The sequence below is a fragment of the Mucilaginibacter sp. GW822-FHT03E02 genome, from assembly GCF_058801545.1.
Genome location: NZ_JBXANJ010000001.1, coordinates 5,592,667 through 5,823,352, shown reverse-complemented (window position 1 = coordinate 5,823,352; position 230,686 = coordinate 5,592,667). Strand labels below are relative to the sequence as shown.

Annotated in this window: 185 protein-coding genes and 5 tRNA genes (1 of these 190 cut by a window edge); 60 read left to right on the top strand and 130 right to left on the bottom strand. The window is 42.1% G+C overall.

Features of this window, described 5'->3' with window-relative positions; genetic code table 11:
* Positions 1 to 82: 82 nt before the first annotated feature.
* Positions 83 to 2,032, bottom strand: a complete 1,950-nt coding sequence (locus AC1RM2_RS24185; protein WP_492987684.1) for a KUP/HAK/KT family potassium transporter — start codon at positions 2,030 to 2,032, stop codon at positions 83 to 85.
* 471 nt (positions 2,033 to 2,503) lie between these two features.
* Between AC1RM2_RS24185 and AC1RM2_RS24180 the strand changes: the two genes are divergently transcribed.
* The 9 genes from AC1RM2_RS24180 to AC1RM2_RS24140 all read left to right on the top strand — a co-directional run bounded on the left by AC1RM2_RS24180 (position 2,504) and on the right by AC1RM2_RS24140 (position 10,523).
* Positions 2,504 to 2,968, top strand: coding sequence for a T9SS type A sorting domain-containing protein (locus AC1RM2_RS24180; protein WP_492987683.1), 465 nt, complete (start codon positions 2,504 to 2,506; stop codon positions 2,966 to 2,968).
* 265 nt (positions 2,969 to 3,233) lie between these two features.
* On the top strand, positions 3,234 to 3,845 hold the full coding sequence (locus tag AC1RM2_RS24175) for a fumarylacetoacetate hydrolase family protein (protein WP_492987682.1): 612 nt from the start codon (positions 3,234 to 3,236) through the stop codon (positions 3,843 to 3,845).
* A 414-nt stretch (positions 3,846 to 4,259) separates the two neighbouring features.
* Positions 4,260 to 5,981, top strand: a complete 1,722-nt coding sequence (locus tag AC1RM2_RS24170) for a M23 family metallopeptidase (protein WP_492987681.1) — start codon at positions 4,260 to 4,262, stop codon at positions 5,979 to 5,981.
* 14 nt (positions 5,982 to 5,995) lie between these two features.
* Entirely contained in the window at positions 5,996 to 6,457 is a 462-nt protein-coding gene (bcp, locus tag AC1RM2_RS24165; protein ID WP_477382307.1) for a thioredoxin-dependent thiol peroxidase, read from the top strand.
* A 56-nt stretch (positions 6,458 to 6,513) separates the two neighbouring features.
* Positions 6,514 to 7,359, top strand: a complete 846-nt coding sequence (locus tag AC1RM2_RS24160) for a transketolase (protein WP_492987680.1) — start codon at positions 6,514 to 6,516, stop codon at positions 7,357 to 7,359.
* Positions 7,360 to 7,468: 109 nt separating this feature from the next.
* Positions 7,469 to 8,434, top strand: coding sequence for a transketolase family protein (locus AC1RM2_RS24155; protein ID WP_492987679.1), 966 nt, complete (start codon positions 7,469 to 7,471; stop codon positions 8,432 to 8,434).
* A gap of 27 nt (positions 8,435 to 8,461) precedes the next feature.
* Positions 8,462 to 9,016, top strand: coding sequence for an RNA polymerase sigma factor (locus tag AC1RM2_RS24150; RefSeq protein WP_492987678.1), 555 nt, complete (start codon positions 8,462 to 8,464; stop codon positions 9,014 to 9,016).
* Positions 9,017 to 9,077: 61 nt separating this feature from the next.
* The gene (locus tag AC1RM2_RS24145) at positions 9,078 to 10,031 is read left to right on the top strand and encodes a hypothetical protein (protein ID WP_492987677.1); all 954 of its coding nucleotides are present in this window, start codon (positions 9,078 to 9,080) and stop codon (positions 10,029 to 10,031) included.
* A gap of 12 nt (positions 10,032 to 10,043) precedes the next feature.
* The gene (locus AC1RM2_RS24140; RefSeq protein WP_492987676.1) at positions 10,044 to 10,523 is read left to right on the top strand and encodes a hypothetical protein; all 480 of its coding nucleotides are present in this window, start codon (positions 10,044 to 10,046) and stop codon (positions 10,521 to 10,523) included.
* 100 nt (positions 10,524 to 10,623) lie between these two features.
* Here the strand turns inward: AC1RM2_RS24140 and AC1RM2_RS24135 are convergent, their stop codons facing one another.
* The 5 genes from AC1RM2_RS24135 to AC1RM2_RS24115 form a co-directional block, all read right to left on the bottom strand.
* Positions 10,624 to 11,190 (bottom strand): L-threonylcarbamoyladenylate synthase, encoded by a 567-nt coding sequence (locus AC1RM2_RS24135; protein ID WP_492987675.1) that lies wholly within the window; start codon positions 11,188 to 11,190, stop codon positions 10,624 to 10,626.
* The gene (locus AC1RM2_RS24130) at positions 11,183 to 12,310 is read right to left on the bottom strand and encodes a glycosyltransferase family 4 protein (RefSeq protein ID WP_492987674.1); all 1,128 of its coding nucleotides are present in this window, start codon (positions 12,308 to 12,310) and stop codon (positions 11,183 to 11,185) included. The genes AC1RM2_RS24135 and AC1RM2_RS24130 overlap by 8 nt, the downstream gene beginning before the upstream one ends.
* A 42-nt stretch (positions 12,311 to 12,352) precedes the next feature.
* Positions 12,353 to 12,883 (bottom strand): hypothetical protein, encoded by a 531-nt coding sequence (locus AC1RM2_RS24125; protein ID WP_492987673.1) that lies wholly within the window; start codon positions 12,881 to 12,883, stop codon positions 12,353 to 12,355.
* The gene (locus tag AC1RM2_RS24120; RefSeq protein WP_492987672.1) at positions 12,880 to 13,866 is read right to left on the bottom strand and encodes an AAA family ATPase; all 987 of its coding nucleotides are present in this window, start codon (positions 13,864 to 13,866) and stop codon (positions 12,880 to 12,882) included. The genes AC1RM2_RS24125 and AC1RM2_RS24120 overlap by 4 nt, the downstream gene beginning before the upstream one ends.
* A 207-nt stretch (positions 13,867 to 14,073) precedes the next feature.
* Positions 14,074 to 14,889 (bottom strand): 2,3,4,5-tetrahydropyridine-2,6-dicarboxylate N-succinyltransferase, encoded by an 816-nt coding sequence (locus AC1RM2_RS24115; protein WP_492987671.1) that lies wholly within the window; start codon positions 14,887 to 14,889, stop codon positions 14,074 to 14,076.
* Between the two features lie 274 nt (positions 14,890 to 15,163).
* Between AC1RM2_RS24115 and AC1RM2_RS24110 the strand changes: the two genes are divergently transcribed.
* The 3 genes from AC1RM2_RS24110 to AC1RM2_RS24100 all read left to right on the top strand — a co-directional run bounded on the left by AC1RM2_RS24110 (position 15,164) and on the right by AC1RM2_RS24100 (position 16,919).
* Positions 15,164 to 15,364 (top strand): hypothetical protein, encoded by a 201-nt coding sequence (locus AC1RM2_RS24110; protein WP_492987670.1) that lies wholly within the window; start codon positions 15,164 to 15,166, stop codon positions 15,362 to 15,364.
* A gap of 73 nt (positions 15,365 to 15,437) precedes the next feature.
* On the top strand, positions 15,438 to 16,379 hold the full coding sequence (locus AC1RM2_RS24105) for an ADP-ribosylglycohydrolase family protein (RefSeq protein ID WP_492987669.1): 942 nt from the start codon (positions 15,438 to 15,440) through the stop codon (positions 16,377 to 16,379).
* Positions 16,380 to 16,511: 132 nt separating this feature from the next.
* Positions 16,512 to 16,919: an RNA-binding S4 domain-containing protein gene (locus AC1RM2_RS24100; protein ID WP_492987668.1), complete on the top strand. Its 408-nt coding sequence runs from the start codon at positions 16,512 to 16,514 to the stop codon at positions 16,917 to 16,919.
* A 129-nt stretch (positions 16,920 to 17,048) separates the two neighbouring features.
* Here AC1RM2_RS24100 and AC1RM2_RS24095 read toward each other — a convergent pair whose 3' ends face one another.
* Together AC1RM2_RS24095 and AC1RM2_RS24090 are read right to left on the bottom strand one after the other, a co-directional pair.
* Positions 17,049 to 17,528 carry a nucleoside deaminase gene (locus AC1RM2_RS24095; protein WP_492987667.1) on the bottom strand — a complete coding sequence of 160 codons (480 nt, stop codon included), beginning with the start codon at positions 17,526 to 17,528 and terminating at the stop codon, positions 17,049 to 17,051.
* 128 nt (positions 17,529 to 17,656) lie between these two features.
* Entirely contained in the window at positions 17,657 to 18,253 is a 597-nt protein-coding gene (locus AC1RM2_RS24090) for an OmpH/Skp family outer membrane protein (protein WP_492987666.1), read from the bottom strand.
* A gap of 256 nt (positions 18,254 to 18,509) precedes the next feature.
* Here AC1RM2_RS24090 and gyrB point away from each other — a divergent pair, with 256 nt between their 5' ends.
* Complete coding sequence (gene gyrB, locus AC1RM2_RS24085; RefSeq protein ID WP_492987665.1) at positions 18,510 to 20,468, top strand: DNA topoisomerase (ATP-hydrolyzing) subunit B; 1,959 nt, start codon at positions 18,510 to 18,512, stop codon at positions 20,466 to 20,468.
* A 38-nt stretch (positions 20,469 to 20,506) separates the two neighbouring features.
* On the opposite strand, the gene AC1RM2_RS24080 is transcribed toward gyrB, so the two are convergent.
* The 3 genes from AC1RM2_RS24080 to AC1RM2_RS24070 all read right to left on the bottom strand — a co-directional run bounded on the left by AC1RM2_RS24080 (position 20,507) and on the right by AC1RM2_RS24070 (position 28,553).
* Positions 20,507 to 20,965, bottom strand: a complete 459-nt coding sequence (locus AC1RM2_RS24080) for an aspartyl protease family protein (protein ID WP_492987664.1) — start codon at positions 20,963 to 20,965, stop codon at positions 20,507 to 20,509.
* Positions 20,966 to 21,088: 123 nt separating this feature from the next.
* Positions 21,089 to 23,374: a translocation and assembly module lipoprotein TamL gene (tamL, locus tag AC1RM2_RS24075; RefSeq protein WP_492987663.1), complete on the bottom strand. Its 2,286-nt coding sequence runs from the start codon at positions 23,372 to 23,374 to the stop codon at positions 21,089 to 21,091.
* A 4-nt stretch (positions 23,375 to 23,378) separates the two neighbouring features.
* A complete protein-coding gene (locus AC1RM2_RS24070; protein ID WP_492987662.1) occupies positions 23,379 to 28,553 on the bottom strand; it encodes a translocation/assembly module TamB domain-containing protein in 5,175 nt (1,724 codons plus the stop codon).
* 230 nt (positions 28,554 to 28,783) lie between these two features.
* On the opposite strand from AC1RM2_RS24070, the gene dnaE reads away from it, so the two are divergent.
* The 3 genes from dnaE to AC1RM2_RS24055 are packed head-to-tail and all read left to right on the top strand — an operon-like array spanning position 28,784 to position 32,962.
* Complete coding sequence (gene dnaE / locus AC1RM2_RS24065) at positions 28,784 to 32,368, top strand: DNA polymerase III subunit alpha (RefSeq protein WP_492987661.1); 3,585 nt, start codon at positions 28,784 to 28,786, stop codon at positions 32,366 to 32,368.
* Between the two features lie 58 nt (positions 32,369 to 32,426).
* Positions 32,427 to 32,663, top strand: a complete 237-nt coding sequence (locus AC1RM2_RS24060; protein WP_492987660.1) for an addiction module protein — start codon at positions 32,427 to 32,429, stop codon at positions 32,661 to 32,663.
* A gap of 20 nt (positions 32,664 to 32,683) precedes the next feature.
* Positions 32,684 to 32,962 (top strand): type II toxin-antitoxin system RelE/ParE family toxin, encoded by a 279-nt coding sequence (locus AC1RM2_RS24055; RefSeq protein WP_492987659.1) that lies wholly within the window; start codon positions 32,684 to 32,686, stop codon positions 32,960 to 32,962.
* Here the strand turns inward: AC1RM2_RS24055 and AC1RM2_RS24050 are convergent, their stop codons facing one another.
* Entirely contained in the window at positions 32,963 to 33,289 is a 327-nt protein-coding gene (locus tag AC1RM2_RS24050) for a hypothetical protein (RefSeq protein WP_492987658.1), read from the bottom strand.
* Between the two features lie 186 nt (positions 33,290 to 33,475).
* On the opposite strand from AC1RM2_RS24050, the gene trxA reads away from it, so the two are divergent.
* Both trxA and AC1RM2_RS24040 read left to right on the top strand, forming a co-directional pair.
* A complete protein-coding gene (gene trxA / locus AC1RM2_RS24045) occupies positions 33,476 to 33,796 on the top strand; it encodes a thioredoxin (RefSeq protein ID WP_492987657.1) in 321 nt (106 codons plus the stop codon).
* A 107-nt stretch (positions 33,797 to 33,903) separates the two neighbouring features.
* Complete coding sequence (locus tag AC1RM2_RS24040) at positions 33,904 to 34,824, top strand: DUF58 domain-containing protein (protein WP_492987656.1); 921 nt, start codon at positions 33,904 to 33,906, stop codon at positions 34,822 to 34,824.
* Here AC1RM2_RS24040 and AC1RM2_RS24035 read toward each other — a convergent pair whose 3' ends face one another.
* Both AC1RM2_RS24035 and AC1RM2_RS24030 read right to left on the bottom strand, forming a co-directional pair.
* Positions 34,825 to 36,165: a sensor histidine kinase gene (locus AC1RM2_RS24035; RefSeq protein WP_492987655.1), complete on the bottom strand. Its 1,341-nt coding sequence runs from the start codon at positions 36,163 to 36,165 to the stop codon at positions 34,825 to 34,827. It lies immediately after the preceding gene.
* Between the two features lie 3 nt (positions 36,166 to 36,168).
* Complete coding sequence (locus tag AC1RM2_RS24030; protein ID WP_492987654.1) at positions 36,169 to 36,846, bottom strand: response regulator transcription factor; 678 nt, start codon at positions 36,844 to 36,846, stop codon at positions 36,169 to 36,171.
* A gap of 181 nt (positions 36,847 to 37,027) precedes the next feature.
* Between AC1RM2_RS24030 and AC1RM2_RS24025 the strand changes: the two genes are divergently transcribed.
* Both AC1RM2_RS24025 and AC1RM2_RS24020 read left to right on the top strand, forming a co-directional pair.
* Positions 37,028 to 38,497, top strand: a complete 1,470-nt coding sequence (locus tag AC1RM2_RS24025; protein WP_492987653.1) for a glycoside hydrolase family 130 protein — start codon at positions 37,028 to 37,030, stop codon at positions 38,495 to 38,497.
* Positions 38,498 to 38,558: 61 nt separating this feature from the next.
* The gene (locus AC1RM2_RS24020) at positions 38,559 to 39,419 is read left to right on the top strand and encodes an alpha-1,2-fucosyltransferase (protein WP_492987652.1); all 861 of its coding nucleotides are present in this window, start codon (positions 38,559 to 38,561) and stop codon (positions 39,417 to 39,419) included.
* A 10-nt stretch (positions 39,420 to 39,429) separates the two neighbouring features.
* Here the strand turns inward: AC1RM2_RS24020 and AC1RM2_RS24015 are convergent, their stop codons facing one another.
* Positions 39,430 to 40,329 carry a hypothetical protein gene (locus tag AC1RM2_RS24015; RefSeq protein WP_492987651.1) on the bottom strand — a complete coding sequence of 300 codons (900 nt, stop codon included), beginning with the start codon at positions 40,327 to 40,329 and terminating at the stop codon, positions 39,430 to 39,432.
* Between the two features lie 406 nt (positions 40,330 to 40,735).
* Between AC1RM2_RS24015 and AC1RM2_RS24010 the strand changes: the two genes are divergently transcribed.
* Positions 40,736 to 41,137, top strand: a complete 402-nt coding sequence (locus AC1RM2_RS24010) for a hypothetical protein (protein WP_492987650.1) — start codon at positions 40,736 to 40,738, stop codon at positions 41,135 to 41,137.
* Positions 41,138 to 41,222: 85 nt separating this feature from the next.
* Here the strand turns inward: AC1RM2_RS24010 and AC1RM2_RS24005 are convergent, their stop codons facing one another.
* The 3 genes from AC1RM2_RS24005 to AC1RM2_RS23995 form a co-directional block, all read right to left on the bottom strand.
* Positions 41,223 to 42,230, bottom strand: a complete 1,008-nt coding sequence (locus AC1RM2_RS24005) for a glycosyltransferase family 4 protein (RefSeq protein WP_492987648.1) — start codon at positions 42,228 to 42,230, stop codon at positions 41,223 to 41,225.
* Positions 42,231 to 44,507: a glycosyltransferase family 4 protein gene (locus tag AC1RM2_RS24000; RefSeq protein WP_492987647.1), complete on the bottom strand. Its 2,277-nt coding sequence runs from the start codon at positions 44,505 to 44,507 to the stop codon at positions 42,231 to 42,233.
* Positions 44,508 to 45,309: 802 nt separating this feature from the next.
* Complete coding sequence (locus tag AC1RM2_RS23995; protein WP_492987646.1) at positions 45,310 to 46,497, bottom strand: aspartate aminotransferase family protein; 1,188 nt, start codon at positions 46,495 to 46,497, stop codon at positions 45,310 to 45,312.
* A gap of 599 nt (positions 46,498 to 47,096) precedes the next feature.
* Between AC1RM2_RS23995 and AC1RM2_RS23990 the strand changes: the two genes are divergently transcribed.
* The 5 genes from AC1RM2_RS23990 to cysN all read left to right on the top strand — a co-directional run bounded on the left by AC1RM2_RS23990 (position 47,097) and on the right by cysN (position 53,214).
* Complete coding sequence (locus AC1RM2_RS23990; RefSeq protein WP_492987645.1) at positions 47,097 to 48,503, top strand: CCA tRNA nucleotidyltransferase; 1,407 nt, start codon at positions 47,097 to 47,099, stop codon at positions 48,501 to 48,503.
* Positions 48,504 to 48,552: 49 nt separating this feature from the next.
* Positions 48,553 to 49,206 carry an IS1096 element passenger TnpR family protein gene (locus AC1RM2_RS23985; protein ID WP_492987644.1) on the top strand — a complete coding sequence of 218 codons (654 nt, stop codon included), beginning with the start codon at positions 48,553 to 48,555 and terminating at the stop codon, positions 49,204 to 49,206.
* A gap of 366 nt (positions 49,207 to 49,572) precedes the next feature.
* Complete coding sequence (miaA, locus tag AC1RM2_RS23980) at positions 49,573 to 50,478, top strand: tRNA (adenosine(37)-N6)-dimethylallyltransferase MiaA (RefSeq protein ID WP_492987643.1); 906 nt, start codon at positions 49,573 to 49,575, stop codon at positions 50,476 to 50,478.
* Between the two features lie 503 nt (positions 50,479 to 50,981).
* Positions 50,982 to 51,887 (top strand): sulfate adenylyltransferase subunit CysD, encoded by a 906-nt coding sequence (gene cysD / locus AC1RM2_RS23975; RefSeq protein WP_477355490.1) that lies wholly within the window; start codon positions 50,982 to 50,984, stop codon positions 51,885 to 51,887.
* Positions 51,888 to 51,960: 73 nt separating this feature from the next.
* Positions 51,961 to 53,214, top strand: coding sequence for a sulfate adenylyltransferase subunit CysN (gene cysN, locus AC1RM2_RS23970; protein WP_477382324.1), 1,254 nt, complete (start codon positions 51,961 to 51,963; stop codon positions 53,212 to 53,214).
* A gap of 171 nt (positions 53,215 to 53,385) precedes the next feature.
* Here the strand turns inward: cysN and AC1RM2_RS23965 are convergent, their stop codons facing one another.
* From AC1RM2_RS23965 to rfbB, 10 genes are all read right to left on the bottom strand, one after another.
* Positions 53,386 to 54,471 (bottom strand): mannose-1-phosphate guanylyltransferase, encoded by a 1,086-nt coding sequence (locus tag AC1RM2_RS23965; protein WP_492987642.1) that lies wholly within the window; start codon positions 54,469 to 54,471, stop codon positions 53,386 to 53,388.
* A gap of 192 nt (positions 54,472 to 54,663) precedes the next feature.
* Positions 54,664 to 55,938 (bottom strand): DUF1501 domain-containing protein, encoded by a 1,275-nt coding sequence (locus AC1RM2_RS23960; protein WP_492987641.1) that lies wholly within the window; start codon positions 55,936 to 55,938, stop codon positions 54,664 to 54,666.
* A gap of 21 nt (positions 55,939 to 55,959) precedes the next feature.
* Positions 55,960 to 57,858 (bottom strand): DUF1800 domain-containing protein, encoded by a 1,899-nt coding sequence (locus AC1RM2_RS23955; protein ID WP_492987640.1) that lies wholly within the window; start codon positions 57,856 to 57,858, stop codon positions 55,960 to 55,962.
* Between the two features lie 157 nt (positions 57,859 to 58,015).
* Entirely contained in the window at positions 58,016 to 59,233 is a 1,218-nt protein-coding gene (gene lhgO, locus AC1RM2_RS23950) for an L-2-hydroxyglutarate oxidase (RefSeq protein WP_492987639.1), read from the bottom strand.
* Between the two features lie 157 nt (positions 59,234 to 59,390).
* Positions 59,391 to 60,341: a GDP-L-fucose synthase gene (fcl, locus tag AC1RM2_RS23945; RefSeq protein WP_492987638.1), complete on the bottom strand. Its 951-nt coding sequence runs from the start codon at positions 60,339 to 60,341 to the stop codon at positions 59,391 to 59,393.
* Between the two features lie 5 nt (positions 60,342 to 60,346).
* On the bottom strand, positions 60,347 to 61,462 hold the full coding sequence (gmd, locus tag AC1RM2_RS23940; protein WP_492987637.1) for a GDP-mannose 4,6-dehydratase: 1,116 nt from the start codon (positions 61,460 to 61,462) through the stop codon (positions 60,347 to 60,349).
* A gap of 242 nt (positions 61,463 to 61,704) precedes the next feature.
* A complete protein-coding gene (gene rfbA, locus AC1RM2_RS23935; protein WP_492987636.1) occupies positions 61,705 to 62,565 on the bottom strand; it encodes a glucose-1-phosphate thymidylyltransferase RfbA in 861 nt (286 codons plus the stop codon).
* An 18-nt stretch (positions 62,566 to 62,583) separates the two neighbouring features.
* Entirely contained in the window at positions 62,584 to 63,447 is an 864-nt protein-coding gene (gene rfbD, locus AC1RM2_RS23930) for a dTDP-4-dehydrorhamnose reductase (protein ID WP_492987635.1), read from the bottom strand.
* 44 nt (positions 63,448 to 63,491) lie between these two features.
* Positions 63,492 to 64,046, bottom strand: a complete 555-nt coding sequence (gene rfbC, locus AC1RM2_RS23925; RefSeq protein ID WP_492987634.1) for a dTDP-4-dehydrorhamnose 3,5-epimerase — start codon at positions 64,044 to 64,046, stop codon at positions 63,492 to 63,494.
* A gap of 31 nt (positions 64,047 to 64,077) precedes the next feature.
* Positions 64,078 to 65,127 (bottom strand): dTDP-glucose 4,6-dehydratase, encoded by a 1,050-nt coding sequence (gene rfbB, locus AC1RM2_RS23920; RefSeq protein ID WP_492987633.1) that lies wholly within the window; start codon positions 65,125 to 65,127, stop codon positions 64,078 to 64,080.
* A gap of 617 nt (positions 65,128 to 65,744) precedes the next feature.
* On the opposite strand from rfbB, the gene AC1RM2_RS23915 reads away from it, so the two are divergent.
* Together AC1RM2_RS23915 and AC1RM2_RS23910 are read left to right on the top strand one after the other, a co-directional pair.
* The gene (locus AC1RM2_RS23915; protein ID WP_492987632.1) at positions 65,745 to 67,127 is read left to right on the top strand and encodes an endo-1,4-beta-xylanase; all 1,383 of its coding nucleotides are present in this window, start codon (positions 65,745 to 65,747) and stop codon (positions 67,125 to 67,127) included.
* A 717-nt stretch (positions 67,128 to 67,844) separates the two neighbouring features.
* Positions 67,845 to 68,972, top strand: a complete 1,128-nt coding sequence (locus AC1RM2_RS23910; RefSeq protein ID WP_492987631.1) for an acyltransferase family protein — start codon at positions 67,845 to 67,847, stop codon at positions 68,970 to 68,972.
* A gap of 371 nt (positions 68,973 to 69,343) precedes the next feature.
* Here the strand turns inward: AC1RM2_RS23910 and AC1RM2_RS23905 are convergent, their stop codons facing one another.
* From AC1RM2_RS23905 to rpsU, 42 genes are all read right to left on the bottom strand, one after another.
* Positions 69,344 to 70,210 carry an aldo-keto reductase family protein gene (locus AC1RM2_RS23905; protein WP_492987630.1) on the bottom strand — a complete coding sequence of 289 codons (867 nt, stop codon included), beginning with the start codon at positions 70,208 to 70,210 and terminating at the stop codon, positions 69,344 to 69,346.
* Between the two features lie 6 nt (positions 70,211 to 70,216).
* Complete coding sequence (locus tag AC1RM2_RS23900) at positions 70,217 to 71,224, bottom strand: Gfo/Idh/MocA family protein (protein ID WP_492987629.1); 1,008 nt, start codon at positions 71,222 to 71,224, stop codon at positions 70,217 to 70,219.
* A gap of 21 nt (positions 71,225 to 71,245) precedes the next feature.
* A complete protein-coding gene (locus AC1RM2_RS23895; RefSeq protein ID WP_492987628.1) occupies positions 71,246 to 72,379 on the bottom strand; it encodes an NAD-dependent epimerase/dehydratase family protein in 1,134 nt (377 codons plus the stop codon).
* A gap of 115 nt (positions 72,380 to 72,494) precedes the next feature.
* Positions 72,495 to 73,475 carry a WaaS/CpsH family glycosyltransferase gene (locus AC1RM2_RS23890; RefSeq protein WP_492987627.1) on the bottom strand — a complete coding sequence of 327 codons (981 nt, stop codon included), beginning with the start codon at positions 73,473 to 73,475 and terminating at the stop codon, positions 72,495 to 72,497.
* Between the two features lie 13 nt (positions 73,476 to 73,488).
* Positions 73,489 to 74,319 carry a 6-hydroxymethylpterin diphosphokinase MptE-like protein gene (locus AC1RM2_RS23885; RefSeq protein ID WP_492987626.1) on the bottom strand — a complete coding sequence of 277 codons (831 nt, stop codon included), beginning with the start codon at positions 74,317 to 74,319 and terminating at the stop codon, positions 73,489 to 73,491.
* A gap of 49 nt (positions 74,320 to 74,368) precedes the next feature.
* A complete protein-coding gene (locus tag AC1RM2_RS23880; RefSeq protein WP_492987625.1) occupies positions 74,369 to 75,031 on the bottom strand; it encodes a cyclase family protein in 663 nt (220 codons plus the stop codon).
* 19 nt (positions 75,032 to 75,050) lie between these two features.
* On the bottom strand, positions 75,051 to 75,500 hold the full coding sequence (locus tag AC1RM2_RS23875; RefSeq protein ID WP_492987624.1) for a NanQ anomerase/TabA/YiaL family protein: 450 nt from the start codon (positions 75,498 to 75,500) through the stop codon (positions 75,051 to 75,053).
* Between the two features lie 11 nt (positions 75,501 to 75,511).
* Positions 75,512 to 76,258, bottom strand: coding sequence for an inositol monophosphatase family protein (locus tag AC1RM2_RS23870; RefSeq protein WP_492987623.1), 747 nt, complete (start codon positions 76,256 to 76,258; stop codon positions 75,512 to 75,514).
* 28 nt (positions 76,259 to 76,286) lie between these two features.
* Positions 76,287 to 76,886 carry a D-sedoheptulose-7-phosphate isomerase gene (locus AC1RM2_RS23865; RefSeq protein ID WP_492987622.1) on the bottom strand — a complete coding sequence of 200 codons (600 nt, stop codon included), beginning with the start codon at positions 76,884 to 76,886 and terminating at the stop codon, positions 76,287 to 76,289.
* Between the two features lie 35 nt (positions 76,887 to 76,921).
* Positions 76,922 to 77,914 (bottom strand): Gfo/Idh/MocA family protein, encoded by a 993-nt coding sequence (locus tag AC1RM2_RS23860; RefSeq protein WP_492987621.1) that lies wholly within the window; start codon positions 77,912 to 77,914, stop codon positions 76,922 to 76,924.
* Between the two features lie 11 nt (positions 77,915 to 77,925).
* Positions 77,926 to 78,846: a phosphoglycerate dehydrogenase gene (locus tag AC1RM2_RS23855; protein ID WP_492987620.1), complete on the bottom strand. Its 921-nt coding sequence runs from the start codon at positions 78,844 to 78,846 to the stop codon at positions 77,926 to 77,928.
* Complete coding sequence (locus tag AC1RM2_RS23850) at positions 78,839 to 79,537, bottom strand: acylneuraminate cytidylyltransferase family protein (protein ID WP_492987619.1); 699 nt, start codon at positions 79,535 to 79,537, stop codon at positions 78,839 to 78,841. The genes AC1RM2_RS23855 and AC1RM2_RS23850 overlap by 8 nt, the downstream gene beginning before the upstream one ends.
* Position 79,538: 1 nt before the next feature.
* A complete protein-coding gene (locus tag AC1RM2_RS23845; RefSeq protein WP_492987618.1) occupies positions 79,539 to 80,633 on the bottom strand; it encodes a glycosyltransferase in 1,095 nt (364 codons plus the stop codon).
* 21 nt (positions 80,634 to 80,654) lie between these two features.
* Entirely contained in the window at positions 80,655 to 81,887 is a 1,233-nt protein-coding gene (locus tag AC1RM2_RS23840; protein WP_492987617.1) for a hypothetical protein, read from the bottom strand.
* Positions 81,888 to 82,784, bottom strand: coding sequence for a glycosyltransferase family 2 protein (locus AC1RM2_RS23835; RefSeq protein ID WP_492987616.1), 897 nt, complete (start codon positions 82,782 to 82,784; stop codon positions 81,888 to 81,890).
* On the bottom strand, positions 82,777 to 84,210 hold the full coding sequence (locus AC1RM2_RS23830) for an oligosaccharide flippase family protein (protein WP_492987615.1): 1,434 nt from the start codon (positions 84,208 to 84,210) through the stop codon (positions 82,777 to 82,779). Before AC1RM2_RS23830 ends, AC1RM2_RS23835 begins: the two co-directional genes overlap by 8 nt.
* 31 nt (positions 84,211 to 84,241) lie before the next feature.
* A complete protein-coding gene (locus AC1RM2_RS23825; RefSeq protein WP_492987614.1) occupies positions 84,242 to 85,120 on the bottom strand; it encodes an NAD-dependent epimerase/dehydratase family protein in 879 nt (292 codons plus the stop codon).
* Entirely contained in the window at positions 85,120 to 85,656 is a 537-nt protein-coding gene (locus AC1RM2_RS23820) for a dTDP-4-dehydrorhamnose 3,5-epimerase family protein (RefSeq protein ID WP_492987613.1), read from the bottom strand. The genes AC1RM2_RS23825 and AC1RM2_RS23820 overlap by 1 nt, the downstream gene beginning before the upstream one ends.
* A 90-nt stretch (positions 85,657 to 85,746) precedes the next feature.
* Positions 85,747 to 87,048, bottom strand: a complete 1,302-nt coding sequence (gene rfbH / locus AC1RM2_RS23815) for a lipopolysaccharide biosynthesis protein RfbH (RefSeq protein ID WP_492987612.1) — start codon at positions 87,046 to 87,048, stop codon at positions 85,747 to 85,749.
* Between the two features lie 47 nt (positions 87,049 to 87,095).
* Positions 87,096 to 88,220: a CDP-glucose 4,6-dehydratase gene (gene rfbG, locus AC1RM2_RS23810; RefSeq protein WP_492987611.1), complete on the bottom strand. Its 1,125-nt coding sequence runs from the start codon at positions 88,218 to 88,220 to the stop codon at positions 87,096 to 87,098.
* Positions 88,174 to 88,944: a glucose-1-phosphate cytidylyltransferase gene (rfbF, locus tag AC1RM2_RS23805; RefSeq protein ID WP_492987610.1), complete on the bottom strand. Its 771-nt coding sequence runs from the start codon at positions 88,942 to 88,944 to the stop codon at positions 88,174 to 88,176. Before rfbF ends, rfbG begins: the two co-directional genes overlap by 47 nt.
* A 29-nt stretch (positions 88,945 to 88,973) precedes the next feature.
* On the bottom strand, positions 88,974 to 90,014 hold the full coding sequence (locus tag AC1RM2_RS23800; RefSeq protein WP_492987609.1) for an FAD-binding oxidoreductase: 1,041 nt from the start codon (positions 90,012 to 90,014) through the stop codon (positions 88,974 to 88,976).
* A gap of 86 nt (positions 90,015 to 90,100) precedes the next feature.
* Positions 90,101 to 92,509 carry a GumC family protein gene (locus AC1RM2_RS23795; RefSeq protein ID WP_492987608.1) on the bottom strand — a complete coding sequence of 803 codons (2,409 nt, stop codon included), beginning with the start codon at positions 92,507 to 92,509 and terminating at the stop codon, positions 90,101 to 90,103.
* Positions 92,510 to 92,518: 9 nt separating this feature from the next.
* Entirely contained in the window at positions 92,519 to 93,343 is an 825-nt protein-coding gene (locus tag AC1RM2_RS23790) for a polysaccharide biosynthesis/export family protein (protein ID WP_492987607.1), read from the bottom strand.
* Positions 93,344 to 93,502: 159 nt separating this feature from the next.
* Entirely contained in the window at positions 93,503 to 93,814 is a 312-nt protein-coding gene (locus tag AC1RM2_RS23785; protein ID WP_184542718.1) for a DUF3467 domain-containing protein, read from the bottom strand.
* 224 nt (positions 93,815 to 94,038) lie between these two features.
* Entirely contained in the window at positions 94,039 to 98,328 is a 4,290-nt protein-coding gene (gene rpoC, locus AC1RM2_RS23780) for a DNA-directed RNA polymerase subunit beta' (protein WP_492987606.1), read from the bottom strand.
* Between the two features lie 110 nt (positions 98,329 to 98,438).
* Positions 98,439 to 102,242 carry a DNA-directed RNA polymerase subunit beta gene (gene rpoB, locus AC1RM2_RS23775; protein WP_147056351.1) on the bottom strand — a complete coding sequence of 1,268 codons (3,804 nt, stop codon included), beginning with the start codon at positions 102,240 to 102,242 and terminating at the stop codon, positions 98,439 to 98,441.
* 224 nt (positions 102,243 to 102,466) lie between these two features.
* Positions 102,467 to 102,850 carry a 50S ribosomal protein L7/L12 gene (gene rplL, locus AC1RM2_RS23770; RefSeq protein ID WP_492987605.1) on the bottom strand — a complete coding sequence of 128 codons (384 nt, stop codon included), beginning with the start codon at positions 102,848 to 102,850 and terminating at the stop codon, positions 102,467 to 102,469.
* Positions 102,851 to 102,913: 63 nt separating this feature from the next.
* The gene (rplJ, locus tag AC1RM2_RS23765; RefSeq protein ID WP_090642968.1) at positions 102,914 to 103,432 is read right to left on the bottom strand and encodes a 50S ribosomal protein L10; all 519 of its coding nucleotides are present in this window, start codon (positions 103,430 to 103,432) and stop codon (positions 102,914 to 102,916) included.
* Between the two features lie 2 nt (positions 103,433 to 103,434).
* Positions 103,435 to 104,133 carry a 50S ribosomal protein L1 gene (gene rplA / locus AC1RM2_RS23760; RefSeq protein WP_492987604.1) on the bottom strand — a complete coding sequence of 233 codons (699 nt, stop codon included), beginning with the start codon at positions 104,131 to 104,133 and terminating at the stop codon, positions 103,435 to 103,437.
* Between the two features lie 108 nt (positions 104,134 to 104,241).
* The gene (rplK, locus tag AC1RM2_RS23755) at positions 104,242 to 104,682 is read right to left on the bottom strand and encodes a 50S ribosomal protein L11 (protein ID WP_090642959.1); all 441 of its coding nucleotides are present in this window, start codon (positions 104,680 to 104,682) and stop codon (positions 104,242 to 104,244) included.
* A gap of 187 nt (positions 104,683 to 104,869) precedes the next feature.
* Complete coding sequence (gene nusG, locus AC1RM2_RS23750) at positions 104,870 to 105,412, bottom strand: transcription termination/antitermination protein NusG (RefSeq protein WP_076374894.1); 543 nt, start codon at positions 105,410 to 105,412, stop codon at positions 104,870 to 104,872.
* Positions 105,413 to 105,428: 16 nt separating this feature from the next.
* Positions 105,429 to 105,623, bottom strand: coding sequence for a preprotein translocase subunit SecE (gene secE / locus AC1RM2_RS23745; protein WP_477364706.1), 195 nt, complete (start codon positions 105,621 to 105,623; stop codon positions 105,429 to 105,431).
* Positions 105,624 to 105,641: 18 nt separating this feature from the next.
* A tRNA-Trp gene (locus AC1RM2_RS23740) sits at positions 105,642 to 105,712 on the bottom strand.
* A 76-nt stretch (positions 105,713 to 105,788) separates the two neighbouring features.
* A complete protein-coding gene (gene tuf / locus AC1RM2_RS23735) occupies positions 105,789 to 106,976 on the bottom strand; it encodes an elongation factor Tu (protein ID WP_090642950.1) in 1,188 nt (395 codons plus the stop codon).
* Positions 106,977 to 107,043: 67 nt separating this feature from the next.
* Positions 107,044 to 107,115, bottom strand: a tRNA-Thr gene (locus AC1RM2_RS23730).
* 93 nt (positions 107,116 to 107,208) lie between these two features.
* A tRNA-Gly gene (locus tag AC1RM2_RS23725) sits at positions 107,209 to 107,281 on the bottom strand.
* A gap of 154 nt (positions 107,282 to 107,435) precedes the next feature.
* Positions 107,436 to 107,516, bottom strand: a tRNA-Tyr gene (locus tag AC1RM2_RS23720).
* A 66-nt stretch (positions 107,517 to 107,582) separates the two neighbouring features.
* Positions 107,583 to 107,655, bottom strand: a tRNA-Thr gene (locus AC1RM2_RS23715).
* A 249-nt stretch (positions 107,656 to 107,904) separates the two neighbouring features.
* Entirely contained in the window at positions 107,905 to 108,252 is a 348-nt protein-coding gene (hpf, locus tag AC1RM2_RS23710; RefSeq protein ID WP_477364703.1) for a ribosome hibernation-promoting factor, HPF/YfiA family, read from the bottom strand.
* A gap of 14 nt (positions 108,253 to 108,266) precedes the next feature.
* Positions 108,267 to 109,214 carry a tyrosine-type recombinase/integrase gene (locus AC1RM2_RS23705; protein WP_317131353.1) on the bottom strand — a complete coding sequence of 316 codons (948 nt, stop codon included), beginning with the start codon at positions 109,212 to 109,214 and terminating at the stop codon, positions 108,267 to 108,269.
* A 48-nt stretch (positions 109,215 to 109,262) separates the two neighbouring features.
* Complete coding sequence (gene rpsU / locus AC1RM2_RS23700) at positions 109,263 to 109,457, bottom strand: 30S ribosomal protein S21 (protein ID WP_090642938.1); 195 nt, start codon at positions 109,455 to 109,457, stop codon at positions 109,263 to 109,265.
* Positions 109,458 to 109,874: 417 nt separating this feature from the next.
* Here rpsU and AC1RM2_RS23695 point away from each other — a divergent pair, with 417 nt between their 5' ends.
* Positions 109,875 to 115,859 carry a DUF2341 domain-containing protein gene (locus tag AC1RM2_RS23695; protein WP_492987603.1) on the top strand — a complete coding sequence of 1,995 codons (5,985 nt, stop codon included), beginning with the start codon at positions 109,875 to 109,877 and terminating at the stop codon, positions 115,857 to 115,859.
* 79 nt (positions 115,860 to 115,938) lie between these two features.
* Here the strand turns inward: AC1RM2_RS23695 and AC1RM2_RS23690 are convergent, their stop codons facing one another.
* From AC1RM2_RS23690 to AC1RM2_RS23670, 5 genes are all read right to left on the bottom strand, one after another.
* Entirely contained in the window at positions 115,939 to 116,568 is a 630-nt protein-coding gene (locus AC1RM2_RS23690; protein ID WP_492987602.1) for a hypothetical protein, read from the bottom strand.
* A gap of 146 nt (positions 116,569 to 116,714) precedes the next feature.
* A complete protein-coding gene (locus AC1RM2_RS23685) occupies positions 116,715 to 116,825 on the bottom strand; it encodes an acyl-CoA dehydrogenase family protein (RefSeq protein WP_492988271.1) in 111 nt (36 codons plus the stop codon).
* A gap of 16 nt (positions 116,826 to 116,841) precedes the next feature.
* Positions 116,842 to 118,020: an acyl-CoA dehydrogenase gene (locus tag AC1RM2_RS23680; RefSeq protein WP_492987601.1), complete on the bottom strand. Its 1,179-nt coding sequence runs from the start codon at positions 118,018 to 118,020 to the stop codon at positions 116,842 to 116,844.
* Positions 118,021 to 118,296: 276 nt separating this feature from the next.
* On the bottom strand, positions 118,297 to 118,824 hold the full coding sequence (locus AC1RM2_RS23675; RefSeq protein WP_492987600.1) for an adenine phosphoribosyltransferase: 528 nt from the start codon (positions 118,822 to 118,824) through the stop codon (positions 118,297 to 118,299).
* The gene (locus tag AC1RM2_RS23670) at positions 118,821 to 119,687 is read right to left on the bottom strand and encodes a ComEA family DNA-binding protein (protein ID WP_492987599.1); all 867 of its coding nucleotides are present in this window, start codon (positions 119,685 to 119,687) and stop codon (positions 118,821 to 118,823) included. Before AC1RM2_RS23670 ends, AC1RM2_RS23675 begins: the two co-directional genes overlap by 4 nt.
* A gap of 74 nt (positions 119,688 to 119,761) precedes the next feature.
* Here AC1RM2_RS23670 and AC1RM2_RS23665 point away from each other — a divergent pair, with 74 nt between their 5' ends.
* Entirely contained in the window at positions 119,762 to 121,516 is a 1,755-nt protein-coding gene (locus AC1RM2_RS23665; protein WP_492987598.1) for a bifunctional lysophospholipid acyltransferase family protein/GNAT family N-acetyltransferase, read from the top strand.
* A gap of 262 nt (positions 121,517 to 121,778) precedes the next feature.
* On the opposite strand, the gene AC1RM2_RS23660 is transcribed toward AC1RM2_RS23665, so the two are convergent.
* The gene (locus AC1RM2_RS23660; RefSeq protein ID WP_492987597.1) at positions 121,779 to 125,030 is read right to left on the bottom strand and encodes a TonB-dependent receptor; all 3,252 of its coding nucleotides are present in this window, start codon (positions 125,028 to 125,030) and stop codon (positions 121,779 to 121,781) included.
* Positions 125,031 to 126,025: 995 nt separating this feature from the next.
* On the opposite strand from AC1RM2_RS23660, the gene AC1RM2_RS23655 reads away from it, so the two are divergent.
* Positions 126,026 to 126,349, top strand: coding sequence for a hypothetical protein (locus tag AC1RM2_RS23655; protein ID WP_492987596.1), 324 nt, complete (start codon positions 126,026 to 126,028; stop codon positions 126,347 to 126,349).
* Between the two features lie 24 nt (positions 126,350 to 126,373).
* Here AC1RM2_RS23655 and AC1RM2_RS23650 read toward each other — a convergent pair whose 3' ends face one another.
* The 7 genes from AC1RM2_RS23650 to rpsT all read right to left on the bottom strand — a co-directional run bounded on the left by AC1RM2_RS23650 (position 126,374) and on the right by rpsT (position 133,099).
* On the bottom strand, positions 126,374 to 126,919 hold the full coding sequence (locus tag AC1RM2_RS23650) for an Mpo1-like protein (protein WP_492987595.1): 546 nt from the start codon (positions 126,917 to 126,919) through the stop codon (positions 126,374 to 126,376).
* A 65-nt stretch (positions 126,920 to 126,984) separates the two neighbouring features.
* On the bottom strand, positions 126,985 to 128,550 hold the full coding sequence (rny, locus tag AC1RM2_RS23645; RefSeq protein ID WP_492987594.1) for a ribonuclease Y: 1,566 nt from the start codon (positions 128,548 to 128,550) through the stop codon (positions 126,985 to 126,987).
* Between the two features lie 232 nt (positions 128,551 to 128,782).
* Positions 128,783 to 129,073, bottom strand: coding sequence for a cell division protein ZapA (locus AC1RM2_RS23640; RefSeq protein WP_090642882.1), 291 nt, complete (start codon positions 129,071 to 129,073; stop codon positions 128,783 to 128,785).
* A 21-nt stretch (positions 129,074 to 129,094) separates the two neighbouring features.
* Positions 129,095 to 129,385, bottom strand: coding sequence for a hypothetical protein (locus tag AC1RM2_RS23635; RefSeq protein WP_147056325.1), 291 nt, complete (start codon positions 129,383 to 129,385; stop codon positions 129,095 to 129,097).
* A 113-nt stretch (positions 129,386 to 129,498) separates the two neighbouring features.
* Complete coding sequence (gene pheT / locus AC1RM2_RS23630) at positions 129,499 to 131,898, bottom strand: phenylalanine--tRNA ligase subunit beta (RefSeq protein ID WP_492987593.1); 2,400 nt, start codon at positions 131,896 to 131,898, stop codon at positions 129,499 to 129,501.
* Positions 131,899 to 132,060: 162 nt separating this feature from the next.
* Positions 132,061 to 132,759, bottom strand: a complete 699-nt coding sequence (radC, locus tag AC1RM2_RS23625; RefSeq protein WP_492987592.1) for a RadC family protein — start codon at positions 132,757 to 132,759, stop codon at positions 132,061 to 132,063.
* Positions 132,760 to 132,844: 85 nt separating this feature from the next.
* On the bottom strand, positions 132,845 to 133,099 hold the full coding sequence (rpsT, locus tag AC1RM2_RS23620; RefSeq protein ID WP_477364654.1) for a 30S ribosomal protein S20: 255 nt from the start codon (positions 133,097 to 133,099) through the stop codon (positions 132,845 to 132,847).
* A 221-nt stretch (positions 133,100 to 133,320) separates the two neighbouring features.
* Here rpsT and AC1RM2_RS23615 point away from each other — a divergent pair, with 221 nt between their 5' ends.
* The 5 genes from AC1RM2_RS23615 to AC1RM2_RS23595 all read left to right on the top strand — a co-directional run bounded on the left by AC1RM2_RS23615 (position 133,321) and on the right by AC1RM2_RS23595 (position 138,803).
* On the top strand, positions 133,321 to 134,082 hold the full coding sequence (locus tag AC1RM2_RS23615; protein ID WP_492987591.1) for a class I SAM-dependent methyltransferase: 762 nt from the start codon (positions 133,321 to 133,323) through the stop codon (positions 134,080 to 134,082).
* Positions 134,083 to 134,119: 37 nt separating this feature from the next.
* A complete protein-coding gene (locus AC1RM2_RS23610) occupies positions 134,120 to 135,796 on the top strand; it encodes a MutS-related protein (RefSeq protein WP_492987590.1) in 1,677 nt (558 codons plus the stop codon).
* Complete coding sequence (locus tag AC1RM2_RS23605; protein ID WP_492987589.1) at positions 135,793 to 136,674, top strand: zinc dependent phospholipase C family protein; 882 nt, start codon at positions 135,793 to 135,795, stop codon at positions 136,672 to 136,674. Before AC1RM2_RS23610 ends, AC1RM2_RS23605 begins: the two co-directional genes overlap by 4 nt.
* Positions 136,675 to 136,986: 312 nt before the next feature.
* Positions 136,987 to 137,679 carry a TapB family protein gene (locus AC1RM2_RS23600; protein ID WP_492987588.1) on the top strand — a complete coding sequence of 231 codons (693 nt, stop codon included), beginning with the start codon at positions 136,987 to 136,989 and terminating at the stop codon, positions 137,677 to 137,679.
* Between the two features lie 395 nt (positions 137,680 to 138,074).
* Positions 138,075 to 138,803: a TMEM175 family protein gene (locus tag AC1RM2_RS23595; protein ID WP_492987587.1), complete on the top strand. Its 729-nt coding sequence runs from the start codon at positions 138,075 to 138,077 to the stop codon at positions 138,801 to 138,803.
* 39 nt (positions 138,804 to 138,842) lie between these two features.
* Here the strand turns inward: AC1RM2_RS23595 and AC1RM2_RS23590 are convergent, their stop codons facing one another.
* The 7 genes from AC1RM2_RS23590 to gldG form a co-directional block, all read right to left on the bottom strand.
* A complete protein-coding gene (locus AC1RM2_RS23590; RefSeq protein WP_492987586.1) occupies positions 138,843 to 139,625 on the bottom strand; it encodes a DUF4261 domain-containing protein in 783 nt (260 codons plus the stop codon).
* Positions 139,626 to 139,721: 96 nt separating this feature from the next.
* Positions 139,722 to 140,375 carry a DedA family protein gene (locus AC1RM2_RS23585; protein ID WP_492987585.1) on the bottom strand — a complete coding sequence of 218 codons (654 nt, stop codon included), beginning with the start codon at positions 140,373 to 140,375 and terminating at the stop codon, positions 139,722 to 139,724.
* A gap of 115 nt (positions 140,376 to 140,490) precedes the next feature.
* Positions 140,491 to 140,991, bottom strand: coding sequence for an Imm42 family immunity protein (locus AC1RM2_RS23580; protein ID WP_492987584.1), 501 nt, complete (start codon positions 140,989 to 140,991; stop codon positions 140,491 to 140,493).
* 63 nt (positions 140,992 to 141,054) lie between these two features.
* Positions 141,055 to 141,798, bottom strand: coding sequence for a DUF4397 domain-containing protein (locus AC1RM2_RS23575; protein ID WP_492987583.1), 744 nt, complete (start codon positions 141,796 to 141,798; stop codon positions 141,055 to 141,057).
* A 4-nt stretch (positions 141,799 to 141,802) separates the two neighbouring features.
* Entirely contained in the window at positions 141,803 to 142,507 is a 705-nt protein-coding gene (locus AC1RM2_RS23570) for a DUF4397 domain-containing protein (RefSeq protein ID WP_492987582.1), read from the bottom strand.
* 524 nt (positions 142,508 to 143,031) lie between these two features.
* On the bottom strand, positions 143,032 to 144,156 hold the full coding sequence (dnaN, locus tag AC1RM2_RS23565; RefSeq protein ID WP_147056306.1) for a DNA polymerase III subunit beta: 1,125 nt from the start codon (positions 144,154 to 144,156) through the stop codon (positions 143,032 to 143,034).
* Positions 144,157 to 144,189: 33 nt separating this feature from the next.
* Complete coding sequence (gene gldG, locus AC1RM2_RS23560; RefSeq protein WP_492987581.1) at positions 144,190 to 146,595, bottom strand: gliding motility-associated ABC transporter substrate-binding protein GldG; 2,406 nt, start codon at positions 146,593 to 146,595, stop codon at positions 144,190 to 144,192.
* A gap of 322 nt (positions 146,596 to 146,917) precedes the next feature.
* Here gldG and AC1RM2_RS23555 point away from each other — a divergent pair, with 322 nt between their 5' ends.
* Positions 146,918 to 147,316 carry a response regulator gene (locus AC1RM2_RS23555; protein ID WP_492987580.1) on the top strand — a complete coding sequence of 133 codons (399 nt, stop codon included), beginning with the start codon at positions 146,918 to 146,920 and terminating at the stop codon, positions 147,314 to 147,316.
* A 135-nt stretch (positions 147,317 to 147,451) separates the two neighbouring features.
* Here the strand turns inward: AC1RM2_RS23555 and AC1RM2_RS23550 are convergent, their stop codons facing one another.
* From AC1RM2_RS23550 to AC1RM2_RS23540, 3 genes are all read right to left on the bottom strand, one after another.
* Positions 147,452 to 151,606: a hybrid sensor histidine kinase/response regulator gene (locus AC1RM2_RS23550; protein ID WP_492987579.1), complete on the bottom strand. Its 4,155-nt coding sequence runs from the start codon at positions 151,604 to 151,606 to the stop codon at positions 147,452 to 147,454.
* Positions 151,607 to 151,923: 317 nt separating this feature from the next.
* Positions 151,924 to 154,422, bottom strand: a complete 2,499-nt coding sequence (locus AC1RM2_RS23545) for a cation-translocating P-type ATPase (protein WP_492987578.1) — start codon at positions 154,420 to 154,422, stop codon at positions 151,924 to 151,926.
* Between the two features lie 48 nt (positions 154,423 to 154,470).
* Entirely contained in the window at positions 154,471 to 155,328 is an 858-nt protein-coding gene (locus AC1RM2_RS23540) for a universal stress protein (RefSeq protein ID WP_492987577.1), read from the bottom strand.
* Positions 155,329 to 155,865: 537 nt separating this feature from the next.
* Between AC1RM2_RS23540 and AC1RM2_RS23535 the strand changes: the two genes are divergently transcribed.
* The 4 genes from AC1RM2_RS23535 (at position 155,866) to AC1RM2_RS23520 (ending at position 160,225) form a co-directional block, all read left to right on the top strand.
* A complete protein-coding gene (locus AC1RM2_RS23535) occupies positions 155,866 to 157,587 on the top strand; it encodes a M28 family peptidase (protein ID WP_492987576.1) in 1,722 nt (573 codons plus the stop codon).
* Between the two features lie 63 nt (positions 157,588 to 157,650).
* Positions 157,651 to 158,952 (top strand): 4Fe-4S dicluster domain-containing protein, encoded by a 1,302-nt coding sequence (locus tag AC1RM2_RS23530; protein ID WP_492987575.1) that lies wholly within the window; start codon positions 157,651 to 157,653, stop codon positions 158,950 to 158,952.
* Positions 158,953 to 158,976: 24 nt separating this feature from the next.
* Positions 158,977 to 159,423, top strand: a complete 447-nt coding sequence (locus tag AC1RM2_RS23525) for a DUF2750 domain-containing protein (RefSeq protein ID WP_492987574.1) — start codon at positions 158,977 to 158,979, stop codon at positions 159,421 to 159,423.
* Between the two features lie 10 nt (positions 159,424 to 159,433).
* Positions 159,434 to 160,225: a (Fe-S)-binding protein gene (locus AC1RM2_RS23520; protein WP_492987573.1), complete on the top strand. Its 792-nt coding sequence runs from the start codon at positions 159,434 to 159,436 to the stop codon at positions 160,223 to 160,225.
* A 203-nt stretch (positions 160,226 to 160,428) separates the two neighbouring features.
* Here the strand turns inward: AC1RM2_RS23520 and AC1RM2_RS23515 are convergent, their stop codons facing one another.
* Positions 160,429 to 160,911 carry a hypothetical protein gene (locus AC1RM2_RS23515; protein ID WP_492987572.1) on the bottom strand — a complete coding sequence of 161 codons (483 nt, stop codon included), beginning with the start codon at positions 160,909 to 160,911 and terminating at the stop codon, positions 160,429 to 160,431.
* 45 nt (positions 160,912 to 160,956) lie between these two features.
* Here AC1RM2_RS23515 and AC1RM2_RS23510 point away from each other — a divergent pair, with 45 nt between their 5' ends.
* Positions 160,957 to 161,442, top strand: coding sequence for an ABC transporter ATPase (locus AC1RM2_RS23510; RefSeq protein ID WP_492987571.1), 486 nt, complete (start codon positions 160,957 to 160,959; stop codon positions 161,440 to 161,442).
* Positions 161,443 to 161,611: 169 nt separating this feature from the next.
* Here the strand turns inward: AC1RM2_RS23510 and AC1RM2_RS23505 are convergent, their stop codons facing one another.
* Positions 161,612 to 162,697: an alpha/beta hydrolase-fold protein gene (locus AC1RM2_RS23505; RefSeq protein ID WP_492987570.1), complete on the bottom strand. Its 1,086-nt coding sequence runs from the start codon at positions 162,695 to 162,697 to the stop codon at positions 161,612 to 161,614.
* 111 nt (positions 162,698 to 162,808) lie between these two features.
* Here AC1RM2_RS23505 and AC1RM2_RS23500 point away from each other — a divergent pair, with 111 nt between their 5' ends.
* On the top strand, positions 162,809 to 163,420 hold the full coding sequence (locus AC1RM2_RS23500) for a YdeI/OmpD-associated family protein (protein WP_492987569.1): 612 nt from the start codon (positions 162,809 to 162,811) through the stop codon (positions 163,418 to 163,420).
* Between the two features lie 87 nt (positions 163,421 to 163,507).
* Here AC1RM2_RS23500 and mtgA read toward each other — a convergent pair whose 3' ends face one another.
* The 4 genes from mtgA to rpsF form a co-directional block, all read right to left on the bottom strand.
* Positions 163,508 to 164,272 (bottom strand): monofunctional biosynthetic peptidoglycan transglycosylase, encoded by a 765-nt coding sequence (gene mtgA, locus AC1RM2_RS23495; RefSeq protein ID WP_492987568.1) that lies wholly within the window; start codon positions 164,270 to 164,272, stop codon positions 163,508 to 163,510.
* Between the two features lie 115 nt (positions 164,273 to 164,387).
* The gene (gene rplI / locus AC1RM2_RS23490) at positions 164,388 to 164,831 is read right to left on the bottom strand and encodes a 50S ribosomal protein L9 (protein ID WP_090652334.1); all 444 of its coding nucleotides are present in this window, start codon (positions 164,829 to 164,831) and stop codon (positions 164,388 to 164,390) included.
* A 15-nt stretch (positions 164,832 to 164,846) separates the two neighbouring features.
* A complete protein-coding gene (rpsR, locus tag AC1RM2_RS23485; protein WP_022833472.1) occupies positions 164,847 to 165,110 on the bottom strand; it encodes a 30S ribosomal protein S18 in 264 nt (87 codons plus the stop codon).
* Entirely contained in the window at positions 165,110 to 165,475 is a 366-nt protein-coding gene (gene rpsF, locus AC1RM2_RS23480) for a 30S ribosomal protein S6 (protein ID WP_492987567.1), read from the bottom strand. Before rpsF ends, rpsR begins: the two co-directional genes overlap by 1 nt.
* A 379-nt stretch (positions 165,476 to 165,854) precedes the next feature.
* On the opposite strand from rpsF, the gene AC1RM2_RS23475 reads away from it, so the two are divergent.
* The 3 genes from AC1RM2_RS23475 to AC1RM2_RS23465 all read left to right on the top strand — a co-directional run bounded on the left by AC1RM2_RS23475 (position 165,855) and on the right by AC1RM2_RS23465 (position 169,447).
* Positions 165,855 to 167,312 (top strand): capsule assembly Wzi family protein, encoded by a 1,458-nt coding sequence (locus tag AC1RM2_RS23475; RefSeq protein ID WP_492987566.1) that lies wholly within the window; start codon positions 165,855 to 165,857, stop codon positions 167,310 to 167,312.
* Between the two features lie 43 nt (positions 167,313 to 167,355).
* Complete coding sequence (locus AC1RM2_RS23470) at positions 167,356 to 167,574, top strand: hypothetical protein (protein ID WP_492987565.1); 219 nt, start codon at positions 167,356 to 167,358, stop codon at positions 167,572 to 167,574.
* 73 nt (positions 167,575 to 167,647) lie between these two features.
* Entirely contained in the window at positions 167,648 to 169,447 is a 1,800-nt protein-coding gene (locus tag AC1RM2_RS23465) for a DNA polymerase III subunit gamma/tau (RefSeq protein ID WP_492987564.1), read from the top strand.
* Between the two features lie 76 nt (positions 169,448 to 169,523).
* On the opposite strand, the gene AC1RM2_RS23460 is transcribed toward AC1RM2_RS23465, so the two are convergent.
* Both AC1RM2_RS23460 and AC1RM2_RS23455 read right to left on the bottom strand, forming a co-directional pair.
* Positions 169,524 to 169,961 (bottom strand): hypothetical protein, encoded by a 438-nt coding sequence (locus AC1RM2_RS23460; RefSeq protein ID WP_492987563.1) that lies wholly within the window; start codon positions 169,959 to 169,961, stop codon positions 169,524 to 169,526.
* 112 nt (positions 169,962 to 170,073) lie between these two features.
* Positions 170,074 to 170,775, bottom strand: a complete 702-nt coding sequence (locus AC1RM2_RS23455; RefSeq protein ID WP_492987562.1) for a hypothetical protein — start codon at positions 170,773 to 170,775, stop codon at positions 170,074 to 170,076.
* Positions 170,776 to 170,984: 209 nt separating this feature from the next.
* On the opposite strand from AC1RM2_RS23455, the gene AC1RM2_RS23450 reads away from it, so the two are divergent.
* Together AC1RM2_RS23450 and AC1RM2_RS23445 are read left to right on the top strand one after the other, a co-directional pair.
* Entirely contained in the window at positions 170,985 to 172,214 is a 1,230-nt protein-coding gene (locus tag AC1RM2_RS23450) for an NADP-dependent isocitrate dehydrogenase (RefSeq protein ID WP_147056229.1), read from the top strand.
* A gap of 158 nt (positions 172,215 to 172,372) precedes the next feature.
* On the top strand, positions 172,373 to 173,353 hold the full coding sequence (locus tag AC1RM2_RS23445) for a type I phosphomannose isomerase catalytic subunit (RefSeq protein WP_492987561.1): 981 nt from the start codon (positions 172,373 to 172,375) through the stop codon (positions 173,351 to 173,353).
* A gap of 58 nt (positions 173,354 to 173,411) precedes the next feature.
* Here AC1RM2_RS23445 and AC1RM2_RS23440 read toward each other — a convergent pair whose 3' ends face one another.
* The 23 genes from AC1RM2_RS23440 to AC1RM2_RS23330 all read right to left on the bottom strand — a co-directional run bounded on the left by AC1RM2_RS23440 (position 173,412) and on the right by AC1RM2_RS23330 (position 204,719).
* Positions 173,412 to 173,858 carry a response regulator gene (locus tag AC1RM2_RS23440; protein ID WP_492987560.1) on the bottom strand — a complete coding sequence of 149 codons (447 nt, stop codon included), beginning with the start codon at positions 173,856 to 173,858 and terminating at the stop codon, positions 173,412 to 173,414.
* Positions 173,859 to 173,883: 25 nt separating this feature from the next.
* On the bottom strand, positions 173,884 to 175,365 hold the full coding sequence (locus AC1RM2_RS23435) for a PAS domain-containing sensor histidine kinase (protein ID WP_492987559.1): 1,482 nt from the start codon (positions 175,363 to 175,365) through the stop codon (positions 173,884 to 173,886).
* 419 nt (positions 175,366 to 175,784) lie between these two features.
* Positions 175,785 to 176,450: a DNA alkylation repair protein gene (locus AC1RM2_RS23430; RefSeq protein ID WP_492987558.1), complete on the bottom strand. Its 666-nt coding sequence runs from the start codon at positions 176,448 to 176,450 to the stop codon at positions 175,785 to 175,787.
* 4 nt (positions 176,451 to 176,454) lie between these two features.
* Complete coding sequence (locus AC1RM2_RS23425) at positions 176,455 to 176,922, bottom strand: YciI family protein (protein ID WP_492987557.1); 468 nt, start codon at positions 176,920 to 176,922, stop codon at positions 176,455 to 176,457.
* A gap of 110 nt (positions 176,923 to 177,032) precedes the next feature.
* Positions 177,033 to 180,614: an eCIS core domain-containing protein gene (locus AC1RM2_RS23420; RefSeq protein WP_492987556.1), complete on the bottom strand. Its 3,582-nt coding sequence runs from the start codon at positions 180,612 to 180,614 to the stop codon at positions 177,033 to 177,035.
* Between the two features lie 43 nt (positions 180,615 to 180,657).
* Positions 180,658 to 183,312, bottom strand: coding sequence for an eCIS core domain-containing protein (locus tag AC1RM2_RS23415; protein WP_492987555.1), 2,655 nt, complete (start codon positions 183,310 to 183,312; stop codon positions 180,658 to 180,660).
* Between the two features lie 23 nt (positions 183,313 to 183,335).
* Positions 183,336 to 184,613, bottom strand: a complete 1,278-nt coding sequence (locus AC1RM2_RS23410; RefSeq protein WP_492987554.1) for an eCIS core domain-containing protein — start codon at positions 184,611 to 184,613, stop codon at positions 183,336 to 183,338.
* 73 nt (positions 184,614 to 184,686) lie between these two features.
* On the bottom strand, positions 184,687 to 186,129 hold the full coding sequence (locus AC1RM2_RS23405; RefSeq protein WP_492987553.1) for an ATP-binding protein: 1,443 nt from the start codon (positions 186,127 to 186,129) through the stop codon (positions 184,687 to 184,689).
* A gap of 9 nt (positions 186,130 to 186,138) precedes the next feature.
* A complete protein-coding gene (locus AC1RM2_RS23400; RefSeq protein ID WP_492987552.1) occupies positions 186,139 to 187,557 on the bottom strand; it encodes a contractile injection system tape measure protein in 1,419 nt (472 codons plus the stop codon).
* The gene (locus tag AC1RM2_RS23395; protein WP_492987551.1) at positions 187,554 to 191,060 is read right to left on the bottom strand and encodes a baseplate wedge protein; all 3,507 of its coding nucleotides are present in this window, start codon (positions 191,058 to 191,060) and stop codon (positions 187,554 to 187,556) included. Before AC1RM2_RS23395 ends, AC1RM2_RS23400 begins: the two co-directional genes overlap by 4 nt.
* 44 nt (positions 191,061 to 191,104) lie before the next feature.
* Positions 191,105 to 195,655, bottom strand: a complete 4,551-nt coding sequence (locus AC1RM2_RS23390; protein WP_492987550.1) for a baseplate J/gp47 family protein — start codon at positions 195,653 to 195,655, stop codon at positions 191,105 to 191,107.
* A 73-nt stretch (positions 195,656 to 195,728) separates the two neighbouring features.
* Positions 195,729 to 196,145, bottom strand: coding sequence for a GPW/gp25 family protein (locus AC1RM2_RS23385; protein ID WP_492987549.1), 417 nt, complete (start codon positions 196,143 to 196,145; stop codon positions 195,729 to 195,731).
* Positions 196,146 to 196,163: 18 nt separating this feature from the next.
* On the bottom strand, positions 196,164 to 196,337 hold the full coding sequence (locus tag AC1RM2_RS23380) for a PAAR domain-containing protein (protein ID WP_492988270.1): 174 nt from the start codon (positions 196,335 to 196,337) through the stop codon (positions 196,164 to 196,166).
* 134 nt (positions 196,338 to 196,471) lie between these two features.
* Complete coding sequence (gene vgrG, locus AC1RM2_RS23375) at positions 196,472 to 198,106, bottom strand: type VI secretion system tip protein VgrG (RefSeq protein WP_492987548.1); 1,635 nt, start codon at positions 198,104 to 198,106, stop codon at positions 196,472 to 196,474.
* 26 nt (positions 198,107 to 198,132) lie between these two features.
* Positions 198,133 to 198,816, bottom strand: a complete 684-nt coding sequence (locus AC1RM2_RS23370) for a CIS tube protein (RefSeq protein WP_477357347.1) — start codon at positions 198,814 to 198,816, stop codon at positions 198,133 to 198,135.
* Positions 198,816 to 198,974: a DUF5908 family protein gene (locus AC1RM2_RS23365; RefSeq protein WP_492987547.1), complete on the bottom strand. Its 159-nt coding sequence runs from the start codon at positions 198,972 to 198,974 to the stop codon at positions 198,816 to 198,818. Before AC1RM2_RS23365 ends, AC1RM2_RS23370 begins: the two co-directional genes overlap by 1 nt.
* Positions 198,975 to 198,980: 6 nt before the next feature.
* A complete protein-coding gene (locus tag AC1RM2_RS23360; RefSeq protein ID WP_492987546.1) occupies positions 198,981 to 199,448 on the bottom strand; it encodes a phage tail protein in 468 nt (155 codons plus the stop codon).
* A 1-nt stretch (position 199,449) separates the two neighbouring features.
* Entirely contained in the window at positions 199,450 to 199,887 is a 438-nt protein-coding gene (locus AC1RM2_RS23355; protein ID WP_492987545.1) for a phage tail protein, read from the bottom strand.
* A 172-nt stretch (positions 199,888 to 200,059) separates the two neighbouring features.
* On the bottom strand, positions 200,060 to 201,499 hold the full coding sequence (locus AC1RM2_RS23350) for a phage tail sheath family protein (protein ID WP_492987544.1): 1,440 nt from the start codon (positions 201,497 to 201,499) through the stop codon (positions 200,060 to 200,062).
* A 24-nt stretch (positions 201,500 to 201,523) separates the two neighbouring features.
* Positions 201,524 to 202,708: a hypothetical protein gene (locus tag AC1RM2_RS23345; protein ID WP_492987543.1), complete on the bottom strand. Its 1,185-nt coding sequence runs from the start codon at positions 202,706 to 202,708 to the stop codon at positions 201,524 to 201,526.
* A gap of 7 nt (positions 202,709 to 202,715) precedes the next feature.
* Positions 202,716 to 203,330: a Pvc16 family protein gene (locus AC1RM2_RS23340; RefSeq protein WP_492987542.1), complete on the bottom strand. Its 615-nt coding sequence runs from the start codon at positions 203,328 to 203,330 to the stop codon at positions 202,716 to 202,718.
* Positions 203,331 to 204,069: 739 nt separating this feature from the next.
* Positions 204,070 to 204,198, bottom strand: a complete 129-nt coding sequence (locus AC1RM2_RS23335) for a hypothetical protein (protein ID WP_492987541.1) — start codon at positions 204,196 to 204,198, stop codon at positions 204,070 to 204,072.
* Between the two features lie 332 nt (positions 204,199 to 204,530).
* Positions 204,531 to 204,719 (bottom strand): helix-turn-helix domain-containing protein, encoded by a 189-nt coding sequence (locus AC1RM2_RS23330; RefSeq protein ID WP_492987540.1) that lies wholly within the window; start codon positions 204,717 to 204,719, stop codon positions 204,531 to 204,533.
* A gap of 176 nt (positions 204,720 to 204,895) precedes the next feature.
* Here AC1RM2_RS23330 and AC1RM2_RS23325 point away from each other — a divergent pair, with 176 nt between their 5' ends.
* Complete coding sequence (locus tag AC1RM2_RS23325) at positions 204,896 to 205,675, top strand: helix-turn-helix transcriptional regulator (protein WP_492987539.1); 780 nt, start codon at positions 204,896 to 204,898, stop codon at positions 205,673 to 205,675.
* 74 nt (positions 205,676 to 205,749) lie between these two features.
* Complete coding sequence (locus AC1RM2_RS23320; RefSeq protein ID WP_492987538.1) at positions 205,750 to 207,204, top strand: alpha/beta hydrolase-fold protein; 1,455 nt, start codon at positions 205,750 to 205,752, stop codon at positions 207,202 to 207,204.
* Between the two features lie 178 nt (positions 207,205 to 207,382).
* Here the strand turns inward: AC1RM2_RS23320 and AC1RM2_RS23315 are convergent, their stop codons facing one another.
* The 4 genes from AC1RM2_RS23315 to AC1RM2_RS23300 all read right to left on the bottom strand — a co-directional run bounded on the left by AC1RM2_RS23315 (position 207,383) and on the right by AC1RM2_RS23300 (position 212,014).
* The gene (locus AC1RM2_RS23315; RefSeq protein ID WP_492987537.1) at positions 207,383 to 208,642 is read right to left on the bottom strand and encodes a S41 family peptidase; all 1,260 of its coding nucleotides are present in this window, start codon (positions 208,640 to 208,642) and stop codon (positions 207,383 to 207,385) included.
* A gap of 68 nt (positions 208,643 to 208,710) precedes the next feature.
* Complete coding sequence (locus tag AC1RM2_RS23310; protein WP_492987536.1) at positions 208,711 to 209,550, bottom strand: helix-turn-helix domain-containing protein; 840 nt, start codon at positions 209,548 to 209,550, stop codon at positions 208,711 to 208,713.
* Positions 209,551 to 209,887: 337 nt separating this feature from the next.
* Positions 209,888 to 210,067 (bottom strand): tetratricopeptide repeat protein, encoded by a 180-nt coding sequence (locus AC1RM2_RS23305; RefSeq protein WP_492987534.1) that lies wholly within the window; start codon positions 210,065 to 210,067, stop codon positions 209,888 to 209,890.
* Positions 210,068 to 210,886: 819 nt separating this feature from the next.
* A complete protein-coding gene (locus AC1RM2_RS23300; RefSeq protein WP_492987533.1) occupies positions 210,887 to 212,014 on the bottom strand; it encodes a serine hydrolase domain-containing protein in 1,128 nt (375 codons plus the stop codon).
* Between the two features lie 394 nt (positions 212,015 to 212,408).
* Between AC1RM2_RS23300 and AC1RM2_RS23295 the strand changes: the two genes are divergently transcribed.
* Genes AC1RM2_RS23295 through AC1RM2_RS23285 form a run of 3 tightly spaced genes read left to right on the top strand, consistent with a single transcriptional unit; the run spans position 212,409 to position 217,329 of the window.
* Positions 212,409 to 216,203 carry an ABC transporter permease gene (locus AC1RM2_RS23295; RefSeq protein WP_492987532.1) on the top strand — a complete coding sequence of 1,265 codons (3,795 nt, stop codon included), beginning with the start codon at positions 212,409 to 212,411 and terminating at the stop codon, positions 216,201 to 216,203.
* A 15-nt stretch (positions 216,204 to 216,218) separates the two neighbouring features.
* Positions 216,219 to 216,584: a hypothetical protein gene (locus AC1RM2_RS23290; RefSeq protein ID WP_492987531.1), complete on the top strand. Its 366-nt coding sequence runs from the start codon at positions 216,219 to 216,221 to the stop codon at positions 216,582 to 216,584.
* 4 nt (positions 216,585 to 216,588) lie between these two features.
* A complete protein-coding gene (locus AC1RM2_RS23285; protein ID WP_492987530.1) occupies positions 216,589 to 217,329 on the top strand; it encodes a head GIN domain-containing protein in 741 nt (246 codons plus the stop codon).
* A gap of 433 nt (positions 217,330 to 217,762) precedes the next feature.
* Here AC1RM2_RS23285 and AC1RM2_RS23280 read toward each other — a convergent pair whose 3' ends face one another.
* Positions 217,763 to 220,165, bottom strand: coding sequence for an ABC transporter permease (locus AC1RM2_RS23280; protein ID WP_492987529.1), 2,403 nt, complete (start codon positions 220,163 to 220,165; stop codon positions 217,763 to 217,765).
* 413 nt (positions 220,166 to 220,578) lie between these two features.
* On the opposite strand from AC1RM2_RS23280, the gene AC1RM2_RS23275 reads away from it, so the two are divergent.
* The 6 genes from AC1RM2_RS23275 to AC1RM2_RS23250 all read left to right on the top strand — a co-directional run bounded on the left by AC1RM2_RS23275 (position 220,579) and on the right by AC1RM2_RS23250 (position 229,287).
* Complete coding sequence (locus AC1RM2_RS23275; RefSeq protein ID WP_492987528.1) at positions 220,579 to 223,305, top strand: ABC transporter permease; 2,727 nt, start codon at positions 220,579 to 220,581, stop codon at positions 223,303 to 223,305.
* A gap of 147 nt (positions 223,306 to 223,452) precedes the next feature.
* Positions 223,453 to 223,674 carry a hypothetical protein gene (locus tag AC1RM2_RS23270; protein ID WP_492987527.1) on the top strand — a complete coding sequence of 74 codons (222 nt, stop codon included), beginning with the start codon at positions 223,453 to 223,455 and terminating at the stop codon, positions 223,672 to 223,674.
* A gap of 419 nt (positions 223,675 to 224,093) precedes the next feature.
* Positions 224,094 to 224,924, top strand: coding sequence for a hypothetical protein (locus tag AC1RM2_RS23265; protein WP_492987526.1), 831 nt, complete (start codon positions 224,094 to 224,096; stop codon positions 224,922 to 224,924).
* Positions 224,925 to 225,178: 254 nt separating this feature from the next.
* Positions 225,179 to 226,090, top strand: a complete 912-nt coding sequence (locus AC1RM2_RS23260; protein WP_492987525.1) for a hypothetical protein — start codon at positions 225,179 to 225,181, stop codon at positions 226,088 to 226,090.
* 128 nt (positions 226,091 to 226,218) lie between these two features.
* Positions 226,219 to 228,126 (top strand): AAA family ATPase, encoded by a 1,908-nt coding sequence (locus tag AC1RM2_RS23255; protein ID WP_492987524.1) that lies wholly within the window; start codon positions 226,219 to 226,221, stop codon positions 228,124 to 228,126.
* A 54-nt stretch (positions 228,127 to 228,180) separates the two neighbouring features.
* Positions 228,181 to 229,287 carry a hypothetical protein gene (locus tag AC1RM2_RS23250; RefSeq protein ID WP_492987523.1) on the top strand — a complete coding sequence of 369 codons (1,107 nt, stop codon included), beginning with the start codon at positions 228,181 to 228,183 and terminating at the stop codon, positions 229,285 to 229,287.
* 20 nt (positions 229,288 to 229,307) lie between these two features.
* Here the strand turns inward: AC1RM2_RS23250 and AC1RM2_RS23245 are convergent, their stop codons facing one another.
* Positions 229,308 to 230,243 carry a hypothetical protein gene (locus tag AC1RM2_RS23245; protein WP_492987522.1) on the bottom strand — a complete coding sequence of 312 codons (936 nt, stop codon included), beginning with the start codon at positions 230,241 to 230,243 and terminating at the stop codon, positions 229,308 to 229,310.
* Positions 230,244 to 230,536: 293 nt separating this feature from the next.
* Here AC1RM2_RS23245 and AC1RM2_RS23240 point away from each other — a divergent pair, with 293 nt between their 5' ends.
* Positions 230,537 to 230,686, top strand: partial view of a serine hydrolase domain-containing protein gene (locus AC1RM2_RS23240; protein WP_492987521.1) — the 5' end (the start) only. The gene runs 1,551 nt beyond the window's last position; the window shows 150 of its 1,701 coding nt (coding positions 1-150); its start codon is at positions 230,537 to 230,539; its stop codon lies off the right edge, out of view.

Genomic DNA, 230,686 nt, shown 5'->3' with positions numbered 1-230,686 from the left:
AGGAAGGCTTTATTTAAATGTTCTATTTAGTAAAAAACAGCTACAAATCCGAGCGTTCTCCTTGGAGATAGCGGGACGAGTCCTAATTTACCCTATGAATTTCAATGGCATCAGGTATCGATAACATTAACGGCACTTTTTCAACCGTAACAAAGCTTAAATCCAGGCCAAAGCCACGTTCTTCCGAAAGGCTTAAATGCTTCAGGTAAACATAAAAATCCATAATAAAGCGCTCATAAAATGATAAGCTGTGCGAGCGGGAGAAAATTTTCTCGATCACCACAAACCTAAAATCACCTACAATTTTATGCTTATTTAATGATTTGTAGTGGCTGGTGATATCAACTTCGCCTTTCTTAACCAGGTCTTCAACCACTTTACGGAACAGCAGGTTAATTTGCTGCTCAACCCGGAAACCCAATTTAAAATCGATACGGATCAGTTTATTAGGAATCAAAAAGTCAACTTCATATTCGCGTTTGTAAGGCTCATCCACCACATCAACGTGAACCAACCAATACACATCGGCCCGCTTTGGTTGCTTCTGTAAAATGGAGTAAACTATTTTCGATTCAATTTCCGAGTTAAAATTAGCGCTGGTTAAGTACACCAGTTGCGATGCGTATTTAGGCACGCTTTCATCAGCGCTCAACTCGTTAATGATGTTGTAATAATCATCAATTCCAACAAATTTAACATAACGGTTCCTGATCTTACGGGCAGTGTGCCATGTCCACATCACCGTGAACAATACAAAGCCTATCGAAAGTGTAAACCAGCCACCATGCAAAAACTTAACCAGGTTACCCGTCAGGAAAGTACCTTCAATAACCAGGTAAATTGCCAAAAATGTATTGATGATGTAATTTGGCACCTTTTTCCTTTTCAGGAATTTTGATACCAGTATAGTGGTCATCAACATGGCTACAGTGATACTTAAACCATAAGCTGCCTCCATTTTATCCGAATGGCGAAATATTAGCACTACACCCAAACAGCCGGCCCAAAGCAGCCAGTTAACACTGGGCACATATAATTGCCCTTTTTGCTCAGATGGATAATTGATTTTCACTTTTGGCCAAAGGTTAAGCCTTACAGCCTCGGCAATCAGCGTGAACGATCCCGATATCAACGCCTGGCTGGCAATAATAGCGGCTACGGTAGCGATACCGATACCAAATATCAAAAACCATTCCGGCATTATTTTATAAAAGGGGTTGTTCACGTTAAGGTCCATCACCGATCCGTTACTTTGCAACAACCAAACCGCCTGGCCAAGGTAGTTTAGAATTAAACACGCTTTAACATAAATCCAGCTGATGCGGATGTTTGATTTCCCGCAATGCCCCAGGTCTGAGTATAACGCTTCGGCCCCGGTAGTACACAAAAACACGGCCCCCAATATAATAAACGCGTTGTGGCTATTTGTTGAGCTTAATAATTCATATGCGTAGTAAGGATTAAGCGCCCTAATGATGCCTGGCGAATGTACGATATAGGAGATACCAAGTACGCCCATCATGGTAAACCAGATAAACATAATTGGCCCAAATGCCTTACCTACCAGCGATGTACCAAATTGCTGTATAATAAACAGCCCGGTAATAATGGCTATCACTATTTTAACAGTAGGTAAATTGGGGTAATAGGTTTGCAAACCCTCAATAGCCGACGATATGGTTATGGGCGGCGTAATAATACCATCGGCAAGCAATGCACAACCACCTACAACGGCAGGTACTATAAGCCATTTGGCTTTACGGCGCACCAACGAGAACAGCGAGAAAATGCCACCCTCGCCTTTGTTATCGGCGCGCAATGTTATCACCACATACTTTAGGGTAGTTTGCAGGGTTAACGTCCAGAAAATAAGCGAAACTCCGCCTAATATTAATGTTTCGGAAATGTGGTTGGTGCCAACAATGGCCTTGAATACGTATAATGGCGAGGTACCAATATCACCGTAAATTATTCCTAAACTGATGAGCAGGCCGGCTGCCGACAGTTTTTGCAGATCTTTATGATTTGACACTATGTGTTAGTTTGAGACGGCAAAAATATTAATTTTTTACATTTCAAAGTCAAATTATCAAGAGTTCATGAATAATTCAGAAGTTTTTTATAAAAAACGCAAAAATTCAGGCTATTTATAGATCAATAATGAAGTAATTGAAACCCAATGAGGTATAATCACTAAATATTAATAAATCAAATAAAAAAAACGCAAAAAGCTATCTTTTTGAATTCCTTTAATAAATGTATAAAAAACACTATTTCAATCAAACTTAAATAAGGATTAAACGTATAAGGGTTTAGTCAGTCTATACTATAAAACAGTCCTCATTGTTAAATTTTGTTAAAAACATTAACAAAAACGTCAATATCTTAGGCCATGAGGGCATTATTTATACTTTTGTACGGAAACATAATAATGAGGAGAAAAATTACTTACCCTTTTACTTACACATATGCATGGTCCGTATTAATTGCGATGGCAATTTTTATGAATTTTGCATTTGCCAAAGGGGTTACGTCTCCTCAAAAAGCCGATGCTAATAAATTAAAAAGCGATACCGTTTATCACGTAACCAAAACTAAAGGCGGTAAACCTTCTTACCTGAAAAATGGACTTCACCTGGCACTGCCACCATTGAAACCGGCAGTAACATCAACAGCGAAAGTAAATGTATCACGGCCTGATGACAAATTGTTAAATGATGTGCAGCTATACCCCAACCCGGTAACCGATCAGCTTAATCTTAAATATACCATAAGCCGCAACACCAATGTTACTGTTAAAATAATGGATGTTTTAGGCAACGATATTACCACCGTATTTAACCAGCGCGTTGAAGGCGGCGACCATAACATAAACTACCAAATTAATAACAAGCTTACCCGGGGCTTTTATTTTGTACGCGTAGTAGCTGGTACCGAATCGGTTATCAAACGCATTTCTGTTTTATAGTCATTAGTCATTAGTCATTAGTCATTAGTCATTAGTCATTAGTCATTAGTCATTAGTCATTAGTCATTAGTCATTAGTCATTAGTCATTAGTCATTAGTCATTAGTGGCAATTGACCTCACCTTTTATTGTTTTAATTAGTTCAAACTATTTTCACAAACTATGCAGATACCAATGACTAATGACAGCGAAGCGAAATGACCAATGACGCGAAGCACTGAACTCAACCTTTTTTTTTAGCTTTGGCATTTAAGCATATCGTATATATGAAAATTATTGCCATAGGGCGCAACTATGCCGAACATGCCAAAGAGTTAAATAACCCGGTGCCAACTGTCCCGGTTATTTTCATGAAGCCCGACACCGCACTTTTAAAAGATAATAAGCCATTTTACCATCCAGATTTTTCGGAAGATATCCATCACGAGATTGAACTGGTGCTAAAGGTGAGCAAGGAAGGCAAGCATATTGGCGAGAAATTTGCCGCCGGTTATTACGACGAAATAGGCCTGGGGGTTGATTTTACCGCCCGCGATATCCAGGCCCGACATAAAGAAAAAGGCTTACCATGGGAACTGGCCAAGGCTTTTGATGGCTCGGCGCCAATCAGCAACTTTGTGCCGAAATCAAAATTTGCCGATATCTACAATATCAGTTTTAAGCTGGATATTAATGGCGAAACCCGCCAGCAGGGCAATACCAACATGTTGCTTTTCAGCTTCGAGAGTATCATCGCTTTTGTGTCCCGCTACATCACCCTAAAAAAGGGCGACCTGATATTTACCGGCACACCTGCAGGCGTAGGCCGGGTAAAGGTTGGCGACAGACTGGAAGGCTATATTGAGGATGAAAAAATGCTGGATTTTTGGGTGAAGTAGGATCCGCCTGTCATTCCGAATAGTAAATCCTGCGGACTCTGAAGGGGAAATGACATGCAATAAAGAACTGTCATGCTGAGTGGTAAAATCCGCGGATTCTGAATGGGAAATGACATTCAAAAATAAAAGACTGTCATCCTGAGGAACGAAGGATCTATTCGCGAACTTTTCTATCGGTCATGCACAACTGATAGATCCTTCGTTCCTCAGGATGACAGGGAAATTGGATATGTCATGGGTAGGTACGAAGCATATATTCGCGAACTTTGTGGGCTGTAAGCATGGTGAAAAATAGATCCTTCGTTCCTCAGGATGACAGGGAGATTAAACATGTTATAGGTAGAAACTCAGCATGACAGGATTATTACGATGTCATTTTTATATTATCTAATTAAAATTATTCCGCTATCAAGCATGGTTAAAAAAACAATTGTTCTCCTCTCTATATTATTTTTAGGCATCTACACACACCTGCCGGCGCAAACCGCTACTATACAAAGCAGGCCATACCCACAAAATTATTTCCGTTACCCGCTTGATCTGCTGCCGCGTACCACTGCCGGTTCATTTGGCGAATTGCGGCCCGCGCACTTCCACTCCGGGCTCGATTTTAAAACCAATCAGCGCACCGGCTACCCGGTTTACGCGGTAAATGATGGCTATATCTCGCGGGTGCGGGTTCAGTTTGGCGGCTTCGGCAGGGCTATTTATATTACGCACCCGAATGGTTATACAACGGTTTACGGTCACCTGCAAGCGTTTACGCCTGCTGTGGCGACGTTGGTAAAAGCTTACCGGTATGAGCACCAAACCTTCGAGGCCGATTTTAAATTGGGGCCTACGCAGGTAGCCGTTTGTAAAAATGATGTGGTTGCCATCTCCGGAAATGCAGGCGCATCAGCCGGTCCGCATGTACATTTCGAGATCAGGGATACCCAAACCGAGGAAACCATCAACCCGCAATTGTTCGGCTTAACTATTCCCGACCAGGTACCGCCTACCATTACCTCCATCGGCATTTATCACCTTAATGGCAATCCCTTCAGTGAGAAAACACCGCGTGAGTTTATGGGCGTTACCGGGGCAGCGGGCAATTATCACCTTATAAAACCACAGGTGCTCCATTTAAGTGGCAACATTGGTTTCGGCATCAATACCACCGATATGAACAGCACATCGGCCAATCACAATGGCATCTATTCACTGGAATTGAAGCTGGATGGCCAAACCGTGTATACGTTCGCGGTAGAGCGTTTCGCGTTCGATCAAACCCATGCCATCAACGCTTATATCGATTATCCATCATACACGTTGGAGCGACGCTGGATGCAAAAATGCTTTATTATGCCGGGCAGTCATATCTCGTTGTACCCGCAATCGGTAAACCGGGGCATCATCACCTTTAATGATAATGCACTGCACGAAGTTGAATACGTTGTTAAAGATGTAGCCGGCAACACATCAACCTTAACATTAAAAGTACAGGCAAGCCCGTTTAATGCAACGGCCAACAAAATTGCCGGCACTTTATTCCACTACGATAAAAAGAGCGAGTTTAGTACCGATAAGGTAAAGGTTACCGTGATGCCCGGAAATTTGTATGATGACCTGGACTTTATTTATTCTATGTCTCCAAAACCAATAGGAGGCTGTTCATCCATACATCATATCCATAACCGCCTTACCCCTATTCATGAAAACTATGAGCTGTGGATAAAACCCGAGGTTGATTTGGGCAAGTATGCTGATAAGGCTGTTATTGTAAGCACCACAATGGGCTGCGTGGGGGGTTACTACCAGGAGGGCTGGGTAAAAAGCCAGACCAGCACCTTTGGCGATTATTTTATTAAACTGGATACCGTGCCACCGGCGATTCACCCGCTAAATATAAAGGATGGCAGTAATATGAAGGCCGCCCGCACCATCAGTTTCAGGATGAGCGATAACCTTTCGGGCATTAAAACTTACACCGGAACCATTGATAATAAGTGGGTTTTAATGGAATTGGATTATAAAACTAAAATTCTAAGTTATACCTTTGGCGGCGATATTACGCCGGGTAAGCATACCTTTAAACTGGTTCTGGTAGATAACAAAAGCAACTTTGCAGATTTTACCGCAAATTTTTACAGATAATACCTCAAAAAACTATGTCAACATTAAAAGAAGGCGATAAAGCCCCCGATTTTACAGCCAAAGATCAAAACGGAAAAACCGTATCGTTATCTGACTATAAGGGCAAAAATGTAATCTTATATTTCTATCCCAAAGACGATACCCCAGGTTGTACTGCAGAATCATGCGATTTCAGGGATAACTACCAATCGTTACTAAGCAAAGGTTACGAAGTGATTGGTGTAAGCACCGACGACGAAAAATCGCATAAAAAATTCGAAACCAAATACAGCCTTCCTTTTACCCTTATAGCCGATGAAGAAAAATCTATTGTAGAGGCCTATGGCGTTTGGGTAGAGAAGAATATGTACGGCAAGCAATACATGGGCACCGCCCGCACTACCTTCATTATTGATGGCGATGGCACTATTAGCCACGTTATCAGCAAGGTAGATACCAAGAACTCATCACAACAAGTACTCGACTTAGTAAAATAAGTGTTAAAAGAACAATAATTATTTTTACTTTAGCCGTTCAGTTTCCTAAATTAATAATGAAATCAACAATTCAAGACTTAGAAAAAACCGCGTCGCAAATCAGGCGCGACATTGTACGTATGGTACATGGTTGTCAATCGGGCCACCCAGGTGGATCATTAGGTTGCACAGATTTTTTTACCGCCCTTTATTTCGAGGCGATGAACCACGATCCTAAATTCAACATGGATGGTATTGGCGAAGACCTTTTCTTTTTATCAAACGGCCATATTTCGCCGGTGTTTTACAGCACCCTGGCACACGCAGGCTATTATGATAAAGCAGAACTGGCAACTTTCCGTAAGCTAAATACCCGCTTACAGGGCCACCCTACCACGCATGAGCATTTACCGGGAGTACGCATTGCATCTGGCTCATTAGGTCAGGGCTTATCTGTTGCTATTGGCGCGGCTTTGGCTAAGAAACTGAATGGCGATAAATCATTAGTATACACTTTACACGGTGATGGCGAGTTACAGGAAGGACAAATTTGGGAAGCAGCCATGTTTGCACCGCACAACGAGGTTGATAATTTAATTTCGACCATCGACGTTAACGGACAGCAAATTGACGGGCCAACCAACCTGGTATTATCATTAGGCGATTTGCATGCCAAATGGGTAGCTTTTGGATGGGATGTTTTGGAAATGAAAGGTAACGATATGGCCGATGTTGTTAAAACATTGGAGCTGGCTAAAAGCCGCACAGGCCAGGGCAAACCTATTATGATATTAATGCACACCGAAATGGGTTATGGCGTTGATTTTATGGCAGGCAGCCACAAATGGCATGGTATTGCCCCTAACGACGAGCAGCTTAAATTGGCATTGGCCCAGTTAGAAGAAACTTTGGGCGACTATTGAGCCCCCCGGCCCCCTGAAGGGGGAGTGTAAAGGCATGTCATAAATTAACAAAACATTATCAACAATTAAATCAAAAAGCCCTCTCCTTTGGAGAGGGTTGGGTGAGGCTATGAAAAAGTACACATATACAGATAAAAAAGATACCCGCTCGGGCTTTGGCGCCGGGTTGCTGGAAGCCGGCAGAAAAAACGACCAGGTGGTTGCACTTTGCGCCGACCTTATCGGTTCGTTAAAAATGAATGATTTTATTAAAGAATTTCCTGAGCGCTTTGTACAGGTTGGTATTGCCGAAGCAAACATGATGTGTATTGCTGCCGGTATGACCATTGGTGGTAAAATACCTTTTACAGGTACTTTTGCCAACTTTTCTACCGGCCGTGTATATGATCAAATTCGCCAGTCAATAGCTTACTCCAACAAAAACGTTAAAGTTTGCGCATCGCATGCTGGTTTAACTTTGGGCGAGGATGGTGCAACCCACCAGATATTGGAAGATATAGGCATGATGAAAATGCTGCCCGGAATGACAGTAATTAACCCCTGCGATTATAACCAAACCAAAGCGGCTACCATGGCTATTGCCGAATATGAAGGCCCGGTTTACCTGCGTTTTGGTCGCCCGGTTGTTCCTATTTTTACAGATCCTGACCAAAAATTCGAGATCGGCAAAGCGTGGATGGTAAATGAAGGTGCAGATGTTAGTATATTTGCCACCGGCCACCTGGTTTGGGAAGCTATTTTAGCAGGCGAAAAACTGGCAGAAGAAGGTATTGATGCCGAGATTATTAACATCCACACCATCAAACCTTTGGATGCCGAAGCGGTATTAAAATCGGTAGCTAAAACAGGTTGCGTGGTAACTGCCGAAGAGCATAACCGCCTTGGTGGTTTGGGTGATAGCATAGCGCAATTGCTGGCTGTTAACAACCCTACCCCGCAGGAATTTGTAGCGGTGAACGATAGCTTTGGCGAAAGCGGCACACCTGCGCAACTGATGACCAAATACGGTTTAGATGCAGAACATATTGTGCTGGCCGTTAAAAAGGTTATCGAAAGAAAAAACAAAAATGCTTAATTAGCATTTAACTATAAAAATTATAAAATGTTGGTGCAGGTAGAAGATTCAGAGATTTTAAGCAAATTCCAGGACGAGCGGACGCGTAATGAAGCGTTTAACCTGTTGCTTAAAAAATACCAGCAAAAAATTTACTGGCACGTAAGGCGCATGGTTATTGATCATGACGATGCGGACGACCTTACCCAGGATGTTTTTGTAAAAGTTTGGAAAAATCTGCTGGGCTTCAGAAATGACGCGCAGCTGTATACCTGGATGTACCGCATAGCATCCAACGAATGCATTACTTTTTTGAATAAGAAAAAACTTAAAAATAATGTTTCGTTGGATGATGTTGCGTATGAACTTGCCGATACGCTGGCCGATTCAAGTTATTTTAATGGCGATGCGGCACAGCGTAAATTGCAGGAGGCATTACTTACCCTGCCCGAAAAACAAAAGCTTGTATTCAACATGAAATATTATGAGGATATGAAGTATGAAGAAATTTCGGCAGTATTGGGTACAAGTGTAGGTGCTTTAAAAGCATCTTTTCACCTGGCAGTCAAGAAGATAGAGGCATATTTAATCTCGAAAGATTAAATTCAGAATTAATTCAGAATTACGTTAAACCTTTTAGCACTTTGTTCATCTATAGTTATGTATGAAAAGCGATATGGACAATAGGGAATGGCTGGATGACTATAAGTCACTAAAGCAGGTTGGCGCAAGCAACCCGTTTTTAGTGCCTGCTGGCTATTTCGATGAATTAGCGCAGCACATAACATCACGCATCAGGCTGGAAGAGCTTAAAAGCTCATCCGAAGGGTTTACTATTCCTGAAAATTACTTTGAACAATTAAACAGCAACATACAAAGCCGCATTAATATCCAGGCAGCTTTAGGTACTGAAGAAACCGGTTTTACTACGCCCGAAAATTTTTTTGACGAACAAGCCAGCCAAATCCAAAGCAGGATTGCCATTGAGCAATACGTGAATAATGACGCTGAGAGTTTTAGCGTTCCCGAAAACTATTTCGAGGAATTGAATAACAACATCCAAAGCAGGGTGGCTATCGAAGAATACATAGATGGCCAGGATGAAGGTTTTGCGATCCCTGAAAATTATTTTGACGAGTTAAGCAGCAATATCCAAAGCCGCATAGCGGTAGAGGAGCTGATGAACAATGATGCCGAAACCTTTACCGTGCCGGCAAATTATTTTGAGCAGCTAAGCCAAAACATTTTAAATAAAACAGTTAACGAGGTTATAACCGTTGAGGTTGAAGAAACCGACAATGTTATCAACTTTAAACAGGCTGTTGATAAACGCAGTATTGTGCGCAAGATGCTGGCATCCGGTACATTCAGGTATGCTACTGCTGCGTGTTTCGCGGTATTAATAGGCATTACTGTTTTGCTTAAGGGCAATTCTGTTCCGGACCATAACCACTCATTTTTACATGAGCAGGTGTCGTCTGTACCGGTAGATGAAATAAAAAGTTACCTGGAATTGCACAGCGACGCAAGCGATACCCGCACGTTAATAGATGCCAATCAGAAAAGTAATAGCTCGAACGTAGACGAGAATCTGTCGGATTATATAGATGCTAATTAATAAGGAGTTTTAATGGTTAAATTGATTAGGCATATTTTTACAGTACTTTTTTTTGTAGCAGTGGGCTACCAATCGCGCGCGCAGGAACAATTGGTGCCTGCCGGACGGGTTGCCCCTAATACAAAGCTTAAAAAAGGAACAGGTGCCAAGCTTGAGGCGGCCCGTAATAACTACATTAGCAGGCAGCTTGACCTTAGCGATGCCGAAGGCCGCAAATTTTGGCCACTGTACCGTTCTTATCAGCAGGAATTAACAGCTGTACGCATCCTGAAGCGTTTAAATAACTCCAAAGCGGCATCAAACGGTACCGAGCAAATAGATAAAGAAATTTATTACGAAAGCCAACTGGTGGCCATCCGCAAACGCTACAGAGACGCCTTTGCCAAAATTCTGCCTCCCGAAAAAGTGAGCATGCTTTACAAAAGCGAGCAGGAATTTAATGACGAACTGATTAAACGCCTAAGCGAAAGCAGCGAAAGAGCGGGGAATTAGTCATTAGTGGGAAATACTTCTGGCAAAACTTTGTTTTGATTATTTTTCCAAATGTCCTAAGTCTTGAATCTTGACTCTAATCTCTTGACTCTATTCTCCTCTACCTGCGTATAAACTCAAAACTCCCGTCAGGTGCCAGTTTCATGATGGTTGATGGATTGCGGATCTCTTTGCTGTGTTGTTCCAGGTCAACTACATAGTTAACACCATCAATAATTTCCTGGTCAATTTGCGAAAAATATTGGGGCGATGGCTTACCACTGATATTGGCCGATGTAGATACAAGAGGCTTGCGCAGCCGTTGTATCAATTGTTTGCAAAAGTCGTGATTGCTCACCCGGATAGCTACGCTTCCATCGGCAGCTATTACCGCTGGCGATAAGTTTTTTGCACCTGGCATTACCAGCGTTAAGGGGTTTTCGGCATATTCAATCAGGTCATAAGCCAAGGGGTTAACTTCCTGTACATAGCTTTCCAGCTTGTTTTCGGTATCAACCAATATCACCATACTTTTAGCCTCATCACGCTGTTTAAGGCGAAATATTTTTTTGATGGCTTCGGTATTGGTGGCATCACAACCTATACCCCAAATGGTATCTGTTGGGTACAGGATAATGCCCCCATCCTGTAATACTTTAAATGCGTTGGCAACTTCGTCTCTAAGCATTGTTCAATATATTAGTGTATAGCTGCTGCAATTGCAGCGCCAGTTTATCGTCATTAAAGTTGGCTGCATGCTCGATGCCCCGGTTAATTATTGTTTGCCTTAAAGCATCATCCCCAAGTATCTGGTTCACTTCTTTAGCTAAACCGGCCGCGTCATCAGGGTCAACATACCGGCTGCCGGGCCCGCCGGCTTCTTCCAGGCATGAACCGGTGGCTGCTATAACCGGGGTGCCGGAGTTTAAAGCCTCTAAAACCGGGATACCAAAACCTTCATAGCGCGATGGGTAAATAAATACCGATGCTAATTGATAAATGACCGGCAATTCATCAAACGGAATATCTCTTAAAAAAATAACACGACTGGTTAAATTACCGGCAGCAATGTAGGCGTTTACTTCGTCTGTGTATTTTGTTGGCTTACCAATTACCACTAAAGGGATATCGCTATCAATATTTTTTAAGGCCACTACCGTTAGCAATAGGTTTTTACGTTCTTCTATGGTGCCTATGCTCAGCAAAAATTTATCGGGCAGATTGTATTTTAGCTTTACTGCGGCTTTTTGATCAGGCGTTTTTGTAACGTCAAATATAACGTCGCAACCCTGGTAAATTACTTCAATTTTTTGGGGGTTGATGTCCAATAGCTCTACCAAATCGGCCTTGGTTTTCGCACTTATGGCGATGATTTTATCGGCTACCTTGCAGGCGTATTTTACTTTGGCCAGGTAAATACGATAATTAAACCAGCCAAACTGCTTAGGGTAGCGCATAAAAATAAGATCATGTATCGTGACAACCGACCGTATGCCGCTATTGGCAATGCCCGAAGGCAACTCATGGCTAAGGCCATGATACAATTGGATACCATCACGCAATAAATCCTTAACAATACCTTTGCTACGCCACCAGGAAGTAAAAAATTTGCTGGCAGGCGTTAAAGTAAAAACATTGCCATGATCGCCCAAAAACTTAAGCCTTACATTTGGTTTGGCTTTTGGCGTATATAAAAAATAGGCGTTTTCGGGATGGAAATATGCCAGCGTTTTAATAAGCCAGCGGCTGTAGTTGCCGAGGCCCGTATTATTATAAAAGGCCCGCTTGGCATCGTATCCTATTTTCATTTTATCAAATTTCGGCACAAAAGTTCATCAAATTTCAGGCTTTCAATTAAACTTTTTTAATTCATCAACGGATGCGTTAAACTTATTATTTCTTAGGTAATTGATCCAGTTTTTAAGCAATAAAATTTGCGAAGCATTTTTGTTCACAAGATTTTTAAACAGCTTTTTATAAGTTATATCGTCTTTACTATTGACTGTTTTCGACTTCTTTTTAAATTTCTCGAAATCTTCGGGTAATCCAAAATCACTTACTTTTAATTCTACAGAACTCATACAATGCAAAATAAATTTTTCCATTGCCGGTACTATTTGGATTATATAGTGATTTTTGACCAGATGCTTGTATAAAATGAGGTGATCTGTTTTACTTATTTCTGTAAACTCTTTAATGTAATCAACATCCTTTTTGTCTTTATCAAGAATGCCCAGAGCAAAATCATCTCTGAAATTATCCTTCATTTTTTTTGTAACAGTGCCACATCCCTTTTGATGATTAACTTCGCAACCATTTATTAAAGTTTCAACCAGGTTAGTATCTATATAGCATTCTGGAATGATCGAAAGATCCCTCATATAAACGTTTCGCTGTTTGTAAAAAGATCAACACCCGACTGGTAAATTTCATGAAGTGTTTGATCATTTATATGTTTTACCCTGGTTTCATGGCTTTTATAACTCACCATATAAACAGATAACTCGTCTTTTGCGTTTTCGAGCAAATCGTTTAAGATGAATGGGCTATGTGTAGCAACAAAATATTGATTGCTGCGATTATAAATCATTTCCTGGGTAATTTGGGTAATGTAGGGGGGGAAAGAATGCGCCTCCGGTTCTTCAAAAATAAGAACGGAGTCGCTATTACTCGCTATTGCGGTTTTGTAAAAAATAATTCGCTGCAATGTGTCAGCTATTGAATTATATGGTATCAAAAAAATCGAGCTGGAGTTCTTTTTTAAAATTTTTAATGACCTGCTGGCCCTATCAAACACCAGTTCCAATTGATATTCACGAAACAAATCAGAAATTTCTTCCTTTAAGTCTGTGTAGCGTTCCAGCACATTGTAAAGATTGTATCCAAATGGTGGAATTAAAATCCCATCAACAGACTTAAATACTTCATGCTTATTGGCAAATTGATACTTTTTGATTGATGGTGCATTGAGCGATACTTTTTTTGCACGCATATTCAGATTATCATCAAAGTAATAATGTTCAAGTGTACCATTTAGTGTAGAAACGAGCTTTAAATCAAGTCCCTGAATTTTGTCAAGAAAAAGCGTTGCGGACTCACGATTTGTTTCGACAGACGCGTTTTCTTCGAAATTTCCGCTATAGAACAATTCAGTTACATTTTCGGCCCTAACGAAATTATTAAGATTTCTTGATTTGTTATATTGTAAATATGGAGCAGAAAACAAAGACAAGGCCTCCAGGATATTAGATTTACCTACGTTTGGCCTTCCAATAAATAAATTGATCCTTTTGCAATTTTTAATATTGCAGGATTTTATTGATTTAAAGTTATTGATAAGTATATTCCTGATTTGTTCTGCCATCAATCAATATTATTTTGAGTTCTTATTTAGTAAACAAATATACATGGTGTTACAAGGTTATGGTTTAGAAAGTATCGAATTAATTTATCAATCTATTTCGTTTCGATATTATGATCGATTTGAATAAGTACAGGAAATTTAAAAACCGTCCAAATAAAAAGCCGCTTTTCTGTAGCAGAAAAGCGGCATACATCAAAAATCTAATCTTTAAACCGCTACGTTATTTTCTCTTAGCGCGTCGTTTAGAGAAGTTTTTTTATCAGTCGACTCCTTGCGGGTGCCGATAATGAGTGCGCAGGGCACCTGGTAATCGCCGGCAGGAAATTTCTTGGTATATGAACCGGGTATAACTACCGAGCGGGCAGGCACACGGCCTTTATATTCAACCGGGGTAGACTGGGTTACATCGATAATTTTGGTTGAGGCAGTTAAAACAACATTAGCACCCAACACGGCCTCGTGTTCAACATGCACGCCTTCTACTACAATGGCTCTTGATCCCAGGAAACAGTTATCTTCAATAATAACCGGAGCAGCCTGTAGCGGCTCCAATACGCCTCCAATACCTACACCACCACTTAGGTGTACGTGCTTGCCAATTTGGGCACATGAACCTACTGTTGCCCATGTATCAACCATGGTACCTTCGTCAACATAAGCACCAATATTTACGTACGATGGCATCATGATAACACCTTTTGCAAGGTATGCGCCGTAACGTGCAATACCATGCGGAACCACACGGACACCGTTTGCCTTATAATCGGTTTTTAAATCCATTTTATCATGAAAAACAAAAGGGCCAACCTTAATCTCTTTCATGTTACGGGTAGGGAAATAAAGGATAACTGCCTTCTTTATCCACTCATTTACATGCCAGCGCGTACCAATCATTTCGGCTACACGAATCTCGCCTTTATCCAATCGTTCAACAACGGTTTCAATAGCGGTGATGTATTCGTTATAATTCAGCAGATTCCTGTCTTCCCAGGCATCTTCAATCATTTTTTTAAGATCTTGCATCGGTAAAATTAACTTTTGGCAAATAAAAGGATTTTTAAGGAAAAATACAGGATTAGCTCCAATAACTTGTTGGCGCATTGCTTTGAACAAGGCAATGAAGCTATTTTGCCAATTATAAAATAAACCTTAAGGCAAATTTACATCAACAATTTTACCAAAAGCTAAATACGCTGATTTTTAATAACATAAGTTATACCATTATGATAAATTACGTTATCATTGTTTTTATAAACACAAATTTACCAACCTAATCTCCCCCCTGATTATGACTATTATGGCTTTTTTTTGTATCGCTTTGTTGGCAATCTCTTCGTTACTGATTGCCGGGATCGTATTTTTCAGTTTTTTAAAGTGGATCAAAAGAACCTATTATCCAACGTGGAAATTCCCTGATTACATCAGCGTTGGCTATGCCGAATACCTGTACCACAAATTCATAAAAAAAGACCTGGAGGCATGGCGAAACAACCAGTAGCTTTATTAGTTGGATTGCTTAATTTTGCGCAAGTACCGGCCAAAACTATAATCACCGGACCCAGTGTAAATTAATGTCCAATCACCGCAATTTTTGTAAAGATATACTGCTTGGCGTTGCCGTTGGCGATGCTATAGGCGTGCCTGTTGAGTTTAAATCAAGAGAAGAGATTTCAAAAAAACCGGTTACCGACATGACCGGCTTCGGCACCTATGACCAATTGCCCGGCACATGGTCTGACGATAGCTCACTTACCTTTTGTCTGGCCGAATCGTTAACCAATGGTTACGATCTACATGATATTGCCAACAACTTTGTAAGATGGCGTTGCGATAATTTTTGGACGGCCCGGGGCGAAGTTTTTGATGTTGGCATTACTACACACCAGGCTATTGAAAGAATAGTAAGGGGCGTGCAACCAAACCTTGCCGGCGGATTTGATTCATGGTCTAACGGAAATGGTTCACTGATGCGGATTTTGCCACTATTGATTTACATTAAGGGTTTACCGATAGCAGAGCGTTTTGCTATAACCAAAGATGTATCCTCCATTACCCACGGCCATATCCGGTCGGCAATTGCCTGTTTTTATTACCTGGAATTTGCTGCCAAACTGCTAAAAGGTAACGATTTGCAAACTATCTATCACGAAGTAAAACAAGAAGTAACAGCGTTTCTGGATACAACAAGCATCAATAAAGACGAGATAAAAATGTTTGACCGCCTTTTAGCCGGCAATATTTATGAATTGGCAGAAAGTGAAATAAATAGCAGTGGCTATGTATTGCATACGCTGGAGGCAAGTATCTGGTGTCTTCTAACTACAACAACCTATAAAGAAGCTGTACTTAAAGCTGTAAATTTGGGCCTTGATACCGATACAACCGGTGCTGTAACCGGCGGGGTGGCGGCCCTATACTATGGTTTTGAAACAATACCCCAAGATTGGGTGCTTAAACTTGCCCGGGAAAAAGATATAGACGATTTAGCAGCCAGGCTCGCTAAACTATTTTAGTATTAAGTCAACAGTACTAAGTCGTAAATCAAAAGTTAAATTTTTTCTTTTTTGGCTTAGAACTTAAGACTTTTGGCTAAAGACTATCCGTCAATTTATCGATTACACGATAGTTGCATAATTGAATAAACAATGGCCGAAAAAGAAAAATTAAGAATTGATAAATACCTGTGGGCTATCCGCGTTTTTAAAACCCGTACCCTGGCATCTGATGCATGCAAAGCCGGGCGTGTAAAGCTCGATAGCAAAAATATAAAACCCTCATACGAAGTAAAAATTGGCGATACCTACCAGGTATCAAAGGGCCCTGATCGGAAGATTATCCGGGTAACCGGCTTGCTGGAAAACAGGGTTGATGCAAAAAAGGCGGTTGATTATTACCTTGATATAACTCCGGTTGAACAAACCCCGGCTTTCAAATCCATGTTTCAGGCCCCCATACTTAAACGCGACAGAGGCACGGGCCGCCCCACTAAACTCGACCGTAGAGAGATAGACGATTTAAAGGATAATTTTTTTGAGAAAGATGAGGAAGAATAATTTGAAGATTTGAGAATTTGAAGATTTGAAAATAAAAAAAAAGACAATTTGGGAATCTGAAAATAGGTCAAATGAGCTTGGCCAGACAAGCATTTTCAAATTCTCAAATCTTCAAATTCTCAAATTAAATCAATATTTCGTCTTATTCTCCTCTATTTCCCATAGCTTAAAAACAGCCATTGCTTCATCGCGGAGTAGTTGAACAAAAGGCAGCTTCCTACCGACCATGGGGCTTTCCAACTCATCGTATATGTCATGGTCATCAAAACCAATGGCCGCGGCATCGGCTTTGGTGTTGGCATAATAAACTTTATCAATACGGGCCCAGTATATGGCACCGAGACACATGGGGCAAGGTTCGCAACTGGTGTAAATTTCGCAGCCAGATAGGTCATAAGTCCCCAACTCCTGGCAAGCCAGGCGGATAACCGATACTTCGGCATGTGCCGTTGGATCATTTGTGGGAACAACCCTATTGGCACTACGGGCCAGGATCATGCCATCTTTTGTTATAACGGCGCCAAAAGGGCCACCCATCCCCTGTTTTACATTATACTCGGATAGCTCAATTGCTATCCGCATGAATTTTTCATGTGCCGTGTTTTCCATAGTCCTCTAAATTAAAAAACCTCAGCCGAAGTTGAGGTCTTATTTTAAATTTGAGAATTCTGCAATTTGAAAATTTGAAGATGCTTTTCATTTTCAAATCTTCAAATTCTCAAATTTTCAAATCGATTTTATTTTTTCTCTTTCGCGTAAGCGTCGTTAAGTCTTTTAATTACGTCGGCAGTTACATCTAACGATGGATCGCCATATAATACGGTTGGGTTTGCTTTTGAGTATAACAGCACAAGTTTATAACCTTTTTCTTTGGCGTAGGCTTTAGCAAAATCAGCAATTTTATCGTATTGTTTACTTGCTTCGGTAGCCTGCACGTTTTGGAACTCGGCAGTAGCATTTTGCTGATAGCCTTGCAATTCCTGTTGCTTGCGTTGTAAACGTTGTTCAGTAGCCTGGCGTTGGTCAGCAGGTAAAGTGGCTGCACTTTTTTGATACTCGGCAACTTCACGCTGAAAAGCCTGTCCTTTGTTTTGTAAATCGCCTTGCGAGGCTTTGCCTTTTTCTTCCAGGCGTTTGTTCATATCTTTTGTGTACTCATATTTACTTAGTAAGGTATCTGAGTTGATATAAACAATTGCATCCTTGCCATCACTTACAGTAGTAGCGCCTGAGGCTGGTTTGTCGGCAGTTTTATTTTGGTTACAGGCGGCAATGCTACCTGCAATTAATATCCCAAAGGTGATTTTTGTTAAAGTTGAAACAGTAGTTTTCATTATCTCACGTAAAAATTTAAAAAAGTTTGACAAAGATAAACTTTCATTGCAAGTATCCTAATGTATTGTTATTTGAAAATTTGGTAATTTGAAGATTTGAAAATTAACTACGTTGAGGATTTCGCCGTTTAAAAATCCATTTTCAAATCTTCAAATTCTCAAATCTTCAAATTCCCCACACCTCGCTTTTTATCCACAATCATTCGTTAATCCCGGCTATTTTTCGTACTTTTGAAGGTTGTTGTACTAAATAAATATGAGCGAAGAAAATCAGGACAAATCCAATTATTCAGCAGATAATATACAGGTATTAGAAGGTTTAGAGGCGGTACGTAAGCGTCCGTCCATGTACATTGGTGATACAGGCGTTAAAGGTTTGCACCATTTGGTATATGAGGTTGTTGATAACTCTATCGACGAAGCCCTTGCCGGCCACTGCGACACAATTAAGGTTTTTATACTAAAAGATAACTCGATAAGGGTTGAAGATAATGGTCGCGGTATCCCGACCGCAATGCACACTAAGGAGCAAAAATCGGCTTTAGAGGTAGTAATGACCGTGTTACATGCCGGTGGTAAATTTGATAAGGATACGTATAAGGTATCCGGCGGTTTGCACGGTGTGGGTGTTAGTTGCGTTAACGCGCTATCTATTCACCTTACTGCTTTAGTTTACCGCGAAGGTAAAGTTTGGACACAGGAATACTCAGAAGGTAAACCTTTGTTTGAAGTTAAAACTATTGGCGAAACGGATAAAAGAGGTACTACCATTATATTTAAACCGGATGCTACCATTTTCACCCTTACAACCGAGTATAAATACGATACACTTGCCGGCCGCCTGCGCGAACTTTCATTCTTAAATAAAGGTATCCGCCTTAGTTTAACTGACGAGCGCATCCCTAATGAGGACGGATCATACCCAACCGAAGAGTTTTACTCTGAAGGCGGTTTGCGCGAGTTTGTTAAATTTTTAGACGGTACCCGTACTTCTATCATTCCCGAACCTATCTATTTGGATGGTGTAAAAAATGGTATCCCTGTTGAGCTTGCCTTTCAGTATAATGATACCTACTCCGAGAATGTATTCTCATACGTAAATAACATCAATACTATTGAGGGCGGTACACACGTAGCGGGTTTTCGCCGTGGATTGACCCGGACGCTGAAAGCGTATGCCGATAAATCGGGATTGTTGAAAAACATGAAGATGGAAATTACCGGTGATGACTTCCGCGAGGGGTTAACCGCTGTAATTTCTGTTAAGGTGCAAGAGCCGCAGTTTGAAGGACAAACCAAAACCAAGTTGGGCAACAACGAGGTGATGGGTGCTGTCGATATGGCAGTAGGCGAAATATTGGGCAACTTCCTGGAAGAAAACCCGAAAGAGGCCAAACTGATTGTAAATAAAGTAATACTTGCTGCTACAGCCCGTGCCGCTGCCCGTAAAGCCCGCGAACTGGTACAGCGCAAGAGTGTAATGACCGGATCCGGCCTGCCAGGTAAATTATCTGATTGTGCTAATAACGATCCATCATTGTGCGAACTGTACCTTGTAGAGGGTGACTCGGCGGGTGGTACCGCCAAACAGGGCCGCGACCGCGAATACCAGGCTATTTTACCATTACGTGGTAAAATCCTGAACGTGGAAAAAGCCATGGAGCACAAAATTTACGAAAACGAAGAGATCAAGAATATGTTTACCGGCCTGGGCGTAAGCCGCGGTACACCTGATGATGATAAAGCGCTTAACTTAACCAAACTACGTTACCACAAAATCATCATCATGACGGATGCCGACGTGGATGGATCGCACATTACCACGCTGATCCTTACGTTCTTCTTCCGTTATATGAAGGAATTGGTTGAAGCCGGTTATGTTTATATCGCTTCACCACCGCTATACCAGGTTAAAAAAGGTAAAGAGTTTGAATACTGCTGGAATGATGTACAGCGCGATGCCGCTATACAACGCCTTAAAGGTGCCGGTAAAGAAGATAGCGTACACGTACAACGTTACAAAGGTTTGGGCGAGATGAATGATATCCAGCTTTGGGATACCACCATGAACCCGGCCACCCGTACCCTAAAACGCGCCACCATTGAAAACGCCGCCGAGTGCGACCATACCTTCAGTATGCTGATGGGTGATGAAGTAGCCCCGCGCCGCGAGTTTATTGAGCGCAATGCTAAATACGCCAAGATAGATACATAGGAAGATGTGCAAATGTGCAGATTACAGATGTGCAGATGCTATTTAAAGTTAATATTCAGCCTCGCTTTTAAGCGGGGCTTTTTTAGTTTAATAACCTGCTTGCCATAATCAATCACTGCTTTATATTTCATCAGGATATCGCCGCCTAAAACACCTAACACCTGGGGATGGCCCAGCTGACCATAGGCTATGTTTATAGTGGATAAATCCAATACGGCAACTTCAAAATCATCAACCAATACACTGCCGATTTGCATGCCGCTGATTAAAGCAGTGAACGACTGCATGGTATTGGTGCCCAAACCTGTTGACAGCCTGTCGCTCTCGGATATAAAAGTTGCCTCACTTGCTTCGGCCAGCATGGTTTGGTCAAAAGCGGTCTTTGATGCGCCGGTATCTAAAACCATAATAAATGCTTTGCCAAACAGGATCACCTCAATTAACGGATGGTAGCCATCGTCATGCAGGTCGATGATCTGGAGTGGAATAGATGTCATTTTAGATGTGCAGATTACAGATGTGCAAATATGCAGATTATAATTATTGATAACTGAATTAGTAGGTTTTCAAGTACGCTTAACTCAATAATTCAGTAAATCAATAAATCAATAATTCAATAATTAAAAAGGATATCCTATTGCCAGGTTAAATACGCTCCTGTGCCAGTCAAGGTTCCACTGGGGCTCGCCGGGGCGAACGTATGGGGTGCGGAGCGGCACGCCCAGGTCTGTACGCAATACCAGTACCGTAATATCAAAGCGCAAACCAAAGCCAACGTCAACCGCTATATCATTAATAAATTTCTTACCAAAAGCCCCGCCAGGCTGGCCTCTGTTTGAATTGAGCAGCCAGATATTACCGGCATCGGCAAATAATGCGCCGCGAACAATGCTAAACAGTTTTGGCCGGTATTCAATGTTGGCTTCAAGCTTAATATCGCCAGATTCATCGGGGAAGAAATTATTCTGCGCCACAGTTGCTGTGGGGTTAAAGTGCCCCGGACCAATTGACCTGGCCTGGAAACCCCGCAAGCTGTTAGGGCCACCTATAAAAAACTGTTGGCTATAAGGTAGCTGTGTAGAATTTCCGTAAGGTAACCCTACACCAACGATAACCCGGGATGCTATTGTACTGCTTGGTGCCGTTTTATGAAAATATCGAATTTCGTTTTCAAATTTTACATACTGATTAAAAGTGGCGCCGAATAACTTACGCACTTTACCTGCAGTTGTATCGGCACCGGTAATTAATCCGTACAAATTATTGGATAAACTTACCTTTCCGTTATAGTACATGGTGTTGGTTCGATAGTCATCGGTGGTATTTGTATAGGTATAACTATAGCTTGGTCCCAATATCAGTTGCTTATCAATAACATGCTTTAAAGCCGGGTTTGGCAATACTCCGGGATGCTTCACACCGCTTATACTATCAAGGTATAGCTGGGATACACTCAAGGGGTTTACAAATGTAAAATTCAGTACATTCAACTCATGTGTCCGGTGCGCGTTTTCCTTCCAATTGTAGCCAAATGTAGCGTTGTATGAATTTAGGTTATAAAGCTTTTGCCGGTTAATAATGGTATAGCCCAACGTTAAATTAGTATGCGGTATATAGGCATTATCGGCCCTGGGCTCAATGGGGCTTATAAACCGTGGCCACGATAAAGTGGTTTGAATACCAAACTGGTACACGTTAAAACCGTTGTTGCCCCCTCCTACCTGCACATCAGAACTACCAAAAAGCGTAACACCTAATGCTTCTCCACCCATAAAGGCGTTTCGGTGCTTCCAGCTCAGGTTTACCTGTGTACCGGTATAATTGGCAGATGTAGTGCGACCCAGAATTTCAAATTGCAATGATTTACGCTTATAAGGCGTTAAAAAATAATAAACATCCAGCTTAGGCGAATCTGGCGTTACATCCTCAAACCTGTTTTTCACAAACTTATAAGGCCCCAGGTTTACAAACCTGTTTAAGGAATTATTATGAACAGTACGGCTGTAAACATCATTAGGATGCAGCAATACCGTATTGGCAAATGCGAAGCTGCTGATGGTTTTTCGTCTTTCAACTATGTTATACCAGCGGTAGTGCTTCGCCTTGTCGAGCATCAGCGAGGTATCTGTTAACGAATAATTGGGATATACATAAATATTCCGGATAGTGTAAACTTCCTTGGCCCGTTCAACGGTGCTGTTTTTTATTTTAACAAACAGGTCGACCTGGTGATTAGCGACGGTACTATCATACTGCACAATAATGTCATCGGGCGAAAAAAAGAAAAAGCCTTCCTCCTTTAATCTCGCGTCAATCCGCAGGCGTTCGTTTTTTATAACATCAAGGTTAAACTTATCGCCCGGTTTCAACAATGTTTTGGCGGCCGTTCCGGCAATTGCCGTATCGGCATCCTCGCCTTCTTTAGGAAATCCCACTTTCCTGATCTTATAAGAAGGGCCTGCATACACGGTGTACACTGCCTTAGCTGTTTTGCCTTTGCTAACCGTATCCCCATTAACCTGCGCCTGAAAATAGCTTATATTTTGCATACGGTTTTGGAGTATGCTGCCATTTTTATCGACATCTACCGCGCTTATCAAAACCGGCGGCTCGCCAAATTTGGTATTAAGCCAATGTGCAAGGCCTTTTGTTTTTTTTGTTTTGGTGATGTTGTAGATATATAGTTTTACCCTCAGTCCTAAAACAGATCCATTAGGATAAGGCCTCAGCAACGATGTTAAATCGTCGGTAATTAAGTCCCGGTCACTTTTGCTGATCGAATCTTTATCGGCAATTTTAACCTCGCTACCCGTATACAATTTTTGACCAGGTGCAAGGTATTTTGTATTACTACAGGCGTTTAGTAAAACAGTTAATATCAATATATATCTTAAATGTTTGCTCATGGGCTTAGCTTGTAGGTGTATTTTGTGCTTTTTCAGCGGCTGCTTTGTCGGCCGCTTCTTTAGCTTTATCCTTTTCCTTTTGTTCCTGCCTGTATTTGCGGCGTAGTGCTTTTTCTTCCTCGGTACGCTTACGGAAGATTTCCCTGAAGCGGTTATAATCTACGGTTAGCGTAAATCCCAAACCCGTTTCAATAACCTGGCCTTGTATCACAATAAATTCATCCTTGCGGTAAGCCCGTAATGCATAACGGCCATCCTTGCTCAGTTTATAACCTACCGAAACATCGCCGGCAATGTTGGTGGCTTTTTGTCCCTGTTGTGCCCCTTCAAGGTTAAAATTATTACCTACAGACACCGTAAGCCTGTCGTTCAGGAAACGTTTGGATAGGCCAACGTTTAAATCCGTACGGTTTGTTGCCGTACCTGATGAATAATCCTCGCCCGATGTTAATCCAAAATTCAGGTCAACGCCCGAGATCAGGCTCCCGGCGAGTTTATTCAACTGGTCTGATAACAAGCTGCTCACGCTATTGCGGATGGCGCCTTCAACGCCCCCACCGCCACCCTGGCTTTGCAGTGGGTTATCCCCAATAAAGTGGCCCAGCACCAGTACACCCAATACTTGTTTATTAAGCTCGTTAGGGTCCTGCCTTACCTGGGCAAGCCGCGTATTAACGTTGTTTACTACATCTGATGATACGGTGTAATTACCCTCGGGCAACACAATATCAAAGCTGATATCTGGCGTTAACAGCTGGTTTTTAAGGCTCAGGTTAACATTAAATGGCAGCTTCTGCTTATACATCACCGAATTATCATTTGCTGATAGTTGGTTTTCTACCAGGTCTATCGGGGGCACGTTTGCTACATATACTGCAGTCAAATCAATGTTAGCGCTGGTGGGGTCGCCTGTCCACACAATGGTGCTGCCCTTTTTAAACTGGAAGGTGCGCTTTACAGTAGCATAAGCCAGGTTGTATGAACCCGAATTAACCACATAAGTGCCCGTTAAATTTATTTTTCCGCTCGGGTCAATACCACCGTTTAAATTGGCTTCGCCCTTCAAATGCACTATATCACCATTGCGTTCGTCAACCACAATAGTGAAAGCCGCATCTTTATCTATTTTTATATTGGCCGATACATCCAGCCCTTTTACATCCGCTTTTTTGAGCGAATCCAGCTGCCTGGCCAGCAGTATCGAATCCAGCTTTGGTGCATTTTGATCAATAGCTTCAACCACGCCCGCTCTGTCCTCGATACCCGGATCAGTAGTTGGCAGCACAAAGGTCATGTCTGTTTTGGGGTTTACTGTAAGGGTGGCATCAACCACTGGCTTTATCATATTACCCCGGATTGTGATACGGCTATCAACGTAAAGCTTTCCGTAAAACAGCTTATTATCTGCCTGCGTAGAGTTTACGGCCCTGAAATTATTGGAGTTGATATCTAATCCGAATGCAAAATCGGTATAGGTTTTGGTGTACACGCTGCCGGTAACAATGGCTTTATTACCGGTTGAATCAACCAGTGTAAAATCATTAAAGCGGATACCCTGGTCATTAAAAGTAATGCTCTCCTTAGGCATGGTAAAATAGGAGTTGAGCATAGCTACATTAAAACCCACTTTGTTAAAATTAACATCGCCGCGAATTGACGGGGCTATAGTTGTTCCGGATATTTTTAGCTGCCCACTTATATTACCTGATGAATTGCGTAAACTGCCAAATGTAAAACCTTCGATGCTTTTCATGTTTAAGGTTACAATGTTCAGGTTAAGATCAAACTTATTTTCGGGGTCTGTGTAATAAATACCGTCCAGCTTAACCTGGTTACCTTTGCCCGTAATATCCACATTGGCGGCGTAAGCATTGGCGGTTTGGTTATTTACCTTTAAAGCGATGTTCCCTACGGTATCCCCCCTAAAATTAAAGTCATTAATATTAATTGCTGCTGTAAATACCGGCGAAGCCTGGAAATTACTAATCTCCGCATCGCCGTTAATAACGCCTCCTACCTGCAGGCTGTCCTGTTTGGCCATTTTGGCAAGGCCCTCTATTTTAAAGTTGTTGAACTTAACATCAATCGGGGCATTCATTTCCTGCGTTTTGCTATTAATGCTAAGTACCTGGTTATTATTGGTTACAGTAAAATTATGGGCCAATATTCCTTTTGGCCCGTATTGCAAAAAGTTATCGGCATTAACCGCCCAGGGCATATAATCCAGCAGCAGGCCATCCTGGTTAAAGCTAAACCGGTATTCATCCGGCAAAACACTCAAGGCGCCTGCTACACGAAAACGCTCTTTTTTTGCAACATCCCTTACCTGTAAGCTTATGCCCAGTTTATTATTTTGCGCACTGCCCGATAGGCTGGTATACAACAGATCAACCGATGAGCCAACTTTTACCTCATCAACTGATAGATTATAATTAAGCGCATTGTTACCTGTATTTATTTTCAGGCTTCCCCTGTTAATGGTGTTGGTACCGTAAACCACTTTGGGTATCGATCCGTTTACAATCAGTTCGCCGCTTTCGCTATCAAAGCTTCCTTTTAACAATACCGGGTCGAGCGTTTTTAAATCGGGGGCAAACTGGGTGAGTAAAGGAGTTTTAACCAATTTAGCGTCAAACACAAATTGCTGCGGCGAATATTTGGCGGCGATGGCAGGTTTAAGTTTACCGGTTTTAACCGTTTTACCTTTTGCATCCTTTTTGGTAATGGCTACTTGCTGCCCACCGGCAATGGCGGTATTAAAGTATTTATTGATTACATCCTGCACAGCATCACCAACCTGCGTAAGCTTGTATTTACCAGCCATATGGGCGCTCAATACAGGCGTTGTTAAGCGCAGGGTGCTGCTATCCGGATTGGCTGTTGAAATGAGGCTTATGGTATCTAATTTTATGCGTTGGGTTCCGTTTACCACCAGCAAATCTGTCGCCTTAATATCGGCGTTCAGGTAATCAGGATCGGCGGTTGGCACATCAGCCACTACCTTACCATGAAAACGCATCTCGCCGGTAGTAAAATTAAGTTTTTTAAGGTTGATACTATCAACTGTTAACGTGCCCGCAGCCGATGGATATTTTTTATTCAGATTAGCTTTGGCATCCAGGCTAAAATTAATATTAGGGTCTTTCATCCGGGCTACAGCGGTGTAAGCGCCATTGTGCGAGCTGCCTTTTAAAACCAGGTTTTTATAGGTATAACCTTTTACGTACGCATTGGCCAGGTTACCATCAAACTTAATATTGGCCGTTTTAGGGTCAAGGCCATAACCTTCTACATTGGCGGTTAAAGTAATTTTACCCACCATTTGCGGTTGTTTGGTAAACGCGCCCACGTTTAGCTCATTAACTTTAATATTAGCCTTATAACTCGCCTTCTGCTTGTTTTGCAAGTTTTTTACCGATGCAATAACATCTGCAGCGCCAAGGCTCGATCTCAAACCCAGTTTGGTGTTGAAAGTATACATGCCGCCTTTAAAATTACCCTTCAGGTTCATATTTTCGGGGATAGTTACATTTGCGGGGATGCTGCCTGCGGGCGCCAGTTTGGCAATATCGGCGCGGCTGGTGTTAAAGTCATTTATGGTAACATCAAAATAGGCTTTGTTTATATCGGGCAGGCCTTTAAGCTTTGCCGATGCCTTAATGCGGGTGTTGCTTAGGCCGGCAATATCAAGGCTGGGGATATCCAGGTTATTTACCTGCCCACTTACTTTGCCGTTTATTTTAAATACTGCCCCCGGCGATGATTTAAACGGTTCCATGGCAGCCATTGTGGGCATCAATAGTAACACATCTTTTAGCCCCAGGCGGCTGCCGTCCAAATTAGCATTAATACCTAACGAGCCAACATTTTTACTGATAGCTGCAATAGAAGGATAGCGCACCTGAACCGACTTTTGCAAGGTAGTTTGCGGCGTTTGCAATAACAAATCATTCATATAGGCATTGGTGGGCCCATAAAAAAATGCAGTATGGAATTTATTGATCTTTAACCCGCTTTTTTCTGCAAAGGAAAAGCTGTTAATTTTCCCCGAAATAGTATCCGGGTTATAGGAAATGTTTTCGGCATTGGCATTAAGGTCGCGGATATCCATATGCGCATAATCCAGGCCCCTGGCTATAGCCTTTTGCGCGTTATTATCAAACTTAACGTTATTGTTGATTAAGCTGATCTTTCCTAAAGTAACCGCCCAGCGCGATGACTGCGGCGAGGCCACCAGCGTATCCAGTTTTTTGGCGGTTTTGATAATGGCTTTGGCTACAGTTTGGGGCTTGGCAAAGCTAAAAGCTGCTTTAGTATCATTCAGCTCAATGTCTTTAATGCCTACTTTCTGGTGTTTAAGATCTACCTTTTTCATCTCCACAAAAAGCTTATTCAAACTGATATTAGCCGTCATTTCGCTGCTTTGATAGTCAACTTTTATTTTAGACAGATCTATCTGTCCTAAATTTAAATCCAGGTTCAGGGGCTGCACCGCGGTATCAACTTTGGCTGCCTGTGCTATTGAGGATCCTGCCGGTGTTTGAATGATGCGTGCATTTACGCCAGACAAAGTAATTTTAGGTATGGTAAACTTCATTTTATCCATATCAAAATCCTTTATCCGGGTATTAAAATGGCCAAGGAGGAACTTCACATCGTTACCTGTAGTTAAATCCTTGTATTTTACATTGATCTTATCCAGGTTTACCTTATCTATCGAAAACTTCATGGTAGAGGTTGTATCCTCAGGCTTAACTTCTTTTTTTTGTTCGCCTGCGAATGCCTTGATAATGTAATCGAAATTAAAAACACTGTCGGCGCCACGGTTTATGTTGGCTGTGATGCCTTGCAGGTTAATTTCATTAACTTCTACCTGGTTGTGCAACAGCTTAAGCATGCTGATATCCACCTTTAATTTTTCGCCGGCTATAAGGGTGTCTTTCTTCTGATCTTCAAAGTATACATCTTCCAACACCAGCAGCTTAGGAAGGCCGAGGCTGATGTGCCCTATTTTAACTTTAGTGTGGATTTTGTTTTGTAAAAAAGTTACCGCTTTATTTTTTGCAAAATTTTGCACGGCGGGCACCTGTATCAAAATAACTACAAGGACAACCAGTAAAACTACACTCACCAGTATCCAAAGTATCGTTTTGAAGGCTATTCGTAGTATTTTTTTCAATTGTATTAATTTTTCAAAGGTGAAGATCGATGCGCTTAATATAGTCAAATAATGTGCTAAAGTACCAGCCCCCTCTAAATCTCCCCCGGTAGGGGAGACTTTAATAAATCGTTTCATTAGCCCTCCCTTCCGGGGAGGGTTGGGAGGGGCTCTTTTTTCAACACTCAACCCTGCGAACTTGTTTTTTAATAACTTTGTATTTCTACAGATTTTGTTGAAACGGATTTACTATGCCAGATTTTTCTCACTTACACGTTCATACCCAGTTCTCGTTGCTTGATGGTGCTGCCGACATCTCTAAACTGTACAAAAAGGCCGCAGCTGATGGGATGAAAGCCCTGGCCATTACCGATCATGGTAACATGTTTGGTGTATTTAAATTTGTGGCCGAAGCTGGTAAACACAATGTAAAACCCATTGTAGGCTGCGAGTTTTATGTGGTGGAAGACAGGCATAAAAAAACCTTTACCAAAGAGAAAAAAGACATTCGCCGCCACCAGCTAATGCTGGCCAAAAATCCCGAAGGCTATAAAAACCTGGTTAAACTATGTTCATACGGTTATATGGAAGGCCTGTATAGCAAATGGCCCCGTATTGATAAAGAGCTGATTTTAAAACATCATAAAGGCATCATCGCCACTACTTGTTGCATAGGCGCATCGGTACCCCAGGCTATATTAAGGGATACTCCCGAAGCCGCCGAAGCCGAATTTAAATGGTGGCTTGATTTGTTTGGCGAAGATTTTTATATAGAACTGCAACGACATGACATTCCCGATCAAAATATAGTAAACAAAGTGTTGCTGGAGTACGCCAAAAAGTATAATGTAAAGGTAATTTGCTCCAACGATTCGCATTATGTAGATCAGCAGGACTCTAACGCGCATGATATTTTACTTTGCGTAAATACCGGGGATATGCAAAGTACCCCGATAGCAACCGACGAAGAAGGTGGCCGCGGCTATAGGTTTGGCTTCCCTAACGACCAGTTTTATTTTAAAACCCAGCAGGAAATGAGCCACCTGTTTAAAGATCTGCCCGAATCATTGGATAACACCAACGAGATTGTGGACAAGGTGGAGGTTTTAAAGCTTAAACGGGATATCCTGTTACCCAATTACGTAATACCCGAAGAGTTTAAAATTCACAATACCGGGGATGCTGATACGCTGAACCAATGGGAGTACCTGAAGCACCTTACCTTTATGGGTGCCAAGGAACGTTACATAGATATATCGCCCGAAACTGAGGAGCGCATTAACTTTGAGTTGTTCACCATCAGGACGATGGGTTTTGCAGGCTACTTTTTAATTGTGGCCGACTTTATAAAAGCAGGCCGGGATATGGGCGTATTTATAGGCCCGGGCCGTGGTTCGGCAGCCGGATCGGTGGTAGCTTACTGTACCGGGATCACCAACATCGACCCGATGAAGTACAACCTCCTGTTTGAAAGGTTCCTGAATCCCGACCGTAAATCGATGCCCGATATTGATACGGACTTTGACGATGCCGGCCGCCAAAAGGTTATTGATTACGTGGTAGATAAGTATGGTAAAAACCAGGTGGCACAGATCATCACTTATGGTTCGATGGCGGCCCGTACCAGTATCCAGGATGTGGGCCGCGTATTGGATATGCCGCTATCCGAGATGAACTTAATTAAAAAGCTGGTACCCGATACCCTGGGCATTACCCTTAAAGATGCCATTGAACAGGTACCCGAGCTTAAAGAAATATTAAATGGTAACGACCTGCGCAGCCAGGTGCTGCGCGAAGCTGCCAAGCTGGAAGGCTCGGTGCGTAATACCGGCGTACACGCGGCGGGTATCATCATCGCCCCCTATGATTTAACTGATATTGTACCCGTTGCCGTTGCCAAAGACTCCGACCTGCTGGTTACCCAATACGATGGCCGTGTAATTGAAGATGCGGGTGTAATTAAGATGGACTTTTTGGGCCTGAAAACCCTGACCATTATTAAAGATGCGCTACGGATGATCAGGCAAAATCATGGGGTACACATCGACATTGATTATATACCGCTTGATGATTTGCAAACTTACGAGCTTTACCAGCGTGGCGATACCAATGGTACTTTCCAGTTTGAAAGTGATGGTATGCAAATGTACCTGCGCGAGCTTAAGCCCGATAAGTTTGAGGATTTAATTGCCATGAACGCCCTGTACCGGCCAGGCCCGATTGAGTACATCCCCAACTTTATTTCCCGTAAACACGGCCGCGAACCTATCGTGTTCGATTTACCCGACATGGAGGAATACCTGGGCGAAACCTATGGTATTACCGTATACCAGGAGCAGGTGATGCTTTTATCGCAAAAACTGGCCGGCTTTAGTAAAGGCGATGCCGATGTTTTGCGTAAAGCGATGGGTAAAAAGCAAATTGAGGTACTTAATAAGATGGAAGCCCAGTTTATGGATGGTGCCATGGCCAAAGGCCACCCCAAAGATAAACTGACCAAAATATGGACCGACTGGAAGGCTTTTGCGCAGTACGCCTTCAATAAATCGCACTCTACCTGTTATGCTTTCGTAGCCTATCAAACAGCTTATTTAAAAGCGCATTATCCTTCTGAGTACATGGCAGCGGTTTTAAACAACCAGAACAACATGGAAAAGATCACCTTTTTTATGGAGGAGTGCCGCCGGATGGGTGTAGAGGTTTTAGGCCCGGATATCAACGAGTCGGACATGGCATTTGCGGTAAACCGTAAAGGACAGGTGCGTTTTGGGTTAACCGGTGTTAAGGGTGTGGGTGATAAAGCGGTTGAAAGTATTATTGAGGAACGGGTTGCCAAAGGCCCTTACGTATCTGTTTATGATTTTGCACGCCGGTCGAACACCCGCAGTGTAAACCGCAAATCATACGAGAACCTGGTTTACGGCGGCGCGTTTGACGAGTTTGGCTATAACCGTGCTCAATTTTTTGCTAAAACAGATGTTGGCGTATTAACAGGTATTGAACGCCTTACCAAATATGCCAACGATTACCAGAATGTACAAAGCAGCTCACAATCTTCGCTATTTGGTGGCTCGGTAGCATCATACGTTCCTGAACCGGCCATGCCCGAGGCTGAAGAGTGGCCGCTGATAGAGAAACTGAAATACGAAAAAACGGTGATCGGCATTTACCTTACCGGCCACCCGCTGGATAACTATAAGGTAGAACTGGACCGCTTTTGCAACAGCACCATCAGCGATTTGAAACTGATGCAAAAAGCACGCTCGGGCGAAGGTGGCGAAGAGATCATGGGTGCCTTTAACGAATTACGTAAACGCGGCGAAATCCGGATAGGCGGACTGGTAAGCAGCGTTCAGCATAAAATAACCAAAACCGGTAAGCCCTTTGGCACTTTCGTGTTGGAGGATTACAATGAATCGTACGAGTTTGCCTTGTTTGGCGATGATTATGTAAAATTCCGCAACATGATGATGGATGGTTATTTTTTACATATTAAAGGCACCATCGAAGAAAAATTCCGCCAGAAGGATAACTGGGACCTGCGCATCCTGGTGATGGATTTACTGTCCGAAATGCGCGATAAGCTCACCAAATCATTAACAGTTTGTATAGATGTGAGCATGCTCAGCAGTAAATTACTTGACGATATACAACACATCATCGACGAGAATAACCAAAAATACCCGGTAAAAAACTGCAAACTGCGCTTCAAGATCAACAACCGCGAAGAGGCCATGCATGTGGAGCTATCATCCAAAAACTTTAAAGTAAACCCGAGCGATGATTTGATTGAAGGGATATTTAACATTACGAATACGCAGCCTTTGTTGGGGTAGGGGCACTTGGAATACTTAAATTAATAAGTTAAATTTGATTGACAACATAATCATTATTATGGAAACAGAAGTAATCAGAGAAAGACTACAAGAGTACATTCGCTTCGCTGAAGATAAAAAAGTGAGGGCAATATATACTATGGTGGAAAGTGAGATTAAGGTGGATATTGATCTGTGGGAAGACGAAGACTTTTTGAATGAGATAAATGCTCGTGTAGATGACTATGAAAGTGGCAAGGTACAGGGTATATCTTGGGAAGAAGTTAAGAAGCAGGCGAGAAATCACCGATCATAGTAGAATACGATATTGAATATTTGCCTAAAGCGCAAGTTGAATATCTTGAAGCCTATTTGTGGTACGAAGAGCAACTACCTGGATTGGGAAACCGCTTTGAGAAAGCCATTGAAAGAAAACTAAACCGTATTAGCAAACATCCACTTTTATATCCCAACAAAAATAAAAACTTACGGGAGTCTACAATAGATGATTTTCCGTACTTAATAATTTATAAAGTATACCCTCAAAAAGGCATGATTTTTGTTTTTTCTATTTTTCATACAAGCAGACGACCCGGAAAAAAATACCGGGAGTAATCAATTACCAGGTAAATAATTTTTTATTCTTCGCTTCCGTTGGAGAAACACTATATAACAAACTATAGCAATCAGCGGTGCTGATGTAATCTGCAAAACGAAGCCACCCATAAAAATAGCAAACTCAGGCATTCCGCAACGGGGCATCGGCGTTGTTTGCTGCGGCACAGGTAATGTTGTCATCGCCAAAAATGAGCATACCAACCCTAAAATGAATGCTGTCATCATTATGCCGCCAATAGGCATGCGTGTCCCGCCTTTTATCCTCAATATATTAAACACAATTTGAATTACAGGAGCCAAAAAATATAGAACAATAATTATCATGGCTTTTATACTTATACTTTTAATACCCCCAAGCTATTAAAAGTAACCCCTTGTTAAAAACTTACAGTCACGCCAGGGTTACGTGGATAACTTATATCAATATAATTGTCACATTGTCAGGTGTGGTTTGTGGCAAGCTATTTGAATAGTATATATTTGTACAACAAAATTTAAAAAATAGAAATCATGGCTTTAGAAATAACTGATGCAAACTTTGACGAACTTGTCCTTAAATCTGACAAACCCGTACTACTTGACTTTTGGGCAGAATGGTGTGGTCCGTGTAGAATGGTTGGTCCGGTAGTTGAAGATATTGCAAAAGAATACGAAGGCAGAGCTATTGTTGGTAAAGTTGATGTCGATAACAACCCAGGTATATCTGTAAAATTCGGCATCCGTAATATCCCTGCTTTATTGTTCTTCAAAAATGGCGAAATCGTAGATAAACAAATTGGTGCAGTTCCAAAATCAGTATTAACTGATAAATTAGCTAAGCAATTAGTTTAATCCTTACAGGCATAAATTAAGTTTATCAATAACTTAATCCACCATATTTTACTTTAAAAAGCGTTGCTAATGTTGGCAACGCTTTTTTTATGCCCTATATTAGCCCTATGCCCAAATTAAACGACGATCAGCAAATACGGCAGTTAGCCAACCTCGAACTGTTGGCCAGGCAGGTAGTTGAAGGTTTTATAACCGGCCTGCATCAAAGCCCTTTCCATGGCTTTTCGGTGGAGTTTGCCGAGCATCGCTTATACAATAACGGCGAATCGGTGAAAAATATCGACTGGAAGCTGCTGGCCCGTACCGATAAATTGTTTGTAAAACAATTTGAGGAAGAAACCAACCTGCGCTGCTACCTGCTGCTGGATACATCGTCGTCCATGAATTTTCCTGAAAAAGGGACCAGCAAGCTCCAGTTTTCTGTATACGCTATTGCATCATTAATGCATTTGTTTAAAAAACAAAGGGATGCATTTGGGCTCTGCCTTTTTTCGGACAAGGTAGATTGGCTGAGTTCGGCAAAATCAACAACAACCCACCTGTTTCATTTATACGCCGAGCTGGAGAAGGCATATAATAATCCTAAAACTAATACAGTTACCAATATAACACAGGTATTGCACCATGTAGCTAACGAGATCCATCAGCGTTCTATGGTGATCATTTTTAGCGATATGCTGGAGAATAGCCTTAACCCCGATAAGGTGCAAGCCTTGTTTGCGGCAGTTCAACACCTCAAGTTCAGCAAGCACGAAGTAATTATCTTTAACGTTAGCGATAAGCAAAAAGAAATCGACTTTAATTTTGATAACCGCCCCCATCATTTTATCGATATAGAAAGCGGTGCCGAAATAAAGGTGCACCCTGGCAAAGTACGGGATGCCTACAAAGCATCCTTAACCGAATACCGGCATCAACTCGAACTTAAATGTGCCCAATACCATATTGATTTGGTTGATGTAGATATTAATGAAGGTTACCATGATGTGCTAAAAACTTATCTTACCAAAAGAAATAAAATGGTGTAGTTAATTGGCTATTAAATTTGGATTAGGCACGTTAAAGACAAGCGTAACCGTAGTCCCCTCCCCTTTTACCGAATTTATTTGAACCTTGATATCATGAAAAGTGGTAATACTTTTAACGATGGCCAGGCCTAAGCCGTAACTTTCTTTTTCATCCGTATCCAGCTTTTCAAAACGGTTGAAGGCATTTTCAATTTGCTTTTTGTCCATCCCTGTCCCGGTATCAGAAATGATGATTTTGTAGATACCATCTTTAAGCTCATCGCTAATAATTATTAACCCGCCTGCATTATTATACTTGATGGCGTTATTAATCAAATTAAACAATAAAGTGTGCATCAGGGGCCGGTTGCCCGTTATAGTATATATATATTTCAGGTTGTTTGAAAAAGTTAACTGCCGCTCTTCTATCCTGTCTTCCAATTCTTCCTGAATTTCCATCACTACAGCCGCAATCATTACCATATCTGCCTTATCGTACTGGTTGTTTTCAACTTTCGATATTAGCAACAAACTATTAATAATCGACTTTAGCCGGTTAAGCGTTTTTAACGATGCATGCATCTTGTTTTCGCTACCCTCGCTTAGCTCCTCGTGCAGTAAAATATTCTCGAGCCTTGAGCTGATGATTGATATGGGGGTAAGCAATTCGTGCGATACGTTGGCAATAAACTGTTTTTCGAGGATAAACAGGTTCGATATTTTCTTCATGAGCGAACTGATACTATCGTCCAAAAGCTCAAAATCCTGTGTAGTGGTTTTTATTTTTTGGTAATCAAAGTTCATCGGATCGTTCACTTTGATCAGCTTACGATCGATAATCTGGTAAAACGGGGCCAGCAGAAATTTGGTAAAAACCAAATCGCTTATCAGCGTTAGTACCAGGGCTATCACCAAAACCACAATAGTGAATTTTTTAATAATGGACTTTAATTCCTCAACCGATTCTATCGCCACGCCGATATGTAAAATATAGGTATGGCCATTAAAATTTAAACGGTGTGTTAAAATACGGTAGGTTTGGGTGTACTTATCAAAATCGCGGGTTTCGGTAGTAAATTTAACTTCCTTGGTTTCTTCCGGGTTGTATTTTGTTTGGGCAATCGTAATAAACTCCTCCTTCAAAATATTATAGTCGGTATAGGCCTTTTTATCACCTAAAATATTACTGATTTCGCTCGAAGAAAGGTTTTTAAGCGTTTGTTCCTTATCATTTTCAAGCCTTAGCTCAATGTGGTTATAGGAAATTGTTTCTATCGAAAGCAGGATAAGCAGCCCCGTAAAAAGGATGATAGCTACTTTGGTTAAAGTATTATAAAGTGCCAGCTTTACCTGCAGTTTCATTGTTTAAATGTTAATACGGTAACCTATGCTGCGTACCGTTTCAAACCAATCAATAGGTATGTATTGCGATAGTTTTTTGCGCAGGTTTTTTACGTGCACATCTACAAAGTTCGAGTCGCTGTTTATTTCCAAAACATCGCCCCAAACGTGTTCGGTAAGGTTGGTGCGCGATATTACGCGGTTTTTATTAAGCACCAGGTAGTTAAAAATTTCAAACTCCTTTTTAGTAAGGTTTATCCGTTCGTCGTTAAACAACACCGTACGGTTTTGGATATTTACTTTAAGGCCTTTTATGTTAATGTCATTACTCTCCAGCCTGTGTTTACGGCGGGTAATGGCGTGCATCCGGGCCAGCAATTCGTTCAACGAAAATGGCTTGGCCAGATAATCATCCGCGCCCTGCTCAAGGCCCGATACCCTGTCGTCAACAGCCCCGCGGGCGGTCAGGATAATAACGGCATCATCACGTTTATCAAGCCCCTTCAGCATTTTTAACAGGTCGAACCCATCGCCATCGGGCAATCCGAGATCAAGCAGGATAAAATCATAATTATTAACAAAAATCTTTTCCTCTGCCGATCTTTTAGTTCGCGCATGCTCAACAGTAAATCCTTCGTGACTTAAAAATTCATCAACCTCAAGGGCTAAGCCCTTTTCGTCTTCAACAATCAAAACATTCATAAGTGTGCAAGTTACAAGATTTTAGAATCAAGAGCCAAGAATCAAGAATCAAGACAAAAAATTTACATTCAGATCTATTGATAGAAAATTGTTTAATTCCTGACTCTTGATACTTTCTAAAATTAGCTAAATCAATTTCTACTTAACGCTGTTACAAAATAAACGCTACTATTGTATACATATGAGACTTTCCATTGAACGAAAACCAATAAGAGTTAATCCCGATCCTAAACGCGTTATTGCCAGATTTTTTTTTAATGGGAACGATCGTGCAAAAGAAGTAATTGAGCGCGTTATGCAAATAAGCGAGGAGGTAGCCTTTGGCATTGTATCGCCGTTATTGCAGGAGTACTCCAAACGGCACCGTAATATAACCCGGGTTTTAAACCGGCATTGCAGTAAATTGAAGCCGCTTTTTTTGGAGCTAAATATCGATTATGATACCTTAACCATTAACCGCAAGCTACTTATAGGCTCTTACTTTACCCACGAATACTCCATTGAATCGGCTGCTTTTTTTAATCCTTCTATTGTGGAGGATCCGGACCAAACCGAATTGCAGGATGGGCAACGCAGAGTGATCATCAGTTTTAGGGCTGTGGGCGAGGGACACATTTCATCCATTACCTTTCGCAGGGGTTTAATAGATAAAGACAACAACATCACCATTTTGCCTGCCGGCAACTACATTGATGAAGCCGAAATTGTAAGGAACGCGGTATACAATAAAAAGCTATTTTTTGACAAAGCCGCCATTACGCAGATCAATATCGATATTTTACACGAACTGGAATCCAAGCTGGATCATCATTTTGAATACGCCAACCTGCGCCGCATTATTATCGATTCGCAAAAATTGCAGGAAAGCGATATGATGAAACTGGAGTACGACAAGGTATTGTGGCTGGCCGATTCGTACTACGAAATAGTTTTTTCGCTGGATACCGATATTTCCGATAGGGTAATATTCCCTATATCGGAGTATGAGCGCAAAGGTATTGAGGATGCCCGTTTTGTACAGTTCAGAAACGAGGACGATACCTCTGTCTATTATGCAACATACACCGCATATGATGGCGCGCTTATTATGCCCAAACTGTTGCAAACCACCGATTTTTATAATTTTAAAATAATGCCATTATACGGCGCGGGCGCCCAAAATAAAAACCTGGCGTTGTTTCCGCGCAAGGTAAATGGCAAGTTTGTAATGATTTCGCGTATTGACGGCTGTAATAATTACATCATGTATGCCGATAAGATTAACATATGGGAAAAGCCAATTATGCTGCAACAGCCCCGGTTTAGCTGGGAGTTTGTGCAGATAGGCAACTGCGGATCGCCTATTGAAACCAAAGATGGCTGGCTGATGATAACCCACGGTGTAGGCCCTATGCGCCGCTATGTGTTAGGTGCAAGTTTATTAAAACTGGATGACCCTGCCATTGAAATAGGCCGCCTGCGCGAGCCTTTGCTTATCCCTAACAGCGATGAGCGCGAAGGTTATGTACCTAATGTGCTATATTCATGCGGGGCAATAGTTCATAACGAAAAGCTGATTATCCCTTACGGTGTATCCGATTCATCAACAGCCTTTGCAGAAGTTGGCTTGCAGGAGTTATTAGATAAATTGAAGAACGATCAAAGCGAATAAAGCTGCTTTTGTTATCAGCTTAAATAATATTAATTTAACCACTTAAATAAAGCGCTGTTAAGTGGTTATTATTAAACGGATAAATGGCCAGCTGGCCAACAGGTTGCACTTTTTGTCATACTTTATAGCCAACAGCAAGGCTTACAACTATTCATTGCTTGTAACCTGTTTCCCGGAGTATCATGACTTGTTTACGGCTGTCGGCGACGATGTGCTCAAGGTAACTTTTACAAAGCCGGGGATAAAGCAAAAAGCTCTAAACAAAATTCTAAATAACCTTCATACGCTCGCTTCAAAATTCAGGATTAAACTGCCGGGTATCATCTTTCATTCAATCGCCGAAAACGATCTGAAGCTTTCGCAATACGATATCAACAGTCCCGAATTTGTTAAATTGGCACAGCACCAGGTTGTGATACCCGAAGGCTGGGTTTACCGCGATTACGTTAATTTTAAAAAATACCTACCGCAAATTAAAAACCTATTTTCGCCCAAACAGGAATTCATGGATGCCATACAGCAGCAGGTTAGTCAGGCGCGGGATATGGGCGATATCCTGATTGGTGTGCACATCAGACGCGGCGATTATATTGATTTTAACCGCGGAAAATGGTTTTATAGCAATGATGTATATATTAACAAAATGCACGAAGCAGAACAGCTTTTTGCAGGGAAACAATGCGTGTTTATCATATGCTCGCAGGAAAAACTGGACGCTAATGAGTTTAGCGGTTTCAAAACCGTAATTGCCCAACGGCCAGCAATTGTCGACTTGTATTTACTTGCCGAATGTGACTATATTTTTGGCCCGCCAAGCACATTTACAGGCTGGGCATCGTTATACAACACCGTGCCTGCTTACTACATAGAGTCGGCCAACGAAAAGATAACGATCAATTCTTTTAAGGAGTTTTTTGATTAGCAATAAATACCTATCGCCAGCTGGCGCTGATTGTTTTAAGAGTAAACTTTTCAAAAATCCTGACAGCAATTTCTTTGTGATCTCCCTTTTCTGATTTACGTACGTAATTAGTTAAATTCAGGAGCTTTAGCTGCGATGTATTATTGTTACCGCTGATGTTCAGGTTGGCATACATCGTTTTTAAAACTATGGTATCCGCATCTTTTACCCGTTCATAATCAATAAGCATGGCTAACGTATCTCTTTTGTTTTTGATCAACGACGAACTGTAATAGAAAATATTGCTCCTGCGGTCAAAATCAACCCTTGCTGTGTCTTTGTAAAGCGCACTATAACTGTGTTTATTATTATCCTGAACGTATTTGTTAAACTCGTGAACGTAATTCAGTTGCAGTGCATTAATCCTGGAAACCAATTCACGTTTAGAAAAATCGAAAGTGTAAACTTTATTGATATCATTAAATCTGGTATCGGCGCCCGGCGGCCTGGTTGTTGCTATAAAGGATATTAAAGAACACACCACCAGCATATTTAAAATTACAGGTCTGATCTGATACGTTGCCGGTTTATTGAATTGATAAAAAGACAGCGGCAAAATAAGCAGCGCTACATAATCGGTATAATCAATTGTGCGGTGAATTGGCACGCCGACACCATTTAATGCATTGATAACAGGCTGCATTAAAGGCGATTTCCAAACTATAAAGAACAGTAATGTAAAAAAGTAAACCAGCTTTATTTTTCGCGAAAATAAAGCGCTCAATAAAAATGGGAACGCAAACAAACCGGCAAAATCAGAAAGCTTACCGGTTAAGCCGTTATGAAATGTTTGTTTTAAGTACCAATCGTTTACAATCAGTAACAAAACCGCGGCTATAAATACCGGGTTACTTAATTTATGCTTCTCCATTGCTGCAGGTTAATTAACAGCAAGTTATGAAAATAATCAATTCAGCAACCCGCCAAACTAACCAAGTTTATGAAACCCTGTAAGTCCCCTTACACCATCGCGCCGACATTTTATAACAGGCATGTTAAAACTGAATAAAATGACGCAAAAATCCTCCTGCGTTTCATTTTTTCGGCATGTAATAAACGACAACCCGTCCTAAATAATAAGCGTATTATTCTGCGCAGCACCCCTGCTTTCTGTTGCTCATATACAAAAATGGCCGCTGCAATTTAATGCAGCAGATTATTAAAAAGTTTTACAAAAAAAAGGGAATCTGGCATATCCATTGATATAAATAATTTAGTATATTTAATTGGTATAATGAACGTTACAAATTATTATATGATAAAAAACTTATAAAGCCATGGACCATTTCAGAGAAATAAAAAACAGCTTAACCTGGCACAATGAGGGCAAATTTGAAGTTGAGCTGATTAATGGTATTATTACCAAACTTAATTTTTGTGAGCCGGGCAAGGGCCCCGAAGATGTAGGCAAAAGCCTTACGTCAACCAACTATAAATATTTGCAGTCGGTTTATTCGTGCCTTGGCGATTTGTTTAATTTTATTGAGGAAGAAAACAAAAGGTTAGGCTATAGCTATGCCCGTGCAAACGAGGTTTTACCACAACAGCAGGAAGAAGTTATTGAGAACACTTACCCGCTGCTTGGCGAAACCAAAATAAGGCCGCTAAGTGATTATGCCAATCAGCCGGAACCAGGCAATTCTTCCCAGGAAAACGAATTGATAAGGGATGCCGGCTGATAGCTTCGGGCAAGAAGCTGATGCCTTTTAGGTGTTGTGTGGTGCTTAAAGTACCGCATAGGCTTCTTTATGTGATTACTTTCAGTTATCTATCCAGTATCTTCTTATATAGCTTTAAATAATCTTCAACCATTTTATCCCGCGAAAATTGCGAAGTTGCCCAGTTACAGCAATTAATTCTGTTAATTTCGGCTAACCTGCCCACAGCCTCAACAGCCTCATCAACATTATCAACCAAAAATCCGGTTTGGGCATCTTTAATCAATTCCGGCATCGATCCCTTGTTAAAGGCTATTACCGGCGTTCCGCAAAGCATGGCTTCAGCTACACTCATACCAAAGGGCTCATTAAAGCTGATGGGGTGCAGCAAGGCAGCAGCGTTGCCTAACAATTTTTTCCGCTCATCGGGTCCGGCATGGCCAATATATTTTATTTGATCTGATAAAAAAGGCTCAATCTTTTCACGGTAGTAATTTCCATCCTGAATAATACCTGCAATTAACAGCTTCCGTTTGCTTTTTTCGGCTATCTCAATGGCTTCGGCAGTTCCTTTATCAGGATGGATGCGGCCAAAGTACAAAAGGTAATCTTCCGGCTGTTTATAAAACTCAAAATCGCGGGTATCCAAACCATTATAAACCGTAGCCAGGTAATCCAGATCGGCGCTGCGATCTGAATTACTGATGGATACATAATACCCTATATCGTTATATTTTTTATAAACCGGGATAATTTTTTGCGACGAAAAGCCATGTATCGTAGTGATGACAGGAGTCTTAATCAAGCCTGAATAAGTGAGCGGCAAAAAATCGAAATTATTATGGATAATATCAAACTCAGCTGCTTTTTCCATCAGGTTGCTAATGTGCAGGCATTCCAACACTTTGGCATCCTGGCTTCGGTCTTCCTCGTAGCCGGTTGCGCAAACAGCTTCCAATTTACCGGCAGTTACCGAATCGCCGGTGGCAAACAGCGTTACATCAATACCCAACTTCACCAATCCCTCGGCAATGTTAGATGCAATTTGTTCCCACGGGCCGTAATGCCTTGGCGGTGTGCGCCAGGCCACGGGGGCTAAAACGGCTACCTTCATTTAGCAGATTTCCATTTTCTGGCCGTATTTATTGTATTCGTACTCCAGTTCAAAGGCTTTCAATACCGTCAAATGCGATATCAGGTACGCCAGCGTACTTTCGGCCCCCTGGTTACGGTTAATACCGCCGGGCAGCAAGCCGTCGCAGCAGCCCTTGGTTTCATGGTCATAAAGTGGGGCACGTAAAGTATTTTCGCCCAGGAACCACTTATAGCTCAAAAACATTTTCTCCACATATTGTGGCACCCTGAAAATCTGATAAGCCTGAAAATGCATCAGTACCATGGCCATGGTTTCAATGGCCTGCTGATCAAATATAGGGAAGGTACCGCCACGGTAATACCAGCCATCATTACCTACAGGGCTTAAGTAACCGTTTGATAAAGTCAGCTTATCTAAAAACGCCATCGAAGCCAGCGCAATCCGTTTGGCATTCTCGTTCCCGGTTATTTCGCAGGAGTGTAATAAAGCCAGCGGAAGTATCGCGTTATCATAGGTCATTTTCTCTTCAAACCATTGCCAGTCATCCGATTGCGTTTTTTCAAAAGCATCAATAAGGGGTTGGGTCAAATCGTTTAGTATTTTAATCATGCCATCATCTGTAGGTATGGCCTGCAGATAAAGGCTAATACCTATAATGGTATTGGCTATCCCCCTCAGGTGTTTTAAAGCAGCAAAATGTGGTACCGATTTGTGGAAGATCTCTAAGGCAAACTCCCGGTATGAGTTACTGGCCGCGCAGCCTATCAAATGGCCTAACGACCATATGGTACGGCCAAATGAATCTTCCGATCCAACTTCATCCAGGTAACGCCTGTCAAAACTCAAAAAGTTTCGGAAGTTACCATCATCTGTTTGCATATAGTGAATATAGCTGAGATAGATAGGCAGCAATTCAAAAGCCTCCTTGCTGCCGCTGCGCTGGTAAGCCATTAAGGCCATGATAAGTGCGCGGGCATTATCATCAAGGCAGTAACCCTCTTTCAAGTTAGGGATACCGTATTTGGCGTGTTGCACAATACCTGTATCATCGGTCAGCCTCAAAACGTGCGTGAGGCTAAATTTTGGCAATATCTCAGGATCAACAATGCTGTTTTTTAATATCTTATCACTAAAATCAAAACGGGCGGTTGCTTCCTGGGCCACCTTTATAAATTCGGCCCCAATTACCGGCCAGCGCAGGTGCAGCCCGTATTGGTAGGCATTTTCTTTCAGTTCCTGTAAAACCCTGTCCTGGTCAAGCAGCTCAATTACGGTATCGGCAAGTGCATCAGAATTTTTAAAGTCGAATAGCCTGCCCCGGCCATCGGCCAGCAACTCGGTAGCGTGCCAATAAGGGGTAGATACCACCGCAGCGCCCGCACCAACTGCATAAGATAAGGTGCCGCTGGTAATTTGTGCCTCGTTAAGGTAGGGGGTTACATAAATATCGCAGGCGGTAAGGTAATCTACCAGTTCCTCTTCAGATACAAATTTATTGATGAACGATAGATTTTTGGATACCCCCAACTGCGCAGCAAGCGATTTCAGGTGATCGCGATACTCCTCTCCCGAATTTTTTATAACGCCGGGATGGGTGTTACCCAGTACCACGTACATTACATCGGGGTGATTTCCGACAATTTTGGGTAAAGCCCTAACCACGGTTTCCAGCCCTTTATTACGGCTAATTAGCCCGAAAGTGAGCATTACCCTGTGATTTTTAAAAGAACTTAGCGCTTTAACCGGGTTTTCTTCCGGTGCTTCTACATCTGGCACCCCATGTTCTATAATCTGGATCTTATCTGCAGGAATCTCATAAATAGTGGTTAAAAACTCCACAGCACGCTGGCTCATCACGATGATCTTTGACGATTGTTCGGCAATCTCGCGGATGATGATGCGCTGCACATAGCTGGGGTCTTTTAATATGGTATGCAATATTGATATCAATGGTTTCTCCAGCCTGTTTATCAACGGTAATATATAAATACCACTCTCGCCACCGTAAATACCAAATTCGTGCTCCATAATGCAAACATCCGCCGCGCTGGTGTTGATATAGTTAGCAGCACGGATATAGTCTTTTTGATGGTTTTGACGGATAACGTATTTTACCTCCTCCGGGTATTCGTATTCGTGCACGTCTTCAGAGTCATTAAGCGCTACCACGAAGCCACCTTGCAGTAATGACTTCCTGTCGGGATAATTTGCGCTGATAGCGTGCATTAAATTGTGGTTAAATGTGGCTAAGCCGCACTCACGGGGAGGATAGGTTGATATATAGGCGATTTTCATAATTCGATAGCGGTATTTGAACTTGTAGTTGTATAAGTAAACAGCAATATAGGGCGGCTTGTTTAAACTGGTGACCATAAAAAAGTGCATTAGCGTGCTTATTTGCTCAAATAAAGGCCACTAACGCATGTTTTTTCATGATTATATTATGATGCATAAACCATACCAATTTAACTAAAACAAAATATTATGAGATATTATTCAATATTCGCTACACAAAAATCAGCAAACGTTGTGTAGGAATTACTTTATTAAATTTAATTATAAAGCAGCCCGGCGTCTGGCCTGCCTGTAAAAATACCTTAATCTAACCGGGCACTTTTTAATATGAATTCATATACCCTGATATGTACCTAACATTCACCAAACTATAACCCAACCCGCCCCTTACAACATACCTTTGGCACACCTTTCACACACCTTTGGCATACCTTTGTAGCCAAGTAAAACAACTGATAATTAACTTATTATGTAATTTAAAAGAGAAAACCTATTTACAAAAAAGCGTAAAAAGGCAATATTGATAACCTGGGATACCTTGCAGAAAGAATAGCCTCTTCTAAGCTTCCCTATTGTGCGGAACATCTGCTGTAAATATACTGAAAATTTGGGAGGGATAATAATTTATAGCACCGTCCAGAGTCTTTTAAATGCTATTAAGTTAAGAGGTTTTTCGCACCAAAACGCAGAGGCGCAAAGTGATTTGCTTATTTTTTCTTAGCGTCCTGGCGTCTTTGCGCGAAAGTGAAATTTTTATATTTTACTTAACTTACTGGCATTGAGGATCTTTTTACAGCATCATCTATTTATAATACTCTATGGCCTCGATGATCACCGCGCAGGCCTTTTCTATCTCCTGGGGCTCAATAATGAGCGGTGGGGCCAGCCGCATGGAGTTGCTGCAGTGTAAAAACCAATCGGTTATTACACCGTTTTCAATACAGCGGTCTATTATTTTCTTATTCAAGTCAAAGTTTTCCAGTTCAACGGCCAGCATCAGGCCTTTACCGCGCACCGCTTTAATAGCAGGGTGAACCAATAGTTTCCGGAACAAGGCTTCCTTTTGGGCTACGCCAGGTACAAGGTTATCATTAATCAGTACCTCCAATGCAGCCAGGCCCGCAGCGCAGCATACCGGGTGGCCACCAAACGTGGTTATGTGGCCAAGTATGGGGTTATCCTTTAACGCACCCATAATTTGGGTTGATGCAATAAACGCACCTATCGGCATACCGCCGCCCAGCGCCTTGGCAAGCAACAAAATATCCGGCACTATACCAAAGTGCTCAAAAGCAAACAACTTTCCGGTACGGCCAAATGCCGCCTGGATTTCATCCAAAATCAATAATGCACCCGTTTCATCACAGCGTTTGCGCAAGGCTTGCATATAGGCACCATCCGGCACCCGCACACCGGCCTCGCCCTGCACGGTTTCTATAATAACGCATGCGGTTTGGTTGGTTATCAATTGCAGGTCATCAGCATTGTTAAAATTGATGAAACCTACCCCGGGTAATAGCGGGCGATAGGCTTGCTTAAACTCCTCATTACCCATTACGCTTAACGCGCCGTGGGTGCTACCATGATACGAGTTGTGGCAGGCGATGATTTGTTGCCTGCCGCTAAATCGTTTAGCCAACTTCAATGCGCCCTCCACCGCCTCGGCGCCCGAATTGGTAAAATAAACAGATTGCAAATTATCCGGTAATAACGATACCAGTTTCTGTGCAAACATTACCTGCGGTGTTTGCACAAACTCGCCGTACACCATCAGATGCATATATTTATCAACCTGCTGTTTAATGGCCTCCTTTACACAAGGGTTGCCATGTCCAAGGCTGCTTACCCCGATGCCCGATATCAGATCCATAAAAGCCCTGCCCGATGCATCGTACATATAAACTCCCTCGGCGCGCTCAAACTCCAGCAGCAAAGGAAAGTTGGTGGTTTGTGCATTATTGGCCAAAAAAAGCTGACGGAGGGTGGGCATGGGAAAGTTATATGTTATGAGTTGTAAGTTGTATGTATGGCAACAGCGCAAAGATAATGTTAATGCCGCTAAATGATCGTTTTTGAAAATCAGGAATTATGCATTCCTGATAGCCATGGGTTTAAAGTCTGGAGTGTTCGAAAGCAACAGAAAAGAGCAGGGAAGGTACCGGCTATCTCAAATCCAGTTTTTTCGACATTTTTTTTGATTCTTGGCTCTCCAATTTTTGATTCTTTCCCTTGCTGTTGCGGTTTTGTTGCGATTTATATTTTATGACAATTCATAATTTATTGATTATTAGATAATTGACATTTTTCTCTGTTTCACCTGTTGCGCAACGCAACACTTTTGATTTTCTATAAAATGCAAAAGATTACTGCACTGCAGGTTTGAAATCCATCGCTGTAATAAACGTGCTGCCACCAGCAACTAACAGCTTTTAACGTTTAAAATTTAGAGTTTAAATTTTAGCATTACCTTTGTGTTTACTTAAGGGTTATCTAAAAATAACAAACACCGTCATTGCGAGGTACGAAGCAATCTCAAACTATTTGGGCGGATTTGCGAATTCGGATGGCCGATAAGAATTTTATTACACTATGAAAGATCACCTGCGGCATCCTGTATTTTCTGTTATCTCAAAACTTGCTGCGCAGCATAATGCACAGGTGTATGCTATTGGTGGCTTTGTGCGCGATATTTTTTTGGACCGCCCGTCAAAAGATATTGATATTGTAATTATAGGTAACGGGATTGATTTTGCCGAAGCCGTGGGCGCAAAGCTGAAAGTGAAAGTTGCTGTTTATAAAAACTTTGGCACTGCATCGCTCAAATACCAGGACCTGGAGGTTGAGTTTGTGGGTGCCCGCAAAGAATCGTACCGTCGCGACTCGCGCAAGCCTATCGTCGAAAACGGTACGCTGGAAGACGATCAAAAACGCCGCGACCTCACCATTAACGCGTTGGCCATATCCCTTAACCCGGAAACGTTTGGCGAACTGCTTGACCCATTTGGCGGCATTACCGATTTACAAAACAAACTCATCCGCACACCGCTAAACCCGGTGGAAACTTTCTCTGACGATCCCCTGCGCATGATGCGTGCCATCAGGTTTGCATCACAGCTTAATTTCAGGATTGACGACGAGGCCGTTACTGCTATAAAAAACAATGTAGATAGAATTAGCATTATATCGCAGGAGCGTATAACCGATGAGCTGAATAAAATCATCCTGTCGAAAGTTCCTTCCATTGGTTTCAATTATTTGTTTGATACCGGCTTGCTGCATAAAATATTCCCGCTGATGTCAGGGCTTTACGGGGTTGATTATATTGACGGCAAAGGCCACAAGGATAATTTTTACCATACCTTGCAAGTGCTTGATAACATTTGCGAGACCACTACCGACCTTTGGTTGCGCTGGGCCGCTATTTTACACGATATTGCCAAGCCCGCCACCAAGCGCTTTGAACCCGGCCACGGCTGGACATTTCATGGCCATGAAGACCGCGGTGCGCGTATGGTGCCTAAAATATTTGCCCAGTTAAAGCTGCCGCTTAACGAAAAAATGAAGCAGGTGCAAAAACTGGTACAGCTGCATTTAAGGCCGATAGTACTCTCGCAATCTATTGTGACAGATTCGGCAGTGCGGCGCTTGCTTTTTGAGGCTGGCGATGACATTGAAGGCCTGATGTTGTTGTGTAAAGCAGACATCACCACAAAAAACGAATACAAGGTTAAAAAATACCGTAACAATTTTGAGCTTGTTCAACAAAAATTAAAAGATGTTGAAGAGCGCGACAGTATCAGAAACTGGCAGCCGCCGGTTACCGGGCTGGATATTATGGAGCTTTTTGGTATAAAAGAAGGCCGCGAGGTAGGAATTATCAAAAACCAGATCCGCGAAGCTATACTGGAAGGCGAAATTCCGAACGAACGGGAAGCTGCCATCAACTACACAATTGCCAAAGGTTTAGAAATTGGCTTAAAAGTTGTGGCAAGCTGAAATTGAATTAAAACACTATTTTTGTCCCCATTAAAAATTTACTAACAAAATGGCACTATACAGGTTCAGGGTTACTTTCGAAGATTATGATGATGTGATGCGCGAGATTGATGTAAAATCGAATCAAACATTCGAAGATTTACACCGCGCAATACACCAGTCAACCGGTTATAATCCCGAATTCCCATCTTCTTTTTATATCAGTAACGATCAGTGGATGAAGGGCGAAGAAATTACCTATTTGCCAAATCAAAAAAGAAAAGATCGCGGCATTTCGCTCATGACCAACGTAAAGCTCCTGAGCTTTATTGACGATCCGCATCAAAAATTTTATTATACGTTCAATTTCGACCGTCCTTTTGATTTTCATGTCGAACTGATGAAAATCATTCTTAATGACACACCGGGCACTACCTACCCCGCGGTTATAAAATCAGTAGGCGAAGCGCCAAAACAATTTGGCAATGTATTTACGCCGGCCGCAACAGCTGCCGCCCCTGATGAAGACTTTGACTTTTTGAACGAAATGGCCTATAACCCCGAAGATGCCGAAGATTTTTCGGAAGTAACCGACATTGACGCCGACCTTCCCGAAGAAAAAGCAGCCGAGGACGAGGAAGACGATGAATTTGGTAACGAATTTGCCGACGATGAAGGCTTTGACGATGATGACAAACCACATCGTGGTGGTGATGATTATTGAGCAGCCCCACCCAACCCTCCCCGGAAGGGAGGGCTTTAAGATCTTTAAGAGTTCCCCTATCCAGACTATCTTTTACCCAAGTCTGTTAAAAAAAAATTGTCATTTCGAACGAGGTACGAGGAGAAATCTTGTACATCCTGCATCACCACAAGCCCGTTGGAATGCAGGATGTACAAGATTTCTCCTCACGCCGGCGCTCAATTCCTGCCCTTGTTCGTTCGAAATGACATTTTTCTTTTTTAATAAATTGAGGTACCCCGTAGTTACCTGGGTAGAGAATCAACAAACTATTTCTAGTTGCAAGCAAAAAGGCTTTAATACTTTAAAAGTCTCCCCTACCGGGGGAGATTTAGAGGGGGCTTATCCATGAAAACCCTCATTGTAATTGCCGGCCCCACAGCGGTTGGTAAAACTGCGGCGGCTATTGAGTTGGCCAGGTACTTCAATACGGTGGTGGTGTCGGCCGATTCGAGGCAGTTTTTCCGGGAAATGAGTATTGGAACGGCTAAACCCAGCGCCGGGGAACTGGCCCAGGTAAAACACTATTTTATTGACTCCCACTCTATAACCGAGCCTTTTTCGGTTGGCGATTTTGAAAGGGAATGCCTGTTATTGCTCGACGAGCTTTTTAAAAAGCACGACTATGTCGTTTTGGCAGGTGGCTCGGGTCTGTACATCAAAGCTATTTGCGAAGGCTTTGATGATTTGCCTACAGCCGATCCGGCAATCCGCGAAAAATTAAATCATGAGCTGGAAGAAAAAGGACTAAGTTATTTACAGGAAAAATTAAAACTGGCCGATCCGGCTTATTACCAACAGGTTGACCTGGGCAACCCGCAACGCATCATCAGGGCGCTGGAAATTTTTGAAAGCACCGGCAACCCCATTTCATCCTATCGGCAGGCAACGGTTAATAAACGCCCGTTTGAAATCATCAAACTGGCCCTTAACATGCCGCGCGAGTTATTGTACCGCCGTATTAATGACAGGGTTGACATCATGTTACAACAAGGCTTGTTAGCCGAAGTAGCGTCATTGCTCCCCTATCGCCATTTAAACGCCCTGAACACGGTGGGCTACGCGGAGATTTTCGATTATATGGATGGTACCATTACGCTTGATAAAGCGGTTGAAATGATAAAGCAAAACACCCGCCGGTTTGCCAAAAGGCAACTCACCTGGTTCCGTAAAGATCAACAGTTTATTTGGTTTGATGCCGGAGTACCGGATTTAATCGAAAAAATGATTGAAGTGGTTGAAAAAACTTCTTAAAAGCCTTTAATAACAACTCCTTTATTTGGGCTTCAGTAAAACCCATCAGGGAGTATCGTCTTTAAAAGTTTGTCTATCAGATTATAGGTAGCTTCTACGAGGCATAATAGCTGTTCTGTTTGTGTCTTGCTACAAACCGGTAGCCTCTACGAGGCAAGCGCCTTTAATTAGCATGGCATTTTGCCTCGTTGAGACTACATGTTTGTAGAAATATGATCTAAAATCTCTTTTTGTCTCGTGTAGGCTATCTCTTCAAGAGGGCACCTTTAGTTAGTATGGCATTTTGCCTCGTAGAGGCTACCAGTTTGTAGAAAGACAATAAAATCTCTTTTTTGCCTCGTAGAGGCTACCTTTTCAAATAGTAGTTGCATTCAAGGAAGTTCAAACGCGATTCCCGGTCAAAATCCATTTAATACCCTCAACATTAGTATAAAATTGCTAATATTGCAGTTTAAATGCTAAGTACTACAATTTAGGTGGATTTAGCGGGTTTTTAAATTAGCATGCACAAATATTATCTTACCCATCTGCAGGAATTAGAATCGGAAGCCATTTACGTAATAAGGGAAGTGGTTGCCCAGTTTGATCGCCCTGCAATACTGTTTTCGGGCGGTAAAGACTCCATTGTTGTTACTCACCTGGCTCAAAAGGCTTTTTGGCCCGCCAAAATACCTATGCCGCTTATCCATATTGATACCGGGCATAATTTCCCCGAGACTATGGAATTCAGGGACCAACTGGTAGAAAAGCTTGGCGTACAACTTATTGTTGGCTCGGTACAGGATGCCATCAACAAAGGCCGCGCGGTTGAAGAAAGCGGTATTAACGCCAGCCGGAACGAGTTACAAATTGTATCGTTATTAGATACCATCGAGCATCATAAAATTGATGCTGCTATTGGCGGCGCCCGCCGCGATGAGGAAAAAGCACGTTCAAAAGAACGCTTTTTTTCGCACCGTGATGAGTTTGGCCAGTGGGACCCTAAAAATCAGCGGCCAGAATTGTGGAATATTTTTAACGGCCGCAAACGCATGGGCGAACATTTCAGGGTATTCCCGATCAGTAACTGGACGGAAATGGACATCTGGAATTACATCCTGCAGGAAAACATTGCTATCCCTTCACTTTACTTTGCACATAACCGTAACGCCGTTTACCGCGATGGTACATGGCTGCCGGCATCGGAATTTTTATCATTACGCGATGGCGAATTTGTAGAGAATAAACTGATGCGTTTCCGTACCCTGGGCGATATTACCATTACCGGCGGCATTGAATCGGATGCAGATACGCTGGAGAAAATTGTAGCCGAGGTATCGGCCACGCGCAGCACCGAGCGCGGTAACCGCAGCGACGACAAACGCTCGGATACATCAATGGAAGACAGGAAAAAACAAGGTTATTTTTAAATTGAATTAACAGGCTTTTTGGCCAACAAGATACTACGCCAACCTGGCAACAGGCCACACGTACCTCATTATTATGGAACTATTACGTTTTACAACAGCCGGCAGTGTAGATGATGGGAAAAGCACCCTCATAGGGCGGTTACTATACGACTCCAAATCTATTTTTGAAGACCAGATGGAGGCCGTAAAACAATCGAGCGAAAGAAAAGGCTTGCAGCACATCGATCTTTCGCTGCTTACAGATGGGCTGCGATCTGAAAGGGAACAAGGTATAACCATTGACGTAGCTTACCGCTATTTTGCCACACCTAAACGTAAATTTATTATTGCCGATACCCCCGGCCATATTCAATACACCCGTAACATGGTTACCGGGGCCTCAACAGCTAATTTGGCCCTTGTGCTGATAGATGCCCGTAAAGGTGTTGTTGAACAAACCTGCCGTCACTCTTTTATCGCATCGTTATTAAAAATTCCTCATATCATCGTCTGCATCAACAAAATGGACCTGGTTGATTACTCCGAAGAGGTATTTAATAATGTAGTTGAGCAATACAAAGCTTTTGCCGCCAAAATAGATGTTAATGATATCCGTTTTGTGCCCATCAGCGCGCTTGAGGGCGACAACGTAGTTAACGATTCGGTTAACATGCCGTGGTACAAAGGCGAAAGTTTGCTGCACACGTTAGAAACCATTCATATTGCAAGTGATGAAAACCATGCAGATGCGCGTTTTCCGGTACAAACCGTGATTCGCCCGCATGCTGCCGAATATCATGATTACCGCGGCTATGCAGGCCGTATTGCCGGTGGTATATTTAAACCCGGTGATAAAATAACGGTATTGCCCTCGGGATTAACATCGGCTATTAAATCAATCGATACGTTTTCGGGACCGGTTGAAGAGGCTTTTGCGCCAATGTCGGTATCTATTACCCTGGAAGATGACATTGATGTAAGCCGTGGTGATATGATTGTTAAAGACGAAAGCGAACCATTTGTAAGCCAGGACCTGGAAGTAATGCTTTGCTGGATGGGTACACGGGGCCCGCGTCCGGGAGCTAAATATCACCTTAAAAATACCACCCGCGAGGTGATGGCCATTATAAAAGAAGTTTATTACAAGCTTGACATTAACACCATGGAAAAGCTTGAAAATGCCGGAGATATTAAAATGAACGAGATGGCCCGTGTACGCCTGCGTACCACCCAGCCACTTGTTTTTGATGAATATCGCAAAAACCGCATTACCGGCTCATTAATTTTGGTTGATGAAGCCACCAATGAAACCGTAGCCGCCGGAACGCTGGCCCCCCCCGCCCTGTAATTGCGGATGTGCAGATTATAGATTTCAGATGTGCAGATTTCAAATGATGGAATATTAGCTTGTTAAGCTAACAGGGTCCGGTTTCAAAAAAAGCCGGACCCTGTTTTGTTTTTATCATCTGAAATTTAAAATCTGCACATCTGAAATCTGCACATTTGCACATCTGAAACCCTAAATATACTTCGCTCCAAACTTGCTCTTCACGTCGGCAACTACTTGTTTCACGTTCTGTTCTTCGTCGCGCGGGCAAATCATCAGGGTATTGTTTGATTCAACAACGATGAAATCATGCAGGCCCTTTAAAATCACCAGTTTTTCGCCAGGTACATTTACCATGCAGTTTGATGAATCGTACATGATCACTTTTTCTGAAGGGATAACAGCATTGCCCACGTAATCCTTTTCGGCCAAATCGTAAATAGAGGCCCAGGTACCCAGGTCGCTCCACCCAAATTCTGATGGCAATACGTAAACATTATTGGCTTTTTCCATAATTCCGTAGTCAATGGATATGTTAACACATTGTTGATAAGCTTTGTGTATATGGGCTTTTTCACCATCTGTATTATAAACCGGCCTGGCATCAGCAAAAATTTCGTGCATTTCGGGCAGGAAGGTATCAAACGCCTTAACAATTTCCTTGGCCGACCATACAAAAATACCGGCGTTCCATAAAAAGTCGCCGCTTTGGATAAAAGTTTTTGCGATATCAAGCGTTGGCTTTTCGGTAAAGGTTTTCACTTTGTGAAAATCTTCGTTTATTGTATGATCTGTGTATTGAATATAACCATAGCCGGTATCCGGCCTTGATGGTTTGATGCCCAACGTAACCAGGCAATCATTGGCTGTGGCAGTCTCTAACGATTTAATGATAGCCGTTACAAAAGCGTCCTCATCTAATATCTGCTGATCTGAGGGGGCTACAACAATGGCGGCATCGGGGTTAAGGCTTTCTATTTTAAAACATCCGTAGGCTACGCAAGGGGCGGTATTACGCATAACCGGCTCGGTGAGTATTTGCTGATCTTCCATATCCGGAAGCTGCGTTTTTACAAGTTTGGTATAATTTTCATTGGTTACAACGTAAATATTTTCTTTAGGACAAACTTTCAAAAAGCGTTCGTATGTATTTTGTATCAGGGTTTTGCCGGTTCCAAGAATATCAATGAATTGTTTAGGATGCGATGTGCGGCTTATAGGCCAAAAACGGCTACCTATTCCGCCTGCCATGATGATGGCATAGTAGTTTTTGTTCATGTGTAATTTTAAGAATTAAGCTGAATATATCATAATCGAAAATTAGCAACTTTGAGTACTAAAATACATTAACAATTCAATAAAGCAGTAGTTTCATTATAAATTATTTAACAACTAAACAGCTCATTATTAAGCACAAAAGTCCCGGCCATATTAATACCCGGGACTACTTTATAAAATAAGATGCAATAATCAGGCTTTAAATACCCCTATTGGTTTGGCAGTAAAATCAGGAAACAGCACTTTATCATTACTGATCCTGAGGTGCTTATCGGCCACTTCGCTAAACACATTCCTGAAATCTGTTGTAACCGCAAGGTCGCGGCCATCTTCCAGGTTTTCTGTTGCAAGTGGCTGCACATTGCCGTGCACCAGGCCGCCATTTACACTGTTGCCTAAAATAAAGTTACAGGATGCGCGGCCATGATCGGTACCACCGGTGCCATTTTGATGAACAGTGCGGCCAAACTCGGTCATCGTCATTACGGTTACATCATCCTGGCGAGTGCTGCCTATATCTGTCCAAAAAGCCATCATACTATTGCTCAGGTCGGCTACGTTGCGGGCAAATATGCCATACCCCGTTCCCTGGTTAAAGTGCGTATCCCAACCATTTGATTCGGCAAAAGCTACTTCCATACCCACATTCATTTTTATCAACTGCGCAATTTGCTTTAAAGAATTACCTAAGGCCGAATTTGGGTAAACGGCACCGTTGGCGGGTACATAATTTTTAACATTGGCCTTTTGCAGCATTTTTAAGGCATCAAAACTTTCCTTACCAGTATCTTTTAACAAACCGGGAGCGGTTCTGTCATAAAGCTCCTCAAAGCTTTTTGCGGCCAGGTTGGTACCTGCCGGGTTACCGCGCATTTGCAATGCAAAATCCTGCAGGTTGCTAATGGCAACAGCCGGGTTATCGCCATAAAAAGACCGAGGCATGGCCGATGTTAAACTTACCGCTGTAAAAGGCGTAATCGCATCATGACCTAACAGGCCAACCGCACGGTTAAGCCAGCCACTGGCGGTACCTTTATTAAAAGGGGTACCGCTTTCCATATAATCCTGCGCATCAAAATGCGAGCGGGTATTATTTGGCGAGCCGATGCCATGCACTATACCCAGCCTTTTTTCGCGAAACATAGGTTCAAAGGCCTTCATAGATGGATGTAATCCAAACCTGCCATCCAGGTCTATTAGTGGGTTATCGTTACCTGTTTTGGCGGCATCCATAAATAAGCCGGGGCGGGCCTCCTTAAGGTATTGATCGGTAAACGGGGTTACCGCCATCAGCCCATCCATAGCGCCGCGCTGAAAAATACACACCAGCGTTTTACCTTTTTTATATGGGGCTATTATCTTATCCTGCGCGGCGGCTTCGGCTATAAATGCCGGGATGCCGCCCATTAACCCAACACCAAAAAGGGCAAGGCCACCTGTTTTTAAAAATCCTCGTCTTGATAACATAATCTTTTGTAATTTATCAAATTAACGTCGTTGGTATTCCGGCGATCCAATGATAATACCAACTACCTGGGCCATCATTGATTTTGCTTCGTCGGGCTTAGGCATTACCTGTACCCTGGCTTTTTTGCCCGTAGTGTCGCCCACCATTGATAAGGCATCTTTAACCGGTGGCGTAGTATTATTGCTTGCCTTATCTACCTTTACCACCAACTGCGGATCATTCAGCATTGGGGTTAATTGCTTTATGGTGTTATCCAGCGGCCGTTCGGGCATAATAAGTTTGCTGTAGGTAACAAGCGCCGCCTGGCTGCTTTCGGGCTCGTGGCCTTTGTTTAATTTCAACAAATCGAATTTAATCCCTGGTATGCGCCCGGTGGCAAAAGCCAGCCCGAAATTCATCCGGCTAAGTAAAGCGCCTGTATTTATCCAGTACTGGCCCTTATCCGGGAAACCGGTTGGAGCCTGGTAGTAGTATACTTTTTCGCCCATGCGGTTTATCCAGGTATATAGCTGGTAAGGCTGTGTTACCTGGGCGTTTAAGCTGCGTACCGTATTTATGGCCAGCTCAAACGGCGATTTTGTTTTCTCGCGCAAGGCAGATGCCGACCAAAACTCCGGCGCCGACGCCATCGTGATTAATACCTGTTTAATATCGCCATCACTGTTTAAAAAGGTTTTGGCCATTTTATCAATTAAACTTTGTGGCGGAGTATCACTCACAAACCTTACCGCCAACTTACGCGATATGAATTTTGCTGTAGATGGGTGATGTGCCAGCATATTCAATAGTTGTACACCTTCATCGTAACCCCCGTTGGGGCCAAAGTGCCTGCCTAATACAACTTTCTCGCTGTTATCGTGCCGGCCCGGGGTGAATAAAAAGTCGCCGTCATGCACCATTCCATCAGCAATAATGCCTTTATCTATAACTTTTGATATGATATCGTTTCCCTTACTATAATCGCCCATAGGGTATACCGACCAGCCTGTAAGCACCTTAGCAGCCTGGGTAACATCCTGCTGGCTGTAACCGCCATCAACACCCAGCGTATGCAGCTCCATTACTTCGCGGGCGTAGTTTTCATTAAGGCCACGTTGCTGCCTTGCTTTTTTTAACTTGTTAAGTGCCATGGCTTGCCTGGTTGTATCAGTAAACACCAATTTGAGTGTTATTTTAGGCTTCTCTGGCAGGGCAGATGCGCTGCTAAAATTATCCAGGTAATACAACATAGCCGGCGATTTGGCTGTGGCTAATAACAAATCATTAAACTTGCCCAACGCGTTGGGCCTGATAACATCTCGCTCATAACCGGGTATAAACTGGGCGCATTCATTTTTAGTGATAGATACGTTGAAATGGTTAAACCAAAAACTGGTCATTACCTCCTGCAACTGGTTATTTGTATAGGCTGCCCGCAGTATTTTTTGATTGATGAATTGCCTGAATAGCTCCTGCTGTGGTTTCATGCCCTTTTGAGCCATATAATCCTGCAGTATCTTTTTATACTCAGGCTTGTTGCTTTGAATTGAATCTTTATTGATAAACCCATCTTTTACAGCCCGCCGTGCTACAATACCTGGACGGGGATAGGTATCAACAATTTGGCTATTGCTTAATTTAAGTGCATCCAGGCCATCTAGCGCATGGTTAAGGGAATCTTCCGGTAGTTTAGCATCCAACTGCTCGCTAAACCATTTTTCTAAACCCTCGCGGGCTACGGCTTCAACCTGGCCTGGCGTAGCGCCGTAGGTAAAGCGGCTTAGTAAATGTGCCGCAGCCTGATCTTTACTCAAACCAGCTTGCTTATAGGGGAATTTATGAATCTCGTTTGGATTATGGCGGTCATAAAATGACGAAAACATCAGCAAACCGCCAATGAGCACAAACACCGGCAGCACCAAACCTTTTAATGATTTCATAAATGAATTATTTTGCCGTTTACAATTCTATGACCAAGATGAGCAGGGATAGTTTAATCCAAATGTAACAGGACTTTGTAACAAATATGTGCAGGAATTATAAAAACTAAAAAGCCCGCAAATAGTTTGCAGGTTTTTTACAGAAATTTTGAAAAAACTAATAAAAACCAAACTGCCCGGCAGCCATATCGGCAATTGCGTTGCCAATAGCTAATGATGCCGTTGCCGCCGGCGATGGGGCGTTGATAACATGCAGCATATTATCCTTAGCTTCAATTTTAAAGTCATCAAGAGTTTCGCCTTCGGCAGATATGGCCATTGCCCTTACGCCGGCACGACCGGGCTGTAAATCGTCCATAGTAAGGCTGGGGATAAGCTGTTGCAGGCCTGTTAAAAAACGTTTTTTTGAAAACGCACGCCGGTACTCATCAAGCCCAAAACGCCAATGTTTCGTAAATAGGTTCCAGGTTCCTTTAAACTTCAAAGCCTCAATAGTATCACCTAACGAAAAATCGGTTTTGCCGTATCCTTCGCGCTTGAATACAAATACGGCGTTGGGGCCACACTCTACCGTACCGTCAATCATCCGGGTAAAATGGACGCCCAGGAACGGAAACTCGGGATTTGGAACAGGATAGATAAGGCTTTTCACTTTGCTTTTCCCCTGTTCGGTCAAATCAAAATAATCGCCTCGGAAGCCAACTATATGGGCCTCGCTTGGCGCACCGGCACCGGCTGCCAGTCTGTCGGCTTGTAATCCGCCCGCGGTAATTAAATATTTTGTATTAAAGGTACCCTTGCTGGCAACAACTGTGGTATAATCGGCATGGTGCTCAAATGCTTTGACAGCGCAATTGGTAAGTACTTTGCTTTGGGGGAATTTAGCCTCAAATAGCTCGCGGTATTTACGGGTAACGGCAGCAAAGCCGATAATACCGGTACAAGGCACCCAGATGCCTTCAATCCCTTCACAATAAGGCTCAATTTCTTTGATCTGCGCACTGTTTATACGCTCAATTCCCTCTACCCCGTTGGCCATGCCATTATTAAAAACCTTGTTCATGTGGGCCAACTCCGATTGTTTGGTGGCTACAATGATTTTTCCGCAAATGTCATGAGGTACGTTATGCTCTTTTGCGAACGCAACCAGTTCCCGGCGGCCATTTACGCATAATTTAGCCTTATATGAATTGGGTTTGTAATAGATACCCGAATGTATAACGCCCGAATTATGCCCCGTTTGATGGGCGGCTACTTCAGTCTCCTTCTCCAGCACCAGGATTTTTTTATCCGGGTTACGGGTATTGATTTTGTAGGCTGTGGCCATCCCTACGATGCCACCGCCAACTATAATGAGGTCATATACGTTTTCCATTAACTCTTAGTGTGCAAAAGAATTTGCCGGTATACCTTTAATGTTTATTTATTTGCCAGCCGGACCAATCCTTATAACGCAAATGCAACTAATGCATGCCGTATTGCCCTCTTTCAATTTGCCCGGGGCTCTAAATAACAAGCCTGCATTCATGGGTTTAACCTTGAATTGTATTTGCAGACAAGTTTTTGTTTAAAAAATCCTGGTAGGCCATTTCAATGCCTTGTTCCAATTCAATTGTATACTTCCAGCCTTTACTTTGTAATTTGGACACATCCATTAATTTGCGTGGTGTGCCATCCGGCTTGGATGTATCAAATTTAATTTCGCCGGGGTAGCCCACTATTTTCTTTATGAGCAGGGCCAACTCTTTTATGGAAATATCGTGCCCTGTACCAACATTTACCAGGCCTTCCTCATCGTAATTCATCATTAAATAATAACAGGCTTCGGCAAGATCATCAGCAAATAAAAACTCCCGCCTGGGCGATCCAGTCCCCCAGATGGTTACATCTGGCAGCCCCTGCTCTTTAGCCTCGTGAAAACGACGAATGAGGGCAGGTAAAACATGTGAGTTTTGCGGATGATAATTGTCATTATAGCCATACAAATTGGTAGGCATCACCGAAATAAAGTTACAACCGTATTGCGCACGGTAAGCATCGCACATTTTGATACCCGCAATTTTGGCAATGGCATAAGGCTCATTAGTAGGTTCAAGTAAGCCAGTTAACAGATATTCTTCCTTTAACGGCTGCGGGGCCATTTTGGGGTATATACAACTGGAGCCCAGAAACATCAGTTTTTTTGTACCTGTTAAATAGGCGTTATGAATGGTGTTATTTTGTATCTGCAAGTTTTCAAACAAAAACTCGGCCCGGTAAGTATTATTGGCTACAATACCGCCAACCTTGGCTGCGGCCAGAAACACATATTCAGGTTTTTCTGCCTCAAAAAAATCCTTAACCTGCTGCTGATCGCGCAGGTCAAGCTCTGCCGAAGTACGGGTAATAATATTGGTATACCCCTCCTTTTGAAGCCGTCTGTAAATAGCCGATCCAACCATCCCCCGATGGCCTGCTATATATATTTTAGCGTTTTTTTCCATAGCTGTTATTCAAACTGGTTTCTGATTGTATACCCGGAGTCTTTCAAAAGCTTTTCCCTTTTAAACAAATCAACATCGGCAGCAACCATTTCTTTTACAAGGCCTTGCAAATCATATTTGGGAACCCATCCTAATTTTGTTTTTGATTTGGTTGGATCGCCTATCAGCAATTCAACCTCCGTAGGGCGAAAATATTTTTCATCAACAGCAACAACCTGTTTCCCAATTTCAATTTGAAAATCCGGGTTATTACAATTTACCACATATCCCTTTTCTTCTACACCCTCACCCTTAAATTCAACCGTTATCCCAACTTCGGCAAACGACAACCTTACAAATTCACGCACACGGGTAGTTACGCCAGTGGCAATTACAAAATCTTCAGGCGTTTCCTGCTGTAGTATAAGGTACATGGCTTCTACATAATCTTTGGCGTGGCCCCAATCGCGCTGAGCATCAAGATTTCCAAGAAATAAAACATCCTGCAAACCCATTGCTATTTTGGCCGTAGCACGGGTTATTTTACGGGTTACAAAAGTTTCGCCACGTAAAGGGCTCTCGTGATTAAATAAAATGCCGTTACAGGCAAACATACCATAAGCTTCGCGGTAATTTACGGTAATCCAGTAGGCATATAATTTTGCTACCGCGTAAGGCGAACGCGGGTAAAACGGCGTAGTTTCTGACTGTGGTACAGCTTGCACCAGGCCATATAATTCGGAAGTGGAAGCCTGGTATATTTTAGTTTTTTTCTCAAGCCCCAATATCCTTATGGCTTCCAGCAGCCGTAAAGTACCTACACCATCTGCATTTGCCGTATATTCCGGGGTATCAAAGCTCACCTTAACGTGCGACATTGCGCCCAGATTATATATTTCATCGGGCTGTACTTGCTGCACAATACGTATAAGATTGGTGGAATCATTCAGATCGCCGTAATGCAATATCAGCTTAAGTTCGGTATCGTGCGGATCCTGATATAAATGATCGATCCTATCCGTATTAAATGACGAGCTGCGGCGTTTAATGCCATGAACCTCATACCCTTTATTCAAAAGTAGTTCTGTGAGATAGGCCCCGTCCTGGCCTGTTATACCTGTGATTAAAGCTACTTTTTTCATGTTATCCAAATGAGCAAATTCTATTGTGCAATAATAATTATTATATGGATGTTGTGTGTACAGCAAGTACCAGTTTTGTTATACTTACTTATGAGGTTTATTGCTAAGAATACCGTTACCAGTATAATTAAGCTTAAAACACAAAAATCTGCGATGTTGCAGATTTTTGTGTTTTAAGCCATTAATATTTGAAACCAATGAGGTACTTTACTAACACTAAAAGTTCCAAATATAAACTATATCTATTGTTCTATACCTTGAATATATTTTCCGTAGCCGCTTTTAATGTATCGTTGGGCCAATACCTGTAGCTGCTCGTAGCTTATGAAACCCATCCGGTAAGCCACTTCTTCAATACAGCCTATTTTGGTATCCTGGCGTTTTTCTATAACCCTCACAAATTCAGATGCATCGCTTAGCGAATCAAACGTACCTGTATCAAGCCAAGCGGTACCACGGTCCATTACACCAACCTGTAGTTCTTCTTTTTCAAGATAGATCCTGTTTACATCGGTAATTTCAAACTCCCCCCGTGGCGATGCAGGGATGTTCTTAGCAATTTCAACAACTTGGTTGTCATAAAAATAAAGGCCAGGTACGGCATAATTTGACTTAGGCTTTATGGGCTTTTCTTCAATAGACAGCGCTTTAAAATTTTTGTCGAACTCGACTACACCATACCTTTCAGGGTCGGCAACCGGATAAGCAAATATAGCCGCGCCATTTACATCATTAAAGCTTTGTATCAAATTACTAAAGCCCGATCCATAAAAAATATTGTCGCCAAGTACCAAAGCTACTTTATCAGCGCCAATAAAATCAGCGCCGATTACAAAAGCCTGGGCAAGCCCGTTTGGTACTTCCTGAACGGCAAATTCAAAGCGGCAACCCAATTCGCTGCCGTCGCCTAATAAACGTATAAAGCCAGCTTGATCTTCCGGAGTTGTTATAATTAATATCTCGCTTATCCCGGCCAACATCAATACTGATAAGGGATAATAAATCATTGGTTTATCGTAAATAGGCATCAGTTGCTTGCTGATGGCTTTGGTAATGGGGTAAAGACGGGTTCCGGAGCCGCCTGCCAGGATAATTCCTTTCATATGAGGATAGATTAGATTTTATTGTACAGATTCAAGCGCTTTAATACAAACTATAAGGCTATCGCGCCAGTAGGGAATACTAATACCAAATGTTTTCTTGATTTTGGATTTATCCATTACAGAAAACGCGGGCCTGGTTGCCCTTGTAGGATATTCACTTGTACGTATAGGGTAAGTTTTCACCTGGGTATTTGATATATCAAATATGCCCTTTGCAAAATCGTACCATGAGGTAACTCCTTCATTGCTGTAATGATAAATGCCATAATTCCCTTCACCAGCTGCAATAATGTCCAAAATAGCACCGGCCAGGTCAATAGCATATGTTGGCGTACCCACCTGATCGACTATAATCTTTAACTCGTCCCTATCGGCACCGAGCTTAAGCATTGTTTTAACAAAATTATTGGCAAATTCAGAGTATAACCAACTGGTGCGGATAATGTAATGCGCCGGCAATATAGCAGCAACATCCTGCTCACCTTCTAATTTAGTAAGCCCATAAATACTTATAGGTTCAGCAATATCATTTTCCACCAATGGGTTGGGCGTATCGCCTTTAAACACAAAGTCGGTTGATACCTGCACTAACGCGGCACCATGTGCCTTACATTGAAGTGCCAGGTTTTCGGCGCCTGTTTTGTTGATTTTACGTGCAAGGTCAATGTCGTCCTCGGCTTTATCAACGGCGGTGTAAGCCGCGCAATTAATGGCATGCGTAGGCTTATATTGTTCAAATACTTTATTCAGTAAGTCAGCATCCAGGATATTAGCCTCAGATTCTGGAGGGAAAAATATAGACGTTACGCCTTTAAGGGCAGCCACCTTTTTTAAACATTGCCCCAGCTGACCCGAAGCACCGAACACTACTATATTTTGCATATCGAAATTTTATAATTTTGTTATTGGGAAGGTAAATGTATTTATTAAAAGCCCTGGTCGCCGGCATCTTTTAAGAATGGCAACTCAAGGTCTTTTTCAGAAACTAACAGTTCACTTGCCGGCATACCCCAATCAATATTCAATTCCGGATCTGCATAATGTAAACCGCCTTCGGCAGCTTTATTGTAATAATTATCGCATTTGTATTGAAATACTGCTATATCACTCAAAACAATGAAACCATGTGCAAAGCCCCTGGGAATAAAAAACTGCTGATTATTTTCTTCGGACAGCTTCACAGAAAAGTGTTGGCCGTAAGTGGGTGATCCTGTTCTCAAATCAACAGCAACATCCAATACTTCCCCTTTTGTTACCCTTACCAACTTTGCTTGTGCATGTTCGCCTTTTTGAAGATGCAATCCTCTGAATACGCCTTTTGTTGAGTACGATTGATTATCCTGAACAAAATTGACTTCATAGCCTACTGCATTATTAAAGGTTTGCGTGTTATAGGATTCAAAAAAGTAGCCTCTTGCATCATTAAAGATTCTTGGGGTAATCACTATACATCCCTCGAGGGGAGTGGGGGTAATTGTCATAAAGTGTATATAATGAGTTTACTATTATTTATTAATTAGCGTATTGATTATCGTAATAACTGGCATAGGCCCCGCTTGTAACATTATTTAACCAGGTTTTGTTTGCTAAAAACCAATCAATAGTTTCAGAAAGTCCCTGCTCAAAGGTTACCGAAGGATACCAGCCAAGTTCTTTATTGATTTTTCCGGCATCGATAGCGTACCGCCTGTCGTGTCCTGGCCTGTCTTTAACATAGGTAATGAGTTGTTTGCTTGTACCAGCCTCGCGACCCAGCTTTTGATCCATTTGCTCACAAAGCAAGTTTACAAGATCAATGTTTTTCCACTCATTAAAACCGCCTATATTATAAGTATCGCCAACTTTGCCTTCATGAAATATCAGATCAATAGCTATAGCATGATCTTTTACAAACAACCAGTCACGGGTATATTGGCCATCGCCATAAACTGGCAGAGGCTTGTTATTGATAATATTATTAATCATCAACGGAATTAGTTTCTCTGGAAAATGGTATGGGCCGTAGTTATTTGAGCAGTTTGAAACCACCACTTTTATGCCGTAAGTATCGTGATAAGCCCGTACGAAATGATCTGACGCCGCTTTACTTGCACTATATGGCGAATGTGGATCATAACGCGTATCTTCAGTAAACAAGCCTTCTGCTCCTAATGCTCCATAAACCTCATCTGTTGAAACGTGGTAGAACAAATGTTTTTCATAATCGTCTTTCCATTTTTCTTTGGCAACTTCCAGCAAGTTTACTGTGCCGATAACATTCGTGTAAACAAAATCCATTGGACTCAAAATTGATCTGTCCACGTGCGATTCCGCAGCCAAATGCACCATGTCTGTAACCGAATATTTGTCAAAAATGGCGCTTATCGCTTCCTTATCCATTATATCGGCTTTTTCAAATTTGTAATTCGGGGCATTTTCGATGTCTTCCAGGTTTTCCAGATTCCCTGCATAGGTTAGTGCGTCAACATTAACTATTAAATAATCTGGATACTTAGTTACAAACCGGCGAACTACGTGTGAGCCGATAAAACCGGCCCCGCCGGTAATGAGGATTGTTTTCATAAAAGGCCTATGGGTAATTAATAATTTAGTAAAAAAAATTAAAAATTATTACAAATATTAAAACTAAATACTATATTGACAACAAATATAATATTTTCTGGCAATTATTAACAAACTTTTACTTTCAGTATAAAATAATTGCCGGCGCCTTAAATTAAAAATAGACTAAGCTGTTTCTTTTGCGACTACCCCTTATCAACTCAAAAACATGGATCATCAAATTTTTCAGACCTTATCCCGCCAACTATTAAACCGCGTAGTAACACAACTTCCCTATTACGGATAACCTTTTTAACCAAGGATGCAGACACTCTTACATGATAACAGATTATTGGGGTATCTGGATTAATATTTTCAAACGAGAATCTATGGTACATTAATATAGGAGAACCGCAATATTCAAACTCATATATTCTTCACATACAAAAATTAGTTTAGCAGCGTTTAATTAGCAAATTAAATATACTGTAAAAATGTCTCATGGCATACCGGGCCTTTAATGATAGCCCATACAAAACATTAATTAATCTACTACGTTGTTAAACCGGTTTGTAAATAATAAAACTACAATGAATCACGCGTCAAATGAAATTCAATTAAACGGCAATCATTTTAATATGTTAAAAAAAACATTAGCAATCACAGTACTTGGAATTGTAGCCATTGGCTGTGTTTATATTTATTTTTTTGATAGGGAAAAAATCAAACAAGAAGCTACGGTAGCTACCGTAGCTTCTCCCGTTGAATCGCCTCCCGAAGAAATACGAACACCACCAATTAAATTGGATAATGCTGCCACAAAAACAACCCTGGCCAACAATCAAAACCATTCAAACAAGAAAGCAAATAGTTTTGTAACTACGGTTAAAAAGCAGAGTGCAGACACAGAAGAGTACGATCCTACTATAGTAAAGCGGTTACTAATGAAAAAGGGGATTTACTTTGGCGACTATCTTGGTAATGAAGATGTAAGATTGGAGGCCCCCCGGCCAAAAAACTTTTTAGTTGAAGTAAATAAGTACTTTAATCTTTACAGCATACCAGCGTGGTTTAATCATATTGAAGACAAGCAGGGCGTGTATGACTTTAAAGCAGTTGATGAAGTAGCCGATTTTGCTGTAGCGCATGGAGCCAAAATACAAGCCCATAACCTGGTTTGGCATTACGCCATACCAGACTGGCTTTCAAAAGGCCATTTTACACCCGATCAGTTAAGTGTTATTTTAAAAAATCACATACAAGCAGTAATGCGCCACTACAAAGAAAAGTATCCTGGTGCAATTATTTCGTGGGATGTAGTTAATGAAGAAATGGGTGATTTTCCTGATAACCCGAAATTGTGTTTTACAAGCGGTCTTAGAAAAAATATCCCCTTATGGAATGCTATTCATAAACCAGGTTCTAATGACCCGCTCGATTATATCAGACTCGCATTTCAATGGGCTCATGAGGCCGACCCCACCGCAAAGCTTTATTGGAATGATTTTAATGTTGAATACAAAAGCTTCAAAATGGATAACTGGTTTAACATTATAAAGCAGCTGAAGAGTGAAGGCGTGCCAATTGACGGGGTTGGCTTTCAAACCCATTTAACTCTTGCGTATAATCATCCGTTTAGCGAATTAACAGAAAACATGGATCGTTTTGCAAGCATTGGTCTTACGAGTCAGGTAACTGAAATGGATGTGATTATGTCGAGTACATCAAGGTTAAATCCGCCATATAAAGTTACATTAGTACAAAATATAAGCGCAGCAGATTATGAAAAACAGGCGCAAATGTACCGAGGCGTACTTAATGCATGTATTAGGGCTAAAAAGTGTAATGCATTAATTTTATTTGGAGAGTGGGATCCCGGCAGCTACGCTAATACCGCGTTTAAAGATGTATTTGGTCGTTCATTGGGGCTTTTTCACCCTAATATACTCGACGACAACATGAGACAAAAACCAGCTTTCAAGGCAATGGTCGACGAAGTAAAAACCACTATTCCAAATTAACTTACACTACAAAGAAATAGTATAAAAAAAGATTAAATGAAAGATCGATTACGATATGTAATCGATCTTTTTTTTTTGCACTTTATTTGAAATTCTTAGCCATCCAATGAAACTACAAGCAAAATCATAGACGGCCTTAGCCATCTGCATCAACAATGATTGCAATAGCTCAATTTTCCCTATTATATACATTTAGTTATACTTCAATCTATAGCAACTGCACGCTCAAGAATTCATAAAAGCAAGCTGATATAGATATTAATCATTTCCACAACTTTAAAAGCCCGTTAACACGTAGGCCCAATAAAATATCATTTTGCAGGCAGTATAAAACTCGCCGTTACATCATATTCCCAGGATATAATCGTGCAGAAAAAAAACCATGTCAAGCTGCATGCAAATTTCAAAGCTGTATAGAATTCTCATCAACCTGCATTCTGTTTACTCCTTGGATTATGCTAACAATACGTTTTGCATTCAATTACCATAAATCTTCATTGAGCAACACATAACATAGGTCATAAAATATTGGTTTCATGCCTTCTCACCCGCTATGGCTCACAAGCGAGTACCATTAACGTATAGCTATATAAAATTTCAACAATGGCATTAAATTTGCTTAAAAATTAAGTAATGTTAAAAAACAACCATATTTGGTTAAAAACATTTCTAATTAATTAGTCTATTATCTCATTTTCTTCTTTATCTATTCTATCTATGCCTAAAAAAAAATACTTTACAGAACTTGAATCTCTGCGCGGAATCGCGGCAATATTAGTGTGTATTTTCCATGTCAGATATTGGTCTATTTTCAAAGGTGTATCTGAAATATCCCATTTCGATCTTTTTGTTGACTTTTTCTTTGTTTTATCAGGCTTTGTAATTGCGCTGAGCTTTTCAACTACTATTACCAATAGTATAACCTTTAAAAATTATTTGGTTAAACGTTTTTTTAGGCTTTACCCTCTTTTCCTCTTCGCATCTATACCTTACCTTTTTACCTCAATACTAAAAACCTATTTCCATGCTAACTCCTTCCAGACCAGCAATTATTTTGAGATGAAAGATTTTCTTTTTTATATTTCTCTAACTTTTAAATGGGGTGCCGTTAAGGAACTTATATACAATCATCCTTCCTGGTCAATTTCGGTAGAGTTACTTTTGTACATATTGGCCGGTTTTTTATTCTTGCTAAAAAGAAACCGCGTGGTAAATATCATCGCAAGTATGTCACTTGCCCTTGTTTCACTTGTTCTATTAATAAGTTTTAGAGACACCTTAAATGTTACCGATAACTTTGTAGTTTTTAGAGGAATATTTTCTTTCTTTATCGGGATGACTGTATTTTACTTTTTTAATACTCCAGGGCGGGTAACTGCAAAGTCAAATTCAGCATTGCTATCAAATCTCTTCCTGATTTTAACCATATCATTAATAATAGTTTCATTTGGGTTGGCAGGTAAAAATACAAGCGCAACGTTTGTATTTCCACTCTTATGGGCACTACTTATTTACTTTATAATTAATAATAAGTACCCATCGTGGTTCATCAAATTTCTTAATCTAAAATATGTCCTTTATCTGGGTACTATATCTTATTCATTTTACCTTATGCACCCGATAATGATTTTTGTCACCGAAAAAATTTTTAACAAAGCCCGACTTGAGGCAAATAGCTCAGTTTCAATTGCAGCAACGTTGTTTTATGTGGGTATAACTATAATGTGTTCAAAACTCACATATGAATATATTGAACTACCGGGTAAAGATTTTTACAAGCGTTTTAATAAAGCGGACAGCAACAAAAAAATTGCGCCAGCCAAAACCCTGATTGTTAATCGATAAGTACTTTGCTGCCCATTAAAAGAATTTCAACAAAAAAGATTTTCTTCAACTAAATATTAATCAGCTATAAGTTTAGCTTCATTAAATCGGGAATAACCGAGATCACTTTTTAAGGTTAAACCGCTTTGATCAAAATAAACACTGCTGTCAACTTTTACCTGAAAGCTATAACAGCACTTTCTGGATTTTGAAGCTATGTCAAAAAAACTTTACATACAAAAAAAGAGGCCATCTCAAAATATAAGTTTGAGATGCGCCTCTTTTTTTGCATGAGTACCTTTGGCGATTTTTTATTTTTATAACTTTCAAGAACTCATACGACCTCTTTCAACCGCCTTTATTTTATAAAGGTACTGTTCAAAAACATTGCTTTATCCCTTAATCTCATCAAAATGATGAATTGTCTCAACCGTATTTTGAATATTTGCCTTTGATGAGGCACCAAATAGTATTGATTCGATATTAGGCAAATTGCACACATATTCAAGAGCTTCTTTAGGTGCTATAGCTCCTCCGCCTAAAACCTGCATAGCAATAGCCCTAAATTTTCGGGTTTTTAATGTCTCTTCGTAAATTTCTTTACCACCCGACATTCTGAAGCCAACTTTATTAATTGACGCGCAAATAATAGGATTTTGAACGCCGCCTTTTTCAAGCACGTCTAAAAGCTTAGGCATATTCATGGTGATGAACCCTGCTTCAGCGTTATATTTCTTTTTAACGTAATTATTGAATCCTATCAAAATATCATACGCTCCTAATCCCAAAAACAAATCTGTTATTACATTTTGAAGGAAAATTACTGGAGTGTTTACCCCCTTAAACATTTTCATTTCGGCATCCACCAGCAACTCCATTATTGATAAGAAGTCTTTTGATAAATAAGCAACACCTCCTTTTAAAATTGTACCAAAAAGGTTTCCGGGAACGTATTGCTTAATTGTACCGGCAATACCCAATTCGGTTACCGCATTTGCATATTTATGGGCATATGGCATACAAGGAAATATCTTAAAGTCCTTATATTTCTCAGGATCATTTCTAACTATTTCACAGATATTCGCAATCCGGTCATGGGTGGTACACATAAAAGTGTTTATCCCCAATGCCCTTGCTTCATCAAGTGTTTTTATAATTGCACTATCCTCCCTAAACTTAATGGATTGTGCTCTTGACTTTTCATCAGATATGTGATTAACCGCAAAAAATTGATTATCACCAAACAGAATTCTTTCCATTATAATTTATTTACTTTTTTTAATCAATTCAATTGCATTGTCTGTATACCATGCACTTTGAAATGTATTTATTGAATTAGGAACTTTTCCGGCCACGGCTTTGATAAAATAATCCATCTGTGCAGAATATTCTTCGCCACGCAAATAAAAATCAACCTCTTCTGTAAGGTCGGTAATATAACTGACGTTCCAGCCTTTTGAATAACCTTTTAAACTGTCCCCATCTTTTAAAAACACTTTAAGTTCGTTGGCATCTGATACTATCTTCCCTTTTGTGCCGGCAATGGTAACAGTTGTTGACATTTTCCTGTATGTCTCGTCGCTCCAATTAACAGAAAGTACACCTGAAACCCCATTTGAAAGTTCTAATAAAGAATATACAGCATCTTCCACGTTATTTGAATAAATTGATTTTAACAAGCTTCCCTTTACGCTTTTTACCGGGGCAAGCAAATCATTTACCAAATCAATCACGTGCGATGCATAGTCGAGCAAACATCCGCCTCCTTCTGACGGGTCCGAACGCCAGGTATCTTGTTTTGGTTTTATCACAACCGGCCCATAGGCCTCGCCAACGAAATGATATATCTCGCCTAAAGCGCCACTTTTAACAATTTTTTTTACTTCGCTAAAAGTTCCAATAAACTTATTGTGGTAACCCACCTGGTTTACAACCTTTTTTTCGGCGGCCAACGTTACCAGTTCTTGCCCTTGTATCGAACTTAAGCAAAAAGGTTTTTCGGCAAAAACGCTAATGCCTTTTTCAAGCAGGTATTTAATTACCGGATAATGAAATTTTGTAGGCACAGCTACAATAACCGCTTCCGGCATTGTTTCCTCAACCATCTTCTGGTATTCAGTAAAACAATTAAATTTTGCGTGTTTTGTTAAGAAATCATTCACCATTTTTGAAGTGTCGCACACGCCAACTACTTCAACATCCGGGTGGGCACCAAGGATTGATAAATGAGATATGCCCATTTTACCAGCGCCAATTAATCCAACTTTAACCATTAATAAAAAAATTTGATTGTTTTATTTTAATAAACCTTTGCTTTGCATTTCCCGCAAAGATTGTTCGTATTTACTTTCTGCAACCTCCTGTTGTTTTACCCAGGCAACAAATTTGGCAATGCCCTCTTCGAAACCAACTTTGGGCGTAACACCTAATATATTTTGCAAACGGTTAATATCTGCAAAATTGTGCCTTATGTCGCCAATGCGATACATACCACTCACTTCATAAGGAACTTCGATTCCAAAATTTTTCATTAATGCCTGTGCTACTTCTATCACTGTAGTAGCAACTCCTGTACCCACATTGAATACCTGGTTGTCGCCTTCACTTTTTGTTAGTCCAGCAATGGTTGCATCAACCACATCATCAATAAAAACAAAATCACGACTTTCGAGGCCGTCTTCAAAAATATTGATATTTTGATTTGCGCGTATCCTGTTCGAAAAAATAGACAATATACCTGTATACGGGTTAGTTAATGACTGGCCGGGGCCATAAACATTCTGATATCTGAATGCTACGGCAGCAATACCTATAGCATTACACACATTAAGCACTAATTGTTCCTGAACCTGCTTTGTAATCCCGTAAACGGAGGATGGATGAATTTTAGAATTCTCATCGGTAGCAACCAACGTTAATTTACCACCGCCCGGATAAGTTACCTCAAAGTTACCACCTTTCATATCTTCATCTTTGCGATGTGATGGATACACTTCACCAAGCGTTTCGCTGATATATTTCCCTTCGCCATAAATAGACCTGCTTGAGGCTATTACGACCTTTTTAACCTGATGGGGTTTATTGGTAAGAATATCAAGTAAAAGCGCAGTCCCCTGAATGTTTACATTGGTATATCGTTGTACTTCATACATTGATTGTCCTGTTCCCGTTTCGGCAGCAAAATGTACAACAGCATCCTGATCTTTTAAAGCTTCTTCCCAATCTTCAGCAGAAGTAACCGTTCCTCTAATAATCTCAACCTTATTTAAAATTGATTTATACAACGGCGATGTTTCCTCCGGGTTTGAACCGTGGATTTGTTCTGAAAGGGTATCTAATATTCGTATCTTATACCCCTTTTCAATAAGTTTTAAGGCAAGATGCGATCCTATAAAACCAGCACCTCCTGTGATTAAGATTTTGTTCATCAGTAATATTTAAGGATATTTTTCAATTATAGCAGATAAGTATGTTAGTATAAGGATAGTGTTTATAAACGTTGCTAAAATTAATCAATAAATAATAAATTTGGCAACAAAAATTCTATTTTCTTAAAAAATCATCAATAAAATCATAAATATCTCTACTTTTTGCTAACAATCGAGCGTTAAAACTCTCCTCATACTTATTCAAAAGCTCTTGCGGTTCATCGCCTATGTTGTAGATGATGGTATTTGTAGAGTTAAAACAATCGCTTCTATGCATAAACTTGTTATTGGTAATAAGTTTTGTACCCATTTTTATAGCTTCGAAGCACCTCATGGTTATGCCTGTTTGATCGCTGTGCGCGTAATCAATAGTAAACCTCGAATACTTAATCGCATCTGTATAATCTTTATAATTAAGTGGTTTTTTAAAAATGTATTTTTTTAACTTAAGATAAAGGCGAGGATTTTTAATAAAATTGGCGAAAAAAGTAAAAATGTTCATTTCATATATATATATGAACACGTTCTCGGGTTTGAGTATATTCAGGACAGAATCAATATAAACTAACCGCTCGGAGTGATTACGTACTATATACGACAGTTCATACTTAATTTCCTTTTCATTTGTAGCGGTCGCCGTTGAAGAAGTAAAAAGCTCAAGTGCGGGGAGGTTATATTTATCGGCATCACTATAATCAAAAGTAAAGTATTTTGAAACCGATTTGTACCATTTTAGCGGACCAGGGTTATATTTAAATGAATCCCAGTTATAAGCAGCTATATATTTAACCGATTTTTTCATTTCATCGATTAGTCTTTTGCTTATGCCGCGGCCTTTAAATATTAATGCAACATCATAGGTTTTGCCTGCAAGGTAGTTTTCTGTTATTGTTTTATAGGTAATATTGAAAAGAAACGGGAGTTGGAGTTTACCCATTATTTTACCCAAAGTACCTTCGGGATATTCGTCATTTGATACCGTAACCTCAAACCCCTTGTCTTTCAAAGCATTTCCTATTATTTTTTCAAATGAATAAAATTTTTTGGGAATTATTAAAAGGCAAGTTGGTACGGTGTTTAAATTTTTCTCGGTCATAAGGTATCAGACATTATTTTTTAGTGAAGAGCGAATAAAAGTCCGTTTTTTCAAACACCTGTAATTTGCCATCAATAGTTGCATCTTTAAAAATACGACCATCGGCTTCAAAAGCCTGCCGGGCAAGTTTATAAGCGTATTCTTCGGTTTCAAGATCAGGCGCAAACCATGTCATACCAGGTTTATAGTACCCTTTAATGAAATGGTTATCCTCTTTTCCTGTACTTGCAATTCCGGTACCCGTTTTTTCAGTTGTGTTATATGAATGATCTTTACCTATCAAGTATACTTCTGTAAATCCCATGTAATAGGCCAGTTGCATTGCCAGGTATGTTACAGATCGTCCGGTGCCATAACCCTGCTTTGAGATATCGATAGAAAAATCGGGGACAAGCCTGTCTTTTACAAAATATTGATTTGGCTTTTTCGAAAATTTGTGTCGCAGAGCCCAGTTATAAAAACATGGCATTGGCTGGTTGTCATAATCCTCAAGAAACTGCAACAACTGTGCTTCTATGTCAATACAGCTGAGGTAGGTTGGCGAAAACCCATTTTCGTCTTTCAGCATATAAATACGGTTAAGCCCTATGGTGTATTCGTTCTTAAGTAAAGAAAAATCAACTTTCTTAAGGCTCGGCCCATTTGCAAGAATGAAACAACGCTTACCCTTATGAATATCTTTGAATTTTTGGATACCCTCGCGATTTTTTTTTGTGAATGGGAAAGGCAATGCCCAAAGCACTTTTTGGGGGATGTCCTCAAGCCTTCGCACAACCGCCTTAAAAACCCTTTCAAAGGTTATGTCGCTGCTTTTTAATGCTAATAAACGTTTTAAATTTCCCATGTAGTGTAGTTGTAAAACCTCGTTTTTTTTGCCTATATTTTTTAAACAGTTATGCTTTTTTTGCAAAAACAGTTACTGCCCCACCGTTGCCATCCTCAACAAATAAAGGAGCAACAATTACCCATTCAAAAGGCTGTTTTGCTTCGTTTAATGCCATATCTTCAATCACAAGTATGAAATTTTTATCTCCTCCCGGACATAGAAATTGTTTATGGCTTTCGCGCCCTTCAGCCCTGAACTTCCACGAAGTCAGTGATATAAAATCAAAGCCTACACACCTTAATTTAGGATATTTGGCTCTGAAGTAATCTGCAAGTTCCGGCGCTAAGCCCGGATTATCATTCCAATACTTATCTTCTGTGCGATAATCCTCGAATCCGGTACGGATAAATAACAATTCAACGTTTTCATCAATAGTTAAGTCCAGAAAATCACTTATCCCAATAAGCCTTGCTTCGGCACAAAGTATCTCGACAGTTACTACATTTTTATAGTAATACTCTTGTAAGGGAATATCAAATGTTTTTTTCCCATCCTTACAAAAATGAAAAGGCGAATCGATATGAGTACCTATATGATTGTTTGAAAACACCCAACACGTTGAGTTAGCGGTGTCGCCTTTTAGGATCGACGAATTATCTCTTATAAAAACCCGGTCCCTGTTACCGTAGCCTGGTGTACTTTGTGAAATAGTGTGTGATAAACGTATCATATAAGCACTTCTTTTTGCCTTAGCATTTTATTTTGATAACAAGCTTTTTAATATACTCCGGCTGTTTAAAGCAATGCATCGGAGCATGCGCATCAATTGGAAAAAATATTCCGAATATGCCGTTTCCGATAACTACTTCCGACTCAGGCACAGATGTTCTGAAAAAAGTAACGTCCTTGGCCGCGTCGTAGGTTGTATAGGCCGAAACCTTATCAAGCGTTGTATATTTCACAAGTTCCTTCCCTACAAAAGGAAACTGTATATCAATAACATGCTGATGCGCTTCATAGCCAAAACCGTTATCAACTTTAGTTTCGTACTCCATAACCAAGGCTTTTACATTGGCCGATATGGGGTATTCGCCTATTGCAATATCAGCAGGAGCGTTTTTAATAAACTGGAGCCCTTCATAGATATCGGCATCGAAGGATTTATAAAAGTCGATATTCGTAATTGAATCAATGATCATTAATGTGGCGTTTATTGTCCGTTTGATGCGTAAACTTTTAAATAATTGGGGCCGGTACCTTCGCTGTAATTGTATGTACCGCCCGCGGCTACTAAGATGGCAAGGCCGGCGGCAACATCCCATATGGCAATATTATTTTCCATATATACCTCCATGCTGCCTTTGGCAACCATAATAAGCGACAATGCTGCTGAACCTAATAAACGTACCTTTTTGTAAGCCTGAATACCCGATACAAACTGCATCAGATTCTCCTGGCTAAAATCAGAGTACACAGGAAAGCCAGTGGCTAATATGCTATTCCTCTTATCAAGAATATTGCTTACGGTAATTTTTTGATCGTTGCAATAAGCTCCGTCTTCAACAATGCCGCTGTACATATTACCATGATTAAAATCATAAATAACACCTAAAACAGGCTTGCCATCTTTCCAAAGGCCTATCGACACGCCATACATCTCAAAATCTCTCGAAAAATTAAGGCTGCCATCAAGCGGATCAACTATCCAACAAAGTGCTCCTTCGCTGGTGTTTTTCACCATACCCGATTCTTCACTTAAAATATTGTATGGGGAGTTTTCTGCAAGGTGTTTTACAATCAGCTTCTCTGATTCTACATCAGCCTCCAGTTTGATATCTTTATCAATACTGCTATTGATTTTCACATCGGCCTGCTTTGCCTTTAATAATAACAAGCTTGCTAACCGGGCGGCCTCGATAGCTGTATCGAGATCCTTTTTAAATACTGAAGTGTACATGATAATAGTTAATTAATAACATAAAATTTTATGTTAATGAAAGAAACTCCTCATCAACCGAAAGGTAGTTTACAATTATATGGTTAAGGATCATGTGCACATCTTCAATAGGGCCGTAATCACCTTTAGGATTTGGTGTGTATAATGAAATTGTTGAAATATCATTTAACTTCCCGCCCGAAAATCCTACAAAAGCAATTGAAGTACCGCCTAATTCATTGGCAAATGCTGCCGCTTTAACCAGGTTGGGTGAATTACCACTTGCCGAAATAGCAATAAGCACGTCACCGGCAACAAATTGGCCACGCATTTGCTCAACAAAAACGTCTTCAAAATTATTATCGTTACCAATTGCTGTTATCATCGGTACATTATCTGTTAACGCGAAAATTTTTGGACGAAATTTTGAAAAATAGCGCACAAAAAATCTAAAATCGGCTTGCATATGTGATGCTGTAGCAGCGCTGCCGCCATTGCCAACCACATAAATGGTATTGCCGTTTTTAAATGCATTAATCATAGCGGTTACTACCTGCTCAAGATGCTCAACTTCAATTTTGTTTAAAATGTCAGTTAAACGGGTAGTGTAATCTTTTAGATAATCTTTAATTTTTCCTTGTCTTTCCATTGTAGTAGCGTATTGGGGTTGTTGTACTTATATTGTTAAAAATCTTTTTGTTCGTAAACTTTATCTATGATGCGCATGAGCTTATAGGCGTCATCAGAATTGCCAATTTTAATCGGCTTATCTTCATCAATGGAATCAAAAAAATGATCCATTTCATAGCGCCAGCTATTGTTGTTAACATATTTTGTTACAACTTCATCCTGCCATGTTGCTGCTGGTGCGGTTGAACGGTTTTTTGCAATTGATAACGTTTCTTCGCCATATGACATGGATGAGGTTATCAGCCCGTTTAACACCATATATCCTTTTTCAAGGAAAATCTCAAGCGAAAATAAGTGGCGCCATTGCGACATCGTTGAATGTAAAGAAGCTACTTTACCTGTTTCTGTTTCTTTTAATATAACAAAAGCGTTATCTTCTACATCCATATGCCAGTAAAGGTTTGAAACTTCGGCTTTTACCACATCGAAATCACCTGATAGGAAAAGGAACAAATCCAACATGTGGATGCCCTGGTCCATCAGGATGCCGCCGCCCGCAAGCTCTTTTTTGGCGCGCCATTGATTAAAATAATCTTTGGTTACGCTTTTACCGTACCTGCCTCTTAACCATAACACTTTGCCATACTCGTTACTTTCAATAAGCTGCTTCATATATATCACACTATCATGATGACGGTGATTAAAACCATACATTAGCTTTTTGCCGCTTTTGGCTTCAGCTTCTTTAATTTCTAATATATCGGCACCAGTAAATGCAGGAGGTTTTTCGCAAAAAACATGTTTGCCGGCATTTAACGCTTTTATCGTTAAATCCTTATTCAGGAAATTGGGCGTGCAAACAATAATGATATCCAAATCAGGGTGATTGATGATTTCCTCATGGCTGATATTAGGAACTCCTTTGAAATCCAAATCACCATTAGGTTCAGACACTGCGATAACCGTCCCCTTTTTAATTTCGTCAATGGCCTGGTGACGTATCTTACCCATCACCCCATAACCTATTATACCAACTTTATAATTCATAGTATGTATTATTATTTTAGCGCGTTAATTAAATTATTAACTGCATCAATTTCCATTAACAATTTCCCTTCTTCGGCGTATGAACCCAGGTGAGGAGTGAGTACCACATTATCCAGATCACATAGAGGCCCGGAATAGGGCTCTTCAGAGAATACATCAATTGCTGCGCCTGCTAATTTATTGTTCTTAAGAGCGTCATAGAGAGCACCTTCGTCAACTATACCACCGCGAGATATATTTATTAAAAAAGCACCATTTTTCATTAGGGCAATTTCTTTACTGGCGATAACTGCAGACCCGTCTTCATTGCCCGGAACATGAATAGTGAGTATATCGGCTTTTGACAACACTGCGTCCATATCCATCAGTTCGACACCATTGGCTGAAGCCCACGCCGCATCAGCATAAGGATCATAACCAATCACAGGGTTCCCTATGCCTCTGAACAATTGGGAAACCAGTTTACCAATACGGCCTAAACCAACAACACCTACTACCTTGTTAAGCACCAGGTTACCCACCTGCTTTTTCCAAACTTTATTTTTAAGGTCATAATGGGCCTGCGGGATTTTGCGTAATAAAGAAAGTGTCATGGCCAGCGTTAACTCGGCAACCGCACGGGTTGGGCCATCAGGGGTATTTGTCACAATTATCCCTTTTTCGGCAGCATATTTTAAATCAACACTATCCATACCAATACCAACACGGCTGATGCACTTTAACTTCGGCAATGCATCCATCACTCGTGCAGTAAGCGGTTCAACACCAGCAACTATACCTATACAATCTTTAGCTATTTCGATAACCTCATCTTCGGTTAATTTGCGGCCATAAGGATTATCAATTACCTCGTACCCGTTTTTAATCAACAAATCTACAGGTTCTGGTCCTACCTGCCCAAAAGAAGAAGGGGATGTTAGTATTTTACTCATAATATGCTATTTCTTCGGTTTTATTACTCAATTTTGATTTCAAATACAATTCGGCAAGTATAAAATCCTCCTCGGATGATACCTTTATTGACCTTACCGGATCAAAAGGATATAACCCATAATTACCCACAAATACGGCGTAGTTATACTTTTCGTAGTGCTCTTTAAATTTTTTGGCATTCCAGATACAAACCGTCCATGCACATAGCTGAATAGGAATAAGATCTTGAGTCATTGGCAGTAAACCATCGGTTTTAAAATTCAATGGCTTGCCGCCATAAAAAGATTGCAGCTTCTCTTCTTTTACAGATATCAGCGTATCTAATTGATGCTCTTCATAAAACCGGATTGCATCATCAATGTCAGATGGTAACACCAACGGCGATACCGGATTAATTAGTACCAAATTCTCGGTTTCTATGTTACACAAAAAATCGTAGTTAAATTGATCCTGAACAATGTGGTCTTCGGCAAGTTCTGGCTTACGTTCATAAAACTCAACCCCGTAATCAGCACACAGTTTACGCATAATTTCGGCCTCAGAGTTTACATATACCTTATCAATAAATTCCGACTTTTTTGCGGCCTCAATAGCGTACGCAACCATTGGTATTCCGTTTATTAGACGAAGGTTTTTTTTGGGCACCCGCTTGCTGCCAAGCCTTACCGGGATTTCTGCAACGTATTTCATGTTAAATTGATTCAACTAAATATTTTATGTTTTTTGTGTAGTTATCAAATCCCGCAAACGAACTCACACTTGTTTTAAGCACTTCTTTATCATGTTGTGAGTTCAACATATTGTCAATTTTAGATTTCAGTTCTTCTTTATTATCAAAATTAACAAACTCCGCCTTTTTATTTACTTCCCTTAATACCGGGATATCTGAGCACAATACGGGAGTGCCAATATATTGCGCCTCAAGGGGTGGCAAGCCATAACCTTCGAAAGTAGAACTATAGATCAACAATTTTGACGAAGCCAATTCGATATATTTCTGCTCCTCTGAAATTCCGGAGACAAAACTTATCTCTATATTATTCTGCGCCGAAATAATATCCATTTGGGTTGCCAACTCTTCGGATAACTTTTTTTTGTTTCCTATTATTAATAATTGATAGCCGCCGGGCAAACTCTCAATTACATTAATCAATACCTTGGGGTTCTTATGTTTCTCTGTAAACCGGCCAAAAAAAACAACCTTATTTTGCTTAATTGAACCACCTATAGTGTCGGCTACTACCGAGTTTATCGCGAGGTATAACTGCAGATACTTTAAATTTGCATTAAAGTTTGAATAATAACCCTGAGCGTAACTCATCCCGGTTTTAGTTGTCGATAAAATGGCATTTACCCGCGGTAAAATTTCATTGCTATACTTATACAGCGATAGATCCCGCATGCCCGGCATTACTTCATTAACCCAGTTGGGACTTTCGAAATCAAGGAACCACAACGGACATTTAGATTTATCCTGGATTTTTTTTACTGCCGGATAAAACAAAAACCTATCAAATATAAATGATTTTTTTGAGGCTAGGTGTGGAACTAATATGACCAGATCATACCTCTTTGTATTTGCAAATTGAAAGTATGGAGTTATGATTAACTTAAGGTTATCGCTACCCGGATAATTTTTAAAATCTTTTAAAAATACCGGCTCCACATTGGTGTAATAATCAACTTTGTAGCTATTTGCAGCCAAGCCATAAGCCATTGTTAACGCGTGAATTCTTCCACCCGAGTAAATGTTTTTATAGTTTAAACCCAATATAGCTACTTTCATTAATGCACTTTAATTTTTACGTTATATAGTTTTTTGAATTTGATTATCAGTTGGAGTTGCATTAAATGTTTGTGCTTGGGTTGCATCATCAGGCAGTTCCAATAACTCTCTTCTCATTTTTGCCTTCACATAAATTAAGTATAAGCAGATTGAGAAACATATTATACCCCCTGCATATGAAAACGGCCAGGTGAGTAAGCTAAGTAGAGCAATAGTGATAAGAAAGTAACGCTCCATTGTTTTAGTTGCTTTTCTCATTGCTTTGAATAAAAGTGAGACATAGATAACTATGTAAAATAACCCAAACCTCACGTAATCGCCAATTAATCCGACATCGGATAACCAATAGCCCTTGCCATTTCCAAGTTGCGCAATTTTGTTACCATAGGGCGAGTTAAAATCAACTACACCATTGCCAAAAAATATTTCAGAAATATTATCAGAAAACTCAAACAAAAAATGATTTGCAGCCTTCACCCTAATATAATTATCTCCTTGATTTAACTGGTCGGCGGTTAACGCTGTTATCTCTTCGTAATACTTAGGTGGTACAAACACTATTGCTGCTATAACCATTAAAAACATAACAATGATTGACCTGGCCTTTTCCCGAGAATTGATAAACATAAAGAACACTCCTGTAGCAACCGAAAAAAGCATAAAGCGCGATCCTGTTAAAAATAGCCCGGCAATAAAAAAGAGAATAATTAAAAAGTTTCCTATTTTAAAACCCTCTCTTATAATTTTGTCGATCAGAAAAAACAGGCCCATATAAATAAATTCCTGTCCGTCAATTCTAAACCTTACGGTGGATCGCTCGACGGTAAAATTAGCACTGTTTACAATCTCCAACGGATATACTATTACCTGTATTACTATAATTGACGTTACAATAAATGCCAGTATAAGCACCGTATTATATAAAATTTTAATGTCAGGCTTTGTGACCAGAAGATAAAAAAACACCATGTAAAAATACATGAAACGTTGCTCCAGAAACGTATCCACAAAACTTTGGTTATGAAAAAAGAGTGCGTTAAATGCCCCTATAAATACACAACCCAAAATAAAAAATATAGGTGTTTGAAATACCGTATACTTTAACTTATTTAAATTAGAAATGATATAACAAAACAAAAATAAAACAACTGTTGCCTGGCTAAAAGCAATAACATTGATACTAAAAAATATCAACCTGAAATAGCCTGATGCAATAAAGAAGATTATAGCGAGGAACAGTGCTTTAAATTTCATTTACCTGTAAAATAATCCTGTAATTAAACCCTTTAAATGGGTTCCAAATTTTTTATAATAAAAATCCCTAATCAAATACCTATAGGTAAAGCGGGGAAGTTTTCCTACCTGGTTAAGAATACCCTTAGCTAACTTTAAAGAATCACCATGTTTTCTTATTAAGTAAAAATAATTGCGGGCCGAATAAAACAGTGCCTCGTTAGATGGGAACCTTCGTCCTTTCTCTGAACCATCTTTCCAAATATGTTCATGCCAACATTTTGACTTGGTTGTACTTGCAATTTTTATTCCTTTTAATTTAGCCCGGTAAAACAAATCGGCCTCATCTCCATATAAAAATATTTTTTCGTCATAAAGTCCCACAATGTCAAAAAAATCTTTTCTAACCATGTAAGCTCCACCACATGCAAACCCTATCTCTATAAACTCGGGAATTTCGTTTGTAAATTCAACACCGGTATAATGCTTTTTAATCGAAATATCTTCATTTATTTCGCCTCCATATTCTCTTATTATGTTTGAATTATTTTCATAAAATATAATAGGGCAAATTACACCAAAATCTTTGTGCTCTTCAAGCGTATTACATAAAGCTGTTATGCTGTCGGTAGGCATCCGCATATCTTGTATAAGGAAATAAATATGCGTACAATCAGTGGTTAACGCGTATTTAATACCGGCGTTAAATCCTCCTGTTATGCCAAGGTCCTTTTCAAGCTCAATAATATGGGAATTTGTAAAATACGACTTTACCTTTTCCTTATACCCGCTTTTAGAACCATTATCAACTATAACATGATACGCTATCTCATTTTTAAATTCTTCATAAAATTTACACCACTGCTCAAACTGATAGTCCTCGTCATGGGCTGTAGTTATTACAAGTATTTTATTCATTTGCTTTATTTTTCAAAAAGGTGTTGAACCTGTTATAATTAAAATAACAACTTACTACAAATACCAACCCGAACAGGCAACATCTTATTATGAAACTATAATTGGTTGGTAATAATAAACATGAACAAATGGTTATCGTGCAAATAATTAGGGGTTCAATTAACGCCTTAAAATCCAATCCTAAAGATTTAAAAAAGACGATGAATAGTAATGGAGTTAAGAAAGCGTAAGACAAAAAGTAAGCGATTGCTTCGCCTTTTGCGCCGCTTAATGATCCATACCACAATACCGGAGTACAAACTATCGCATTTACCACACCGCAAACAGATAACAGACGCTGTTTATCAGATGCCATCCAAAGCGTTCCTATTAAGCCCTGAACCGTAAACAAAAAAACAAACCATATCTGATACTTAAAAATAAATACAGCTGGTAAATATTCCTTGCCAAATACTATTAAAATGATCTCTTTACTAAATATGGAAAATAACGCACTTAAAACCAGTAAAAGATTTATAAACAATGGCGTTAACTGCTGTATTTTTACCCTAAACCGCTCTTTATTATTTGACCAAAGAACGCTTACATTTGGAAAAAAAGACAAAAGCGCAAGCGAAGTTATTAATTTTATCGGCTGAGTTAACCTATTACTCGTATTAAAATACCCAAGTTCAATATTCGAGCTGTTTATTTTCAAAAAATTGTTTGCCAAAAAATTAACTGGTAGATTAACGACAACAAGTATAAAGTACGGGAAACTTTGAGAAAAGATACTCTTTGTTATTTGTTTCAAATTACTGATGGGTTCGGCCAATAGCTTTGCTTGTTTTAAAGAAATATATGCTATCAGTATGTTCACAAACAAAACCAACGTATAAGAAATAAACATTGTTTGTTGCGTAAATAAGTCGTTTTTAATAAGCAGCAAAAAAGCAATCCATATCACCAGGGTAATTGATTTTAATACCCCAGGATATAGCATCTTTTGATGAGCCATATAAACCGCTTCGGACGTGTCCCAAAAGTTAAGTGAAAATATATTTATCGCCAGAACAACAAACGTTAGTATATCATATGACGATATTAACCAGCTATAAAGTAACAAAAGTACAAGTGATATTGCGAAACCTATAGCTTGTAAAAGCATTCCGGCGGCAAAAATAGTATTGGTTTGTTTTAAGTCTCTTGCAATATTCCGGATCACAATGTTTTTAATCCCTAATGATGCAATTGTAGCAAATAACTGTCCTTGTACAAGCAAATAGCTAAATTCACCAAATCCTTCCGACTTTAATCTTCTGGCAATATATACAAGGCTGATAAGATTAAAAATCTGATATACTAAGTTCCCGAAAACCAAATTGCTGAAATTTTTCAGAATTTTTAAATTTCCGAGTTGACTTATCTTTTTTAGTGGATTACTCATATAATATTAACCTTTGCTACAATGCTGTATACTACTCGTTAAAAAGCAGTTTTATACCGGTTAAAAAATCAATTTCCTGTTTCCAGACTGGCAGCGATTGTATAACTGCAGGCTCCATGACCTCTCTTGAACGATATGGTAGCCCGCCCCATTTTATATTCAATTTTTTATTGCTTACTTCTTCAAATATACCGGCCAATTGCCTTAACGTGATTTTTTCACTACTTGGCAACGAGAAGCATTCGCCTTTAATACTTGCGTCAGGACTATCATTTAACTGCCGCGCCAATATTTCAAATCCCTTTACAACGTCGTTAATATATAATATGTCAATAATTTGGTCGCCAGGCGACATTTTCAACTCCTGGCCATTTTCAGCAAATTCTCTCCAAATATTAAATATTTTTTTACGGGTATCGTTTGGCCCATAGGTATCGTTTAACTTTAATGTGGCAAAGTTGATATTGGCAACGGTATAATAAAACTTGGCAATATCTTCAAATGCCTGTTTCGTAGCTGCATACAAATTTACCGGGTTATAAGCCTCATTATTAAAGTTTTGGAAAAGGGTTCCTGTGTTTATAAACCATTTCAAATTCGCCTTGCATGCTGCATCTAACACCTGTGTTCCGAAGGTTACATTTGAACTGATCAAATCCTGAATTTCTTCCGGCTTATGTTGATAGAGGTAAAGTGTAGCAAGGTGGATAACACCATCTATCTTGTTTTCGATTAGAAATTGACATAGATGTTCCTGACCTTGATACACAATAATATTCGATTTATCTTCAACAAAATCAATATTAGAAGTGGATCTAACCAATATGAATATTAAATTTCCTTTTTCTGTCAATTGCTTAAACAGATGTTTACCTATAAATCCTGAAGCGCCCGTAATAAGTATATTCATCAAAAAGCAGATTTATATTTGTCAAACGGCTCAAAATCCGCATCCCTAACAGAAATGATAGGAGAATCTATTTTCCAATCCATATCAAAAGAGTTCCATAAAATACCCATATCGCAATCTTTGTTGTAAACAGAAGTCTGCATGTATGAAACAATCGTATTGTCTTCTTTCGAGAGGAAACCATGGGCACAACCATTAGGTATGTAAACCAGTTTTGGAAAATCTGCAGAAATATCTATGCTATAATATTTCCCGAAAGTGGCCGATTTTTTCCTTATGTCAAGTACTACGTCGGTTATACTCCCCTGGTTCACAAATACAAGCTTCGTATGATCTGCTGGTGGGGTTTGAAAATGCATTCCCCTAACTACATTTTTATGGGATACAGAAAAATAGCTTTCTTTTATTGCAGTTGTTAAATTATGACTATTAAAGAAATCTTCATTGAACATCTTGGTAAAACTCCCCCTGTTATCTGCTATTTTACTCAAATGCAAAATCTTAAGACCTTCAATAAAAGTATTTTCTAATTCCATTGGCATAAATTATATGAATAGGTAATAAACCCAGCAACTATTCAACCCAAACACCAAGTCAGGTTAAATGATCCTTTAAAAGGATCTGATTTACTTAATATAGTCGGCTACTACTTGAGCCATGTAATCGTAATGATCTTCATTTAATCCGGGCCAAACACCCAGCCAGAATGACCTGTTCATGATAATATCAGTATTTGTAAGGTCGCCAACTACACGGTGTTTGATGTTGGCATACGCCGGCTGACGTAACAAATTACCAGCAAACAATAAACGGGTACCTATTTTACTTTCTTCAAGATGCTGAACCAACATGTGCCTGTCTGCTGCATCGCCTTCCCGTAATGTTAATAAAAACCCAAACCATGATGGATCGCTGTTTGGCGTAGGCTCGGGTAATATAAATATATCTTCAAACTGCTTCATTCGCTCATATAAAGCCTTATAGTTTTCGCGTCTTTTTTGAACAAAAGAGTCTACCTTTTTAAGTTGAGAAACACCAAAAGCAGCTTGCATATCGGTTACCTTTAAGTTAAAGCCAACATGCGAATAAGTATATTTATGGTCATAACCATATGGCAGTGAACCTAATTGCTGCGAAAATCTGCATCCGCAGGTATTATCCTTACCTGGCTCACAATAGCAATCCCGACCCCAATCTCTGAAGCTTTCGGCCAGTTTAGCTAATTCCGGATTATTTATAAGCACAGCCCCGCCTTCACCCATTGTAATGTGATGCGCAGGGTAGAATGAAAATGTCGATATGTCACCAAAGGTACCCGTTTTTTTCCCGCGGTAAGTAGCTCCCAACGAATCACAATCATCCTCAACAACCCAAAGGTTATATTTCTTTGCCACGCGCATTACCTCATCTAAATTAAAAGGATTGCCCAGTGAATGGGCTATCATGATGGCTTTTGTTTTATCAGAAACGGCAGCCTCTATCAAATCGGCATTTACGTTATGCGTTGCAATATCCACATCTACAAAAACCGGTACGGCGCCAAACTGGACTATAGGGTTTACAGTTGTAGGAAAACCGGCTGCAACTGTAATCACTTCATCACCGGGCAAAATGGCACGTTCGCCCAATTTAGGCGAAGTAAGCGCATAAAAAGCAACCAAATTTGCCGACGATCCAGAGTTGACCAATAAAGCTTTATGAGCACCAAAATATTGGGCAAAATCTACTTCAAATTTATTGGCAAAGCGCCCTGTAGTCAACCAACCATCTAAAGCCGCTTCTACGCCAAACAAAATGTCCTCCTCATCTAACACTTTGCCGGTTACGGGGATATAGTTCTTTCCTGGGATAATAATTTTTTCTGTTTGCGCTTTAGCTATAGCCCGCAGGCTTTTTTCTAACTCGGGGTCGTTTATATTTTTTAACATCTTAACGTCTTTTTTATGTCTACTTTATCTGGGTATTATTTAATAACTTAACTTACAAAGTCTTTTATTTGTCTTTCAGTAAACTGATTGATGTCATCCGGATTACTGAAGTAGTACTTATACCAATCTATTGTCTTCTTTATTGTCTCCAAAGCCTGATACTTAGGCCTCCAATTTAAGTTATTCATGGCTTTACTGATATCCAATTTTAACAAACCGGCCTCATGAGGTTGCTTATCCGAATTAAATATCTCAACTTCGCCACTGCCCCAATTCTGTATGGCTAATTCAACCATCTCATGTACTGGTAATGCGTCACTTAAACCTGGGCCAAAGTTATAAGCATCGGCAAATGTAACTGGCTCCGCTACCATTTTGCTTCCTAAAAGCAAGTATCCAAGCAATGGCTCCAAAACGTGTTGCCATGGCCTTACCGAATTGGGATTACGAATAATTATTTTTTGCTCTTTTGATAAAAATCTAACTATATCCGGTATCAAGCGGTCTTTTGCCCAATCGCCTCCACCAATTACGTTACCTGCTCTTGCTACCGCAATAGATTTACGATGAGATGAGTAGCTGGCTGTATTAAAAAAAGAATTTCTATAAGAGTCAATAACCAATTCGGCACAAGCTTTGCTGGCGCTATAAGGGTCATACCCTCCCAACCTATCCGTTTCGCGATAAGGGTAAACCCATTCATTGTTATGATAAACCTTGTCGGTTGTAATCAGCACCACCTGGCAGGCCTTCTCCAACGTCCGTACGCCATCAAGTACGTTGGCTGTTCCAATAGCATTTACTTCAAAGGTCTCGGCAGGTATATCATACGATAATCTTACCAGCGGCTGTGCTGCCAAATGAAAAACAAAATCAGGATCGCAATCAGCAATAGCGGCTGTGAGTTTTGCTTTATCACGAAGATCTCCAATTATCGAATTACAGATTTTGTTGCCCTCAATTAAGTAAAATAAATCAAATTCATTTTCCGGCGCAAGCGCATAACCCGTAGTTTGGGCTCCAAGCATGGTTAAAATTTTTAACATCCATGAGCCTTTAAAGCCCGTGTGTCCTGTTAAAAAAACTTTTTTCCCTTTATAAATAGCTTCTAATTCTTTAAACATATTACCAGGTTTTCCATTTAGCTTTATGTTGTGACCAATCTTCTTCAAGCTCTTGTTTATCACGCAGTGTATCCATTGGCTTCCAAAATCCATCATGGTTAAAAGCAACCATTTCGCCAGCCTTTGCAATTTCCTCCATAGGCTCTCTTTCCCATATGGTACTATCACCTTCTATATAATCAAAAACTGCAGGTTCGCATACAAAAAAACCGCCGTTGATCCAGGCACCATCACCTTTTGGTTTCTCCATAAATGAATGAACAGAATTATCTTCGTTAAGATTAATAGCCCCAAAACGTCCGGACGGTTGTACCGATGTTACAGTACATAGCTTACCCTTCTCTTTATGAAATTTGGCCAATTCTGTTATGTTAACATTGCTTACGCCATCACCATAGGTAAGCATAAAAGTTTCGTTACCTACATGTGACTTTATGCGTTTGATACGTCCGCCTGTCATCGATTCGTTGCCGGTATCAACCAATGTTATTGTCCACGGTTCAGCTTGTGTGTCATGAACCTTGATAGAATTATCCTTTAGATCAATTGTTACATCTGATTTATGTAAAAAGTAATTGGCAAAGTACTCTTTTATTACATAACCTTTATAACCCAGGCATATCACAAAATCATTAAATCCGTGCGACGAATAAATTTTCATGATATGCCATAAAATCGGCATTCCACCAATTTCTACCATAGGCTTGGGCCTTAAAACTGTTTCTTCGGACAAACGGGTTCCTAACCCACCGGCAAGTAATACAACTTTCATCTATATTTTCATTAAGTTAAGTAGTGCTATTAAATACTAACTCGGACATCATCTGTCAAAGGATAGCTACAACATAAAAGACATTCGCCGGCAAGCAATTTTTGGTATTCTTGGGCGGGCTTTGGCATTTTAACCTCACCGCTTAAAAGCTTTGCCCGGCAAACCAAACAGCTTCCGGTTTGGCACGAATAATCAATATCAATATCTGCATCAAGCCCCGCATCCAATATGCTTTTACCTTTTACAACCTCTATTTTTTTAACTGTGCCATCTTTCTCTATCTCGACAACCTGAGTAGTTATATTCTCGAAATCTTTTTGATTCAAAACAACCTCAAAATCTTCCGAAAATATTTGATGAGCCTCTATTTCCATATCCCTCAAGACCTCTTTAACTGATTCTTTTAAACCGGCGGGCCCACATATATAATGAACAGTATTCTGCAAATCCAATTCCTGCTTCATTACGGCAAGTACCTTTTTGGGACTTATTCTGCCTTCAATAACATCAGGGTTGGCTTCGGATATTTTAAGTTGAGAATGAAAATGCCAGGTCTTTAAATCCTGCTGATAGTTTTTCTTCAACTCACTTATCTTATCAGCAAAAATTACCGACTCGGAATTTTTATTCCCATAAATCAAGCTTATTTTATGGCCTGTTTTATGATTTAATATATATTTAGCAATTGATATAAGCGGCGTTATTCCACTACCTGCGCCCCACAATATTATGTGCTTATCATTTGCAATTACCGATGGATCAAATATAAAGTCGCCCATTGGCGGCAGCACTTCAACTAAATCACCGATTTTTAGAACATCGATAATATGGTTCGATACAATTCCTCCGTTTACCCGTTTTATAGTAACTTCTAAATGAGGATCGACACCAGGAGCAGACGAAAATGAATAAGGACGATTATACTTACGCCCATTTATTTTAAAAACAAGCGTAAGATATTGACCGGGCAAATAAGCTACTTTTTTAAGACCAGGCTGTTTAAGACAAAGCGTTACCGTATCAGATGTTTCTTGTTTAATATCAACAATTTTTAAAGTAAAGCTAAACATCTCTTATAATTTTAAAAACACCGTTTTAACAACAACTGACCTTTATGACTTAGTAAACAACACACACAATCTTATTTAACAATTCGCTATTTGTTACTTTTGAATAACCTTGACATCCAGGACGATTTGGTTTTATTATCTTCCATGTAACTTCCATAGCCGTAACCATAGCCGTAACCATAGCCGTAGCCGTAGCCGTAACCATAACCACCATAATAACCAGCTTTCTTAGATTCTATATCGTTTATCACCAAGTATACTTTTTTAATCTTGTCTGTTTGCACCAGATCGTTTACTATCCCCAACTGTGATTTAAATGTGTATTTATGCCGAACGATATATAAAGTGATGTCGGCATACTTCTCAATAAGTAAGGCGTCCGACACCAATCCTATTGGGGCACTATCAATAATAATATAGTCAAACTTCGTTTTTAAATGACTTATCAGTGTATCCAACCTATTACTTAGCAGCAATTCCGACGGATTAGGAGGTATAGGGCCAGAAGACACTATAAAGCAATTTTCGCTAAACCAGGTGGGCTTTAAAATAGATTCAACATCCATCGTACTCGAAACAGCGAAGTTGGTAAAACCATTTTGACTATCAATGCCCAAATTTTGCGATAACCTTGGCTTACGTAAATCAAGTTCTATGAACACAACTTTTTTGCCACTTAATGCTAAAACACTTCCTATGTTCAATGATATGAAAGATTTACCTTCACCACTCATACTTGATGTAACCATTAAAACCTGTGGCTTATCAGCGTTTAACAAAAACTGTAAATTCGTTCTTAACCCGCGGAATTGTTCTGAAATGATTGACCTGGAATTGGTATCTACAACAAGTGCCTGATCTTTGTCATTGTGGCTGATCTCTCCTACAATAGGTATGTTTGTGCCTTCTTCTACATCCAGTTTGGATAAGATCTTTACATTGAATCCTTCTTTTAAACTCAAAAACACTAACGGAAGAACAAAGCCGAATACAAGGCACAAGAATACCACTAAAAACACCTTTGACTTATCAGGCTCGTAACTACTTTTTGCTACGTCAATGATTCTGGCAGTTGAAATTGTAGATGTTTTTGAGATTGCGGTTTCTTCCCGCTTTTGCAATAAATACACATACAAATCCTGCTTTACAGTTTGCTGCCGCGTGTAGTCAAGAAATATTCTGGCTTGCGAGGGGACACTTTCTATTTTCCCGGTAAACCGATTATTCTGGCTTTCAAGGTTTTTCTTACTAACCAATAAGCCAGTCAGATAAGAATTTATGTTTTTTAAAACAATAGTTCTAATATTTTCGATTTGCGTATCTAACGTCTGAATGTATGGGCTTTTATCCGTACTTCCCAAACTTTGCTTTTCCCGCTCTAACAATAAATCGTTATATCGTCCTACCGCATCTGTGATAGCTTGATTATCTGCCCCTAACGCACCTGCCGGTAATATTTTCCTGTTGTTAGGATTATTAAGATACTTTTGCAAATCCTGAATCACAGAAATTTGTACATCAAGCGTACTTATTTGCTTTTGAAAATCACTTGCCGAACCAATCAAAGCTTTTGACTGCTCATCAACATCGGCAATTTTGTTTTCCTTTCTAAAGTGTTCAAAATCTTTTTCAACTACATTTAATTGCTTTCCTACAAGTTCCAACCTTTCATCTATAAAAGCAAGGGTGCTATCGGCTATCTGTACTTTGTTTTCACGGTTAGCTTTTAAATAAATATCCATCAATTTATTTAGTATAGCTTCCCCCTTTTTTGAATTGGGGTAATCTAAAGATAAATTTATGGTTGTAGTAGTTTTGCTTGACAAACTTACCTGAACAACTTTTGATAACGCTTCAACTGTTGATTCTTCTGAGGCAATATCTAAAATGTACCCATTTTTATCTATCGGATTGTTCTTTTTAGTAAAAACGAGGTCATATTGGGGCAAAGCTATCTTTTGTCCAAAACTGCCGGTGACATCGATATTGTCGGCACTATTAGACAAGTGTATTGAGTTGTTGTGTATTGATACCTCAAAACTTTTTCTGTCTAATGAATCTGTTTTATAATGTATGGCAACATCAAAAGGTGCTTCATCAAAAAGTTCAATTTTCTTTATAACACCGTTATGACGTATTACAACATTTAAATTCATTGCGTTTACCACCCCGCTGATAATGCGCCTTGAACTCAATATTTGAACCTCATTTTCGGCATTGTTAGGAATACCGAATAAAGAAGATATATCTGTTAAATTACTCAAGCCGTTGGCAGCACTACTTCCTCCTGATTTATCATCGGGCTCTACGATCATTAAAGAGGCAATTTTAAAGTTTGGCGTTGAATATCTTTTGTATATAAAACCTAAGGCCCCAAATACAAGTAAGCTAACCAAGAATAAAGGCCAATTAACTACAATCCTCGTTATAAATTTTTTATAATCTATACCTGGCTCTTCGTCTGTCTTTTTTAATTTTGGATTATTGATATCCATTATAGAATGTTATTTTCTTGTGAATAAAACGATTAATACAGATAGCAACGAACCTACAAGGGTATAATACCTAGCTTGAGAGGCATCGGTAGCTGATGACTTGCCAGGTCCTGGCTCAACATACAATATATCATTTTGACGCAGATAATAAAATGGCGAATTCATGATATCACTCTTTTTTAAATTAAAACGATGTGGCGTTTTGGAATGATCAGGATTCTCTCTAATCAAAAGAACATTCTCTCTTTTTCCAAAAATTGTCAAATCTCCGGCTAAAGCTATAGCATCAAGGATGCTAACTTTTTCATTAGGTATAACATACACACCAGGTTTTAATACTTCACCTGTTATGCTAATTTTAAAGTTGGCATATCGTACTATAATGGTTGGATTTTTAAAAACCTCCGAGGCTGCTTTTCTTACAATTTCGGTCGCCTCTGTAGTTGTGTAACCACCAAGTTTTATTTTACCCAATATTGGCATCTCAACAACACCGTCTTTATCAACTAAATAACCTGCTGATATCTGTTGATTAATAGGAACAGCACTCGTCGATGCGTTTAACAATGATCCCGTACTTGATACCGGCACGTTACCCATATTGATAGCAACGGTATTTTGTGGATCAATTGTCTGAACTATTATCGTTAAAATATCGTCAGGCTGGATAACTGGCGGCACATATTCAGCTTTTGCAATTGTTTTTAATTGCCCCGAATCTGGGATATCCTGGAAATATTTAACCTTCTTTGTTGATGAGCAGGAAAACAGCCCCACTGAAACGAATAAGATGACGAGTATTAAATATGAATTTAAAAAGTAGGCTTTTCTCATTGGATTACGTTTCTCATATTTTATAGGTGTAAGTTTTAAAACGTTGCAATATATACACTTTTTTTTAAAACCGATTAATTAATTACTATTTTTTTTATAAATACGCCTTTAACGTAACTTTTTTTTAATCAAAAGTGCATTTTAATATAATAATCAAAATTATGCTTGCCCCATGGTGCCGCCAAAATTCATTGGAAAGCCAGATGGATCCTGTTGTATTTTGATGCGACCGTTCAATGTTTCAAACTTTTCGATGTTATCTTCCAATGCCGATAAAAGACGCTTGGCATGCTCAGGCGTTAAAATTATCCTTGATTTAACTTTGGCTTTTGGCACTCCAGGCATAACGCGGATAAAGTCGAGCACAAACTCCGAACTGGAGTGGGTAATGATGGCCAGGTTTGAATAAATACCTTCGGCAATCTCTTCGGAAAGCTCAATATTGAGCTGATTTTCGTTTTGTTCTTCCATGCTACTAAAATAACAAAAAGACGTACTTTTCGTCATAGTCTTTTTGTTGGGGTAATTACTTTATTCTTTTCCTTTGTTATAATACAAACATTGCATGCTACATTCAGAACAAGTTCAGCTAAAACACGTGTTTTTTGCTTTTGTTTTGCCTGATGTGATTTTTTCACAAAAAAAATCCCCCGAATATAAAACCCGGGGGACTAAGATAGTATCAGAAGCTTAACTTATGCCTCGACTTCTTCAGCTTTTGAAGCCATTAAGCGGTCAAACTCTTCCTGTGAGCCTACACGGATATTTTCGTATTCGCGTAAACCTGTACCTGACGGTATTAAGTGGCCAACAATAACGTTTTCTTTCAAGCCAAGCATGTTGTCTTTTTTACCTGCTATAGCTGCTTCGTTCAGTACTTTGGTAGTTTCCTGGAACGATGCTGCAGAGATAAACGATTTGGTACCTAATGAGGCCCTGGTGATACCTTGCAGTATCGGGCTTGATGTTGCTGCGATAGCATCGCGCACTTCAACCAATTTCAAATCTTTACGTTTTAAAATCGAATTCTCATCACGCAATCTCCTTAATGATACTATCTGACCAGCTTTTAATGTATTTGAATCACCTGGTTCAACTACAACTTTCTTGTCAAATATCTCATCGTTTTCGTTCATAAAATCCCAGCTGTCAACAGCTTCACGCTCTAAGAAACGGGTATCGCCCGCATCTTCGATAGCTACTTTCTGCATCATCTGGTGAACGATAACCTCAAAGTGTTTATCATTAATTTTAACACCCTGCAAACGGTAAACCTCTTGTATACCATTTACCAGGTACTCCTGTACTGCAGCCGGGCCTTTAATAGCCAGGATATCTGCAGGAGATATTGAACCATCTGATAACGGCATACCAGCCTTCACAAAGTCGTTATCCTGTACAAGGATGTGTTTTGACAATGGAACAAGGTATTTCTTGATCTGGCCATCTTTTGATTCGATGGTCATTTCGCGGTTACCACGTTTAATACCGCCTAAGGTTACTACGCCATCAATTTCGGTTACTACAGCCGGGTTAGATGGGTTACGTGCTTCAAACAACTCTGTTACACGTGGTAAACCACCGGTGATATCGCGGGTTTTACCAGTTGAACGAGGGATTTTAGCAATAACCTGTCCGGTTTGTAGTTTCTCGCCTTCTTCAACAGCAATGTGAGCACCTACAGGAATGTTATATCCTTTTATTACGTTACCTTTTGTATCGGTAATCTGGATAACAGGGTTTTTAGTTTTGTCCCTGGTATCAATGATTACTTTTTCGCGGTGACCGGTTTGCTCGTCAGATTCTTCACGGAACGTGATACCTTCTAATACAGCTTCAAACTGGGTTAAACCTGCAAATTCAGATATGATAACCGCATTGTACGGATCCCATGAACAAATCCTGTCGCCTTTGGTGATTTTGGCACCATCTTTAACATATAGGTATGAACCGTAAGGGATGTTGTTGGTAACAATAACTTTATTGCTTCCCTGCTCAACAATCCTGAACTCGCCCGAACGGCCTAACACCACATCAACTTTACCTTCTTCGGCAGTATTGAATTCAACGGTACGTACGTTTTCAAATTCGATGATACCATCAAACTTAGCGTTGATCTGTGATTCAGCCGCGATGTTTGACGCGGTACCACCCACGTGGAATGTACGTAATGTTAACTGCGTACCCGGCTCACCGATTGACTGTGCAGCAATTACACCAACAGCCTCGCCTTTTTGCACACGTTTACCGCTTGCAAGGTTACGGCCATAGCATAAAGCACATACACCTCTTCTGCTTTCGCATGTCAATACCGAACGGATTTCGACACCTTCTAAAGGAGAGTTTTCAATTTTCTTAGAAACCTCTTCTGTCAAATCCTGTCCTGCAGATGCCAGCAGTTCACCTGTAATAGGATCATGAACATCATGCAAGGTAGTACGGCCTAAAATACGATCGTATAATGGCTCAACAATGTCTTCGTTATCTTTTAACGCAGTTGTATAAATACCCCTTAAGGTACCGCAATCAACTTCGCCTACAATCATATCCTGGGCAACATCATGCAGCCTACGGGTTAAGTAACCAGCATCAGCTGTTTTTAACGCCGTATCCGCCAAACCTTTACGTGCACCGTGGGTTGAGATAAAGTACTCCAATACCGACAAACCTTCTTTAAAGTTTGAAAGGATCGGGTTTTCGATGATCTCGCCACCTGAACCAGATTTTTGAGGCTTAGCCATCAAACCACGCATACCTGCAAGCTGACGAATCTGCTCTTTAGAACCACGCGCTCCGGAATCAAGCATCATATATACCGAGTTGAAGCCCTGGTTATCGTTGCTCAGGATGTCCATCACATTCGCGGTTAAGCGGTTGTTGATACGTGTCCAGATATCGATAATTTGGTTATAACGCTCGTTGTTGGTAATGAAACCCATGTTATAGTTACCCATAACCTCTTCAACCTGTTTAGAGGCTGTTTCGATTAGCGTAACTTTTTCTGCAGGGATATTGATATCTTTCAGGTTAAATGATAAACCACCCTGGAATGCCATCTTGAAACCTAATTCCTTAATATCATCAAGGAATTGTGCTGCACGTGCCATACCGGTAATTTTCACCACCTCGCCAATAATATCACGTAATGATTTCTTGGTAAGCAGTTCATTGATATAACCTACTTCTACAGGTACATGCTCGTTAAATAACACACGGCCTACAGTAGTATCAATAATTTTGCTTACAATGTTGCCTTCACGATCTTTTGTAAAAGCTTTAACTTTTATAAAGGCGTGCAGGTCAATTTTACGTTCGTTGTAAGCAATGATCACTTCTTCAGAAGAGTAAAAAGTTAAACCCTGGCCTTTTACAATACGTCCATCATCAGTTTTACGGCCTTTGGTTATGTAGTACAAACCAAGCACCATGTCCTGCGATGGTACTGTAATAGGAGTACCGTTAGCAGGGTTCAAAATGTTGTGCGATGCAAGCATCAATACCTGGGCTTCCAAAATTGCCGCGTTACCAAGTGGTACGTGAACGGCCATCTGGTCACCGTCAAAATCCGCGTTGAAGGCCGTACAGGTTAATGGGTGCAATTGGATTGCTTTACCTTCAACCAGTTTTGGCTGGAACGACTGGATACCTAACCTGTGCAGCGTTGGTGCACGGTTTAGTAACACAGGGTGTCCTTTCAATACGTTTTCCAAAATGTCCCAAACTAATGGGTCTTTACGGTCAACAATCTTTTTGGCAGATTTTACTGTTTTAACCACACCACGCTCAATCATTTTGCGAATGATAAATGGTTTAAACAGCTCGGCAGCCATATCTTTTGGTAAACCACACTCGTGTAATTTAAGGTTTGGCCCTACAACAATTACCGAACGGGCAGAGTAATCCACACGTTTACCTAATAAGTTTTGACGGAAACGGCCTTGTTTACCTTTCAGGATATCCGAAAGTGATTTTAAAGCACGGTTACCTTCGGTTTTAACCGCGTTAACTTTACGTGAGTTATCGAATAACGAATCTACAGCTTCCTGTAACATACGTTTTTCGTTACGTAAGATAACTTCCGGCGCTTTAATCTCGATCAAACGTTTTAAACGGTTGTTACGGATAATTACACGACGGTAAAGGTCATTCAAATCTGAAGTAGCGAAACGACCACCTTCCAAAGGCACTAACGGACGCAATTCAGGCGGGATAACCGGAACGATTTTAACAATCATCCACTCTGGGTTATTTTCAATCCTGGTTTTTGCATCACGGAAAGCCTCAACAACCTGTAAACGTTTTAAAGCTTCGTTTTTACGTTGTTGTGAAGTTTCGTTTGCTGCCTGGTGGCGTAAGCTAAATGAAAGCTCATCCAAATCAAGGCGTTTTAATAATTCTTCCAAAGCCTCGGCACCCATTTTGGCAACAAATTTCTGAGGATCTTTGTCGTCAAGGTACTGGTTTTCTTTCGGAAGGGTATCTAATACGTCAAGGTATTCTTCTTCAGTCAGGAAATCCATTTTGTTGATTCCGTCTGATTCTTTGATACCTGCCTGTATTACTACATAGCGCTCGTAGTATATAATTAAGTCTAACCGTTTTGTTGGTAAGCCCAGTAAGTAACCAATTTTATTTGGCAACGAACGGAAGTACCAGATGTGCGCAACAGGAACTACAAGGTTAATGTGGCCCATGCGCTCGCGACGAACTTTTTTCTCGGTTACTTCAACACCGCAACGGTCGCAAACTATACCCTTGTAACGGATACGTTTGTATTTACCGCAATGGCACTCATAATCTTTAACCGGACCAAAAATACGCTCGCAGAATAAACCATCACGCTCAGGTTTATAGGTCCTGTAGTTGATGGTTTCTGGTTTTAAAACCTCACCGCTTGAACGCTCAAGAATGGACTCTGGAGAGGCCAGGCTGATAGTAATTGTGGTGAAATTACTTTTGATTTTATTATCCTTTTTGTAAGACATAGTCTCCTTTGTTTTTAATTATTGAAGGATGAATTATTGAATTATCGAATTCCAAAAAATTACTGAAGGACTGAACTATTCAATAATTCAATCCCTCAATAATTCAATAATTATTCTAACGTGATATCTAATCCTAAACCTCTTAACTCATGAACCAATACGTTGAATGATTCAGGAACTGATGGTGTTGGCAGGTTTTCACCTTTAACAATAGCCTCATAAGTTTTGGCACGGCCGATAACATCATCCGATTTAACGGTTAATATCTCTTGCAGGATATTGGCAGCACCAAATGCTTCCAATGCCCAAACCTCCATCTCACCAAAACGCTGACCACCAAACTGGGCTTTACCACCCAATGGTTGTTGTGTAATTAATGAGTATGGCCCGATAGAACGTGCGTGCATCTTATCATCAACCATGTGACCCAATTTCAGCATGTATATAATACCTACTGTGGTTTGCTGGTCAAAACGGTCGCCTGTTAAGCCGTTGTATAAATAGGTACGGCCAGATTCTGGTAGGTTTGCTTTTTTAACCCACTCCTCAACTTCGGTATGGCTTGCACCATCAAAAATAGGCGTAGCGAATTTAATGCCCAACTCTTTACCTGCCCAACCTAATACGGTTTCGTATATCTGCCCTAAGTTCATACGTGAAGGTACACCCAGCGGGTTCAACACAATATCAACCGGTGTTCCGTCTTCAAGGAAAGGCATATCCTCATCACGTACAATACGCGCAACAATACCCTTATTACCGTGACGACCAGCCATTTTATCACCTACTTTAAGCTTACGCTTTTTAGCAATATAAACTTTAGCCATTTGAACAATACCCGATGGCAGTTCATCACCCACACTGATAGCAAATTTATCACGACGGTAAGCGCCCAGCTCTTCATTAACTTTGATGTTGTAGTTATGAAGTAAGGTTTTTATCTGGTCGTTTTTATCATCATCAGTTGTCCATTTAGTTGGGTTAATGTTTTCGTAATTAAGCTCAACTAAAATTTTCTGGGTGAATTTTACACCTTTAGGCACATGAAGCTCTTTGTAAACGTTGTAAACACCTTGTGATGTTTTGCCGTTCACAATCTCAAATAACTTTTCAATCAAAGTGTTTTTAAGATCTTTTACTGCCTTATCATGTTTGTTATCCAATTTCTCTAACTGTGCTTTTTCTTCGGCTTTCGACGTTTTCTTGGCACGGCTAAACAATTTGGTATCTATAACTACACCTGCAATTGAAGGTGGAGTTTTTAAAGATGCATCTTTAACATCACCTGCTTTATCACCAAAAATGGCGCGTAACAGTTTTTCTTCCGGTGATGGGTCAGATTCGCCTTTAGGGGTAATCTTACCAATCAGGATATCACCTTCTTTAACCTCGGCGCCTACACGGATAATACCGTCTTCGTCAAGGTCTTTAGTGGCTTCTTCTGATACGTTAGGGATATCTGGTGTTAATTCTTCTTCACCACGTTTGGTATCACGTACTTCCAACTCAAATTCTTCTACGTGAAGCGAAGTGAAAATATCCTGCGATACAACGCGCTCAGAGATCACGATAGCATCCTCAAAGTTGTAACCTTGCCAAGGCATGAAAGCCACTTTTAAGTTACGGCCCAGGGCAAGCTCGCCTGCCTGTGTTGCGTAACCTTCGCAAAGCACCTCTCCTTTTGATACCCTTTGGCCTTTTTTAACAATTGGCTTAAGGTTCATGGTAGTACTCTGGTTGGTTTTCTTGAACTTGGTTAAACGGTAGCTTTTTGAATCGCCATCAAATGATATCAGGCGGTCAAGCTCGTTACGGTCATATTTAATACGGATTTCGTTAGCATCAACATATTCAACCACACCATCGCCTTCGGCATTGATTAGTGTACGTGAATCTTTAGCCACACGACCTTCCAAACCGGTACCAACAATTGGCGCTTCAGGGCGTAACAAAGGTACAGCCTGGCGTTGCATGTTTGATCCCATCAATGCACGGTTAGCATCATCATGTTCAAGGAACGGAATGAGCGAAGCGGCGATAGAGGTGATCTGGTTTGGCGCAATATCCATTAAATCAAGTTTCTCCGGATCAATAATCGGGAAGTCACCTTCAAAACGGGCTTTTACTTTTGGTAAAGCAAATACACCATTATCATCATAATGCGCGTTTGCCTGGCCAATTGTTTTACCATCTTCATCTTCGGCAGATAAATAGATAACCGGCTCCTGAACCTGTACTTTACCTTCAACCACACGTTTGTATGGTGTTTCGATAAAGCCTAAGTTATTGATCTTGGCGTGTACGCAAAGTGACGAAATCAAACCAATGTTCGGTCCTTCCGGAGTTTCGATGGTACATAACCTACCGTAGTGGGTATAGTGTACGTCACGAACCTCGAAACCTGCACGCTCACGTGACAGACCACCGGGCCCAAGGGCTGACAGACGACGCTTGTGCGTAATCTCTGCCAGTGGATTGGTTTGGTCCATAAACTGTGATAACTGGTTAGTTCCGAAGAACGAGTTGATCACAGATGATAATGTACGTGCATTGATCAGGTCAGTCGGGGTAAACACCTCGTTGTCGCGGATGTTCATACGCTCACGGATGGTACGGGCCATACGGGCCAAACCAACACCAAACTGAGCATATAATTGCTCACCAACTGTACGAACACGACGGTTTGACAAGTGGTCAATATCATCCACCTCGGCTTTTGAGTTGATCAGTTTGATCAAATATTTTACGATGGCGATAATATCCTGTTTGGTTAATACCTTAGTTTCATCAGAGGTATTTAATTTCAATTTACGGTTGATGCGGTAGCGGCCCACATCGCCCAGGTCATATCTTTTATCCGAGAAGAATAAACGATCGATAATACCGCGTGCAGTTTCCTCATCAGGTGGTTCGGCGTTACGTAATTGACGATAGATATGCTCCACCGCTTCTTTCTCGGAGTTTGAAGTATCCTTTTGTAAAGTGTTATATATAATAGTATAATCACCGCTGGTTGAAGCATCTTCCTTGTTCAGGATGATGGTTTTAACGCCAGCATCAATGATCATATCAATATGGTCATCTTCTAATACAGTTTCACGCTCAAGGATGATTTCGTTACGGTCGATAGATACCACTTCACCGGTATCCTCATCCACAAAATCTTCTACCCATTTTTTAAGTACCCTTGCAGCAAGCTTACGGCCAATGAATTTCTTCAGACCAGATTTGCTAACTTTTACTTCATCTGCCAGTTCAAATAACTCTAAGATGTCTTTATCTGAGTCATAACCAATGGCACGAAGCAACGTGGTAACCGGGAATTTCTTTTTACGGTCAATATAAGCATACATCACGTTGTTAACGTCTGTAGCAAACTCAATCCATGAACCCTTGAAAGGAATAACACGGGCAGAGTATAATTTTGTACCGTTGGTGTGGCGGCTTTGGCCAAAGAATACACCTGGTGAACGGTGTAACTGCGATACAATTACACGCTCGGCACCGTTAATAACAAATGTACCTTTAGGCGTCATGTAAGGGATAGTACCCAAATAAACGTCCTGTACAATTGTTTCAAAATCTTCGTGCTCCTCATCATTACATGACAGGCGAAGCTTGGCTTTTAATGGTACGCTATAAGTTAATCCGCGCTCGATACACTCTTGTATATCATAACGTGGCGGATCAATAAAGTAATCCAGAAACTCTAAAACGAAGATGTTCCTTGAATCTGAGATCGGAAAATTTTCAGCAAACACTTTAAACAAACCTTCTTTATAGCGGTTGTCTGAGGTGGTTTCCAATTGAAAAAATTCCTGGAAAGATTGTAACTGAACATCCAGGAAATCGGGGTAATCAAGTACCTTTCTACTGGTTGCAAAGTTTACTCTTTGATTAATGTTGTTTGCCAAGGTGTTTAATTTTTAGTTTATTAATAAACTTTGATAGACGTGAGATTTGAGATGTGAGATTTGAGACCGAATATGTTGCAGAAGGCTGGTTGTTAAAAGCTTAACCTCCAAAAATCTCACATCTTACATCTCTTATCTGGCATCTAATATCCAAACCTTTATAAACAGCAATAGACCCCGACCAAAATAGGTCGGAGTCTCATGCTATATTTTATTGGGTTAACTTATTTAACCTCAACTACTGCTCCAGCTTCTTCTAATTGTTTTTTCAAAGATTCAGCTTCTTCTTTAGTTACACCGGTTTTAACTTCTTTTGGTGCACTGTCAACAAGATCTTTAGCTTCTTTCAAACCTAAGCCAGTTAAGTCTTTTACTAATTTAACAACCGCTAATTTAGCGCCACCTGCTTCTTTCAGGATAACGTCAAATGCAGTTTGTACTGCTTCAGCAGCAGGAGCGTCATCGCCACCTGTTGGAGCAGCAGCAACAGCAACAGCTGCAGCAGCAGGCTCAATACCATACTCATCTTTTAAGATCTGAGCTAATTCGTTTACTTCCTTTACTGTTAAGTTTACCAACTGTTCAGCAAACGCTTTTAAATCCGCCATTTTATTTAAATTTTACTTTTAATGCTTTTTGTTTATTGTTATCTAACTTTAATGAGGTGTTAGTTAACCTCTTTCTTGTAATGTTTTTACCAAACCTGCGATAGTATTTCCGCCTGATTGCAGTGCAGAAATAACATTCTTGGCTGGTGATTGCAATAATCCGATAACTTCGCCTATCAGCTGTTCTTTTGATTTCAACTTGATCAACGTGTCGATCTGGTTGTCGCCAATAAATATTGCTGAATCAATATAAGCTGCTTTTAAAATCGGCTTGTCACTTTTTTTCCTTAATTGTTTAATCAACTTTGCCGGAGCAGTTGCCGATTTTGAAAAAAGGATTGATGATGAACCTTTTAATACATCAAATATTGGAGTGTAATCGCCACCTGCAGCTTCCATAGCTTTTTTAATCAAGCTATTTTTTGCCACTTTCATCGTGATTTCGCTTTGGAAACACTGACGACGGATATCGTTGATCTTTGCAACTGTTAAATTAGAGGTATCAGTAATATAGAAATTACCGTACTCTTTCATTTGCTCAGTAAGGGCAAGAACAAGGTCGTATTTTTCTTCTTTATTCATGATTAGATCCCCGCTACTGATTTAGTTTCAACTGTTATTCCAGGAGACATAGTTGAAGAGATGTGAATGCTCTTGAAATATGTTCCTTTTGCTGCCGATGGCTTTAATTTTGAGATAACCTGCAATACTTCTAATGCATTCTCATAAATTTTATCTGCAGGGAATGATGCTTTTCCTATTGAGGTATGGATGATACCTGTTTTATCAACCTTGAAGTCGATTTTACCTGCTTTTACCTCAGTTACAGCTTTTCCAACTTCTGGAGTTACTGTTCCTGATTTAGGGTTTGGCATAAGGTTACGCGGGCCTAAAATTCTACCCAAACGACCTACCTTAGCCATTACACTTGGCATAGTGATGATAATATCAACGTCAGTCCATCCGCCTTCAATCTTGGCAATATATTCATCCAAACCTACGTAATCCGCACCTGCATCTTTAGCTTCTTGTTCCTTATCAGGAGTACAAAGCACCAATACACGTACAGTTTTACCGGTTCCATGAGGTAATGTTGCAATACCACGTACCATTTGATTGGCTTTACGCGGGTCAACACCTAAACGAACGTCTATATCAACTGATGAATCAAATTTAGTTAAGGTTAATTCCTTTACCAAAGCTGATGCAGCTTCTAATGAATACGATTTGTTTGCCTCAATTTTGGAGAGTGCCGCTTTTTGATTTTTTGTTAATCTAGCCACTGTCTTAAACTGATTTTGTATAAATTAATAATTTTTGATCCGAGATCTGAGATCTAAGATTTGAGATTTTAAAAATCTGAAATCGAAAATCCGAAATCCGAAATCAATTTAGTTCCAGGGAGCCGTACCTGATACGGTGATTCCCATACTACGGGCAGTACCTGCCACCATTTTCATGGCTGATTCTACAGTAAATGCATTTAAATCTACCATTTTATCTTTGGCTATAGTTTCAACCTGCTCCCAATTTACATTGGCAACTTTTTTACGGTTGGGTTCAGCCGAACCACTTTTTAAACCTGTAACTTCCAATAACTGGATTGCAACAGGAGGGGTTTTGATGATAAATTCGAAAGATTTGTCAACATAAACAGTAATCAAAACAGGCAACACCTTTCCAGCTTTATCCTGGGTACGTGCATTAAATTGCTTGCAAAACTCCATGATGTTCACACCTTTTGCACCCAATGCAGGGCCAATTGGAGGTGATGGGTTTGCGGCGCCGCCTTTAACCTGCAGCTTTACCATTGCACCGATCTCTTTTGCCATTTTAATTTACTTTAATTATAACTCAATGTTAGTAAGTGGAAGCTAAGTAACATTTAAGGTTTTTAGATTTGAGATGTTAGATATGAGATTTGAGACTCCTATCTTGTTTACAAACCTGTATATTTTATTATATAATCTGATCAAGTTGATTTTCAATGTCTCACATCTAAAATCTCATATCTCAAATCTATTCTTTCTCTACTTGCATGTAATTCAATTCAAGCGGCGTACGGCGCCCGAATATCTTTACCATAACTTTTAATTTCTTTTTCTCTTCGTTAACTTCTTCGATTACACCGCTGAAGCCATTGAAAGGCCCATCCATTACTTTTACGTTTTCGCCTATATAGTAAGGTACGTTCATTGTTTCGCCCTGGGCACTCATTTCATCAACCTTACCTAAAATACGGTTAACTTCGGCCTGGCGCAGTGGGATAGCATTACCGGCTTTATCGCCTAAAAATCCTATAACACTGTTTATATTTTTGATGATGTGCTCGGTTTCGCCATCCAATACGGCTTCCATCAATACATAGCCCGGAAAGTAGTTACGCTCTTTAGCAATCTTTTTTCCATCGCGCATCTGGTAATACTTTTCTGTTGGTATTAATACCTGTGGTACCAAATGGGTAATGCCCAAACGACTAATTTCGGCATCTATATATTGTTTAACCTTTTTTTCTTTACCACTTATGGCCCTAACTACATACCACTTCAATTGATCACTCATCGCTATCTCCTAAATATTATGTAAGTGAACTATAAAATGCTTTAAGCAAATAAGCTATGATCTGGTCCATACCTAAAATAACCATGGCGATGATAATTGCAGCAACCAATACCAATATGGCACTGCTTTGCAACTCACGCCAGGTTGGCCAGGTTACCTTTTCAGTTAACTCGATGTATGATTCTTTAATATATTCAGTTACGTTAGCCATTTTTAAACTTTGCTTATGCACGGGAACAAGGATTCGAACCCTGATCAAAGGTTTTGGAGACCTCTATTCTACCGTTGAACTATTCCCGTGTATATTTTATAATAAGAAAACATAAGTTTACTTTTTACAGTAAACTTATGTTTCCAATTAACCTTTTTGAAATTCTTATTTCAAAATTTCAGTTACCTGGCCAGCACCTACTGTTCTGCCACCTTCACGGATAGCGAAACGTAAGCCTTTTTCCATAGCGATAGCGTTGATCAATTTTACAGTGATGGTAACGTTATCACCTGGCATAACCATTTCTACACCTTCGGCCAATGAAATTTCACCGGTTACGTCAGTTGTACGGAAATAGAATTGCGGGCGGTATTTGTTGAAGAATGGAGTGTGACGGCCACCTTCTGCTTTTGATAATACGTATACTTCTGCTTTGAAGTCGGTGTGTGGAGTTACTGAACCTGGTTTGCAAATAACCATACCACGACGGATATCAGTTTTTTCAATACCACGTAACAATAAACCTACGTTGTCACCAGCTTCGCCGCGATCAAGGATCTTACGGAACATCTCAACACCAGTTACAGTTGATTTCAAGTTTTCGGCACCCATACCAAGGATGTCAACTTGCTCACCTGAGTTGATTACACCACGCTCAATACGACCGGTAGCAACAGTACCACGACCAGTGATTGAGAATACGTCTTCAACAGGCATTAAGAAAGGAAGATCTGTCAAACGTGGAGGGATAGGGATAAAGTTATCAACAGCATCCATCAACTCCATGATTTTACCAACCCAGGTAGGATCGCCGTTAAGACCACCTAATGCAGAACCCTGAATTACTGGGATATCATCACCTGGATATTCGTAGAATGATAATAATTCACGAATTTCCATTTCTACTAATTCTAATAATTCCGGATCATCAACCATGTCAACCTTGTTCATGAAAACAACAAGTGCAGGTACACCTACCTGACGTGCCAACAGGATGTGTTCGCGGGTTTGTGGCATCGGACCATCAGTTGCAGCAACTACAATGATTGCACCGTCCATCTGAGCAGCACCTGTAACCATGTTTTTCACGTAATCCGCGTGACCTGGACAGTCAACGTGAGCATAGTGACGGTTAGCAGTTGAGTACTCAACGTGCGCGGTGTTAATTGTAATACCACGTTCTTTTTCTTCAGGAGCTGAGTCAATTGAATCAAATGAACGAGCTTCTGATAAACCTGCATCAGCTAAAACTTTAGTGATAGCTGCAGTAAGGGTTGTTTTGCCGTGGTCAACGTGACCGATTGTACCGATGTTTAAATGCGGTTTACTGCGGTCAAACTTTTCTTTTGCCATGATTTATAATTATTTGTAGGTTAATTTATACTTAAAAATGTATTCTTTATTATGTTTTATTCTGTTGAGCCAACAATGGGATTTGAACCCATGACCTCTTCCTTACCAAGGAAGTGCTCTACCCCTGAGCTACGTCGGCTTATTTTTTTAGTTTGCAGTTATCAGTTTTTAGTTTGCAGTTATTAGTTAATGAAACTATAAACTGCCTACGGCCAACTGCCTTCTGTAACCGAGCGGAAGACGAGGTTCGAACTCGCGACCTATAGCTTGGAAGGCTATCGCTCTACCAACTGAGCTACTTCCGCTTGTTTATTTTCAGTTTCCGGTTTGCGGTTTTCAGTTGGCACCGTGCCTGCTGATAATACAAATTCGTAAACCTTTTTTAATCAAGTTAGCAGTTCCCAATCATCTGATAACTTTAACTGCTATCTGAAAACTGAAAACTGCCTACTCAATAAGTGGGGAGAGAAGGATTCGAACCTTCGTAGCCGAAGCAGCGGATTTACAGTCCGCCCCATTTGACCGCTCTGGTATCTCCCCAGTTGTTGATTTCGGATTTGTGTTGTCCAAGATTGAAGCTAAACATCACACCTCCGAAAAAAACAGAGCCTCCTATCGGGATCGAACCAATGACCTACTGATTACAAGTCAGTCGCTCTACCAGCTGAGCTAAGGAGGCTTATTTTTTATTTTACTCTTTCAATTACCGTAACCCTGGGGTTCCGTTTATCGAGCGGCAAAACTAATAAGTTTTTTATATTTTAAAGAACATTCTTTACAAAAATTTACAAGGTATTTTACTACGCTGGCACCTCTCTGAAAGGGATTGCAAATCTACAAAAAAATACCCCGCTGCAAAATTTTTTATCAAAAAAAATCGACGGGCTGTAAACCCGTCGATTTTAACCATAAAATGGCCTTTTTTATATTAAAACCCTTCTTCCACCTCCGTCAGTATCGCCTTTTTGGCGGCTGCATCTGCAATGGTTTTCTTCTGTTTATGCTTTTCAATCTGCTTGCGGAGGCTTTCAACCGATAAATCGGTAGCTTCTTCAAAACTTTTACATTTTTCTTTGGCAAAAATCTGGTTACCCGGCAACAATAGTTTAATCTCGGCAATTTTATTTGCCTCATCTTCCACATTCTCAAGCTTTAAGTACACTTCGCCACTAATTATATGGTCGTAAAAGGTTTCGAGCTTATCAACCTTTTTCTGAATAAAATCTAATAATTTCCTGTCTGCGGTAAAATGAATTGATTGCACTGTAATTTTCATGTTTCCTCCTTTAATTACGCCTTTGGATGGGCTTGTTTGTAAATAGACTTTAATCGTTCAACTGAATTGTGTGTATAAATCTGAGTAGCGCTAAGGTTAGCGTGCCCCAAAAGTTCTTTAATGGAGTTCAGGTCGGCCCCATTGTTGAGTAAGCTTGTTGCAAATGTATGCCGCAGTACATGCGGGCTTCTTTTTGTTTGGGTTGATATGTTAGAGAGGTATTTTTGCACTATCAAATAAATTAGTTGCCGATAAGCGTCGGTACCTTTACTTGTAACGATTAACATTACCGAAATGTTATGAAAATTTTGATTTTTCTTTAACTCCAGGTAACGGCCAAGTAATATTCGCAGTTCGGTATTGATAGGTATAATGCGTTCTTTATTGCGTTTGCCCAGCACTTTTAAAGTGCCTTCATAATCGTTAATATCACTGTCTTTCAGGCCCAACAGCTCGGCAAGGCGTATGCCGGTACCAAACAATAACTCAACTACCAGCTTGTTGCGCATGCCTTCAAAATCATCATCGGTAACAATATCGTTATCCAGCATTTGGGTAAGGCTTGCGCCCTCAACTACTACAGGCAGATGCTTAGGGATCTTTTGCGAACGGATTTTTGATGCCGGGTTTTGCGTAATAACACCCTCCTGCAATAAAAATTTAAAATACTTGCGCAAGGTGGCCATCTTCCGGTTTACAGACCGCCCGGTTAGTTTATGGTCAATCATGCTCACCATCCAGTTGCGGATGTCATGATAGGTAATTTGGTTGGGATGGGTAATTATGGGTTCGGGAACAACAGTGGCATTACCAGGGTTGTTGAGGAAGAGCATAAACTGATCCAGATCTGATTGATAGGCCGATACGGTATGCAGGGAGTACCGTTTTTCGAACTTAATATATTGGATAAAACGCTCTAAAAACATAAAAACTATTTGAACATCCAGAGATTGAATGTACAAATAGTTTTAATATAGTGTTAAGAAAACTGAAAAATTCTTTTGACAGAATTAAACAGTGGTTTCTAAGTTCATATTTTGCTTGTAGATGGCATGTTTAACAACATGACGACGGGTTACAGATTTTTTTTCAAAAGCCTGACGACTGCGAAGTTCTCTTAAAACACCTGTTTTTTCAAATTTCTTTTTGAAGCGTTTCAATGCTTTGTCTAATGATTCGCCGTCTTTTACGTTAATAATGATCATAATTTCCTAAATACCTCCTTTCAAGGGAGGGCAAAGTTAACTATTTGGTTTTGAATATCAAATAGGGAAGTTGAAATAGTTGATTCGGGAATTACCAGGACAAGTGATTTCGTCTGAACGGCGGGTCCGTCGACTGCGGGCGGGGCTTCATTTGTGCCATTGCAAACTTTCGATTAACTACCATTTAAATTTTTCGCCGGCTATAAGTTATATATGCCCTTACCTACTTAGAATTTAAATTTTCGGCTCCCGTATTGCAAGCCTGCCTTTTTAAGGGTAAGCTACCTCGCAGATTAAAACAATACACCATCGAGAAATATAATTTTATTTAATAATTAATCATTAATCTAACATTTAAATTTATTTCTCGTATACATCGGCGTGATACTATAACTAAATATCATTTGCCTTGTAAAAATGAGATCTCGTTTACTTTATCCTTTCTGCTTAGTGGGGTTAACACTGCTGTATAACAATGTGTTGGCAATTGTTCCTACCATTACCTATACTTCGCCAAATGTGTATACTGTTGGCACAGTTATTACCACCCTGACGCCAACCGTTGGCAACGGTGTAAGTGCAATAGGCTTCGGCACAACAACAGCACTTACAGGCGCTACTTTAAACAACCCGCGTGGTGTAGCCATTGATGCTTCGGGCAATATTTATGTAACCAACAGCGGCAATAATACCATCAGTAAATATAACGTAAGTGGCACTTACCTGGGCACATTTGGTACAGGCGCTACAATGTCGTCGCCAAAAGACCTGGTTTTTGACGCATCGGGCAATGCTTATGTATTAAACCTGGGTGCTACACCCGGCACGGGCTCGGTATATAAATATAATTCAAGCGGCGTTTATCAGTCTACTATTCTCAGCAGTTTAAATTATGCGTTGGGGCTTGCTATTGATAATTCAGATAACCTTTATGTTGCCGATCAGGGCGCCGTTACTGTAAAAAAGTACAGCACCAGCGGTACGCTTTTGCTATCGCTACCTACTGCTAATTTAAGCACCCCCCTTGGTGTAGCTGTAGATGCATCGGGTAACATTTATGTATTAAATAACGGATCGGGCAACGTAACAAAATATAATTCGACCGGTACGTTTCAATCTACTTTTCTCAGCGGGTTTACATCTGCACAATCCATAACCATTGATGGCGCCGGAAATTTTTATATAGGTGACGATCCGGCTACTAACATAGTACGCGTTTATAACCCAAGCGGCACCCTGCTTACCAGTAAAGCTATTAACGATCCCCAGGGAATTGCTGTCGACAGTAAGGGGGTCATATATACATCAGCGTACTATGCCAATACCATGAGCAAAACTCCGCCAACTGGCGGCTATTTTTTGAGCGCTGCCTTACCTGCGGGTTTAAGCTTTAACAGTACTACGGGTGCTATTAGCGGTACGCCTACAGCGGCAATGGCTACTACTATTTTTACGGTCACTGCGTATAATGCCAGCGGCGCCGGCAGTGGCACAGTTACTATTACTGTAAACCCTACCGCCCCTACAGGTACCGGCGGCTCAACATGCGGCTCGGGTACGGTAACACTTTCGGCATCGGGAAGCTCACCTTCGGGCGGGGTATACAACTGGTATGCCGCACTTACGGGTGGTTCATCATTGGCAACCGGCGCAACCTACGCACCAACCATAACGGCAACCACTACTTATTATGTAGGCTATACACAAAACGGGGCTACAAGTACACCACGTACAGCTGTAACAGCAACCTATAATGCCGAGCCTGTTTTAGCAACCACGCCAACAAGTCCCACGTCCAGTTTCTATCTTTCTTATTCGTTTACCGGTAATGCAAACGATGGTTCCGGGAATCTCAATAACGGCATACTACAGAATTCGCCTTCACTTACTACTGATCGTTATGGGGCGGGGAGCAGTGCATACAGCTTCAATGGATCAAGTCAATACATTGCCGCATCTATAGCTACGGCAACCAATCCACAAACCTTTTCTATCAGTGTATGGTTTAAAACAAGTTCGGCGGGGGGTAAACTTGTGGGATTTGGTTCGGCACAGCTTACGTCAAGTACGCTTGCTTATGACCGCCATATTTACATGAACAGCAGCGGTCAATTATATTTCGGTGTTAAACCCGGCAGTGCCTACAATACCATAAGTACCACTACATCCTATGCCGATGGTGCATGGCATCATGCCGTTGCTACCATGTCGGCCACCAACGGTGCCAACCTGTATGTTGATGGCGCGTTACAAGCCAGCGATGCCACCATGACATCAGCAGGATCATATGTTGGTTACTGGAGGGTTGCTTATGATAACTTAGCAAGCTGGCCAGGCGCCCCGGCCAGTTATTATTTTAACGGATTGCTGGATGACATAGCTATTTACAAAACCGAGCTGACTGCTGCCCAGGTGTATACATTATATGGTGCAGGCTGCGCCCCCGTTTGCCCCGGCAGCACGCTTACTTTACAAGCCAATACAGTAAGCGGGGCCACTTACTCGTGGTCGGGTCCGGGCGGCTTCACATCTACCTTGCAAAATCCTACTATCGCCAGCGCAACCACAGCCAATGCAGGTACCTATGTACTAACAGTAACCGGTTCCAATGGCTGTACATCGCAATTAAACGTAACCGCAACAGTGAGCACCTTACCATCGGCAACATTTACGGCAACTTCATCGGTAAATATCAATTCAAATGCTACCGTAACTTACACCGGAACAGATCCTTCAACATCAACTTACAGCTGGGATTTTGACGGTGGCACCCCTTCAACCGGCACAGGACAAGGGCCGTTTTCGGTACAATGGGCAACATCGGGCACAAAAACAATAACACTCAATATAACCAACGCAGCAGGATGCTCCTCCTCATCTATACAAAATGTAACTGTAAGCCTGGCTTCTTATGGCAATTATGCTTTTGGAGAGACCATTACCTTAAACACTACTTCGCTTGGCATTACCTCAAACCTTACCAATTTTCCGGCATTACTAAGTATACAGGATAACAACCTGATTATTTCGAATACCTGCACAGATAAAGTACAAAACCCTAACGGGCCTAATTATGATTTTGCATTTGTAAGCGGCAGCAGCGAACTATATTACCAGGTAGAAAGCTATAATCAAACCACGGGTACCTTGCTGGTTTGGGTACAAATACCGAGTTTAACTTATGCAACAAACAATACCATCACTTTTTATTACGGGTCAAAATCGCCAACGGTAACACATAATAGCGCGTTTTTTGCCAACACCTGGGCAAGTAACTACCTGGCCGTATTTCATTTTAACGAGGCAAGTTATACCGGTTCGGTAGCCGATGGTACTGCGGGCGGGCATACCGGCACAACAAGTGGCATGACATCTGCAGATCTTGTTACCGGTAAAATAGGCACGGCTTACAGTTTCGACGGCTCAAGTAAAAAAATTACCACTAACGCCGTATCTGTTACCGGACCATTTACATTATCAACCTGGGTTAAATTAGGAGCTACAGGTATCGATCAAAAAGTGATCACAAACCAAACTGCTGCCGGCTATGCCAGCGGCGGGTATAAAATGGCTGTTTTTACCAATAATATCCCGGAATCGGAAGAGGGGGTTGCAACAAACAGGAACAGCACACCTAACCCGACAGCTTTTACCACCGGCGTATGGCATTATATTCAAACTGTTTATACAGGTACAACTCTTAGCACCTATGTTGATGGATCGCAATATAAAGTTTTAACCACCAGCAACAATCCGACCGCGACTACAAACATGTATATAGGAGTTGGAGAAGGAGGAGGCGTAGTAAGCCCGGGCTTTTATTTTAACGGGATAATTGACGAGCCGCGGGTGTCAAATGTAGCCAAAACAGCCGATTGGCTTAAAGCCGAATATGTGAACCAAAACAGCCCAACTACGTTTACTGCCGTTGGCACAACCGTAACCAATACCACCAACGCGGCCGCCATACCCGGCGCGTTAACTTATACTTATAAAGGGGTTACAAGTACTTATACCGATGCCGCCAACTGGGATAATACTACGGCCGGCACAACCAATCAGGCGCCTGCATTTGATGGTACGGCTACCTTAATTATCCCCACCGGAAAAAGCATTTCCATTAATTCCAACGCCGCTGTTTACGGGCTTACCCTAAGCGGCACAGCTACCGTAAGCCTGAGCGCCAATTTAAGTGTTGCATGTAATATTTATAATCAGGGCACCGGGAAAATAGACTGGAATAATTTAAACACCTCAAAAATAACCTGGAACGGAAGCAGCACTGCGCAAAGCTATAATGGTGCAACCTCTACCGGTTATGCCCACGTAGGCACCATGGAGCTCAATAATTCGGCCGGCGGAACAGTAACCATTAACAGCGATACATTAGATATTTACAACGAGCTAAAAATCACCAAAGGGAACCTCGCGATTGCCTCGGGCGCCATTATGGCGCTTAAAAGCGGCATATCCCAAACAGCATCTGTTGATGCTATTCCAAGCGGGTACAGCATTACAGGAAATGTATACGCCGAACGTTATTTTAAGGCAGGTACCATTGCTGCCAATACCCGGAACTACCGGATTTTATCCTCGCCCGTAAATACGGCAACCGGAGTTTATAACCTGGCTTACCTGAATACCAATTCGGGGGTATTCTCGGGCGTCATGACCGGTGGGCCCACCGGAACAGGCGGCGGGTTTACCGTTACTAATACCAACCCCACGGTTTATTTATACAGGGAAGACCTGCCCGCCAGCAATGCCAACTTCAACTCGGGAAACTATAAGGGTTTAACCAATATCCTGGGCAATACCATTTCTTATTACGCAGGTATAGGCACAGCAACTTATACCACTACCCTGCCGGTGGGCAACGGCTACCTGTTATATTACGTTGGGAACAATGTCAATAATGTGACCTCCGGCACCGCACTGAATAAACAATATCCCTACGGGGGCAGCTTTATCGACCCGGATGCATCTACCTCGGTTGCCGTTGGTACCCTTAACCAAGGCAGCATACCGGTAAAACTATGGTGGAATAGCGGCAGCAGCACCCTAAGCAAAGTGCAAACCGGGTACAACCTGGTTGGCAACCCTTACGCCTCATCGATTGACTGGGATACGTTTTCGCAGAGCACTTCAACCAACGGTATTTACGGTACATCAGTTTCTGCCACCATTTATGTGTTTAATTATTCCAGTAAAAACTTTGGCGCTTACACCGCCTTAACCCCAGGTGGAATCGGCACAAACAACGCAACACGCTACATCGCGAGTAGCCAGGGCTTTTTTGTTCAGGCAACAAACGCAGGCGCCGCCTTAACCTTTAATGAGGCTGCCAAAACAACTGTACAGCCAAATTCATTAGGAAGCTCCTTATATTTATTGATGGGTATCCCCAAAGAAACCAAAACTGGCCTCCTTCGGTTGAAACTGGCCGCTGATCAGGTGAACACCGATGATATTATGATACTTTTCGACCCGGATTCGAAAAACGAATATGAGCCTTTTCATGATGTAGACCGTTTAAAAGGCATCGGGAACATATCTACCCTGGCCAGTTATGGTAACTTAAGTTCCACCATGCTTTCTATTAACCGTATGCACACTGTCGATTCGGCAACGCGGATTAAGCTTCATGTAAATGCAACTAAATACAACAATGCGGATACCCTATCAGGAACAGGCTTTGACTCCCTTGATCCCCGCTACGATGTTTACCTGATTGACCACTACAAAAAAGATTCGCTCTTTTTCAGCAAGTACCGCCAGTATTTGTTTAATATTGATAAAACCGATACTACAAGTTTTGGCGCGAACAGGTTTGAACTGGTGTTTCATAAAAAGGCGTCTTATAACTACCGGCTACTGGGATTCTCGGCAAAAATAGTTAAAGAAGGTATACAGCTAACCTGGAAAACAGAAAACGAAGGCAACCTAACCGGGTTTAATATCCAACGTAAAGATGGCACAAGCGACTTTGTTTCCTTACAATCTATGCAAAGCAACGCGAGCGGCGAATATACCTACATTGACAGGTCGCCTGCCGCTGGTATAAATTATTACCGTTTGCTGCAAGCCGACCCCTTTGGCACTGTTAGTTACAGTAAAGTGATAGCGGTTAATACGGTATCCAATAATACCAGCAACGATCCGATAACCCTTTACCCCAACCCGGTATCAACACAATTTACCATAAAAATCAATACAGATATACCGGCTAAAGTTTTACTGCGGGTAACCAACGCAATGGGGCAAACAGTAATTTACAGGGAAACCGACGGAAATAACATACAGCAATCTGTTACCAGCCTGGTACCCGGAAGTTATATAGTAGAAATTGCCGACAAGGCGACCAGGAATCTGGTAGGCGTTAAAAAGTTTATAAAAAGATAGGCAAAGGCAGGCGGTTGAAAACATGATAACCGCCCGCTTTTTTTTCGAATCTCCGGCTATCGACAAGATTATCAACACGCTATATCTTTTCGCTTTTACCAGTCTTCCACTGCGAAACCACTATATAATCAGACCATATTACATCCTGTCGTATCAACTTGAATGAAGTTGGCCAAGGCATCTTATCATAACGATTGTCTGATTCCCTTTGCACCAGCATTCCCATTTTAAAAATCACAGGGCTGCCTGTTTTTTTGGGGACCAAAACAATAACGTTTTTTACTATATACTGATGAGGCGGTACTACACAAGTTATCGGCGAATTTTTATAACAGATATTCGGTGAAAAAACTTTTAGCTTTTGACGATCTGTTCTGTAAATATCCCACCAGGAACATGACATACTGAGATATCGTAAAGTATCGGCAGATGTATTGGTTAATTTCACCGGTAATTGTACATAATATTCTCTTGCGCCATCGTACAGTGGCCCGTGAAGTATTTCGACTTCACTCTGATCGACAGATAATACAAAACCTTCAATGGCAGGAGGAGAAACTGTAAAATAAGTGATGTTACTATTCCTGCGCAGTGAATCTGCAGCAGTTAATTTTGTTAGAATACGCCGGGGTTTAAAAGTTAAATCCTGGGCATATCCACAATTAACGGCCATCGATAAGATAAAGGTTATCAGAAAATGCTTTTTCAATCTTTAAATATAAAGTTTTGAAAAAGCATTTTTTTATTTAAGAATGTTATTTAATGTTAAATGTAAACCTGCCTGAATCAGAATTTTCAAAATTAAAGAATTTTCAGAATTGCCTACCTTGTCCGCCAATTTAACACAACTCAAAACTACCTCAACACTTCCCTGCTTATCACAATCTTCTGGATCTCGCTCGTCCCCTCGCCTATGGTGCATAGCTTGGCATCTCGATAATACTTTTCTACCGGGAAATCTTTGATTTAACACAACTCAAAACTACCTCAACACTTCCCTGCTTATCACAATCTTCTGGATCTCGCTCGTCCCCTCGCCTATGGTGCATAGCTTGGCATCTCGATAATACTTTTCTACCGGGAAATCTTTGGTGTACCCATACCCGCCGAAAATCTGTACCGCCTCGGTGGCTGCACGTACCGCTGTTTCTGATGCAAAGTATTTGGCCATAGCCGATTGTTTGGTAACCGGCTGGTGGCGGTTTTTCAGATCGGCAGCTTGCATAATCAACAGTTCAGATGCTTCAATTTCGGTGGCCATATCGGCCAGTTTAAAGGCAATGCCCTGGAAGTTGCTTATAGGCTGCCCAAACTGCCTGCGCTCTTTTGAATAGGCTACGGCCGCCTCGAAGGCGCCTTTAGCTATGCCTAATGATAAAGCTGCTATAGAAATGCGGCCACCATCCAACACCTTCATGGCCTGTTTAAAACCTTCGCCTTCGGCGCCCAACAGGTTTTCTTTGGGTACGCGGCAGTTATCAAATATCAGTTCGGTAGTTTCAGATGCGCGCATGCCCAGCTTGTTTTCTTTTTTGCCATGGGTAAAACCGGGCGTACCTTTTTCAATAACCAGCGCCGAAATACCGTGCGAATCGCCTTTTGCCCCGGTGCGCACCATTACCACGGCCACATTACTGCTTTTGCCGTGGGTAATCCAGTTTTTTGATCCGTTTACTATGTAGTGGTCGCCATCTAAAACGGCGGTGGTATTCATTCCCAAGGCATCGCTGCCGGTGTTGGCTTCTGTTAGTCCCCAGGCTCCTAACCACTCGCAGGTAGCCAGTTTGGGAAGCCACTTCATTTTTTGTTCTTCGCTGCCAAAAGTGAGGATATGGCCGGTACAAAGCGAATTATGCGCGGCTACTGATAAACCTATCGAACCACAAACCTTGGCAATTTCCACAATAACGGTTACATATTCAAAATAGCCAAAGCCAGATCCGCCATATTGCTCGGGTACCAGCACGCCCATCATGCCCAGTTCGCCTAATTGCTTAAACAATTCAATGGGGAAATGTTGCGCTTCGTCCCATTCCATTACGTGGGGTTTAATGTGGCGCTCAGCAAAATCTTTGGCCATCTGGCCCACCATACGCTGATTTTCACTGGTAGAAAAGTCGAATCCATGCATTGCGGGATCGTCTGTAAATAAGGTTTCCATACTAATTTATATAACTGGTTATACAAATAAACGATTAAAGTATGGGTAAAGTTTCATCCGAAACACCGGGTAATCATAGTACAAAATGGTATACGGTATGAATATTAGGTTTAGTTGAAATAGGGTAGTTTTTAGGTAAGAAAAGGGGCGAAAATATTTTTACTAAATATTTAAACAACATTGCTATTTACCGATTAGTAGCTATTTTTATATTCAGTTATGTCCATTTGCGCTTTTTTTTAGATTGATACTGACTAACTACCTGATACTTTAAAGTTAATACTCTGCCAATACCACCAGCGTATCGCTTATTGGCGCTATCCGTTCGCGGCCTTTCAGGAAGCCCAGCTCCACTACAAAAGAGAAGCCGGCTACTATGCCGCCCATCTCTTCAATCAGTTCACTGGCTGCAGTTACGGTACCGCCGGTAGCCAGCAGGTCGTCATGGATCAGGATGTGCTGGCCGGGTTCAAAAGCATCGGTATGGCACTCAATTACCGCTTCGCCATACTCCAGTTTATAGGCCTTACGCTTTATAGTATATGGCAGCTTGCCCGCCTTACGTATAGGTACAAAGGGAACGCCCAATTTAGAAGCCAGTGTAAGCCCGAATAAAAACCCGCGACTTTCTATCCCCGCAATCACATCTATTTTGGTACCCTTCAATTGCTCCACAAAAGCATCAATAATACTATCGCACAGGGCAGGGTCTTTTAAAATGGGGGTTATGTCCTTAAATATTATCCCCGGCTTCGGGAAATCAGGAATATCGCGGATGGCTTTCTTTATTTGCTCGGTAATCATTTAAAAACTAAATAAGGCCCAATTTTACGCAAAATTCCGTCATCAAGTATAGCAATATTTTTCATTTCAGCTATCGATTCATAATCGCCGTGCTGGTTGTGGTATTCTATTATCGCATTTATCTGCTTAAAGCTCAAGTATGGGAAGCGCCGCAGCTGGTCGAAGGTGGCTTTATTGATATCAAGCCTGGTAATATGGCTGCCGTTTACAGCAATGCCGTTTTTAATTTCGGCATACTTGCTATCATCTACACCAAATACCTCTTTCAGCTGTTCTTTGCTGTAAAAACCGCCAAGCCTGTCCCGGTACCTGATAATACGCCTGGCGAATGAAGGCCCAATGCCCCTGATCATCGTCAGTTTAGCCGAATCGGCGCTGTTTATTTCTATAATTTCACCGGGCGCCGCTTTCTTAGTGTAATTATCGGTGGCCGGCAGGTTAATGTAGGGTTCCAGCCGTTGGTAATCAGCATCAGTTATAGCGTATATTTTTTTAACGTCGGCTTTTGCATAAAACCGGCCACCTTTGGCCTCATAGTTTTTTATTACTTTGACCTGATCTGCGCTCAGCCCCAGTTTCTCCCATTCTGCCTCGGTTAAATTGTTGGGATTAAATGCAAATAACGCAGCTTTCAGGGGCTTCCTGCTACTTGCCGGGCCATTTGCTGCTGTGCTGGTGCTATCTGCTTTGCTTAGCATTGCAGCTGCTTTATCAAACTCTTTAAAATTTATTGTATTATCTTTGCGGATGGTTTGATACGCGTATGGCGCCGCTAAAATCAATGCTATTAAAATAATCAACACTACCATTCCGTTCCATTCTTTTTTGGTTACCGAAAGATAGTTTTTTACAGGTGTTTTCATTTGCAGCATTATCAACCGTAAATTAATAAAAATTTCAGGACACCTATTTGACAATTAATTCATCTATCTAAAAAATGAAAGTAATAACCACCGAAGAGTTTGCCAAAGCCACTAAACTGGATAAGCTGAAAATGCCTGGCCTGGCCGCTTTATTGATGGAAATAATGAAAATTAACCAGGTTAATGAACTGTTTGCACAGGCCCAGCCTAAGCAAGGCATCGAGTTTATTGACGCTATATTAGCAGGGTGCGGCATCGATATTGAATTTGACGAGCGCGACCTGAGGCACATTCCCAAAACCGGCAGCTTTATTGCCATAGCCAATCACCCATATGGTGGCATTGAGGGCCTGGTGTTGTTAAAAATGTTATTAACGGTAAGGCCGGATGCTAAACTGATGGCCAACTTCCTGCTTAAAAAAATCCCAAACCTGAGCGATTTTTTTATTGCTGTAAACCCGTTTGAAAATGTGGAGCACTCGTCAAGCATCAGCGGCCTGAAAAACACGCTCGAGCTGTTAAACAATGGTACGCCGATAGGCATATTCCCGGCCGGCGAGGTATCTACCTTTAAAGTAGAGCAACAACAGGTAACCGACCGTTTATGGCACCCCGTAGTAGGTAAAATTATCGCGAAGGCAAAAGTGCCTGTTATCCCAATCTACTTCCATGGCAACAACGGCTTATTGTTTAACCTGCTTAGTATGATACACCCCGCCCTTCGCACGGCCAAACTACCGTCGGAGTTATTTAACAAGCAAGGCCATACCATTAAACTACGCATAGGCAAACCCATTAATGTATTGGATGTGCCCGACTATAACAACAGCGCCAAGCTGCTTAATTTTTTACGCGCCCGTACCTACGCTTTAGGCACCGGGCTTGAAGAGGAAAAAAAGATTTTTAGTCCGCGTAACCTTTTCAAAATAAAACGGCAGCCAAAGGATATAGTGCCCGAAATAAGCGTGGATATACTTGAAAAAGAGGTTGCCCCGCTGCGCGATAACTATAGAATATGGATAGAAAAGAACTACGAAGTATTTATAGTACCAACCTCGGTGATCCCGAATGTCATCCGGGAAATTGGCCGCCTGCGTGAAATAACCTTCCGCGATATTGGCGAAGGCAGCAACAAAGCTATCGACCTTGATGAATACGACATTTATTACAACCACCTGTTTATATGGGATTTTGAGGCCAAACTTATAGTTGGCGCTTACCGTATTGGTTTGGGCGATGAGATATTTTACAGCGTAGGCAAAACAGGCTTTTACCTTAACGAATTGTTTAAGTTAAAAGCTCAGTTTACCCCGGTGCTGCGTAAAAGTTTGGAGCTTGGCCGCTCATGGATCCGCAAGGAATACCAAACTAAGCCACTGCCTCTGTTTTTACTTTGGAAAGGCATCCTCAAATTCCTGATTGATAACCCCAGGTACCGCTATTTGATAGGGCCGGTAAGCATCAGTAACTCATTTTCTAAATTCTCCAAATCGCTCATCGTCGATTACATTAACCGCAACCATTTTGACCATGAACTGGCGCAGTATGTAAAGCCACGCAAAAAATTCAAAGTTGATTTTTCGAGCATAGATACCGACCTGTTGATGGCCGGCGAAGACAGCTTTAAGGGGCTTGATAACCTGATATCGGAAGTAGAAACGCGCAATATGAAAGTGCCCGTATTGCTGCGCCAGTACATCGCGCTTAATGCCAGGATCATCAGCTTTAACATCGATCCTAAATTTGCCGATTGCCTTGACGGCTTCCTGGTGCTCGACCTGGAACAAGTGCCGCAGGATATATTGGAAAAACTGGGTAAAAACCTGTAAGGTAGCATTCATAATACTATCCATCTCAAACACTCTATTGGCCTCCACCGGAGTGTTTTTGTTTTAATACATGGTTGCCCTGCAGCAAACTTATGCTCTGAATAACCTGGATGAACCGCTTTGAAATGCCCCGAAAGATCATGTAGGAAACAAACCCCATACTAAAGATGCCTGCCTTCATACAAAAGGTACTTAAATTCAAAACGTCCCTGCCGGATAAACCAGCAGGGACGTTTTGAATATTAACTATGTTGTTTGGTTTTTAAAATCCGTAACGGATACCAAACTGCATTTGCCAGCGTGAAGCAAACAAATCAACCGAATAAGGCAATCCAGGATCCTGGAAAGTATATTTAGGATAAGTTGTTGCCGCATTAGCAAACGATGGTGTAGTTTTTGGCGCTAAACCAATGCTTGAAGTTGAGTTAAATGTATTGGCCGAGAAGTAGTACTGACCCCATTTTTTGTTCAGCAAGTTGGTAAGGTTAACAATATCGTAGGTAAATGTAATAACCTGTTTGTGTTTGCCACCAAATTTAAAGTCTTGCGAAAAACGGAAATCTAACTGATTATTCCATGGCGTAAAGGCTGCATTACGTTGGGTAAAGTTACCACGACGTGACGACAGGTAGCTGTTTTTATCAATGAAAGCATCAAAAGCAGCTGCTTGCTCAGCAGCAGTTTTACCACCTACTATATCAGTAAAGAAGTTAACAGTTTCGCCTTGTTTAGGGATGTAAGCTAAGCTAACTTGTTGTCCTGTTCCGTCGATAGCGCTTGGGTAAAAACCGTAAGTGTAAGGGTTACCAGATTGTGCACTAAAAAAGAAGGTAAAGTTTGCAGTATAGTTTTTAGCAGCATCCCAATCGTGCCTTAAGTTAAGGTTTGATACGATACGGTGACGGATATCAAAGTTTGAATTGGCTAAACCCGGGTTGTTAGGATTTAAGGCCTGGTTTAACTGCCAGTTTGACTCCATTGAGTTACGGATACCATTGGTAACATCTTTTGAATGACCATAAGTATAAGCAACATTACCGCTTAAGCCAAAAGGAAAGGTTTTGCCTATCTGTGCTGTAATGCTGTAACGGTAGCCAAGGCTTGTGTTTGATAGCTCATAAGCATTGGTGAATGATGAGCTAACTTTCTGGTTAACAAATATAGGTTGTTGTTTCTGGGTATCGTAGGTATAATAAGTTACGCTATCCTTGGTATTTACCTGTTGGAATTTCAGGTCATGGATGGTTTTAGTATAAATACCTTCCAAAGTGAATTTCCACTGGTCGTCGGTTGTATAATCAAAAGCTAAGCTGCTCCTCCAAACCTGTGGCATTTTAAATTTGTTGTCAATCAAATCTACCTGGGTTGCACCACTAGCCGCTGTATTAAAGCCCTGTGCGTTAACATAATCTAAACGGCCGTTTGGAGAGGTAGAAACCGGGTTTGTACCTGCCTTTTGAGCTGCTTTGCTATCATAAGCACCGTATGTTGCACCGTTGTTGTAAAACGCGTAACCAAACCATGCAAATGGTACACGGCCTGTAAAGAAACCGCTACCGCCGCGTATAATCAGGCTTTGATCGCCATTTACGTCGTAGTTAAATGACACACGCGGGTTTATTTCAACGTTGCTCAAATAATTTTGTTTGATATCGCGGGGCTTGGTATAAGTAAAGGTATTGCCGTAGTTCAGGTCGGTCTTAGCGTTTGTTGTTTTATCGCTCAATGGTTGTTTGTTAGGTATGCCGGCATAATCAAAACGTAAAGCAGCGGTCAGTTTAAAGTTATCAGTAACCTGAATTTCGTCCTGGCCGTATAAGCTCAACAAGTCCACATTAAATTTAGCAGATGGATTAGCTAATATATAGTCGCGGCTGTTGTTGGTATAGTTAAAGTTAGCACGAACGCGTGACGGAACATTGTTTATAAAGTTCTCGATGCTGCTGTAAGCAACGCGGCCGTTCCATGAGTTAACAAAGTTATAAGTGATGTTATAAAACTCGTTGTGTGTACCAAATGTAAAAGTGTGTCTGCCTTTGGTTAAGGTAAAGTTATCGGTAAACTCAGCAGTTTTTTGGTGCATATCAAATATGGCTGCCTCGCGGTCGGTACCCATAAAAATGGTGGTACCAGGAGTGCGGCCGGTAATTTCTATTTGTGGCAACGATGGATCTGAAGTAGGATCGCGGTAATCATGTACGTTTGAGTAACCAACAACTAAGCTATTGCTCGCGCTGTTTGAAAACCTTGATTTTAACTCGGCAACGGTTGACGTTGAATTGTTATGAGATACATAATCAATACCACCAAAACGGAAGTTTTGCTGATCGCGCTCAAGGTTGGTAGCGGTAGATGAAATAGTATTATTACGGATAGTTAACTGGTTGTTATCGTTAATATTCCAATCCAAACGGTTAAAGAATTTGTTTGATTTTGAATAAATTGAAGTGTTTTGATAAGTACCAGGGCTTAAACCACCTGTAAAGCTTTTGAAAGCAGTAGTAAGGTTCTGAGCATCTTGTAAGCTCAGGATTTGGCTTGAACCGCTTGCATCGGCACCACGAATAACAGGATCGGCGCGACGGGCAATTTCTTCGTTGGTGAAGAAGAATAATTTATTTTTGATGATAGGGAAACCTAAACGGATACCGGTTTGGTAATCATGGAAGCTTGTTGGCAGTTTTGAACCATCGCCACCGGCAGCAGCTGACGCATTGTTGGGACCTACTAAAAAGGAACCGCGGCCGTAACCATAAATTGCGCCGGTAAAATCGTTTGTACCGCTACGGGTTACTGCATTTATACTACCACCCAATACGTTACCAATTTTAATGTCATAAGGTGCAACCAATACCTGAACGTCCTGGATAGCATCTAAAGATACCGGGCTTGTACGGGTGCTGCTACCAACCTGGCCCGAAGCATTGTTTTGGCCTCCTAATGATGGGCTAAAACCAATTGCATCGTTATTGATGGCACCATCAAGGGTTACGTTGTTATAACGATAGTTGGTTCCCTGGAATGAGTTGTTATTGCTTTGTGGAGTTAACCTGGTTAAATCCTGCAGGCTACGGTTAATTGAAGGCAGGTTTTTAATTTGGTTTTGATTAATGCGTGTGCTTGCACCTGTTTTGGTGCCGCCTGCAGTGCCCTTAATTTTCACTTCCGATAAAGTTGTGGTTTCATCGGCAAGTGCAAAGTTTAAGGTTGTTGTACCTAAACTTAAAGTAATATCTGTTCTTTCATCTTTTTTAAAGCCGATAAAAGAAGCAGTGATGGTGTAGGGGCCACCCGGATTAACGTTGGCTATTGTATAACGGCCATCGCCATTGGTTTGCGAGCCATAACGTGTACCTGTACTTGTGTTAAGCACGGTAACAGTTACCCCCGGAAGCGTGGCGCCTTTTTGGTCGGTAACTTTTCCGCTTACTAACGAGGTGGTAATTTGCGCATTGGCAACATTAGCAACTCCAATAATGAGCAGTGATAAAAGGATAAAGTATAACTTTTTCATTTGTGTTTATTTTGAACACAAAGGTGCACGCACAATGTTATCCCAATGTTAACACTGCATTATTATATTAACACCTGTTTAATGTGACTTTAAGCTTTCCTTCTGTTTATATTAAATTTGGATGAATACAGCCTTATCAAACAATTTTCTGCGGATAATTTAATCTTTATTTTATATTTCTACTATTTTTTACCCCATCAGCAACATTTAACTATTACGAAATTTCACATGCGCGATGTAGAAACAAATCTGAAATAGAGTAATAATTAAGGAATAGATATCGACCGCAGACTGACATTCATAAGTTACTATCCTCATGATATAATTGTTAAGAATAATCAACCCGATGACTGCCCCAACACTACCTTCATCAAGAATTAACACAGTATTAACATTAGCCATATACCTTTACTTTCTTAAACGGTTATTTCCGGTACAATCATGATCAGGGCCAAAATGGGTACAAGGGTTTTATCTTTATTAGTCGCCGGGCTGTACTTTGTTTTTTCGTGCCTGTATGTTACCCGTTGCCCTAATGCTAACCGCCCTTCTGGCTACAATAACTACCCTGGCATTAATACCGGACTGACCAAGCCGAACAGCGCAACTATAAGTCGGCATAAAAACACAAAATCGATACCTGCAGCATTTTTGTCGCGTCCAAGGGTTATTTTCAGTAAGAATATAGATGTATCGTTGAAGGCCCCTTCGGTAAGCTTATTCGTCGGCGATATAGTTGATCTGTCTTATAGAGCCAGGTTGAAAAGACAATATTTTGAAAACAGGTCGGCATACCCGACTAAAATCTTTTCTATTTTCCGATCCTGGAGAATTTGATTTCAACATTTGTTTAACAAATAATAACTATAAAAAATCATTAACCTGATTTTTTGCGTTGAGCTACACGTTATTTAACCAAAAATGCGTTAAACCAATGTATTAAGCTGTCATCAAAAAACACATGTAAAAAATTCAATTTTAGCCATTGATCTATTATGCCTTTTACTGATTCAAAATTTTCAAATGCCGATAACGAGCTGGCCAATTTTGCTAAAGCACTTGCCTTGCCAGTCCGTATAGCAATCATACGTACCATAATAAAAAACGGTAACGCTATAACAAAAGAAAACTTTTACGAAATTCCGTTTCATCATGAAACCATCAACAAGCATATCGCCGAACTAAGAACATTGGGCATAATAAAAGCCGGCGGCTACAAAGGCCATATAAAATATAGTATAGACGAACATTTATTTGAGCAAATGGCTTACAGGTTTGCCAGCTTGTTTCAAGGTGTACACAGTTTTACTATCACATAGCAGGCAAAAGCCGTGCCCGGCAACTTAACTGTTGATACGAAGCTTCTTTAAAAGACGGTATACCAGTACCACAGGGGCTACGGGTAACGATTTTATGTTAAGCCCGTATTGAGCGTAAGTTTTCTCGCGGGTGTTGCCAATCAATAACAGGGAGGCCGAAGGGATGAAAATAATAAGGCACACCAGCCACATTGCCGGGCCGCCTGTTGTTTGCCAGCTTAACAACGTCATGATAACATAGCTAAACCCTAACAATACAAACAGCATGGTGTACGAAATAAGCGGCGATATACGCAGGTAATAATAAACCGCTATCGCGATGGCAAATGACGCCCAGTTAAAATACCCGTTATATGTTCCTAAAAATTTAAAGTAGGGGAAAGGAATAGCCCAAAGCAACCCAAATACGCTAAACATTAACAAGGGCACACATATATAATGTATCACCTGGTTAGCTGGATCCTGGTGACTTAGTGCATACCTGTTAATGTATTGCTGGGCAATACTTTCGTTAGCTTTGGCATCGGCTTGCGCCCTGCCTTTATCGTTTGCTTTTTTTTTGCTGGCCACGGTACAAATATAAAACCCTTCCGGGTATAAGCCGAAAGGGTTTGCATTGATTTTTTGTATTAAAACTATTTAGCAAACGCCACCGAACGGGTTTCCCTGATCACGGTAACTTTTATTTGGCCGGGATAAGTCATTTCTGTTTGGATACGGTTTGAAATATCGGCAGCCAAAACTTCTGATTGTGCATCACTTATCTTTTCGCTTTCAACAACCACACGCAGTTCGCGGCCGGCCTGGATAGCAAAAGTTTTCTCGACACCAGGGTATGATAACGCCAGTTCTTCCAGCTCTTTCAGGCGTTTGATGTAGCTTTCAACCACCTCGCGGCGTGCACCCGGACGGGCACCTGAGATAGCATCACAAGCCTGGATTATAGGCGACAGCATCGAGGTCATCTCGATCTCATCGTGGTGGGCTCCAATGGCGTTACAAACTTCCGGATGCTCCTTATATTTCTCTGCTAACTGCATACCCAAAATAGCGTGTGGCAGTTCGGGGTTATCATCAGGCACTTTACCAATATCATGCAATAAGCCGGCACGTTTTGCCATCTTCACGTTCAAGCCTAACTCGGCAGCCATCGTTGCGCAAAAGTTAGCAACCTCGCGGGAGTGCTGTAACAGGTTTTGCCCGTATGATGAGCGGTAACGCATACGGCCAACCATACGGATCAGCTCAGGGTGTAAACCATGAATACCAAGGTCTATAACGGTACGTTCGCCTATTTCAACAATTTCTTCTTCAATTTGCTTTTTGGTTTTGGCAACCACCTCTTCGATACGTGCCGGGTGGATACGGCCATCGGTTACCAAACGGTGCATGGCCAGCCTCGCAATCTCGCGCCTTACCGGGTCAAAGCCAGATAAGATGATGGCTTCCGGGGTATCGTCAACAATAATTTCGATACCTGTAGCAGCCTCCAAAGCACGGATGTTACGGCCTTCTCGTCCGATGATACGGCCTTTGATCTCGTCATTCTCGATATTGAAAATAGATACCGTGTTTTCAATCGCGCTTTCGGTAGCGGTACGCTGAATGGTTTGGATAACTATCTTTTTAGCTTCTTTGGTAGCGGTAAGCTTAGCTTCGTCCACAATATCCTTAATCTGGATCATGGCCTTGCTGCGGGCTTCTTCGCGCAGGTTATCAACCAACTGGTTTTTGGCCTCCTCGGCAGATAGCCCGGCAATGGTTTCCAACTGTTGCAGGTGGGAGTTTTTCAGGATATCAACCTCCTCTTGTTTTTTAACAACAATTTCGGTTTGTTTCTCCAGGTTTTTGCGGGTATTATCCAACTCATTCTCCTTGCGGTTCATATTCTCCAGGCGCTGGTTTAATGATTGCTCCTTTTGTTTTACACCGTTTTCGCGTTGGTTAATGTTGTTGTTTTTGTTGGTTACTTCCTGCTCATGTTCTGCTTTCATTTGCAAAAACTTCTCTTTGGCCTCCAGTAACTTGTTTTTCTTCAGGATCTCGGCATTGTTTTCGGCATCCTTCAAAATCTTTTTCACTTTATTTTGTGCCGATGTTTCCTGGTCTTTAAAAAGCTTCCGTAACAGGAAGCGCCCGATGACTATCCCAAGGCCGGTGCCTATGAGTAGTCCGATTATTACGTATAGAAATATGTCCATTTTAGGTTTATTGGGTATGTATGTATATAAAAAAACCGCAACTAATTTTTAAGTATCATGTATTGAAAAACCTCATTTCGGATATTGGAATCATGGGTTACGCTAATACTGATAGTAACGCATGCCTCTTTGATCCGCTCATATTGAAGCGTTAAGTTTTTAATAGTGAAACCTAAAATTTAACTGCGGTTAAATCTTAAATGTGCTCTGTATGTTATGTAAAGAACGTTTATTACTTCGAAAAAAATTCGTTCAGCATGTGGTCTAACTGGTATACCTTTTCGGCAACATCGGTATCTTCGTTGTTCACCTTCTTCTCTGCCTTTAACGATGATGTGGCATAATGCAACACACACATCGAAAGCAAGTCCTGCTTATCCCTTACCGCATAATTTTCCTGATATTCCTTTATCCGGTCGTTAATTAGTTTGGCCGCCCTGCGTATTATCTCTTCTTCTTCCATGTTTACCTTTAAGGGGTAAACTCTGTCAGCAATATTTATTTTTATTGAGATTTCTCCCATTTGAGCTTTTCACTTTTTGTACTATTTTTTCAATAATACAATACACTTATCTATTTCTTGCACAAAGTCGTTAATTTTTTGCTTAATGTCAACACTTTTCTCATTTGTTTCTGAAAATGATTTTGCAAGTTTCAATACACGAAGCTTTTCTTCCAGGTCTTTCGTCTTATTTTTACTTGCATCAAGTGCAACAGTAAGCGCCTCACTCTCCAGCTTCAACAGGTCATTCTCCTCCTGTAAAGCAGCACAAAGCTCAATTAACCTTTCGGTTTTATCAACTATCTTGTTTAACTGTTCTGCTACTGAAGGCATCCTTAATTACTGAATTATTGATTTACTGAATTATTGATTTTTTTAATTAATGATTGAACGAATTAATAAGCTATCTGCTAAATCGATAATTCAATCACTCAATAATTCAATAATTACTTGCGAATCTCCGCTCCTGCTTCTTTTCCTAAATTATAAATTAATTTCTGCATTACCGAGTCGATGGCTTTATCGGTCAGGGTTTTTTCAATGTCCTGGATGATAAAGCTCAGGGCATATGATTTTTTACCGGCGGGCAGCTTATCACCCTGATAAACATCAAATACACTTACCTCCTTTAAAAGCTTACGCTCGGTACGCTGGGCAATTTGCTTTAACTGACCAAACGAAACCGACTTATCTATCAACATAGAAAGATCGCGCCTTACGGCCGGGAATTTAGAAACCTCCTGGTAAACAATTACGTTTTTGCGTACGGCATTCAGCACCAAATCGAAGTTAAAGTCGGCATAAAAAACCTCTTTATCTACATCGGTCTTTTTCAGGGCAGCTGCACCAACCGGGCCAAATTTAACCAACTGTTTGCCATTCAGCATGTATTGCAACCCAAAGGCCAGTTTGCTGCAGGTAGCATCTTCAATCACAAAATCGGTAATGTTAAGGCGTTGCAAAATACCATCAACAATTGCCTTCAGGTTATAAAACGAAACCGGCTTTTGTTTTTGGTTCCACTGCTCGGCAGCATCAGCGCCGGTGATGAATACCGAGAAGCGTTGCACCTCGCTATATTTATCGTCCTTAACGCTGTATACTTTACCAAATTCATAAAACTTTAAGTCGGCCGCACGGCGGTTTTGGTTATAGGCGATAGCTTCTAACCCTGAAAACAGCAGGCTTTGGCGCATTACATCCAGGTCGCTGCTCAGCGGGTTCAGGATTTTTACAGCCACATCCAGGTTATCTGAGTAAGCCGATTTTGTTAACGAGTTTGAAAGAATCTCGTTGAAACCATTGGCTGTCAACAAATCCGAAATCTGATTTTGAACCGTATCCTTCTCCTTTTTTTGCGAATTGTTAAGCGATGCCCTGATTTGGGTTGGGATATGGATGTTGTTATAGCCGTAAATGCGCAGGATCTCTTCCACAATATCAACCTCGCGGGATACATCAACACGATACGGAGGAACTTCCAATGATAATGAGTCCGCAGTTTCACCCACTATCTTAATGTCAAGCGCCTCGATGATCGCCTTGATCTCGCCATGCGTAATTTGCTGGCCAATGAGTCTGTCGATATTTTTATAAGTAACCTCGAACGCGAACGGCGCAACCGGGGCCGGGTAATGATCAGAGATTTGCGACGATACTTTACCACCCGCAACCTGCTGAATAAGTAAAGCGGCACGCTTTAAAGCAAATACCGGCATGTCCGGATCGGTACCGCGCTCAAACCTGAACGATGCATCCGTTTTTAAGCCGTGACGCTTGGCCGTTTTACGTACTGATACCGAATTGAAATAAGCGCTCTCCAAAAAGATATTTTTGGTAGCTTCCTTAACGCCAGATTTGGCACCGCCAAAAACACCGGCAATACACATCGGCTCTTCGGTGTTGCCTATCATCAAATCGTTTTCTGATAGTTTGCGGTCAACATCATCCAGGGTTTTAAAAACAGTGCCATCGGGATAGTTTTTAACCAGCACTTTGCCACCTGTTATTTCATCAGCATCAAACGCGTGCAGCGGCTGACCCAATTCATGCAACACATAGTTGGTAACATCTACAATATTATTGATGGAGCGCAGACCTATTACAGCCAACCGCTCTTTTAACCATTTGGGCGATTCTTTAACCTCAACGCCGCTGATAGTTACACCAGCATAACGGGGGCTTGCCTGCTCATTCTCAACCACAACCTCGATGGTGCGGCTGGTATCATCAACCTTAAAATCGCTTACATCGGGTTTCCTGATCGCTATTTTCAAAAACGCGGCAATATCGCGGGCGGTACCCAGGTGCGATACAGCATCGGCACGGTTGGGCGTTAAACCTATCTCGTACATATAATCGTCGTGCAGTTTAAAATAGTTTTTTGCTAACGATCCTACTACGGCGTCATCGTCCAGTACCATGATGCCGGCATGGTCGGTGCCTAAACCAATTTCGTCTTCGGCACAGATCATCCCTTCGGATACCTCGCCACGGATCTTCGATTTTTTAATCGAGAATGGTTCGCCTACGGTTGGGTATATGGTAGTGCCTACAGTGGCTACAACCACTTTTTGCCCTGCGGCCACATTATGTGCCCCGCAAACAATTTGCAGGTCTTCAGGGCCGCCTACATCAACTTTGGTAACGTGCAGGTGATCTGAATTGGTATGGGCAACACTCTCCTTTACAAAACCAATCACAAGCCCTTCCAGGCCGCCGGGAATGGGTTGTACTTTCTCCAGGCTCTCCACCTCCAAACCGGTACCGGTAAGGATGATCGAAATTTCCTGCGGAGTTTTATCGGTATCAATAAATTCTTTAAGCCAGTTATACGATATCTTCATTATTCAGAAATGATAATCGGCAAAGATACAATTTAGGGTGAATAGTGATGTGCAGATATGCAGATTTCAGATGTGCAGATGATGTTAGATGATTATAAGAGACTTATCAGTTTCTTACTCCCCCATCTGCACATCTGAAATCTGAAATCTGCACATCCGCAGCTACATCATCTCCGAATCTGCCAGACTAACAAACCCGTTATCGGTAATAATAAGATGATCAAATATCTTTATATCCAACATTAAGCCGGCTGCCGACAATTTTTTGGTGAGCATAATATCTTCCTGGCTGGGCTTAAGATTGCCCGAGGGATGGTTGTGCACCAGTATAATGCCGCTGGCCTGGTATTGCAGGGCGGCGTGGAAAATAATTTTCGGGTCACATACTGTAGAGGCTAACCCACCCTTGCTAATCAGTTCCTTACCCAACACCTTCTGCGAACGGCCTAATAAAATTATCCAGAATTCTTCGTGGTTTAAATCCATCAAATGGCGGCGCATAATGTTGTAACCATCGCGGCTGGAGTTGATATAATCGGGCGCCTGGCTTTCGGTATCGTTGCGGCGGCGGCCTATTTCAAGGGCGGCTATAATGGAGATGGCCTTGGCCTCGCCTATTCCTTTAAATTTAGAAAGCTCGGCTATGGAGGCCTTTCCTAATTTGTTCAGATCATTTTCGTAGTGGTGCAGGATACGTTTGCTGAGCTCGACAGCGGTTTCGTTGCGGCTGCCCGAGCCGATGAGGATGGCAATCAGTTCGGCATCAGTAAGCGCGCGGCGGCCCTGGCCGCTCAGTTTCTCGCGCGGACGGTCGGCCTCAGCCCATGATTTTATGCCGATCTTGTTTTCGTAGTTTTCCACGGCATTAAAGTATGAAAAAGCATGGAAACAAAAAAAGGATCATACCAATGGTACAATCCCTTTTTATATCGTTAAAAGCTAAGATTTAGCTTAAGCCGTTTACAAATTTAGTAAGCTTCGATTTATTGTTTGAAGCTTTGTTTTTGTGAATAACATTCTTTTTAGCCAAACGATCAAGCATAGAAATCACTTTACCTAACAATGCAGCAGCATCAGCTTTAGTTGTAGTGGTTCTTAATTTTTTAATAGCGTTCCTGGTTGTTTTTGCCTGGTACCTGTTGCGCAGACGCTTCGCAGCGTTTGACCTGATTCTTTTTAAAGATGATTTATGATTTGCCATCGTATAGCTTGTTATTCTTTTTTCTACTTATTTTAAGGACTGCAAATATAGGGTGATATTTTTAATTATGCAAGTGTTTTTTATTTTTACTTAAATACATTTAATCATCCATATCCTGCCAAATTTTCTCCAATTTATTTCAAAAAATTTCAAAGAATATACAAACATTAACCACATAAATCCATTTTTATACAAATACAATCAAACCCCATCAATTTGCCATGACCAACAACAGCACAACCAGGTTTAGCAACCGGGTAAACGATTATGTAAAGTACCGGCCCCACTATCCCAAAACTATTGTGGAATTTTTGGAGGACGATTACCAACTATCCACCGACAAACTTATCGCCGACATTGGCGCTGGTACCGGCATATCAACGGCCCTGTTCCTTGATGCCGGATACAAAGTTATCGCCATTGAGCCCAACCAGGAGATGCGTGCTAAATCGATTGAGCTATTGGGCAATTATCCCGGCTTCAAAGCCATGAACGGCACCGCCGAAAATACCGGCCTGGAAACCAGCAGTATTGATTTTATCATAGCCGGCCAGGCCTTCCACTGGTTCGACCGGGAAAAATCAAGGGCGGAGTTTAAGCGGGTACTAAAGCCTGGCGGGATTGTGGCATTGATTTGGAACGAACGAAAAACAAGTTCGGATTTTGAACTGGAGTACGACCAGTTCATCATTAAGCATGGCAATGATTATGTGAAGGTTGATCACCGGAATATCAATGATGAACAGATAGGTGCCTTTTTTGCCCCCGAACCTTTCCGGCTCAACGTGTTTGCAAACAAACAGGTTTTTGATTTTGAAGGACTAACGGGGCGGCTGCTTTCATCATCATACATGCCCATCCGCGACGAGGCCGGGTATGAGCCGATGATGAATGACCTGGAGATACTCTTCGCCCGGTATCAGCAGGACGGCTTTATTACCATTAATTATGACACGAAGGTTTATGTGGGGAAGTTGCAGTAGTAATTGTTTTAGTTAAGCTTTAATACTACTTTTAAAAATGCATTATTGGGTACCGGGGTTGTTAATTTTAATTGTATTGTTTTTTGTATTGGGCTATTTTAAAAGCCGAAACCTGAAAAAGAAAAAACTGGCCGAAATAAGGGAACAATGGGGCAAACCTAAATATACTGGCTGCAACTTTAAGCTTATTTCGGCATATTTAAATGCCAATGAAGGCGGCAATGATATTGCCCATGAAACCGCCTCCGACCTGGACATTGATGATGTATTCTCTTATATCGACCACACCAGCTCCAAACCGGGGCAACAGTATTTATATAAGATATTACATTCGCCTCAAATTGATAAAAGCTATTTTAAATCGCTTGAGCAAAGCATTGAGCTGGTTAACAGTAACCAAAACCTAAGAGAACTTACCCAACTTAAACTATCAGAACTGGCGAGCAATGATGCCTACTACCTGCCGCAGCTATTCTGCAAACCACATGCACCGATATTCTCGGCGGCGGCAAAGCTTTATATCGTTGTTAGGCCGCTGATGACCGTATTTTTGACAACCAAATTAGTAATAAGGCCCGACCAGGTTTCCTTGCTCCTGCTGCTGGCGATGCTTATTGCCAACGTAGTGATCCATTACAGTAACAAAAGCAAAATGCTAAGCTTCACACACTCGCTGCCACAGTTGCTGACACTCAACCGCGTAAGTAAATGGATGTTAAACCACCGCCTGTTTGTAACAGATGATCGCATCGATAATAGTTTAAGCAACGTTGATAAGCTTAAAAGATCACTAAGCTTTATCAACCTGCAAAATAAAACAACTGTTGACCCTACCGATATTTCCTACCTCATTACTGAATGGTTTAAGATGTTCCTGGTTATTGAACCATTGGTATTCATCATATCGTTAAACCGGGTTAACAAATACCTGCATGATATTAAAATACTGTATGAGGCCGTGGCCCAGGTTGATGTTGCCATCTCCATACAATCGGTAAGGGATGGAGCAAGGTACTACTGCACGCCCGTTTTCCAGGCAACAGGCAGCAATATCACCATAAAAAACATGTACCACCCTTTGATTGAAAACTGTGTGGCCAACTCCATCAGCATTGATAATAAACAGGGAATTTTGGTAACGGGTTCCAACATGTCGGGCAAAACCACTTTCATCAGGGCTATCGCTTTAAACGCGCTGCTCTCCCAAACCATTAATACCTGTTTCGCCAATGCTTACAGTGCGCCGCCATTAAAGATATTTACCAGCATTAATATGAGCGATGACCTGGGCGATCAAAAAAGCTATTTCCAGGCCGAGGCGCTGGCAGTAAAAAAAATTGTGATGAAGGCCGAAGCCGCCAAACCGGTAAACAGCCTGGTAATCATCGACGAGATTTTCAGGGGAACAAACACCATCGAACGGATAGCGGCAGCAAAGGCAGTACTCTCCCATTTTATCGAAAACAAAAGCTTTGTATTCGTATCAACCCATGACCTGGAACTTGCCGAACTGTTGGGCGCCGAGTATAAAGTATTTTCGTTTGAAGAGCTTAGCGGCAATGACCGCCTTATATTTGATTACAAGCTAAAGGAGGGCTTGCTGAAAACCCGCAACGGGATAGCCGTTTTACAGGGACTTGGTTTCCCCGACAGTATTATTAACGAAGCCAACAAAGTAAGTATTGGCCTAAGAGAAAAATACGACCTGTTATGAAGCGCGCCATCGTTTTAAGCTTATCGGGTATCGGGTTAATATTACTGTGCTCCTCCTGGGGATTCTTCGCGCATTACCGCATCAACAAGCTGGCCGTTTATACCCTGCCTAAGGGCATGATAGGCTTTTACAAGGCCAATATAGCTTACATTGAACAACACGCCGTAAGCGCCGACAAACGCCGGTACGTTGACTCTACCGAAGCGCCACGACATTTTTTTGATGCCGACCACTACGGCAAAAAACCCTGGGCCGCTATGCCGCAAAAATGGAAAGATGCCGCCGCAAAATATACCGCCGATACATTAGATAAATACGGCACCGTTCCCTGGACCATCCAATACCAGTACTATAAACTGGTGCGGGCGTTTAAAGCCCATGATACACTGGCTATCCTGAATACATCGGCAAACCTTGGGCACTATATTGCCGATGCTCATGTGCCTTTGCATCTTACCATCAACTACAATGGGCAGTTTAGCAACCAAACCGGCATCCATGCGTTATGGGAAAGCCGCATACCCGAGCTTTTTGCCAATAAATACAATTTTAAGGCAGGCAAGGCCCGCTACATAGAAAACCCTTTGGCCGAGGCCTTCCGCATTTGCAGGGCATCATTTAAAAGCGTAGATACGGTTTTACGTTTCGAAAGGATATTGAGCAAAAACTTCCCGACCGATAAAAAGTACAGCATGGTGCTGCATGGCAAAAAAGAGGTAAAAGATTATTCCGAGGCCTATAGTCTGGCTTATCAAAAAATGCTGAAGGGCATGATCGAGCGACAAATGCGGGCGTCCATATTATCGGTAGGCAGTTTCTGGTACTCGGCCTGGGTAGATGCAGGGCAGCCCAATCTGGGCTTTCCTTTGAAGTTATAGAGTACCAATATCTTTTGGATCTTATATAAAACCAGATGTCATTTCGAGCGAACCAGAAGGGGCTCGTGCACAGGGGGTGAGGAGAAATCTTGTACGCCTTGCATTCCGATGGGCTGGTCGTGATGCAAGGCGTACAAGATTTCTCTCGCGCGCCCCGCTCCTTCCCCCTCAAGCGCTATCGTATCGACAATTTCTCTTGTTAAAAAGATATGGGTACAAATTAGCCTCCGAAAGGCAGCTTAAATTACCGTTAGTTATATATCCACAATATCACAATGGTTTTGTAGTTTTAATGTTCAACAAATCCATTCAATGAAAAAATTAATTCCTGCTATAATTTTTATTACATCTTTCGTTTGCCAGGCATCGGCGCAAAACTGTAGCCCTTTTATCAGCAACGTAAATGGCAAAAAGTTTACATACGTTAACCAGGGCGGCGATAGCAAGCCAATGGGGTCGATGGTGTGCAATACCAACAGGAAAGACGCGGCTACCGTAAACGCCCGGATAGAGTTGTTTGATAAAACAGGCAAATCAATGGGTAGCGGAAACTCTGAAATTATATGTACCGGGGAGGCTATAAAAATTGACATGAAAACATTTATCCCGGCGGCTTCATTAAGGCAATTGGGAAACATGGAAATGACCGGCGATACCAAATACCTAAGCTACCCCATAAACCTTAAAAGCGGGCAAAAGCTTGACGACGGAGCCCTTAATATTAATATTGGCAACAACGGCACGCAAATGGGCCAGGTACAATTAAATATCAATAACCGCAAGGTTGAAAAGCAGGAGAAGGTAACCACCAAAGCCGGCAGTTTTGATTGTTTTAAGATAACCAATGATATCATTTTCAGGATTAGCATGATGGGCGCATCCATCCCCTTTCAAATAAAAGTTATTGAATGGTTTGCCCCAAAGCTGGGCCGTTTTGCCAAATCAGAAACTTATGGCAAGGATGGGAAACTGGTGGCTACTACTTTGTTGGATGCTATTAATTAAACGCAGTTGTATTCAATATCGCAATGGAAGTAAAACGGTAATTTTTCGCGCTAAGACGCTAAGCCGCAAAGCAATCCAGGGAAGTTTTAAACTTTTTCAGCTACAAACGGTTGACCTTTACAAAATAATACACTTTTAAGCTGCCTCGTAGAGGCTACCTGTTTGTAGAAAACGAATAGTTCAAACATTTTTGCTCCTTATGAGCTACCTTTCTTCAGGATCAACTTTTAAAAGCTTCCCTGCAAAGCAATCTCAGCATTCCTTATTTTCTTTGCTCCTTGGCGTCTTTGCGCGATACAATCTTTGTTATTTGAACATTTTTGAAAGCGCTCTCCCTGTCATTTGCTTATGTAAAAAAAAATACGTGAAATTGTTAGCACAAAAGCAAAGCTAATATGAGGAAAAAAGCAGCTAACCTTCACAAAAAGGCAAACAGCATTGAGTGGCGCAGTCATGAACCATCGCGTATTGAAACCTTTAGCGATGCTGTTTTCGCATTTGCTTTAACACTCATCATCGTATCTATCGAAGTGCCCAAATCATTTGATGAGTTGATGGAGACCATGAAGGGCACCATTAGTTTTGGCGTTTGTTTCGCCCTGCTTTTCCAGATCTGGAACAACCAGAACATCTACTTCCGCAGGTATGCGCTCAATGATTTTTATACCATCATAGTAAATGCAGTACTGCTTTTTGTAGTGCTGATATACACCTATCCTTTAAAATTCCTTTCTATGCTGTTATTCTCGTTTTCGGATGGGATGTATACCAAAAACGGGCACGAATTCCCGATGATGCGCACCGGCCAAACACAACCACTCATGCTGATATATGGCGCGGGTTTTTTTGTAATATACCTGCTGTTTTATTTAATGTACCGGCACGCTGCCAAAAATGCCGCACAAATTGGTTTAAGTGAGCGCGAACTGTTTGATACCGAAACCGTAACCGGCATCAATTTTATTGGCATGTGTATTTGTGTGGTAGTTATGTTGGTTGGCATCATTTTTCCACCACTGGCAGGCGTTTCGGGCTTTCTGTATTGCTCAATTCCAGTTGCCTATACCGTTTGGTTTTCCCGCCGGGGTAAAAAAAGCCGCTTGCTATTTGGCGGGAAGCTTTAATAACCGATAAAACCTTAGCATTTTTAAACAGCAATAATATTACAACTTAAGCTTAATGGATTGTCCTTCTACAAATCTTCCTTTAGATGCTATAACGGATATCTTCTGATCGGCAGAAAGACCAATTGTTTCGCCATTTTTTAGTGTAACATTATTACCAAGCACATAGGATACAACATTGAACAAAAAATCGAATAGCTCCTCGGGGCTTAAATCCGAATCAATAATTTCTATCTCCTGTTTTTGAAACTCTTTTAATCCATAAGTATAGGCGCAATTCCCTGTCGTACGTTTTTTAAGGCCAATATAAACCCATAAAGTAACTGGAATATCATCTGTTTCAAGCAGCTCCAAATTGGCAAGGTACTGTGATCTTGGGATGAGTAACGATTGGCTTCCTTGATATACCCCAACAGCCCCAGACGTTGCTAAAATTGAGCCTATAACTTTACTCAAAATTTTAAACCTTTCCGTTGTACTCTTTCGCCCGGCCATAATGGAAACGATAGCGTGGCCACTATGGTCTTTAAGTTCAGCCAAAGCCTCCGGCCAGTTATAGGCGTACTGGGCAGTACCTTCAAGGTCACCATCTGGAATAGGCACCGGCATGAATGCCAGTGCTACGGTTTCGCCATTTATATTAAAAGTTACAACATGCTCGTCCCCATCAACATTTGCAACTTCCAGCCCCCATTTCAATTTAAGGTTCTCAATTACTTTATTAACAGTAAAGCTGCTGCCATTATTAAACAGGGGCATTGCAAGAAGAATATTGCTTTCAGGAATTTGAGATTCAGGCTCCTTTTTTAAAAAATTAAGCATGTCATTTTACTTTTTTAAGGTCGTATTTTTCAGGTAATCGTATGATGTACAAAATCCGGCTTTACAAAAGGAGCACTACTTCAAATTATCAAGACGTTACCCGGCTGTATTCTTTGCCGCTTTAGCCTTTATAGCCGCATAAACAGGCGGCACTACCGATACCAGTATAATTACCATTACCACAATGGTAAAGTTTTCTTTAATCACCGGGATGTTGCCGAAAAAGAAGCCTATCATTAAAAAACTAAGCACCCAGGCGGCTCCGCCCACAATATTATAGAGGCTGTAACGCAAAAACGGCATATGGCCAACACCTGCTACAAAGGGTGCCACTGTGCGGATGATAGGCAAAAAGCGACTGAAGATTACCGCTTTACCGCCATGCTTATCAAAAAAAGCTTTGGTTTTAAGGTAATAATCAAGCTTCAGTATCTTATTTTGTTCTTTAAACACTTTGGGGCCAAGGTAACTGCCCAACAGGTAGTTTACTGTATTACCGGCAAATGCCGCAATTACCAGTATAATGGCCAGCAGGTAAATATCCAGGCCCGATTGGCCACCGGCTATAAGGGCTCCTGCGGCAAATAGCAGCGAATCGCCGGGCAAAAATGGGGTAACAACAAAACCGGTTTCAGCAAAAATAATGGCAAACAGGATGAGGTATGTCCAACCCTGGTAGGCGCTGGTTATTTGTACCAGGTGCTTATCTATATGCAATATAAAATCGATGATGCTTTTTATTACTTCCACTTTTTTTAAATTTTGCCCAAAAATAGGAATATAAACAGAAAAGCCGGATGTAATCGCCTTTTAAACTTTTGCGGGTAAAATTATGGGGAATTGCGAAAACCCCGTCGGGTTTGTATTAAACCAACTGATTAATTGAACAATACGCTATATATTCATCAAAAACTTTACAAAAATCTCTAAAATCAATTTCATAACTATCTATAGGCCCATCCATTGGTCTTTTAATTATCACACCAATTATCCCATTTCTGTATAAAAACAGAGAGCCTCCGGTTTGGTTAACAAACTGATCGCCAAAAAACAGGTAAAAGTTTTGACGGAGCTGCGTTTCAGCTGGATCGATCTTTTTAGCTGCATTTGTAAGAAATACCCCTATTAAATAGTGAAATATTTCAGTGGGAGAAAGTCCATCAAAAAGATCCAGGTAAAACTGTTCTTTATTGTTGACAAATACATGATATTGTTTAATCGAATATTTTAATTCTCCTGCCTTTTTAAAGTTACCGTATCGCTGGTTGTTAAACCACATCCCTAGTTTAAACTTTTTAGGAGTTTTAGTAGCACCTAATTCAATTGCGAACTTCTTTTTTTCTCCGAATAATAAAGTCTCTTCCATCGTATATCAAACCCAGTTCCTGATCGGCATTTTCCCTCTCTTAACCAAAGGGATAAACCTCCTCTACTGCGTTATTTTTTCCAACAAATTATTGGTTAAAACTGCGGCACCAAAGGCAACAGAATCTGTTCGGCCTACAATGCCCTGGGTATAAATGGTGTAGGCGCGTCCGTCTAATATGGTAACGTTGCTGAGTTTGTATTCTGTTTTTGTTGGGGTGCTGTGTACGTTTATGGTAAAGGTGTAATTACCGGTTGGCACTTTAACATACGGGGTTAGGGTATTAAACGCAACACCGGCTTTGGCCGTAAGCAAGGTATCGTTTGCCCTTAAATCCAGGCTGGCCGATGAAGGTGAGCCATGCAGAAACCTTACCAGGCCACGGCCAATTGGGGGCACCGTTGCGGTATCTAACGACAGGATGGAGTTTTTTATGGTACCATCGGTAAGGTAGCCGGTTAAAAAAATGGTGTATTTAGCATTACTCCTTAAAACAGTATCTATTTCAAACGGGATATTCAAAGCAGCAGCGGTAGCCTGCCGAAATTGCAATGGCGGCGTAACGGTAGACAGTGTAAAATAACCCGAACCGGTTGGATAGGTGTACGTAGTTGTGCTTTGCTTAACCGAGTTTTGGTACAAATTTAAAGGCTGCACATCTGAGCTTAAGTTAACAACCTGCAACTTCGTGTTAGTACCTGTTATGTTAGTTGATTTGCCGCACGATGCCGCAAAGCACAGCAGCAACACCAATGGCATGCCGGTAAGCAACCATATGAGCAGGCCGTTTTTATTTTTATTATTCATTTTATTATTCGCTGTCATTATTAAATAAGCCCGCAAGTATACCCTGGTTGCCCGCAGGCACCGCGGTACCATAACCATAAAAAGTATATATATTACCTGCCGATAAAGTTACTGTATCGACCTTAGGGACACTTGGATAAGCCGCCCTGTATATGCCAATGTAATGCACACCTTTAGTGATCCGTATAAAATCTGTTGTAGTTTTATAAGCAATATTGGTCATTTTCGGCGTATCGGTTTTTCCTCTCAATACAAAATTCATATTACCTGCGCTTGCCGAAGCATTTACAAATCTTATCTGCGCGTACTTGGTTAAATTTGTGCCTGTATCTGGTATCCAGGTATCATGGCTGCTAAACACATCATCGCTGGTCTGGGCTGCCACGTATATAGTATATCCTGCAGCCGAATCGGCCTGGAAAGGTTTGTTGTAAAATGGAGTGGAAGCGCCATCAACCTTAAATGAGTAATTTTTAGTACCGGCAGGCACAGTAACATAACCAAGCGTACCACCCGGATAAAAGGTTGATGTATTGTTAAAACGCGTACCGTTTATATAAAAATTAACATTGGCGTTTGATACATTTACCACATCAACAAGTGCGGTTACTGTTGATGTACTGGCAGGCGCATCGTTGCTCTTTTTACAGGATGCCCAGCAGGCACCGGCTGCTGCAATAAAAAATAAAACCTTTATCCTTGTATTCATAGTTAAGTCAAAAGTCTTAAGTGGTAAGCCTTAAGTTTTTTAAAATTATTTTTATATGCCCGCGCCCCTTTTTTCAATTAGGGAGAGCCGGGATTACAAGGCATATCCTATTTCCCTTTCATCCAGAGGTACTAAGTATCCATCAACCTTGCATGACAAAAGTTCACAAATGGCTCGTTATGAGCCATGACGTGTTGTGGTTTACACATATTCGTTTGAACGCCGGCTACAACTCACCCCGGCTACGCTACGCTGGCCGACCCTCTCTCCGGCTAAAGCCGCAAAGAGGGTAAACCCCAATTTTTCTTTTTTTTCGCCCCTCTATGCGACGAAGTCGGAGAGAGGGGCAGACGCCCCGATATTTATCGGGGTCGTCGGGGTGAGTCGTCGCTCCCATGCGATATATCTTTTTACATTCCCAACACTAATAACTGCTTCCCGAAACATTTGTTATCTGCATCGAACAAAAAAGTCCGGTTTTTAAAGCCGGACTCTGTTTTTGGATTTATAATTTAAGTTTACACTTAAGCATAGCTATTGAGCATCACCGGCATAACCAGCATCAGCACATCTTCATTTTCATCCCCGCCCTGTGGCAGCAATAAGCCGGCACGGTTTGGAGTTGACATCTCCAAAGATACTTCTTCGCAACTTAAATTCTTCAACATTTCTATTAAAAATCTTGCGTTAAAGCCAATTTCCATGTCGTCGCCCTCGTACTGGCAGCTTAAGCGCTCGTGGGCCTCATTTGCAAAGTCAATATCTTCTGATGATATGTTTAACTCGCTGCCATTTATTTTAAGCCTTACCTGGTGGGTTGTTTTGTTGGCATAAATAGCCACACGATTTAATGAGCCCAGGAAGGTAAGCCTGTCGATAGTTAATTTATTAGGATTGTTTTGTGGGATAACCGCTTCGTAATCAGGATAACGCTCATCTATCAGCCTACAAACAAGGTTAATGTGGTTAAATTTAAAAAACGCGCTGGTTGAGTTATACTCTACAGATACGTTTACATCGTCATTCGGCAAAGCCGATTTAAGCAGCGTTAAAGCTTTTTTAGGCAATATAAACGCGGTAGTGCTTGCGGCTTTGGCATCCTTACGGCGGTAACGTACCAGTTTGTGGGCATCGGTAGCTACAAAAGTAAGGTGTTGTGTGCTTAACTGGCAGTAAACACCCGTCATGGCGGGGCGCAGTTCGTCATTACTTACCGCGAATATGGTTTTGTTAATAGCCTCGGCCAAAACAGATGCAGGCAGGTTTACTGATGATGCGTTTTCAACAACGGGAATCTTCGGGAAATCTTCACCATTTTCGCCGCTCAGTTTGTATTTACCATCACCGGCATTTATTTCGATAGCAAAGGTTTGGTCATCAACCGAAAATGCAACTGGCTGTTCTGGCAACGACTTTAAGGTCTCTAACAAAATACGCGATGGTATGGCTATACGGCCATTCTCCTTAGCTTCAACAGTTAAGGAAGTGGTCATGCTGGTTTGCAGGTCGGTTGCCGAAATGGTTAAGTTTCCTTCCTTTATCTCGAACAAAAAGTTTTCCAGTATGGGCAAAACAGTGCTGTTGCTTAAGGCGCCGCTTACTGCCTGCAGTTGTTTGAGTAAAGTTGTGGTAGAAACAATAAATCTCATATGGGTGTAATTAATCTATCAAAAATATAAAATTTAACGGGCATACTTCCGCTTGCGGATATAATGTTGAAAAATAGCACATATTAACACTAAAGCAAGCGGGCCAACCGTATTTACCAGCTGCCAGTACAATTTTTCGTTGCGGATACGGGCGCGGTTAAGCAGGCGGATCTTGATCTCTTTGGTACGCAAGGCAATAAGACCCGAATCGTCCGTCATGTAATCGGCAATGTTAAGCAGCAGGTTTTTATTGCCGTACATTTGTTTTGTATAATGGTCAAATCCTAAGGGATATGCATCGCCATCGCCGCTTATCTGGTTCTTCAGAATATCGCCATCGCTTATCACCACCATTTTGGTTGGCACGCTTTCCGGCATAATGGCTACAGCCTCGCCCAAACTATCAGGCAGCGGGCGGTTACGCCAGTCGGATACAAACTTACCTTCCAGCAATACGGCAACCGTTTTGGGCGCTCCCTGGAAATCTTTGGGGTTTGGCTCCTGCTCCAATGCCTGTAAGGATAAGATATGCGGCGCACTTACCTTTTTATTGTAGGGCGATGATGCCAGCAGGATGGTTTTCTCTACGTTTTTGGTATCCAGCAAATCAATGGTGCTGGCAAATTCACTGTGTATGGCATCCAGGTTTTTCACTATCGGGTGTTTGGAATAAGGCATAAACAGCGGGTAATATAACCAGGGGAGCATCTGGATTTGTGCCTGGCCGCCAACCTCGCCAGTACTTACCGGGATGGGCGAACAGCTCATATCGGCAATCAAATCATAATTGATGCGCACTCCGTAGCGAAACAGCTGATCATCCAGGTTGAGTTGCTTGGGGAACGACATTTGTTCGCCGCCGTGGCCGCGCAGGCTATCCAGTTCGGCGCTTACCTGGTCAATAGTCCACAGCACTTTACCGCCGCGCATAATGTATTGGTCAAGCTTAAACTTTTCCAGTTCGGTAAACTTCTGGTCGGGTTTTGGGATAACCAATAGTTTAATGTTTTGCAACGCCTTAAACGGAATGGTAGCCAGGTTTAACCTACCCACCTCAAACCCATCCGACAGCGATTTCATGGCATCGTTCAGCTGCACATCGGTCAGCTCATGATGGCCTTCGGTAAAACCAATCTGCGGTTTGCCGCCGCTTACCGCTTTTTTAATGGCCGATGTAAAAGCATACTCCAGGTTTTGGATAGAGATATTGATCTGTTCTTCATCTGACGAGCCGATGCGGGTTTGTACCAGGTTAACCACCACCTCTTTATCACCCGATTTTACAACAGCCTCGGGGAAGATTAATTTTTGCGATACGCCATCATCAGTTTTAAAGCTGATGTTTTGGCCTACCACCCCTTTAGATTCATAATCCTCATAAGCTTCTTTTTGTTTATCATCGGGCAGTTTTTTAATGGTTGATAAAAGATCGACAAATTCAAACTGGATATTGCCATGGCTATAAGCCTTTAAATCGGTTATCATATCACGGGCGGCGCCTTGCAGGCGTTTCATACCGGCAGGTAGGCCGCTGCCTTGCAGATAAACCGTAATTTTTACCGGTTTTGATAAATCGTTTATAATTTTCCTGCTGATGGGCGATATGGTGAAGCGTTTCTCGGTAGTAAAATCAAACCGGGTAAAGGCAAACTGCGCTATAATACCAATTAATATAAAAACCGATATTAAGCCAACCATAACCGTTGTATTTAGCTGCTTTTGCCGCTGCTTTATCAGTATAAACAAGGTAAGCCATATAAAAGCGCTGGCTGCCAATAAAAAGTAAATCAAATCGCGCGTATCCAGCACACCGCGGCTTACCGATTGGTAATGCTGGGTAATGCCCAGGCTTTGCAGGCCCAGATCTTGCAGGGAAAGCATCTGGCTCAGGGAATCAAACCCGCTGTAAAAAAAGAAGCACAGGAAAACCGCGATGGTAAAGGCAATGATCTGATTTTTGGTAATGGAAGATGCAAACAGACCTATAGCGGCGAACGCTGCCCCTAATAAAAACAACCCGATGTACGAACCGATAACGGCGCCGGTATCAATGTTACCTTGTGGCGTACCCAGTATGCTTACCGAGTAGTAATAAATCAGCGTAGGCAGTAGTGCAAATAGTACAATGAGCAGGCAGGCAAAGTATTTACCCAGCACAATTTCCCAGTCTTTTAACGGGCGGGTAAAAAGCAGTTCAAATGTTCCTTCTTTACGTTCTTCGGCCAGGGAGCGCATGGTGATGGCCGGTATCAGGAACATGAACAGGTAGGGTGCAGTGCTAAAAAGGCTATCGAGGCCGGCGTAGCCGTAATCTAATATGCTGGAATCAGGAAATACCCAAAGGAACAAACCCAAAACCAGTAAAAAAACGCCAATGGTAACATAGGCCACCAGCGAGCTGAGGTATGATGTTATTTCTTTTTTGAGGATGCTAAGCACTGCTGTATATAATATGCTGAAACGCCGAAATTACAACAATAATATTTAAAGTGGAAAGGTTCATTGGTTCATTGGTTCATTGGTTCATTGGTTCATTGGTTCATTGGTTCATTGGTTCATTGGTTCATTGGTTCATTGGTTCATTGGTTCATTGGTTCATTGGTTCATTGGAACGCGGGCATAGCCGGCAAATCGCTTTTTTGCTGAATGCCTTCTATCTATCTGGCAATCCCACCAGAAAAACCCAATGAACCAATGAACAAGTGAACTAATGAACGATTTGGCACTGGAATTGCATAGTAGCAACTAAACATAAAGAGAAATGTGCCGGCTTTTGATAATTGACGATAACCCGATTGAACACTTGATTTTACAGCGGATGATTGATTCCGGTAAGCTCTTTCAACATGTAACGCATAGCTCGGATGCACGGTTACAAATTGAATCGCTTAGGGAAAACAGTGGTTTTAACGACAAGCTTCCCGATTTAATATTTTTAGATCTTCATATGCCCGATTTTAACGGGTGGGAATTCCTGGCTCAATTTAAGGAGTTAATTCCCCTTTTTAAGAAAACAGTAGACGTATATATTGTATCATCATCTATCGATCCCAGGGACTTTTCGAGATCAAAAAATTATCCGTTCGTAAAATCCTTTGTTTCAAAACCTTTTAATAAACAAACTTTAAACGATACCTATTTAAGGTACTCGGCGGCATAACAACGCATCTAATTGGGTTAACATAACTTAACACATTTCAGATAAATATTTGCAAACATTTGATAGTCAGTATTTTATATTTAATCATGGTTAACACTAAACCCGATAGCACACTTCGCTGAGCCGAAACAGGATTTAATAATCCTGCGTTTTTTTCCACCACTTTTCTATTGCCGATAGTATCTCATCCACTTTTATAGGTTTGCTCAGGTAATCATCCATGCCGGCAGCAAGGCATGCTCCACGGTCTTCGGGCATGGCATTGGCTGTCATAGCCACAATAACGGGCTGATGAAGATGTTGCTGCCTGATTCGTTTGGTGGCCTCCAGCCCATCCATCTCGGGCATCTGAACGTCCATAAAAATCAGCCCATAATTTTTGCGGGTAAGCGAATCCAAAGCTGCCAGCCCATTTGGGGCCACATCAGGCGCATAACCCATTTTTGTCAGGACCCGCATGGCCAATTTCTGATTAATCAGGTTATCTTCTGCTATCAGGATATCTATAGGATATTGGCGGGCAAATTCCTCAGTGAACAGGTTTCCGCGCACATGGGGTTCGTGGGCCACATCAACCTTTTTTAACTGGCTAATAATAGCGCTATAAAGCACATGATATTTAACAGGCTTGGCTACTACAGCGTTAAAAAGACCAGGTTCTTTTTTATATTGCTCGTGACTTGCAGGCCCAAGCAAAATCAAGCGCACAGCGGGGTAGTTGGCCCGCATAAGCCCTGCCATCTGGAAGCCGTCCATTTCGGGCATGTTAAAATCGGCCAATACCAGGTCAATCTTATCATTCACAGCCAATATTTCCAGGGCTTCCCTCCCCGACCCTACCGCCGTTGCAGCAAATTCCCATTGAGCAAGTTGCGCCTGCAATACCCCGCGGCTTGCTTCATTATCATCAACAATCAATATATGTTTTCCTTGCAAGCCGGCATGGCTTTCCAAATGTTCGGCTATACCACTTTCATGCCCTTTTGCCGATTTAATATGGAAACAAAAAGTGGTACCTTTGCCGAATTCGCTTTCAACTTTAATATCACCGCCCATCAATTCAATTAGCCGTTTGCTAATGGTAAGGCCCAGCCCGCTCCCACCGTATTTGCGGGTTGTACCCGAGTCGACCTGCGAAAAAGCCTGAAAAAGTTTGTTTAATTTTTCGGCTGGAATCCCTATCCCGGTATCGCGCACGCTAAACGATAAAGCAAAATCCTGGTTGCGGCCGGGCACCATACTCACATTAATAACAATCTCGCCCCTAACGGTAAACTTAACGGCATTGCTCACCAGGTTTAGCAGTACTTGCCTCAGGCGCAGCTCATCGCCAAAAACAACAGACGGAACATCGGGTGCAATCTGGTAAAGCAACTCAAGGTTGGGTTTAAACGCACCGCCTGCAAATACATCCAAGGTACCCTCAATACAGTTCCTGAGGTCAAAATCGTTTTCATCCAGCTCCATTTTCCCCGATTCTATTTTCGAAAAATCAAGAATGTCGTTAATTACGGATAACAGCGCATCGCCACAATTTTTGATAGTTTCGGTATACTCTTCCTGCTCGGGGGTAAGCTGCGTACCAGATAAAAGCATGGCCATGCCCACTACACCGTTCATCGGAGTGCGTATCTCGTGACTCATGGTAGCCATAAAAAGGCTTTTAGCAGCGTTAGCCTGCTCGGCCTCCATGCGTGCTTTATGCTCATCAATTGTCATTTTGGCCAACAGCTCGGTACGTTCCTGTACCTGCCGCTCCAACACCAGTTGCCGTAGTTTGATAGATCTTAACCGGTACCTAAAAAGCCCGTAAATGGCAGAAGCCAAAAACATAACGGCAAGAAATTTAAACCACCATGTTAACCAAAATGGCGGTACAATGGTAATTTTAAGTGCGGTTGCCACCGGCGACCATTGCCCGGCGCTATTCTGGTACTTTATTTTAAAATAGTATTCGCCGGCGGGCAGGTTGGTGTAGGAGGCAGTATTCCTGCTCCCGACTTCACTCCACTGGATATCATAATTCTGCAGGATAAAGGCGTATTTTTTCCTGTCGGCAGAAGCAAAGTCGAGGGCAGCATATTCCATCGAGATATCAGATTGCCGGTAGGATAGGGTAATACTCCTGGTATCAGCTATATCCTGCTTCAGCGCGTTTGGATCATCAGCGCCTATTACGGTGTTTATCGGCTTATTAAAAATAAGAAACGACGTTACAAGCACCGGCGAAAATGGTGCCGGCCGGGCTATCCGTGCCGGGTAAAAAGCATTAAAGCCGTTGATACCCCCGAAAAAAATCTCGCCACTGTTTGTCCTTAAAGCCGAATGCGGTTTAAAGTCATCGCCTTGCAAGCCGTCTTCGGTAGTGTAATTTTTAAACAACCGGGCAACCGGGTTGTACATCGATATGCCGTTATTGGTACTTACCCAAAAATTACCGGCACCATCCTCTTTTATCGCATAAATAATATCGCTGGCCAGGCCATCTTTTTTGGTAAAAACCGTAAAATGCTTAGTAACCGGGTCAAACAAATTAAGGCCGCTAATAGTGCAAAGCCATAATTTACCCTTGCTATCTAAAAAAACATCCGTAACCGTGTTACCGCTCAGGCTGTTTTGGCCATCATGGTGCCTAAAATGGGTAAAAACGCCTGTTTTATTATCTAACAGATCAAGGCCGTTATCATATGTACCAATCCATAAGTTGCCGTTACGGTCTTCGCACAAATCATAAATGCGGTTACTGCTGATGCCTTGCGGGTTATGCGCATCGTACCTGAAATGTTTAAACTTACCGGTTTTACGGTCATAAAAATCAAGCCCGTCATTAAATGTCCCCAGCCAGGTGTTTTGATCTTTGGTATGTAGTATGGCGTAAATGTTATTTCCGCCTGGCCCATCCGGTTTGGCGGGGTTTGCCTTATAATTTTTGAATATGCCCGTTTTGGGATTAAATATGCTGAATCCATCGCCCCAGGTGCCAATCCATAGGTTTCCATCGGGGTGTTGGGTTGTAGTTAGCACATAATTGCCGGTAATACCGTTTTTACCGGCCGGAGGCTGTTTATAATGCCTGAAAGATCCGGTTGACCGGTTAAACAGGTCAAGACCGCCGCCATCGGTACCTACCCATATATTTTTATCACAATCTTCGAACAAGTCAAGCACAAAATTGCTCGAGAGGCTTAATGATGAAGAATTGTGATGGTAAAGTGCAAAGCTCGAAGTTGCCTTTTTATAAAGATTTATTCCGCCACCAAAAGCGCCCAGCCACATATTGCCATTTTTGTCTTTACAGATGGCATTAATGGAGATACCGTTTATACTGTTATTGTCGATATCGTCATGCTGGTAATTATAAAGATTACCGGAAGCATCCAACAAACTAAGCCCACCATGCTCGGCCCCTATCCAAATATTGCCATTATCATCCTGGCCCAGGCTATTGACCGTGTTTATTGAAGTGCTATTGCCCAGGCTATCTTTATTTTTTATATGCCTAAGGGTATGTTTTGCGGGGTTAAATACAAAAACCCCTTCGGATATAGTGCCAAGGTACAAGTTGCCGGTTCTATCTTCATAGATGCAGAAGATATGATCGCCTGAGGTGCCTGCATCAGAATCTGAATATTTAAATCTTGAAAAGTTATTACTTGCTGGCCGGTAAAGGTTTAACCCGCCAGCTGTTCCTACCCAAAGGTTGTGGTGCGAGTCGGTAAAAACTGTATATACCTTGTTATTGCTCAGGCTATTACTATCCACGTCGGAATGTGTGTAATGCCTGAACTTATTTGAATGTACGTCCAGGTAATCAAGACCACCGTTTTGGGTTGCTACCCACAAATTGCCGGCGCTATCAAAGCTTAGCCGGTTAACCACATCAGTAGCCAAACTTGCCGGGGCATGGTCATTATGCAGGTACCTGATAAAGCGTCCGGACGCCCTGTCGAACTTATTCAATCCACCTTTAGTGGCTATCCATATATTTCCGGATTTATCTTCGGCCAGGTCACTGATAACATTATTGCTTAGCGAACTGTTGTTAGCCAGGTCGAAACGGTAATTGATGAATTTATACCCATCGTACCGGTTAAGGCCATTCCCGGTGCCAATCCACATAAACCCGCGGCTATCCTGGATAATACTGCTCACGTCAACCTGCGATAACCCTTCGGCGGTGCCGATGTGCTCAAACTTCAGGCTTTGGTTTTGCGCAAAACAAACAAACGGTATACCTATAAGTAAAAAGGCGCAAATCCATAAATGAATAATCTGTTTGGCTATAAACACGAATAGTATAATTAGGTTTGTACGCTATAGTTTCGGGCAGTGCCGGATGTATTTCTACGTATTTTATTGCCACAAGTTTCATTGGGTAAAACCGGCCCTGCTTTTTCAGAAAATTAGTAAAAAATAAATTATCCCACATAAGGAATGGCCGGAGCAAGACATAATTTTTTTGACCACATAAACCGGTTCAACTATATTTTGAATATCCGGCGACTGCAAAGAAATACAACTAACCGACGCAGGTTTATTTTAAATACCGGCCGGTTTTCTATATTGCATTTGTAATGATGAGTTGGGGGTAGGTTTAATTACCTGGTTTAGTTTGCGCGCCGCTTCCTCCACTTTATAATTTCGTACCAGGCAACAGATAAAAATCCGGTAGCAAAAGCAAACGCCAATTGAAATAAACTTAACGATGCAAACCCGAAGAAAAGGGATAAAGGTTTTATGTAAAGCAATAAACCAGTGATAATTATGGTTGTGCCGATTATCAGCAACACCAAATTATTTTTATACTTTATAGTTGTAAAAAGCGAATAATAAAAAGAACGGTTTACCAGCGTGAGTAATATATTGGCAGCTATAAGGCAGGTAAAAACCATGGTTCGGGTTTGCGGCTCATTTAACCCGGCTTTTACAGCCCATTGATAGGTAGCTAAAGTTCCGGCGGTTATTATTAGCCCCTGCACAACGCTGGTGGCCAACTCCTTCCAATTAAAGAAAGTAGTAGTAAACGGCCGGGGTTTCTGCAGCATGGTGTTTTTTTCCATAGGTTCATTTTCGTAGATGATTGAACAGGTAGGCCCCATAATCAGTTCTAAAAAAATAATATGGACAGGCGAAAATATGTTAGGATATATCCAGCCGAGCGCCAGGGGGACAAACACTGTTAGTATAATGGGTATGTGGATAGAGATGATATACTGTATTGCTTTTTTAAGGTTAGTGTAAATCCTGCGGCCCATAGCCACAGCATCTGTCATTTTTGATAAATCATCTTCCAGCAATATAAGCGACGCGGCCTGCCTGGCAATTTCAGTTCCCTTTTTGCCCATGGCTATGCCAATGTGCGCGGCTTTAAGTGCAGGGCCATCGTTTACGCCATCTCCTGTCATCGCTACTATCTCGCGCTGCGATTTTAATGCGTTAATAATCCTGAGTTTTGCCTCCGGGTACATCCGGGTAAAAATGTTTAGCTTTTGAACAGTATGCCCAAGCTGCTCGCTATCCAGGTCCATCAGTTCGTCGCCGCTGATGCATTTATCTGCACCTTTAAAATCTATTTGCCGGGCAATGGCTGCAGTGGTGGCGGCATTATCTCCGGTTACAATCTTCACCGTTATACCTGCTTTATAAAAGGTTTCAAGTACCGCTTTTATATTTTTTTTAGGCGGATCATAAAAAGCCACCAAACCTTTAAACCCAAATTCAAACTCCTGTTGCGTAGCAGGAAAATCGTTTCCGGCAAAATGGGCCTCTGCCACAGCCAGGATACGATAACCTTCGGATGCAAGCGTGTTAATAGTAGTTTGTAACAGCTGTATTTGGGTTTCAGCCAGGCCGGCTATCTTCATTATCGCCTCGGGCGCACCTTTGGCTGCTATAATCCGTTCCTTATTGTCGTTTTCAAACAAATGCGTCATCATGGGCGGCTTGCCACCCAGCGGATATTCATGAACCATTTTATATTGGGGCCTTTCATCGGCTGCGGTGTTTTTTGCATACGCCTCATGTAAGGCAATTTCCATCGGATCAAAGGGAACAGGCTCGCTGGCCCACATCGCCAGCCTGATGAGCTCCCGTTCGGCTTCATCGTACGCGCCCCCTGCATCACTAACCTTGCCCGATTTGAGTGCGAAAACTTTAGCCAGGCTCATTTTATTTTCGGTAATGGTACCGGTTTTATCGGTACATATAACAGATGCGCTGCCCAACGTTTCAACAGTTTTCATTTGTTTAACTACTATGCCCATTTTCATCAGCCGCCAGGCACCTAAGGCCATAAACGAGGTAAAGGCGACAGGTATCTCTTCGGGCAGGATGCTCATAGCCAGGGTAAGCGCCTTAATCAGGCTATCAGTAAGGTTGCGTGAATGTGTGTAGTTAATGGCCCATACTATAACGAAAACAATGGCGCCTGCAATCACCATTTTTTTTACAAAATTATTAATCTGAATTTCGAGCGGGGTCTTCTCTTCATTAATTGCTTCCAGGCTTTTGCCAATAGCGCCAAGGCGGGTTTTATTACCAATAGCAGTTACCCTTGCTATGGCCAGCCCACCAGCCACCGTAGTACCTCGCAAAATTGTATTATCTGTCGACGATTTATCTTTATAAACCGGCAGCGATTCGCCGGTAAGGATGCTTTCATTTACCGAAAAATCATTTGATTGTATAATTATGCCATCAGCCGATACTGCGGTACCCTCTTCAACAATCAAACAATCGCCAATAACCAGGTCTTCGCTTTTTATTTCTACTATAACACCGTCTCTTATCACCTTACAGGTTGGCTGCGAGAAATCTTTAAGCTTATCAAGGGCATTCCTGCTCCGCGAATCCTGGTATAACGAAATGCCCGATACCAATATAACTGCCGATGCCAGGAAAAAGCCGTCGCCATTTTTACCGCTGATAAAATAAATAGCCGCCGTAACCAATAATAAAATAACCATTGGCTCCTTTGCAATACTTTTTAGGGCATCAATAAAACCGTTTTCTTTTTTATAGGTAAGGCTGTTGGCGCCATACCGCTGCCTGGCCTCTGTAACTTCTTTATTGCTTAGTCCTTTTATATCCAGGTTATTTAATGTCATTTGGGGCTTTTGAATCGGCTTTGGTAAAACAATCGTCAAACAAACTACTTATTGAATGTCTGCGGGAATAACCATCAGTGGGATATGATGGTGGCCAAGCGCTTTCTCGGTGGTAGATTTCTTAAAAATACTTGAAAGCAACCCATGCTCGTAATGAACCAGCGCCAGCATATCCGATCCGTTCTCTTTACAAAGGTGGTTCAACCTGTCAATTACATCTTTCCCGCGTATCTGTTTATAAACTATGCCCGAATCTTCAAGCTTTTTGATGTGCCTTAGCAAAGCTTTTTCCTTATCAGGATCCTCATATTTTTCAAATACTGATACATGTACAATTTCCAACTCAAAATTCAGCGTCTTACTCAGTTTAGTGAGGTAGGTAACGGCATACTTATCAAATGGTTCAAATGCAGTTGCCAACGTGATCTTCTTCAGCTTTTCCAACGTAACCTTTGGGGGAATAATTATAACCGGGCATGATGCATGGTCAATCACATCCATGGTATCGCTACCAAAAAAAAGATGATTAACCGGGCTGTTTAAACTGCCGCCCATTACTATAAATGATACTTTTTTTTCATTAATAATTGCCGCCAGGTTATTTCCCAGCGAGCCTTCGCCACATTGCGAATGGATTTCGGGTTTAAATTCGTCCTTAGCATTGCCGTTGTCCAAATGGCTCAATTGCCTGCCCAACTGATGAAGCGCGGAGGTACTGTCCCCTTTCCGAAAAACAAGCTCATCAACCGCTAAAGGCCCACCTGCATAAACAGGTATTACCGGATGGTTATAGTAGGAATTAAAAATAATTATGTCGCTGTGCATTTTCGCGGCAAGCAGCGGGGCTGCTTTGGCTGCGTGGTTTGCATTTTCAGAAAAATCGGTAAGCACAAGGATGGTGTTCATATCGCCTGGATTATTAGGTAAAAGTAACCTTAAATAAAAGCGTAACTTGTAATGCAGGTCATTAACAAATCTGATTTCCATCACTTTATGAATGCAATGAAAAGACCTGGGATGAGATTTATATTGAGGTTGTTTTTTTCGCGCTAAAGCACAAAAAACAATCAAATCGCTTAGTTTCTCAGCGCCTTGCGGGTTGTAAAATCCGGGAACTCTGAAGGAAAAATGGTGTACAGCGCATGTCGGCGAGTCGACTCACCCCGACGAGGCTCCGCCCGTCTGCCCCTCTCTCCGACTGCGTCGCATAGAGGGGCGAAAAAATTATTTTTCTTTCCTCAACCCTCTTTGCGGCGTAAGCCGGAGAGAGGGTCGGCCAGCGCAGCGTAGCCGGGGTGAGTCGTGACCAGCGTTCAAATCAAATGTGCGTGTGAACCAGATTCGATTGCATGCGGGAGACGCATGTGATGCGTCTCTACAAAAAACATTTCCGCAAACCTCCACCTATTTTGCGTTATACCCGCCAATCGCTAACTTGCCCTTATGATTAAACCGTTACTAATAACGTTGCTTGCACTATCTGCCGGGGTGGCAACCGCTCAAAGTTCAAGTACAATTGATAGTTATTATCCCCTTTTGCGAAATACATTTATTGAGGCTAATGCTTATAAAACGGTAGCATTTGTTGAAAAACGCTGGAGAATTCCCGGTAATTCGGGCTTTAACGAAAGCATATACGAAGTTGAAAAAACGTTGCAGCAGGCCGGATATAAAAAAGAGGTAAAAGGCGAGGCCGATGGCCCGTTAACCTACCGCATTGAAACCCGCGAAATGCACCGCCCCACCTGGGAACCGGTTAACGCGGTTGTAACCATTGAGGGCGACGCAATGCCCTTGCTTACGTTTGCTACCAACCGCAACATGCTGGCTATTTATTCGGCAAGTACCCCGCCGGGGCGAGTTAACGCCGATGTGCTTTTTGTTGATGAAGCCGGCCTGAAAAACCTCGACGGCAAGGATTTAAAAGGCAAAATTGTTTTTGCCGAAACTAATGTGGGCAGATTTTATACAGCGGCTGTTAAAAACGGCGCGCTTGGTGCAATGGGTTATAGCATGCCGGCCTACACTCAGCCCGAAAAAAATGTAAATTCTATCCAGTTTGGCGGCATCAGGTACCAGGATTCCTTGAGCCAGAAATTTGGGATCCTGCTTTCGTATGCTGCTAAAGAAAGGCTCAAAGCGGCTTTGCAAAAAGGGCCGGTTAAGGTTCACGTTGAGGTGGAATCAAAAATATATCCCTCAAAAGAGCTTACCATTGTGGCTAATGCCCGGGGTACAGCCAAACCCGACGAACGTTTTGTGTTTAGCGCGCACGTACAGGAGCCGGGCGCCAATGACAACGCTACCGGAGTAGGTACACTTGCCGAAATGGCAAGGGTGACCGCAACACTCATCAACCAGAAAAAATTCAGCCCTAAGCGCACCATCACGTTTTTATGGGGCGATGAAATTGTATCAACAGGCAGGTATATTACGGAAGATACCCTGCGGGCCAAAGGCATTAAATGGGGATTAAGCCTGGATATGGTGGGCGAAGATGTAAGCAAAACAGGCGGCAGTTTCCTGATTGAAAAAATGCCCGACCCATCGGCTATCTGGACCCGCGGTAAGGATAAACATACGGAATGGGGCGGCCGGGCCCTGCAGGAATCGGATTTGTTTCCGCATTATTTTAATGACTTAACACTTAACCGCTGTATGCAGCAAGGCAGGGATAATGGCTGGGTGGTAAAAAGCAACCCTTTTGAAGGCGGCAGCGACCACACCCCATTTTTGCAGGCCAAAATTCCCGGTTTATTGATGTGGCATTTCACCGATGTATTTTACCATACCGATGCCGACCGGTTAAATATGGTTTCGGCACAGGAAATGAAAAATGTGGGTGTAAGCGCCTTGGCTACAGCTTACACACTAACCGCGGCAGATGAACCAACTACGTTAACGCTAATTGGCGAGCTGCAAAAAAACGCGACCGACAGGCTAAATGACGAGTACGCTTTAAGCGCGCAGGCCATTAAAGACGGATTACCGGCCGATGCCGAAAAACATAAAATTGATGTATGGGCAAAATGGTATACCGATGCTTTGACCAAAATGACAGATATTAACGTTGATGGCAGCACGGCGCCAATAAATACCAGGATAGCAAACGCAAAGCAGGCCGTGATGGATTTAAATTTAAAAATTAACGCTGATCTTAAATAAAAAGTAACATTTTGCCGTTTCAACAATTCAGCTAACTTTGAATAAAAATACTATGCACGCATAATGATTGCACAGGCTATATTTATCATCATTTTAGGAGCCGCCGTTTACCTGTTTGCCAAAAACGCAGGCAAAATAAGGCGCAACATATTATTGGGTAAGGATGTTGACCGCAGCGATGAGCCGGCTACGCGATGGAAAATAATGGCCAAAGTAGCGCTTGGACAAACCAAAATGGTTAAGCGCCCGGTAGCGGCCATAATGCATCTTTTTATCTATGTAGGCTTCGTGATTATTAACCTGGAAGTGCTGGAGATTATGATAGACGGCATTTTTGGTTCGCACCGTATTTTTTCGGCCCCGCTGGGTGGTTTGTATAATCTGCTGATAGGCGGTTTTGAGGTACTGGCGGTGTTGGTACTTGTTGCCTGTGTTGTTTTTCTGAGCAGGCGTAACATTGTGCACCTGAAGCGCTTTTCGGGCACCGAGATGACCCAATGGCCAAAATCGGACGCCAACTACATCCTTTGTATTGAAATATTGCTGATGACCGCGTTTTTAACCATGAACGCGGCCGACTATAAACTACAGCTATTGCATTTTGAACATTATGTAAAAGCCGGCAGTTTCCCGGTGAGCTCGCTTATAGCGCCAATATTGCCCGATAGCGCAGCTTCATTGGCGATGCTGGAACGAGGCTGCTGGTGGTTTCACATCGTCGGGATCCTTGCGTTTTTAAATTACCTGCCCTACTCCAAGCATTTTCATATCCTGCTGGCTTTCCCCAATGTGTATTATTCAAACCTGAACACCAAAGGAAAGTTTACCAATATGGCATCGGTTACCAACGAGGTTAAGGCCATGTTGGATCCTTCTTTCGTTCCGGAAAATACCGGCGAGCCTGCCCGTTTTGGTGTAAAAGATGTAACCGACCTTACCTGGAAAAACCTGATGGAGGCCTATACCTGTACCGAGTGCGGCAGGTGTACCTCAGTATGCCCGGCAAATATCACCGGAAAACTACTATCGCCACGTAAAATTATGATGGATACCCGCGACAGGCTTACCGAAGTGGGCAACAACCTGGATAAGCACGGCAAGGATCATGACGATGGTAAATCGCTGCTGGATAATTATATCACCCGCGAAGAGCTTTGGGCCTGTACCACCTGCAATGCCTGTGCCGAGGCCTGCCCGGTAAATATCAACCCACTGGAGATAATTGTCGAAATGCGCCGCTACGTGGTGATGGAAGAATCACAGGCGCCAGCAAGCCTGAACAACATGTTTAGCAATGTAGAAAATAACGGAGCCCCCTGGAAGTACAGCCAGGCCGACAGGTTGAACTGGGCAAACAACGATTAATTACAGGCTTTATTAAATACAGATATGCTGCAGGATACCGCAACCATCGAACTGAAATATAATTTATTTATTGAACGGGCAGCCGCAGCCAAATCGGTATGGGGATTGAAAAGTAAAACAGGCTGGGCCAATTCACACTCAAGCGAGGATGAAGAAGTGAGCGTGATTCCATTTTGGTCGGACAGGGCCGCTGCCAAAGCCTGTGCACGTGATGACTGGAAAGGCTACCTGCCGGTTGAAATTCTGATAGCCGAATTTTTAGAAAGCTGGTGTGTGGAAATGGCCGAAAACGACGTGCTGGCCGGTATTAACTGGGACGCTAAACTGTTTGGGAAAGAAACCCTCGCTTTAAATGTGGCACTCGATATTCTTAACCAGTTAAGCACCAACAATACGGCCATTGTATTTAAAAACTACAGCGGCGTAGATGACTTTATAGCCAATATAAACGAGTTGCCCGACGACTTATAATCCGGATTTTATGACAAACTTCAAAATACCCACTATGGCCCAAATGGCCGCCGACGGCATTGAACCCGAAATATTGTTCTGGGTTGGCTGTGCAGGTAGTTTTGACGAGCGGGCGCAAAAAATAACCCGCGATATATGTAAAATACTGCATCATGTAGGCATGAGCTATGCTGTTTTGGGTACCGAAGAAAGCTGCACCGGCGACCCGGCCAAACGGGCCGGTAACGAGTTTCTGTTCCAGATGCAGGCCATGACCAATATTGAAGTGCTTAATGCTTATAATATTAAAAAAATAGTAACCGGCTGCCCGCACTGTTTTAACACCATCAGGAACGAATATCCGGGTTTGGGTGGCAATTATGATGTAATACACCATAGCCAGCTGATACAACAACTAATTGATGAAGGTAAGCTGAAAGCCGAGGGAGGCGAAAGCTTTAAAGGTAAAAAAATCACCTTTCATGACCCCTGTTACTTAGGCCGGGCAAATAACGTTTATGAAGCCCCGCGGGCCGCGCTGGAGATACTGGACGCCGAGCTGGTTGAAATGAAACGCTGCAAAAGCAATGGCTTATGCTGCGGCGCAGGCGGCGGGCAAATGTTTAAAGAACCCGAACCAGGTAAAAAAGATATCAATCTTGAACGCATGCAGGATGTAATAGAAGCAAAAGCAAATATTGTAGCAGCGGGTTGCCCATTTTGTATGACCATGCTTACCGATGGTGTTAAGCTACAGGATAAACAGGACGAGATACAGGTGTTGGATATTGCCGAAATAACGGTAAGGGCAAATGGGTTATAAATAACTTGAATGTTCGAAACATTACAAAGGAGCGGGGGATTGTGCGATTCCTTCCTTGGGGAAGGAGGAGGTAGGGGTTTAACCCGGCAGACAAGCCGCTTTGCAACTCATCGCTCGTATAAACCCCTCCCCGCCTTTACGCTCATTTCCAACCGCACCCCTCCCAAGGGAGGGAATTAAAAAAACTTTCGGACACTCAAAGCTTATAAGCTCTTCGCTTTAAAGTAATTCAACGCTATTTTCAAACTGTCCAGTCTTGCCTGGCTCATGTGTTTTACAGGCAGTTCAATGGCGGTAGCCATCGAGTCGAGATCGCCTTTAGGGTCTTCGTAAGTTTGTACAATAATATCGTCGGTTAGGGTGCTTAGCTTAAGGGTTCCTGTGGTATCGCTGCCCAGGTATTCCACGTTGTTGAGGCGGTGTAAATTAAACGAAAAATACTCTTGCCTGTCGTGTTGATAAGTTTTCCTTAAACGCAAAAAATAATCGTTGGTAAGTATTAATTCCCACTTTTTCAGCGTGATATCCGGCGGCGGGTTAAATGACTCTGTAAGGCATTTATTGCTCCAGGTAAGCCATTCCTGGTCGCCCATACCCGGTTTAAAACCGTAAATAAAGCAACTGGAGGCCAAAATTGCTATAATTACCGCAGCTTTTTTTATTAACGACGAGATTGATGTTTTCATGACAACAAAATGTTACCCTAAGTTAATAAATTGATATTTTTGCAAATGGAATTTTCTCAACACTCAAGAGTTTGGATCTACCAGGCCGACAAAAAATTAACCGACGAAGTGGTGCAACAAATCCAGCAGGAACTGGATAAATTCACCACCGGATGGACAGCGCACAACAACCAGTTAAAGGCCAAAGGTGAGGTGCGTTATAACCGTTTTTTGATACTGATTGTTGACGAAAGCCAGGCAGGCGCCAGCGGCTGCTCTATTGATAAATCGGTACACTTCATGCAGAATATCGGGCAACATTTTAATATCAACCTATTCGACAGGTTTAACCTGGCCTACCGCGATGGCGAGGAAATTTTGTCCCTCCCCCGCCATGCTTTTGAGGATATGCTGAAACAAGGCAAAATAAATACCGAAACCATTGTATACAACAACATGGTACAAAACCTTACCGAACTGGAAACCAAATGGGAAGTGCCGTTTAAAAACAGCTGGCATATCCAGTTGTTCAGGGATTTGGTTAATGGTTGATAATGATGAAAACTGTAGTGTTGTGTTGCGCAACAAGTGAGACAGTAAAAAAAGTTAATTTTCTCATAATTAACATCTTGCGAATTGTCATAAAATAAAAAGCGCAACAAAACCGAAACAGTTGTTGGTTCGATTTTCTGTTTCCAATTTTAAACTAAAGCTCACGCCATCAATTAACCCTATCCAACCGCACCGGCTTTTCACCAGGGAAATTAAATACTAAATACTTTTTGCCGTCTTCTGTTTTAAAGTTGATGTCGGCTTTTTCATCCTCATACATAAAAAATGAATCTTTGGCATAAGGTGCAAATTCCTGGGGCAACTGGTCGTTTTGTTTAAAGTAAAGTTTGCCGCCCGACAGGTACACTTTAAACGTATCTTTTGCGTCGCCGGCTACCTTGTAATTGCCGCTGTACGGTTCAAGCTCTTTTGCAGTTAGCATGATTGCTTTATGTTTTTGGCAATACGCAAAGGCTATGGCATTTTGCATTACCTGTGCCAGGGCAGCACCATGATTTGCGCCAGGGGTAATTGCAAAATCAATATCCAGGTTTTTACAGTTTTGCTTTTTCATGTAAGCGGTAAACTGTTCAATGTTCTTTGCATTTTCATGCTCATATGATCCCACGCCTAAAAATACCCGGCAATTAAGGTCGGTATGGCTTGCAAAGTATTTTTGTGCCGATGGCATTAGCTCCCTGCCGGTATTACCGGGTGCACCTATAAATACCATATTAAACAAGCCGGGATGGTTAAACAATACCATGGTAGTAAACATCCCCCCGAAAGAATAGCCATATAAAGCCTTATTATCATTAACCCTGTATTTGCTTTGTATAAAAGGTATTACTTCCTGCTCAATAAATGATATAAATTTCGGCCCGCCGGTTTCAGGGTTAAGGTCGCGGTTACGTTTGTTGGGGCGGCTACCATAGCCTATGCCTACAATCAGGGCTTCGGTAGTTTTATAGTCTTGCCTCAACATGTTAAAGCAGTTCATGGCAACGGTCATATTCCAGTCGCCATCGGTCATATACAGCACCGGGTATTTTGTTTTGGTGGTATCATATCCCGGCGGGAAATGCACATAAATGGTATAATCTTCGCCAATGGTTTTTGAGGCGTAATCCCACGAAACCATATCCTTATCAGTAAAGGGGCCGGGCGAGGTGGTTTTTACCTGGCAGTAACCGGTACCGATAGTAAAAGCCAGTATGATGATTCCGGTAAATAATTTGAATGCTCTTATAGTCATAGCCTTATATGATTTTGTGTGACGAAATTACCTGCTTTAGCTAAGATGCAAAATATCCCTTAAACGTTGCAAGCCGGTTGCGATTTAACAATTTGTTACTAAATTTATTTTATGGAACAATACGATAGCCGCGTTGATGCTTTTATTGAAAAAGCCGCCGATTTTGCCAAACCAATCCTGGAATACATCAGGGAAATTGTACATGAAACATCCCCGTCGTTGACGGAAACCGTAAAATGGGGCTTCCCGTTTTTTGATTACAAGGGCCCGGTATGCCAGATGGCGGCTTTTAAAGAGCACTGTTCATTCGGTTTTTGGAAGGCAACGTTATTGGTTGATCCCCATAACGCATTAAGCATCGGAGATGGTTCTGCCGGAAGCTTTGGCCGGATAACTAAGATAGAAGACCTGCCCTCAAAAGAAATATTGCAGGATTTTATCCTGCAGGCCATCGCCCTAAATGAAAGCGGTAAAAAAACACCCGAAGCAATAAAAAAGGCATCGGCTCCAAAAACCGAATTGGTTATCCCCGAATACTTCACGGAGTTTTTAAAAACTTACCCTAACGCGAGTTTTAACTTTGATAAATCCAGCTACTCACATAAAAAGGAATATGTAGAGTGGATTGTTGATGCCAAAAGCGAAGCTACCCGCCAAAAACGTATGGAAACGGCTGCTGAATGGATTGCCGAAGGCAAATCAAGACATTGGAAATATAAGTAAGCCCGTAGCCCCCTGAAGGGGGAACAACAGTTACATTTAACATGTCTTTTCACGAACTTTCGTTCCCCCTTCAGGGGGTTAGGGGGCTTAAAAATCCAGCGGCCCCAGCCTTTTCATATTTTTCATGATTAGATACTGCCGGTGTTTTAAATACCTTGTAGGATTTGTGGCCGACCACTTAAGCGGACTTGGGAATATCACTGCGATAGCCGCTGCCTCATGTCGGGTTAACTCCGAAGCATGTTTATGAAAATAGGCCTGTGATGCGGCTTCGATACCGTAAATACCATCGCCCATTTCAATCTCGTTCAGGTACATCTCCATGATGCGTTTCTTGCTCCAGAAAACTTCTATCAGCACGGTAAAATAAGCCTCGATTCCTTTACGTAGTAACGACCGGCCTTCCCACAGGAAAACGTTTTTTGCCACCTGCTGCGATATGGTGCTGCCGCCAATAAGTTTTTTGCTGTGCGCGTTTTTTTCAATTGCCTTTTCTATTGCATGGAAATCGAAACCATGGTGCTCTAAAAAGCTTTGGTCTTCGGCAGCTACAGCGGCGCGCTTCATGTTGTCAGATATCTCGTCGAAACTAACCCATTGCTTATCTATCTTCCAATCTACACCGCGGGCCTTTTGCTGAAAGCCGCGCTCAATCATCAGCCAGGTAAAGGGCGGGCGCACAAACCGAAACAGCAGCACGCCAAATAAACTAAGCCCGAAGAAGAGTATAAATCCCAGCTTAAAAATCCGGAAAACAAGCTTAAATATGCCGTTAAACCTGCTTTTTGATACTGAACTTTTTTTACCCGGCTTTGAGTTGGATAATTTTGATGAGTTGTAATTGCGCTGCACTATTGTAATAAGTTTCTATAAAATGAAAAAGGCGTTTTGCAATGCAAAACACCTTTTAAAATTCTAAAAATTAACTCAGAATCCGAAATTGAAACTCCAAATTCCGAAATATAAATTACTCAGCTACTACCGAGAAAGGAACTTGTACCTTAACTTCTTTGTGCAGGTTAATGTTTGCGATGTAATCACCAACAAACTTAGGCTCCTGATCAAAGGTGATACGGCGACGGTCAACATCAAAACCTTCTTTTTTCAATGCATCAGCAACCTGGATGGTATTGATAGCACCGAAGATTTTTCCGCTTTCACCGGCTTTAGCGCCAATGTTAAGTTTAACGCCTTCTAAACGGGCTGCAATTGCATCAGCATCCTTGCGGATTTTTTCTTGTTTAAACTGAGCTTGTTTCAGGTTTTCAGCTAAAACTTTGCGTGCGCTTGGTGTAGCTAATATGGCGAAGCCTTTAGGTAAAAGGTAGTTACGGCCATAACCTGGTTTAACGTTTACTACATCGTCTTTATCACCCAGGTTTTTTACATCTTGTTTTAAAATAACTTCCATTTCTTAAATCTCCTATTATTTTAATGAATCTGTAACGTAAGGTAATAAACCAATGTGGCGCGCACGCTTAACAGCCTGGGCCACTTTACGCTGGAATTTTAATGAAGTACCAGTTAAACGGCGTGGTAATACTTTACCCTGATCGTTAATGAATTTCAATAAAAAGTTAGCGTCTTTGTAATCGATATACTTAATACCATTCTTTTTAAAACGGCAGTATTTTTTACGGTTATCCTCCACTTTTGGAGCGGTAACGTATTTAATTTGTTCGTTTGCCATTATTTTGAAGCCTCCTCTGTTGCTTTAGGTTTCTTGTTAAAGGCACCACTGCGTTTTTTGTCGTTGTACGCAACAGCATGCTTATCTAAAGCAATGGTCAGGAAACGCAAAACACGCTCATCGCGCCTTAATTCAACCTCCAATTTGTTAATTAATTCACCCGGAGCCTTAAATTCAGTTAAGTGATAGTACCCTGTAGTCTTTTTTTGAATAGGGTACGCTAATTTTCTCAAACCCCAATTATCCTCCTGGACAATTTCGGCTCCGCCATCAGTTAAAATTTTGCTGTATTTGGCGTTAGCCTCGGCAGCAACTTCTACTGATAACAACGGGGTTAGAACGATCACGATTTCGTACTGTTGCATTATTATACTTTGATTTTTAATTAATTACCCGCTATTACGGGGCTGCAAATGTAGTGATAATATTTAAAAAAGCAATGCGTAAACAGCATTATTATCCCCTGTTTTTATTAAACAAAAAAACAGGAAAATGTATAAGCCTGCAACAGGCGTAAATAAATATTTCACCTAAGTTAAAACTTTCTTAAAACAATAATTTAGAAAAAATCTTGTTATGATATAGATTTCAATTTTTATCGATAGAATTGATTTTTTCGTTCTTTTAAGTAAAGAAACAACGTTAACGTTAGTTTTTTGTTAATGCATTCATTTATAGAATGTAAAAGTTGCAATTGAAAGTTGTGTTTTTATCCACCCCCTTAACATAATCAGACATCGTTATATGAAGAAAATATTTCTATTTGCAGCTTTAGTTTCCGTTTATTCGGTAGCCCGGTCCCAGGAAAAAGATGTTCACATTAGCTTAGAAGCCCAGGGTATTGAAACTACCAACGGCACGGTACCTTTTTGGTTAAGATCAAATCAATTCGGCAGTATCCCACTCCCCGGCACTTCAGGGAGCATGATTGGCAAAATCCGAAAAGATTACGATACCACCAAAACTTTTGGCTGGGGCGCTTCATTTGAAGGAAGGGGCAACGCAGGCAAAACCAGTCAGTTTATACTGATTGAAGGATTTGTTAAAGCTCATGCAGGTATTGTTGAGTTAAAAGCCGGGCGTTCAAAAGATATTGTCGGCCTGGTTGATTCTACTTTATCCTCAGGATCATTCCCGATATCTGGAAACGCGTTAGGCATCCCCAAAGTAAGTATAAGTATTCCTAATTATTACAGCCTCCCTATTTTTGGAAAGTTGTTTGCCATAAAGGGGGCATTGGCAAGCGGATATTTAGGCAATGTTAAAGCTAAGTATGTAAAAGAGCCGGCCGATTTTAAAGGCTATTACCTGCAAAACGATCTTTATATCAGAGTTGGCAAACCTTCCTGGCGATTCAAATTTCAGGCGGGCTACAACCACGAGGCCATATGGGGCGACGAAAAACGTGTATTTGGTAATTACTTTAACCTCTCGGAGCCAGAAACTTATTGGTATGTACTTTTGGGTAAAACATACAAAGGGCAATCAAAAGTTGGTAATCACTTAGGGTCGATAGATTTGGGCGCCGAATATAAATTTGACGCGCTTACAGTATTCTTATATCGCCAAAGTTTTTATGACATAGGGGCGCTAAGTTCACTTGCCAATATTGCAGATGGGTTAAATGGCATCAGGATAACTAATAACCAACCCCAAAACGGTAATTTTCATTGGAATAAATTTTTATTCGAGTTTTTGTATACTGCTAACCAGGCCGGTGTGTTAGGTTCAAAGCGCACGCATTCGGGCGCCGAGAATTATTATAATAATTATGAATACCTGGAAGGCTGGTCATATAAGGATTTAGGCCTGGGTACGCCGTTTGTAACAACTATCAATGATGCCAAACACAATTTGGGCTCGGCAGAAAAACAGTTTTTTATAAATAACCGCGTGCTTGCCTTGCACGCGGCAACGCAAGTATTCTTGTTTAACTGGCTATACACAGGTAAATTATCCTATTCGCAAAACCAGGGAACATTCGAGACGGGTACCGAGCAGTTTCTTAGTGTAGGCGGGGAGGTGAAAAATCCAAGTAATTATGGGGCATTTAAAAAAGTAAATGAGTATTCGGTTTACCTTGGCGCACTGAGGCCCTTAAAAAACGGATATAGCATTGGGTATGATATTGGCTACGACCATGGAAGCTTACTTTATAATTCATTTGGCATTATATTAAAGGCATCAAAATCATTCTTGTAAATTAAGAATGTTAGATTAGCATGTTTTATAAAACATAAGATTTATGGCGTTTTTGGGAAGCGAAATTTTAATTGGCGATCTGTTTTCATTTTCGCCACGGGATAACGATGGAATTGAAGGCGATTGGGACGACGAAGACGATGAAGATTTTGATGACCAACTTGATGCCGAAAGTGATCTGGATGAAATACGGGCAGAGGATAATATTGACAGACGTGACCCGGACGATGATGATCACCTGCCTGATGATGATTTGCAATAGTGTTGGTAATTTTATCTTAACAATAGCCCGTTTGCCTCTTTAACATAAGCCATTTTCTTGCTAACTTCGTGCTGTGGATAATTTCATTGTTTCGGCCCGTAAGTATCGCCCGGCTACTTTTGAAACCGTTGTTGGTCAGCAGCACATAACCAATACGCTCAAAAACGCTATTAAAAACAACCAGCTGGCACAGGCATTTTTGTTCTGTGGGCCGCGTGGTGTTGGTAAAACTACGTGCGCACGTATCCTGGCTAAAACCATCAATTGCACTAATTTACAGCCAAATGGAGAAGCTTGCGGCGAATGCCCAAGTTGCAAAGCCTTTGAAAATGGCAATTCCTTTAATGTACATGAGCTGGATGCGGCATCCAATAACTCGGTTGATGATATCCGGAGCCTTATTGAACAGGTACGCATACCGCCACAGGCTGCCCGCTATAAGGTTTATATTATTGATGAGGTGCACATGCTATCGCAGGCGGCTTTTAACGCTTTCCTGAAAACACTGGAAGAGCCGCCTCATTATGCCATATTTATATTGGCTACTACCGAGAAGCACAAAATACTGCCTACCATATTATCCCGCTGCCAGATTTTTGATTTTAACCGCATCAGGGTTGATGATATGGCCGGCCACCTGGCTTCTATTGCCGGCAAGGAAAATATCAGTTACGAACCCGATGGCCTGCACATTATAGCCCAAAAGGCCGATGGCGGATTACGGGACGCGCTATCAATGTTTGACCAGATAGTGAGTTTCTCGGGTGGTAAGGTTACCTATCGTTCGGTTATTGACAACCTGAACATACTTGATTACGATTACTATTTTAATATAACAGAAAGCCTGCTCAAAGAGGACACTGCCAAAGTGCTGTTGTTTTTTGACGAGATATTGTCGCGCGGTTTTGATGGAGCTCATTTTATTGCCGGTTTAAGCGAACATTTCCGTAACCTGCTGGTAAGTAAAGATCAAACCACTTTAAAGTTGCTGGAAGTAAGCGAGGGCATCAAAAATAAATACTTACAGCAATCGCAGGCAGGCTCGGTATCGTTCCTGCTATCGGCCATGAATATTGCTAACCAATGTGATATTAGCTATAAGCTAAGTAAAAACCAACGATTACAGGTTGAACTGGCATTGCTCAAGATGTGCCACCTGCCTTCGGCCTTTAATATGGCTACCACGCCACTTAACGCAACGCCCATCGCAGATGGGGGATTAAAAAAAAAACCTGATACCCCAGCAATAACATCTCCGCCGGCTGTTAATTTAGCCAATGAAGCGCCGATTTTAAGCGATGCGAAGGCTATCAACAAAACAGTTCCCACAACTAACGGGCAGCCCGCGCCGGTAAATCAGGTTGCACAGATAAAAGAAGCTGTTGCTGAAAAGCCTAAAATTATTATGCCGCTAAGGAGTACGCTAACTCCATCGTTAACAGATACCGCTAAAACAGAAGAGGAAATACTTGAAGAAGAAGACCCCTATATAAAAGGCGATTCCAGGGATGATTTTACCATGGATAGCTTTTTAAAATACTGGAGTGATTTTGCCGCTAAAGTTAAAGCCGATGGTAAAAAAAACCTGGTTACCATTTTTACCTCAAATGCGCCGCGGATGATAAGGCCATACGAGTTTGAAATTTTGGTGGGCAATAAAGTACAGGAAAATTTATTTAGAGAAGAGCGGCCAGAGATGCATAATTTTTTGAGAAGTAAGCTAAACAACTTTACTATCGAGGTAAATGCGCGCGTAGATGAACAGGAAGTTGTGCGCAAGCCCTATACCTCAATAGAAAAATTTCAGTACATGGCATCCCGCAACCCCGAGCTAATGGATTTGCGCAATCGCTTTAATCTTGATTTTGATTAATAAAGTTGTTTGGGTTTTAAGCAATGAGTTTTGAGTTGTTTTTTAAACTTACCACTCAAAACTCATTACTCAAAACTTAAATATTCTTAGGATACCCCTCTTCATCCAAATCGTCCCTATCATCTTCGGGTGTATGGGCAAGCGCGGCATCAGCGGCATCCACCTCAACAATGTCGCCGTCGTCAATATGCATGCCAAGGTCGTCAACATCTGTTTCGATAGATCTTTTACTGGCGTATTCACCATCTGCCGCATCATAAGGGTTGGCTTCATCGTACGTGGAGTTCATGTCCTCGCCATTTTTTACTGATGTTTTATACGGATCCGGATGGTCATAATCCGGATCGTCACTTTTTACATCGTATTCAAAGCTGTCCTCTTCTTCGTTATAACTCAGGTCTTCCTTGTCAATAGTTTCGCCAAGTTCATCTTTCAGTGTCAGGTCGCGGTCGCTGGCATTATCGGTTAATGCATCGTCATCTTCATCGCCGGGATTGATATTTTGAATGTTCATAGATTTTGTAATTTGTAATTAAAGGTACAGTAAAAACCTTGCCAAAAAAACAACATCGCGTATAATATCAGGTGCCGGCAGTAATGCAAAAATTAAGCGCTTACTTGCTGTATTAGTAATGAATTTGTTTACGGTATGAGGTAACCCCGCCAATGGCAAATTTTACACCAATGGTAAATTGCGCGTAAGCATCGTTGTTACCAGCGCTCGAGCTATAGCCGTCAAGATTGTCGCTAAATATAAAGTTATATTGGTACCCCAAATCAATTCTTACGCTGGGTTGGCTATATTGATTATAGAGTTTAAATTCGTATCCTATCCTTACAGGCAAAAAGGGCACCTGGGCATGATAGTCGCCGGGTATAACATATCCACGCTTATCATCACTTCTGTATACTATATTGTTCACTATATAGCCAATGCCCGCCGAGGCGTACCAGTTTTTCATCACATTCATGAACGGACTTGACGAGTAATCCAAAAACTCACCGGCCTGTAATTGCCCCCTGAATGAAAAAGCTGTAAAGTGGTTTTCAAATTTCCTGCCCGACGATGACTCCAGCGTTCCGCCTTCTAAACGGCCAACCTGTAACTCAAATACGTAATTCACAAAAGGGCTTTGGTTGTAATTAAAATTAAAGTGCACCGATGGCGTAACCGTGAACGTATTTACATCGGCCATAGCGGCAACGTTAACACCCACCGCCGTACCAACATCATATTGGGCATAATCATATCCAACCTGTGCTTTAGCTAAAAGGGAAATTGTACAAAGGGTTATTATCAGAACGGTTTTAGCGACGAATTTTATCATAATACAAGTAACAGGGCTTTGGTTTGACAGCCCGTTAGGGTAATAACGTTTAATTTTATAAAAATAGCATCAAAGTTTATAAAAACAATAAACTGTTTCAATAAATCGTCATTAAACAGCCATCAATTATTTTCATGTGTTATTTAGTTAGTTTGATAAACTCAAATTAATATATTTGAAGCCATTAAAATAAAGAAACAACGTCAGCTATGTCAAAAATTAAAGTAGAAAATCCGGTAGTTGAGCTGGATGGCGATGAAATGACCCGGATCATCTGGAAATTCATCAAAGACAAATTGATAATCCCTTATCTTGACCTGGATATCAAGTATTATGATTTGGGTATTGAGTACCGCGATGAAACCAACGATCAGGTAACTGTTGATGCCGCAAATGCTATTTTAAAATATGGTGTAGGTATTAAATGTGCAACCATCACTCCTGATGAAGCACGGGTTGAAGAATTTGGTTTAAAACAAATGTGGCGTTCGCCAAATGGCACTATCCGTAACATTTTGGATGGTACAGTTTTCCGTGAGCCGATTGTTATGGCAAACGTACCACGTTTGGTACCAAACTGGACAGCCCCTATTTGTATTGGCCGCCATGCTTTTGGCGATCAGTACCGTGCTACTGATTTTGTTACCAAAGGAAAAGGTAAATTAACAATCACCTTTACCCCTGAAGATGGTGGCGCCGAGCAATCATTTGAAGTGTTTAACTTTAAAGGTGATGGCGTGGCGTTGGCTATGTACAACACCGACGAATCTATCAAAGGATTTGCACACGCTTGTTTTAACCAGGCATTAATGAAAGGATGGCCTTTATACTTATCAACCAAAAACACCATCCTTAAAAAATACGACGGCCGTTTTAAAGATATCTTTGAAGAGATCTATCAAAACGATTACAAAACAAAATTTGCCGAAGCAGGTATTACTTACGAGCACCGTTTAATTGACGACATGGTTGCATCGGCCCTAAAATGGAACGGTAACTTTGTTTGGGCTTGTAAAAACTACGATGGCGACGTACAGTCAGATACCGTAGCACAAGGTTTTGGTTCATTAGGTTTAATGACATCAACGCTTGTTACACCCGATGGTACCGTAATGGAAGCCGAAGCTGCGCATGGTACAGTAACCCGCCATTACCGCGAGCACCAGGCTGGTAAGCCAACATCAACCAACCCTATTGCATCTATTTTTGCATGGACAAGAGGTTTGGAGTTCCGTGGTATATTAGATAAAAACCAGGAACTGATAGATTTCTGTAAAGCTTTGGAAGAAGTTTGTATTGAAACTGTTGAAAGTGGCAAAATGACCAAAGATTTGGCCATCACCATTAAACCAAAAGTTGAGCACGGTACAGATTATTTATACACCGAAGAGTTTTTGGCAGCAATTGACGAAAACCTGAAAGCTAAATTGGGTAAATAACCTTTTAGCAGTTGATATTTAAGCCCGTTCTTTAAAAGAGCGGGCTTTTTGTTTGTTATCAATTGACTGAAAAAGCTCAATATCTTACCTTGATTTAATTTTATTTCAGGCTTTTTATATTTAACTTTTAACTTAGCGCTTCAAAAAACAACACTACTATGTCGGCATTATATCCATTAAAATTTAAAACCATATTTAAAGATAAGATCTGGGGCGGTCAAAAGATTAACACGTATCTGCATAAAGACTTTGGCAGCTTGCCAAACTGCGGCGAAACCTGGGAACTTTCGGGCGTAAAATCTGATGTATCTGTGGTAAACGGCGGCGCGCTGGATGGCGAATCATTAGCCGATTTACTGGAGCAATATAAAGACGAGCTTGTTGGCGAAAAAGTGTATGCTCATTTTGGCAATATTTTCCCCTTATTGATCAAGTTTATTGATGCTAATGATGATCTTTCTGTTCAAGTGCACCCGGATGACGAGTTGGCCAAAAAACGCCATAACTCATTTGGCAAAACCGAAATGTGGTACGTAATTGAAGCCGATCCGGGTTCGACACTGATAGCTGGCTTTAACCAGGAGATGACCGAGCAAAAGTACGTTGACGCGCTGAACAGTGGCCATATCATGGATATCTTGAACAAAGAGGATGTTACCGCAGGCGATGTTTTCTTTTTACCGGCAGGCCGTGTGCATACAATTGGCAAAGGATTGTTAATTGCCGAAATTCAGCAAACATCTGATATCACCTACCGTATTTATGATTTTGACAGGGTTGATGATAAAGGCAACAAACGCGAACTGCATACCGAGGAAGCCCTGGCTGCAATAGACTACAAACACTACCCGGAGTATAAAACCATATATCAACCTCAAAAAGACGAAACGGTTCATTTGGTAACCTGCCCTTACTTTACTACCAACATACTTGATTTTGACAAAAGCACCGCGAAAGATTATTCGTCGCTTGACTCCTTTGTGGTACATGTTTGCGTTGAAGGCGCTTATAACGTAACCTATAACGGCGAAACCTACCCTGTAAAAATGGGTGAGTGCATCTTACTGCCAAAAAGCATCGATAAAATTGGACTGGAAACTACCGGTGGCTTCAAAATATTGGAAAGCTATATCGAATAACGATATATGGTGGTGTAAACCTAATCAATGAAAAAAAACGGAGATTTAAAAGCAGAACCTAAATAGTCCCGTTTTTAAATCTTCGGCTGTCAATTTCATGCCGTATACTATCAAATATGCTGTTAAGCTGGTATTCATTGATAGGCTTAAAAATATAATCCTCAACATCAGCAATATTTTTTGACCGATAAATATCGTTCAGGTTGATAGACGAACTGAGCATATAAATTGTGATTTTTTTGCCCAGCCGGGGTTTTATTTCCGCAAATTCGTGCAGAAATTCCCAGCCGTCCATATTGGGCATATTAATATCAAGGAATATCACATCGGGTAAATTTTGACTGTTCAACGGATTACTTAACCAGTTAATAGCCTGGTATCCGTCGCCAAAATTAATTACCCGGCTATTGATCCCCTTTAAACTAATCATTTTTTTGAACCCGAAAGTATAAATCTGGTCATCATCTATTAAGCACACCCTCACGGCATCCTGCTCTGCTGTCATTTGCTTTATATTAAATTGGTACTATTTATACCAGCCTAATAGTAAATTTTGTGCCAATATTTACGGTGCTATCTACTTTAATGGTGCCGCCCAGTGCCTCTATCTGGTTGCGGGTAATAAATAGCCCAATACCTTTTGCATCGGGGTTTTGATGAAAGGTTTTGTACATACCAAATATTTTATCGCCAAAACGCTCCATATCAATACCTATCCCATTATCTTCAAAAATCAGGTAAATGTGGCTGCGCTCTTTTAAGGTATAACATTTTACAACCGGCTTCCGGTCTGGCGAACTGTATTTTAGCGAATTGGTAAGCAGGTTTTGCAAAATACTCTCCATATAAGCCGGAATGTAATTTACCTGCGGACACCTGCTAAAATCATACTCTATGGTGGCATCAAGCGCTTCAATATTACTTTTTAGTGCCGATATGATATTTTTAAAGCGCGTTTCAAAGTCAATCTCTGTGCGTTCGTTGGTAATTTCTGTATGAATTTGAACTATTTCGTTTAAATGCTCAATTGTTGAACTCAGGCTATCACTAATGGATTTAATGTGCGATAAAATTTCGGCCCTGTCATCGGGCAGTTCTGTTTCGTCGTACAACTTTACCATAAATTGCAAATTGCCCGTGTGCGACCGAAGGTTATGTGATACAATGTAGGCGAAATTTTGAAGACGACGGTTTTGATCGGTCAGTAAATTTAACGACGATTCCAATGCCAGGTTCTTTCGCTTTTTATTGTCAATATCCTGTATAATACCCCTTATGGTAATACATTTTCCAAAATCATCAATAACGGGTATCCCCTTTGCCTTTACCCATTTTACATTGTTTTTTGCCGTTCTGAAAAGCAATTCCAACTCATAAGGCTGACAATATTCCATGGCATTATCAATGGCATTTTTAATTACCGGACGATATGGAGGTTCAAAAAAACTGATAGCTTCATCAAGCGAAAGCTTGACATGATTTTGCAGCTCATAAATATCATACACCTGTTTTGATAACGATAAAACCATGGTACGGGTATTTAGTTCCCAGCCGCCCAATTTGGCAATTTTAAGGGTCTCGTTATAAAACAGGTCATCATGCGCAGCCTGTATCTGGGCCTGCTTATATTTGTTGACATTAATTATTGCCCCGTAAATTATTTGCCCGGTTTCGTCATTGTATCTTTTTACAGTACTTTCAAACCAATGATAACCAGATGCTTTGGTAAGCAATCTAATATATAGGGGTGTGGCAGCGTTTGATGGTTGACCATTCAGGGCCGCCAGAAAAGCGGTTTTATCATCGTGATACAGTATGTGTTCGAAAAACACATGGTTGGAACATTCTATTTCGTCGGGCTCATATCCCAAAACGGTATAAAAGCCAACAGACCATTTAATATTTTTACTTGTAACGTTATATTCCCAAATACCGGCGTTTATATTATCGATGATTTGAGCAAGGTGCTGCTTGCTATCGTCAGAAAATTTGTGCCCTTCAGAAAAACTCATACCTTAAATAACCTCATTTACTTAGCTAATGCGCTATGCTCTTAGTAAAATATGTGCCACAATTACAAAATTAATTAAATTACAACCTATGGTTGTTTATGTTTAAACTAAACTTGTTATTTTTTTATTAATTATGGGATTCCAAATATAATGTTTGGAATGATATAAACCACTCTAATACTGACAATTACAAAAAAATAAATTACCTACTTGTAATTCAGGCATTTATTAAAAAATCCTAATAAATAATGTCAATTTTTATGAGTTAAAATCTGATTTTTAAAGCTTTATGCAAAAAATGGAACTTAAATAATACTTTTAAGTGTTGTGCATTTAAATAAGTTGCAAAAAATCTTTAAAATGACAAAAAAGTACTTTTTTCTAACGGATAAGTTGTTTTTTTAGACGATTTTACGACTTTAAAAGGATTTTTTATAGGATGCCAATTCGGTTAGTGCATTTGAGGCAATCCATTTAGCCGATTTGTAATTTTGCGTTAAAATACGGTTGGCAGTTGCAATGGCTTCCATTTTCAGCGTGCCGTTCCGTTTACCTATCTGTCGTAATGCCCAATTTACCGCCTTTTTTACAAAGTTGCGGTTATCCCAGGCCTCGCGTTCCATCAAGGCAAAAAAGGGTATAAAAATATCGTCGGCAGCCAACTTATTGTGTATCGCGTATTCGGCCATCAAAACAAAACCAGCACGTTTAACATATTCTTCGTCCCGTGCGCTAAATTCAATGGCCTTGGCTATGGCAAAGGGGGTACGGTCAAAAAGGTTACCACATACCTGGTCGCATATGTCCCAGGAGTAAAAGTCGCTTGTCCAGTTATCTATTTGCTGCTCGGTAACCATCGTAGGGTCGTCAACCAATGACGCCATAATTCGGGCTTCATGAATGCCTGTATCCCAAAGTTGCTGCGCCAGCAGGTGATCTTTTTTTATGCTTTTGGCCAGTTTACGCAAATTCGGGAGTTTAACGCCAAGCGCCCTGGAGTTATCAATACCAAAACGCTGCATGCCGGCCAAATAAGCGGGGCTGGCCTGTTGCCTAAGCAGGTCTATAACTTCGTTAACCTCCATCGCCTTAATCAGAAAAACTTGCGCTCTCGAGCGTATGATGAATTTTCACTACTTCCATTAAAGCAGCCGAGCAATAAAAGGGGTGCAACTCCATTATTAACGAACCCGCTTTTATGGCCGGGTCGGTTTCGGTAAGCTTCTTTGCTTCTTCGATGGTTTCTACATTGAAAATAAAAATGCCTTTAACAGGCTGGTCATCTAAAAAAGGCCCGGCAACAACCAACTTGCCATCATCGGCCAGTTTAGAAATGTTTTTTAAGTGAGCCATCTGCAATTGCACACGCGCTGCCGAATCTGTAAGGCGGGTTGGCCCTTCCTTTAAAAAGGCCATTACGTACTTTTTCATCCCATATTTATCGGCACCCAGTTTTTTGGCAAGCGCTGCATCGTAAATAGGTTTTGTTGCTTTTTGAGCAAAGCAGTTGAAACTTAATGCAGCAACTGCTGCTACTAAAAGGAAAAGCTTTTTCATGTAAAGAGTCATTGGTGTATCAAATATACAAGGATGAATGAAACCTTCCTGCCCACCATTAAATTTGAAAAATAAAATCTTCTTCCTGTAGCTTAAAACGGTTTATGTTATTAGCCAAATATCGCTTCCTTCGCTTTGTCGCCCAGCCCTTTGGCTATTTCGGGTATATCAATTGGCGGGTAGGTTACCTGGATATCGTCTTTCGAAATTTTAAATTCCTCGCCTTGCTTGTAATGAACCGGCATGGCCACCTTTGCCTCCATATTGGGGCCAAAAGTGAATGATTTAAGTTCTTTTTTGAATTCATGGTCATAGCTGGTTACATACAAATCCAACGATGCCAGGATTAAAGCATCTATCGTAAATGTGAATTGAGGATGAACATTTATTTCGCCTAAACCATCAAGTGTAAACCCGTTTTTTGGCGACCAGCCCACTTCGGCCTTTGCCTTTGCTTCACCACCAAGCCCCAGCCTGCCGCTAATTTTAATGCCACCCGAAACACTGGCGATGGCGACACTAACGCCTAAGCCCATATAGGCGCTCAAGGTAATGCCGGCATCGGCAGGTATTACAATTTGCGCCCCAGCCTTAAAGGTTGTATCGTCGGGCCGCGAAGGATTATATTTTATCTCGGCAAAAATATCCCTCAATTGTCCCGGGCCAATTCCCGCGTCAAAATCAAGTCCCCCCTTAATTATACCAACCAAGCCGATGCTCTTATTTCCAAGCGGTATGGCAAATATGGGTATCTGTACTTCGGGAGGATGAAAAAGAGGTTTGTTAATTGATTTTCTGTCAAAAAAGTCTACGGGTTTAGGAACTTCCAGGCGTCCGACCACCTCAATTTCTTTATTAGGCGTTAGCTTTACTTTAGCGGTTCCCTGCAGCCATTCGGTTATCTTTACTGTAAGCTGTCCGGTTCCATAAACGTTAAAATGATCTCCCGGTGCGCCTGTTGGCTCGCCATCGGCATTCAATGTACGGTTTGTTGCTCCTACGGTAACCGTACCCGACAGCCTATCTGCTTTATAATCGGCTTGTCCCTCCATCGTAAGGGCGCCATCGTCATAACTAATGCTGAGTTTGGGGTTAACTTTAGGTATATCAGGTTCGGCATGGCCCCGGGCCGATATATGGTATTTACCATCGCCGCCACGGGTAACCTTCAGGCTGCCGCCACCGCTTTTTACACCCGGGATACTGTTATCAACCTCAAAATCGCCGGCAATTACCAATAAATCCTTTTCATAACTTATGGTTACTTTATTTTGCTTGATACCTTTAATATTAAATTCGGCACTGCCATCGGCGGTCAGGCTATTGCTGGCATATCCAACCGTTATATGGGCAGATTTTAAACCCTTTATCTTACCTTCCGGAATACCAATTTCGCCCTTAACCGATAATTCCCCATTCAGATAGTTAACCTCAATGCGTGCCGGATCAAAGGTCTTTGAGTCGAAGTCGAACGAACCGGCGAGGGCAAATGTCCCTGCCGAATCGGCCTTTGCTGTCAGTTTACCCTTTCCAAGTTTGGTTATTTCAAAATTGGCCTCTCCTTTAATGCCAATACCATCTGTTGACGCATATATTTCCAATGACGTATCGGACACTTTAAAAGGCGGCGGAAGCTTAATTTCGCCTGAACTGAATGTTTTGCTGATCTTAACGCCATCTTCATCAAGCACCAGTTTAATTGCCGAACCCTTAATGAGGGGAACATCAGTTATGATCCGACCAGAGCCTACAAGGCCAGCGGTATCATTGATATCCAATTCATCGATAATAATCGGGCTAAAGCCTCTTGCCTTAATATCTTTAGAAATAGCTTGTTTTGCCTGGCTTACGTTTAGCCGGCCGCCATACAGGCCTGGAACTTTTTCAATGTCAACGCTGGTGTTTAATTCCTTCGTTACAAACACGTTGCCTTTAAATGCAGAGATTTCAGCTTTCCCGTCCGATCCCTCACTCATGATGGTTGCTTCGTCCTTGTGGTTATAAGTGATGGTACTGAGATTTAAACTGGTACCATTCTTTTTGATAAAACCCACGTTTTTGTTAATGGCTGCTGGTGGATTTTTTGGATCCCAGGGAAAATTCTTAGTTACCCCAAATCTTTGACTGAGAATAAGGCTGAGCGTGTCGCTTTTTGCAAGATTTTTTCTGCCTTCGTCGTCCTGCGAAATAAACGCCAGCCCGTCAAGATGTTCGCCGTCTTTTATTTGCGAAAGCTCCCAGCCCCGCCCATCTCCGTCTGTTGCCATCCCGCCGCTCAGCGTACCTGCAGTTATGGTATAATTATTTCTTATATTCTTTAACTCCTCGGGTGTAGGCACAACTTTAGCATCGGATACCAAAGCGTACTGGGCACTCACTTTTGTATTTATTTCATCATTGATTTTTGAACCTGACGAACGATTGGTTGCAGCCTCCAGCATCCATAAATTAGGCAGGTCATCCATACCACCCAACTGTAGTTCCACTTTGTGATCCACATCAAAACCATCATTAACAATAGCACCCGTTATATCCCAGAATGGCCTGGTTATGCTCTGCCTTATCTGGGTTTCGTCGCCCGTTATCAGTTGTTTTACTGATGCTCCTTTTGGTTTCCCGTCGGTACCCACTTCGGATTTTGGCCGCATGAAGAAAGTTTTCGCTGATTTTTCGGCGGGTATCTCCTTCCCTACTTTGTCTTTAAAATTTTTACTGAACTTTCCGCCGGTGATTGCGGCATTGTTCCATTTGGTTATATGGGTATCCGACCGCGTTGTTTTTTTGAAGCCATAATTATTGGTATCTACCGGTATTACATTCAATTTTAAATCGGGCACCTGGATATCCGGAACATACAGTAATTCTTTTTTGGTATCGATCGGCTTTGCCAGTGTTGCTTTTTTTGATTTTGGAACCGCCTTGGCAATTTTTCCTTTGGCAGGCACAACCGGAGCGGCGCCAGCGGTTGCCCGCTGAATGAAACTCTTCCTTTTTACGCTGCTTCCCTGTTGTATGGTGTGCGTAAGCTCGTGGGCAAGTAAATGTTTGCCAGAATCGTTATCCGGCTGGTACTGTCCGTCATTAAAATAGATATTATTACTTACGGTAAATGCCCGGGCGTTTAGTGATTGGCTTAATTGTGCCGCTTCCGTCCCGGTATGGATCTTTACGTCGCTGAAATCCGTACCGAACCGGCTCTCCATGAAGCTTTTGGTATCGCCCGACATAGAACTGCCACCGCCCATACTTGATTTTATGCGATTGGAAACAGCGTCGCTTGCTACGCCGCCTGTATCGCCTTTTGTTTGGATAAACGGTGTAATCTGGCTGGCTAAGGGCTTAAGCTGTACAGGCTCATAGTCGTCATCATCGGGGCCAATTGATGTTGATTTATGGTAACCGAACGGCGCAACAGGCGGTATTGGCTTTAGTTGTGCCTGCTCGTCGCCATTTGCTGATCTGCTTTGAACAAAGGCCATGTCGGGCATCCGCATTACCTTATCAGCCATGGCATCGGCCTCATGCTCCAACGGATCATTGGGCGCCCCAACAGAAAGTTTCAACTGGATGGGAAACCTGTCTATCAGCTGTGTTTCCGGATCAGGCTGCTGGTCAATTGCAGCCAAAACTTCGTTAGCCGCAGCGGTTGGGCTGTTCTGGGTCTGATTGGCTATGGAAACGGATTCGTGCATATACCGGCCTTTTTTATCTTATTTGTTTTAAATTATTCAATTGTCAAAAATTTACAGGAAACTGTGCCGTAGCATAATCATTTAATTCCCTGCTCCATGCCGGCAGCACTGTTTGGTTTTGCAGTGTCGAAATTATGTCCAGCTGTTGTGGGGTTAGTGTTGCTCCCTGGTGCTGAGCCAACAACAATACCTCTGCTACCCTGACCAATGGATGCGGCTTATTGTTAACGCCTCCGGTTAAAAACATTACTCTCTCCATCGGCACATTGTTACCGGGTGCAAGCCCTGTAATACCAGGATTGTTGGTGTAGTATCTGAAAATCCGCAATAAGGTGGCCGCCCTTGCAGTAAGGCCGGGCAAACTGGCCGTTATCAGCTGGTTTTGCCGCGCGGCCGGCTGGCCGTTTAAGGATGTTAGTAAATTAGCTATATCGTGGTGAATATTACCTCCTTCGGTATTAAACAACCTCATCTCATTATAATAATGCTGCGGGGTTTGCTCCTCTACCTGCTGCGCGGTCCTCGTTTCGCCCGGCGCCATGGGGTCGGTTCCAAAATGTAGTCTTGCACCGGTTTGGTAACGCTGCCATATACCATCGTGGAAATTTCTGTCGGTCATGCCGGTGTCTAACCGGCTGGTGCGACCACCATGAGAAAATAGCTGGTCGACCCCCATTAATCCCCCATATACGTTGCCAACTGTTCCCGAAGCAACACTGTTAAAGTCCGCCGGCCCGGAATAAGCCTTCGGACCTGTTATCTGATTATTACTCAAAATATACAACTGACTGTTGGCTGTATCGGCAATGGCGAGCATTGCATGATCCATAGTATGATATAACTGGAAAATGGCATTTACGTGCGGAGAAATCCGGCCGAAGGTATGGTATAATTCATAAGCCACTGTTACGGCATACACTCCGCAATCCTGCATAGCCCTGCCCAACAAGTCTCTCGGGAAGGTTGTATCAAGGTAATTCATCCCAAAATCCCTGAAATTATACTCGGTATGTGTAGTAAAATGGGTAAGATATCGCTCGATAAACCGCAGTAATGAACAAAATGCATTTGGACAACCGGTGTAAGGCTGGCTCAAAAAATCATTATAAAGCAGTGCCCATATTCGTTCCCGGGTGGCCCGGTTACCCAAATCAATAGGACGCACACCAAATGCGGCCCTTATACTGGCATGCGTATATAATTCCTTGGTAAATTCATCCTGTCCTATAATGGTTTCCAGCAAATCATGCATTGTGCTGGTGTACGACGGCTGAGCATCAAGCTGATCCGGCCTGGGCGTTCCTGCCAAAGGTGTCAGAAATTCGTCGCGTTGATTAACCCCATGCAACATAAAACCGGCATGCCCGTTTTGATTTCCAACGGTCCCCTCTGCAGTTATAGCGCTATTATTAGCAATATGTGTGGTAGCATTTGTGGTCGATAGTATCACGTTGCTTCGCAGCGCGGTTCTCAACCTTAAATTAAATGCCTGCATCTGGCTGGCAAGTGCGGTGTTGTTTTGAATTATAGCTTGTCGTTCTTTTTCTGAATAAAAATTGGCTATCAACCTCATCTTTTCAATAATGCCAGATTCGTTTTGATAACTCATCATCCTGAACATATCCAGATAAGGCCCCATTTGCTGAACTGTTGAGGGTGCGGTGGCGGCATTATGGGCAAGCCTGGAGTCTGAAATAGTTATCAGCTGAATTTGCAGCATAATAAACGCTGATATGAAAAGCGGGAGTGCATTATTGTGATCGCCGGCATTTGCCAAATTGGTTGCAAAATCAGTTAATGTTTCAGGGCCAATAGTTCCAAATGCCCCGGCGCTGGTATATTGCGGCACACCAGCATGATTTAATGCTGCAAACCTCCGTTGCCATTCTGTCATCACCATTTGCCGCAACCTTTCAACCAGATCAAATTGCTGATGGCGAACCATGAAATTCATCAGGTCGCCGGCGTCGGCTAAAACAGATGCGGCCGGTATGGTATTTAGCAGCGGCTCCATCAAAGCAACGCTATCATTTTCATGACCCGACGTGAAATTCTGGTAAAATTCGCTTATTAACTGGCCATACGTACGCGTTGGTTGCGCAAGGGCAGCCGTGTTTTGCTGCCTCCGGATTTTGCCATCCTGCTGTACCACATGCGTTAATTCATGCGCCAGCAAGTGCTTACCCGAATTTGATTCGGGCTGATACTCACCGCCATTAAAATATATATTGTTGCTTACGGTAAAGGCTTTTGCATTTAACGACCGGCTCAACTGTTCCGATTCGGTATTGTTATGAATTTTCACATCGCTAAAATCCGTCCCGAAGCGGTTTTCCATAAAACTGCGGGTGCCTGTGTCCATTGTACTTCCTCCGCCCATGCCCGATCTTATTTTGTTCGAGACGGAGTCGCTCACAACGCCACCATTATTGCCCTTAGCTTGTATAAATGGCGTAATTTGATTTGCCAACGGCTTTAGGCGAACATGCTCATCGTCGTCGTAATCATTTGGGGAACCGGATGCCTTCCGCTGCAGGAGTGGTGTATCGGGCATTCGCATGATTTTATCGGCCATAGCATCAGCCTCATGCTCCATCGGGTCGTTTGTTTCGCCAACAGATAGTTTGCGCTGAATTAAGCCGGCAGCAACCATTGTAGCCGAATTTTGATTAGTTGCTTTACTGCGGTACTCTCTCATTTCTTTCTGTTTTAAAGCTATTGTTAAGGATTTAAGAAATGCGGAAAAAATGAAAACGATATACCGGTTGTGTTAAACTGGTAAGTACCCTTAGGCCCTGGTTGCACAGTGTAGCCGAAATTGAAAAAATATGAATAATGGGGATCGGGCGTATGTAATTCTACCTGCGAGCCTAAAGTAACTCCGGCATCTGTATCAACGCCCAGCTGCACCGGGGCAAACTCTATTTTTTTTCCGTAATGGAAATTGAGCAGTGATATGCCAAATTGAACCGAGTTAAGCGTGCCCGATCCGGGCCTTGCTGCCGTAAACGTTACACCCGGTTCGTGTAAAATATCCAATGCATCAAAAACGGTACTTAAACCTTTTATATTATAAAAATCGAGGCCGCGGGCAACCGCTGTGATCTGGTTATTGCCGGTAAACATATCCATAAACTGATCGCCACCCAGCCGCAACCCATCATTATCGGGCTGTGGAATGTCGGGTATAGCGGCAAAAAAGTCGGGGCTGTACACCCCTATGATGTTGCGGATTTGAGACGGCGTAAGCCGAAGACTTACGGGAGGTAAAAATTTAAAAAGCGGACGGTGAAAATTTAGCGGGGCCGGCCGTGCCGTGTTAAATTTGTAGTCGCCTAAATGAACGCCAAAGTCGGGCAGGTTTGGCAACAGTTTTGGCATGGTTAGTTTGCCGGGCGTTTTTAAATCATCCTCAGTGCCCTGTTTTTGAATTTTTGGCTTTATTGATTTCCCCTGCTGTATGGTATGCGTTAACTCGTGCGCCAACAAATGTTTTCCAGTTGATGATTCCGGGGCGTATTTCCCCGAATTGAAATAAATATCATTACCAACTGTAAAAGCCTGGGCATTTAGCTCTTTCGACATCTGCACTGCATAATCGCCGGTATGTACATTTACGTCAGAAAAATCATTTCCAAACCGGCTTTCCATAAAAGATTTGGTGCTACCGTCCATTGATTTGCCGCCGCCCCTGGTAGCCGCAATACCATTTGTAACGGCGGGGCTGGCAGCTCCGCCACCATCGCCTTTTGCCTGTATAAAAGGGGAGATTTGGCCAGATAACGGCTTGCGTTTGATATCTTCATCATCCGTGTCATCAGCCTGACGCTGAACCAACGGCCTTTCTGGCATGCGCATAACCTTATCGGCCATCTCATCTGCCTGGTGCTCCATTGGGTCATTTGTCTCGCCAACAGTAAGCTTACGCTGTATATTTGCCGCGCCGGAAGATGTAATTACCCGATTGCCGCCTGATGACCTGTGTCTGTACCGTTTCATCGTTTAGTCGTTTTCTGCTCTTGTTAAAAATCAGGGGTATCCATCCTATTGAAAATTCAACTTCTACATTGCATCAAATAGTTTTTCCCTCTTTTTTGAATTCCTTTTTTATTCCCTGCAAAATGTCATCAACAGCAATTATTTTATCACCCCTGTTTAAAGCCATCAATGATGAGTAATGAACAACATTCATGATGGCGCCGCCCGACAGCTCATGCTGCCGTGCTATTTGTTCCAAGTGGTTTTCATCAGGCGGTGTGCATACTTTACTGAAGGCGTTTTTCCAGATCATGTGCCTTTCCCGGCTTTGCGGCTTCTGAAAATGTATGATCGAATTTAAACGGCGCGTAAAAGCTTCATCTACGTTGTTGCGCATATTGCTGGCCAATATTACCAGGCCCGGATAGTCTTCCAGCCGCTGTAAAAGGTAGGCTACTTCCTGGTTGGCATATTTGTCATTCGAGTCGGATATCGAGGTTCTTTTGCTAAACAGCGAATCTGCCTCGTCAAAAAACAAGATCCAGTTTTTATTTTCGGCTTTTTTGAAAACCTTCTCCAGGTTCTTCTCGGTTTCACCAATGTATTTTGATACCACCATTGATAGATCAATCCGGTACACATCCAAACCAAATAGTTTACCTAAAAGCATTGCCGTTAGCGTTTTGCCTGTGCCGGGCGAGCCATGAAACAATGCCTTGTAACCTGGTTTCAACTTTTTGTTCATTCCCCATTCGGTTTGCAGGATTGGTCCATATTGCAGCCAGATGCGGATCTCGTCCAGCTGCTGCATGGTGTACTCGTCAACCACCAGGTCGGCCCATTCCATTCCTGTTGTTAATCTTTTTGCGGGAAAATCGGGGCTAAACTGGGGTTTACGTAAGTTGCCCGAGGTGAAAAAATCAACGTACTCGTCGGTAACGGTTACGGTGCTACTGTAAAAAGGTTCGGAGTTGCTGCCCTGATCCAGTTGCAATATATTGTGGGCCAGCAAAACGTGATCTGTCTCAAACAAACGGCTCAATTTAAAACGGTAGGCCAGGTCATTCCCGGCCAATAAAAACATGGCTGTTTCAATTGTAGGGATAAAGCCGCTGTGGCGGCTGCCTTTTACGCCACCAAATTCGGTATATCCACGCCCGAGCGCTTTGTTCACCGAAAAAAAGGGATCCAGAAAATTGGGTTGCACATACGGAATAAGTGCCAGTATCAGCAACAGCCTTTCGTCGGTATTTAATTTATAGTAGTTTACAAAATCGGCATAAACGGAGTGATCGTTAGTAAGATCAGGAACCGGAGCATCGGTTAAAATATAGCTTGAACCGGCAATGGGTTCTTGCGAACCCTCGCCCGCTCTGTCGCGCGGAAAAAAATCCTGGAGCCTTTTGTTAACCACATTGGCAAACCAGGTAATTTCGCGCGTAAGCGTATCGGCGTTACGGTTAAGCATGCTTACTTCGGGCTTTGCCTGTTCGGCTCCAGCAGGTGTTTGCTCAGTGTTTTTCTTTGTCTTCCCCATATCTTTATATTACCATTCAACAAAAATCAAATCGCGGGTCCATCCTAAACTTATGGTCGAAAAGCCCCAGGGTATACTGTCCAGCAGTACATCAAGCGTTTTTCTTTCTACCTGTAAAAGCCAGCCATTTTCCTTTCGGGTCAGCAATCCGTCGCGTTTTATAAAACTTTCGCGCAAGCCATCAGTACTGGTATTTTTGAGCACATTCCAGTGCGTTATTACCGCTTTTAAAAGTGATTCCGATTCGGCTGTCTCCTCATCAGTTAAAATTATATCCAGGGGTACGGGGATATCTGCCGGCAAACCGCATAGTATTTTTTCGAACACAAGAGCGTATTCCGGCACTTTCATTTGCCCGGCAGCCAGGTACTTCAACAGGTGTACCGCCCTGAATGCCGATTCCGTGTTCTTCCATTCCTTGCCGTCGAGCAAGTTCAGTTGGGTAAAAAATGGCTTTAAAAAAGGAGCAAGCAATACAATACCGGCGTATTTAACTGAATATTTTAGTACATCATCCACCCCCGCCCCGGTTGAAGGGGATTGTATTGCAGGATCGTTTTGCACAGGTTGTTTGGTATCGCCCGAAATTCCGGCTTCGGCCTGGCTAATACCGGTAATAACCGACAGTTCGACTGTGGCTTTTTCTGCAAGGGCCTGGTTCGTCTTAAAAACTTCGTCTATGTGCGATTGAAATACCTGCTGCAAAACATTAATACTACCGCTGTAGGGAAATATAGCCGGTGCATTTTTGACGATGGCAGCATTTATATCGCTAAATTCTTTTTGTATATCTGTGCCTACAAATTCAACTATGGGGCTGCCGGGAGCAGTTAGCTTATTTACAATTTGTGTTACCCAGTTTAAAAGCACTTCCTGCGCATTTTTAAGTTCGGCTGATAAACTTATAATTACTTCTTTTGACGATGCATTAAATTGCCAGGCCAGCCTTTTCCAGATATTTTCGTTTGATTTTACATGTGCAAAAAAGCTTTTCAGCACTTCGGCGTGATTAAGGGCCACGTTGCTGAATATTTCGTCGAGGTTGATGGCGCCTTCGTCTGCAAACCAGGGCAGGGAGCCGTTGGATAGGAAATACAAAAGCATTTCGGTATCCGATAGTAATCGCGAAATCTGCCTGCTTTGCGGAGGTATGGCTGCCAGCTGTTTGGCCAATTCGGCCCGGAGCTTCTGGCGAAACACGGTTCTGAAATCGGTTCCAAATGTATGCCGGCTGAAAGAACCCATGTCCAGTTCTATCCTGTCAATTTTTATTGATTCATCCTCTCCCACACTTTCAGAACATACTTCGTCAATAATCTGCACGATCTCCTGCTGAACGGTCTGCGCAAAATTTTGACGCAGGTTTAACGATAGCTCTTCATCAGAACATACTACCTCAAATTGCAGCCTGTTTACCACATGTGTCATTTATCAGCATTTAAATTAGGCGGATTACCTCCACTCTCGTGCGTACACTCGTCGGCACAAACGCCGCAGGGCACCAATGAATTAAGTACATCAACCAGCGGGTTTACCACATCGTATTCCGGTACTTCGGTTTGCGCCATTTCAACCAGCCAGGCGGCGTAGGCTTTTTCAAAACGCTGCATTTCTTCAATACCAATCCACATTACGCGTGTAATAACATGGGCGGGCGATTCGGATATGATGGTTTTTTCGACCAGGTTCCTGAACGATGGATTGCGGAGGCGCTTTGGCCAGCAGGGCAAAACAACGGTAGTGTGGAATGAATACGGATCTGTTGAGGCATCGCACGGATAGGAATTGCAATACAGGTAAAGCCGATAGCCAAAATACTCCATCAATACTGCAATCTCTTTTTCAATATCAAAGGTATCGGGGGTATCGGTGCTTTTGTTGAACAGATAAAGGCTTTGCGCCAAAACTACCCCGTTTGCACCATTGATGATAAACCCATATTTGGCCGGGTTTTCGTTATCGGCAACTATCTGGTAATTTATCCGCTCTGAACCAAATTCATTCAGATCGTTGATGCGCTGAACCATGTCTTCATATTTCCTGAATTTCAGCAGCATTGGATTGGTGCCATCCAGGTAAACTTTTTGGTAAAGTATGGACCTGGCAGGGAGGTCATCACCCGGTTGTGTAACATTGTCTTCGGCAGCCGACCTTATATATTGCAATACCCATGGCATACTATCGTAACATTTTGCGGCAGGGACCCGGGTTATTTTTTTGATGTAAGGCGGCTCGGTAATTTGCTCATCATCGCTTGCGTTTAAATCGCAGCTATTGAGGCAAATATCTAAAAGGCTAACGGGCTCGTCGCTCCCGGTTTCGTCAACTACCTCATCAAGTTTAGGACGCAGCAAAATATGCTCAATCATATGCATCCCTTCGTTGGCGTTAATGTGCTTCATTAACTTCTCCAGTTTGGTAAAGGCTTCGTCGCGGTCGCTCTTTTTCGAAAAGGTTTCGCTGGTGCCCAGCAGTACTGCTGTTGCAGGGTCGGTACTGTCATACAGCTCGAACCAGAATTTACCTACCAACCCGGCAGATCTGCGGCTGCGTGATTTTACCTCGTCGCTGAATTTAAAGTAGGCACGATCATCGGCATGCTCCAAAATATCTTCCATCAGCAAGTCGGTACAGCAGCCCTGCATTACTTCAACACTTGTAAAAATTACGATTTCATTTTCCAGCGGATCGACTATTTTAATAACATTTAAGGGCACTCCCGTTTTTGTTTGTTTTTGTTTAGGCGGAGAGGAAGGATCGTCCTGCACCATCAGCGCTTCACTCATCAGGAATGAGGGAACAAGCGAGCGGCGTTTTACATTTTCGAAACCCAAAAGCCGCCCTATGCGGCGCTCGGCGCCTGATACGTTGCCCGAATCCCAGGTATTGGGCAGTGCATAGTTATATGCCTGGGCCCTATCACTGCTGATTCGTTCATACTCTCCTTGTTTTAGTATGCGGGTTTTATCGCCAATTAACCTTGCATCTGCATTTTTTGGATCCATCCATTTCATCAGGGCCTCATAGTCGGTCAGGTCTTCGCTAAAACGGGCCAGCATATGATCAAGGAAACCGTTGCGGCGGTTGCGGAATAAATCGTGGTTTTCGGTTAGGCCTTTAATTACTTTTTCAAAATCCTTTACTATCAAGTCGAAGTTTTGCGGTCCGTGGTTGTTTTTATCAATCAACAACTGGTTTAAATTCTCAATTTCGGTAAGCGCGGTAGTAAAATAAGTGTGCCGTGGTTCGTCATCAAACCTGAACAACTCGCGCAGGTGGTTTAATTGCACCAGGTAATCTTTTAATACCTGTTCAAAAAAAAGCAGGTAGCCGCCAAGTTGCAGCGCCTGTGCCGTGCGACCATCATCAGCATTGGCCGGGAGGCCGCCACGCTCGCTAACACCATAAGTAACCGGCAACGAGTAAGTAACCGGGTAATAGTCTTCCAGGTTCATGTATTCGCCGTTAGGTACAGCAAAATCCAGTTCGGCGCCAATCAGCTTATATTTACGTTCTACGGCTTTCATATTGGTAAAAAGCCGAAGCATCTTATCGGGTTTACGGTCGCTGTTGCTACCTGTATTATAGGTAATAAACTGGCGCTCTTTGCAAAACAGTACCTGGGATTTGGCAGGTTGAATACGTGCAATTTTACGTTCGCTTTGCAGGTTATCAACCCAGGCATCAAAATATAGATTGCCCGATGTATCGGTATCGGCAGCCCCGGTAAATGGCATGTGCAGGTAAGTAATGCCCTTAATGCCCGGAATATTGGCGATATCGGATATTAATTCGGATAACATAATATTGCGGAACAAGTCTGTTTTCTCCAAATCTGCCGAATCAATAAATCCGTGTTCCAAAGCAGGCCCTTCAAATATTTCATCCACTTCGTAATTTTTATCCAGCATCTGCTGTATAGTGTGAAACGGCACCGACGGTGTAAAATATTTATAAATGGTAAAAAACATCTGCGCCAAAACCAGGTCAGGATCTGCATTTTCTTCCAGCACTATTGATGCGCCTATCCCAAAATCCTCGTATTCAACCGCGTCGATGCTTAAAAAATCTTCGCATAAATTGCGGTTTGCAGCCAGTTTGTCAATAACCAATTGCCGTACCTCTTCGCGTTTGCCTGCATCAATAACATCCTCCTCATACTCAACCATTACATTGTACAAACCTTCCATTTCCAAAATTTCAGGACGTACGAACGTCGTATTTTTCGCATCAGCTATTTCCTCCAGCAGTATGTTTTTTTCGTCGGTTAAGCGGGCTATTTCGGCTGTTAATTTATCTAAAGCTATATAGTCGGTATCCGGCGGAGGGGGCAAGGCATTCAGCGCGGCGGTTTTTTTATCCAAATTTGCCTGTAGTTTAGTCATTACAGCTTCCAGCTGTGTTAATTTTGCCTCGCGTGCGGTTTTTGCGGCAGGAACGGTTACCTGGCTAAGGCCCAGTTTTCCGTAGCAAACCTCCTCTTCTTTGTCTTCACAGTCGCAATCATAATTCACCCTTTTTTCAAAACTGTTATAATCAATCCAAATGGGCACCTCGTAATCTTTGCTTATGGTAAGCCATGCATTACGCACACCTTCAATATCAATGATCAGCTTACGATAATCATTAATTGTAAGCGCACTGTTGTGCAAAATATGTTTGGCAGTATAAAAAATCTCTTTCCAGGTATTGTTGGTCAATTGCTCTGGGGCCAGCAGGTCTTTAATATCAAAGTCTGTCCGGTACGATAGGTCGGTTATAGCATAGCATACAGCTTCCAAAATGGTGATACCCGGGTCCGAATAGTTATAGTTTGTCCATATATCACTGCCCAATTGTTCAATCAGTTTAATCCCCTGTGAACGCAATGCCTGGTAATCTTCGGCCGGAAGAAGCGGATTTGCCTTTATTAATGAAACTGGAGTAAGCATAGGAATAGATTTTATATAGATAATTACGGATCGATTGGTTATTATTATGATTTGTTACTATTTGAAGATTTATCATCTGCCGGAGGCAACGCTTTAGTGTCTGACGCCGGATCAATTTGCGCCGGGCCCGAAGATTTGCCTTTAACCACGTTTTTTATAAAATCTTCTGCTTTCTTAACCGCCGCCTTGCCCTTTTCGGCAATATTTTTGGTTTGGGCACCCAAGACCTTATCAAAATTTTCAATGGTTTCTTCTACCACATTGTGCTTTTCTACTGCAACAGCGGCTTCCTGCGGAGCAAGCTCTTTTATTTCATTTGCGTTACGCTTATCCTCCAAAGCGGCTGCTGCCGGTTTTACCTCTTCAGTTGCAGGGGCCGCCGCTACCTCTTCAGGTGCCGCAAATGGCGCTGGTGCCGATGGTGGTGTGGGCGCTTGTTCGGCTGGGGTTTCAACAACAACCGGATTTGGAAAGTAAATTGGCAGCGGTACAGCTTTTTGCAGCTTTTCGCAAACGGTTAATTCCTTCGGATCTTCATAAAGCAGGATAATATGTTTTGGCGCAGATACCAGCAGCGATCTCTGGGTTGACGGCTCTGCAATTACATCACCGATAAAATAACCCTGGTTTTTCAAAAACGCTTCGATATCGTTACAACCCGATACCTGGTTTAAGGCAGTCACAAAGTTTTCTGCGGTAACCGTGGTCGTATCCGGCGTGTCGGGTACGCAGCATTCGTCGCGGCAAACGCCCATTAAAAAGTCGGTGATAAAATCAACGTAGCTGCGTTGCTGTATAAAGTTGATTATAGACGAGGCATATATTTTTTTGCCAAAATCGGCCTCAATTTCGGCATTAAATGCCCAGGGTGTAAGGTATTGAACAATTTCTTCGTTCAGTTTTTGCAGATGATAACCCTTATCTATCCCGCTTAAAAATTTCACCCTAAAAAACACGATCACTTGCTCATAAACCGGGTTTTTGGCATGCACCGTTACAAAAGGCGACGTTAAGGGGGTTAAATAGTTTACTATCTCGATGAGGGTTAACCGGCTTGTTTTAGGCTGCAGCGGATTTTCGGCGTTATTGTTCTTAAGATTGGGAACAGGCACAATTAAAACATTGCCGGATGATTTAACCGGTCCGCAGCATTTGGGTTTTGTCAGCAGGTCAGCATTATACCTTTCCATTAAAGATGGAGGATCAGGGCACAGGCATCCGGGGTCGACGTTAGTGATACATTTCACCTTAAACACTTCCGGAAACTGCTCCAACACCAGGCGCTCATAATCCCATGGGGTAACTGCACGCCTTTTGTGCCTTAGCCTTTCGCTTACGCGGGTATAATATGCCTTTCCTTCCTCTTTGTGTTTACCATCGAACGAGGCATAAGGCTGTGTTACACCTTTTACCTGCGAAACGGCAACTGATAATTTACTGATACTACCGGCGGGCAGTGCGTTATTATAATGCGAAGGGCTGTTTCCCTGGTCGTAAAAAACAACTTGGGCAGCCTGGGCAATTACATCGATCAATTCCGGGATGCGATCTGACTCGTTGGTGACACTTGCACAAAACCAGTACAAGCCATTAGTAACTATCGTATGACTGTCGTTGGCGTCGGCCGGTACACTCAGCTTAACGATGCCCGTGGTCTGGAAGCCAAAGGTACTATCTGATATCAGGCACTCGGCCTCAAGCGGCCGCCATTCGTTATATATCAGGTACGACCAATTGATGATTGGCGGGTCGTCATCTTCATTTAGGGCGCTTCCAGGTGCAAATTCAAAAAGTAAGGAGAGCGTTTGCAGCGGCTGTAACTTTTCTACGCCGATAAACAACAGCCCTTCTTCCTGTACAGTGTCGGAGTATTGATTGTTACCGCCTTTAATTATTCTGTTTAAACCACTGGCGTCATATATTAACCTATCGAGCGTTTCGTCGCCCGAATATTGAGAAGATTTAATGAGTCCTGAATGCAGGGCTGTCCTCTTTCCGGAAACAACATCTTTGTAAACCGCGGTTGGGTTTAAGAAGGTAAACTGCGGCAAAAGGATGTTTTTTGCATCAACCATTAACGGCTTTTGTTGCAGTATCAATTGTTTGTTTACCGTTTCGGTACCTTGCGGGGCAATATAAGTTTCGACGGTGCCAAAAGGATAAATATGAAAAAACTGGTCAATTTTAGGATCGAGCGCGGTTAATACCGATTGGTAACTCAGCGAAAGCCCTTGTATCTGGAATTTTGGTGCATTTTGTATTAATGATTGAATATCGTCATAAAAGGTGGCCTGGTTATCAATCCTGATAAAATTTTTATATGCACTTATATCATAACCGGTGTAATATTCAATCGGTGAACGGTCGAGGCTTACCGGATAATGATAAGCAGTACTTCCAGTTTCGTCAATTACTTGAGTAAATTCCACAATTTGGCCAGCGTCTTCTTTGTTGGCTACGTTTAATATGTTAAACGTAAGGCTGTCCGTTGTGAATTGCTGACCGTAATGGTCAACCAACCGTTTCCAGTTATTTCGGGCAAGTACACTTACATTATATGGAAATGTGTTATAGGAATTCGGATCCTCGGGAATTGATTTAATTATGTTTACCGCTAACTGCCCCAGTGGCTTATTAAACACTTCATCGCTTTCGATATAAAACGACATGCCCTGGTAAGGTACTTTAGTAAACGGATCAAACGGTTTACCAGGCGTTACCAGGCCGCTATCGGTTTGGATATTAACCTTCTTTAACCCGTCGTTATTAATAGCCTGCCCTTTATTTTCCGGGCTGTTAATGGATCCAACCTGCACAGCTATCGACAGACTGTCGACCGTTAGGCCGTGGAAAAAGCTTGCCGGAAAACCAAGGCCCGAGCCCATTAAAACCTGCATAACAGGATAGGCCGTTTGGTAGTTGCCTGTGTGCGTTTTGGTATTAAACGGCACAATACCCTGTTCCGATATCGGCATAAAAATGTACAATACGCCGGTTACCGGTTTACCATTGGTATCATTTTCCTGGGCAAGGAAAAAGCCGCTTTCTGAAAGGAAGTTCTTGGTTGGATCGGCAGCGGGAAATAAACCGGAGTCCATCACTTGTTCAATAGCTGCAACTTCTCCTTTGTCCATTTGCCGGCTGATGTTTAGCCAACTCTTTTCGCCGGTTAATGCTACCTGTAAATCAAGGTTTTTCAACATGTTCGAATTCACCGGAAATTTGGAAAATTCAAACGGCATACTGCATTTTATCAACCGCGTGCCTCCCTGTAATACCAGCTGAGGTGATGCGATGGCGAAACCAATTTCAGTATTATTTGGCGGGTTTAGCGCGGCTTGCCCCTGGCTGATATACTCACAGATATTCTTTGGGGCAGTTCGTACAACGCCTCCCGACCCGAAGGTTGGCCATTTTGAATTTGGAACGGTAAATTTTGCACCTTCACCATCCATTGAATTTGCCACAGGGTTGGCATAAACTGCAGCAACTGTTTTATCGGTTTCATCTGCGGTGACAGGCGTTTTTTGGATGAATATATTTTTAAGCTCCTTTACACTGGCCTGGTTAATAACAAAATCAGCTTCTGTCTGGTAAACCTGGTCTACGCCGGATGCATCTTTTCCTGCTGATAAGGATGTGCCTTGCGGCAGGTCATATTCGGCAACGTTCTGAGCCAATTGAAATATCACAAATACTTTATCGGGCACTGCTGATTTGGGGACAAGGCGCAACACATCGCGGTAATAAAAATCAAGCATGCGGCCGGTGAGCCCGTTCATCTGCTCCTGTGCAAGAGCAAATAATTGCAAAAATGCAATATACAGCGCCATATAAGGCTGGTGCGAAGGATATTGCGTAATGGCAAAAGTAAGGTAGCCCGGAGCATCATCAACAATGTTATTGATAACACTAAAAAATGCCTGGAAAATATCATCTACATAAGGCACCGCATTTAATATCCGGGCTTCGGGTGTTGTGCCCAGGTAAATATCAAACTCGGGGTTAACAGCAGCATTTAAACCCCACTCATCTTTATTTTGCAGTTTTGAAAAATCAATATTTAAAACCGTTTTTGAATCAACTACAATGAAGCCTTCCTCGTAAGCAATTAATTTTTTAAGCTGTGCACTCAACGATGATTTAACTGCCAGGTCAATATCGGTGTGCAGGGGATTTTGGGGAATTGCAGCTGCATACCATTGGTCAATTTGCGCGGCAATGGCTACTATCTGGTTAAGTAAATCGGTGTATAACTCAGCCGAAGGGTCAAGCAATATCCGTTCGCTAATACTTTCGTAATCAGTCTTGATTTTATCAAGATTAACTGATGCAACCGATGCAGCAATTACGGCCATGTCTCTTTTAAAAAACTCAGTCCAGCTAACTTTTGCTGCCGGCGTGGTATCATTTACCTCATCGCCGGGCATATCATAAAACCTGATCTGATCGGCATAAGCGGCAGCAAATGATAGTAAATCCTCAAAGCTCCTGCCATCAATGGACACAAAGGATGGGTCGAGGGCTTCGAGATAACGCTCCAACTGGCCCGAGCCCTTCAGTATTATTTCGTTATGGCAATTACAGTTTTCCATTTTTAAGAGTATTTTGATGTCCAGGCTTTAAGGGCCACTGGTGTAAAAAATATATTTTATTGGCAGATAGGTGTTATGTAGCAATATTGGTGGCCTCGTTAATGTAAAATGGATACACATAGTTATACCGCGTATTGGTTGTTATAATGCTATACTGCACATTGATGTTCAATACGCCATTTACCTCGTCGGGCGTTGCTATCACACTTTCAACGATGATCCTTGGCTCGTTGTAAACCAGTGCATCGTTTACTATTTTTTGTATCATGGCGATGGTGGGTACATTCATAACATCGAAAACATGAGGCTGCAAATTGCAGCCAAAATTGGGCAGCATCACCCGCTCGCCGTTTATAGTTGATATAATGATCTGGATGCTGCTTTGCACGTCAGCTTCGTTGGTCAGCATATCTACGGTTGCCGTTTCCCTGCGAAATGTTGGCGGAAAGCTCCACCCTGTTCCTAAAAAAGTTTGGTTTGTAATAGCCATTGTTTAAGTTTTTTTTAATTAACCCCCTATTAAAACTGTGAAGCAACCTAAAACTATGCTGCCGCCATGTGCCGTTGAATCACCAACCCTTGCTGCTGGCATGCTGTTTATCAATACCGTGGATGACCCCATAATGATACTGTCAGGCGGCCCCGCACAGGTGCACATATTCCCAACAGTAGCTGCGGGCATACCACCGATCAATACCGTAGGTACGCCAGGCGGCAGTATGGGGCCGCCGGTATGTGGGCCGGCCGGGGTCACTATCGGACATACATGATTATCTGAAACACGGGCTGCGGGTGGCATATTTATATTGTTTATTTTTAATTGATCATTACGGTTGTACCTTTTATAATAACGTTGCCGGTGCCTGCCTGTATAGTGATGCCGCTCGGGTCCATTTTAATACTGTTTTGATTTTCATCGGTCATTGCAAAAGCGCCCGAAGAATCATTAAGGATGATGGATTTTTGCCCCGTTGGCGTGGTTACTGACAGTGTAAGCCGGCTATTGGTGTCGTCGAAGATGAGCTTTATGCCCTGTTTGCTTACAAACCCATATTGCTCGGCGCCGCTATCTACCGGTAAGGGCGATTTTTTTGAGCTGCTGCTGTGCAGGTATCCCAGTATAACAGGCTCGCGCGGATCATCATTTAAAAAACCCAGGATCACCTCGTCGGTAGCCTGCGGACGAAAATATGTTCCGCGATTGGCCCCTGCGTCAAGCGTGGCCACCCTGGCCCAAATGCCATCGCTGCCCGAAGTAATGGTTGGCACCTGTACCTTTACGCGGTATTGGCTTTGATCGGCGTCGTTAACATCCAGCACGGTGCCGATAAGCAAGCCATTAACACCGGGTAATAATCCGGAGGTAGGCTTGTTCATCACATCTTCTTTTTTGTAAAACCAGTCTTCGCTCCAGCCAAACTGAACATCGGTTGACCAGAAGCCATCAAAAATGTGCATAATGCCACTTACAAACACGTTGCCGTTAAAACGGTCACCAACGCCGGCAAGGGTTATCATAGTGCCTGGTTTTACCTTTGCATTTCCCTGGATGCGTACTCGGCCAACATTTTTAGAAAGGTGGTTCCGCATTTCGTACGAATCGGACCAGTTTTGCAGTTGCGGCTGTGTTAAATGCCCCGGGTGGTTCAGTTGCACCTGCGCATTCAGTACTGTAGCCAGATCAGAAACCTGGATATTGCCATTGTCGCTGAATGATGTGCTGCCGGGGCCCGATTTTTCGAGCTGTTGCTGTGTATAGTCCCAGGAGATACTCGAAACTGAAGAAAACTGGCGACGGGCGTCCATTTCGGCTTCAAACTCAAAAATACTTTGCCCGTAAGTTGCGGTTAATACCGGCGAACCGCTGGTGGTTGGTTTTTTAACAACTAACTTGCCATCGTCGGCAAGTACCAGCATCCCATTTGCTTCGGCCCGGGTTAGTATAAAATCCCAGTTGGTGGCGTCAAACTGTACCAGTTGGGGCTGGGTTACGCCGGTGTCGTCAATATCGGTATCCAGGCTGCCGGCCAGCGTTGTTATTACATCACTGTCTTTTTGATTGATGTAGTACGCGCTGTTTCGGTTTGCAGTTAGCGTTATCGCTTTATCCTTAGCTTCAATGGTAAGCAACGAGGCACCGTTTTGCTTTGCCTTAATAGCATGTTTTACAATAATCCCCTTAAATACAGTGTCGGTTTGCCCGTGATAGCCTAATTGAATTTCCACCGTATTGCCCGGCTTGTAGGTATCGTCATCGCTAAGCGGGAAATCGGCATCAGAGGCCGATCCATCCAAAAACACAATTTTAGCGTATGAAACTTTATTAAAAGTTTTATTTACCAAAATCCGCGAAAGCAAAACAGTGGTGCTCAATGCAGTTCCGTTAATAAGAACCTTTTGGGTAACCAAATCTGTTGCCTGTGCAGCACCCGGTGGTAAACTATCTAACATAACTTAGCTGATTAAATTTGGGGTTTCTATTTGTTTGAAATCGGCGGAAAAATAAGGGAACTGCCTGCCGTGAGCTTCCTGAAATTTTTAAGCTTGTTAACCTTTGCCACCTGCAAATAATAACTTTGATCTTTATATATCCGGTAGGTTAGCAAAGGCAGCAGGTCCCACTGCTTTACCTGTACGGTATGCGTAAGATCGGGCGACGACAGCATGCTTAATATGCCGCCCAATGCCTGTGGCGTCCGTTCGGTAAAGGTGGCGCTTATTTTTGCCCGTATTGGCAAACCGAACATATCAAACATGGTATAAGTAACTGTTGATGATTTTAAAGAACAATTGCAAATAAACAACCCATACTGAATCAGTAAGTAATTAGGTTTATGAATTAAGCCATTAACAGTGGTTGTAGCCGCCCGGAAGAGAAGCACCTGCGCTGTAACCGGAATTTTTACACCGTTGGTATTTACCCCGGTTCCGTCAAGAGTCAGGTCAATGGTAAAGGTGCGGGGTTGTATGCCAATAAAAGTTGGGTCGGTGCCTGCCTGGCCTACCGGCTTCTTTTCATTCCAGTCAATGGTTTCATTAATGGCTATGTTTTCAGGATTAAACATGGCCAAAAAGGGCACGCCTAAACTGGGTATACCATTCTCATCGGTCGATATTATCTTAAGGTTAAAGGGCAACATTGCCGCGCTTTGCGTATCCATCAGCGTTCGTTTTTTTCTTTAATTATTTCGAGTACTTTTTCAATAGCTTCGTATTCCGAACTATTGTTAGTTGCAGCCGGCGCCGGCTGACTTCCCTGGCTTACCGGCGCCGTATCAACTATCGTCCGGATGATTACTTCGTTTATCTGTACAGGCATAGCTTTTTACATTTTTCGTTCAAAATATTGGTAAGCAAGCTCTATCGTCTCCACAACAACCGAGTTATCTGTGGCTTTGAAATCGGAAGTAGACCACTTTAGCGGATACGCCTGCACCACATTCCACACGGCGTATGGTTGGCCTGCGTCGTCCATTAGTGTTATCAGCATATCAGCCGGTTTAAAGTCATAAACTACTACTGTGAAATAGGTGTTCATGGCCGAGTGAAACCAATCGAGCAATTTGGTGCCTTTTAACAATCCTCTTTTTAAAACCAGGTTCGGATACTTGGCCCGTTTTGGGAATTTGTAAACAAACCTGTTCTCGCCTCCTTCGCGCAACTCCTCCACTTCAACTTCGACCGTCAAACCGCTAACTTCCTGGAAACGTTGCTCGGTATCGCTATCGGCGCCACTTACCCCAACAAATTCCACTTTAAAGTAAAACCCGCCCGGTGGATAATAGGTTGCCATTTTAAACCGCTGCTACTTTTATACCCTCGTGCACCAATTCAATAGATTCAATTGCTATTTCGTTACCGGTAGCTTTTAAACCCGGGCCCTCAATTTTTACCGGCCATGCCTGTGTTACACTCCAAACAAAAACAGGGTTGTTTTCGTCGTTTAGCAGGGTAATTGTCAGGTCACGACGGTCAACGCCGGGGTTGCCATTGTTGTTGAGCCAGTTATAAAAATTGTTGTCTTTTTCAATGTATCCTTTTTTCAAAGTGATATTGCTTGCTTTTTTAAGGCCCGGCCTTTTAAGCGGCAAGGTGGTGTATGACATTAAGCCATCACGGTAATCTATTGCCTGTACCTCTTGCGTAAGTCCGCTTACTTCTGAAAAACCTATTGGTGCTCCGCCCCCCAATGAAACACTGAAATGGAAGACTGGAATTGGGTAATTTGCCATTTTATATTGTTGTTGATGTTTTTATAATACAGTTAAATACTTGTTTTTTTTTGCGATTAGTGCTAAGTCAAGAGTACTAAGTCGTAAGTCTAAAGTTGATTTTTTTCTTTTTTGGCTTAGAACTTAAGGCTTTGGACTAAAGACTATCCGTCAATTTCTCGTTGACACGACATTAGGAAGTTTGCAGCATTTGTTCGAAGCGAAGCACTACAAACTCGGCAGGCCGCGCTACAGCCATTCCAATTTCAATGATCATTTTTCCTTCGAGGATGTCAAATGATGTCATGGTGCTACCCAAGCCTACGTTTACAAAATAGGCCTGGTCGGGTTTAGCTCCCGCAAGTGCGCCATCACGCCATTTTAAAAACAGGTAGTTTGAGATCATTGCCTGTACCTTAACCCAGGTTGCGGAAGTATTGGGTTCAAATACAAATGATGCAGTGGAGTTTTTAATAGACTGTTCAACGGTTATAAAAAAGCGGCGAACGTTAACATATCTCCATTCATTGTCGTTTCCATCCAGGGTACGGGCTCCCATAACCAGCGTACCAAAATTCGGTGAGTTTAAAATCGCGTTTACCGATTTTCCGCTTTGATCGTTTACGTTCAGTAAATCCTGTTCGCCGCGTGTTACCGACACTACAGCCTTGTTTACCGCGTTTAATGAAACGTTTGCAGGTGCTTTCCAAACACCCCTGGTTGCATCAACATTGCAATAAACACCTGCAATGGCTGCCGAAGGCGGCAGGGTGATAAAATAACCCTGGTATTGCGCAAGAATAGCATTGTATAATAACGAAACAGTAGTTTTAAGCGAACCAAGCGTTGCGCCAGCATTAGGGCTTGCAGGGCTTGGTACAGCTCCGTTAACGGTGTAAGTGGTTATAGTATGAGCATCAAAATCAAACTGGTAATTATATGATGTTTGCAGGAACGGATAATAAACTGCTCCGTATGAACTTTCGGGCTGCCCGGCTGGTAAAGGGGTAATGGTAGCAGCGGTATCTGATGCTACCGAACTGGTACTTTTAGGTACAGTTGTGGTGGCAGTGTCAATAATGGCAAACCTATCGCCCAGGGTTGATGCCTGCAAAAGCATGGCCTGGTTAAAAGTGTTAGGCGTAGCCGAGAATATGGCCTCGGGGCACAATAAAATGGTAGGCCCTTCTGTTGTACCAAGGGTTGTAAGTCCGGCTTCCAGATCAGCCTCCAAAACGCTGCCGCTGTACTTTCCAACCGAAACGATATAACAGCGTGTGCCTCCGTTTGCAAAATAAAGTTTTACCGCGTGGTACAAAATATGCTTGCTCATGCCGGCATGATTAAACGTCAGTGTAGCGGTGTAACCGGTTGTTTTCCCTCCTGATTGCTTCTCGTCAACCGCTATCGTCAGGTTTGCTGCGCTTTCAACATCCGGCCCCCCAAAATATTGAATATAATCGGCCATGCTGCTGATGGGCGTGGGCACCCCGGCCAGATCGTCTGTTGCCAGGTTAGTAGCTATCTGTGTATAGCCTATAAAAGCGGGTACAGCAGATTCTACTTCTGCAATTGAAGGTGGTAAGGTGGATATTTCTTCTACATATACACCTGGAGATCTGTAATTTGCCATTTTTATTGTTTTTTTAGTTGTTTTTTAAAGTGATATAAATATGTCTGAGTAGATAGCCGGAGGGGTACTTGCATTAATGATGCCTGTTGATGGATACGCCAGGTTTGATTTTACCTCGGTTTTATTGGTTGTAATATGTTTGTATAGGGTAAAAACGAGCGGGGCATCGGTGGCGCTTGACGACAGGGTGTACTTTTCCTGTAGCGGAATGTTAGCCAGTGATACAAACACAAAACTCAGATCGGTATTTGAAGTCAGTTTGAATTTGATACTGGCATCATTACAGGTAATACTGAGCTGATTGATATAGTCTGTTTTTTGCGCAGGTGTTAACTTAGCCATCTCCAGGTAAATAGGGCTGGTAGTTTGCAGCTGTATATTGTAACGCCAAAAGGTTGGCCGGTTTTTAAACAAAACGGTGTAGTTTGGCGTTGCCGGCAGCAGGGATTGGTCAGCTTCAACCATCCTATAATTAGCAGGCAAAGTTGCAGCGAGGGAAAGCTCGATAATGCCGAACACAGGCTGACTGGCCATCGTACCTAAAAAATAAAATGTATCAGTCAGCACATTGCTGATCAGTAACTGACAGCGACCTGACGGCAAAGCTGAAAGGTTAAAAGTTAGCATTGAGTTTGTACCTTGTACAATAACCGATGTGGCATTAACCGTTAAGCCTGTTAAAAGATGTTTAACTACTGCCTGGGCAGTTGTTACAACGCCTGCAAAGCTGTACTTGTAATTAGCGTCCGATTTTTTTACCTGGTCATTATTCCCATCAACGCCAAGTTTATTTTTTGATAAATGCAAATTGGTGCGCAAGGCAGCATTATCAACAACCTGGTTGCTGAAATAATAAATATTGCCGGCCATCAATTGTGTTGGCAATAAATCAAAATTTACCAGGTTTCGGTTATTCAGCACCATGAAAAAGGTGAGTTTATCTGTATTGATAACCCTGTTTTTTAAAAGGGGATTACCCGATAGATTAACACCCAGGGTACGTGCCATTATGGTAAAACCTCCGGTGGTATCTGTATTTTTAAATACCATATTTTTTGCTTTCAAAAAAGTAAGGCATTCATCAGTTGGCACTATGGTGAAATCCAATGTGGGCGTAGTTGTATACGCCGCGCAAATGCCATTGTTATAAAACTGTTGCATTACCGACAAGGTGAGCAGTTGCGAATATTTTACTGTTAGTGTTGCCATAATTCAATCAATTTTCAACAAAATCAAGTTCACTAACCGATGTAACCACATCATTGCCCTTGGTTTCAAACGCGGTAAGCAACTTAACCCTGTAAACCGCACTTGGCATATACTTTGAACTTAACATACCCCACAGGTTATTTTGTTGCTCAAACGTCAGGCTAACCAATTTGAAACTCAGCCTGTCTATTAGTTGCCAGGGCTTATTAACAGCATCGGTTACAGATGCGTTAAGCGAAGGGTAACCCTGACTATCAAAGACGGAATGTGATTGAAAAAAACCGATAACATCTGACAGATCACGCAATGCGGTTGGGTAGTCGGAATTATTTGCAACAAACAGCAGGAACAAATCAATTTCAACCGGAGGATTAAGCCTTAAATATTTTTTATCGGGTGTTGGTAAATAGTAGGCTTGCTTACCTTCCCTACGTTCCTCCTCAATATTCACCAGCATAACAGTAACATGCGTTGAATCTGTAATATTGATATTGCCATTAGGTAAAACAATGGGTTTTAAATCAACCACGTTGCCTGTTTTATAGCTACCGGGATCATTCTCCCGGTTAACCATGTAGGCTTCAAGTTCGCTTTGTATAAATTGAAGTGCGGTACGGATCATATAATAAGGCAGATAAAGGTTTTTTATTAGTTCAGGTACTTTTTAACATTTACACAATAGTATTTTATTACTTATTAAATAAGCATTCAATATCTATTAGTTAACAAATGTTTAATCTTTAGAATAATTGGGGCGAGATATCGGGAACGCACGAATCAGGGGCCGTGTTATTTTCCGAATAACTATGAGGGTAAAATTATCTGCTAACGTACTGTATAACAATAGGGTTTGTACGTGTTCACGAGCGTATTTTTACGCAAGCAATACGGTGGAAAACCGAAACAAATAAAAAATAGAATTAGAAATTACGAGCATTTTTAACTCAAAAGAAATAACAATCCCAAGTCATTAAATAATTATATTTATTAGATAATAGATATTCACTACAGCGTTTCGGGGAAATCCTGCCAGGTAAAATTATTTTGATTTTCGTGGAAGATTCATCGTGGTAAAGCCCCGGTTCATTAAGAAGCTTTTGAGTGTTGTATCGGCGGGGATCGAACCCGCAACAAAAGGACTTTCAGTCCTCTACTGCCGGTTTAAAAGATGTTTTAAGAGGGGCAGTACAAAATCCTGCTAAAATTACTTTATCTTGCTTACTCATTATGAAGCCTTATCTATTCCAGGAAACAGTTAGCGTCAAAAAGGTACTGCTATACCACCTGTACGTTCTTGTAATAGCTTTATCCCCGATATTGATATCAATGTTAGCCGGTTTTATAGGCTACTGTATGGGTTGTCACATCAACGAAGCAGGAACCGACGATTGCGTGAGGGCGGGAATTGCCTTCGGAAAAATATTCAATCCTATGGGATCTCTTTTCTGGCTATCTATAATTACTATACCGTTAGGGGCGATAGCAACCATCGTGTTAATTATAGTTACTGTTCATGACACCGTATATCATAACAGAAGATAATCCAGGAAGTAAAAGGCCCTTCATTTATAGCCGTCGTCTTTACATCTGATGCCTATAAGCGCGAAGGGTTTCGTAATTCATCTATTCACTTCATCTAAACAGATTATAAAACAAGTTTTCAGACTGATCCGTAAAAATGCGTTGAGATTTCTCCACAAAAAAAGCCTCTTAGAATTAACTAAGAAGCTTTTGAAAGTGTGGTGGCTACTGTACAAATCTCGAACTATTTCCTGTCTGATTTGCGTTTAATCGTCGATTTGGATTTATGAATTTCATTCTCTCAGCAATGCGTAGTTGATTGAAAATCCAATACATTTTCTATAGCTTTCAGCGTATAAGCCTTCGGTTTGGTTTCACCGCTTTCAAGGCGCTGGATCGTACGCAGGTTAACTTTGACGAGCGTCGCCAGTTCGTCTTGCGTAAGTCCCTTTGTTTTGCGTCCTTGTATAATCTTTTCGTTCAGGTCCATCTCAATGGTTTTTATGGATAAGACGGTTTACGTTTGAGGATGTTACGTTGCCCTCACTGCGTATTATAAACGCACAAATGCGTACGCTTTTGGAACACGCAATTTTATTAGAAATCATTATCTAATTTATAATCAATCAGATACATCTTTGGCACGAAGTTTACGAATGAATTCGTATGAACAAGCCGCCGTTGATTGAAGAAATCACCAGAATTACCGATAGCCTGGATATCCGGGTATCCACCCGTTTTGGTGCAGGGAGCGGCCCGGGCAAACATGAGCATGAACACCCGAATTTGGTTTTTATACTCGCTGGGGGCTGCGCGGAAAAAAGGCAACATGGAACCTACGAACGAAGGGCTGCCGACTTGGCCTATTTACACGCGGGTGAAGCGCACGAAACTATTTTTGCAGAAATTCCCACCCGCTACATCTCCGTTGATATCAAGCCGCTAGTATTCGCAGAAAATCATATGAAGGAAGAGCACCTCATCAATGCTATTCATAAATCTCCTGATGCCAAATTCCTGCTATTAAAAATGTACAGGGAAATGCTCCAGAACGACGCACACAGTAGCGACTCGATCCATATCCTGTTTTATCAGTTTGCCTGCGCTTCACAAACCACGCATAAGAAAAAGATCCCGGCCTGGATCACCATTATACAGGAGATACTCAATGACCGGTGGAACGAATCGATCACTTTGCAAGAACTATCCCAGATTGCCGGTGTCAACCCTATTACCATATCCAAACATTTCCCCGCCTATTTTGGCTGCACACTTGGAGATTACATGCGTAAACTAAAAATAGCCCATTCTTTATCCCTCATTAAGCAGTACGGCACCCCGTTAACGCAAACAGCTCATATTTGTAATTTCTCAGATCAAAGCCATTTCATCCGGAATTTCAGGAACTATACCGCTCTTTCTCCTAAACAATATCAAAAACTTTAAAAAGGCAAATACTATTCTATTTTCGGGCAGTTTCGTCCCCTACCTTTAACCATAAATATTAAAGCAAATAAGTTATGAGATATTCTATTCTGTTCTTCTTCCTGCTCCCGGCGACATTGGCTAATGCCCAGAAGTTTTACGTCAGTTATAAACCATCGGTTTATAAAGGCCCGTTTACAGGAAACGTGATCCTGTATCTTTCCGCCAAAAACGAAAATCCAAAAAACGATATCGGCTGGCCCTGTTACCGGATGAAGGTAAAAAATATCATGCCTGATCAGCAAATTGTATTTGACGACTCTGCATTATCTTATCCGACGCTTTTATCAAGACTGCCGCGTGGGAATTATTATATACAAGCGGTATGGGATTTGAATATGGATGGCCGTATCATAGGAATGAGCACCGCCAATATGTACAATGCCAGCCGGAAAGTCACCCTGAACGATCCGAAGGAAGGTTTTGCCTTGGTTTGCGACCAGGCTGTTCCTGCCCCTGTTTTTGTGGACAGCAAATTTGTAAAGGAAATTAAAGTCAGCTCCAAATTGCTGACCAAATTCAGCCATAAGCCGGAATACATCCGGGGTGCGGTGATCCTGCCCAAACAATATTATACCGAAACCAAAAGGCGTTTCCCGGTCTATTTTATGATAGCCGGTTTCACCGGCGGCTATATCCATTATTCAAAATCGGAGAGCAGTGATACGGCGGCCTCGGTTCCGCTGGATACCGTCGCCTGTATCAAGGTTTACCTCGACGGTGATTGTTCGCTTGGACATAGCACTTATGCCAACAGCGATAATAACGGCCCGGTAGGCGATGCGTTCGCTCACGAGTTTATCCCGCAGCTGGATAAACAGTACCGGACGAACAGCGCACGATTGATCCGGGGGCATAGCAGCGGCGGCTGGACAGTGGTATACCTGCTCACGCATTATCCCAGGCTTTTTGTGGCCGGCAATGCCAGCGCGCCCGACCCGGTGGATTTTCGCCGGTTTTCCTCCACCAATCTCTACCAGGATAAAAAGCTGAACCGTTATGTCGACGGCCTGACCATGGACAAGCCCGCGATACTCGACAGTGTGGTGTACGATAAACCAAATATCGGGCATAGCATTGAAGATATTTATTACCGCGGGCAGCAAAACGTTTCTTTTGACGCCGTGTTTGGCCCCAAAGGCGCTGACGGCCTGCCGGAACGTATGTTTGATCCCGAAACTCTTATCATCAACCCGGCGGTGGTTGACTATTGGAAACGTTACGACCTGACTCAGTACGTAACCAAACACTGGCCGGATTTGAAAAACGACTTGCAGGGAAAATTGCGGATTTCCGTGGGGACAGAGGATACGGAACAGTGCCCTGCCGTGCGGTTAATGGAAGAAGAAATGAAAAAGCTCGGGGCCGGTATCACGTTTGCCTATTACCCCGGCAACCATTTTAGCGTGGTAACAGGGGAATATAAGAAAGCATGGGATGACTTCCTGCTCAAAAGGTACCAGCAATGGTTGAAGGCGCGTGAAAAGTAATTTGCGTCGTTGTCCGCCCCGCCCACCACCTTTGCAATTTTACCTTAATTTATTGTTAGCTTCGTTATTGCCACCGATAATCGGGCATCAATACCCGCTTTTAGACAAAATGCAATTCTCCGGAATCTACAAAATCATTCAACGGCAAAAATATTTTCAATTAAAGCAGTAGGGCAGTCTATTTATCCTTTTGAACCATTTTAGAAGTCCCGTCCCGGTAAATGATCTGCATACTATTCACTTTTCCATTAACGGAAACAAACCTGATCCGGATATCGTCGGTCCCGGCGAAGCGGAAAATATCGTTTGAAAGAGGCGACAGAAGATAAGGTATGTCACCCTGCCGGTGATAATAAAGCAGTCCGCTATCCACATAAACCTTCCTCGGGCCGTAATTGCCAGCGTAGGTCTTCAACAAACCCGGACCGACGGTTACCGGGTTCTGGCTGGCCGCCTCGTCTTCCATCAGCCATTGATAATTGGCTTTATTTTCAGGATGGAGCTTAGCCAGGTCCTGCAATGCCTGCACGATGGCTGCCGAATAAGCCTTTGCGGGTGCTACCTTAATATCCGCGGCAATACCAGTGCCTTCCCAGTCCGGATTGGACCTGGTATGGGGCATATTGATATAAAACCGTGCTGATAATGCCGTCCGCTCGATCCCATGGGCTGCTCCACCGGTATTTTCGCCAATCAGTGTCGCCCTTTTCTGAATCTTTAACAGTTGGGAAAAACCTTCTGCCGCGGAGTAGGTGAAGCGGCTGATTAGCAGGTAAACGGGTATGGAGGGCATGCGGTTACCTGGTACGAACGGCAGCGAAAAATCATGAGATCCATCAAATAAATAGCTGGAGATTAGGTCTACACTTTGCGGGAAACCGCCGGGGTTATCGCGGATATCGATGATGAGCGCGTCCGAGTTGCTTAAAGTGTTCATCGCAGCGACGACCGTGGGCCCGGCCTTCAGCGGATCAAAAAAGCCCGTCAATTTGAGATAACCAATATTGCCGCCCAGGTTGCTTAGTTCTTTGAATCCATAATTTTCCGCACGGTGCTGTTCTGCCCGTTTACTGCGCAGCAGTAAGCTATCCGACGGGCTCACCGCGGTTTTCGAGTCTGTGACCCATGCAGGGTCGAAGAAGACCCGGAAGTGCTGGTCTTTGCTCGTGGCGAACAGTTGATCGGTCAGCGTATCGGCAAATGCCGAAGGGTCATTGATGCCGTTATAAGCGCCCGAACGTAATTTATCCGCCAGTTGAGCGGCTAACCTCCCCCCAGTTTCAGGAAATACATACCGCGTTCTCAGCAGTTGAACGGCAGAGTCGACAACTTGCTTTTTTTCGGATGGCGTTAAGGCCGTAACCTGGGTTTGCGCAGCCAGGTGCCGGCTGAAAAGTAAAAAAGAAATGAGTAGAACGTTGCGGAAATTATTATGCATAAAGATCAATGTTTTATGCCCGCAAGATAACTGCCGGTCGCTATGCAAAATTGTACAAATGTAAGCCGCTAAACGAAAGCCCAGTTGATATCACCTTTCGGAAATGCTGCTACTCTTTTATAAAAGTCTTTCGGGGTAAAACCTGTAAACGACTTGAAATCGCGGATCATATGCGACTGGTCAAAATAAGCGGCTTGGCCGGATATATGGGTCAGCGTAACAGACTCCCCGGACAGCCTGTACGCGGCCAGCGCATTCCGGAAGCGGTGCACTTTTTCAAACCGCGCGGGCGTGGTTCCGACGTAGCGTTTGAATTCGGTATGCAGCGTATGCCTGGAGATGTTGAAATGTCGCGCCAGTTCACTAAAATTCAGCCGCTGTTCTTTATCGTTTTCCAGGATATCGCCAACCAGTTTCTCCAGAAAAGGATGTTTGAAGGCTTTGAGTTTTGATGCCCAATAATCTTCTATGAAACGCACTTGCGTGTTAGACTCTGATAACGTATATAATGCTTCGACATGGTCAGGATAATCGTGAAAAGGCACAAAATCTGATTTGAGCGGTATGCTTTCGAAGTCGATCAGGCTGCTATTCAGGAAATGATGCAGGCCCAGCGGTTTGAAGCAAATGTTCCATTCGTGGACCGGCCCTTCATAGCACCACAAACGCGGCGTCCCGAAACTGGCGACAAGCAAGGTACTGGGCGGTCGACCAGGCTGGTAGTAAAATGATACCTGCCGATCAGCGACACGGCAAATCACTTCCCTGTTGATTGTTACAAATTGATGGACACCCGGAAATGCAAGATAGCGCTCGGGCGTTTCTCCTGTGTGACGTTCCAGCAGGTAAATGCCCGCAATGTATGGTTTTAAAAGGGGATTTTCAGGCACGTAGTGGGTGATTTCCATGCTGTAAATGGGTTGTTTGTTGGGCGAATCAATGGATGCGAAATGCCTGGAATAGCGTGGCATTTATTGTTGATCCAATGATAAAACTACTTATAAATTATGACAGTTTTTAGTTTCCTGTTTTATCGCTGTTATAGTCCGCGGCACATCCAATTTTCCTAATCCATTTTATCAAAACAAATTTTGTTTTAGCCTTGGAACTCTATACTTTCTTTAATTTAACCGGGGATGTGGATATAAACATACAGAGCTATACGCATTCTTTAGGTCGATTCATTTTCAATTTAATTATTTCATTTTCAACCGGCCGGGAAAGGAAGCTTGAAAATGTCCCCGGTCAATGACCTTCCAACCCTCTGACCCGGTTTTGTTCGTATTCATTATCCGGCTCCAGGGCCAGCGCTTTTTTGCAGCTTTCCAGGGCCCTGGCCTTATCGCCCGCTTTTTCATACGCGTCCGCAAGGCTGTCATAGACATTAAAAGATTTTGGGTGGAGCCCGGTGTTCAGTTTGAACACCTTTATGGCTTCATTTACCCGGCCCGCTCTTAATAAAATATAAGCATATTGATTCAGATCATATTCTGAAAAGTCATAATCGGCAGTATCTTTTTTTTGAAGAAGGCGATACGCGGAGATAGCAGCATCTATCCCGTCAGTCGCGATTTTACGGTTCAGCCAAACGATTGACGACTATTTAAAAATCATGAGCATATACCAAACGTGCGAGTATAAAAGTATTAGTTTTATAAAGTTCCTACTTTCTAAAGAAACCGTATTGAGCAACTATAAATCAGTGAGTATTAGACAATAATTTTCTCTGATAAAGTGTATTTTCTGTACTGTTGTTGTTTGAATTCATCTTCTCCTAATTTATTCTGAACCTTTTTGAAAATATTTTCAGCGGTAGCAGCCAAATTTTGTAAAAATGGTTTGAGAATTTCGCTTCATCGGTCTATTTAAGTGGTCAATGGTTCCACATTGTTCACCTTGAAAGGAAATCGAACAGATATAAATACGATTAATTCATGTTCCGGTGGATTTTTCAACAACTGCAAAAAACAATGACACTATTTGAAGAAATCTCGAATCATTATTCAGCGGCACAAATCAAAATGCAACCAACTTATTTTAAGGTCGTTATGCTTAATAAAAAAGGAGATGATTGTACTTAATCATCTCCTTAAGTGGGGCTACTGTACAAATCTCGAACTATTTCCTGTCTGATTTGCGTTTAATCGCCGATTTGGATTTATAAATTTCATTCTCACATTGCGGAGATCAAGGGGCGCTATTAGACTATTTCATTCCGGCGCAAGGTAAGTCCGGCTAATTCAATTATTTTTTGACTTTCAATATCAGGGACGCTAACATTTTGAGTTCATCTTCTGTGCCAGTCCCTGCATCATTGGTGAGTATTATAATGGCAGCCTGCTGATCTGGGTGGATTTCACAATAACTTGTGGTTCCAAAGCTCCCCCCAGCATGGTAAATCACCTTTTCACTTTCTGCTGACTTCTTTGTGAACCAGAAGAGTCTGATGCTGTCCGCACCTTCCTCAGACACATCGAATATTGGTTGATGAGCAAGTTTGATTGCGGGATTTCTTTCGTTTAAATTCAGCTGCAAGTACTTCAGCATGTCCGAAATATCAGATTTAACATAACCAGCCCCCGGGGTAAGTCTCCACCAGCCAAGCCTTGGCATGACTTCGCCTTTACTATTGTATCCTCTAACGTATCGAATCGTGTCCCGATTTTTAATTTCAAGTTTGGTATCGTTCATTTGCTGCGGCCCTGTTATGTACTTTTCTAAAAGCTCAGCATAGGTAGTATGATAAATTTTCTCCAGAATAATCCCTATAAGCTGAGCGTCGGCATTCGAATAAATAAATTTTGTTCCAGGGATCGTGTCGAGTTTAATGCCGGATAAGACATTTAAAAATTGTGTCGGGGAAAAATTGTCGTAGCGTTTCATAAGCTGATCCGGAGAAAGATCTTTGTCTAAACTGGGAGCAAACTTTGGCAGTCCTGATGTATGGGTGGCTAGATCTTCGATTTTTACGGGTATTCCTTTATAGGTCAAATTTGGAAAAGGCTTTGGCATATATTGCTGAATGTTATCCTTTAAGCTAATTCGTTTTTCCAGAATAGCGTGCGCCAACAGTATCCCGGTAAACGATTTGGTAACCGAAGCTATTTCATAAATGGTAAGATTTGTTGGCCTGATATGCTTGCCGGCCTCGGTTGTTCCGAAATTATAACTGTACTTTTTCCCATTCCTGATAAGGCCGATGGATAAACCATAATGCCCGGATGTTCTTACAAATTGCTCTCCGATTATACGGATCGCCTTGCTCATTGAATCAGGCGTCGCTAAATCGACGTTTCGAGATGACTGCTGAGCATCTGCCGAAAGGGAAACAAAACTAAAAACGAGTATTGATAATGAATTTAAAAATTTCATGTCACAGCAAAGATATAATATCTGATGCTTGTACTACAGATATAACTTACCCCAATATAAGTAATTTTATCACACAACTAATTGATAATAAATATTTTATATATAAATTTCGCGGTGAGAAATTTGCAAAAACGAGGCATAAATAACGTAAAATACAACACAATGACTTTTTTTTGTAAAATGCAGATTATCAGCTATAAATAAAAACTCGCAAAGTAAAAAGCATGACACGTTATGGCTGTTAATCAGAGGGGCGCTGGTTCTAGCCCGGTCAGGGGACTTAAACTTCGGTACTACCGAAAAGTACTGAAGAAAATTAAAAGATGTTTTAAGGAGGCTGTACCCTTCGAGACAGCCTCTTTTTGTTGATTTTATGCGCGGGTAGACTAACACTTTGACCTCCTCAACTTCTTCAGTGTTAATTGCTATTTCCTTTCTTATCAAATTCAAATCGGCGCTGCTATGCGCGCGGTATTGCCTGTCGAAACCGGACGGCCAGCTGTTCGCTTTTGTTACAATATCTTGGAAAATAAAAGTGCAATTTACTGTATGCCAATACATTTATAACTTTGGAACAGGATTTGACCTATCCTTTAAATTGAATTCATATATTTTCCATATCACATTGTATGATTTGTTCCTTGTAGGGACCATATTTATTGCGCTGACCTTTGCCCTGCTGTTATGGTTTAACCAAACCGCCAATCGTGCCGGTAACCGTGTTCTTGCCATGGCGTTAACCATTATGCTGTTAGGAATGGTGCGGGTACTCGGCATGGACATCCGGCTGGGAACCGACCTGCCCGGTTGGGACTGGTTACCGCTGCAATATTCGTTGGCCATGGGCCCGCTGATCTATTTTTATGTGCTCAAAATAACCCGGCCCGGCCATCAATTTGCCTGGAAGGACCTGCTGCATTTCAGCCCGGTCTTGATGGAAACGGCTGGCAGCCTCACCATCCGGTCGCTGAACCCGGTAATCCAGGTATTGGCATTAACCTCAATCATCATCTACCTATATCGTTCACAGCAATTGATACAGGATGCTTACCGGCGTTTGCAACCAGTCCTGATGGATCGGCCGCTTATGCAACTTCGCTGGTTACGACGCTTATTGAAAGCGGCGTCCTTTTTGTGTCTTTTGTGGCTCCTGTATGCCGCAGTCGGTTACTGGGTTTATGATGGCCGCTTAGCCCGAGCCAATTATTATCCCTTTTATATCGTTTTTGCATTAATTATGCTGCGGATCGCAGCAATAGCCTTCTTAAAACCACCAGCGGAAGTGCTGCTGCAAACAAGTCCATCAAAACCATTGCCCGTAGCGGAATCAAGGCAAAAAGGTGCATGGTTGAAGAAAGCGATGGAGGCCGGCTTTTTTTACAGGGATGCTGAACTAAGCCTGGGTGGGCTGGCTGACAGGCTGGGGATGCATACGCATGAATTATCCCGGATCATTAATAATGGGCTCAAAAAAAGCTTTAACGATTTTGTCAATGAATACCGTGTCCGGGATGTTGCGCGGAAAATGCAGGACCCGGCTTATGATCATATCACCCTGCTCGGGATTGCTTATGAAGCGGGTTTCAATTCCCAAAGCAGTTTTACCCGTATTTTCAAACAAGTAACTGGAAAAAGGCCGCTGGAATATAAAAATAACCTAAAAAAAAATTACCCATCTTATAAGTTGGGCAGTCACCGGCAATTTGCGCCGCTAATTTTGAACCATGAAACCCCACCAAAGTGGTCTCACGAAAAATTAAACGGCAATTATATGTTTCGCAATCATTTAAAAATAGCTTACCGGAATTTGGTAAAGAACAAAGCCTTTTCCGCGCTCAATATCCTGGGACTGGCGATCGGGCTGGCGGCGTGCCTGCTGATCGGTTTTTATGTCATGGATGAATGGAGCTACGACCGCTTCAATGTAGGTGCAGATCGCATCTATCGGATCAACGAAGACACCCGCTTTGCGGGCAATGCAACGGCCTATGCCCAGGCACCCGCACCGCTGGCGGCTGTATTAAAGTCAAACTTCCCTATTGTTGAAGAAAGTGTGCGGCTGAAAAGCGCCGGGACGGTGATCGTCAAAAAGGACGATCAGGAATTACGCGAAGATGGGGTCGCATTTGCAGACCCTTCCATCTTCGCCGTATTTACGCTGCCGCTGCTCGGCGGCAACCCGGCCAACGCCTTGCAAGAACCCAATTCGGCGGTCATAAGCAAAACGGCGGCGCTGAAATATTTTGGCACCACAGATGCGGTAGGCCATGTCCTGACGCTGAATCAGAAAGACCGTTATAAGGTAACTGGTGTGATGCAGGACATTCCGCAGCGTTCGCATTTCCATGTTGATTTCCTGCTGTCGATGGCTTCGCTCGCCGACAGTCGTTCGGATGTGTGGCTGAGCAATGATTATAATACCTATGTGCTGCTGCGCAAAGGCACAGATCCCAAGCTATTGTCGGCGGCACTGCCGGGACTGATGAGCCGCTACATCGGGCCTCAATTGCAAAATATGGCTCATGTCAGCTTGAGCGATTTTGAAAAGGGCGGTAATTATTTCCGCTTGAGTCTGATGCCGCTTACCGCCATCCACCTGGAGTCCAGCCGTAGCGGCGAACTTGGCCATAACGGGGACAAACAATACCTCTACCTCTTTTTCTTTATTTCACTGTTCATACTGGTCATAGCCTGTATTAACTTTATCAATCTTTCGACGGCGAAATCGGCCGGTCGCGCCAAAGAGGTTGGGGTACGCAAAGTGTTGGGTTCGGCACGCGGTTCGCTAATCGTACAGTTTCTTTCGGAATCGATGCTGCTGGTCTTTACGGCGATGGTCATTGCCATTATCCTGGTTATGGCCTGCCTGCCCTTTTTTAATGACCTGGCTGGAAAAGAAATGGAGTTGACCGGAATGAACTGGCTCTGGCTTGGTACCGCATCGCTCGTTATCACGGTTGTGGTCGGGCTGGCGGCAGGCACCTACCCGGCTCTTTTTCTCTCCGGCTTCCGGCCGATAGCGGTGCTGAAGGGAAAGCTTTCCGCAGGCTTCAAAAACAGCTGGCTGCGCAGCTCCTTGGTGGTGTTCCAGTTTTCGGTTGCTGTATTGCTGATTGTGGCCACCCTGGTAGTGTACGACCAGTTGCAATATATCCGTCACCGCGACCTGGGTTTTGACCGGAACCGGGTACTCATTATACGGAACACGAATGATCTTGGTCACGATGCCGCGATTTTTAAGCGGGAGATCGCAGCGATACCGGGGGTTAGTAGCGCAGCGCTGACCGGCTATCTGCCGACTTCCGAAGCGCGGAATAGCAGTGCCTTGTTCCAGACCCAGGACATGGACCAGAAAAAGGCCGTCCAGTCGCAGACCTGGACGGTGGATGAGGACTACCTGCCGACACTGGGTATGCGCCTGGCTGCAGGACGCAATTTCTCGACCGACTTCCGGACTGACTCTTCGGCGATGATCATCAATGAATCCGCAGCCAGGACGATGGGTACCGGGAGTGTACTGAACAAAACCTTGTATTACCCAGTGGCAGACGGAAAGCAGCTCAGGGGCTATCATATCATCGGCGTGGTCAAAGACTTTAACTTCAGTTCGCTCAAGGCGGAAATCACACCAGTGGTCCTGACCCTGGGGAATGACCGTGGTGCGCTGAGCATAAGGCTGAAAGGCAACCTCGCAGGTATCCTGGGCGCAATAAAGCAAAAATGGAACGGCCTGGCACCCGGAAGGGAATTCGATTACGCCTTTATGGACGAGGACTTTGACCGCTTGTACCGTACCGAGGAACGCACCGGAGGCGTATTCGTGGCCCTGACCGTGCTGGCAATCGTGATCGCCTGTCTCGGGTTATTCGGACTGGCGGCTTATGCGGCCGAACAACGTTATAAGGAGATCGGCATACGCAAGGTCCTCGGTGCAAATATTTTTTCCATCACCCGGATGCTATCGGTCGATTTTACCCGGCTGGTGCTGATCGCTATCTTGATCGCCGCACCGCTTGCCTGGTACCTGATGCAAAAATGGCTGAACGGGTTTGCCTACCGGGTAACGCTGCATTGGTGGCTGATCGCGCTGGCCGGAACAGGTGCCATCCTGGTTGCCTTGTTAACCGTTAGCTTTCAGTCGGTCAAGGCTGCATTAACCAATCCTGTCAAAAGCTTAAAAAGCGAATAATTAAAACAAATCCATATGAAAAAAATCACTTTAACGGCCACGCTGGTTTGCGTGGTCATGGCCTGCCTTGCGGCAGTAAGCGGCCTTGCCGGTAAATGGCAGGGCAGCGTAAAGCTGCCGGACGGAAACACGTACCCGGCAAACTATGAATTTCAAACCAGTGACGGAAAGTTGACCGGAACTGCCACTGCCGAAGGGCCGCCAAAAGTTATTACCGACACCAGGATCAACGGCGATGATTTCAGTTTCAGCATCGCTGACGACGATGGCTCGGCGATCAAACATAGCGGGAAATATTACCCGCAGGGCGATTCGGTTTCGCTGAATGTCAACTATCAGGGAACGATATTACATACGACATTAACACGCAAAAAAAACTGAAAAGATGAAAAAACTAAGCCAAATTTTACTTGCCTTGCTATTTGTTGCCATTGGCCGTTATACTTATGCCCAACCGGCAGATTCAATAAAGGTACAGCGTTCACTTACTAATTTTACACGCCTCCATGTAGAAGGGCCGTTCGAAGTAACGATCGGGCAGGGAGCAGCGGATTCCGTCAGTTATAAAATACCGGCAGTTATCGCTGATCGTTTGGTCGTTGAAGTGAACGGCAAAACTTTACATATCCGCAATAAACATGATAACTGGTCGGCCGGTGAAAAAAGCTGGTGGAGCGGTAAAAGCTGGTGGCATACCCATCCCAAGCTTAAATTGTATGTGACCGTCCGTAACCTGGAGGCGGCTAAAGCGTCCGGTTCCTGCAATTTGTCGTTTAACGGCAGCGTGACGGTCCCTTCGTTAAAACTGGTTACCCGCGGCTCAGCCAGCATCAGCGGCGACATTGAGGTGCAAACATTGGACGCTTCGATTGCTGGTTCCGGTCTGATCAAATTGAGCGGTCAATGCGAAACGGTCGAAACACATATCTCGGGTTCGGGTATGTTTTCAGCCAAAGAGCTGATCACTGCTAAAACAGGAGTGCATATTTCCGGTTCGGGTCATGCAGCTATTAACGCCAACATACAGGTAAATGCCTGGCTACACGGTTCGGCGAGTGTGGCTTATACAGGTGCGGCTAAGGTCAGCAGCAAGAAAAGCGATGACGCGGAAATCACACGGTTCTGATTCACCTGTTCGAATAGGCGTATAATTCTGGGATGCCGCGCAATCTAAAACAACATTTGTCGAACAAACGCAATAAAGCCCGGCTTTAGGAAACCGGGCTTTACTCGCTATTGAGTGGCCTAAGTATTATCATTTATTGCCGCTGCGAGCCCTAAATCATTCTCAAAAAAGTTCAGGCTTTGTAAGTTGTCGGCTACCCGAAATGAAGCTTAGTCTGAATCACAAACTCGCAGATTCGTTATGTTGATAAGCTAATAAACCTCATTTAAAAAATCGCAGATAAATAACGTGGTTGTTTAAATACTTGAAAAATTCTGCCCTAAATTTCCAATTCGTCGTAATTTTTCAATGAATTGGTTCGAAAAACATACAGTCTCGGGATGAACTGGTCAAATCTCGTTAACCATAAAATCCTATAAATACTGATTTAGAATTACTCTGTTCTCAAACTCTTCACCGGGTTTGCCAATGCGGCTTTTATGGCCGTGTAGCCTACCGTGAGCCAGGCTATAATCAGTGAGCCCCCTATAGTTGCGGCAAAAAACCACACACCTATCATTATCCGGTAGGCGTAATGCTGCAGCCATTGGTTCATAAAATACCAGGCTACAGGGGTTGCAATTAAAAATGCAATGGCGATAAGGATGGTGAACTCTTTTGATAGCATCACCAAAATATCTTTTACAGGCGCACCCAGCACCTTGCGGATACCGATCTCCTTTTTACGCTGCACAGCCATAAATGAAATAAGGCCGTATAAACCCAGACAGGAAATAAAAATTGCTATGCCCGAAAATATTTTATAAAGCAACGAAAGCTGGTTTTCCTGCTGATAGCTTGCAGCAATGGACTGATCTAAAAAATTATATCCAAATATGTAATCCGGGAAATACTGGTTCCATAACTTTTCCATCGCCGGGATAATAGTTGTTGTATGGCCAAGGTTTATTTTGAGGCTCACCAGGCCATATCCTTTTTTCATCGTAGTCATTACCACCGGCACCATGGGGTCCCGTAACGAATTAACATGAAAATCCTTTAAAACGCCTACTATGGGTAACATTTTCCCGGAAACGTTTATCCTTTTTCCAACGGCGGCCTGCGCATTTGGTAAGCCAAGCCTACGCACTACAGTTTCGTTCACCACAAACTCGCGCATGGTATCCGAAGCATGGTAAATGCGGCCCGCTGCAAGCTGTAAATGATATAAGTTAAAAAATGAGGTGTCTGCTTCATTCATGTTCGTAATCATATTGGGTTCGGTAGCGTGATTTTCGGGTGTGCGCAAATCGGTATAATATCCGCCGCCCGCCGGCGATGCCATGCTCAGGCTAAAATCACGTATGCCTGGCAGTTTTAGCAAGTCATTGCGTAGCGCTTCCATTTTCCTCGCGCCAAGACTATCGTTTGGGAAACCGGCGTTAATAACGGCATCTTTGTTAAATCCTAAATCGGCCATGCGGAAGTAATCCATTTGCGATGTAACTATCAATGTTGCAATGATGAGCGTTTGCGCAATTACAAATTGAAATACAACCAAACACCTGCGAAAGGAAATTCCTTTTTGGCGCTCAGCCCCGGAAGATGCCCCTTTTAGTACGGTAACTGAATTAAAGCCCGATAATACCAACGCCGGATAAAACCCGGAAAATGCTGTAACCAGGGCCAATGCCAGCAGCATAAATAAAAGCACATTGCTGCTGTATAATATAGCTGTGGCAATGTGAATGCCAAGCAGGTTATTGATATAAGGGATGCAAAACAAGGTAATGCCGGTTGCCACTATTAGCGCAAGTAAGCAGGTTATGCCTGTTTCGCCAAAAAACTGCATCATTAACTGCGGGCGACTGCCACCCAACACCTTTCGAACACCCACCTCTTTACCCCGGTTCATGGCCTGCGCGGTAGTAAGGTTAATAAAATTTACACAGGCAATAACCAGCAGGAAAATGCCTATTGCGCCTAAAGCGTAGGTCAGATCTTTACTGAAGGTATGCCCGTTATAATTATTAAACCGCGAATCCGAATGTATTTGGCTTAATGGTTGCAAAACAAGATCGTATCCGGCATTACCAGGCGTGGTATGTTTGCCCATAAATCCGTTCAATAAATGGTCGAAATGTTCTTTTGTCTCGTTCGGTGCCAGCTGTACAAAACAATAATCCGCATCATTTATACTTCCCCAGCTATTAAAATCGGCATACTTACGCATGGTTTCGTAGGACAATACACCTTTTATAGGGAAATCTGTATTCGGCGGAATATCATTGAGGATCCCTGTGACCTTAATATTCAAGCCATCCATTTTTAATGTTTTGCCTACAGCTGTTTTCCAGTCGCCAAAATATTTATTGGCTAATTCTTTAGTGAAAAGGGCGGTGTTTGGCTCAGTAAGCGCGTCTTTTATATTGCCTATAGCAAGGCTAAAATCAAACATCTTAAAAAACTGCGGCTCGGTAAAAAACAACCCGTTTCCCTCATTAAACTTTTTAGCAACTGATCCATTAGCCGATGGTACTAAAACCTGCACGTTATAGTCGGCTGCGATAGCCGCAACATTGGATAGTTGCGGAAAATCAGACCGCAAGGCAAAGGTAGTCGGCACAGTTACCCCCGTCCGGTAACCATCGTCGGCCCGGTTTTTTGCAGCGCGAACTACCCTGTAAATACTGTCTTTTTTCGTGTGAAAAGTATCGAAACTCTGCTCATATTGGATCACCAGGAATATCAGCAGGAAAGCCGCAAAACCAACGGCGAGGCCAGAAATATTAACAAATGAGTTAACTTTTCTTCTGCCCAGATTTCTAAGCGCAGTTTTAAGATAATTTTTTATCATGCCTTTTCATATTATTTCATTGGTGCATGAATCAGGATGCAAGCAAATCAATTTGTCATTTCTAAAATTCTGGTTCAGGCAGATATTTAAGAATGCTATCCGATTATATCTTGTCAATCCTTAAATCCTGATTCAAATAAATTATTCTCCAAGAAAATGCCAAACAAACAAATTGTTGAATATTAGACATTTAGGTAAAAATTAAACTATATATTCGTTCGGTTTTGATACACCGTATGTTCGTTTATGAGTTTGCCGTGACTCGTGGAATGACACGTCCAAAAGCGAACACCGCTGTAATGTTTTCGTACAGTCACTTCAATTGCTTGTTTATAAATCATTTAAAATCAATTCTTTAACTCAGTGGCACGATTTTGATAAATTGATATTATAACTAACGTGTAACTACTGATATGCATGATCAATTCTGGAACCTTGCATCAAAAAAACTGGATAATGAAGCGACTGAGGAGGAAGCGCAGGAACTGGAGCGGCTGCTGAAAAGTTACCCGGTTTTAAAAGTAACCTACTTCCTATTGGCAGAACACTGGAAGGTTAAGCTGGAGCATACAGAAAAAGATAGTGCCAGGCTTTTTGAAGGCATATTAAAAAAAATAGAAGTTAACCAACCGGCAGCCGAACTAAAACATGGCTTGCAGGGACAAAATACTGCGAAAAGTCCCTATGCCTTAGCAGACTATCATAAAGTTTACCCTTTAATCAATATCGGCATGATCACGAACTATATCAAAGTACTCCTGCGGCAAATCATCAATCAAAAAGCCTATGCTGCCATCAATATCGGCGGCTTAGCCATCGGGATGGCCTGCGCAGGCCTGATTTTTTTATGGGTGGGCAACGAACTGACTTATGACCATAGCCATGTGCAGCGCGAAAATCTGTATAGCGTCCAGGTTAACCAAACCACAGCCAGCAACACCTTCACCATGGGATCCACGCCACGACTGATGGCAGCAGCGATCAAATCAGAAATCCCGGGGATCGTGAATACCTGCCGCATTTCGGACCAGGATGAACGTTCGCTGTTTACCATCGGGGATAACGGCATATACGCCTCGGGGAAATATGCTGACCCGGCGCTGTTCAGCATGTTCACTTTGCCATTTGTTGAGGGTAATGCTAATACCGTATTTTCAAACACCTATTCCATGGTGCTTACTGGAAAAACAGCGCTCAAATTTTTCGGACATACCACCAATATTGTCGGAAAAAGGGTCAGGATGAACAATCAACATGACTATGTAGTCACCGGCGTTTTGAAAGACTTCCCCGGAAACAGCACCCTGCAATTTGAATGGCTCGCCCCTTATCAGGCCAATCTTCGGCAGGAACAGATCACCTACGGCCCCCATGAAGAAACCTGGGATAGTTATGGTCCGTTTACTTATGTGCAATTAGCCCCTTCCGCAAGCCTGTCCGCGGTCAATAAGCAACTGGCCGCTTTTATACATCAGCGGGACCCTAAACAAACGGCGGCAGCTTTCCTATTCCCCATGCGCGACTGGCATTTGTACAGTGCATTTGCCAATGGCAAACCAACCGGCGGAGGCCGGATCAGTCAGGTGCGTATGCTTGCAGGAATCGCCTGGATCATCCTGCTGGTAGCCTGCATCAATTTTATGAATCTTTCCACAGCCAGGAGTGAAAAACGGGCCAAGGAGATCGGCGTGCGTAAAGTACTGGGATCAGGCAGGAAGAAGTTGATCTTTCAATTTATAGCAGAGTCATTGATCTTGTCTTTCATCGCAGCTTTATGCGCTTTATTTTTGATGGCTTTGGCATTACCCGCGTTTAATACCCTGGTACAGGAAAACCTGGTCCTGGGCCTAACGGAACCGATGCACTGGATCGCCTTATTGTTGATCGTTATGATCTGCGGATTTGTAGCGGGCAGCTATCCCGCGCTTTACCTTTCCGCCTTTGATCCCCTGAAAGTATTAAAAGGGCTGAGGCTGAAAACGGGTAATGCGGCCGTGATCAGGCAAGGCCTGGTTGTCGTGCAATTTGCGATCTCGGTGATCTTTATTATCAGTACCTATGTCGTTTATCTACAATTACAACATGTGAAAAACCGCAACCTTGGTTTCAATAAAGATAATTTACTGGAAATAGATATGCAGCATGCATTTGCCAGGGATTTCCAGGTAGTCAAATCAGAGTTGCTGAAGAACGGTACTATTGCCAATGTGGCGATGGCAGATCATACCACCATTGATGGCGGCAATACCCGCGACGACTTGATGTGGCAGGGTAAGCCTGCGGATAGCAAAGTCACCGTGTCCAGAAGGAACATCAGTGCGGAATTTATTTCCACATCCGGTATGCGGCTGTTAAGCGGAAAGGATTTCAACAGCAATGTCGCAGCAGACAACGCTAACGTGGTGATCAGCGCGTCCTTTGCCAAACTGATCGGCAATGATAGTCCGGTCGGACAAATTATCCGGATGCCGGATAATAATAACCAGGCGTCGATCAAAAATTACACGGTGATCGGTGTTGTGGCTGACTATATTTATGGCAATATGTACGGTAAACCGATGCCGGTCATATTTTTTTGCCAGCCGCCATCGGCGTTTGACGCCAACCTGCTCTACGTCCGCATTAAAGAAGGCCGTAATTCCCAACAGACTTTAGCAGACATCGGTGCAGTGATCAGGAAGATCAATCCCGCCTATCCTTTCCAGTATAAATTTGTTGACGACCAGTTCAACGCGATGTTTGCCGGTGAAATGCTGACCAGTAAATTGTCAGGCGTCTTTGCCATATTAGCCATCCTGATCTCCTGTCTTGGTTTATTCAGCCTCGCTGCTTATACCGCCGAAAGAAGGCTGAAAGAAATAGGGATACGTAAGGTACTGGGGGCAAGTATCACCGGTATCGTAGGTATGCTTTCTGCAGGCCTGATGCAGTTAGTTGCTATTTCCTGTGTGATCGCCTTCCCCATTGCCTGGTGGATCATGCATGGCTGGCTGCAGGGATATGAATACCGGATCAGCGTGGACTGGTGGATCTTCGCCTTGGCCGGTTTATCAGCAACGCTGATCGCCTTAGCGACCATTAGCTTTCAGGCGGTCAAAGCAGCCATCGCGAACCCAGTTAAGAGTCTGAGAAGCGAATAAGTTTTTCACCGTGCAGGTTATCATCAAAGAGACAAGAGCCATTGAAAAGGAAACTATCCTGGCGATTTACGGGGCGAATCGTGCCGGATGCCAATGAATAAAAAATTTACAGCTATATTAACCAAACCAGCTTTTAATATTTGATCAATGATGATGCGCATATTCCTTATCCTGCTCCTTTTACCATTTGCCGGTGAAGCGCAGCATGTTTTCAAAACGGACTATCAAAATTTCTGGATCATGAGGGATAGCGTCATGGCCCTGTCTGATACGGGCAAGCACTTGGATGCTGTTAACCGGCTATATATCCAAAAAGCCAGCGATGGGCTGAAAGCATTTATGCGGAACAAAAACGGGCTCGATCAATAATGGCTGGACCTCATTCATAACTACCCCTCTTTTTGGGATTCGTTGCGCATGAAAACGTCGCTAGTCGAGAGAGCCGCGAAAAAGCTTGAAAAACAGATCAGTCGTTTTCAGGCACTGTACCCCGGCTTAACGCCCGCCCAGACTTATTTTCTCATCGGTATCCGCCAGCAGGGCGGTACCATCCGCGGGAATCTCTCGTTAATCGGCACAGAGGTAGTTTTATTTTGACCTCGTCGATCCGCGAAAGGGCAAAGAATGAAAGCAAATCACAACACTGGAACTGATGCTAATGGGTTCCCTACTGTACATATATCGAACCATTTCCTTTCTGATTTGCGTTTAATTGCGGATTTGAACCAATATTTTTTTTGGTTCAAATTCCCGTTCAGAAGTCATACCTTCGATAAACAGGGTTACCAATGGCGAGAAAGCGTATAAGCATCGACAATGAAGTAGAACATCTTTTTCTTTCCCGAAGGAGGTGTTCGCTTTGCTTTGGACTGAGTAATGATTTTAAAATTAAACGTGGTCAACTTGCACATATAGATCAAGATAATACCAATGCGCACTTTGATAATTTAGTATTCCTTTGCTTTGACCACCATGATGAATATGATTCGAAAACAAGTCAATCTAAGGGATTAAGACCTAATGAATTAAAACGTCATCGCAATAACCTGTATGCTTTTGTAAATACTTGGGAGCAAAATAATAAAGCACAGCAGACTTTACTTCAATCTCAGGATGTAAAAAACAATAGCTTTTCTATTTACCAATTGATAAACAAAGAATCTATTTGCGGTTATGATTTTATAGCATTAAATGAAACTTATCAAATTTATATTTTATTCTCGGATGACCATTTTTCAATCAATTCATTTTATTGGGAAGTGAGTCAATGGTTAAATTGCGATTATAAAAAAACGCCAATATCCTTTTATTTTGACTTCATTGAACTTACTAACTTTATAAAGAACAGCTTTTTTGACGAAAAATTTTCTTTGATAGCCTATACGCGCAAATTGAAAGATATTTCGTCACTAGTTTTGACTTTTAACCAACCCCCTAAATATTATGAACTTGAGTACACAGCTTTTAAAAATTATCTGCAAAAAATTGCAAGGGGCTTAATAACAAAAATTCCTTTTTCTGCCTTTAACGATGCTGATATTTTAATTTATAATGTGCTAGTAGATATGTTAGACGAACTAAAAAGGATGAAAATCAATCTCATAAATAACGGATTATAGTTAGCTAATAATGACAAACTGCGCCTAAGATCACGGATTGGTCGCAGGACCTGGGTGCATAGATTACGGATTTGAATCAATAAATTATTGGATAAAGTTCATTCTTTAAAGCCAAACGTAGTTAGTCCGTAAGACTAACTCTGTGAAACCTGTTAAATGCGACGAATTTCAGGCACAATGATATTTTAAAATATATTCTTTTAAAATATCTTATTATTTTTATAGCTAAGTTTTACTTAAACCTTGAAGCTTAGATGGATGCACAAACAATTAAAATCATTCAGCGACTGGTACTGGAAGTTGCTGGGATAGGCGTGTTGGTTTGGGGGTTGATTTTTATTTTTAAAGGTCTGACCGGGAAAATATCTTTTGTTCTAAAAGGGCCTGGTTTTGGGGTAAAATTAGCCAATGCGAGTCCAGGCGTTTTTTTGTCCTTACTTGGAGCTTTAATGATGTGGTTTTCTATGAAAGATTTCACCGTTGAAAAAAAGACGGTGACTTCGGAACTCGATTCCGTTGCCGTCTTAAATCAATGGTTAAGCAATGCTTACAAAGTGAAGGATGGGAAATATTACACCAAGGTAATAGATACCGTTATTGGTACTGCACAAACTGACCATTTTAAAGTGAGTTATTTAACAGTTCACCCTCCTGAAACTTTGGGGAAGATTGCTGAAAAACAATATGGGGATGCGAAATTCTGGAAGCTAATTGCGGTTTCAAATATCGGGAAAGGCTATTTTGATTGGGCGTCTGTACAGGAAAATTCGACCATTCCTGATAAAAGTCTTTTGGAGATTTGGCGGGTCTCGATTTTCAATGGAAAAACCACAGATGAAATTGTTAAAGTCAGCGCTATAAGTAAAAAAGCGGCTTATCAGGATCTCCTGCAAATGTCCATCCAAAAACCGGAGTTTGATCCTTTAGCGAATATTTTTGAGCTTGAACAAGCATATAAAGCAAAAGAACTGCAAATGGTCGAAACACCGGCTAACTATTCAGGTGGCGTCGAAACAATCGGAGACTTAAGTTTGAAATATTACGGAGACAAAACGCTATGGCCCCTTATTGTCTGGACTAATAAAAAAAGCCTCGGTCAAATCAAGTCAGCTGACGATAAACCTGATAAATCAAAGGAGATCTTTATTATTCATTTTATTCCGTAAGCTTAATCAGTGTTCGAAGGCTAGGCATAATACTGCGTATTAAATGGCTTACTTTTTGGGATATTTGTTATCTCTTTAATTTGTAATTTGGGGGTTAATTAAACCTTTTCAAACCAAGAAGCCAGTTCATGCCACTAACTGAAATACAATTCCCCAAACATGCCAAATTTGCTTCGCAAAATAAGATCATTGTTGCCCAACCGGCAAAGGACAAAGGGGCGATAACGATAATCTGCGGTAAGAACCATTCCGGGAAAAGTTATATTTTAAAAAGGGTGCACCGGATCGTTCTCAAAAGAAACGACTTGCTGAGTAGCACGGACCAACCCATAGACCGGGAAAATTCCGACGATATTTTTTGCAATTTTTCCCAGGCGGATGCGCAGATCGCGCCAGCTATGCTGATTACCAAAATTTCACTGATCACCGACCTCTCAAAAGGGACCTCGACTGCACAGGAATCCAATCACAAAAATGTGAACCGCCACTACAAAGGGATGTCCGATCTGTATATCCGGGCGGAAATCAAAAAGTGCTTGGAAGATATCACTTTTGAATTTATCGAACACCTGTTCGGAAAGTTAAAAAAGGACTTTGACAGCGAAAAGTGGCACGACCCCATAGAGACAGATTATCGGCTGGGTATTCTGAACGGACTTTTAAACCAGGAAATATATTTAGCACCCCGTTCGAACCCGATTGTCGTCCTGTTCGAAAAGCTCACGCAAGGGCGGCTCTATTTCGGTTTTAGTAAACCCCAAAAAAGCCTTCCTTTATTTGAAATGCACTTAATCTTCACCGGGCAGATCATTATTCCCTATGCGAGTTGGAGTGAAGGGCAAAAGGTTTTGATGTCATTGCTATTATTAGTTCATTACGAAAATCCTGCATTGCTTTTATTTGATGAGATCGAAAACCATTTGCACCCGGAATACATCTCGGCGGTTTTAGATTTCGTAAAAAAGCGCGTACCGCAAACCATTATCACTACCCACCATCCGCATATCATATTTTCGGTGTACGCTGATCTGGTCAATTATCTTGACCTCGAAAAATCAAATGACCAGTTCCCTGAGATTATTCAGAACGACAAATATTCGCGGTTTACGCCACCAAAAAGGACCTGTCAATTATTAGAAAAGAGCTATGCAAAATTGCTTTCTTCTTATAAGCTTTTCGATGCTTATGACAACCAGCTGCTCAGGATATCCGCTGCGAACATTGCTAACCTGAATGAATTATTGACGGCGACATTTACTTCTCTGTTTAATTACGAGGTGATCGGCGCTGACAGTGGGAAAAAGCCGGATCTGCAGTCTCAGAAATTATACAACCTGTTCAGGAACAGGTTGATTATCCGTCCGGTTAAGGTGCTGGAGATCGGCGCCGGTGAAGGCCGGTTACTGGTAGATGTCAACAAGATCCTTAAAGTGAATGAAACCGACCGGTTGACCTGGTGTTTGTACGAACCCAACGAAGAACCAAGGAAAAAGATCGCACAGGTTTTGGCCACATTTCCATATCCCGAAATGGTCTCGGTGGTCGATACTTTGCCCGATGGAGAGTTCGACTTCATTGTCATTGCCAATGTTTTTCACGAACTTCCCCCGGATCAGATCGCTGAAATACTATCCTATTGCTATACAGCCATCAAAAAAGATGGCAACATTATTATCGCGGAGCTTTACCCATTGTTAAAGCCGGAGCAATTTGCGGTGCCATTGTCCGCGCTGGAATGGGCTCAATTAGCGAGAAAAATGGGCTTTAAAGCGACCACCGAAAATATTGTCTTCCGAAATGCAAGTAACGAAGCCTACTTTGTCCAGCTAACAAAGAATAAAAATCAGGATGTTGGGCTAGAAACCCTAAAAACAAAAATTGTTGAATTTTGGGATAGCGAAGTTTTAGCAAATCGTTCCGGCGACTACGCAGGCAGGATACGACTTGGGGATTCCGAGGAAATCCCTAAAACCCTTGGCGGCCTAGCCACCATGGCCAGCATTATTGCCTATAACAAGGGTGACTGGACCGCATGACTCTATAAAAGCAAAATGTAAGGCGATTTATGACAATTACCAATTAAAAGCAATATGCATCAACAGGTATTTTATACGATTCCGGGTTTGGAGAACCAGTTGATGAATTTTATCAACGCTTACGGCGTGGAACTGGAGATCAGCGCAGGCCAGGAAACAACACAACTAAAGCCAAAACCTGAAAGGGTCTGCCGCTTCTGCAAGGCTGGTCCGGATGCTAAATTATTTAAAGACATCGCTCACCTGATGCCGGAATTATTGGGCAATCATACCCTGATCTCCGATTCGGAATGCGGTAAATGCAATAAACATTTCGGCAGATATGATAACGACCTGGCTTATTCGCTGGGCATGTTGCCCAGCTTTTTTGGCAACAAAGGAAAGAACGGTGTTCCGACCTTCAAGTCACCCGGCGAGATCGTGACGGCCCGGTCGGAAGATTTTTTTGGCACCACAGCATCGAAGATCATGCGGAAGGATGTTTCTGACAAAAGTTTTATGTTGGATAAAGCGACCGGCTTGATCACCATGACCTATACCAAGCATTCGTACCGGCCGCTTTTTGTCTATAAATCCTTATTGAAGATCGCCATCAATATGATGCCGGAAATACACCTGCCGGATTACCAGGCCATTATTGATTACCTATTATTAATTAAAAATGATGACTTAAAACCAGATTCTGCCACGGTGATGTGTCAGTATCTCCCGTTTCAGTATAAAGCTGCTCACCCTGTTGCGGTGCTATTCCGCAAATATGATCCGATGGCTAACCTGACCACTCATGTTTTCATGTTAACCTATGAGCATATCAGTTACCAGTTCCCCCTGCCGTTCCATCGTTCCGACCTCGCCAACGGCTTCAGGCACCCGGTTGTTCCTTTATGCCCTCCTGTATTTTCAGAGCCGCCCATGAACACAGAAACGTATCATGCAGCGTTTAAAGACTTTTCATCGAACGAACTGCTAAAAGGGGAGGTTGAAACCATCCACATGAATATCGATCCCTCACTCTTAAATAACCTGCGTTCTTTCGATCCCAAAACAAATACCTATGGTGACGCAACACTTAACGCTGACGACATCGCTGGTTTCGTTTTCTATGACCGTAACAATCCGCCCAAATTTCCCGATAACGGGTTGAAAGACGAACAAGGGTAAAGAGTAAACCGTATATCAGCTTAAAGATTATATTTGATTTGAATGAAGATGTGGTATATAACCGTGCCGGAAGAGTGCTCGGTCTTGCCGACCTTGATAGCTGAAGCGTTTACTTTAAAATGGGCACTTACATCCGTAAAAGAGCCGATTAACTCATACCCGGAAGGATATTGGCATTTTGGTATAATGTCTGTCGGATAGTTCTTCCAGTGATTTTCAAAATTAGCCGCAGTATCCAGGTCATAATAAATAATGAATAGGGTTTCCCGCTGGTGGCAATAATTAAATATTTTTTCGAGATGCGGCACCGCAGTTCCGGCCCCTCTGTAAATTAATGCTTCTCCCACGAGCATGATCTTCGTGTCGGCTCCAAGTACAGGCAGATCGCGCATACCAGGCTGCGGGCCGAGTTCTCCCGAGAAAGCGCCTCTTTTCTGCCCGGAAATTGTCCAGCCATAGTTATATATCCTGCTTTCCAAAATAACTTCAAGCAGGTCATTGTATTTATTCTCGTCGTTTATCTTTTCGACCGCCCGGATCTTATCAAGCATTTTGTCGGCGGCATAGACAAATTTCTGTATCAGGAATTCGGGCATGCTGGTTTTTCCATTTAATCTCGCAGGGATTACCTGGATAAGCTTATCGGGTGTGGAATCAAAAATACGTTTGTATTGATATTGCAGTTCGTCAATGTTGTCCAAACCTTTGACCTTTAGTTTTAAGTCCTCCAAAAATTGAAGCTGGGATATATCATCGAACTTATGATAAGCTTCCCCCATTTCGATCCAATAGAAAGCCTCCGCCCAGCGGCCACGTCCAACCAGGGATTCCACTTTCAGTTGGAGAATATCCGGTAACAGCTGATAAGGCAGTTCCTGGTCATTAAACAGTTTATCAAACTGCTCGAACCGTTGATCAAAGCGTTCATGAAGGAGCATGGACGCTTTTTGTGCCATTTAAGGATAACTAAAGGTAGCTCAGGCCCAGATTTAAACGGCGCAAAAACGGCAACTAGCCGGTTTATAAAAACACATTATCGGTTCTTTACTGATCCTCGCAGATCTTGCTATTACTTTAATCGGAGTATGGCTTTTTGCAGTTAACAGAACGCTTCCGGGCTGAAGAGTTACATTAATGAAGATAAATCAGGGTGTAATTTGTCACTGGCAAAAATTTTAGCGAAGGCAAATTTTGTTCTATTTTGACTCTTTTTTTGACCCTAACTTTGAAAAAGTAAATTTTCCTAACCATGTTCAAAGTACATCAATCCGTTCGCTGGCTGCTTTTTGCCTGTTCTTTTTTAAGCTTACAAAGTAAACTGTATGCTCAAACTAACGAAAGCAATCTCGTTCAAAGCATGGACAGCTTATTCAGTTTTATTAAACCAAAGCAGCCCGGC

What these genes read in the sequence shown, in the direction of transcription:
- AC1RM2_RS24180 (WP_492987683.1), top strand. Translation starts at nt 2,504, where the DNA reads ATGAATTTTGCATTTGCCAAAGGGGTTACGTCTCCTCAAAAAGCCGAT.
- AC1RM2_RS24175 (WP_492987682.1), top strand. Translation starts at nt 3,234, where the DNA reads ATGAAAATTATTGCCATAGGGCGCAACTATGCCGAACATGCCAAAGAG.
- AC1RM2_RS24170 (WP_492987681.1), top strand. Translation starts at nt 4,260, where the DNA reads ATGGTTAAAAAAACAATTGTTCTCCTCTCTATATTATTTTTAGGCATC.
- bcp (WP_477382307.1), top strand. Translation starts at nt 5,996, where the DNA reads ATGTCAACATTAAAAGAAGGCGATAAAGCCCCCGATTTTACAGCCAAA.
- AC1RM2_RS24160 (WP_492987680.1), top strand. Translation starts at nt 6,514, where the DNA reads ATGAAATCAACAATTCAAGACTTAGAAAAAACCGCGTCGCAAATCAGG.
- AC1RM2_RS24155 (WP_492987679.1), top strand. Translation starts at nt 7,469, where the DNA reads ATGAAAAAGTACACATATACAGATAAAAAAGATACCCGCTCGGGCTTT.
- AC1RM2_RS24150 (WP_492987678.1), top strand. Translation starts at nt 8,462, where the DNA reads ATGTTGGTGCAGGTAGAAGATTCAGAGATTTTAAGCAAATTCCAGGAC.
- AC1RM2_RS24145 (WP_492987677.1), top strand. Translation starts at nt 9,078, where the DNA reads ATGAAAAGCGATATGGACAATAGGGAATGGCTGGATGACTATAAGTCA.
- AC1RM2_RS24140 (WP_492987676.1), top strand. Translation starts at nt 10,044, where the DNA reads ATGGTTAAATTGATTAGGCATATTTTTACAGTACTTTTTTTTGTAGCA.
- AC1RM2_RS24135 (WP_492987675.1), bottom strand. Translation starts at nt 11,190, where the DNA reads ATGCTTAGAGACGAAGTTGCCAACGCATTTAAAGTATTACAGGATGGG.
- AC1RM2_RS24130 (WP_492987674.1), bottom strand. Translation starts at nt 12,310, where the DNA reads ATGAAAATAGGATACGATGCCAAGCGGGCCTTTTATAATAATACGGGC.
- AC1RM2_RS24125 (WP_492987673.1), bottom strand. Translation starts at nt 12,883, where the DNA reads ATGAGGGATCTTTCGATCATTCCAGAATGCTATATAGATACTAACCTG.
- AC1RM2_RS24120 (WP_492987672.1), bottom strand. Translation starts at nt 13,866, where the DNA reads ATGGCAGAACAAATCAGGAATATACTTATCAATAACTTTAAATCAATA.
- AC1RM2_RS24115 (WP_492987671.1), bottom strand. Translation starts at nt 14,889, where the DNA reads ATGCAAGATCTTAAAAAAATGATTGAAGATGCCTGGGAAGACAGGAAT.
- AC1RM2_RS24110 (WP_492987670.1), top strand. Translation starts at nt 15,164, where the DNA reads ATGGCTTTTTTTTGTATCGCTTTGTTGGCAATCTCTTCGTTACTGATT.
- AC1RM2_RS24105 (WP_492987669.1), top strand. Translation starts at nt 15,438, where the DNA reads ATGTCCAATCACCGCAATTTTTGTAAAGATATACTGCTTGGCGTTGCC.
- AC1RM2_RS24100 (WP_492987668.1), top strand. Translation starts at nt 16,512, where the DNA reads ATGGCCGAAAAAGAAAAATTAAGAATTGATAAATACCTGTGGGCTATC.
- AC1RM2_RS24095 (WP_492987667.1), bottom strand. Translation starts at nt 17,528, where the DNA reads ATGGAAAACACGGCACATGAAAAATTCATGCGGATAGCAATTGAGCTA.
- AC1RM2_RS24090 (WP_492987666.1), bottom strand. Translation starts at nt 18,253, where the DNA reads ATGAAAACTACTGTTTCAACTTTAACAAAAATCACCTTTGGGATATTA.
- gyrB (WP_492987665.1), top strand. Translation starts at nt 18,510, where the DNA reads ATGAGCGAAGAAAATCAGGACAAATCCAATTATTCAGCAGATAATATA.
- AC1RM2_RS24080 (WP_492987664.1), bottom strand. Translation starts at nt 20,965, where the DNA reads ATGACATCTATTCCACTCCAGATCATCGACCTGCATGACGATGGCTAC.
- tamL (WP_492987663.1), bottom strand. Translation starts at nt 23,374, where the DNA reads ATGAGCAAACATTTAAGATATATATTGATATTAACTGTTTTACTAAAC.
- dnaE (WP_492987661.1), top strand. Translation starts at nt 28,784, where the DNA reads ATGCCAGATTTTTCTCACTTACACGTTCATACCCAGTTCTCGTTGCTT.
- AC1RM2_RS24060 (WP_492987660.1), top strand. Translation starts at nt 32,427, where the DNA reads ATGGAAACAGAAGTAATCAGAGAAAGACTACAAGAGTACATTCGCTTC.
- AC1RM2_RS24050 (WP_492987658.1), bottom strand. Translation starts at nt 33,289, where the DNA reads ATGATAATTATTGTTCTATATTTTTTGGCTCCTGTAATTCAAATTGTG.
- trxA (WP_492987657.1), top strand. Translation starts at nt 33,476, where the DNA reads ATGGCTTTAGAAATAACTGATGCAAACTTTGACGAACTTGTCCTTAAA.
- AC1RM2_RS24040 (WP_492987656.1), top strand. Translation starts at nt 33,904, where the DNA reads ATGCCCAAATTAAACGACGATCAGCAAATACGGCAGTTAGCCAACCTC.
- AC1RM2_RS24035 (WP_492987655.1), bottom strand. Translation starts at nt 36,165, where the DNA reads ATGAAACTGCAGGTAAAGCTGGCACTTTATAATACTTTAACCAAAGTA.
- AC1RM2_RS24030 (WP_492987654.1), bottom strand. Translation starts at nt 36,846, where the DNA reads ATGAATGTTTTGATTGTTGAAGACGAAAAGGGCTTAGCCCTTGAGGTT.
- AC1RM2_RS24025 (WP_492987653.1), top strand. Translation starts at nt 37,028, where the DNA reads ATGAGACTTTCCATTGAACGAAAACCAATAAGAGTTAATCCCGATCCT.
- AC1RM2_RS24015 (WP_492987651.1), bottom strand. Translation starts at nt 40,329, where the DNA reads ATGGAGAAGCATAAATTAAGTAACCCGGTATTTATAGCCGCGGTTTTG.
- AC1RM2_RS24010 (WP_492987650.1), top strand. Translation starts at nt 40,736, where the DNA reads ATGGACCATTTCAGAGAAATAAAAAACAGCTTAACCTGGCACAATGAG.
- AC1RM2_RS24005 (WP_492987648.1), bottom strand. Translation starts at nt 42,230, where the DNA reads ATGAAGGTAGCCGTTTTAGCCCCCGTGGCCTGGCGCACACCGCCAAGG.
- AC1RM2_RS24000 (WP_492987647.1), bottom strand. Translation starts at nt 44,507, where the DNA reads ATGAAAATCGCCTATATATCAACCTATCCTCCCCGTGAGTGCGGCTTA.
- AC1RM2_RS23995 (WP_492987646.1), bottom strand. Translation starts at nt 46,497, where the DNA reads ATGCCCACCCTCCGTCAGCTTTTTTTGGCCAATAATGCACAAACCACC.
- AC1RM2_RS23990 (WP_492987645.1), top strand. Translation starts at nt 47,097, where the DNA reads ATGAAAGATCACCTGCGGCATCCTGTATTTTCTGTTATCTCAAAACTT.
- AC1RM2_RS23985 (WP_492987644.1), top strand. Translation starts at nt 48,553, where the DNA reads ATGGCACTATACAGGTTCAGGGTTACTTTCGAAGATTATGATGATGTG.
- miaA (WP_492987643.1), top strand. Translation starts at nt 49,573, where the DNA reads ATGAAAACCCTCATTGTAATTGCCGGCCCCACAGCGGTTGGTAAAACT.
- cysD (WP_477355490.1), top strand. Translation starts at nt 50,982, where the DNA reads ATGCACAAATATTATCTTACCCATCTGCAGGAATTAGAATCGGAAGCC.
- cysN (WP_477382324.1), top strand. Translation starts at nt 51,961, where the DNA reads ATGGAACTATTACGTTTTACAACAGCCGGCAGTGTAGATGATGGGAAA.
- AC1RM2_RS23965 (WP_492987642.1), bottom strand. Translation starts at nt 54,471, where the DNA reads ATGAACAAAAACTACTATGCCATCATCATGGCAGGCGGAATAGGTAGC.
- AC1RM2_RS23960 (WP_492987641.1), bottom strand. Translation starts at nt 55,938, where the DNA reads ATGTTATCAAGACGAGGATTTTTAAAAACAGGTGGCCTTGCCCTTTTT.
- AC1RM2_RS23955 (WP_492987640.1), bottom strand. Translation starts at nt 57,858, where the DNA reads ATGAAATCATTAAAAGGTTTGGTGCTGCCGGTGTTTGTGCTCATTGGC.
- lhgO (WP_492987639.1), bottom strand. Translation starts at nt 59,233, where the DNA reads ATGGAAAACGTATATGACCTCATTATAGTTGGCGGTGGCATCGTAGGG.
- fcl (WP_492987638.1), bottom strand. Translation starts at nt 60,341, where the DNA reads ATGGAAAAAAACGCTAAAATATATATAGCAGGCCATCGGGGGATGGTT.
- gmd (WP_492987637.1), bottom strand. Translation starts at nt 61,462, where the DNA reads ATGAAAAAAGTAGCTTTAATCACAGGTATAACAGGCCAGGACGGGGCC.
- rfbA (WP_492987636.1), bottom strand. Translation starts at nt 62,565, where the DNA reads ATGAAAGGAATTATCCTGGCAGGCGGCTCCGGAACCCGTCTTTACCCC.
- rfbD (WP_492987635.1), bottom strand. Translation starts at nt 63,447, where the DNA reads ATGCAAAATATAGTAGTGTTCGGTGCTTCGGGTCAGCTGGGGCAATGT.
- rfbC (WP_492987634.1), bottom strand. Translation starts at nt 64,046, where the DNA reads ATGACAATTACCCCCACTCCCCTCGAGGGATGTATAGTGATTACCCCA.
- rfbB (WP_492987633.1), bottom strand. Translation starts at nt 65,127, where the DNA reads ATGAAAACAATCCTCATTACCGGCGGGGCCGGTTTTATCGGCTCACAC.
- AC1RM2_RS23915 (WP_492987632.1), top strand. Translation starts at nt 65,745, where the DNA reads ATGTTAAAAAAAACATTAGCAATCACAGTACTTGGAATTGTAGCCATT.
- AC1RM2_RS23910 (WP_492987631.1), top strand. Translation starts at nt 67,845, where the DNA reads ATGCCTAAAAAAAAATACTTTACAGAACTTGAATCTCTGCGCGGAATC.
- AC1RM2_RS23905 (WP_492987630.1), bottom strand. Translation starts at nt 70,210, where the DNA reads ATGGAAAGAATTCTGTTTGGTGATAATCAATTTTTTGCGGTTAATCAC.
- AC1RM2_RS23900 (WP_492987629.1), bottom strand. Translation starts at nt 71,224, where the DNA reads ATGGTTAAAGTTGGATTAATTGGCGCTGGTAAAATGGGCATATCTCAT.
- AC1RM2_RS23895 (WP_492987628.1), bottom strand. Translation starts at nt 72,379, where the DNA reads ATGAACAAAATCTTAATCACAGGAGGTGCTGGTTTTATAGGATCGCAT.
- AC1RM2_RS23890 (WP_492987627.1), bottom strand. Translation starts at nt 73,475, where the DNA reads ATGACCGAGAAAAATTTAAACACCGTACCAACTTGCCTTTTAATAATT.
- AC1RM2_RS23885 (WP_492987626.1), bottom strand. Translation starts at nt 74,319, where the DNA reads ATGGGAAATTTAAAACGTTTATTAGCATTAAAAAGCAGCGACATAACC.
- AC1RM2_RS23880 (WP_492987625.1), bottom strand. Translation starts at nt 75,031, where the DNA reads ATGATACGTTTATCACACACTATTTCACAAAGTACACCAGGCTACGGT.
- AC1RM2_RS23875 (WP_492987624.1), bottom strand. Translation starts at nt 75,500, where the DNA reads ATGATCATTGATTCAATTACGAATATCGACTTTTATAAATCCTTCGAT.
- AC1RM2_RS23870 (WP_492987623.1), bottom strand. Translation starts at nt 76,258, where the DNA reads ATGTACACTTCAGTATTTAAAAAGGATCTCGATACAGCTATCGAGGCC.
- AC1RM2_RS23865 (WP_492987622.1), bottom strand. Translation starts at nt 76,886, where the DNA reads ATGGAAAGACAAGGAAAAATTAAAGATTATCTAAAAGATTACACTACC.
- AC1RM2_RS23860 (WP_492987621.1), bottom strand. Translation starts at nt 77,914, where the DNA reads ATGAATTATAAAGTTGGTATAATAGGTTATGGGGTGATGGGTAAGATA.
- AC1RM2_RS23855 (WP_492987620.1), bottom strand. Translation starts at nt 78,846, where the DNA reads ATGAGTAAAATACTAACATCCCCTTCTTCTTTTGGGCAGGTAGGACCA.
- AC1RM2_RS23850 (WP_492987619.1), bottom strand. Translation starts at nt 79,537, where the DNA reads ATGAAATACGTTGCAGAAATCCCGGTAAGGCTTGGCAGCAAGCGGGTG.
- AC1RM2_RS23845 (WP_492987618.1), bottom strand. Translation starts at nt 80,633, where the DNA reads ATGAAAGTAGCTATATTGGGTTTAAACTATAAAAACATTTACTCGGGT.
- AC1RM2_RS23840 (WP_492987617.1), bottom strand. Translation starts at nt 81,887, where the DNA reads ATGAAATTTAAAGCACTGTTCCTCGCTATAATCTTCTTTATTGCATCA.
- AC1RM2_RS23835 (WP_492987616.1), bottom strand. Translation starts at nt 82,784, where the DNA reads ATGAATAAAATACTTGTAATAACTACAGCCCATGACGAGGACTATCAG.
- AC1RM2_RS23830 (WP_492987615.1), bottom strand. Translation starts at nt 84,210, where the DNA reads ATGAGTAATCCACTAAAAAAGATAAGTCAACTCGGAAATTTAAAAATT.
- AC1RM2_RS23825 (WP_492987614.1), bottom strand. Translation starts at nt 85,120, where the DNA reads ATGAATATACTTATTACGGGCGCTTCAGGATTTATAGGTAAACATCTG.
- AC1RM2_RS23820 (WP_492987613.1), bottom strand. Translation starts at nt 85,656, where the DNA reads ATGGAATTAGAAAATACTTTTATTGAAGGTCTTAAGATTTTGCATTTG.
- rfbH (WP_492987612.1), bottom strand. Translation starts at nt 87,048, where the DNA reads ATGTTAAAAAATATAAACGACCCCGAGTTAGAAAAAAGCCTGCGGGCT.
- rfbF (WP_492987610.1), bottom strand. Translation starts at nt 88,944, where the DNA reads ATGAAAGTTGTATTACTTGCCGGTGGGTTAGGAACCCGTTTGTCCGAA.
- AC1RM2_RS23800 (WP_492987609.1), bottom strand. Translation starts at nt 90,014, where the DNA reads ATGTTTAGCTTTACTTTAAAAATTGTTGATATTAAACAAGAAACATCT.
- AC1RM2_RS23795 (WP_492987608.1), bottom strand. Translation starts at nt 92,509, where the DNA reads ATGGATATCAATAATCCAAAATTAAAAAAGACAGACGAAGAGCCAGGT.
- AC1RM2_RS23790 (WP_492987607.1), bottom strand. Translation starts at nt 93,343, where the DNA reads ATGAGAAAAGCCTACTTTTTAAATTCATATTTAATACTCGTCATCTTA.
- AC1RM2_RS23785 (WP_184542718.1), bottom strand. Translation starts at nt 93,814, where the DNA reads ATGGAAGAACAAAACGAAAATCAGCTCAATATTGAGCTTTCCGAAGAG.
- rpoC (WP_492987606.1), bottom strand. Translation starts at nt 98,328, where the DNA reads ATGTCTTACAAAAAGGATAATAAAATCAAAAGTAATTTCACCACAATT.
- rplL (WP_492987605.1), bottom strand. Translation starts at nt 102,850, where the DNA reads ATGGCGGATTTAAAAGCGTTTGCTGAACAGTTGGTAAACTTAACAGTA.
- rplJ (WP_090642968.1), bottom strand. Translation starts at nt 103,432, where the DNA reads ATGAATAAAGAAGAAAAATACGACCTTGTTCTTGCCCTTACTGAGCAA.
- rplK (WP_090642959.1), bottom strand. Translation starts at nt 104,682, where the DNA reads ATGGCAAAAGAGATCGGTGCAATGGTAAAGCTGCAGGTTAAAGGCGGC.
- nusG (WP_076374894.1), bottom strand. Translation starts at nt 105,412, where the DNA reads ATGAGTGATCAATTGAAGTGGTATGTAGTTAGGGCCATAAGTGGTAAA.
- secE (WP_477364706.1), bottom strand. Translation starts at nt 105,623, where the DNA reads ATGGCTAACGTAACTGAATATATTAAAGAATCATACATCGAGTTAACT.
- tuf (WP_090642950.1), bottom strand. Translation starts at nt 106,976, where the DNA reads ATGGCAAAAGAAAAGTTTGACCGCAGTAAACCGCATTTAAACATCGGT.
- hpf (WP_477364703.1), bottom strand. Translation starts at nt 108,252, where the DNA reads ATGAAAATTACAGTGCAATCAATTCATTTTACCGCAGACAGGAAATTA.
- rpsU (WP_090642938.1), bottom strand. Translation starts at nt 109,457, where the DNA reads ATGATCATTATTAACGTAAAAGACGGCGAATCATTAGACAAAGCATTG.
- AC1RM2_RS23695 (WP_492987603.1), top strand. Translation starts at nt 109,875, where the DNA reads ATGAGATCTCGTTTACTTTATCCTTTCTGCTTAGTGGGGTTAACACTG.
- AC1RM2_RS23680 (WP_492987601.1), bottom strand. Translation starts at nt 118,020, where the DNA reads ATGGAAACCTTATTTACAGACGATCCCGCAATGCATGGATTCGACTTT.
- AC1RM2_RS23675 (WP_492987600.1), bottom strand. Translation starts at nt 118,824, where the DNA reads ATGATTACCGAGCAAATAAAGAAAGCCATCCGCGATATTCCTGATTTC.
- AC1RM2_RS23670 (WP_492987599.1), bottom strand. Translation starts at nt 119,687, where the DNA reads ATGAAAACACCTGTAAAAAACTATCTTTCGGTAACCAAAAAAGAATGG.
- AC1RM2_RS23665 (WP_492987598.1), top strand. Translation starts at nt 119,762, where the DNA reads ATGAAAGTAATAACCACCGAAGAGTTTGCCAAAGCCACTAAACTGGAT.
- AC1RM2_RS23660 (WP_492987597.1), bottom strand. Translation starts at nt 125,030, where the DNA reads ATGAAAAAGTTATACTTTATCCTTTTATCACTGCTCATTATTGGAGTT.
- AC1RM2_RS23655 (WP_492987596.1), top strand. Translation starts at nt 126,026, where the DNA reads ATGCCTTTTACTGATTCAAAATTTTCAAATGCCGATAACGAGCTGGCC.
- rny (WP_492987594.1), bottom strand. Translation starts at nt 128,550, where the DNA reads ATGGACATATTTCTATACGTAATAATCGGACTACTCATAGGCACCGGC.
- AC1RM2_RS23640 (WP_090642882.1), bottom strand. Translation starts at nt 129,073, where the DNA reads ATGGGAGAAATCTCAATAAAAATAAATATTGCTGACAGAGTTTACCCC.
- AC1RM2_RS23635 (WP_147056325.1), bottom strand. Translation starts at nt 129,385, where the DNA reads ATGCCTTCAGTAGCAGAACAGTTAAACAAGATAGTTGATAAAACCGAA.
- pheT (WP_492987593.1), bottom strand. Translation starts at nt 131,898, where the DNA reads ATGAAGATATCGTATAACTGGCTTAAAGAATTTATTGATACCGATAAA.
- rpsT (WP_477364654.1), bottom strand. Translation starts at nt 133,099, where the DNA reads ATGGCAAATCATAAATCATCTTTAAAAAGAATCAGGTCAAACGCTGCG.
- AC1RM2_RS23615 (WP_492987591.1), top strand. Translation starts at nt 133,321, where the DNA reads ATGACCAACAACAGCACAACCAGGTTTAGCAACCGGGTAAACGATTAT.
- AC1RM2_RS23610 (WP_492987590.1), top strand. Translation starts at nt 134,120, where the DNA reads ATGCATTATTGGGTACCGGGGTTGTTAATTTTAATTGTATTGTTTTTT.
- AC1RM2_RS23605 (WP_492987589.1), top strand. Translation starts at nt 135,793, where the DNA reads ATGAAGCGCGCCATCGTTTTAAGCTTATCGGGTATCGGGTTAATATTA.
- AC1RM2_RS23600 (WP_492987588.1), top strand. Translation starts at nt 136,987, where the DNA reads ATGAAAAAATTAATTCCTGCTATAATTTTTATTACATCTTTCGTTTGC.
- AC1RM2_RS23595 (WP_492987587.1), top strand. Translation starts at nt 138,075, where the DNA reads ATGAGGAAAAAAGCAGCTAACCTTCACAAAAAGGCAAACAGCATTGAG.
- AC1RM2_RS23590 (WP_492987586.1), bottom strand. Translation starts at nt 139,625, where the DNA reads ATGCTTAATTTTTTAAAAAAGGAGCCTGAATCTCAAATTCCTGAAAGC.
- AC1RM2_RS23580 (WP_492987584.1), bottom strand. Translation starts at nt 140,991, where the DNA reads ATGGAAGAGACTTTATTATTCGGAGAAAAAAAGAAGTTCGCAATTGAA.
- AC1RM2_RS23575 (WP_492987583.1), bottom strand. Translation starts at nt 141,798, where the DNA reads ATGAATAATAAAAATAAAAACGGCCTGCTCATATGGTTGCTTACCGGC.
- AC1RM2_RS23570 (WP_492987582.1), bottom strand. Translation starts at nt 142,507, where the DNA reads ATGAATACAAGGATAAAGGTTTTATTTTTTATTGCAGCAGCCGGTGCC.
- dnaN (WP_147056306.1), bottom strand. Translation starts at nt 144,156, where the DNA reads ATGAGATTTATTGTTTCTACCACAACTTTACTCAAACAACTGCAGGCA.
- AC1RM2_RS23555 (WP_492987580.1), top strand. Translation starts at nt 146,918, where the DNA reads ATGTGCCGGCTTTTGATAATTGACGATAACCCGATTGAACACTTGATT.
- AC1RM2_RS23545 (WP_492987578.1), bottom strand. Translation starts at nt 154,422, where the DNA reads ATGACATTAAATAACCTGGATATAAAAGGACTAAGCAATAAAGAAGTT.
- AC1RM2_RS23540 (WP_492987577.1), bottom strand. Translation starts at nt 155,328, where the DNA reads ATGAACACCATCCTTGTGCTTACCGATTTTTCTGAAAATGCAAACCAC.
- AC1RM2_RS23535 (WP_492987576.1), top strand. Translation starts at nt 155,866, where the DNA reads ATGATTAAACCGTTACTAATAACGTTGCTTGCACTATCTGCCGGGGTG.
- AC1RM2_RS23530 (WP_492987575.1), top strand. Translation starts at nt 157,651, where the DNA reads ATGATTGCACAGGCTATATTTATCATCATTTTAGGAGCCGCCGTTTAC.
- AC1RM2_RS23525 (WP_492987574.1), top strand. Translation starts at nt 158,977, where the DNA reads ATGCTGCAGGATACCGCAACCATCGAACTGAAATATAATTTATTTATT.
- AC1RM2_RS23520 (WP_492987573.1), top strand. Translation starts at nt 159,434, where the DNA reads ATGACAAACTTCAAAATACCCACTATGGCCCAAATGGCCGCCGACGGC.
- AC1RM2_RS23515 (WP_492987572.1), bottom strand. Translation starts at nt 160,911, where the DNA reads ATGAAAACATCAATCTCGTCGTTAATAAAAAAAGCTGCGGTAATTATA.
- AC1RM2_RS23510 (WP_492987571.1), top strand. Translation starts at nt 160,957, where the DNA reads ATGGAATTTTCTCAACACTCAAGAGTTTGGATCTACCAGGCCGACAAA.
- AC1RM2_RS23505 (WP_492987570.1), bottom strand. Translation starts at nt 162,697, where the DNA reads ATGACTATAAGAGCATTCAAATTATTTACCGGAATCATCATACTGGCT.
- AC1RM2_RS23500 (WP_492987569.1), top strand. Translation starts at nt 162,809, where the DNA reads ATGGAACAATACGATAGCCGCGTTGATGCTTTTATTGAAAAAGCCGCC.
- rplI (WP_090652334.1), bottom strand. Translation starts at nt 164,831, where the DNA reads ATGGAAGTTATTTTAAAACAAGATGTAAAAAACCTGGGTGATAAAGAC.
- rpsR (WP_022833472.1), bottom strand. Translation starts at nt 165,110, where the DNA reads ATGGCAAACGAACAAATTAAATACGTTACCGCTCCAAAAGTGGAGGAT.
- rpsF (WP_492987567.1), bottom strand. Translation starts at nt 165,475, where the DNA reads ATGCAACAGTACGAAATCGTGATCGTTCTAACCCCGTTGTTATCAGTA.
- AC1RM2_RS23475 (WP_492987566.1), top strand. Translation starts at nt 165,855, where the DNA reads ATGAAGAAAATATTTCTATTTGCAGCTTTAGTTTCCGTTTATTCGGTA.
- AC1RM2_RS23470 (WP_492987565.1), top strand. Translation starts at nt 167,356, where the DNA reads ATGGCGTTTTTGGGAAGCGAAATTTTAATTGGCGATCTGTTTTCATTT.
- AC1RM2_RS23460 (WP_492987563.1), bottom strand. Translation starts at nt 169,961, where the DNA reads ATGAACATTCAAAATATCAATCCCGGCGATGAAGATGACGATGCATTA.
- AC1RM2_RS23455 (WP_492987562.1), bottom strand. Translation starts at nt 170,775, where the DNA reads ATGATAAAATTCGTCGCTAAAACCGTTCTGATAATAACCCTTTGTACA.
- AC1RM2_RS23450 (WP_147056229.1), top strand. Translation starts at nt 170,985, where the DNA reads ATGTCAAAAATTAAAGTAGAAAATCCGGTAGTTGAGCTGGATGGCGAT.
- AC1RM2_RS23445 (WP_492987561.1), top strand. Translation starts at nt 172,373, where the DNA reads ATGTCGGCATTATATCCATTAAAATTTAAAACCATATTTAAAGATAAG.
- AC1RM2_RS23440 (WP_492987560.1), bottom strand. Translation starts at nt 173,858, where the DNA reads ATGACAGCAGAGCAGGATGCCGTGAGGGTGTGCTTAATAGATGATGAC.
- AC1RM2_RS23435 (WP_492987559.1), bottom strand. Translation starts at nt 175,365, where the DNA reads ATGAGTTTTTCTGAAGGGCACAAATTTTCTGACGATAGCAAGCAGCAC.
- AC1RM2_RS23430 (WP_492987558.1), bottom strand. Translation starts at nt 176,450, where the DNA reads ATGGAGGTTAACGAAGTTATAGACCTGCTTAGGCAACAGGCCAGCCCC.
- AC1RM2_RS23425 (WP_492987557.1), bottom strand. Translation starts at nt 176,922, where the DNA reads ATGAAAAAGCTTTTCCTTTTAGTAGCAGCAGTTGCTGCATTAAGTTTC.
- AC1RM2_RS23420 (WP_492987556.1), bottom strand. Translation starts at nt 180,614, where the DNA reads ATGCACGAATCCGTTTCCATAGCCAATCAGACCCAGAACAGCCCAACC.
- AC1RM2_RS23415 (WP_492987555.1), bottom strand. Translation starts at nt 183,312, where the DNA reads ATGAGAGAGTACCGCAGTAAAGCAACTAATCAAAATTCGGCTACAATG.
- AC1RM2_RS23410 (WP_492987554.1), bottom strand. Translation starts at nt 184,613, where the DNA reads ATGAAACGGTACAGACACAGGTCATCAGGCGGCAATCGGGTAATTACA.
- AC1RM2_RS23405 (WP_492987553.1), bottom strand. Translation starts at nt 186,129, where the DNA reads ATGGGGAAGACAAAGAAAAACACTGAGCAAACACCTGCTGGAGCCGAA.
- AC1RM2_RS23400 (WP_492987552.1), bottom strand. Translation starts at nt 187,557, where the DNA reads ATGACACATGTGGTAAACAGGCTGCAATTTGAGGTAGTATGTTCTGAT.
- AC1RM2_RS23395 (WP_492987551.1), bottom strand. Translation starts at nt 191,060, where the DNA reads ATGCTTACTCCAGTTTCATTAATAAAGGCAAATCCGCTTCTTCCGGCC.
- AC1RM2_RS23390 (WP_492987550.1), bottom strand. Translation starts at nt 195,655, where the DNA reads ATGGAAAACTGTAATTGCCATAACGAAATAATACTGAAGGGCTCGGGC.
- AC1RM2_RS23385 (WP_492987549.1), bottom strand. Translation starts at nt 196,145, where the DNA reads ATGGCTATTACAAACCAAACTTTTTTAGGAACAGGGTGGAGCTTTCCG.
- AC1RM2_RS23380 (WP_492988270.1), bottom strand. Translation starts at nt 196,337, where the DNA reads ATGCCCGCAGCTACTGTTGGGAATATGTGCACCTGTGCGGGGCCGCCT.
- vgrG (WP_492987548.1), bottom strand. Translation starts at nt 198,106, where the DNA reads ATGTTAGATAGTTTACCACCGGGTGCTGCACAGGCAACAGATTTGGTT.
- AC1RM2_RS23370 (WP_477357347.1), bottom strand. Translation starts at nt 198,816, where the DNA reads ATGGATACGCAAAGCGCGGCAATGTTGCCCTTTAACCTTAAGATAATA.
- AC1RM2_RS23365 (WP_492987547.1), bottom strand. Translation starts at nt 198,974, where the DNA reads ATGCCTGTACAGATAAACGAAGTAATCATCCGGACGATAGTTGATACG.
- AC1RM2_RS23360 (WP_492987546.1), bottom strand. Translation starts at nt 199,448, where the DNA reads ATGGCAACCTATTATCCACCGGGCGGGTTTTACTTTAAAGTGGAATTT.
- AC1RM2_RS23355 (WP_492987545.1), bottom strand. Translation starts at nt 199,887, where the DNA reads ATGGCAAATTACCCAATTCCAGTCTTCCATTTCAGTGTTTCATTGGGG.
- AC1RM2_RS23350 (WP_492987544.1), bottom strand. Translation starts at nt 201,499, where the DNA reads ATGGCAAATTACAGATCTCCAGGTGTATATGTAGAAGAAATATCCACC.
- AC1RM2_RS23345 (WP_492987543.1), bottom strand. Translation starts at nt 202,708, where the DNA reads ATGGCAACACTAACAGTAAAATATTCGCAACTGCTCACCTTGTCGGTA.
- AC1RM2_RS23340 (WP_492987542.1), bottom strand. Translation starts at nt 203,330, where the DNA reads ATGATCCGTACCGCACTTCAATTTATACAAAGCGAACTTGAAGCCTAC.
- AC1RM2_RS23335 (WP_492987541.1), bottom strand. Translation starts at nt 204,198, where the DNA reads ATGGTTGCTATCGCCCCTAACGGTATAGTAATTATAGATAGCCAGAAA.
- AC1RM2_RS23330 (WP_492987540.1), bottom strand. Translation starts at nt 204,719, where the DNA reads ATGGACCTGAACGAAAAGATTATACAAGGACGCAAAACAAAGGGACTT.
- AC1RM2_RS23325 (WP_492987539.1), top strand. Translation starts at nt 204,896, where the DNA reads ATGAACAAGCCGCCGTTGATTGAAGAAATCACCAGAATTACCGATAGC.
- AC1RM2_RS23320 (WP_492987538.1), top strand. Translation starts at nt 205,750, where the DNA reads ATGAGATATTCTATTCTGTTCTTCTTCCTGCTCCCGGCGACATTGGCT.
- AC1RM2_RS23315 (WP_492987537.1), bottom strand. Translation starts at nt 208,642, where the DNA reads ATGCATAATAATTTCCGCAACGTTCTACTCATTTCTTTTTTACTTTTC.
- AC1RM2_RS23310 (WP_492987536.1), bottom strand. Translation starts at nt 209,550, where the DNA reads ATGGAAATCACCCACTACGTGCCTGAAAATCCCCTTTTAAAACCATAC.
- AC1RM2_RS23300 (WP_492987533.1), bottom strand. Translation starts at nt 212,014, where the DNA reads ATGAAATTTTTAAATTCATTATCAATACTCGTTTTTAGTTTTGTTTCC.
- AC1RM2_RS23290 (WP_492987531.1), top strand. Translation starts at nt 216,219, where the DNA reads ATGAAAAAAATCACTTTAACGGCCACGCTGGTTTGCGTGGTCATGGCC.
- AC1RM2_RS23285 (WP_492987530.1), top strand. Translation starts at nt 216,589, where the DNA reads ATGAAAAAACTAAGCCAAATTTTACTTGCCTTGCTATTTGTTGCCATT.
- AC1RM2_RS23280 (WP_492987529.1), bottom strand. Translation starts at nt 220,165, where the DNA reads ATGATAAAAAATTATCTTAAAACTGCGCTTAGAAATCTGGGCAGAAGA.
- AC1RM2_RS23275 (WP_492987528.1), top strand. Translation starts at nt 220,579, where the DNA reads ATGCATGATCAATTCTGGAACCTTGCATCAAAAAAACTGGATAATGAA.
- AC1RM2_RS23270 (WP_492987527.1), top strand. Translation starts at nt 223,453, where the DNA reads ATGATGATGCGCATATTCCTTATCCTGCTCCTTTTACCATTTGCCGGT.
- AC1RM2_RS23265 (WP_492987526.1), top strand. Translation starts at nt 224,094, where the DNA reads ATGGCGAGAAAGCGTATAAGCATCGACAATGAAGTAGAACATCTTTTT.
- AC1RM2_RS23260 (WP_492987525.1), top strand. Translation starts at nt 225,179, where the DNA reads ATGGATGCACAAACAATTAAAATCATTCAGCGACTGGTACTGGAAGTT.
- AC1RM2_RS23255 (WP_492987524.1), top strand. Translation starts at nt 226,219, where the DNA reads ATGCCACTAACTGAAATACAATTCCCCAAACATGCCAAATTTGCTTCG.
- AC1RM2_RS23250 (WP_492987523.1), top strand. Translation starts at nt 228,181, where the DNA reads ATGCATCAACAGGTATTTTATACGATTCCGGGTTTGGAGAACCAGTTG.
- AC1RM2_RS23245 (WP_492987522.1), bottom strand. Translation starts at nt 230,243, where the DNA reads ATGGCACAAAAAGCGTCCATGCTCCTTCATGAACGCTTTGATCAACGG.